This window comes from Amycolatopsis marina, from assembly GCF_900111885.1.
GTDB classification, from domain to species: domain Bacteria; phylum Actinomycetota; class Actinomycetes; order Mycobacteriales; family Pseudonocardiaceae; genus Amycolatopsis; species Amycolatopsis marina.
In genome coordinates this window covers 56,226-235,802 of sequence record NZ_FOKG01000012.1, presented here as the reverse complement: position 1 = coordinate 235,802, position 179,577 = coordinate 56,226, and the positions used below count along the sequence as shown (strand labels likewise).

General features: G+C 69.4%; 169 protein-coding genes and 2 pseudogenes (1 of these 171 cut by a window edge). 106 read left to right on the top strand and 65 right to left on the bottom strand.

The features are described from left to right. From BM199_RS20630 to pspM, 7 genes are all read left to right on the top strand, one after another. The coding region (locus BM199_RS20630; RefSeq protein ID WP_091674939.1) for an acyltransferase family protein at nucleotides 1–1,977 on the top strand (1,977 nt) is incomplete at its 5' end. An 85-nt stretch (nucleotides 1,978–2,062) separates the two neighbouring features. Next, nucleotides 2,063–3,520, top strand: coding sequence for a 30S ribosomal protein S12 methylthiotransferase RimO (gene rimO / locus BM199_RS20625; RefSeq protein WP_091674938.1), 1,458 nt, complete (start codon nucleotides 2,063–2,065; stop codon nucleotides 3,518–3,520). 59 nt (nucleotides 3,521–3,579) lie between these two features. Then, nucleotides 3,580–4,239, top strand: coding sequence for a CDP-diacylglycerol--glycerol-3-phosphate 3-phosphatidyltransferase (gene pgsA, locus BM199_RS20620; protein WP_091674937.1), 660 nt, complete (start codon nucleotides 3,580–3,582; stop codon nucleotides 4,237–4,239). Then, nucleotides 4,236–4,727, top strand: a complete 492-nt coding sequence (locus BM199_RS20615) for a CinA family protein (RefSeq protein WP_245788479.1) — start codon at nucleotides 4,236–4,238, stop codon at nucleotides 4,725–4,727. The genes pgsA and BM199_RS20615 overlap by 4 nt, the downstream gene beginning before the upstream one ends. A 94-nt stretch (nucleotides 4,728–4,821) precedes the next feature. Next, a complete protein-coding gene (locus tag BM199_RS20610; RefSeq protein ID WP_177242706.1) occupies nucleotides 4,822–5,319 on the top strand; it encodes a helix-turn-helix domain-containing protein in 498 nt (165 codons plus the stop codon). 225 nt (nucleotides 5,320–5,544) lie between these two features. Beyond that, entirely contained in the window at nucleotides 5,545–6,414 is an 870-nt protein-coding gene (locus BM199_RS20605; RefSeq protein ID WP_091674893.1) for a PspA/IM30 family protein, read from the top strand. A gap of 4 nt (nucleotides 6,415–6,418) precedes the next feature. Next, nucleotides 6,419–7,405, top strand: a complete 987-nt coding sequence (gene pspM, locus BM199_RS20600; protein WP_091674892.1) for a phage shock envelope stress response protein PspM — start codon at nucleotides 6,419–6,421, stop codon at nucleotides 7,403–7,405. Nucleotides 7,406–7,427: 22 nt separating this feature from the next. Here pspM and BM199_RS20595 read toward each other — a convergent pair whose 3' ends face one another. From BM199_RS20595 to BM199_RS20585, 3 genes are all read right to left on the bottom strand, one after another. After that, entirely contained in the window at nucleotides 7,428–8,477 is a 1,050-nt protein-coding gene (locus BM199_RS20595; RefSeq protein WP_091674891.1) for a quinone-dependent dihydroorotate dehydrogenase, read from the bottom strand. Between the two features lie 384 nt (nucleotides 8,478–8,861). Next, entirely contained in the window at nucleotides 8,862–9,668 is an 807-nt protein-coding gene (locus BM199_RS20590) for an Fpg/Nei family DNA glycosylase (RefSeq protein WP_091674890.1), read from the bottom strand. A gap of 3 nt (nucleotides 9,669–9,671) precedes the next feature. Then, entirely contained in the window at nucleotides 9,672–10,574 is a 903-nt protein-coding gene (locus BM199_RS20585) for a ParA family protein (RefSeq protein ID WP_091674889.1), read from the bottom strand. A 164-nt stretch (nucleotides 10,575–10,738) separates the two neighbouring features. On the opposite strand from BM199_RS20585, the gene BM199_RS20580 reads away from it, so the two are divergent. The 3 genes from BM199_RS20580 (at nucleotide 10,739) to BM199_RS20570 (ending at nucleotide 13,611) form a co-directional block, all read left to right on the top strand. Further along, the gene (locus tag BM199_RS20580; protein ID WP_091674888.1) at nucleotides 10,739–11,509 is read left to right on the top strand and encodes a class I SAM-dependent methyltransferase; all 771 of its coding nucleotides are present in this window, start codon (nucleotides 10,739–10,741) and stop codon (nucleotides 11,507–11,509) included. Between the two features lie 145 nt (nucleotides 11,510–11,654). Continuing rightward, nucleotides 11,655–12,932, top strand: coding sequence for a DNA polymerase IV (dinB, locus tag BM199_RS20575; protein ID WP_091674887.1), 1,278 nt, complete (start codon nucleotides 11,655–11,657; stop codon nucleotides 12,930–12,932). A gap of 274 nt (nucleotides 12,933–13,206) precedes the next feature. Continuing rightward, nucleotides 13,207–13,611 (top strand): DUF3040 domain-containing protein, encoded by a 405-nt coding sequence (locus tag BM199_RS20570; RefSeq protein WP_091674886.1) that lies wholly within the window; start codon nucleotides 13,207–13,209, stop codon nucleotides 13,609–13,611. Between the two features lie 123 nt (nucleotides 13,612–13,734). Here BM199_RS20570 and BM199_RS20565 read toward each other — a convergent pair whose 3' ends face one another. The 3 genes from BM199_RS20565 to BM199_RS20555 are packed head-to-tail and all read right to left on the bottom strand — an operon-like array spanning nucleotide 13,735 to nucleotide 18,605. After that, entirely contained in the window at nucleotides 13,735–16,203 is a 2,469-nt protein-coding gene (locus tag BM199_RS20565; RefSeq protein WP_091674885.1) for a transglutaminase TgpA family protein, read from the bottom strand. Then, a complete protein-coding gene (locus BM199_RS20560) occupies nucleotides 16,200–17,474 on the bottom strand; it encodes a DUF58 domain-containing protein (RefSeq protein WP_091674884.1) in 1,275 nt (424 codons plus the stop codon). The genes BM199_RS20565 and BM199_RS20560 overlap by 4 nt, the downstream gene beginning before the upstream one ends. Nucleotides 17,475–17,525: 51 nt before the next feature. Further along, nucleotides 17,526–18,605, bottom strand: a complete 1,080-nt coding sequence (locus BM199_RS20555; protein ID WP_091674883.1) for an AAA family ATPase — start codon at nucleotides 18,603–18,605, stop codon at nucleotides 17,526–17,528. 436 nt (nucleotides 18,606–19,041) lie between these two features. Between BM199_RS20555 and BM199_RS20550 the strand changes: the two genes are divergently transcribed. From BM199_RS20550 to BM199_RS20515, 8 genes are all read left to right on the top strand, one after another. Next, a complete protein-coding gene (locus BM199_RS20550; protein ID WP_091674882.1) occupies nucleotides 19,042–19,392 on the top strand; it encodes a hypothetical protein in 351 nt (116 codons plus the stop codon). A gap of 4 nt (nucleotides 19,393–19,396) precedes the next feature. After that, on the top strand, nucleotides 19,397–19,999 hold the full coding sequence (locus tag BM199_RS20545) for a DUF3558 family protein (protein WP_091674936.1): 603 nt from the start codon (nucleotides 19,397–19,399) through the stop codon (nucleotides 19,997–19,999). A 21-nt stretch (nucleotides 20,000–20,020) separates the two neighbouring features. Beyond that, entirely contained in the window at nucleotides 20,021–20,590 is a 570-nt protein-coding gene (locus BM199_RS20540) for a PPE domain-containing protein (RefSeq protein WP_091674881.1), read from the top strand. Then, nucleotides 20,587–21,357, top strand: coding sequence for an ESX secretion-associated protein EspG (locus BM199_RS20535; RefSeq protein WP_091674880.1), 771 nt, complete (start codon nucleotides 20,587–20,589; stop codon nucleotides 21,355–21,357). The genes BM199_RS20540 and BM199_RS20535 overlap by 4 nt, the downstream gene beginning before the upstream one ends. Nucleotides 21,358–21,718: 361 nt before the next feature. Continuing rightward, nucleotides 21,719–22,150: a division/cell wall cluster transcriptional repressor MraZ gene (mraZ, locus tag BM199_RS20530; RefSeq protein ID WP_091674879.1), complete on the top strand. Its 432-nt coding sequence runs from the start codon at nucleotides 21,719–21,721 to the stop codon at nucleotides 22,148–22,150. Between the two features lie 228 nt (nucleotides 22,151–22,378). Then, a complete protein-coding gene (gene rsmH, locus BM199_RS20525) occupies nucleotides 22,379–23,335 on the top strand; it encodes a 16S rRNA (cytosine(1402)-N(4))-methyltransferase RsmH (RefSeq protein ID WP_091674878.1) in 957 nt (318 codons plus the stop codon). 34 nt (nucleotides 23,336–23,369) lie between these two features. Then, the gene (gene ftsL / locus BM199_RS33930; RefSeq protein WP_177242705.1) at nucleotides 23,370–24,068 is read left to right on the top strand and encodes a cell division protein FtsL; all 699 of its coding nucleotides are present in this window, start codon (nucleotides 23,370–23,372) and stop codon (nucleotides 24,066–24,068) included. After that, complete coding sequence (locus BM199_RS20515) at nucleotides 24,068–25,981, top strand: peptidoglycan D,D-transpeptidase FtsI family protein (protein WP_091674877.1); 1,914 nt, start codon at nucleotides 24,068–24,070, stop codon at nucleotides 25,979–25,981. Before ftsL ends, BM199_RS20515 begins: the two co-directional genes overlap by 1 nt. Before the next feature lie 48 nt (nucleotides 25,982–26,029). Here BM199_RS20515 and BM199_RS20510 read toward each other — a convergent pair whose 3' ends face one another. Beyond that, on the bottom strand, nucleotides 26,030–27,826 hold the full coding sequence (locus BM199_RS20510; RefSeq protein ID WP_091674876.1) for an AMP-dependent synthetase/ligase: 1,797 nt from the start codon (nucleotides 27,824–27,826) through the stop codon (nucleotides 26,030–26,032). Nucleotides 27,827–27,945: 119 nt separating this feature from the next. Here BM199_RS20510 and BM199_RS20505 point away from each other — a divergent pair, with 119 nt between their 5' ends. From BM199_RS20505 to BM199_RS20475, 7 genes are all read left to right on the top strand, one after another. Further along, nucleotides 27,946–28,368, top strand: a complete 423-nt coding sequence (locus tag BM199_RS20505; protein WP_091674875.1) for a polyketide cyclase / dehydrase and lipid transport — start codon at nucleotides 27,946–27,948, stop codon at nucleotides 28,366–28,368. Nucleotides 28,369–28,437: 69 nt separating this feature from the next. After that, nucleotides 28,438–29,226, top strand: coding sequence for a metallophosphoesterase family protein (locus tag BM199_RS20500; RefSeq protein WP_091674874.1), 789 nt, complete (start codon nucleotides 28,438–28,440; stop codon nucleotides 29,224–29,226). A 26-nt stretch (nucleotides 29,227–29,252) separates the two neighbouring features. Continuing rightward, a complete protein-coding gene (locus BM199_RS20495; protein WP_091674873.1) occupies nucleotides 29,253–29,687 on the top strand; it encodes an SRPBCC family protein in 435 nt (144 codons plus the stop codon). Nucleotides 29,688–29,694: 7 nt separating this feature from the next. After that, complete coding sequence (locus BM199_RS20490) at nucleotides 29,695–30,858, top strand: ArsA family ATPase (RefSeq protein WP_091674872.1); 1,164 nt, start codon at nucleotides 29,695–29,697, stop codon at nucleotides 30,856–30,858. Next, nucleotides 30,855–31,337 (top strand): hypothetical protein, encoded by a 483-nt coding sequence (locus BM199_RS20485; RefSeq protein ID WP_091674871.1) that lies wholly within the window; start codon nucleotides 30,855–30,857, stop codon nucleotides 31,335–31,337. The genes BM199_RS20490 and BM199_RS20485 overlap by 4 nt, the downstream gene beginning before the upstream one ends. Beyond that, the gene (locus BM199_RS20480) at nucleotides 31,337–32,296 is read left to right on the top strand and encodes an ROK family glucokinase (protein WP_091674870.1); all 960 of its coding nucleotides are present in this window, start codon (nucleotides 31,337–31,339) and stop codon (nucleotides 32,294–32,296) included. Before BM199_RS20485 ends, BM199_RS20480 begins: the two co-directional genes overlap by 1 nt. A 221-nt stretch (nucleotides 32,297–32,517) precedes the next feature. Then, nucleotides 32,518–33,399 (top strand): NUDIX domain-containing protein, encoded by an 882-nt coding sequence (locus BM199_RS20475; RefSeq protein WP_091674869.1) that lies wholly within the window; start codon nucleotides 32,518–32,520, stop codon nucleotides 33,397–33,399. 20 nt (nucleotides 33,400–33,419) lie between these two features. Here BM199_RS20475 and BM199_RS20470 read toward each other — a convergent pair whose 3' ends face one another. The 3 genes from BM199_RS20470 to BM199_RS20460 form a co-directional block, all read right to left on the bottom strand. Then, nucleotides 33,420–34,553, bottom strand: a complete 1,134-nt coding sequence (locus BM199_RS20470) for a glutamate--cysteine ligase (RefSeq protein WP_091674868.1) — start codon at nucleotides 34,551–34,553, stop codon at nucleotides 33,420–33,422. Nucleotides 34,554–34,701: 148 nt separating this feature from the next. Beyond that, nucleotides 34,702–35,217 (bottom strand): hypothetical protein, encoded by a 516-nt coding sequence (locus BM199_RS20465; protein ID WP_091674867.1) that lies wholly within the window; start codon nucleotides 35,215–35,217, stop codon nucleotides 34,702–34,704. Next, entirely contained in the window at nucleotides 35,214–35,975 is a 762-nt protein-coding gene (locus BM199_RS20460; RefSeq protein WP_091674866.1) for an alpha/beta hydrolase, read from the bottom strand. Before BM199_RS20460 ends, BM199_RS20465 begins: the two co-directional genes overlap by 4 nt. Nucleotides 35,976–36,236: 261 nt before the next feature. Between BM199_RS20460 and BM199_RS20455 the strand changes: the two genes are divergently transcribed. Beyond that, nucleotides 36,237–36,998 carry a lysophospholipid acyltransferase family protein gene (locus BM199_RS20455; protein ID WP_091674865.1) on the top strand — a complete coding sequence of 254 codons (762 nt, stop codon included), beginning with the start codon at nucleotides 36,237–36,239 and terminating at the stop codon, nucleotides 36,996–36,998. Between the two features lie 34 nt (nucleotides 36,999–37,032). After that, on the top strand, nucleotides 37,033–37,533 hold the full coding sequence (locus BM199_RS20450) for a polyadenylate-specific 3'-exoribonuclease AS (RefSeq protein ID WP_091674864.1): 501 nt from the start codon (nucleotides 37,033–37,035) through the stop codon (nucleotides 37,531–37,533). Between the two features lie 15 nt (nucleotides 37,534–37,548). On the opposite strand, the gene BM199_RS20445 is transcribed toward BM199_RS20450, so the two are convergent. Beyond that, nucleotides 37,549–38,697, bottom strand: a complete 1,149-nt coding sequence (locus BM199_RS20445) for a 3-deoxy-7-phosphoheptulonate synthase (protein ID WP_091674863.1) — start codon at nucleotides 38,695–38,697, stop codon at nucleotides 37,549–37,551. Nucleotides 38,698–38,899: 202 nt separating this feature from the next. Beyond that, a complete protein-coding gene (locus BM199_RS20440; protein WP_091674935.1) occupies nucleotides 38,900–39,241 on the bottom strand; it encodes a VOC family protein in 342 nt (113 codons plus the stop codon). Nucleotides 39,242–39,374: 133 nt separating this feature from the next. On the opposite strand from BM199_RS20440, the gene BM199_RS20435 reads away from it, so the two are divergent. The 3 genes from BM199_RS20435 to BM199_RS20425 all read left to right on the top strand — a co-directional run bounded on the left by BM199_RS20435 (nucleotide 39,375) and on the right by BM199_RS20425 (nucleotide 43,585). Next, the gene (locus tag BM199_RS20435; protein ID WP_091674862.1) at nucleotides 39,375–40,400 is read left to right on the top strand and encodes a 6-phosphofructokinase; all 1,026 of its coding nucleotides are present in this window, start codon (nucleotides 39,375–39,377) and stop codon (nucleotides 40,398–40,400) included. Nucleotides 40,401–40,505: 105 nt separating this feature from the next. After that, the gene (locus tag BM199_RS20430) at nucleotides 40,506–42,017 is read left to right on the top strand and encodes an SLC13 family permease (protein ID WP_091674861.1); all 1,512 of its coding nucleotides are present in this window, start codon (nucleotides 40,506–40,508) and stop codon (nucleotides 42,015–42,017) included. 317 nt (nucleotides 42,018–42,334) lie between these two features. Further along, the gene (locus BM199_RS20425) at nucleotides 42,335–43,585 is read left to right on the top strand and encodes a glycoside hydrolase family 18 protein (protein WP_091674860.1); all 1,251 of its coding nucleotides are present in this window, start codon (nucleotides 42,335–42,337) and stop codon (nucleotides 43,583–43,585) included. Nucleotides 43,586–43,699: 114 nt separating this feature from the next. Here BM199_RS20425 and BM199_RS20420 read toward each other — a convergent pair whose 3' ends face one another. Next, the gene (locus tag BM199_RS20420; protein ID WP_091674859.1) at nucleotides 43,700–44,113 is read right to left on the bottom strand and encodes an iron chaperone; all 414 of its coding nucleotides are present in this window, start codon (nucleotides 44,111–44,113) and stop codon (nucleotides 43,700–43,702) included. A 73-nt stretch (nucleotides 44,114–44,186) separates the two neighbouring features. On the opposite strand from BM199_RS20420, the gene BM199_RS20415 reads away from it, so the two are divergent. The 3 genes from BM199_RS20415 to tesB all read left to right on the top strand — a co-directional run bounded on the left by BM199_RS20415 (nucleotide 44,187) and on the right by tesB (nucleotide 47,309). Beyond that, on the top strand, nucleotides 44,187–44,852 hold the full coding sequence (locus BM199_RS20415) for a DUF2461 domain-containing protein (protein ID WP_091674934.1): 666 nt from the start codon (nucleotides 44,187–44,189) through the stop codon (nucleotides 44,850–44,852). A 94-nt stretch (nucleotides 44,853–44,946) separates the two neighbouring features. Next, nucleotides 44,947–46,371, top strand: a complete 1,425-nt coding sequence (gene pyk / locus BM199_RS20410; protein WP_091674933.1) for a pyruvate kinase — start codon at nucleotides 44,947–44,949, stop codon at nucleotides 46,369–46,371. Nucleotides 46,372–46,403: 32 nt separating this feature from the next. Then, entirely contained in the window at nucleotides 46,404–47,309 is a 906-nt protein-coding gene (gene tesB / locus BM199_RS20405; protein WP_091674858.1) for an acyl-CoA thioesterase II, read from the top strand. A gap of 23 nt (nucleotides 47,310–47,332) precedes the next feature. Here tesB and BM199_RS20400 read toward each other — a convergent pair whose 3' ends face one another. Beyond that, nucleotides 47,333–47,683 (bottom strand): hypothetical protein, encoded by a 351-nt coding sequence (locus BM199_RS20400; RefSeq protein ID WP_091674857.1) that lies wholly within the window; start codon nucleotides 47,681–47,683, stop codon nucleotides 47,333–47,335. 196 nt (nucleotides 47,684–47,879) lie between these two features. On the opposite strand from BM199_RS20400, the gene BM199_RS20395 reads away from it, so the two are divergent. The 4 genes from BM199_RS20395 to BM199_RS20380 all read left to right on the top strand — a co-directional run bounded on the left by BM199_RS20395 (nucleotide 47,880) and on the right by BM199_RS20380 (nucleotide 52,514). Beyond that, nucleotides 47,880–48,785, top strand: a complete 906-nt coding sequence (locus tag BM199_RS20395; protein ID WP_091674856.1) for a helix-turn-helix domain-containing protein — start codon at nucleotides 47,880–47,882, stop codon at nucleotides 48,783–48,785. Then, a complete protein-coding gene (locus BM199_RS20390) occupies nucleotides 48,766–48,975 on the top strand; it encodes a DUF397 domain-containing protein (protein WP_245788486.1) in 210 nt (69 codons plus the stop codon). The genes BM199_RS20395 and BM199_RS20390 overlap by 20 nt, the downstream gene beginning before the upstream one ends. A 162-nt stretch (nucleotides 48,976–49,137) precedes the next feature. Then, nucleotides 49,138–49,374, top strand: a complete 237-nt coding sequence (locus BM199_RS20385) for a hypothetical protein (RefSeq protein WP_091674855.1) — start codon at nucleotides 49,138–49,140, stop codon at nucleotides 49,372–49,374. Between the two features lie 104 nt (nucleotides 49,375–49,478). Then, complete coding sequence (locus tag BM199_RS20380) at nucleotides 49,479–52,514, top strand: helix-turn-helix transcriptional regulator (protein ID WP_091674854.1); 3,036 nt, start codon at nucleotides 49,479–49,481, stop codon at nucleotides 52,512–52,514. Here BM199_RS20380 and BM199_RS20375 read toward each other — a convergent pair. Beyond that, nucleotides 52,511–54,124 (bottom strand): succinic semialdehyde dehydrogenase, encoded by a 1,614-nt coding sequence (locus BM199_RS20375; protein ID WP_091674853.1) that lies wholly within the window; start codon nucleotides 54,122–54,124, stop codon nucleotides 52,511–52,513. The genes BM199_RS20380 and BM199_RS20375 overlap by 4 nt on opposite strands. Nucleotides 54,125–54,515: 391 nt before the next feature. Beyond that, nucleotides 54,516–55,061, bottom strand: coding sequence for a TetR/AcrR family transcriptional regulator (locus BM199_RS20370; protein ID WP_245788485.1), 546 nt, complete (start codon nucleotides 55,059–55,061; stop codon nucleotides 54,516–54,518). Nucleotides 55,062–55,278: 217 nt separating this feature from the next. On the opposite strand from BM199_RS20370, the gene BM199_RS20365 reads away from it, so the two are divergent. From BM199_RS20365 to BM199_RS20340, 7 genes are all read left to right on the top strand, one after another. Then, complete coding sequence (locus tag BM199_RS20365; protein ID WP_091674851.1) at nucleotides 55,279–56,430, top strand: acyl-CoA dehydrogenase family protein; 1,152 nt, start codon at nucleotides 55,279–55,281, stop codon at nucleotides 56,428–56,430. Between the two features lie 30 nt (nucleotides 56,431–56,460). After that, nucleotides 56,461–57,603 carry a CaiB/BaiF CoA transferase family protein gene (locus BM199_RS20360; RefSeq protein ID WP_091674850.1) on the top strand — a complete coding sequence of 381 codons (1,143 nt, stop codon included), beginning with the start codon at nucleotides 56,461–56,463 and terminating at the stop codon, nucleotides 57,601–57,603. A 289-nt stretch (nucleotides 57,604–57,892) separates the two neighbouring features. Continuing rightward, a complete protein-coding gene (locus BM199_RS33925) occupies nucleotides 57,893–58,060 on the top strand; it encodes a hypothetical protein (RefSeq protein ID WP_170161320.1) in 168 nt (55 codons plus the stop codon). Between the two features lie 326 nt (nucleotides 58,061–58,386). Further along, nucleotides 58,387–58,872: a transcriptional regulator gene (locus BM199_RS20355; protein WP_091674849.1), complete on the top strand. Its 486-nt coding sequence runs from the start codon at nucleotides 58,387–58,389 to the stop codon at nucleotides 58,870–58,872. Between the two features lie 103 nt (nucleotides 58,873–58,975). After that, entirely contained in the window at nucleotides 58,976–59,899 is a 924-nt protein-coding gene (locus BM199_RS20350) for a lytic murein transglycosylase (protein ID WP_425425558.1), read from the top strand. A 53-nt stretch (nucleotides 59,900–59,952) separates the two neighbouring features. After that, nucleotides 59,953–60,417 carry a hypothetical protein gene (locus BM199_RS20345; protein ID WP_091674848.1) on the top strand — a complete coding sequence of 155 codons (465 nt, stop codon included), beginning with the start codon at nucleotides 59,953–59,955 and terminating at the stop codon, nucleotides 60,415–60,417. Nucleotides 60,418–60,444: 27 nt separating this feature from the next. Continuing rightward, nucleotides 60,445–60,786, top strand: coding sequence for a DUF3817 domain-containing protein (locus tag BM199_RS20340; protein ID WP_091674847.1), 342 nt, complete (start codon nucleotides 60,445–60,447; stop codon nucleotides 60,784–60,786). Here the strand turns inward: BM199_RS20340 and BM199_RS20335 are convergent, their stop codons facing one another. The 4 genes and pseudogenes from BM199_RS20335 to BM199_RS20320 form a co-directional block, all read right to left on the bottom strand. Then, nucleotides 60,787–61,644 carry a spermidine synthase gene (locus BM199_RS20335; RefSeq protein WP_091674846.1) on the bottom strand — a complete coding sequence of 286 codons (858 nt, stop codon included), beginning with the start codon at nucleotides 61,642–61,644 and terminating at the stop codon, nucleotides 60,787–60,789. A gap of 4 nt (nucleotides 61,645–61,648) precedes the next feature. Then, entirely contained in the window at nucleotides 61,649–62,065 is a 417-nt protein-coding gene (speD, locus tag BM199_RS20330; RefSeq protein ID WP_091674845.1) for an adenosylmethionine decarboxylase, read from the bottom strand. After that, complete coding sequence (locus BM199_RS20325; RefSeq protein ID WP_091674930.1) at nucleotides 62,062–63,225, bottom strand: type III PLP-dependent enzyme; 1,164 nt, start codon at nucleotides 63,223–63,225, stop codon at nucleotides 62,062–62,064. Before BM199_RS20325 ends, speD begins: the two co-directional genes overlap by 4 nt. Before the next feature lie 13 nt (nucleotides 63,226–63,238). Further along, nucleotides 63,239–63,517: pseudogene (locus tag BM199_RS20320) on the bottom strand (cation acetate symporter); the annotation flags it as partial. A gap of 1,082 nt (nucleotides 63,518–64,599) precedes the next feature. Here BM199_RS20320 and BM199_RS20315 point away from each other — a divergent pair. The 6 genes from BM199_RS20315 (at nucleotide 64,600) to BM199_RS20290 (ending at nucleotide 74,361) form a co-directional block, all read left to right on the top strand. Further along, nucleotides 64,600–68,373 carry a sensor histidine kinase gene (locus BM199_RS20315; RefSeq protein WP_245788478.1) on the top strand — a complete coding sequence of 1,258 codons (3,774 nt, stop codon included), beginning with the start codon at nucleotides 64,600–64,602 and terminating at the stop codon, nucleotides 68,371–68,373. Continuing rightward, the gene (locus BM199_RS20310; RefSeq protein ID WP_091674842.1) at nucleotides 68,370–68,822 is read left to right on the top strand and encodes a roadblock/LC7 domain-containing protein; all 453 of its coding nucleotides are present in this window, start codon (nucleotides 68,370–68,372) and stop codon (nucleotides 68,820–68,822) included. Before BM199_RS20315 ends, BM199_RS20310 begins: the two co-directional genes overlap by 4 nt. 7 nt (nucleotides 68,823–68,829) lie before the next feature. Continuing rightward, nucleotides 68,830–69,468 carry a DUF742 domain-containing protein gene (locus BM199_RS20305; RefSeq protein WP_091674841.1) on the top strand — a complete coding sequence of 213 codons (639 nt, stop codon included), beginning with the start codon at nucleotides 68,830–68,832 and terminating at the stop codon, nucleotides 69,466–69,468. Next, nucleotides 69,449–70,060 carry a GTP-binding protein gene (locus BM199_RS20300; RefSeq protein ID WP_177242704.1) on the top strand — a complete coding sequence of 204 codons (612 nt, stop codon included), beginning with the start codon at nucleotides 69,449–69,451 and terminating at the stop codon, nucleotides 70,058–70,060. The genes BM199_RS20305 and BM199_RS20300 overlap by 20 nt, the downstream gene beginning before the upstream one ends. A gap of 133 nt (nucleotides 70,061–70,193) precedes the next feature. Beyond that, nucleotides 70,194–73,433 (top strand): fused isobutyryl-CoA mutase/GTPase IcmF, encoded by a 3,240-nt coding sequence (gene icmF / locus BM199_RS20295; protein WP_091674840.1) that lies wholly within the window; start codon nucleotides 70,194–70,196, stop codon nucleotides 73,431–73,433. A gap of 94 nt (nucleotides 73,434–73,527) precedes the next feature. Next, the gene (locus tag BM199_RS20290; protein WP_091674839.1) at nucleotides 73,528–74,361 is read left to right on the top strand and encodes an LLM class F420-dependent oxidoreductase; all 834 of its coding nucleotides are present in this window, start codon (nucleotides 73,528–73,530) and stop codon (nucleotides 74,359–74,361) included. 26 nt (nucleotides 74,362–74,387) lie between these two features. On the opposite strand, the gene BM199_RS20285 is transcribed toward BM199_RS20290, so the two are convergent. Beyond that, nucleotides 74,388–75,098: a DUF6008 family protein gene (locus BM199_RS20285; RefSeq protein ID WP_245788477.1), complete on the bottom strand. Its 711-nt coding sequence runs from the start codon at nucleotides 75,096–75,098 to the stop codon at nucleotides 74,388–74,390. A 202-nt stretch (nucleotides 75,099–75,300) separates the two neighbouring features. On the opposite strand from BM199_RS20285, the gene BM199_RS20280 reads away from it, so the two are divergent. Together BM199_RS20280 and BM199_RS20275 are read left to right on the top strand one after the other, a co-directional pair. Beyond that, nucleotides 75,301–76,131: an LLM class F420-dependent oxidoreductase gene (locus BM199_RS20280; RefSeq protein WP_091674928.1), complete on the top strand. Its 831-nt coding sequence runs from the start codon at nucleotides 75,301–75,303 to the stop codon at nucleotides 76,129–76,131. A gap of 116 nt (nucleotides 76,132–76,247) precedes the next feature. Further along, a complete protein-coding gene (locus tag BM199_RS20275) occupies nucleotides 76,248–77,237 on the top strand; it encodes a TIGR03557 family F420-dependent LLM class oxidoreductase (protein WP_091674838.1) in 990 nt (329 codons plus the stop codon). Nucleotides 77,238–77,295: 58 nt separating this feature from the next. Here BM199_RS20275 and kstR read toward each other — a convergent pair whose 3' ends face one another. Then, complete coding sequence (gene kstR, locus BM199_RS20270; protein WP_091674837.1) at nucleotides 77,296–77,931, bottom strand: cholesterol catabolism transcriptional regulator KstR; 636 nt, start codon at nucleotides 77,929–77,931, stop codon at nucleotides 77,296–77,298. 150 nt (nucleotides 77,932–78,081) lie between these two features. Between kstR and BM199_RS20265 the strand changes: the two genes are divergently transcribed. Then, nucleotides 78,082–80,280, top strand: coding sequence for an acyl-CoA dehydrogenase family protein (locus BM199_RS20265; RefSeq protein ID WP_177242703.1), 2,199 nt, complete (start codon nucleotides 78,082–78,084; stop codon nucleotides 80,278–80,280). Here BM199_RS20265 and BM199_RS20260 read toward each other — a convergent pair. Next, nucleotides 80,237–81,526: an alpha/beta hydrolase gene (locus BM199_RS20260; RefSeq protein WP_091674835.1), complete on the bottom strand. Its 1,290-nt coding sequence runs from the start codon at nucleotides 81,524–81,526 to the stop codon at nucleotides 80,237–80,239. The two genes, BM199_RS20265 and BM199_RS20260, sit on opposite strands and share 44 nt — an antisense overlap. Before the next feature lie 64 nt (nucleotides 81,527–81,590). On the opposite strand from BM199_RS20260, the gene BM199_RS20255 reads away from it, so the two are divergent. From BM199_RS20255 to BM199_RS20225, 7 genes are all read left to right on the top strand, one after another. Beyond that, nucleotides 81,591–83,042 (top strand): WS/DGAT/MGAT family O-acyltransferase, encoded by a 1,452-nt coding sequence (locus BM199_RS20255; protein ID WP_091674834.1) that lies wholly within the window; start codon nucleotides 81,591–81,593, stop codon nucleotides 83,040–83,042. Nucleotides 83,043–83,141: 99 nt separating this feature from the next. Further along, entirely contained in the window at nucleotides 83,142–84,239 is a 1,098-nt protein-coding gene (locus BM199_RS20250; protein ID WP_091674833.1) for an acyl-CoA dehydrogenase family protein, read from the top strand. Further along, nucleotides 84,239–85,420 (top strand): acyl-CoA dehydrogenase family protein, encoded by a 1,182-nt coding sequence (locus BM199_RS20245; protein WP_091674832.1) that lies wholly within the window; start codon nucleotides 84,239–84,241, stop codon nucleotides 85,418–85,420. Before BM199_RS20250 ends, BM199_RS20245 begins: the two co-directional genes overlap by 1 nt. Continuing rightward, nucleotides 85,417–86,394 (top strand): bifunctional MaoC family dehydratase N-terminal/OB-fold nucleic acid binding domain-containing protein, encoded by a 978-nt coding sequence (locus BM199_RS20240; protein WP_091674831.1) that lies wholly within the window; start codon nucleotides 85,417–85,419, stop codon nucleotides 86,392–86,394. Before BM199_RS20245 ends, BM199_RS20240 begins: the two co-directional genes overlap by 4 nt. After that, nucleotides 86,391–86,807 carry a MaoC family dehydratase gene (locus tag BM199_RS20235; protein WP_091674927.1) on the top strand — a complete coding sequence of 139 codons (417 nt, stop codon included), beginning with the start codon at nucleotides 86,391–86,393 and terminating at the stop codon, nucleotides 86,805–86,807. The genes BM199_RS20240 and BM199_RS20235 overlap by 4 nt, the downstream gene beginning before the upstream one ends. Next, nucleotides 86,804–87,979, top strand: coding sequence for a lipid-transfer protein (locus tag BM199_RS20230; RefSeq protein WP_091674830.1), 1,176 nt, complete (start codon nucleotides 86,804–86,806; stop codon nucleotides 87,977–87,979). The genes BM199_RS20235 and BM199_RS20230 overlap by 4 nt, the downstream gene beginning before the upstream one ends. A gap of 96 nt (nucleotides 87,980–88,075) precedes the next feature. Further along, nucleotides 88,076–88,837: a DUF5134 domain-containing protein gene (locus BM199_RS20225; protein ID WP_091674829.1), complete on the top strand. Its 762-nt coding sequence runs from the start codon at nucleotides 88,076–88,078 to the stop codon at nucleotides 88,835–88,837. Nucleotides 88,838–88,972: 135 nt separating this feature from the next. Here BM199_RS20225 and BM199_RS20220 read toward each other — a convergent pair whose 3' ends face one another. The 5 genes from BM199_RS20220 to kstD form a co-directional block, all read right to left on the bottom strand. Then, the gene (locus BM199_RS20220) at nucleotides 88,973–89,833 is read right to left on the bottom strand and encodes a MaoC/PaaZ C-terminal domain-containing protein (RefSeq protein ID WP_091674828.1); all 861 of its coding nucleotides are present in this window, start codon (nucleotides 89,831–89,833) and stop codon (nucleotides 88,973–88,975) included. A gap of 10 nt (nucleotides 89,834–89,843) precedes the next feature. Further along, on the bottom strand, nucleotides 89,844–90,896 hold the full coding sequence (locus tag BM199_RS20215; protein WP_245788476.1) for a ferredoxin--NADP reductase: 1,053 nt from the start codon (nucleotides 90,894–90,896) through the stop codon (nucleotides 89,844–89,846). Further along, entirely contained in the window at nucleotides 90,889–91,116 is a 228-nt protein-coding gene (locus tag BM199_RS20210; RefSeq protein WP_091674926.1) for a hypothetical protein, read from the bottom strand. The genes BM199_RS20215 and BM199_RS20210 overlap by 8 nt, the downstream gene beginning before the upstream one ends. Nucleotides 91,117–91,232: 116 nt before the next feature. Then, the gene (locus BM199_RS20205; RefSeq protein WP_091674826.1) at nucleotides 91,233–92,402 is read right to left on the bottom strand and encodes a 3-ketosteroid-9-alpha-monooxygenase, oxygenase component; all 1,170 of its coding nucleotides are present in this window, start codon (nucleotides 92,400–92,402) and stop codon (nucleotides 91,233–91,235) included. Beyond that, the gene (gene kstD / locus BM199_RS20200; protein ID WP_091674825.1) at nucleotides 92,399–94,108 is read right to left on the bottom strand and encodes a 3-oxosteroid 1-dehydrogenase; all 1,710 of its coding nucleotides are present in this window, start codon (nucleotides 94,106–94,108) and stop codon (nucleotides 92,399–92,401) included. The genes BM199_RS20205 and kstD overlap by 4 nt, the downstream gene beginning before the upstream one ends. A gap of 129 nt (nucleotides 94,109–94,237) precedes the next feature. Here kstD and BM199_RS20195 point away from each other — a divergent pair, with 129 nt between their 5' ends. The 5 genes from BM199_RS20195 (at nucleotide 94,238) to hsaB (ending at nucleotide 99,686) form a co-directional block, all read left to right on the top strand. Next, nucleotides 94,238–95,860 carry an FAD-binding protein gene (locus tag BM199_RS20195; RefSeq protein ID WP_281245726.1) on the top strand — a complete coding sequence of 541 codons (1,623 nt, stop codon included), beginning with the start codon at nucleotides 94,238–94,240 and terminating at the stop codon, nucleotides 95,858–95,860. A gap of 144 nt (nucleotides 95,861–96,004) precedes the next feature. Then, the gene (gene hsaA, locus BM199_RS20190; protein ID WP_091674823.1) at nucleotides 96,005–97,183 is read left to right on the top strand and encodes a 3-hydroxy-9,10-secoandrosta-1,3,5(10)-triene-9,17-dione monooxygenase oxygenase subunit; all 1,179 of its coding nucleotides are present in this window, start codon (nucleotides 96,005–96,007) and stop codon (nucleotides 97,181–97,183) included. 168 nt (nucleotides 97,184–97,351) lie between these two features. Further along, nucleotides 97,352–98,218 carry a 4,5:9,10-diseco-3-hydroxy-5,9,17-trioxoandrosta-1(10),2-diene-4-oate hydrolase gene (hsaD, locus tag BM199_RS20185; protein WP_342741722.1) on the top strand — a complete coding sequence of 289 codons (867 nt, stop codon included), beginning with the start codon at nucleotides 97,352–97,354 and terminating at the stop codon, nucleotides 98,216–98,218. Then, the gene (gene hsaC, locus BM199_RS20180) at nucleotides 98,218–99,123 is read left to right on the top strand and encodes an iron-dependent extradiol dioxygenase HsaC (RefSeq protein WP_091674821.1); all 906 of its coding nucleotides are present in this window, start codon (nucleotides 98,218–98,220) and stop codon (nucleotides 99,121–99,123) included. The genes hsaD and hsaC overlap by 1 nt, the downstream gene beginning before the upstream one ends. After that, on the top strand, nucleotides 99,120–99,686 hold the full coding sequence (gene hsaB / locus BM199_RS20175) for a 3-hydroxy-9,10-secoandrosta-1,3,5(10)-triene-9,17-dione monooxygenase reductase subunit (protein WP_091674820.1): 567 nt from the start codon (nucleotides 99,120–99,122) through the stop codon (nucleotides 99,684–99,686). Before hsaC ends, hsaB begins: the two co-directional genes overlap by 4 nt. Before the next feature lie 143 nt (nucleotides 99,687–99,829). Here the strand turns inward: hsaB and BM199_RS20170 are convergent, their stop codons facing one another. From BM199_RS20170 to BM199_RS20160, 3 genes are all read right to left on the bottom strand, one after another. Further along, nucleotides 99,830–100,177: a hypothetical protein gene (locus tag BM199_RS20170; RefSeq protein ID WP_091674819.1), complete on the bottom strand. Its 348-nt coding sequence runs from the start codon at nucleotides 100,175–100,177 to the stop codon at nucleotides 99,830–99,832. Between the two features lie 16 nt (nucleotides 100,178–100,193). Then, a complete protein-coding gene (locus BM199_RS35100) occupies nucleotides 100,194–100,520 on the bottom strand; it encodes an SAV_915 family protein (RefSeq protein ID WP_342741721.1) in 327 nt (108 codons plus the stop codon). 74 nt (nucleotides 100,521–100,594) lie between these two features. Further along, a complete protein-coding gene (locus tag BM199_RS20160; RefSeq protein ID WP_143101873.1) occupies nucleotides 100,595–102,106 on the bottom strand; it encodes a WXG100-like domain-containing protein in 1,512 nt (503 codons plus the stop codon). A 170-nt stretch (nucleotides 102,107–102,276) separates the two neighbouring features. Between BM199_RS20160 and BM199_RS20155 the strand changes: the two genes are divergently transcribed. From BM199_RS20155 to gdhA, 3 genes are all read left to right on the top strand, one after another. After that, nucleotides 102,277–102,870 carry a GNAT family N-acetyltransferase gene (locus BM199_RS20155; protein WP_091674924.1) on the top strand — a complete coding sequence of 198 codons (594 nt, stop codon included), beginning with the start codon at nucleotides 102,277–102,279 and terminating at the stop codon, nucleotides 102,868–102,870. A gap of 72 nt (nucleotides 102,871–102,942) precedes the next feature. Continuing rightward, the gene (locus BM199_RS20150; protein WP_091674817.1) at nucleotides 102,943–103,698 is read left to right on the top strand and encodes an SDR family oxidoreductase; all 756 of its coding nucleotides are present in this window, start codon (nucleotides 102,943–102,945) and stop codon (nucleotides 103,696–103,698) included. A gap of 76 nt (nucleotides 103,699–103,774) precedes the next feature. Continuing rightward, nucleotides 103,775–105,118: an NADP-specific glutamate dehydrogenase gene (gdhA, locus tag BM199_RS20145; protein WP_091674816.1), complete on the top strand. Its 1,344-nt coding sequence runs from the start codon at nucleotides 103,775–103,777 to the stop codon at nucleotides 105,116–105,118. Between the two features lie 11 nt (nucleotides 105,119–105,129). Here the strand turns inward: gdhA and BM199_RS20140 are convergent, their stop codons facing one another. The 5 genes from BM199_RS20140 to BM199_RS20120 are packed head-to-tail and all read right to left on the bottom strand — an operon-like array spanning nucleotide 105,130 to nucleotide 110,721. Continuing rightward, on the bottom strand, nucleotides 105,130–106,191 hold the full coding sequence (locus BM199_RS20140) for an acyl-CoA dehydrogenase family protein (protein ID WP_091674815.1): 1,062 nt from the start codon (nucleotides 106,189–106,191) through the stop codon (nucleotides 105,130–105,132). Then, nucleotides 106,188–107,156 (bottom strand): acyl-CoA dehydrogenase family protein, encoded by a 969-nt coding sequence (locus BM199_RS20135; protein WP_091674814.1) that lies wholly within the window; start codon nucleotides 107,154–107,156, stop codon nucleotides 106,188–106,190. Before BM199_RS20135 ends, BM199_RS20140 begins: the two co-directional genes overlap by 4 nt. Nucleotides 107,157–107,158: 2 nt before the next feature. Continuing rightward, a complete protein-coding gene (locus BM199_RS20130; RefSeq protein ID WP_091674813.1) occupies nucleotides 107,159–108,301 on the bottom strand; it encodes an acyl-CoA dehydrogenase family protein in 1,143 nt (380 codons plus the stop codon). A gap of 3 nt (nucleotides 108,302–108,304) precedes the next feature. After that, the gene (locus BM199_RS20125) at nucleotides 108,305–109,174 is read right to left on the bottom strand and encodes an enoyl-CoA hydratase (RefSeq protein WP_091674812.1); all 870 of its coding nucleotides are present in this window, start codon (nucleotides 109,172–109,174) and stop codon (nucleotides 108,305–108,307) included. Next, on the bottom strand, nucleotides 109,171–110,721 hold the full coding sequence (locus BM199_RS20120) for a FadD3 family acyl-CoA ligase (RefSeq protein WP_281245725.1): 1,551 nt from the start codon (nucleotides 110,719–110,721) through the stop codon (nucleotides 109,171–109,173). Before BM199_RS20120 ends, BM199_RS20125 begins: the two co-directional genes overlap by 4 nt. A gap of 91 nt (nucleotides 110,722–110,812) precedes the next feature. Here BM199_RS20120 and BM199_RS20115 point away from each other — a divergent pair, with 91 nt between their 5' ends. The 4 genes from BM199_RS20115 to BM199_RS20100 are packed head-to-tail and all read left to right on the top strand — an operon-like array spanning nucleotide 110,813 to nucleotide 114,565. Beyond that, nucleotides 110,813–111,964, top strand: coding sequence for an acyl-CoA dehydrogenase family protein (locus BM199_RS20115; protein ID WP_091674922.1), 1,152 nt, complete (start codon nucleotides 110,813–110,815; stop codon nucleotides 111,962–111,964). Then, nucleotides 111,961–112,746 (top strand): SDR family oxidoreductase, encoded by a 786-nt coding sequence (locus tag BM199_RS20110; protein ID WP_091674811.1) that lies wholly within the window; start codon nucleotides 111,961–111,963, stop codon nucleotides 112,744–112,746. The genes BM199_RS20115 and BM199_RS20110 overlap by 4 nt, the downstream gene beginning before the upstream one ends. An 11-nt stretch (nucleotides 112,747–112,757) precedes the next feature. Continuing rightward, nucleotides 112,758–113,399: a TetR/AcrR family transcriptional regulator gene (locus tag BM199_RS20105; RefSeq protein WP_091674810.1), complete on the top strand. Its 642-nt coding sequence runs from the start codon at nucleotides 112,758–112,760 to the stop codon at nucleotides 113,397–113,399. Between the two features lie 14 nt (nucleotides 113,400–113,413). Continuing rightward, on the top strand, nucleotides 113,414–114,565 hold the full coding sequence (locus BM199_RS20100; RefSeq protein WP_091674809.1) for an acetyl-CoA C-acetyltransferase: 1,152 nt from the start codon (nucleotides 113,414–113,416) through the stop codon (nucleotides 114,563–114,565). Here the strand turns inward: BM199_RS20100 and BM199_RS20095 are convergent. Then, nucleotides 114,549–115,391 carry an amidohydrolase family protein gene (locus BM199_RS20095; protein WP_091674808.1) on the bottom strand — a complete coding sequence of 281 codons (843 nt, stop codon included), beginning with the start codon at nucleotides 115,389–115,391 and terminating at the stop codon, nucleotides 114,549–114,551. The genes BM199_RS20100 and BM199_RS20095 overlap by 17 nt on opposite strands. A 113-nt stretch (nucleotides 115,392–115,504) precedes the next feature. On the opposite strand from BM199_RS20095, the gene pip reads away from it, so the two are divergent. Then, entirely contained in the window at nucleotides 115,505–116,464 is a 960-nt protein-coding gene (gene pip / locus BM199_RS20090; RefSeq protein WP_091674807.1) for a prolyl aminopeptidase, read from the top strand. A gap of 63 nt (nucleotides 116,465–116,527) precedes the next feature. Here pip and BM199_RS20085 read toward each other — a convergent pair whose 3' ends face one another. Further along, the gene (locus BM199_RS20085; RefSeq protein ID WP_218160380.1) at nucleotides 116,528–119,368 is read right to left on the bottom strand and encodes an FAD-binding and (Fe-S)-binding domain-containing protein; all 2,841 of its coding nucleotides are present in this window, start codon (nucleotides 119,366–119,368) and stop codon (nucleotides 116,528–116,530) included. 61 nt (nucleotides 119,369–119,429) lie between these two features. On the opposite strand from BM199_RS20085, the gene BM199_RS20080 reads away from it, so the two are divergent. The 3 genes from BM199_RS20080 (at nucleotide 119,430) to BM199_RS20070 (ending at nucleotide 122,373) form a co-directional block, all read left to right on the top strand. After that, nucleotides 119,430–120,158 carry a GntR family transcriptional regulator gene (locus BM199_RS20080; protein ID WP_091674921.1) on the top strand — a complete coding sequence of 243 codons (729 nt, stop codon included), beginning with the start codon at nucleotides 119,430–119,432 and terminating at the stop codon, nucleotides 120,156–120,158. A 236-nt stretch (nucleotides 120,159–120,394) separates the two neighbouring features. Further along, nucleotides 120,395–121,027 (top strand): DUF222 domain-containing protein, encoded by a 633-nt coding sequence (locus BM199_RS20075; protein WP_177242702.1) that lies wholly within the window; start codon nucleotides 120,395–120,397, stop codon nucleotides 121,025–121,027. A 194-nt stretch (nucleotides 121,028–121,221) separates the two neighbouring features. Next, entirely contained in the window at nucleotides 121,222–122,373 is a 1,152-nt protein-coding gene (locus BM199_RS20070) for a M24 family metallopeptidase (RefSeq protein ID WP_245788475.1), read from the top strand. Here BM199_RS20070 and BM199_RS20065 read toward each other — a convergent pair. From BM199_RS20065 to BM199_RS20050, 4 genes are all read right to left on the bottom strand, one after another. Further along, nucleotides 122,360–123,436, bottom strand: a complete 1,077-nt coding sequence (locus BM199_RS20065; RefSeq protein ID WP_091674919.1) for an NAD(P)H-dependent flavin oxidoreductase — start codon at nucleotides 123,434–123,436, stop codon at nucleotides 122,360–122,362. The two genes, BM199_RS20070 and BM199_RS20065, sit on opposite strands and share 14 nt — an antisense overlap. A gap of 85 nt (nucleotides 123,437–123,521) precedes the next feature. Then, entirely contained in the window at nucleotides 123,522–124,316 is a 795-nt protein-coding gene (locus tag BM199_RS20060; protein ID WP_091674804.1) for a CoA-transferase subunit beta, read from the bottom strand. After that, the gene (locus BM199_RS20055) at nucleotides 124,313–125,176 is read right to left on the bottom strand and encodes a CoA transferase subunit A (protein ID WP_091674803.1); all 864 of its coding nucleotides are present in this window, start codon (nucleotides 125,174–125,176) and stop codon (nucleotides 124,313–124,315) included. The genes BM199_RS20060 and BM199_RS20055 overlap by 4 nt, the downstream gene beginning before the upstream one ends. Continuing rightward, nucleotides 125,176–125,931, bottom strand: a complete 756-nt coding sequence (locus BM199_RS20050; RefSeq protein WP_091674802.1) for an enoyl-CoA hydratase family protein — start codon at nucleotides 125,929–125,931, stop codon at nucleotides 125,176–125,178. Before BM199_RS20050 ends, BM199_RS20055 begins: the two co-directional genes overlap by 1 nt. Nucleotides 125,932–126,024: 93 nt before the next feature. Here BM199_RS20050 and BM199_RS20045 point away from each other — a divergent pair, with 93 nt between their 5' ends. Together BM199_RS20045 and BM199_RS20040 are read left to right on the top strand one after the other, a co-directional pair. Further along, complete coding sequence (locus BM199_RS20045) at nucleotides 126,025–126,816, top strand: SDR family oxidoreductase (protein ID WP_091674918.1); 792 nt, start codon at nucleotides 126,025–126,027, stop codon at nucleotides 126,814–126,816. Then, a complete protein-coding gene (locus tag BM199_RS20040; RefSeq protein WP_091674801.1) occupies nucleotides 126,813–127,730 on the top strand; it encodes an SDR family oxidoreductase in 918 nt (305 codons plus the stop codon). Before BM199_RS20045 ends, BM199_RS20040 begins: the two co-directional genes overlap by 4 nt. Nucleotides 127,731–127,797: 67 nt before the next feature. Here BM199_RS20040 and BM199_RS20035 read toward each other — a convergent pair whose 3' ends face one another. Further along, a complete protein-coding gene (locus BM199_RS20035) occupies nucleotides 127,798–128,961 on the bottom strand; it encodes a steroid 3-ketoacyl-CoA thiolase (RefSeq protein WP_091674800.1) in 1,164 nt (387 codons plus the stop codon). Nucleotides 128,962–129,230: 269 nt separating this feature from the next. On the opposite strand from BM199_RS20035, the gene BM199_RS20030 reads away from it, so the two are divergent. Both BM199_RS20030 and BM199_RS20025 read left to right on the top strand, forming a co-directional pair. Further along, nucleotides 129,231–130,457 carry a cytochrome P450 gene (locus BM199_RS20030; protein WP_091674799.1) on the top strand — a complete coding sequence of 409 codons (1,227 nt, stop codon included), beginning with the start codon at nucleotides 129,231–129,233 and terminating at the stop codon, nucleotides 130,455–130,457. A gap of 59 nt (nucleotides 130,458–130,516) precedes the next feature. Next, entirely contained in the window at nucleotides 130,517–131,332 is an 816-nt protein-coding gene (locus BM199_RS20025; RefSeq protein ID WP_091674917.1) for a transglutaminase-like domain-containing protein, read from the top strand. A gap of 10 nt (nucleotides 131,333–131,342) precedes the next feature. Here the strand turns inward: BM199_RS20025 and BM199_RS20020 are convergent, their stop codons facing one another. From BM199_RS20020 to BM199_RS20010, 3 genes are read right to left on the bottom strand one after another with little or no spacing between them, the layout of a single operon-like run. Next, nucleotides 131,343–132,509, bottom strand: coding sequence for a thiolase domain-containing protein (locus BM199_RS20020; RefSeq protein WP_091674798.1), 1,167 nt, complete (start codon nucleotides 132,507–132,509; stop codon nucleotides 131,343–131,345). After that, nucleotides 132,509–133,564, bottom strand: a complete 1,056-nt coding sequence (locus BM199_RS20015) for a thiolase domain-containing protein (RefSeq protein ID WP_091674797.1) — start codon at nucleotides 133,562–133,564, stop codon at nucleotides 132,509–132,511. Before BM199_RS20015 ends, BM199_RS20020 begins: the two co-directional genes overlap by 1 nt. Nucleotides 133,565–133,577: 13 nt before the next feature. Beyond that, a complete protein-coding gene (locus BM199_RS20010; RefSeq protein ID WP_091674796.1) occupies nucleotides 133,578–134,582 on the bottom strand; it encodes a Zn-ribbon domain-containing OB-fold protein in 1,005 nt (334 codons plus the stop codon). A 98-nt stretch (nucleotides 134,583–134,680) separates the two neighbouring features. On the opposite strand from BM199_RS20010, the gene BM199_RS20005 reads away from it, so the two are divergent. Next, nucleotides 134,681–136,255: an acyl-CoA synthetase gene (locus tag BM199_RS20005; protein WP_091674795.1), complete on the top strand. Its 1,575-nt coding sequence runs from the start codon at nucleotides 134,681–134,683 to the stop codon at nucleotides 136,253–136,255. Nucleotides 136,256–136,371: 116 nt separating this feature from the next. Here the strand turns inward: BM199_RS20005 and BM199_RS20000 are convergent, their stop codons facing one another. Continuing rightward, nucleotides 136,372–137,184, bottom strand: a complete 813-nt coding sequence (locus BM199_RS20000; protein WP_091674916.1) for a crotonase/enoyl-CoA hydratase family protein — start codon at nucleotides 137,182–137,184, stop codon at nucleotides 136,372–136,374. A 64-nt stretch (nucleotides 137,185–137,248) separates the two neighbouring features. Between BM199_RS20000 and BM199_RS19995 the strand changes: the two genes are divergently transcribed. Next, a complete protein-coding gene (locus tag BM199_RS19995; RefSeq protein WP_091674794.1) occupies nucleotides 137,249–138,883 on the top strand; it encodes an acyl-CoA synthetase in 1,635 nt (544 codons plus the stop codon). A gap of 26 nt (nucleotides 138,884–138,909) precedes the next feature. Next, nucleotides 138,910–140,016, top strand: a complete 1,107-nt coding sequence (locus BM199_RS19990) for an NAD(P)H-dependent flavin oxidoreductase (protein ID WP_091674793.1) — start codon at nucleotides 138,910–138,912, stop codon at nucleotides 140,014–140,016. Nucleotides 140,017–140,118: 102 nt separating this feature from the next. On the opposite strand, the gene BM199_RS19985 is transcribed toward BM199_RS19990, so the two are convergent. Both BM199_RS19985 and BM199_RS19980 read right to left on the bottom strand, forming a co-directional pair. Then, on the bottom strand, nucleotides 140,119–141,414 hold the full coding sequence (locus BM199_RS19985) for an APC family permease (protein ID WP_281245723.1): 1,296 nt from the start codon (nucleotides 141,412–141,414) through the stop codon (nucleotides 140,119–140,121). Next, the gene (locus BM199_RS19980) at nucleotides 141,411–141,788 is read right to left on the bottom strand and encodes a VOC family protein (protein WP_091674792.1); all 378 of its coding nucleotides are present in this window, start codon (nucleotides 141,786–141,788) and stop codon (nucleotides 141,411–141,413) included. The genes BM199_RS19985 and BM199_RS19980 overlap by 4 nt, the downstream gene beginning before the upstream one ends. A 76-nt stretch (nucleotides 141,789–141,864) precedes the next feature. On the opposite strand from BM199_RS19980, the gene BM199_RS19975 reads away from it, so the two are divergent. From BM199_RS19975 to BM199_RS19955, 5 genes are all read left to right on the top strand, one after another. Continuing rightward, entirely contained in the window at nucleotides 141,865–142,416 is a 552-nt protein-coding gene (locus BM199_RS19975) for a hypothetical protein (RefSeq protein ID WP_091674791.1), read from the top strand. Between the two features lie 44 nt (nucleotides 142,417–142,460). Then, entirely contained in the window at nucleotides 142,461–142,898 is a 438-nt protein-coding gene (locus BM199_RS19970) for an SRPBCC family protein (RefSeq protein WP_091674790.1), read from the top strand. Between the two features lie 102 nt (nucleotides 142,899–143,000). Beyond that, nucleotides 143,001–143,900 carry a helix-turn-helix domain-containing protein gene (locus BM199_RS19965; protein WP_091674789.1) on the top strand — a complete coding sequence of 300 codons (900 nt, stop codon included), beginning with the start codon at nucleotides 143,001–143,003 and terminating at the stop codon, nucleotides 143,898–143,900. Then, on the top strand, nucleotides 143,863–144,057 hold the full coding sequence (locus tag BM199_RS19960) for a DUF397 domain-containing protein (protein WP_091674788.1): 195 nt from the start codon (nucleotides 143,863–143,865) through the stop codon (nucleotides 144,055–144,057). The genes BM199_RS19965 and BM199_RS19960 overlap by 38 nt, the downstream gene beginning before the upstream one ends. A 19-nt stretch (nucleotides 144,058–144,076) precedes the next feature. After that, on the top strand, nucleotides 144,077–144,478 hold the full coding sequence (locus tag BM199_RS19955) for a TIGR03667 family PPOX class F420-dependent oxidoreductase (RefSeq protein WP_091674914.1): 402 nt from the start codon (nucleotides 144,077–144,079) through the stop codon (nucleotides 144,476–144,478). A gap of 5 nt (nucleotides 144,479–144,483) precedes the next feature. On the opposite strand, the gene BM199_RS19950 is transcribed toward BM199_RS19955, so the two are convergent. The 4 genes from BM199_RS19950 to BM199_RS19935 form a co-directional block, all read right to left on the bottom strand. After that, nucleotides 144,484–146,151, bottom strand: a complete 1,668-nt coding sequence (locus BM199_RS19950) for a fumarate hydratase (protein WP_091674787.1) — start codon at nucleotides 146,149–146,151, stop codon at nucleotides 144,484–144,486. Between the two features lie 436 nt (nucleotides 146,152–146,587). Further along, nucleotides 146,588–147,637: a sigma-70 family RNA polymerase sigma factor gene (locus BM199_RS19945; protein WP_091674786.1), complete on the bottom strand. Its 1,050-nt coding sequence runs from the start codon at nucleotides 147,635–147,637 to the stop codon at nucleotides 146,588–146,590. A 254-nt stretch (nucleotides 147,638–147,891) separates the two neighbouring features. Beyond that, on the bottom strand, nucleotides 147,892–148,317 hold the full coding sequence (gene dtd / locus BM199_RS19940; RefSeq protein WP_091674785.1) for a D-aminoacyl-tRNA deacylase: 426 nt from the start codon (nucleotides 148,315–148,317) through the stop codon (nucleotides 147,892–147,894). Then, nucleotides 148,314–149,822 carry a DUF7782 domain-containing protein gene (locus BM199_RS19935; protein ID WP_091674784.1) on the bottom strand — a complete coding sequence of 503 codons (1,509 nt, stop codon included), beginning with the start codon at nucleotides 149,820–149,822 and terminating at the stop codon, nucleotides 148,314–148,316. Before BM199_RS19935 ends, dtd begins: the two co-directional genes overlap by 4 nt. A gap of 47 nt (nucleotides 149,823–149,869) precedes the next feature. On the opposite strand from BM199_RS19935, the gene BM199_RS19930 reads away from it, so the two are divergent. Further along, complete coding sequence (locus BM199_RS19930; RefSeq protein ID WP_091674783.1) at nucleotides 149,870–150,454, top strand: hypothetical protein; 585 nt, start codon at nucleotides 149,870–149,872, stop codon at nucleotides 150,452–150,454. On the opposite strand, the gene BM199_RS19925 is transcribed toward BM199_RS19930, so the two are convergent. Then, nucleotides 150,451–151,401: a GlxA family transcriptional regulator gene (locus BM199_RS19925; RefSeq protein ID WP_091674782.1), complete on the bottom strand. Its 951-nt coding sequence runs from the start codon at nucleotides 151,399–151,401 to the stop codon at nucleotides 150,451–150,453. The two genes, BM199_RS19930 and BM199_RS19925, sit on opposite strands and share 4 nt — an antisense overlap. Before the next feature lie 71 nt (nucleotides 151,402–151,472). Here BM199_RS19925 and BM199_RS19920 point away from each other — a divergent pair, with 71 nt between their 5' ends. The 4 genes from BM199_RS19920 to BM199_RS19905 all read left to right on the top strand — a co-directional run bounded on the left by BM199_RS19920 (nucleotide 151,473) and on the right by BM199_RS19905 (nucleotide 154,605). Beyond that, nucleotides 151,473–152,297: an alpha/beta fold hydrolase gene (locus BM199_RS19920; RefSeq protein ID WP_177242699.1), complete on the top strand. Its 825-nt coding sequence runs from the start codon at nucleotides 151,473–151,475 to the stop codon at nucleotides 152,295–152,297. Nucleotides 152,298–152,381: 84 nt separating this feature from the next. Continuing rightward, a complete protein-coding gene (locus BM199_RS19915) occupies nucleotides 152,382–152,933 on the top strand; it encodes a hypothetical protein (protein WP_091674781.1) in 552 nt (183 codons plus the stop codon). A 42-nt stretch (nucleotides 152,934–152,975) separates the two neighbouring features. Continuing rightward, the gene (locus tag BM199_RS19910; RefSeq protein WP_245788474.1) at nucleotides 152,976–154,250 is read left to right on the top strand and encodes an amidohydrolase; all 1,275 of its coding nucleotides are present in this window, start codon (nucleotides 152,976–152,978) and stop codon (nucleotides 154,248–154,250) included. A gap of 40 nt (nucleotides 154,251–154,290) precedes the next feature. Next, a complete protein-coding gene (locus BM199_RS19905; protein WP_091674780.1) occupies nucleotides 154,291–154,605 on the top strand; it encodes a DUF3099 domain-containing protein in 315 nt (104 codons plus the stop codon). 174 nt (nucleotides 154,606–154,779) lie between these two features. On the opposite strand, the gene BM199_RS19900 is transcribed toward BM199_RS19905, so the two are convergent. After that, entirely contained in the window at nucleotides 154,780–155,676 is an 897-nt protein-coding gene (locus tag BM199_RS19900; protein WP_425425554.1) for a carbohydrate kinase family protein, read from the bottom strand. Next, nucleotides 155,673–156,605 carry a pseudouridine-5'-phosphate glycosidase gene (locus BM199_RS19895; protein WP_091674779.1) on the bottom strand — a complete coding sequence of 311 codons (933 nt, stop codon included), beginning with the start codon at nucleotides 156,603–156,605 and terminating at the stop codon, nucleotides 155,673–155,675. The genes BM199_RS19900 and BM199_RS19895 overlap by 4 nt, the downstream gene beginning before the upstream one ends. Before the next feature lie 125 nt (nucleotides 156,606–156,730). Here BM199_RS19895 and BM199_RS19890 point away from each other — a divergent pair, with 125 nt between their 5' ends. After that, a complete protein-coding gene (locus BM199_RS19890; protein WP_091674778.1) occupies nucleotides 156,731–156,979 on the top strand; it encodes a DUF3039 domain-containing protein in 249 nt (82 codons plus the stop codon). Here BM199_RS19890 and BM199_RS19885 read toward each other — a convergent pair. Continuing rightward, complete coding sequence (locus BM199_RS19885) at nucleotides 156,946–158,169, bottom strand: YihY/virulence factor BrkB family protein (protein ID WP_177242698.1); 1,224 nt, start codon at nucleotides 158,167–158,169, stop codon at nucleotides 156,946–156,948. The two genes, BM199_RS19890 and BM199_RS19885, sit on opposite strands and share 34 nt — an antisense overlap. 227 nt (nucleotides 158,170–158,396) lie before the next feature. On the opposite strand from BM199_RS19885, the gene BM199_RS19880 reads away from it, so the two are divergent. The 5 genes from BM199_RS19880 (at nucleotide 158,397) to BM199_RS19860 (ending at nucleotide 165,281) form a co-directional block, all read left to right on the top strand. After that, the gene (locus BM199_RS19880) at nucleotides 158,397–160,184 is read left to right on the top strand and encodes a DEAD/DEAH box helicase (protein ID WP_091674776.1); all 1,788 of its coding nucleotides are present in this window, start codon (nucleotides 158,397–158,399) and stop codon (nucleotides 160,182–160,184) included. A gap of 270 nt (nucleotides 160,185–160,454) precedes the next feature. Further along, nucleotides 160,455–161,576 (top strand): sugar ABC transporter substrate-binding protein, encoded by a 1,122-nt coding sequence (locus BM199_RS19875; RefSeq protein WP_091674775.1) that lies wholly within the window; start codon nucleotides 160,455–160,457, stop codon nucleotides 161,574–161,576. Nucleotides 161,577–161,787: 211 nt separating this feature from the next. Continuing rightward, nucleotides 161,788–162,561: an ATP-binding cassette domain-containing protein gene (locus BM199_RS19870; RefSeq protein WP_091674774.1), complete on the top strand. Its 774-nt coding sequence runs from the start codon at nucleotides 161,788–161,790 to the stop codon at nucleotides 162,559–162,561. Nucleotides 162,562–162,587: 26 nt separating this feature from the next. Further along, entirely contained in the window at nucleotides 162,588–164,027 is a 1,440-nt protein-coding gene (locus BM199_RS19865; protein WP_091674773.1) for a sugar ABC transporter permease, read from the top strand. A gap of 84 nt (nucleotides 164,028–164,111) precedes the next feature. Beyond that, on the top strand, nucleotides 164,112–165,281 hold the full coding sequence (locus BM199_RS19860) for an ROK family transcriptional regulator (RefSeq protein ID WP_091674772.1): 1,170 nt from the start codon (nucleotides 164,112–164,114) through the stop codon (nucleotides 165,279–165,281). Between the two features lie 226 nt (nucleotides 165,282–165,507). Here BM199_RS19860 and BM199_RS19855 read toward each other — a convergent pair whose 3' ends face one another. Continuing rightward, complete coding sequence (locus BM199_RS19855) at nucleotides 165,508–165,690, bottom strand: DUF7455 domain-containing protein (protein ID WP_091674771.1); 183 nt, start codon at nucleotides 165,688–165,690, stop codon at nucleotides 165,508–165,510. Nucleotides 165,691–166,032: 342 nt separating this feature from the next. Between BM199_RS19855 and BM199_RS19850 the strand changes: the two genes are divergently transcribed. The 3 genes from BM199_RS19850 to BM199_RS19840 all read left to right on the top strand — a co-directional run bounded on the left by BM199_RS19850 (nucleotide 166,033) and on the right by BM199_RS19840 (nucleotide 170,390). After that, on the top strand, nucleotides 166,033–166,851 hold the full coding sequence (locus tag BM199_RS19850; RefSeq protein WP_091674770.1) for an EamA family transporter: 819 nt from the start codon (nucleotides 166,033–166,035) through the stop codon (nucleotides 166,849–166,851). 133 nt (nucleotides 166,852–166,984) lie between these two features. Further along, complete coding sequence (locus BM199_RS19845) at nucleotides 166,985–167,617, top strand: DUF6885 family protein (protein WP_091674769.1); 633 nt, start codon at nucleotides 166,985–166,987, stop codon at nucleotides 167,615–167,617. 133 nt (nucleotides 167,618–167,750) lie between these two features. Next, a complete protein-coding gene (locus BM199_RS19840; RefSeq protein WP_091674768.1) occupies nucleotides 167,751–170,390 on the top strand; it encodes a PQQ-dependent sugar dehydrogenase in 2,640 nt (879 codons plus the stop codon). 76 nt (nucleotides 170,391–170,466) lie between these two features. Here the strand turns inward: BM199_RS19840 and BM199_RS19835 are convergent. The 3 genes and pseudogenes from BM199_RS19835 to BM199_RS19825 all read right to left on the bottom strand — a co-directional run. After that, nucleotides 170,467–170,999 (bottom strand): annotated as a pseudogene (locus BM199_RS19835) (hypothetical protein); the annotation flags it as partial. Between the two features lie 102 nt (nucleotides 171,000–171,101). Further along, nucleotides 171,102–171,767: a response regulator gene (locus BM199_RS19830; protein ID WP_091674767.1), complete on the bottom strand. Its 666-nt coding sequence runs from the start codon at nucleotides 171,765–171,767 to the stop codon at nucleotides 171,102–171,104. After that, the gene (locus BM199_RS19825) at nucleotides 171,764–173,029 is read right to left on the bottom strand and encodes a sensor histidine kinase (protein ID WP_091674766.1); all 1,266 of its coding nucleotides are present in this window, start codon (nucleotides 173,027–173,029) and stop codon (nucleotides 171,764–171,766) included. The genes BM199_RS19830 and BM199_RS19825 overlap by 4 nt, the downstream gene beginning before the upstream one ends. Before the next feature lie 100 nt (nucleotides 173,030–173,129). Here BM199_RS19825 and BM199_RS19820 point away from each other — a divergent pair, with 100 nt between their 5' ends. Beyond that, nucleotides 173,130–173,729, top strand: coding sequence for a hypothetical protein (locus BM199_RS19820; protein WP_091674765.1), 600 nt, complete (start codon nucleotides 173,130–173,132; stop codon nucleotides 173,727–173,729). A gap of 4 nt (nucleotides 173,730–173,733) precedes the next feature. Continuing rightward, nucleotides 173,734–173,940 (top strand): hypothetical protein, encoded by a 207-nt coding sequence (locus tag BM199_RS19815; RefSeq protein ID WP_091674764.1) that lies wholly within the window; start codon nucleotides 173,734–173,736, stop codon nucleotides 173,938–173,940. Between the two features lie 236 nt (nucleotides 173,941–174,176). Here BM199_RS19815 and BM199_RS19810 read toward each other — a convergent pair whose 3' ends face one another. Further along, nucleotides 174,177–175,595, bottom strand: a complete 1,419-nt coding sequence (locus BM199_RS19810; RefSeq protein ID WP_177242707.1) for an RNA polymerase sigma factor — start codon at nucleotides 175,593–175,595, stop codon at nucleotides 174,177–174,179. Between the two features lie 195 nt (nucleotides 175,596–175,790). Next, the gene (ppgK, locus tag BM199_RS19805) at nucleotides 175,791–176,552 is read right to left on the bottom strand and encodes a polyphosphate--glucose phosphotransferase (protein WP_091674763.1); all 762 of its coding nucleotides are present in this window, start codon (nucleotides 176,550–176,552) and stop codon (nucleotides 175,791–175,793) included. 136 nt (nucleotides 176,553–176,688) lie between these two features. Here ppgK and BM199_RS19800 point away from each other — a divergent pair, with 136 nt between their 5' ends. After that, nucleotides 176,689–177,507, top strand: coding sequence for an inositol monophosphatase family protein (locus tag BM199_RS19800; protein WP_245788473.1), 819 nt, complete (start codon nucleotides 176,689–176,691; stop codon nucleotides 177,505–177,507). 30 nt (nucleotides 177,508–177,537) lie between these two features. On the opposite strand, the gene cei is transcribed toward BM199_RS19800, so the two are convergent. Further along, on the bottom strand, nucleotides 177,538–178,236 hold the full coding sequence (gene cei, locus BM199_RS19795; RefSeq protein WP_245788472.1) for an envelope integrity protein Cei: 699 nt from the start codon (nucleotides 178,234–178,236) through the stop codon (nucleotides 177,538–177,540). Nucleotides 178,237–178,729: 493 nt separating this feature from the next. Here cei and BM199_RS19790 point away from each other — a divergent pair, with 493 nt between their 5' ends. Continuing rightward, nucleotides 178,730–179,038 carry a DUF4193 domain-containing protein gene (locus BM199_RS19790; protein ID WP_091674761.1) on the top strand — a complete coding sequence of 103 codons (309 nt, stop codon included), beginning with the start codon at nucleotides 178,730–178,732 and terminating at the stop codon, nucleotides 179,036–179,038. Nucleotides 179,039–179,351: 313 nt separating this feature from the next. Here the strand turns inward: BM199_RS19790 and BM199_RS19785 are convergent, their stop codons facing one another. Further along, nucleotides 179,352–179,577, bottom strand: partial view of a DUF3093 domain-containing protein gene (locus BM199_RS19785; RefSeq protein WP_245788482.1) — the final stretch only. The gene runs 287 nt beyond the window's last position; the window shows 226 of its 513 coding nt (coding positions 288–513); the start codon falls outside the window, past its right edge — the gene reads right to left on this strand; it ends in the stop codon at nucleotides 179,352–179,354.

Below are 179,577 nucleotides of genomic sequence, written 5' to 3'. Positions count from 1 at the left end.
CGGCCTGAGTTGCAGGGGTTGCGGGCGTTGGCTGCGTTGTTGGTGGTGGTGTATCACGTGTGGTTTGGCCGGATTTCCGGTGGTGTGGATGTGTTTTTTGTGATTTCGGGGTTTTTGATCACGGGTCAGTTGGTGCGGGTGTCGGTGCGGGGGCGGATTGAGTTCGGGCCGTTGTGGGCGCGGATGATCAAGCGGTTGTTCCCGGCGGCGTTGACGGTGTTGTTCGTGGTGATGGTGGCGAGTTGGTTGTTTCTGCCGGAGACGCGGTGGTTTCAGACGATTCGTGAGGTGTTCGCGTCGGCGTTGTATGTGGAGAACTGGCAGCTGGTGGCGAACTCGGTGGATTATTTCGCGCAGCACACGGGGGCGAGTGTGGTGCAGCATTTCTGGTCGTTGTCGATTCAGGGTCAGTTTTATGTGGTGTGGCCGGTGTTGATCGCGGTGGTGGTGTTGGTGGCGCGGCGGGCTGGGTGGGGGCTGCATCGGTCGGTGGGTGTGGTTCTGGCGGTGTTGTTCGTCGGGTCGTTGGGGTTGTCGGTGTGGTTGACGGTGGTGAATCAGCCGTTGGCGTATTTCCATTCGGGGACGCGGGTGTGGGAGTTCGCGTTGGGTGGGTTGGTGGCGTTGGTGATCGATCGGGTGGTGTTGCCGGTCGGGGTGCGGGTGGTGTTGGGGTGGGCCGGGGTGGCGGGTTTGGTGTTGTGTGGGTTGGTGTTGCAGGTGGGGACGGTGTTTCCGGGGTATGCGGCGTTGTGGCCGACGGTGTCGGCGGTGTTGGTGTTGGTGGCGGGGGCGACGGGGAGTGGGTGGGGTGCGGATCGGGTGTTGGGGTCGCGGCTGTTGCGGTCGTTGGGTGATTACAGTTATGCGTTGTATTTGTGGCATTGGCCGGTGTTGTTGTTTTATTTGGTGATTCGGGATCGGGTCGAGGTCGGGTTGCTGGGTGGGGCGTTCGTGATCGGGTTGTCGCTGGGTCTGTCGGTGCTGACCTACCACTTCATCGAAACCCCCGTCCGCGAGTCGCGAAGCGGGCTGCTGGCGAGGTGGAACGGGTACCGGTTCGGTGTCGCCGCGCTGGTGCCGGTGCTGCTGGTGGCGGGCACCTGGCAGGCGGTGGCGACGGTGCGTGCGGAGTCCTCGATGGTGTCGGTGGGGAATCTGGACCATCCGGGCGCCCAGGCGAGGCTGCCCGGCTTCGAGTACCGCGGCGCGGACGACGTCGATCCCGTGCCGTCCTTCGTCGCACTGACCGGCGACTGGCCCGCGATGACCAAAGGGGCGTGTGAGTACTCCCCCCGCAACGAGGAACTGCAGGTGTGCACCTATGCGCCGTCGGCCAGTCCGGAACGATGGCTCGCCCTCATCGGGGACTCGCATGCCGACCAGTACACGACCACACTCCTGGAACTCGCCGACAAGCGGAACTGGGGCATCATCCGGATAGTCAAGGGTGCCTGTCCGTTCTCGGTCGACGCCGACGCGATGCCGGGCGACCGCGGCTGCATCCAGTGGAACGCCGACGTGATCGACGAGCTGATCGAGCGGCAGCCGGACGCGGTGCTCGCGCTGTCCACCAGGAACGTCCGGCGCGGGCTGACCGAGTACACGCCGTCCGGGTTCGTCGAGCAGTGGCGCAAGCTGGAGCGCCCGGGAATCCCGGTGCTCGCGATCCGGGACAACGCCCGGCACTCGTTCTCGCTGCCCGACTGCGCTGCCTCCAAGGGGCCCGACAACCCGGACTGCGCCACGCCCCGAGCCGAACTGTTCGCCGAGCCCGCGCCGTACGAGGTCATTCCCGACGTCCCGTCGAACGTCTCGTTCCTGGACTTCACCGACTACTACTGCCTCGAGCAGGTCTGCCCCGCCATGATCGGCAACGTCCTCGTGCACATGGACTCGCATCACATCAGCGGGACATATATGCGCACACTGGCGCCGATCGCCGAACGGGAGATCGAGGCGGCGCTGGGCTGGTGATCACCGGCCGCGCACGGCCGCAACCGCACGGTCGCGCCCTGGCCGTGTGCCGGGAGTGCCCGGGGCGCCGGTTACCCTGATGGGCGTGTCTTCTCCCACTGACTCGTCCGGCGGCCGCAAGGTCTCGCTCATGACCCTGGGCTGTGCCCGCAACGAGGTCGACTCCGAGGAACTCGCGGGCAGGCTCGCCGCGGGCGGGTGGGAGCTCGAGACCGAACCCGGAGTTTCCGACGTGGTGGTGGTGAACACCTGCGGATTCGTGGAGTCGGCGAAGAAGGACTCCGTCGACACCCTGCTGGCGGCGGCCGACACCGGAGCCAAGGTCGTCGCCGTCGGCTGCATGGCCGAGCGGTACGGCAACGAGCTGGCCGACAGCCTGCCCGAGGCCGACGCGGTGCTGGGTTTCGACCACTACGCGGATCTTTCGGACCGGCTCGACGACATCGTCGCGGGCCGTGCGGTCGCCTCGCACACGCCCGCCGACCGGCGCACGCTGCTGCCGATCAGCCCCGTGCAGCGGCCCTCGGCCGCCGACGGCGTCGCGGTGCCAGGGCACGCCCAGCAGGACACCACGGCGCCAGGCTGGGGACCCAGGGTGTTGCGCACCCGGCTCGAGGAGTCGCCCGTCGCCGCGCTGAAGATCGCGTCCGGTTGCGACCGCCGCTGCTCTTTCTGCGCCATTCCCTCGTTCCGCGGCTCGTTCGTCTCCCGGCAGCCGGCCGAGATCCTCGCCGAGGCCGCCTGGCTCGCCGAGCAGGGTGTCCGGGAACTGTTCCTGGTCAGTGAGAACTCCACCTCGTACGGCAAGGACTTCGGCAGGGCACAGGGGGGCGGCAGGGCGCTGGAGCTGCTCCTGCCCCAGCTGGCCGGGATCGACGGGATCGAGCGGGTGCGGGTGTCCTACCTGCAGCCCGCGGAGACCCGCCCGGACCTGGTCCGGGTCATCGCCACGACACCTGGTGTGGCCGACTACTTCGACCTCTCCTTCCAGCACTCCAGCGAAGCCGTCCTGCGTCGTATGCGCAGGTTCGGCTCGACCGACTCCTTCCTCGCGCTGGTGGACCAGATCCGCGAGTACTCCCCGGCCGCCGGTATCCGGACCAACGTCATCGTCGGTTTTCCCGGGGAGACCGAGGACGATCTGCGCGAGCTGGAGCGGTTCCTCACCGGGGCCAGGCTCGACGCCGTCGGTGTCTTCGGTTACTCCGACGAGGACGGCACCGAGGCCGAGACCCTGGACGGCAAGCTGGACGAGGGCACCATCATCGAGCGGGTGAGCCACATCTCCGCGCTGGTGGAGGAACTGACCGCGCAGCGGGCGGAGGACCGCGTCGGTGACGTCGTCGAGGTGCTGATCGAAACCGCGGGTGAAGAGACCACCGGCCGGGCCGCGCACCAGGCGCCCGAGGTGGACGGCGACTGCGTGCTGCTGGACGCGGGGGAGCGGTCGGTCGGCGACCTCGTCCGCTGCGAGGTCGTGGATTCGGCAGGGGTGGACCTGGTCGTCCGCCCGCTCCCACCGGGGACGGACACTCCCCGGTGAGCGCCGCCGCCAGCGAACCGGCAGACAGAACGCCCGACAGAGCGTCTGAGAACGGGAAGTTGCGCCGGCATGGTGATCCGAGTTCTCAGGCGGGCTCCGAGAGCGGGAAACGGCAGTCGGAACCATCCTCTCCCGCCCCGGCGCCCACCCCGGTACCGACGCTGAACGTCGCCAACCTGCTGACGCTGTCCCGGCTCGCGCTCGTGCCGTTGTTCATCGGCGCCCTGTTCGCCGGGGACGGGTCCGAGACGGTGTGGCGTGCGATCGCCACCGCGCTGTTCGCGATCGCCTCGCTGACCGACCAGGTGGACGGCTGGGTGGCCCGCAAGTACGGACTGATCACCGACTTCGGCAAGATCGCCGACCCGATCGCGGACAAGGCGCTGATCGGTGCGGCGCTGGTGGGGCTCAGCCTCCTCGGCGAACTGCCGTGGTGGGTGACGGTCGTCATCGCGGTCCGCGAGATCGGGGTGACGCTGCTGCGGTTCTGGGTGATCCGGCACGGCGTGATCCCGGCCAGCCGCGGGGGCAAGGCCAAGACACTGGCGCAGATCGCGGCGATCGTGCTCTACCTGCTGCCGCTGCCGGACGGTGCCGAGCCGGTGCGCTGGGTGCTGATGGGCTTCGCGCTCCTCCTGACGGTCGCCACCGGCCTGGACTACGTGTTCCGGGCCCTGAAGCTGCGCAAGACGGCTCGCGCCAGCACGGCGGGCCGGTGACTTCGGAGGTGCCCGGTCCGGCAGCGACAACCGAGGCGGCGGTCGTGGCAGCGCTCGTCCGGCGCGGGGAGACCGTCGCGACCGCCGAGTCGCTGACCGCGGGACTGGTCTGCGCGACGCTCACCGGAGTGCCCGGCGCGAGTGCCGCCGTGCGCGGCGGGCTGATCGTGTACGCCACGGACCTGAAGGCGACCCTCGCCGGAGTCGATCCCGATCTGCTCGCCGCACACGGCGCGGTGCACCCGGAGGTGGCCGCGCAGCTCGCCGAGGGGGCTCGCGAGCGCTGCCGGGCGAATTGGGGTGTCGGCCTCACCGGTGTAGCGGGCCCGGACCCGCAGGACGGTGTCGCGCCGGGAACGGTCCACGTCGCACTGGCTGGCGCGGGCTTGCGCACCACCCGTACGCTGGAGTTTTCCGGTGTTCGCGCAGAGGTGCGTGCGGCTTCGGTTGCGGCGGCGCTCGACCTGTTGCGGGAACATCTGGTGTGATCCGGGCGTTCGCCCTTGGCGGACGGACGTGTCATCTCCTGCGGCCGGTCGTCAGGACTGGGTAACGTGGGTAGGACCCGAAGGGAGGCGCGTGATGACCGTGCTCTTACGTGAGGCGATCGGTGATCGGCTCCGGCATGCCCGCACCAACCAGCGCCGCACGCTGCGCGACATCTCCCGCGCCGCCAGGGTGAGCCTGGGTTACCTGTCGGAGGTCGAGCGCGGACAGAAGGAGGCGTCGAGCGAACTGCTCGCGTCGATCTGTGACGCGCTGGAACTTCCGCTGGCCGAACTGCTGCACAAGGTCGCCGCCGACGTGTCCGCACTGGACGGGGTCGAGGTCGGCGCGGTGGAAGAACCGGCGCAGACGGCCCCACAGGGGGCCCGCGCCGCGGAGGGGGGAGCGCCACCTCGGCAGGACGCTCCGGCACAGGCCAATGCCGGTGGTATCGAGGGCGGCAGTTTGCTGCCGGACGTGGTCGGCAACGATCTCGCGGACCTACGGGCCGCTGGCACCCTGCGTCCACCGATGTCCCCGACCCTGCGGACGACCATCAGCGGGCCGAAACTCGCCTCCACGATCGCCGCGTAGTTCCGATAGCACATACGGCTGGGACCAGATGCTGACCCCGACCCCTTCCTCGGTCGGGGCCATCCCTGATTTTGCCCGGGGTCGCCTGGAACCGCGGCCGCTGACCTGACACGATGGAACACAACGCCGGGGTCGGGTGACGCTGCCGATATCAGGGGAGCGCGGCGTCGAAGTGGATCAGCGGCAGGACCAAGCCAGTGGGACGCAAGAAGGCAGGCGGAGGAGATGGCCAACCCGTTCGTGAAGTTCTGGAAGTACCTGATGGCGGCGTTCTCGTCGAAGATCGACGAGCACGCCGACCCGAAGGTGCAGATCCAGCAGGCCATCGAGGAGGCGCAGCGTAATCACCAGGCGCTCTCCCAGCAGGCCGCATCGGTGATCGGCAACCAGCGGCAGCTGGAGATGAAGCTGAACCGTCAGCTGGGTGAGGTGGAGAAGCTGCAGGCCTCCACCCGTCAAGCGCTGGTCCTCGCCGACGAAGCGCGGAGCAAGGGCGACGAGCAGAAGGCGACCGAGTTCGAGAACGCGGCGGAGGGTTTCGCCGCGCAGCTGGTCACCGCCGAACAGAGCATCGAGGACCTGAAGACGCTGCATGACCAGTCGCTGCAGGCCGCGGCGCAGGCCAAGCAGGCTGTGGAGCGCAATGCCAGCATGCTGCAGCAGAAGCTGGCCGAGCGCACCAAGCTGCTCTCGCAGCTGGAGCAGGCGAAGATGCAGGAGAAGGTGTCCGCCTCGCTGAACCAGATGACCGAACTCGCCGCTCCGGGCAACACGCCGTCGCTGGACGAGGTGCGGGAGAAGATCGAGAAGCGCTACACCACGGCGCTGGGCTCCGCCGAACTCGCACAGAACTCGGTGCAGGGCAGGATGCTGGAGGTCCAGCACTCGACCACGCAGCTGGCCGGGCACAGCAGGCTGGAGCAGATCCGCGCTTCGATGAAGGGCGACTCCGTCGCCCAGGTCACCGACGGCAAGGCTGGGCAGGCTGGGCAGGTCTCGGAGTCCGCGGCGGGCAGCTCCGCCGCTCCTTCGGCCAGCATCCAGCAGGAGATCCAGGCCCGGATGCAGGCCGAGCAGCAGAAGAACCAGGCGTAGTCGCATGTCGTCGGGCAGGGGTTCAGGTCGCCGCGACTTCAGCAAGTTCAACGAGAAGCTGGAGAAGCACGTCGAGCGCCTGCCCGACTATGCGCAGCGGGCGCAGGAGAAGCTGCAGCGCTACCTGCCGCCCGCCGATAGCGGCGCGGACGACCGGTCCGGGCAGCCGAGCACCGGGCCGGATCATCCGGCACAGCGACAGCGGCCGGGGCTGCCGTCGTTGCCCGCGCTTTCGTCCCTGCCCGGTGAGATCCCGGTCGTCGCCGAGGCCCGCGCGACCTGGGCACGCTGGAACGATCCCGCGGCGAAGCACCAGCGACGCATCCGCAGGACCTCACGGGCGCTGACGCTGTGGATCATGCTCACCCTGTTGTGCGCGCTGGCGCTGGTGGCCGGAGTCACCGGCATCATCGGCGCAGGGGTCGCCTCGACCCCGGTTCTCGCTGGTGGCGCGGGAGTTGTCGTGTTCGGCACCTTCGGGGTGCGGGCCGGCATGCGCCTGCGGACGCTCAAGCGCGTCGAATTGCCGGCCAGTATGGCGGCACCACCCCCGTTGCCGCCCACCACGTCGGCGGCGCGGCAGCCGATGGAACGGCTGCGCGAATCCGAAGCCTCGCTCGAGGAGCTGCTCACCCAGCTCGCGATGCCGGTGGCCGGGGCGTCGTCGGCGGTGCCCGAGGTGTCGGTGGAGCAGGCTCGGGAGACCGCGGGGGAAGCGGCGGCCGCGCTGCGCGGGCTGGCAGCGAGACTGCAGGCCGTGGAACGCGGCAGGGACCACGCCCCGGCAGCCGAACGTACTGCCCTGGACGCGGCCGTGCGCACGCTGCGGGAGCAGCTGGACGACGGACTGACCGGCTACGGCGAACTCGTCGCCGCCGCGAGCAGGGCCGTCGCGGCCAGCAGCGGGGGAGCAGGTTCCGCAAGGGAGTCGCTCACCGACGCGACCGATCACCTGGCGGGGCTCGCGATCGCGCTGCGCGAACTGTCCTGAACGAGACTTCCGAGCGATCCGCTCAACGCCCGGCCAGCGCGCGGTTGACGCGCTTGACCAGGCCGGGACCGTGCAGGGCGAAACCGGTGTAGAGCTGCACCAGGCTCGCCCCGGCCTCGAGCATGAGTTCCGCCTCGCGCGGCCCGAGGATGCCGCCGACCCCGATGATCGGTAGCTCGCCGCCGGTGTGCCGGTGCACGAACCGCACCACCTCACGGGACCGGGCGGCCAGCGGCCGGCCGGAGAGCCCGCCGATCTCCTTGGCCAGCCGGGCGTCGGCCGTGGCGAGGCCCTCCCTGGACAGGGTCGTGTTGGTGGCGATGATCCCGGCCACGCCGTGCTCGGCGCAGACGTCGAGGAGTTCCGCGAGCGCGTCGTCGGTGAGGTCCGGCGCCACCTTGACCAGCAGGGGAGTGGGGGAACGATCCGCGTTGCGGGCGAGATCGGCGGACGTCGCCAGCAGTTCCGCCAGCAGTTCGGCGAGTGCGCCTCGATCCTGCAGCGCACGAAGACCCGGTGTGTTGGGGGAGCTGACGTTGACCGCGAAATAGTCGGCGTACGGGTACAGCGCCCGCAGGGACGCCTGATAGTCGGCAACGGCATCCTCCAGCGCCGCGGCCTTGGACTTGCCGATGCTGATGCCCAGCGGCACCGGCGGCGTGCCGTTCGTGGCGAGCCGCTCCGCCAGCGCCTCGGCTCCCGCGTTGTTGAAGCCCATCCGGTTGATGATCGCGTCGGTCTCGCCGAGCTGGAACAGGCGCGGACGCGGGTTCCCTGGCTGCGGCAGCCGGGTGACGGTACCGACCTCGACGAACCCGAAACCGAGCGCTGGCCAGGCGCTGAGGGCGCGGCCGTCCTTGTCCATCCCCGCGGCCAGGCCGACCCGGTTCGGGAATCGCAGCCCGAGCACCGTGACCGGGGAGTCGACGCGGTAGAGGCGGCGCATACCCGCGAGCGCGGGAGGCAGACGGGACAGTGCGCCCAGCGCGCGGACGGTGCGTTCGTGCACCGCCTCCGGATCATTGTGGCCGAGCCGGTACATCGTGGGACGCAGGATCTTGTCGAAGAGCACGGGCCCATGATCCCGTACGCACTTGCGCTGACCGGACAAGGGCTTGGAGAAATGGGGCAGCCCCCGACGTGACTCCCGAACGTCGTCAGTCGTTCGGGCCCGAGTCGGACTGGTACTCGGAAACGTCGAGGGCCGGGTGACTGCCTGGTATTCGCCAGCAGGCACACGCGACGGCAGGTGACGAGCCGACAGGTGGTCGGAAGCGGTCCCTGCGTCAGTCCATCACGCTGTCCGTTAGCGGACAGTCACCTCACGAGTCCTGTAGTTAATCAACTTCGGACCACCTCCCTTCTCGTGTACCCGCAACGCTAGGCGAAGACTTCCGGGTGCGGCAACAAGATTTCGCCCGTGCGTTTCGCGCTCGGCGAACGGCCGGTTTCCGGTTCAGGCCGGGGGAACAGGACCGGGCTGACAACGCGGGCAGAACCACGTCGGCCTGCCCTGCACCCCGGCTCCCTGCGTACGCACCAGCACCCGGCCGCCACACCGGAAACAGCCCTGCCTGCTGCGCTCATACACCCAGTTGCGCCTGCCCCGCGCCAGTTCGCCGGTCGTGGACTGGTGGTGCCGCCACGCGTTGGCAAGCAGCAGCTTCCTGGCGAGCGTCACCACGCGCGCGGGCTCGACCTCGCTCACCGGTGTCCAGGGCGAGACACCGAGCAGGAAGCAGATCTCCACCTTGTACAGGTTGCCCACACCGGCCATGATCCGTTGATCCAGCAGGGCGAGCCCGAGCTCGCGGTGCGGGTCCGCCGCCAGCGCTGCGATGGCGCGGCTTTCGTGGTCGCCGTCCGGCCACCGCGGGTCCAGCAGGTCCGGGCCGAGGTGGCCGACAAGGGTGGACTCGTCCCCGGTGGGCAACAGGCGCAGGTCGTGCAGCCGGAAACCCACTGCCTGGACCTCGGTGGTGGCCAGCACCACACGGGCGTGGTGCGCGGGCATCCGCCACCGCGCTCCCGCCGCGTACACCTGCCACGAGCCATCCATGCGCAGGTGACTGTGCAGGCTCAGATCTCCCGAGAAACGGGTGAATATGTGTTTGCCGACCGTCCGGACTCCGAGCACGTCGCGCCCGCTCAGATCGGCCGTGGCGAGCGCCGGATGGCGGATCTCGCCGCGCACGAGTCGCCGGCCCGCGAGGGCCCGCTCGAGGGTCCGCCCGGCCCGGAAGACCGTGTCTCCCTCGGGCACCGGCTACCCGGTCTCGGGTTCGGCGTACTCCCGGATCGCCGGGAACTGCGAGGTCGACTCGGTGTCACCCGGTTCCGGCTGGCCGGAGAACTCCTCGCTCTCGCGGTCCAGCCGGTGCCTGCCCGCCCGGTTCGAGCGCAGGATCTTCGCCAGCACCATGTTGAAGGTCAGTGCGATCTCCTGCGCCCCCGGCGAGTGCCATTCGTGGATCGGGGTGCACGCGCCCTGCGCCTGCTGGATCGCGAGCCGGTCCGGGATCGCGGTGGGCATCACCAGCCTGCCGAAGGACTCGCGCAGCTCCGCGATCCGGTACTGGTGCTCGTACGAACGCACCCGCAACCGGTTGACCAGCACACCGACCGGTCGCAGATGCGGATTCTGGTCCGCCCGGATGGCCTCGATGGCCTCCAGTGCCCGCTCCGCGCCCGCGACGGCGTACATCGTCGGCTCGGTGACCAACAGCGCCGTGTCGGCCGCGATGAGCGCCGAGCGGGTCAGCCTGCCCAGCGACGGCGGGCAGTCGAGGATCGCGAGTTCGTAGGGATCGCCCCTGGGGTTGTCGTGCAGTTCGTCGAGTGCGCGCGACAGGTTCTCCATGCGGCGGCCGGTCGGGCCGGGCTCGTTGAGCAGCTCCAGGTCCTCGGAGCCGACCAGCACGTCGAGCAGATCACTCCAGCCGCTCGTCTCGATGGCTTTCTCCAGTACCGCCCTGTGCGGTGTCTCGAGCACGTCGGCGAGCGTCGACTCCGTCAACGGCGGATCCAGGGAGGCCGTCGCGTTGCCCTGCGGGTCCAGGTCCGCGACAAGTGTGCGCGTACCCCTGCGCAGCGCTGCGGAGGCGATCCCGAGCGCGACCGTCGTTTTGCCGACGCCTCCCTTGAGGCTGAGTACGGCGACCGTGTGCACAACGACCAGCCTACGGTCTGTTGTCACGTGTGCCGTCCGGCAAGGTGGCGAATTTAATCCGCCGCCCCTCGGCGCAGGTGTCGAACGCAGGTGAACGGGGTCGCGAGCGCGCTGTCCGGTGACGGGCTGCGGCGTCCGCGAGCGCACCACTACGCTGTCTGCCCATGAGAACGGACACCGCGGCGGCGCGCGGATCAGCGGCGGTGCGACAAGCGCTGGAAGCCGAGCTGGAACAGGCCCGAGCCCGGGGCGTCGAGCGGCCGAGGGTGGTCGACGTCGGTGGCGGCAGTGGGGTGTGGGCGGTGCCCTTCGCCTCGGCCGGGTGCCTGGTCACCGTGGTCGAGCCGAACCCGAACGCACTCGCCACCCTGCAGCGCAGGGCGGAGGAGGTGCAGGTCGCCGACCGGATCACCGTGGTCGCCGACGACTCCGACGCACTCGCGGCGCATGTCCCCGCCGGATCCGCGGACCTGGTGCTCGCGCACGGGCTCCTCGAGGTCGTGGATGACCCGGTGCTCACGATGGGTGCGCTGGCCGAGGCGGTGGCACCAGGGGGTGCGGTGTCCGTCCTGGTGGCCAACCGGCACGCCGCCGTGCTGCAGCGGGCGCTGGCGGGCAGGCTGGCCGAGGCGAGGCAGCTGCTGGCCGAACCGCATGGCGTGCTGTCCGAGGACGGTGAGACCGTCCTGCGCAGGCTGGATGTCTCCGGCCTGGAGGCGCTGCTCGCGGGTGCGGGGCTGGAACTGGTCCTGCTGCGGGGCGACGGGGTGATGCCCGACTCGGTCCAGGGGGTCGCGCTCGACGATCAGGACGCGGCCGACGCGGTGGCGTCCTGGGAGGGCGAGCTGGCCGAGTTCGAGGCGGTGGCCGCCGGTACCCCGCCCCTGCGCGACATCGCCAGCAGGCTGCACGCACTGGCCCGCCGCCCGCGCTGACGCCGCTGCGGTCGGGCGACGGGCGGGCTCTGTGGCGCGGAGCGTCTCGATGGGGGGCGGCGGTCGGGCGACGGGCAGGCTCTGTGGCGCGGAGCGTCTCGATGGGGGGCGGCGGTCGGGCGACGGGCGGGCTAGCGTGTGCGTTATGGGACGCAATGCGGGGTTGCCGGGCGAGTTCGCGCGGTTCCGTGTCGACGAGGCGGCTCAGCGGCACACCTGGCCGGATGACTCCGGGTGTGGGTTCCTGCACGTCGACATGGACGCGTTCTTCGCTGCCGTGGAGTTGCGGACCCGGCCGGAGCTGGTCGACAAACCGGTGGTGGTGGCCGGGTCCGGTCCCCGCTCGGTCGTGCTGTCGGCCAACTACCTGGCCCGCCGCTACGGCGTGCATTCCGCGATGCCGGTGGGTGCCGCCCGCAGGCTGTGTCCGCATGCCGTGTACCTCCCGCCGACCAGCGGCCTCTACGCGGAGGTGTCCGACGGTGTGATGGCCATCTTCCGGGAGCTGACACCGCTGGTGGAGCCGCTGAGTCTGGACGAGGCGTTCCTCGACGTGAGCGGCGCGCTCCGGCGGCTCGGTGCCACCTCGGCCGAACTCGGGGCCCAGATCCGCGCGAGGGTGGTCCGGGAGCACGGCATCGCCTGTTCGGTCGGTGTCGCCGGGGTGAAGTTCGTGGCGAAGCTGGCTTCCGGAATGGCCAAGCCGGACGGCATGTTGGTGGTGCCGCGCGCCGAGGTGCTCGACTTCCTGCACCCGCTGCCGGTGTCGGCGCTGTGGGGCGTCGGCAAGCGCACCGAGGAGCAGTTGCACCATCTCGGCCTGGACACCGTCGGCGCGGTCGCGGCGGCGCCGCCGGATCGCCTGCGCCGCTCGCTCGGTGCGGTGGGGGAGCACCTTTACGCGCTCGCCAACGGCCGGGACGACCGCGGCGTGGTGCCGGAGGCGCCGGACAAGTCGCTGGGCGCGGAGCGGACGTTCGACGTCGACCTGCACGACCGCATCCTGCTCGGCCGCGAGCTGCTGCGGCTGTCCGAGCGGGTGGCGGCCGCGCTGCGGCGCAGGGGACTGCGCGGACGCACGGTGTCGATCAAGGTGCGGTTCGCCGACTTCCGGACGATCACCAGGGCCAGGACGCTCGCGTCCGCGACCGACGTCGCGCGGGAGATCCACGCGACAGCCGCGGCGCTGCTCGCCGAGCACGCGCCCAACGGAGCGCTTCGGCTGATCGGTGTCCGCGTCGAGGGCCTCGATGACGCCGCCGCGCCCGAACAGCTCAGCTTCGACAGTCCGGAGCCGCGCTGGCGCGACGCCGAGGTCGCGGCGGACGTGGCGAGGTCGAAGTTCGGTACCGGTGCCGTCCGTCCGGCTTCTCTGCTGCCATCCGGCGGCCCTGGCGCCCCTGAAACCTCCGACACGGCATGAGAGCATGTCGGAGAACCGAGTCGGCCAGGGGTGGGCGCGATCATGTCGTGGGGTCTCGAACAGGCACCGAGTCCCCCGGCCGGGCGGTGAACCGCCCGGAAAACGCGAGCTGACGAGCCTATCGGGGAAAACCTTCTCGGGTTCCTACGGGATCGGGTAGTCCTCGGCGCGCGAGGCTCGTATCCTGGTAGATGACACCCCGACCGGGAGTGTCTGTTGGGTCCACGACGTTGCGCGGCCCGGCGCCCGCGACAGCTGTGCCGGAGGAGGAAAGATGCCACTCTCCGAGCATGAGCAGCGGCTGCTCGACCAGATCGAGCGCGAGCTCTATGCCGAGGACCCCAAGTTCGCGTCAACGGTGCGTGGCACCAGGTTGCGACGCCCAGCTCGCCGTAGGCGCGTGCAGGGGGTAGCCCTGTTCGTTTTCGGCGTCGCCCTGCTCGTGCTGGGTGTTGTGGTGCCGTTCCGGGTTGCCGAGATCCCGCTCGTGAGCGTGCTCGGGTTCCTCGTGATGTTCTTCGGGGTCCTGCTCGCCGTCACCTCGGGACGGCAACACGGAGACGCCGAGGGTGCGGAGGACGCGGAAGCCGCCCCAGCGGGCCGGAAACAGGAACCGCGGCGGAGTTCGTTCACCCAGCGTATGGAGGACCGGTTCCGCCAGCGCTTCGACGACCGCTAGCTCACTCGTCCCCGCTTCCCCCTCGGGAGTTCGCCTACGGCGCCCGGGTGTGTGCGTTCCACGCATCCGTGGCGCCGTTCCGTGTGCGCCCGCCCTGCCAACTCGGGCACCGGATCTGCCGAGTCAGGGGCGGCGGCGCAGGAGGGAGCGGGGGAGCAGGCGGCCACGCCAGGACATCGGTGCCGTGCGCCGCAGGCTCTCCCGCAGATCGTTGAAGGCCTTCGCGAAGTTCGGGTCCTCCGGTGCGGCCGGGCTGTACCAGGAGCGCTCCACCACGCCGACGACCGTCCTGAGGTCGTCTCGGCCCTCCTCGTCGAGGTGATGCCTGCTCGCCACCTTCTGTGCGGCGGCGCGGACGGTGTCGCTGCGCGGGATCGAGATTCCGCGGTCGGCGCACTCGTCCAGCAGTTCCGCCCAGGCGGCGTTGGCCGCGGTGCCGTGCCCGCTCGCGATGGTGCGCAGCCTGCGTCGGCGCTGCAGCTCCCGGACGCCGGACGGCAGCAGGGCCAGTCCCGCGACGACGAGCAGCCCGAGCGCGAAGATCCAGTGGAACTGCCAGCCCGCGAGCACGACGGAGACCAGCCACAGCGCCGCCACCGAAGGCGGCAGCCACCGCGGTACCGCACCGGTTCCCCGACCGAGGACACTGGCGCGCCTGCCGAGGAACACCGTCGCCGCGGTCAGGATCAGCGCGGCCAGCGCGGTGAGCAGCGCGCCCCAGCCGGACCAGGCGGGCGCCTGTTGGAAATTCGACTGCTCGGCCCCTGGCGCGCCCGCGAGTGGGTCCTGCTCGTCCTCCGGCCCCGATGCCGCGGCCGACGTGGACGGGGTCTCGGCCGCGTTCTCTCCGGTGTCCTCGGGGGAATCCGAGCCGGCGTCGTCGGCCTGCAGGTAGCTGGGCAGGTAGCCCCGCCCATCGGCCAGTGGCGTCGGGTCGAAGGGAACCCAGCCCTGGTCCCCGAAGTAGACCTCCACCCAGGCGTGTGCGTCCTGTGAGGTGATCGAGCGGTAGTCGGCCGTGGTGTAGCCGGTGGTGAAGCCGATCGCCACTCGCGAGGGAATGCCCTGCGAGCGCAGCATCACGGCCATCGCGGACGCGAACTGCTCGCAGAACCCGCGCTTGCCGTTGAGAACGAAGTCCGCCAGCGCGTCGGAGTCCGCCGCGGCGGCGGTCTGCGTGTCGTAGGTGAACCCGTTCTCCGGTTCGGTGAAGAACTCCCACAGCGCGGTCGCCTTGTCGAACGTGGTGTTCTCACCCGCGGTGAGGTCGCCTGCGAGGTCGGCGACACGGGGATCGATCCCGGCGGTCGACGTGTACGAAGGGGAGACCTCGTCGGCCCGCGAATCGGCGGCGCGCAGCTCGCTCTTGCTCGGTTCCGCCAGCGACGCCTCTTCGACGTAGGGCGCGGGCTTCTGCCTGCGTTCCCGGAACACCGCGGCGCTGTCGCGGTCGTAGAACCATCCCGGGGCGAGATTGCGCAGTCGCCGCGGGTCCCCGTACACCGGAAGCCACACGTCGACCCAGTTGATCGGCTCGATCTCGATCACCCTGGTGTCGCTCTCGCCGTCGTCACCTGGCGCGGGCGGCAGCACCCCCTCCGCGGGCACACCCGCGGGCATGGCGCCGTCGGGCAGTCCCCAGCCCTGATTCGGCCGGTAGGTGTCGAGGGTGAAGGCGCGCAGCAGCCGCTTGTCGTTGTTCATGCCCCGGACGCGGAACAGTTCGACGTTCGGCCCCTGATCGAGCATCCCGCGCATCGAGGTGAACGGGTTGACGCCGAGGCCGCCGTTCACCGGGCCCTGGCCACCGACACCGGCGCCGGGCAGCCTGCCGACCGTGCCGATCGCCGTCACCGCCGAACCGGCTCCGAGGCCGACGACGAGCGCCACGGCCACCACTGCGACCGGTGTCACCGCCGCTCTCGGCGAGCCACCGAGCCCCGGGGCGTCCCGATTGCGCCAGCTGCGATGCCGATGGCTGCCGTCGACGGCGAGCAGCCCGGCGAACGCGGCAGCGCCGAGGGCGAAGGTCCACCAGGGCAGCATCGAATCGGACAGGGACGCGGGGACCGCGTACACGCACAGCAGGATCAGTCCGGTCGCGGCGGGCGCGGCCGCGGCGACCGCGAGCGTGTCGACCAGAATCGCGACCAGGCCGATGGCGATCGTGACCAGGCAGAGGATCGGCGGGCTGGAGTCGACCGGCGGCAGTCCGGTGCGAATCTGTTCGAACGACGCCGCCAGTACGTCGCCGAGCTCCGCGATCGCGGCGGGCCCGGGAATGATCGCGGCGATCCCGCTGCCGGTGAACACACCGGTGATCAGGAAGGCCAGCACCGCCACCTGGGCAAGGCCGACCACCGCCGTGGGGGTGCGAACGGAGCGCAGGGCCAGCCCGGTGCACGACACCAGAACGACCGCGACGATGACGTACCCGAGCCAGGCCCATCCACCGACGACCCCGGTCAGCGACGTCGAGGCGCAGACGGTGGCCAGCCCCGCCGCGAGGGGTGCGAGCAGGGAGCTGCCCCAGTTCACCGGTGGCTGCGCGGGCCGGGGTGTCGGGGTGTGCAGAGTCGGGGCGCCGGTCATGACAGACCGCCGATCAGTGCGCCGCGTGAAGTCGCGCTGCGGCACAACTCGGCCCAGACCTGCGGCATCGGGCTGTTCGGACCGACGACGACGACGCCCCATCCCGCGGCCCGTAGCAGGGCGGCGGACTCCTCGGTGGCGGCAGCGCGCTGTTGCGGAGCGCTGACGTTCGCGGACCACGCGGGTGTGTCGAGGAGAACCGCGAGACTGCGGACGGTCCGTGGGCGGTACCTGGCCAGTTCGTGCACCGAATCGTTGCTCACGGTCCCGAGGACCGCGATGAGTTCCTGGCCCTCGGCCAGGTCATAGGCGCAGGTGATGTCGCGCTGATGCGTGGGCTGCAGGGCCGCGAGCGCGTCGAGCACCAGGTTGTCGTAGTGCTCGCCGCCCTCGCCAGGGGTGTCGGCGAGCAGCGTGCCGTGCTCGCTCACCAGCCGCACCCGGTGTCCGGACCGGCGCAGATGCAGGCAGATGCTGGCGGCGAAGGACACCGCCCACTCGATGCTGGCCGCGGGGCCCGTCCCGTGGTGCGCGGCGGCCCGGTGATCGAGCAGGATCGTCGTCCCGCCCCGCCACGGCCGCTCCTCGACGCGCACCATGATCTCGTCCCGGCGCGCGGTCGAGCGCCAGTGCACCTTGCGCAGGTCGTCGCCCTGGCGATACTGCCGGACCACCACATCGGGCTCACCCTGACCGGCATGCAGGCGAATGCTCCCGTCGTCACCGGAACCGATGCCCGCACCGGTGGGCAGACCACGCAGGCCTGCCACGGTCGGCACCACCAGCAGCCGGGAGTGGCCGATCAGTTCCCGCTCGAACTCGCACAGCCCGAACGGATCGGTGATGGTGGCGCGCAACGGGCCCACCTGCTGAATTCCGCGCAGCACCGGCTGGATTGGATAACGCAGCGCCACCACCCTGTGCTGGGGCAACCGCTCGACCACGAACCGCGGACGGGAGCCGAGCGCGTAGGGCACACCGTCCTCCAGGAGGATCTCACCGCCGGGCAGCCTGCCGCCCCGCCACAGATCGAGCTGGACCTCGCCCGAGTGCCCAACCGCGATCCGCTCCGGCAGCAGCGTGCGCATCGCGCCCATCCGCACCCTCGCCGCCGCGACGAACACCGCGATCAGCAGGGGCAGCGCGACGACGAACAGCGCGACCCGCAACAGGTCGCGCTCGTTCAGCACGGCGGCGCAGACCGCCGCGGCGGCACCGGCGGCGAGCAGACAACGGCCGCGTGTGGTGAGACCGGACAGTGCGCGCAACATCTGGAAGTCCTCTTCACTGTGCGCGCGGGCACGAGGCCCCGCGCTGCACCGTCAACGCCTGGGCTGCCCGTTGCCCGCCGAACCGGTGGGAACGGGGACGCGCTGCAGGACGGTACGGATGACGTCGGTGGCCGAACGGCGGGCGGCGTGTGCCTCGGTGGTGAGCACGAGCCGGTGGGCCAGCACGGGAACCGCCACGGCGTGCAGGTCGTCCGGCACGACGAACTCCCGCCCGGACAGCGCGGCCTGAGCTTTGGCCGAGCGGACGAACTGCAGGGTCGCGCGGGGCGAGGCACCGAGACGCAGCTCGGGAATCTGCCTGGTGGCCGCGACCAGTTCGACCGCGTACTGCCGGACCTCCGGCGCGATGTGCACGTTCCGGACGGTCTGCACGAGTCGGTTCACCGCGGCCGCGTCGGACACCGGCTGGAGGTCGGCGAGCGGGTTGTGGCCCGCGTGCTCGTCGACCATCGCCATCTCGGCCTGCTGGTCGGGGTACCCGATCGAGACCCGCGCCGTGAACCGGTCGCGCTGAGCCTCCGGAAGGGCGTAGGTGCCCTCCATCTCGATCGGGTTCTGGGTGGCGATCACCATGAAGGGCGAGTGCAGGTGGTAGGTGGTCGTGTCCACCGTGACCTGGTGCTCCTCCATGCACTCCAACAGCGCCGACTGGGTCTTCGGCGAGGCCCGGTTGATCTCGTCACCGACCACGATGTTGGCGAACACCGGACCAGGGCGGAACTCGAAGTCCGCGGTCTGGCGGTTGTAGATCGAGACACCGGTGACATCGCTGGGCAGCAGGTCGGGGGTGAACTGGATCCGGCTGACCGAACAGTCGATGGACCGGGCCAGTGCCTTCGCCAGCGAGGTCTTGCCGACACCGGGCACGTCCTCGACGAGAAGGTGGCCTTCGGCGAGCAGCGTGACCAGCGCGATCCGGACGACGTCCGGTTTGCCGACCAGCACGCGCTCGACGTTGCCCGCGATGCGCCGGGCCGCCTCGTGCAGTTCGTTCAGCCCCGCGGCCTGGGATTCGGCGCCGTGCTGCCGGTGTGCTCCGTGCGTGGTGTGCTCGGCCGTCTGCTGTTCGTATGTCTCGGCGGGCGCGGCAGCCTGCGTTCTCGACGTCACTCGACCTCCTGGTGCCGATGCCCTTGCATGTTCCGCGGGGCGCGAGGAGCACCCGTTCTGGTTTCGGCTGTCCTCCGCGGGGACAAGCCTGCCACGAAGTGTGTCAAACCCGGGCGAAAGTCACGAGAGAACCCCGCGATCACGCGGCGAGGGTCATTCACGAGTCGGTAGACGGGGCCGCCCGGAAGGGCCCCGCTGCGGCATGCTTTCTGCCGCGGTAGGGGTGGTCGTGGTTGCCGACTGCAGGTGAGGCCGGTACATGGCCGCAGGGTCGGCGGTGAGTAACCCGAGTTTCGAATATCACGCAGCGCAACCGACGTGCTTAGGCCGAACGGGCGAAAGGCACGCCTCGCACCTGGGGCCTCCCGTGACGGTGTGTTCTGGCCTATGCTTCGAAGCGGATCCGCTCGACTACGGAGAGGCGTATTCCGCGACCATGAGCGATGTGGGTATGAGCGTCCCAGTGGACGCGCGAGCGTTCGCCGTCGCTCCGGAGTTGGCAGCCGACGCCTTCCAGCGGTTGAGTCAACTGCAGGACGTCGTGGGGGAGATGGTCCGGCAGGCAAAGGTTCTGGGTCGCTCGGTACCGCTCGGCGGCGGGTATGCGAGCGAGATCGGCGACTTCATGGCGCAGTACGGAATCGGCGGGGAGGGATCGGCCGTCGACTCGCTCACCCGCTTCGGCAGGGAGATCGAGGACCTCAAGTCCCAGATCGACAGGGCCCTGAGCCGATACGAGGATGAGGACGACGCCGCGACGCGCAGTGTCGACTGCACGGGCGGCTGACCGGATGACCGGTGTTCGGCGGGGTGCGGTCCTGTGCGCGCTTGCGGTGCTGACCGTGCTGACAGTGCTGACCGCGGCGTGCTCGCCCGAAAGCGAGGTGGGCGTGGCGGGCGTCGCGCCGAGTTCCGCTCCCGTGTCGAGTGCGGCCTCCCCGTCCACCGCCGACGAGGTCGTTCCTTCTTCGGTCCGGGACGACGCGCCGACCTCCGACCTCGCCGCGCTCAAGCCGTGTGAGCTGCTCTCGCCCACCGATCGTTCCACCGTCGGCCTGACCGTCCTCGGCAGGGAGAAGTCCGTCGGGTCCGCGCCGGCGTGCGACTGGACCGAGCCGGGGGTGTTCGGTCTGACGATCACCGTCGACGAGAAGTCCTCGTTGTCGGAGATCGAGGTCGAGCCGGGAACGGCGGAACCCGCGGAGATCGAGGGGCGCGAGGCACTGCGGGTCGCGGACGAACCCGCCGACGACGGCACCTGTGCCGTGCTGCTCGCCGCCGGGGAGTCGGCAACGGTGCATGTCGACGTGAGCAACACCAGCTTCTCCGACACGGAGCGGGCCTGCGACCGCGCGGACACGGTGGCCGGGCTGATCGCACCGAAGCTGCCCTGAGAGCGAGAACGGGAGTGCGCGATGAGCGAGCGACAGGTGCCGAGCGCCGAGCGGCGCTACGAGTCCTACAGCCACGCTGCGATGCGGGCCGAGGTGGAGGCGGGCAACGATCCCGCGGCAGCGGGGGAGATCGGCGCGGAGTGGGCCGATCTCGCCGCCCGGATGCATGATTCCGCCGAGTGGTTGCGCAGGCTCTCGGACAGCAGCACGGAGTTGTGGCAGGGCTCGGCAGGGGAGGCGCTGCGCTCGGTGCTCGGGCGCGCGGTCACCTGGTCGGACGAGGCCGCAGGAGTCTCGTCCACGCTTGGTGAGTCGGTGAGCCAGCAGGCGGCGATCTCGGCCAAGGCGAAGGCGGAGATGCCCGAGCCGGTCGAGTACGACCCCGGCGCGGTGATCAGGGAGACGGCGCTCAGCGGTGACATCGCCGGACTGATCGGGCTGTCCGATCGGCTCACCGCCCTGCGTGCGCAGTCGGAGAGCGCCCGGCAGAAGGCCATCGACGTGATGAACAGCCGGGACGCGGGCCTGCGGGCGGCGGTACCCGCGGCCGGCTTCGGTGCACCGCCCGCGCTGACCTCGGACGCCCCGTGATCCGGGTTTCGGCCTCGGCGTTCGACATCCTCTGGTCCGACCTGGGACACCGGGAGCCTCCGGGACCACTGCTGGTGCACAGTGTGGGCCGCACCCATGGGGAGCGAGCCGAGATCCGGCGGGACGTGTACGCCAACCTGACCGAGCGTGGCCTGTTCGCCGACGGCGAGCTGGACCCCGACCTGCGTAACCGGCTCGAGGTGCTCGCCTCGGCCGATCTGGTCGTCGAGTGCGAGGCGCTCGTCGACATGGCGGAAGCCGAGCCGCTGCGGGCGATCGCCGCCGCAGCGGGCAGCCAGGCCGTTCTCGCGGCACAACCCCGGCGCACGATCGGTCTCTCCGAGATCCGCGACACCGAACTGGTGCCCGCGGCGGTCGGTGTGCTGCCGGAGCTGGAGCCCGGTCCCGGATACGGCGTCAGCCTGCCCGCGTCCGCGCTGGGATCCACCGTGCGGGATCCGGTGTTCGACGACGGCGGGGCCGGCGGTTCCGCTGATCCGGGGTCGGCCGCGCATGAGCAGCAGATCCGCGAGGTCCTCGCGATCCAGGCCCGCCCGGTGCTCGGCGCAGGCCAGTTCTCCGTGCGGGTGCGGGAGAACGGACGGCTGTGCCGGGTCGGCGGCATGAGCTGGTTCGTCACCGACGTCGGCGCCTACCTGGGCGCCGTCGCTCCTGGTCGCGGCGGCGAGGACTGGTTGAGCATCGCCCCCGTCGACAGTGCCCGCCTCGCCGCCCGCCTGATCGACATCATCGACGAAGCCGTCTGAGCACGGCCGCTTCGAGCGTCCCCACGTCGCCCCCCACCGTTCCCCACCGGGAGGTGGATCCGGTGGGCGGCGCTGCTCCGTTGGGGTTGTCCGCAGCCGGATTTCGGCTTCTCGGCTCGCTGGAGAGAGCGAGTTCTCACCCGTGGCGGCGATGTTCCCCCACCAGCCCCCACTCTGACCCCACCGCTGTGACCTGCGGGAACGCAAAAATCCGTCCCCCGATTCAGCGCTTTCCTCGTTGACTGTGGTGGAAAGTGGGGTACGGTGGTGCCCAGTGGGGCAGAAGGGAGCCCCGTGGCCGGGTTTCGGTGGATTTCTTACCTCGTGAAGTTCTCCGGGCCCGGTAGGGAGGTGGCGGCCGATGTTCCTCGGCACCCACAACCCGAAGCTGGACGACAAAGGGCGGCTGACGTTGCCCGCGAAGTTCCGCGACGCGCTGGCAGGTGGGCTGATGATCACCAAGGGACAGGATCACTGCCTGTACGTCTTCCCGCGCGACGAGTTCGAGCAGATGGCACGCAAGGTGGCAGAGGCGCCGTTCACCAATGAGGCGGTCCGTGCCTACCAGCGTTATCTGTTCGCCGGAACGGACGAACAACGGCCGGACGGGCAGGGGCGCATCCCGATCGCGTCCGAGTTGCGGCGATATGCCGGGCTCAACAAGGAGTGTGTGGTGATCGGTGCGATCACCAGATTGGAAATCTGGGACGCCCAGGCGTGGCAGGGCTACCTGGAGGATCACGAGGACAGCTACGCGAAGGCTCGAGAAGAGGTCCTGCCGGGCGTCTTCTGAGTCGAGAAAACGCGTTCGGTCGGCCGGCTGTCGCCGAAGCCGAAACGGGTCGAAGTGGATGTCGTGAGGCCTCTGTCCGCTCACCGGCCCTGGTGCACCTTCCCCGGCACCAGGTTCGTAGCGGGCGGGCGGAGACCTGACGACATCGACGGTCTCGGGCGGGCCCCGGGAACTCGACCGACTCGACTGCCTCGTCGGGCGGGCGGCATCGGGGAAAGGGGGTTGGCCATGACGGAGAGCGCTGAGCACGTTCCGGTTCTGCTGGACCGGATCCTCGAGTTGTTCGCCCCCGCGCTGGCCGCTCCCGACACGGTTCTCGTCGATGCCACGGTCGGTCTCGGCGGTCACTCCGATGCGTTGCTCGCCGCGCACCCGCAGCTACGGCTCATCGCGCTGGATCGCGATCCCGCCGCGCTCGAGCGCTCCGCGGAGCGGCTCGCCCGCCACGGGGACCGGGTGCGGTTCGTCCACGCCGTGTACGACGAGTTGCCGGACGTGCTCGCCGAACTCGGACTGTCCACAGTGGATGGTCTGCTCTTCGACCTCGGCGTGTCCTCGATGCAGCTCGACCGCACCGAGCGAGGCTTCTCCTACTCCAGGGACGCTCCCCTCGACATGCGAATGGACCCTACGACCGGCCGCACCGCCGCCGACGTGCTCAACACCTACCCGGCCGCCGAACTGGCCCGGATCCTGCGGGAGTACGGCGAGGAGCGCTTCGCGGGCAGGATCGCGAAGACGATCGTCGCCGAGCGGGAGCGCGAGCCTTTCGACCGCAGTGAACGTCTGGTCAAGTTGCTCTACGACACCGTGCCCGCCCCGAGCAGGCGCACCGGCGGTCACCCGGCCAAGCGCACGTTCCAGGCGTTGCGGATCGAGGTCAACGGTGAGCTGGAGACGTTGCGAGCCGCCATGCCGGCCGCCCTGTCGGTACTGGCACCCGGCGGCCGAATCGTCGTGGAGTCCTACCAGTCGCTCGAGGACAGGATGGTGAAGCGGGCCTTCGTCGAGCTGGCGAAGTCGCGCACGCCGGAGGACCTGCCCGTCGAGCTTCCCGGGCACGGGCCCGAGATCAGGTTGCTGACCCGCGGCGCCGAGAAGGCGAGTGAGTCGGAGATCGAGCAGAACCCCCGAGCAGCCTCGGTGCGGCTGCGAGCGGCCGAGCGGATCAGGGAGACGACATGACCGCCGAGGTTCTTTTCGCCACGGAGGTAGTGCGATGACAGCGCCAACACGATCCAGGGCCAGGTCCACGACCGCTCGCGCCGCCCGGCAGCGGGCCCGCTCGGCGACCACGACCACCGAGACGCCCCGGCCTTCCCGCGCTCGCCAGCAGCCCGCGCAGCGGACGTCCGCGGCCGAACGGGCCTACGCCCGCCGGGCGCAGCGTGCCGAGCTTTCCCAGGGCGCCCGGCGGGGCGGCGAACTCGCGCGCAGGCGGAAGTGGCTGCCGCGCCTGCGGGGTCCGCAGTCGCGCGCGTCGTTCGTCGTGGTGATGATGGGCCTGCTCGCCGCGGGTGTGGCCGCCACCCTGTGGCTGTCGACCCAGGCGATCGCCGACACGTATCGGCTGGACGAGCTGAACGAGACCAACGCCCGGCTGCTCGAGCGCAAGGAGCAGTTGCAGCAGCAGGTCACCAGGCAGGAGTCGCCGTCCGCGCTCGCCGAGCGGGCCAAGGCGCTCGGCATGGTTCCCGCCACGGACCCCGCGCACATCGTCGTCGAGCCGGACGGCAGCATCCGAGTTGTCGGTGAGCCGAAGAAGGCGGAGGGCACCGCACCTCCGGCCCAGCCCGATCCGGCCGCCGACGAGTCGCCCGCCGCCACCGACCCGGAGGGTGGCGCGGGTGATTCCGACGCCGACCGGGTCGCGGGAGCGGCCGGACCGCAGGGCGAGTCCGGCGACGGTGCTCCCTGATGGCGGGCCAGTCCCGTGGTGGTCGCTCCGGCGCGGGCTCCCGGCGGACCTACTCCGCGGGTGCCCGCCGCGGCGGCGACACCCAGGTACTCGGTGGCAATCGCAACCGGTTCACCGCGGTCCGGATCATTCTCGTCGTGGTGCTCGCCGTCGCGGGGCTGAAACTCGTGCAGGTGCAGGCGATCGAGGCACAGGCGCTGTCGGAGAAGGCGGAACGCCAGCGGACCGAGGCGATCGACATTCCGGCCCAACGTGGGTCCATTGTGGACCGAAACGGGGTGAAGCTCGCCTTCACCGTGGAGACCCGCACGCTCACTGTGAGTCTGCGGGCCATGCGCAAGACCTGGGACACGTACGCGAAGGACCATCCGGAGGAGGGCAAGAACTTCCGGACGCGGGCCGCCGAGGCGGCGGAGTACATCGCGCGGAAGGCCCCGGACAAGACCACCGAGGCGGACCTGCTGAAGCGGTTCCACAAGGACGGGCCGTTCACGTTCCTCGTCGATGAGCTGGAGCCCTCGGTCGCCGAGGACATCACCGACAAGTTCCCCGAGATCGGGATGGAGAAGCGGGCCAAACGGGAGTACCCGGGGGAGAAGGTGGCGGCCAACATCGTCGGGGTCGCCAACTGGCAGATGCAGGATCCCGACGTGTCCAAGCACAATCTGCAGGGCCTCGCCGGTCTGGAGAGCATGCTGGACGACACGCTCGCCGGAACTCCGGGGCAGCGTCTCGTGGACACGGCTCAAGGGACCAACGTGGTCATCCCAGGTACCGAGCGTGATCTGCAGGCCGCGACGCCCGGCTCCAACGTGGAACTCACCATCGACTCCGACCTGCAGTACGTGGTGCAGGACAAGCTGGCGGCCTACGTGCAGAAGTCCCGCGCCAAGGGCGGCAGCGCGGTGATCCTGGACTCGAAGACCGGCGAGGTCTACGCACTGGCCAACGACAAGACGTTCAATCCGAACGACAATTTGACCGACATCAAGCCCGAACTGCTGAACAACAAGGCGGTGTCCATACCGTTCGAGCCCGGTTCGGTGAACAAGATCGTCACGGCTGCGGCGGCCATCGAATACGGTCTGGCGACCCCCGAGTCGAGTCTCATGGTGCCGGACTCGAAGAAGGTCGCGGACCACGTCGTGCACGACGCCTGGGAGCACCCGACGCAGAAGTTCACCACCACCGGCATCTTCGCCAAGTCATCCAACGTCGGCACCCTGATGCTGGCGGAGAAGGTCGGTGAGGAACGTTTCGCCGACATGCTGAAGCGGTTCGGGCTGGGCAAGCGCACCGGCGTCGGACTGCCGGGGGAGAGCCCCGGGAGTGTTCCGGCGCGGGAGAACTGGTACGCGACCACCTTCGGCAACCTGCCGATCGGGCAGGGCCTCTCGATGACCGTCCTGCAGATGGCCGGGATGTACCAGGCGATCGCCAACGACGGCCTGCGCGTCGAGCCGAGGATCATCTCCTCGAAGACCGGCCCGGACGGCAAGCGGGAGCCGGCGCCCGCGCCCGGTACGCAGCAGGTGGTGAGCCCGAACACCGCGAACACGGTCAAGGACATGATGCGTGCCGTGACGCAGAACGAGGGCGGCAACGACAACGGCACGGCGCCCGCCGCCGCGGTGGAGGGATACCAGATCTCCGGCAAGACCGGCACGGGGCAGCAGGTGGATCCGGCCACCAAGGCCTACAGCGACCACCTGTACAACATCACGTTCGCCGGGATCCTGCCCGCGGACAACCCTCGGTTCGTCGTCGGCATCTGGCTCGACGCGCCGGACACCACGCTGCCGGAAGGACACTCGGCGGCCCCGCTGTTCCACGACATCGCCTCGTACCTGACCCAGCGCTACCAGTTGCCGCTGTCGGACAAGCCGACTCCTGTGGTCCCGCTGGTTCTCTGACGACAGCCTTGCTGCCCCCGCCCCGGTGCCGGAGCGGGGGCGCGAGCCTCACTTGCCGTACAGGGCCTCGATATCGGTGGCGTAGTTCTTGTTCACCACGTTGCGCTTGAGCTTGAGGCTCGGGGTGATCTCCCCGCCCGCCTCGGTGAAGTCCTGGGGCAGGATCGTGAACTTCTTGATGGACTCGGCCTGGGAGACCTGCTTGTTCGCGGCGTCGACCGCCTCCTGCACCGCGGCCTGCAGGTCCGCGTCGTCGGCCAGGTCGGCCACGTTGGCGTCGGCGGGCTTGCCGTGCTGGGACTTCCAGGTCGGGAAGAACTCCTCGTCGATCGTCACCAGCACGCCGATGAACGGGCGCTGGTCACCGACCACCATCGCCTGGCTGATCAGCGGGTTGGACTTCAGCGTGTCCTCGAGGCCGGATGGGGCGACGTTCTTGCCGCCCGCGGTCACGATGATCTCCTTCTTCCGTCCGGTGATCTTGAGGAAGCCCTCATCGTCCAGCTCACCGAGGTCGCCGGTCGAGAACCAGCCGTCCTGCAGCGACTCGGAGGTGGCCTTCTCGTTGTTCCAGTAGCCGTTGAAGACCACGTCGCCCTTGAGCTGGATCTCGCCGTCCTCGGCGATCCGGACCGAGGTCCCGGCCACCGGCTTGCCGACGGTGCCCACCTTGAAGTCGTTCTCGGTGTTCACGCAGGCCGCGGCCGAGGTCTCGGTCAGCCCGTAACCTTCGTACACGGGCACGCCGATGCCCCGGAAGAAGTGGGCGAGACGGGCGCCGAGCGGGGCACCGCCGGACACGGCGGCGATGCAGCGGCCGCCGAGCGCGGCCCGCAGCTTGGAGTAGACCAGCTTGTCGAAGACCGTGTGCTTGACTCGCAGACCGAGGCCGGCGCCGCCGCCGTCCAGCGCCTGGCTGTACGCGACGGCGGTGGCCTCGGCCGCGTCGAAGATCTTGCCCTTGCCGTCGGAGTGCGCCTTGAGTTTCGCTCCGTTGTAAACCTTCTCGAACACGCGGGGAACGGCGACGACGGAGGTCGGGCGGAAGGTGCCGAGGTCGGCCACCAGGTTCGTGATGTCCGCGGTGTGGCCGAGGGTGACTCGCGCGGTGAACGCGGTCATCACGATGGCCCTGGCCAGAATGTGGGCCAGCGGCAGGAACGCGAGCAGCGAGTTGCCCTGCGACATGAACTGGGGGAAAGCAGCGATGTCCGCGCGGATCTCACTGAGCAGGTTGTGGTGGGTCAGCTGTACGCCCTTGGGGCGACCTGTGGTGCCCGAGGTGTAGACGATCGTGGCGAGGGCGTCGGACGGCACCGAGCGGCGGCGGGTGTGCACGTCGTCATCGGCCCCCTCGGCCCCGAGCGTGCTCAGCTGCTCGAGTGCCCCTGGCGCGCCGTCGATCTGCCAGGAGTGGGCCAGTTCGGGCAGCCTGCCGCGCACCTCGTCCAGGCTCGCGTTGTGCTCGGCGGTCTCCACGATGACCGCCTTGGCCGCGGAGTCGGACAGGATCCAGTGCACCTGTTCGGGAGAGGAGGTCTCGTAGATCGGCACCGTGACACCGCCCGCCGCCCAGATGGCGAAGTCGAGCAGTGTCCACTCGTACCGGGTCTTGGACATCAGCCCGACCCGGTCGCCCTTCTCGATGCCAGCGGCCAGCAGGCCCTTCGCCGCGTCGAGCACCTGAGCCGCGAACTCGCGGGCGGTGACGTCGATCCAGGACCCGTCGATGTGCCGGCGGAAACTCACCACATCACCGAAGCGTTCGGCATTGGCCCACACGACGTCGGCGAGATTCTCGTCGGCAGCGACCGTCCGACTTGCAGGAGCGCTGTATTCGCGCACGTGGACCTCCGAAATAGACACCGGGAGCGGATGTTACTCGCCGGTCAACTTAACCTGTCCCATACCTGATTGACCATGGTGGTCGCAGAGGTTCCTCATTGGCATGACATTCTGCACGCGTGTCCGATTCCGACAACTCCGTCCCCGCGTTGGACATCGTCGACGAGACCTTCCTCGCCGTCCCTCCGGGTACCGTCGCCGCCGCGTTCGCGGACTCGCGATCCTGGACACGGTACTGGCCGGACCTCGTGCTCGAGGTCTATACCGACCGTGGCGACAAGGGTCTGCGCTGGACGGTACGTGGCGCGCTCGTCGGCACCATGGAGGTCTGGCTCGAGCCCGTCCTCGACGGCACCCTGCTGCATTACTTCCTCAGGGCGACCCCGGCGGCCGAGGACGGCACGCCGCTGGCGCTGCGTCCCGCCGGACTGCGCCGGGAGTTCGACCGGAGGGCGCGGGCGGCCAAGGGAATCGCGCTCGGCCTGAAGGAGATCCTGGAGGACGGGCGGGAACCCGGGATACCGCCGAGGAACAATCGATAACACCGGGCCCGCCGTTGGTGACTCCGGGGCGATTCGGCGAGCGCTGATCGGGTGCGGGAGACTGGTGCTGTGAGGGTTCATGTCGTCTCCGACGTGCACGGGAACGCCGAGGCACTGGCCAGGGCGGGCGAGGGAGCCGACGCACTGGTGGTGCTCGGCGACCTGATCGACTTCGTGGATTACCAGAATCACGGCAACGGCATCCTCGGGGCCCTGTTCGGGGCGGAGAAGGTCGCGACGTTCGCCCGCCTGCGCCGGGAGGGGACCAGGGACGAGACCGTTGCCTACTCCCGGTCGCTCTGGTCGAGCCTGGACGATCCCGCCGCGGCGGTGGACGAGGCGATCAGGGAGCAGTACGCCACGCTCTTCGGCGCGCTGAGCGCACCCACCTACGCCACACCGGGCAACGTCGACACCCCCTCGATCTGGCCGGAGTACGCCGGTGCGGACGTGCGGGTGCTCGACGGCGAGGTGGCCGAGATCGGCGGGCTGCGGTTCGGGTTCGTCGGGGGAGCGCTGCTGCCCGAGGGCGTCGTCCCCCGCAAGGCCGCGGTGTGGCGGCCGTACCTGCGCAGTCCCGAGGACTTCGACGCCGCCGTCGCGGGCCTGTCCGGGATCGACGTGCTGTGCACGCACATCCCGCCCGCCATAGCCGACCTGACCTACGACGTCGTGGCCCGGCGTGCGGAGATCGGCTCGTCCGCGCTGCTCGAGATGATCGAGAAGGAGCAGCCCCGCTGCTCGCTGTTCGGGCACGTTCACCAGCCGTTGTCGGCGCACCGGCGGTGGGGCAGGACGGAGTGCCGTAACGTCGGCCACTTCAAGGAGACCGAGCGTTCCTACGTGCTGCGCTGGTGACGACGACGAAACGGTAAGTTGTGCCCATGGCCGAGCAGTCCACGCAGTCGATCGAGGTCGACGCGGCGCCCGAGCGAATCATGGCGGTGATCGCCGACCTGCCCGCGTACCCGGAATGGGCGCAGGCGGTCCGCGAGACGGAAGTGCTGGCGGAGGATGATGCCGGCCGGGCAAAGCAGGTCCGGTTCACCCTCGACGCCGGACCCGTCAAGGACGTCTACACCCTCGAGTACGACTGGGCGGCGGACGGCCTCTCGGTGAGCTGGCACCTGGTCAAGGGACAGATGCAGAAGTCCCAGAACGGCCGCTACGTGCTGGAGCGCAAGGGTGAGCGCACGTTGGTGACCTACACGTTGTCCGTCGAGCTGGCACTGCCGATGATCGGGCTGCTGCGCCGCAAGGCCGAGAAGATGATCATGGACACCGCCCTGAAGGAGCTCAAGCGCCGAGCGGAGGGGTAGAACCAGGGTGCGAATCCTGCTGTTCACCGGCAAGGGGGGTGTCGGCAAGACGACCCTGGCCGCGGCCACCGCGGCCGGACTGGCCCGGCAGGGCCGGAAGACCCTGGTCGTCTCGACGGATCCGGCGCATTCACTCGGTGACGCCGTCGACCGCCCGCTGACCGGCGAACCCGCCGAGGTGGCGGACGGGCTGTACGCCGTGCAGATCGACGCACGCGGCCTGCTCGACGAGTCCTGGGCTGACCTGCGCGAGCAGGTGCGCCACGCGCTCGCCGGTGTCGGGGTCGACTCGCTCGACGCGGCCGAACTCACGGTGCTGCCCGGAGTGGACGAGGTGCTCGCCCTCGGCGAGGTGCGCAGGCTCGCCGCGAACGGCCCGTGGGACACGGTCGTCGTCGACTGCGGACCCACGGCGGAAACGCTGCGGCTGCTGGCGCTGCCGGAGGCCATCGCCGGATACCTGCGCAAGCTCGTCGTCCGCCAGTCGAGATTCGCGGGCAGGGGGCGTGGTGCGACAGCCGACGCCGTCCGGCGGCTGGGTGCGCACCTGGAGTCGCTGCGCGAGCTGCTGACCGACCCGGCGACCACCACCGTCCGCCTTGTCCTGACGCCCGAGCGGGTGGTCGCCGCCGAGACCGGGCGCACGCTCACCTCGCTCGCGCTGCGAGGGATCAGGGTGGACGGCTTGGTCGTAAATCGCCTGGTGCCCGCCCCGGGCCTGTGGCGTGGCTCGGCGGCGTCCTGGTTGCGGACCCGGCGCAGGCAGCAGAACCAGGTGCTCGCCGACCTCGTCGCCTCCGGGCTCGAGCAGCGGCTGATCCGGCCCGTGGAGCACCGGGCGGAGGAGCCGGTCGGCCTGACCGCGCTGCTGGAGATCGCGGGTGAACTCTACGGCGACGACGACCCGCTCGACGGAGGCGACACCGGCGTGACCCCGCTGCTGCAGGTGTCCGAAGTAGACGACGGTTACGAACTCCGAGTGGCCCTACCGCTCGACAGTCAGTCCGCCGTGGACCTGGCGCGGGTCGACGACGACCTCGCGATCACAGTGGACGGATTCCGCAGGCTGATCGCGTTGCCGGAGCTGTTGCGACCGTGCCAGATCACCGGTGCGGAATCCGACGCGCGCGGCCTGCTGGTCTCGCTCCGGCGCCAGGAGGACGAGCGATGACGGAGCACGGTGCGGCGGGACACTGGGACGAACAGGACGTGACCAGCCTCGCCGAGGAGATCCGGCTGCTGGTCGAGCTGGTGGTCGACCGGGCCGCCCCCTGGCTGGACGGGGTGATCGCGGCCGGACACGGCACGGCCGGCGCCGAGCGACCGGACGACACCGGTCCCGGATGCGACTGGTGTCCACTGTGTGCGATCGTTGCGGTGGTCCGCGGCGAGCGACCCGAATTCGCCGCCCGGTTGCTGGAGCAGGCGGCGGCATTGGTCGCGTTGCTGCGCGCCGTCCTCGCGGATCGCTGGCAGCCGCAGGAGGGTGTGCACATGCCGGGCTACCGTCCCGCGCCACGACCGGAGGATGTCCGCGCCGAGGATCCCGTGCGCGCCGATGCCAGCTCGGCGACGGCTCCGCGCGTGCAGCGGATCGAGGTTCGGCGACGGGCGCAGTGGCAGCCCGGCCAGGGAAACGGGCAACGGTAGTGCTCGCGATCGGCGTCGACGTCGGAGGCACCAGCGTGCGGGCCGGCGTCGTGGACGAGCAGGGTGCGCTGCTGGACACCGCACGGGTGGGGACGCCCACCGGCGAGGCGGCGCTGGAGGACGCGATCGCCGGAGTGGTCGAGCAGCTGCGGCACCGGCACGAGGTCGCGGCGGTGGGCCTCGCGGTCGCCGGGTTCGTCGGAACGGACCGGCGCACGGTGATGTTCGCGCCGCACCTGGCGTGGCGGGCGGTTCCGGTGGCCGACCGAATCGAGAAACGGGTCGGCCTGCCGGTCACGTTGGAGCACGACGCGAACGCCGCCACCGTCGGCGAGCACCGATTCGGTGCGGCACGGGGAGCACGCGTGGCAACCCTGATCGCGCTGGGGACCGGAATCGGCGCGGGTCTGATGCTCGACGGCACGATTTTCCGTGGCGCGCACGGCGTCGCGCCCGAACTCGGCCACCTGTGCATGGTCCCGCACGGCCGTCCGTGCCCGTGCGGCAAGGACGGGTGCTGGGAGCGCTACTGCAGCGGAACGGCGCTGGCGACCACCGCCATCGAACTACTGGCACAGCATCCCGGCCGTTCCACGGTGCTGGCGCGTGAGGTGGCGGGTGACCCGGGGTCGGTGACCGGTCGGAGGGTGGCCGCCGCGGCCAGGGACGGTGACCCGATCGCCCAGCGGGCGATGGCCGAACTGGCCCGCTGGCTCGGCGAGGGCCTGGCGATGGTGGCCGATATCTACGACCCGGAGGTCGTGGTGATCGCGGGCGGGGTGTCGGAATCGGCGCCGTTGTTCCTGGACGAGGCGCGGGAACACTACGCGGCCGCCGTCACCGGATCGCGGCACCGCCCGCTCGCCCGGATCCGCCGGGCGCAGCTCGGGGACGAGACGACCATCGTCGGCGCGGCCTCACTGGCCCGCGACCGCGACGTGCTGGCGCGGCGCGGCTGACCGAGCAGCTGCGAACTGTGGTTTGCGGGGTCGAGGTGATTTGTGGAACTCGGCCGACATAGTCCCGCTATCGAGGCGGCAGGGCGTCAACCAGAGGAACCGGATCGTGCCGGGGAGTCAGGGCCCTGGCGATTCGATCGCGGACCCGAGTTCTCGGACAAGCGCTGACCGAGCAGCTGCGGCCGGAAGGGCGGGGGCCCGGCGTGTGACAAGCTGGATTCATGTTGCTCGGCGACGGCGATGGATTCGTTCGGTGCGCGTGCGGTCACCGGCACTGGGGCCTGTACGGGGCGGCCGGTCTCCTGCTGTCCGACCCCGACCGCGGTGTGCTTTTGCAGCGGCGCGCCTGGTGGACCCACCACGGCGGCACTTGGGCCCTGCCAGGCGGGGCGATCCGCTCGGGGGAGAGTCCGGCGCAGGCGGCCACCAGGGAGGCCGAGGAGGAGGCCGCGATCGACCCCGCTGCCGTCCGGGTCACGGCGACGTCCACCGAGGAGCACGTCACGTGGCGCTACACGACGGTGCTGGCCACGGTGGGCGCGCAGGTACGGCCGAAGGAGGTCAGCAGGGAGACGGCGGAACTGCGCTGGGTCGCGCCGGACGACGTTCCCGCGCTGCGCCTGCACCGCGACTTCGCCGCGGCATGGCCCAGGTTGCGCGCGCAGCTCGAACGCAGGCTGGTGCTGGTTGTGGATGCCGCGAACGTGGTCGGCTCGCGGCCGGACGGCTGGTGGCGGGACAGGGCGGCCGCGGCCGTCCGGCTCCGGGACCGGCTGGGTGCGCTGGTGCACATCGATGTCCCCGGCAGCCACATTCCGGTACCTGATGCCGATGACTGGTGCTGGCGGCCCCGGGTGCTGCTGGTGGTCGAGGGCCGTGCCGCCGGGATCGAGCCGCACGAGGACGTGGAGGTGGTGGCCGCGCGAACAGACGGCGATACGGCCATCGTCGACGAAACACGCAGGGTCCGGACGCAACGGCCGCGGGATCACGTTGTCGTGGTGACCGCCGACCGCGAACTACGCGAGCGGGTGCGCGGCGAGGGCGCCGACGTGCTCGGCCCCTCGACGCTGCTGCACCTGCTGGACTCCCAGGTTCGCTGACCGGGACGGGCCGCGGACGCTCAGCCCAGCCCGTCGCGCATCTCGGTGATCAGCGAGGCCACCACGGCCTTGAGACTGCCGTGGCACTGCCTGGCCGCCGCCCGTTGTCGCTGGTAGCTCGCGCCGTGCTGCAGGATCGTCTCGATCCCGCGCAGCTCGGCAACGCACTCGAGGTGCTTGGCCACCGGTTCCAACCGCTCCAGCACGTCCGCGAGATCCTCGGTGACCAGGCGTTCGTTGCCGGCGGCGTCCAGGATGATGATCGCTTCCATCCCATAGCGCGCGGCCCGCCACTTGTTCTCCTGCACGTGCCACGGCGGCAGCGAAGGCAGCGTCTCACCCGCGTCGAGCCTGGCGCTGAAGTCGTCCACGAGGCACTGGGTCAGCGCGGCGATCGAGGAGACCTCCTGAAGGGTGGGAACGCCGTCGCAGACCCGCATCTCGACGGTGCCGAAATGTGGTGCGGGCCGGATGTCCCAGCGGATCTCCGAGAAGTGGTCGATGACGCCGGTGACGAACATGTCGTCGACATATCGTTCGAGCTCCGACCAGTGCCGGAACTGGAAGGGCAGTCCGGCGGTGGGCAGCTGCTGGAACATCAGCGCGCGGTTCGAGGCGTACCCGGTGTCCTCGCCGCCCCAGTACGGCGACGACGCCGACAGCGCCTGCAGATGCGGGGCGTAGATCAACAGCGTGTCCAGGATCGGCAGCACCTTGTCCCGGTGGTCCACCCCGACGTGAACGTGCACGCCGTAGATCAGCATCTGCCTGCCCCACCACTGGGTGCGCTCGATCAGCTTGGCGTACCGCTCCTTGTCGGTGACCTTCTGCTGATACCAGGTGGAGAACGGATGTGTACCAGCGGAGAACAGTTCGACGCCGAGCGGGTCGGTCACCGAGCGCACCAGCTGTACGGATTCGGCCAGGTCCGCGCTCAGCTCGGGAACGGTCGAGCAGACCCCGGAGATCACCTCGATGGTGTTGAGCAGCAACTCCTGCTTGATCTTGGGGTGGCTGTCGGCGTCAGCGGGCCGCAGCTCGTCGAGAATGCGCTCGGCCACCGAAGCCAGCTCCCCGGTGCGCCGGTCGACGAGGGCGATCTCCCACTCGGCGCCGACCGTGGAACGGCGAGACGGATGAAAGTCGATCCGCATGGCGCCACCCCCTCCCGCCCCTGGCGTGTCGAAGCCTGTTGGCGAACCGGAGCTTCAGGGCAATTCTGCCTCAGAAGAACGCGCGCGGCGAAGCCCACGAGCGGGAGGCGGGGCGCAGGACTCGTGGTGACGCGCGTTTTGGCAACACTCAGACCTGGGCGCCGGTGGTCGGGTCCGCGCCGTCCGGCGGGCCCTGCTTGACGCGCAGGAGCAGCAGCGCGATCGCCGCGGTGAGACCGAGGATGCCCAGCGGCAGACCGACCCTGCTGGACAGGCCGAGTATCCCCGGTGCGATCAGCAGAAGCAGGGACAGCACGAAGAACAGCAGAATCACCACAGCGCCGCGGCGGGGACGTGGCAACGGCGGTGGCTCGGGAGGGACGAAGTGCTCGTCGTCGTCCTCCGGGTTGGTTGCCGAGGGATCACGGCCGAAGAGGGTCTCGTCCCACTCGCTGCCGCTGTCCCGCCAGCCGCTGGTGGAGGTCTGTTCCGCGGGCCGCGTCTGCTCCTGGGGCCGCTCCTCCTGGGTGGGTGCGTCAGGTTCTCCCTGGTCCCGTTCCCTGGCCTCCTGCGTGCCGATGCCCTCGGCACGCAGGTCCGCGGCGATCCTGGCGAAGGCCGCGTCCACGTCCTCCGGGCCCTCGTGTCCGTCGATTCTGCTCATGTCGTTTGCACCTGCTGGACGGAGTGGATGAACTCGACGCTGCGCTCGAAGACCAGCGGAGCGTCGTTGTCGAGCGTGGCGACATGGAAGCTGTGCTCCAGGGGTACGTCGACGAGCTGATTGCTGCGTACCCCCTCGGCGATCACCCGGGAGTTGACCGGTTCCACGACGTGGTCGACGACCGAGTGCATGAGCAGCAGCGGCTGGGTCACCTTGTGCAGGTCCGCCCTGGTCAGCCGCCACAGCTGGCTCAGACTCGCGGCCGCCCGCACCGGCACCCTGGTGTAGGCGAGCTCGGTGACCCCCGGCTTGGCGATGTCACCTGCCACACCCGGCACCGAGGCCAGCACCCCGGACAGCAGCGGCAGCAGCTTGGCATCGCGGCGCAGGGTCAGCACCGAAGGATTGACCAGCGCCAGGCCGGCGATGTCCGGCCCGAACTCCTGCGCGAGCCGCAGTGCCAGCGTGCCGCCCATCGACATCCCGAAGACGAACACGGTGTCGCAGCTGGTGCGGAGATCGAGCAGTTCGCTCCGTACGGTGTCGTACCAGTCGGTCCAGCGCGTCCGGTTCATCTCCTGCCAGGTCGTCCCGTGCCCGGGCAGCCGTGGCCCGCGCACGCTGAAGCCGGCTTCGGCGAGGTGTTCGCCCCAGGGCCGCATGCTGGCCGGGGTGCCGGTGAATCCATGGCAGAGCAGAATTCCCGTGCCGGACGTGCCGGTGTGGGAGAACGGTTCCGCGCCAGCGAGCAGTGCCATGCCCGATTGCCTTCCCTAGTACGTGTCAACACCCATGGTGACATGGTCGGGTGGGTGGTGGTCGTCTGTTACGCACCCCGCGTACCGTCGGCGTGCGGAAGCCGTCCGTCCTGTGAGATGGGTCGCTGCGAGCGCGCAACCGGGGGTCAGCCGTTGTGCGGTTGCGGTCCCGGTTCCTAGGGTGAACGTTCGGGGTGGGTCGTTGCTGATCGCGCAGGGTACGGCCGGTCGGAGTGCCGGTGTCAAGGAGGGCATGTCGCAGTGCTGTATCGGCTGATGAAGTACGTGTTCCTCGGGCCGCTGTTACGGCTGTTCTGGCCGACCAAGGTCGTCGGCGCGGAGAACATCCCGGACAGCGGCGGCGCCATCCTGGCGAGCAACCACCTGGCCGTCGCCGACTCGTTCTTCATGCCCGCGTACGTGAAGCGGAAGGTGACATTTCCCGCCAAGCAGGAGTACTTCACCGAGAAAGGTGTCAAGGGCACGCTGAAGAAGTGGTTCTTCACCGGCGTGGGCCAGTTCCCGATCGACCGGTCGAGTGGTTCGGCGGCCCAGGCCGCACTCGACACCGCGACCCGGCTGGTCCGGGAGGGGCACCTGCTCGGCATCTATCCCGAGGGCACCCGCTCGCCGGACGGGCGCCTGTACAAGGGCAAGACGGGGGTGGCCCGGATCGCACTCGAGTCCGGTGGCGTTGTCGTGCCGGTCGCGATGATCGGCACCGACAAGGTCAACCCGATCGGCTCGAAGATGTGGTGGCCGCGCAGGCTGGAGATCCGGTTCGGCAAACCGCTGGACTTCTCCCGCTACGAAGGTCTCGCCGGTGACCGGTTCGTGGAGCGGTCGATCACCGACGAGATCATGTACGCCCTGATGGAGCTCTCCGGCCAGGAGTACGTCGACATCTACGCCGCGCGGGCCAAGGAGCTCGCGGTGGCCGATGCCGCCGGTGTCAGCGCGGCCGTGCCCGCGCAGGCCTCGGCCCATGAGGCCGCCCGGCTGCCGCAGTCGAAGGCGGGCTGATCCACACCCAAACGGCACCCTCTAAGGTGCACCGGTGCGATTCTTCTACGACACCGAATTCATCGAGGACGGCGTGACGATCGATCTGGTGTCGATCGGTGTCGTGGACACGGACGGCCGCGAGTTCTACGCCGTCTCCACCGAGTTCGATCCGGGACGGGCCGGCCCGTGGGTCCGCGACAACGTGCTGCCGAAGCTGCCCTCGCCGGCCAACCGCGCCTGGCGCAGCCGGGAGCAGATCAGGGCGGACCTGCTCGAGTTCTTCGGCAAGCCACAGGGCGGCATCGAGCTGTGGGCCTGGTTCGCCGCCTACGACCACGTCGCGCTGGCCCAGCTGTGGGGCCCGATGCCCGCGCTGCCGCGACAGTTGCCGCGGTTCACCCGCGATCTGCGGCAACGCTGGGAGGACGTCGGCAAGCCCAAGCTGCCCGCCGCCCCGGAGGACGCCCACGACTCACTGGCCGACGCCCGGCACAACCTGGAGCGCTGGCGAGTGATCGAGGACGTCCGCCGCAGCCGCGGCTTCGCAAGCTAGGTACGTCTGCAAGTACTACCGAGCAAGATCATCACCTGCGTCAACCGCCACCAAGCGGCGCCGGGTCACGGCGTCGGCGAGGCGGTCGAGCAGTTCCGCGGTGGTCGCCCAGTCCATGCAGGCGTCGGTGATGCTCTGTCCGTACCGCAGCTCGTCCGCCTTGCCGAGGGTCAACTCCTGGCGTCCCTGGGCGAGGAAGCTCTCCAACATCAGTCCGGTGACGCCGCGCTCGCCCGCGCCGATGCGCTCGGCGAGCTCACCGACGACCGCGGCCTGCCGGACGTGGTCCTTGCCGCTGTTGCCGTGGCTGGCGTCGATGATGACCCGCTCGGGCAGCCCGGCGGTCCGCAGCCTGCCCAGGGTGTCGGCGACGGCGCCGCTGTCGAAGTTCGGGCCGGCCGATCCGCCACGCAGGATCACGTGGCAGTCGGGGTTGCCCGAGGTGGTGAGCAGCGCGGCCAGCCCGTCGGCGTTGATCCCGGCGAACACGTGGCCGGATGCGGCGGCCTTCGTGGCGTCCACCGCGACGCCGACGTCGCCCTCGGTGGAGTTCTTGATCCCCACCGGCATGGACAGCGCGCTGCACAGTTGCCGGTGCACCTGACTTGCCGCGGTCCTGGCGCCGATGGACCCCCACGTCACGGTGTCGGCGATGAACTGCGGGGTGATTGGGTCGAGGAACTCGCAGCCCACAGGGAGCCCGAGCGCGGAGATGTCCAGCAGCAGCTGCCGCGCCAGCCGCAGCCCCTTGTTCACCGCGAAGCTGCCGTCCAGGTCCGGATCGTTGATCAGGCCCTTCCAGCCCAGCGTGGTCCTCGGCTTCTCGAAGTACACGCGCATCACGATGTGCAGCCGATCGCGCAGCGGCTCGGTGTGCTCGGCGAGCCTGCGTGCGTAGTCCAGCGCGGCGGCCGGGTCATGCACCGAGCACGGTCCGACCACGACGAGCAGCCGGTCGTCGCGGCCTTCGAGGATGTCGACGGTCTCGGCGCGGCCCTGCGCGACGGTTTTAGCGACCGCCACGCTCATGGGATGTTCCTGGCGTAACAGGGCGGGGGAGAGCAGCGGGCTGATGCTCGTGGTTCGCCGGTTGTCGAGGTCAAACTGCGGATCGATACCGGCAACAGCCGATCGGTCGGTGTCCGACGAAGTGGGGGAGTGCATCGCGGGGGTCCTTTCCACAGACCGCCCCGTCGATGTCCCGTCGAGCCGGTCTGTCATCCGGCTCGAGGGGTGGGAAGTCAGCGCACGGTGTCGCCGGCTGGCCCACCCGGGGCCGGCCTGCTAAACCAGAAATAGCGCACGACTGCGTTCACGCGGCCAACGTAGCACAGCACGCAGGGGGCGCGGCCGCCCTCCGCCCCGCTCACTCCGGCCCGCCGCCGAAGCCGATCTCGTTGCCGTCCGGGTCGCGGAAGACGGCCTTGCGGACCCCGTTTTCGTAGGTCTCGCGTTCGGCAGGCTCCAGGCCCCGTGCCGCGATCTGGGCGATCCGGGCGTCGAAGTCGCTGACGAAGACGGTGTGCATGGCGTGCCCGGCATGCTCGGGCCGCACCTCGATGTACAAGTACCTGTGGTCGGCGAGCTCCCACACCGCCTCGACGTCGTTGGGCAGGAACGCCGGCGGGGTGCCGAAAAGCTGCTCGTACCAGGCTGTCGACGCCGCGTAGTCGCGGACGGGAATGCCCGCGAACAGGTCCGTCGTCATGGCCACATGCTAGAGGCCGCGCGTCTTTCGTCCGGTTCCTCGCGGATCTCCTGCAACGATCAAGTCGGTTCCCGCTAGGCTGGCGCCGACAGTGTGACGCAGGACAAATCAGCGCAAGCGGAGGTCTGATCTAATGCGAGTCGGTGTGCTGACCGGCGGTGGCGACTGCCCAGGACTGAACGCGGTGATCCGCGCGGTGGTCCGCAAGGGCATCGAGGTGAACAACTGGGAGGTCGTCGGCTTCCGCAGCGGGTGGAAGGGCCCGATGACTGGGGACAGCAGGCCGCTGGGGCTGGACGACGTCGAGGAGATCCTGACGCGTGGTGGCACCATCCTCGGCTCCTCGCGGACCAACCCCTACAAGGAGGACGGCGGTGTCGACCAGATCAGGGCGACGCTCGCCGAGCAGAAGATCGACGCGCTCATCGCGATCGGTGGCGAGGACACCCTCGGTGTGGCCAAGCGGCTGACCGACGACGGCATCGGCGTGGTCGGCGTGCCCAAGACGATCGACAACGACCTCGGCGCCACCGACTACACCTTCGGCTTCGACACGGCCGTGCACATCGCGACCGAGTCGATCGACCGGCTGCGCACCACGGCCGAATCGCACCACAGGGCGCTCGTCGTCGAGGTCATGGGCAGGCATGCTGGTTGGATCGCCCTGCATTCCGGTCTGGCCGGTGGCGCCAACGTCATCCTCGTGCCGGAGCGGCCGTTCTCCGTCGACCAGGTCGTCGAGTGGGTGGAGAGCCGGTTCGAGCGCATGTACGCGCCGATCATCGTCGTCGCCGAGGGCGCACTGCCCGAGGGTGGCGCGGAGTTGCTGCAGAGTGGCGAGAAGGATGCCTTCGGGCACGTGCGCCTCGGCGGGATCGGCACCTGGCTCGCCGACGAGATCGCCGCCCGCACCGGCAAGGAGTCGCGGGCCGTGGTGCTCGGGCACACCCAGCGCGGTGGCACCCCCACCGCCTACGACCGGGTGCTTGCCACCCGCTTCGGGCTCAACGCCGTCGACGCCGTGGCCGACGGCGACTTCGGCGTGATGGTGGCGCTGCGCGGCACCGACATCGTGCGGGTGAAGCTCGCCGAGGCGACCGCCGAACTGAAGACGGTCCCGCCGGAGCGCTACGCCGAGGCGCAGGTCTTCTTCGGCTAACACCTCCCGCAGACGTTCCAGGGCCACCCGAGTGCGCACTCGGGTGGCCCTGACTGTGTGGAGAAGTCACGGTAGATTGCCCGGACCGAGACGCGGAGGTGAGCGATGTCACAGCCGGAGGCGCAGACGGCAGCCGAACCCGGGGTGGGTCCGAAGACCGTTCGACGACAGTGGGCGGGGCTGGCGGCGGGCCCGGTGCTCGCACTGCTGACGTTCCTGCTCCTGCCCACGTCGCTGCAGGCCCCGGCACGGGCGACGGCGGCGGTGGCGGTCCTGATGGCCGTCTGGTGGATGACCGAGGCGTTGCCGCTGCCCGCCACCGCGCTACTGCCGATGGTGCTCTTTCCCGCACTCGGGGTGGCGGACATCGACGACGCCGCGAGCCCGTACGCCAACGACGTGATCTTCCTGTTCATGGGCGGGTTCATGCTCGCGCTGGCCATGCAGCGGTGGAATCTGCACAAGCGGATCGCGCTGCGGACCGTACTCGCGGTCGGCACGAAACCGGTCATGCTGATCGCCGGCTTCATGATCGCCACCGCTTTCATCAGTATGTGGGTGAGCAACACCGCGACCACGGTGATGATGATGCCGATCGGGCTTTCCGTGCTCGGCCTCACGCTGCAGCTCGGCAACGGCGAGCGGGACACCAACTTCGCCACCGCGCTGATGCTCGGCATCGCCTACGCCGCCTCGATCGGCTCGCTCGGCACGATCATCGGGACGCCGCCGAACACGCTGCTGGTCGGCTATCTCGATGACAACCACGACATCCAGATCGGGTTCGGCCAGTGGATGCTGTTCGGCGTGCCGATCGCGGTGCTGTTCCTCGCGGTGGCCTGGTTGGTGCTGACCAAGTTCGTGTTCCCGCCGAAGATGAAGACGCTGCCCGGCGGCCGCGAGATGATCCGCGAGCAGCTGAACGCGCTGGGACCGATGAGCCGCGGCGAGTGGAACGCGCTCGTGGTGTTCGTCCTCGCGGCACTGTCGTGGATCTTCATCCCCGTGCTTGCCGATACCGAGACGATCGGGGGTGCGCTGCCGTGGCTCTCGCGTATCTCCGACGCGGGAATCGCGATGACCGTGGCCGTCGTGCTGTTCCTGCTTCCTGTCGACGCGCGCGCCGGCGTGCGCACCCTCGACTGGGACACGGCCAAGACGTTGCCGTGGGGCGTGCTGCTGCTCTTCGGTGGCGGGCTGAGCCTGTCCAGCCAGTTCACCGCGACCGAGCTCAGCACGTGGATCGGTGACCAGGTCGGCGCCCTCGGTGGGTTGCCGACGATTCTGCTGGTGGCGGTGGCCGCCGGACTGGTGCTGATCCTGACCGAGTTGACCAGCAACACGGCCACCGCGGCCGCCTTCCTGCCGATTCTCGGTGGTGTCGCGGTGGGCCTCGGTACCGGTCCGATGCTGCTCGTCGTGCCCGCGGCGCTCGCGGCGACCTGCGCGTTCATGCTTCCCGTCGCGACCCCGCCGAACGCGATCGTCTTCGGCTCCGGGCACGTCACCATGGGGCAGATGATGCGGGGCGGTGTCTGGCTGAACGTCGTCGGCCTCGTGCTGATCACACTGGCCGCGTACACCCTCGGTGCGGCGGTGCTCGGCCTGCAGTTCTGACTCGCACTTTCCCGGGAAAGTGCCGCGACCAAACCCGCACTTTCCCGGGAAAGTGCGGTACGTGCACGCGCGCGGTATGTCACTTTCCCGGGAAAGTGCCGTGCTTCTGACACCCTACGAAAGTCCCGACAACTGGTATGAACCATTGACCTAGTGGTCTAAACCACTTAACTTCAGGTTGTCCCCCTGTACATCTCCGATCACCGAAGGTGAATTGGCTTCGGGGGATGCACGACAACTGCGGGCCTCGCGCCGGCCCGCGGTGTCCCCCTGCAGTTGCGGTGTGGCGCAGCATCGCCCGTCTCTACGGAGCACGCATGTTCGGTTCAGTGAAGCGCAGACTGGTCACAGCGGGTGGTGTTCTCGCCGCCGCCCTGATGGTCGTCACCCTCGCCGCCCCTGCCTCGGCAGGCGGCACCGGCCCGCCCACGGAATCCGGCGCCCTGCCGGAGGCACAGGCGGTCGGGAAGACGCTCGGCTACTTCACCCAGTGGGGCGTCTACGGGCGCAACTACCACGTCAAGAACATCCACACGAGTGGGTCCGCGGCCAAGCTGACCCACATCAACTACGCCTTCGGCAACGTGACCGGCGGTCAGTGCAGGATCGGCGACGCCTACGCCGACTACGATAAGTTCTACGGTGCCGACGCCAGTGTCGACGGCGTTGCGGACACGTGGGACGCGGGCGCTCTGCGGGGCAACTTCGGTCAGCTCAAGCGGCTGAAGAAGATGTACCCCCACATCAAGATCCTGTTCTCCTTCGGTGGGTGGACCTGGTCCGGTGGCTTCGGGCAGGCCGCGGCGAACCCCGCCGCCTTCGCCGAGTCCTGCTACCGCCTCGTGAACGACCCACGTTGGGCCGGAGTCTTCGACGGCATCGACATCGACTGGGAGTACCCGAACGCCTGCGGGCTGACCTGTGACACTAGTGGGCCGACGGCCTTCACCGGGCTGATGTCCGCATTGGACTCCCGCTTCGGTTCGCAGTTGGTCACCGCGGCGATCACCGCGGACGCGAGTTCCGGCGGGAAACTCGACAAGGCCGACTACGGCGGCGCAGCCAAGCACGTCGACTGGTACAACGTGATGACCTACGACTTCTTCGGCGCCTGGGCGGCCCAGGGACCCACCGCCCCGCACTCTCCGCTGACCTCGTACCCGGGTATCCCGCAGCAGGGCTTCAACTCGGACGAAGCTGTCCAGAAGCTGAAGAGCAAGGGCGTGCCGGCCAGCAAACTGTTGCTGGGACTTGGTTTCTACGGTCGCGGATGGAGCGGAGTCACGCAGAGCGCTCCCGGCGGTTCGGCCACGGGCCCCGCGCGGGGAACCTACGAACAGGGCATCGAGGACTACAAGGTGCTCAAGTCGCGCTGCCCGGCCACCGGCACGGTCGCGGGCACGGCGTACGCGCACTGCGGAAACGAGTGGTGGAGTTACGACACTCCCGCGACGATCCGGGGCAAGGTCGGATACGCACGGCAGCAGGGTCTCGGCGGGACGTTCTTCTGGGAGCTGTCCGGCGACACCGGTAACGGTGAGCTGATCACCGCCATCCACAACGGCTGAGCCGAGCCCGCCAGAACGACGGCATCACCGATAACGTCCACAGGAAACACGGGGAACACCGAGGCCACCGCTTCCCGCGCGCGGTGGCCTCGGTGTTGTTTCCGGATCGTCCACTCAGGTCAGTGGATACGGCGGGTGGGCGGCTGCGGTGCGAACGATCTCACCGAGCACGTCCAGATCGACCAGTGCCAGCCTGCTGAAGCGGATGCAGCTCTTGCCGATCGAGGCCTTCGGCAGCCGGTCGCGGTAGGACTCGGCGAGGTACTGCCCTTCGACCACCGCTGTGACATGGAGCGAGATGTGCTTCTTGTTGCTCGCCAGCGCCACCAGTACCCAGTCGCCCTCCCTGCCCGATGCGTACCTGTAGTGGTACGTGCCGTATCCCGGCATGCCGAACTCCATGGTCGGCGTGAGTCGCGGCGCCACCGCGCGGATCAGCTCGTGCAGCCGCAGCAGCTCACCGCGCCGTGGCTCGTCGAGCGCGTCGAAGTACTCCTCCGGCGTGGCGGCGGCCGATGTGCCCTTCATGGGTAACTCCTCGCGCTGGGGGTGGTACCCAGTCTCGTCGGCCGGTTCGTGTTCGCCGAATAGAGTGTCCGGCGTGACGTTCACCGGCTTCGGCGAGTACGCGATCGACTTCTACGACGGGCTGGCCGCCGACAACTCCAAGCCCTACTGGCAGGAGCATCAGCACCTGTACAAGTCCGATGTGCGGGCGCCCATGGAGGCGCTGCTCGCCGAGCTCTCTGCCGAGTTCGCCGAAGGGTTCGGCACCGCGAAGGTGTTCCGGCCGCACCGGGACGTCCGCTTCGCCAAGGACAAGAGCCCGTACAAGACGCACTGTGGCGGGGTGATCGAGCCGGGGCGCGGGGGCGGCGCCTACTACGTCGAGGTGAGCCCTGCCGGACTGCGTGTCGGCGGGGGCTGCTTCCACCTCGCCACCGACCAGCTGGCGAACTTCCGTCGCGCGGTCGACACCGAGGTGCACGGAACCGCCCTGGCGGACATCCTCGCCAGGCTGCGCAGGGCGGGCTGGACCATCGCGGGGGACACGCTCCGCACCCGGCCCCGCGGGTTCGATGCCGACCACCCGCGCATCGACCTGCTCAAACACCGCTCGGTCTACGCGGTCCGTACCTGGGAGCCGGACGACACGCTGCACGAGCGGGCCTGTCTCAACCGCGTTCGGCGGGCGTGGCGAGCGCTTCGCCCGTTCAACGAGTGGGCCCGTGACCACGTCGGAGTCAGCGAACACCCGCGGCGGTGAGAGGGCGTTGAACCAGGGCGCGCGAGCCTACCGGGTGTATCGGTTTCGGGATCGGTACAGACGAGAGCGGCTCAAGGGTCTAGGCTGTGCGAACGTGAGCCGACGCGCGAAGATTGTGTGCACCCTTGGCCCGGCGACCGCCACGGCGGAGAAGGTTCGGGCACTCGTTGACGCCGGTATGGACGTCGCGAGAATGAACTTCAGCCATGGCAGTCATGGCGACCACAAGCAGGTCTACGACCTGATCCGGGCTGCCGCAGCCGAGACGGGCCGCGCCGTCGGTCTGCTCGCCGACCTGCAGGGACCCAAGATCCGGCTCGGCACGTTCGCCGGGGGCCCGGTGGAGTGGCGGACCGGTGATGTGGTGCGGATCACTGTCGAGGAAGTCGCAGGCACCCACGACCGCGTCTCGACCACGTACAAGGGCCTCGCCAAGGACGCCAGGCCCGGCGACCGCCTGCTGGTCGACGACGGCAAGGTCGGTCTGCAGGTCACCGGTGTCGAAGGCCCCGACGTGATCTGCGAGGTCACCGAGGGCGGCCCGGTCAGCAACAACAAGGGCGTCTCCCTGCCGGGGATGGACATCTCGGTCCCCGCGATGTCCGAGAAGGACATCGAAGACCTGGAGTTCGCGCTCGAACTCGGGGTGGACTTCGTCGCGCTGTCGTTCGTCCGCTCGCCCGCCGACATCGACCTCGTGCACCAGGTGATGGACCGGGTCGGCAAGCCGAGGGTTCCGGTCATCGCCAAGCTGGAGAAGCCCGAGGCCGTGCACAACCTCGAGGCGATCGTCCTCGCCTTCGACGGCGTGATGGTCGCCCGAGGTGACCTGGGCGTCGAGTTGCCGCTGGAGCAGGTGCCGCTGGTGCAGAAGCGGGCGATCCAGATCGCGCGGGAGAACGCCAAGCCGGTCATCGTCGCGACGCAGATGCTCGACTCGATGATCAACAACTCTCGGCCGACACGTGCGGAGGCCTCCGACGTGGCCAACGCCGTGCTCGACGGCACGGACGCCGTGATGCTCTCCGGTGAGACGAGTGTGGGGCGATACCCCGTGGAGACTGTCGAGACGATGAGCCGGATCATCCGCGCCGTCGAGACCGACTCGCCGGTCGTCCCGCCGCTCAGCCACGTCCCGCGCACCAAGCGCGGTGTCATCTCCTACGCCGCGAGGGACATCGGGGAGCGGCTCAACGCCAAGGCGCTGGTCGCCTTCACCCAGTCCGGCGACACCGTCCGCAGGCTCGCGCGATTGCACACCCGATTGCCGCTGCTCGCCTTCACCCCCGAGGAGAGCGTGCGCAGCCAGCTCTCGATGACCTGGGGGACAACCACCCGAATCGTGGACAAGGTGGACGCCACCGACGCCATGGTGCGCCAGGTGGATCACGCGATGCTGGAGATGGGCAAGTACCAGCCCGGTGACCTCGTGGTCATCGTCGCGGGCTCGCCTCCCGGCACCGTCGGGTCCACCAACCTCATCCGGGTGCACCGGCTCGGCGAAGAGGACCACGCCTGAGCCGGTCGTCCAGGACCGCCTAGGGTGCTCGTATGACTGAGGTGGCGCGCGCTGCCGCGTCCGGACTGGACGACGAGGCAGGATCCGGCGGGCAGGTGGTCCTCGACCGCCTGGTCGCGCTCCTCGATCTGGAGAAGATCGAGGAGAACATCTTCCGTGGGGTGAGCCCCCCGCACTCGCCGGTGCGGGTGTTCGGCGGTCAGGTGGCGGGGCAGGCGCTGGTCGCCGCGGGGCGCACCGTTCCCGAGGAACGCAAGGTGCACTCGCTGCACGCGTACTTCATCCGTGGCGGCGATCCCACCGTGCCCATCGTCTACGAGGTGGACCGCATTCGCGACGGCCGGTCCTTCACCACCCGCCGGGTCGTGGCCATCCAGCACGGGAAGGCCATCTTCTCGCTCTCGGCGTCCTTCCAGAAGGAGGAGGTCGGACTCGAGCACGCGGAGACGATGCCCGACGTGCCCGGCCCGGCAGCGCTGCCGACGCTCCCTGAGCGCGCGGCTGAGTACGCGGACCGGCTCGGGCTGCACAGCATGCCACGGCCGATCGATATCCGGTACGTCAACGAACCGCCCTGGGTCACCAGGGAGTCGGGCGAGCGTCCTGCCCGCAACCAGGTGTGGATGCGGGCCGACGGCACGCTGCCCGACCAGCAGTTGCTGCACGTGTGCGTACTCACCTACGCGTCGGACATGACGTTGCTGGACTCCGTGCTCGCGCGGCACGGCGTCTACTGGGACCTGGACAAAGTGATCGGCGCGAGCCTGGACCACGCGTTGTGGTTCCACCGGCCGTTCCGTGCGGACGAGTGGTTCCTCTACGACAGTGGCTCGCCGACGGCCTCCGGCGGGCGAGGACTGGCCACGGGCCGGTTCTTCGGCGAGGACGGGACGTTGATCGCGACCGTGGTGCAGGAGGGCCTGCTCCGCGTGGTGTGACCGCAGGCTGGTGGCCCGCCGGATCAGCGCGCGTAGTGCGGGCCGGGTTTCCGCCTGCGGTGCCGGCGGACCGGGAACTCCAGCGGATCGGATTCAGCCAGTTCCGCACCGAGCCGCAGTTGCACCGTGAGGTAGGCGCGGCACGGTGTCGGCGTGCGCCGCCAGAATCGGAGCCGGGACCGCCGGGAGCGGCAGGTAGAGCACCGGCCCCGTGGATCGAGGTGATGCTCGGCGAGCACCCCGCGCAGTGCGTCGGCCAGCCGGGCGATGTCCGGACTGCCCCGGTTCGCCTCACCCGTAGCCGGCCGCGTGAGCTCGGCGAGCCTGCGGTGCACGGCGGCCTGCAAGGGGCTGACGATGGGATCCCGCACCATGCCTCCGCTCCGTGCAGACTGACTACCGACAGTGACGAAACGAGCCTACCCCGGCACTCTGCCTCGCGCAGTCCGCGGATCGGTCACACCGGAGCAGCGTGCGGGGCGGTGAACGTTTCACCGATTGCGGAGCGCTCTGGTTATTGTGGCGGGCGGTGAGGTGTATTCACGATCGATCGGACGGGGAAGGAACTCCGTGACACGTGCTCAGGGGCCGACCGTCCGCCGCCGCAGACTGGCCGCCGAACTGCGCAGACTGCGGGAGGCGGCCGAGCTCACGATCGACGAGGTCGGCGAGAAGCTCGAGTGTTCGGCGTCCAAGATCAGCCGGATCGAGACTGGGCACGTAGGCGTGACGCCGCGTGACGCGCGCGATCTGCTGGAGCTCTACGGCCTCGGTGGGGATGAGCGGGATGCCCTGGTCCAGCTCGCCCGCGAGGCGCGCAAGCGGGGCTGGTGGCACGCCTACAACGAGGTGTTCACCGGGGCGTTCGTCGGGCTCGAGGCGGACGCCAGCTCGTTGCGCGCGTTCCAGGCGCTCCTGGTGCCGGGGCTGTTGCAGACCGAGCGCTACACCCGCACCGTCATCAGGGCCATGCGGCCCGACGCGGAGGAGGCCGAGATCCAGCGGCGTGTCGCGGCACGGAAGGCGCGTCAGCAGTTGCTCGCCGACCCGGCGCCGCCGGAGTACTGGGCCGTGATCGACGAAGCCGTCCTGCACCGCATGGTCGGCGGCCCCGACGTGCTGGCCGAGCAGCTCGAGCAGCTGCTCGTACTGGCCGAACTCCCGCACGTCACGATCCAGGTCGTGCCCTTCTCGGCCGGGGCTCACCCCGGGATGGAGGGCCCGTTCCTGATTCTCGGTTTCCCGGAGCAGGCGGACCCGGACGTCGTGTACGTGGACAGCACGTCCGGCGGTTCGTATCTGGAGATGCCGGACGACGTGCGTCGCTACTCACTCATGTTCGATCACCTACGCGCCGCCGCGCTCAAACCCGACGACACGATCGACGTGATCGCGGCCGCGGTCCGGCGGGTGTCGGCGATCGGTGGCGAGACAAGGAGCAGGGACAGTGTGGACAGTGCGGGACATCGGGCCTGAGGACCTGATCTGGCGCAGGAGCAGTCACAGCGGTGGCGGCAACGACTGCGTCGAGGTCGCCTTCCACGAAGGACGCGCAGCCCTGCGCGATTCCAAGGACCCGCGCTCGGGAATGCTGGTGACCGGCCGATCCGGGTGGCTCGCGATGCTCGCCGTCGTCCGGGCGACGGCGGTACCGGGAAGGGGATAGCCCCTTACTCCCTTACCCCGTCGCACCGCCACACCGCGGGGTAAGGGGTGTGCTGACCGAGCTGAGCTCGGACATGGCGTGATCACCCCATGCCGGGACCGTTCCCTCAGGACGAATGTGAGCTGCAGACGAGAAGCGCTCGCAGGAGAAACGAGGGAAACCATGATCATCGACCGGATGATGTACGACGCTGTTCGCGCCGAGGCCGCCTACCGAGCCGAGGAGATGCACAAGTCAGGCAGGCTCGTGCGCATCGTGACGTCGCGCCGGAGCAACTCGCGCAGGAAGCACGGTGGCAGCGGCGGGAGTTCGCGCTCGGACGGGGAAGTGGCGGTGCCACGACAGCGTACGGGAGTGCACGACCACACCGATTCCGTCCGCACGGATCGCGCGGCATGAGGGGGAAATCCGGCCGGGTGAGAGCCGCCCGACCGGCGACGGTGTCCGTGCCGTCTACGCCATCGGCGATATTCGTGGCGGAACTGTCGGTCCGGTAGGTCACAATGCACCTTGTGCCCCGTCTTGGTTCCGGAATCCCACTGGTCGCCCGCAACGCAGAGATGCGCAGGTTGCGGGCGGCCTTCTCGCGTGCCCAAGAGCGGCAGGCGGGCGCCGTCCTGCTGGCCGGGGACGCGGGGGTCGGAAAGACCCGGCTGCTCGCCGAACTCGGTGAGTACGCGGCAGGCAAAGGCGCCCTCGTGCTGACCGGACGATGCCTGGACGTGCGGGAGGGCGGTCTGCCGTACCTCCCGTTCGCGGAGGCACTCACCCCGCTCGCCACGGCGCCGGAGCCGGAGGTCGCCGCGGTGCTCGCGGCAAGGCCCGCACTGGCCAGGCTGCTCCCGCAGCTGACGTCCGTCGTGCCGGCGGGGACAGCGGCCGGATCCGAGCACCAGCCGGTGGCCAGGGCCGACCAGGAGGCGATGCACCGCGTTCGCACCGAACAGGACCTCGGCCAGTTGCAGCTGTTCGACGCGATGCTCGGGGCACTGACCGAACTCGCCGAGCGCAGCCCGGTGGTCCTGCTGGTGGAGGACCTGCACTGGGCGGACGGATCGACCCGCAATCTGCTGTCCTTCCTGATCTCCCGGCTGCGCGGCCAGCGACTGCTCGTGGTCGCCAGCTACCGGGAGGAGGACGTCCACCGGCGGCATCCGCTGCGGCCGGTGCTCGCCGAACTCGTCCGGATGCCCACGGTCGAGCGGGTCGACCTGCCGCCGTTCGGTGCGGTGGAGGCCAGAACATTCGTGGAGGCCCTCGCCGAGGGCACGATCGGTCCCTCGGTCCTCGCCGGCATCGTCGAGCGCTCGCAGGGCAACCCCTTCTTCGCCGAGGAACTGCTCGCGTCCTGCTCCGATGGTTCGGAACTGCCCGCCGGGCTGGTGGAGGTGCTGCTGGACCGGCTGGAGCGGCTCGCGCCCGACACCCGCAGGGCATTGCGCGTTATCGCGGTAGCCAACGGCCCCGTGCCGCACCACGTCCTCATGGAGGTCGCCGGGCTCGGCGAGCTGGAGCTGGAGGAGGCTCTGCGGGAGGCGGTGCAGCATCACGTACTCGTGATCGAGGACGGCTCCTACGCATTCCGCCACGCGTTGCTGCAGGAAGCGGTCTACGGCGACCTGCTGCCGGGAGAGCGTTCCCGCATGCACGGCGCCTACGCGGCACGGCTGGCCGCGGAGCCCGAGGGCCGCGGGCGTGACGCCAGCCTGGCCTTCCACGCGATGGAGAGCAACGACCTCGCGATCGCGCTGGCCGCGTCGGTCCGGGCCGGGCGAGAGGCGGAGAAGCTGGGCGCGCCCGGGGCGGCGCTGCGGCACATCGAGCAGGCGCTGCGGATCTGGGACGCGGTGTCACCCGGCGACCGGCCGGAGGGGCTCGACGAGGCGAGGCTGTTGCACGAGGCCTCCTACTTCGCCGGTACCTCCGGCGAACCGGAGCGGGCGATCGCGTACGCGCGGTCGGCGGTGCAATCGCTGACCGACGACCTGTCCGCCGATCGGGCGGCCAAGTCCTGGCGCAGGCTCGCGGAAGCGCTGATGGCGCTGGAGAGCACGTTCGAGGAGTCCTACGACGCGATCGGGCGGGCCTGGGAGTTCGCGGCCGACGCCTCGGGCGTGACCCGGGCCTGGGTGCTCGCCACGAGGGCGCAGATCCTGCGCGGTCTCGACCGGCCGGAGGAGGCGTTGACGAGTGCCTCGGCGGCAGTCGCGGAGGCCAGGGACGCGGGGGCGGGCGGTGCCGAGGCATCGGCACTGGTCACACTTGGCACGCTCGCCGACGCTTCGGGAAATGCCGCCGAGGCAAGGAAACGGTTGCACGAGGCCGAAGGCAAGGCCAGGGCGGCGGGCGCGCTGAACGTCGAGTTGCGGGCGCTGTACTTCCAGGCGATGAGCTTCGACGACCAGGCGGAGATCCAGTCCGCGATCGACCTGTATCGGCGAGGCATCGAACGTGCGGAGGAGTCGGGGCTGAGCTGGAGCGCCTTCGGGCTCGCCGTCCGATCCCAGCATCTGTTCCTGCGTTATGTCAGCGGCGACTGGCCGTGCGACGACCCCGCTCAGCAGCTCGAGGCAGGCGTTTCCAGTGTGGTCGCGGCGCGGATGTCGGTGATCTGGGCGCATATCGTCGTGGCGAAGGGCCGGTTCGACATCGCCGAACGGCTGCTGAGCAGCGAGATCGGCGCCCAACGCCGGGACGACCTGCGGATCCCGCTGGCGTACGGGGCGGCGTCGATCGAACTCGCCAGCTGGCAGGGCGACCACGCGGGTGCGGCCAGGAAGGCGCGGGAGGTCATCGGCTGGCTCGAGGAGTTCGAGCCGTGGCAGCTCGGTGCGCTGCGCCTCGCCGCGCTGGGCTGCACGGCGGCCAGTGCGTGGGCCGCTGCCGCCCGCGTTCGCGGGGATGCCGCGGAGCAGGCTGCGGCGATCGCCGAGGGGACCGCGCTGATCGAGCACGCGCGCGGCTGCGTCGAACACGGCCAGCCAAGGTCGGGCAGCCTCGGACCGGAGGGGCGGGCCTGGTTCGCCAGAGCGGAGGCCGCGGCGAGCGGGCTGGCCGGAGGCGGAGATCCGGCGCGGTGGGCGAGGGCGGTGGATGCTTTCGGGTACGGGGCGGTGTACGAGCAGGCGGTCTGCCGGTGGCTGTATGCCAAGGCGCTGTTGGGCACCGGTGAGCAGGGCGCGACCGCGTCGGCAGCGGAGCAGCTGGCCCTGGCCGCCGAGGTGGCGGAGCGGCTCGGCGCCGTTCCGCTCAGGGACGCGGTCGGCGGTCTCGCCCGCAGGGCGCGAGTGGACCTGCCCGGGGAACCGGTCCGGCGCGACGTGGTGGACCTGCTGACCGACCGCGAGCGGTCGGTGCTGGAACTGGTCGCGCAGGGGCTGACCAACCGGCAGGTGGGCGCGGCGCTCTACATCAGTGAGAAAACCGTGAGCGTGCACCTGTCGCGCGTGATGGCGAAGCTGGGTGCGAACCGGCGCGCCGAGGCAGTCGCGATCGCCTACGACCGCGGACTGCTCAACGCGCCGGCTGCCACCAGCTAGCGGCCGGGGAGGCGGCGCAGCAGTTTCATGCTGGCCGTCATGCTCCTGGTCCACACCGAGGCGGGCATGCCACGGAACGGGCGGAGCTTGAGCCCGCGCTGGATGGCGATGGCCTGTGCCTCCGTGTACTTGAGCAGCCCCTCGGCCCCGTTGCGGCGCCCGACACCGGACTCCTTCATTCCACCCATCGGCACACCGACACTGCCGAAGGTCGCGGCGTAGCCCTCGTTGACGTTCACCGTGCCCGCCTTCAACCGGGCGGCGACCTCCCAGCCAGCCCGTCCGTCCCGGGACCAGACACTGGCGTTGAGGCCGTACTCCGTGTCGTTCGCCCGCTCCACGGCGTCGTTCACATCGTGGTAGCCGTAGATCGACACGACGGGGCCGAAAGTCTCCTCGGCGAACAGCCGCGCCGACTCCGGCACGTCGGTGAGCACCGTTGGCTCGTAGAACAGTGGGCCGATGTCGGGCCTGGCCCGTCCGCCGGTCAGTACCGTGGCGCCGTTCGACCGGGCGTCCTCGACGTGGGCGCGCACGTTCTCCAGTTGATCGGCCGAGGTGAGTGAACCCATGTCGGAGCCGTAGTCGAGCGTGCAGCCGAGCCGGAGCGCGGCCGTGCGCCGCACGAACGCCTCGGTGAACTCCGCGCGGATACTCTCGTGCACGTAGATCCGCTCAACGGACACGCACAGCTGTCCCGCGGACGAGAAACAGGCGGTGACGGCACCCGCGGCCGCCTTCGCCACGTCGGCGTCGGGCAGGACGACCATCGGGTTCTTGCCACCGAGTTCCAGCGAGTAGCTGGTCAGTCTGCTCGCGACCTGGGCCGCCAGGTTCTTCCCGGTGGGGGTCGAGCCGGTGAAGCAGAGGTAGTCCGATTCCTCGACGAGCGCGTCGCCGATACGGGAGCCGCGGCCGAGCAGGATCTGCCAGACACCGGCCGGCAACCCGGCCTCCTCGGCGAGTTCGTGCAGCCACAGCGCGGACAGCGCCGTCTGGTTGTCCGGCTTCTGCACCACGGTGTTGCCCGCCATCAGCGCGGGCAGCACGTCCATGGCGGTGAGTGCGAGGGGATAGTTCCATGGCGAGATGACCCCGACGACGCCCTTGGGGTGACGGACCACGCCCGCCTTGGTGAGCAGCGGGATGACGCCCGCCGAGCGCTTGGGCGCGAGGAACTTCGCGCTGTGCTTGCCGTAGTAGGCCGCGACGAGCGCGGTGGAACAGACCTCGTCGAAGGCGTCCATCCTGGACTTGCCCGCCTCGACCTGGACGAGGTCGAGCACCTCGCGCTGCCGCTTGAGCACCAGGTCGTGCAGCCGGATCAGGATTCGCTGCCGCTCCGCGACCGGGCGGGCGGCCCAGGCACGCTGTGCGGCGCGGGCGTCGTGGAACACGGCCCTCGCGTCGGCGTCGGTGGCCTGCGGGAGCGTGGCCGTGGGCAGGCCGGTGAACGGCGAGGTCATGGTCACCGGAGCGGAATCCTTGCCCCCCACGGCGCGGGCGACCAGCGCGGCCGCTCGCGACGAATGGGGCCCGCCGTCGACGCCGCCGATGGTGCCTGGCGTGCCGCCGGCCTGATCCGCGCTGACCGGGCTCGTGCTGGTCATACCGTCTCCGTTCCCTGCCGATACATGTTACCGATGGGTACACCATACCGCCGGTACGCCCGCTGTGAAGCCCATGCGGATGTCCCCAATGTGGCATTGGGGACATCCAAGTCCCCCAATGCCACATTGGGAGACACATGCGGGAGGTGACGAACCGGGTGGACCGGGTGGACCGGGTGGACGAGGGAATTTCCGGTGCCCCGTCATGACGGGGCGGGTTCGCCCTCTCTACTGGTACTGGTGGGGCGGTCCGGGCGAGGGCCGGACCGGCCCGCCCGCCCGTCTCCCGCCCCCGCCCAAACGGTGGCGCTGCGCGCCGCTGTCGTGCCCGCCCGTCTCCCGCCGCCGCCCAAACGGTGGCGCTGGTGGTCGTGCGGTTTCCGCGTGCGCTTCAGTCGCCGGTGTAGAGCTGTACGGCGATCCGCTTCCACTCCTCCAGCAGTTGCTTGCGCCGGGCGGGGTCGCCGCCCAGCTCCGCGTCCAACGCGAGCCCGCGGGTGAGGTTGACGGTGAGCCAGAACAGTGTCTCGACCTTCTCCCGTGGCACCGGCCCCGCCACCGTGGCGATGTTCTCCAGCACCGAACGGCCCAGCGCCCGGTCGACGGGCCGCATCGCCGCCCGCAGGTCGGGGTCCGTGCGCGCGGCCACCCACAGTTCGGTCACCGCTGTGGAGAGGGTGCCGGAGTACGTCTCCCAGAGCAGGTCGATCGCGGTGCGGACGCGCTCCGCACCTGCGGGCAGGTCGTCCACCTCCGCGAGGCGTTGCGCCTTGAGCCTGTCGGTGAGGTGCTCGACGGCCGCCGCCATCAGTTCGGCCTTGTCGTTGAAGTGGTGTTGCACCGCCCCCTTGGACACCCCCGCTCGCGCGCAGATCTCCTGCATCGACGTTCGCGCGTAGCCGACGTCGACCAGGCACTCGATGGTGGCGTCGAGCAGGGCCGCGCGGGTCTGTGCCCGCCGCTGCGCCTGCGTCCGGTGCCCGGGCGGGCGGGAGGCCGGGAGTTGCTGGTCCGGCCCGTCATCGGCCGTGGCGTCGGTCACAGGTCCCTCCTGACATTGCTCTTTACCCACTGCGGACCCTGGCTGTACATTCCGGCTAGAACTTACATCCCAGATGGAATGTTTTCCACTGCCCGCAACCAGGAGGCTCGCCGTGCCGCTGCAGATTCACCGGAGCTCGTGGAGTGACGACGACCTGGAGGACTTCCGCGATCTCGCGAGGACCTTCTGCCAGAAGGAACTGACGCCGAACCAGGAGCGCTGGATCGAGGCCAAGCAGGTCGACCGGGAACTGTGGACCAAGTCCGGCGAAGTCGGGCTGCTGGCCATCTCGATCCCCGAGGAGTACGGCGGCGGTGGCGGCACCTTCGCCCACGAGGCCGTGCTCTACGAGGAGCAGGCGCGCTCCGGCGACGGCGCGTGGGGCGTGTCGGTGCACAACGGCATCGTCGCGCACTACCTGCTGGCGTACGCGAACGAGGAGAAGAAGCGGGAGTGGCTGCCGAAGTTCGCCAGCGGCGAGTTCGTCGGCGCGGTCGCGATGACCGAGCCGGGTACCGGCTCCGACCTTCAGGGCATCAAGACCCGCGCCGTTCGCGACGGTGATTCCTACGTCATCAACGGCGCGAAGACCTTCATCACCAACGGCGCTCATGCCGACCTCGTCGTGGTCGCGGTGAAGACCGACCCGGACGCCGGTGCGCAGGGGGTCTCGCTGATCGCGGTGGAGACCTCGACGCCGGGCTTCCGGCGCGGCCGGGTGCTCGACAAGGTCGGGCTGAAGGGGCAGGACACCGCCGAGCTGTTCTTCGACGACGTCCGCGTTCCCGCGGAGAACCTGCTCGGCGAGCAGGAGGGACTCGGCTTCGTCCAGCTCATGCAGCAGTTGCCGCAGGAACGCCTGATCATCGCGGTGACCGCGGTGGCGGGCATGGAGGCGGCCATCGACCAGACCATCGCCTACACGAAGGACCGCACGGCCTTCGGCAGGCCGGTTTTCAACTTCCAGAACACCAAGTTCACCCTCGCCGAGGCCGCGACCGAGGCCGCGGTGTCGCGGGCCTTCCTCGACCAGTGCATCGAACGGCACCTCCGGGGTGAACTCGACGTGCAGGGCGCCGCGATGGCGAAGCTCTGGACGACCGAGCGGGTCAACAAGGTCGTGGACGACTGCCTGCAGTTGTTCGGCGGCTACGGCTACATGACCGAGTACCCGATCGCGCGGGCCTGGGCCGACATCCGCATCTCCCGGATCTTCGGCGGTACCAGCGAGATCATGAAGGAGATCATCTCCCGCACGCTCTGATCCGCCCGGAAGACACAGAAAGGAACCGCAATGAGTGGTGGCCCGCTGGCCGGTCTGAAGGTCATCGAGCTGGCCGGGCTCGCGCCCGCGCCGTTCGCCTGCACCATGCTCGCCGATCTCGGCGCCGAGGTGATCAGAGTCGATCGCGCGAAGCCCGGCGAGGACGTGATCGGCTTCTCCAACGACCCATTGCTGCGTAGCAGGCGCACGATCGGGGTGAACACGAAGACCGCCGAGGGAGTCGAGCTCGTCCTGCGGCTCGCGGAGAAGGCCGACGTGCTCATCGAGGGCTTCCGGCCCGGCGTCGCCGAACGTCTCGGCCTCGGGCCGGACGAGGTGCGGGCGCGCAATCCCCGCCTGGTTTACGGCCGGATGACCGGCTGGGGCCAGGACGGCCCGATGGCGACGGCCGCGGGGCACGACATCAACTACATCGGCCTCGCCGGAGCTCTCGAACCGATTGGCCGCGCGGGGGAACGGCCGGTGCCGCCGCTGAACCTGGTTGGCGACTTCGGCGGCGGCGGGCTGTTCCTCGCGATGGGTGTCCTCGCGGCCCTGTACGAACGCACATCGTCCGGACAGGGACAGGTCGTCGATGCCTCGATGGTGGACGGCGCCGCGCTGCTCACCACGCACCTGCACGGGTTGCGCGCGTCCGGCGTGTGGGCGGGCGAACGTGGGGAGAACATGCTCGACGGGGGAGCCCCCTTCTACGACACGTACGAGACCGCGGACGGCAAGTACGTCGCGGTCGGCGCGATCGAGATGCGGTTCTGGGCAGACCTGGTCCGGGTGCTCGAACTGGATGCCGATGAGTTGCCGTTTCATCTGGATAAGAACGAGTGGCCGCGGCTGCGGGAGATCCTGGCCACGGCGATCGGCAGGTACACGAGGGACGAACTGGTGGCCAAGGCGGAAGGCAGCGATGCCTGCCTCACGCCCGTGCTCTCGCCGTGGGAGGCGGCCGGGCATCCGCACAACGTCGCGAGGGGCACCTTCGTGGAGATCGACGGCACGGTCCAGCCCGCGCCCGGCCCCAAGTTCGATCGGACCCCGCCGGGCGTGCCCGAGGCCCCGCACGAAAAGGGTGCGGACACGGCCGATGTGCTCGCGGAATTCGGCCTGAGCGACCAGGACGTCGCGGCGCTGCGTTCGGCGGGCGCGGTGAACTGACCGACACCGAATGGGTGTCCACGACGGCTCGGCCCATCCCGCGTGTCCGGGTGGGTCGAGCGCTGTTCTTCTTCTACAGTGGGGGTCGGACCCCCCGATAGGGGGAGTCGGATGAGTAATCGGACGTAGGCAGGTCCACTCATTAGTGCGATCATGTTTCCCATCCCCGTCACCGCCGGGGAGAATGATCGAGCTCGATGGGAACCACCGGGCTCCGGCAGGGTTCGGCAACGGCCTCGACAGGGGCGCGGACTCGGGCGGGGCCGACGACAGCTGATCGGATGGAGCTATGTCGCCGGCAATCAAGAACGTTCTCGTGATCGGCGTCGTGGCCCTTGTGCTGTTCCTGCTGATAACTCAGCCCACCCAGTCGGCAGAGGCCGTGCAGACGGCCCTGGGCTGGTTGCGTGATGGCGCGGAAGCCATCGTCACCTTTGTGAAGAGCTTGTTCGCCTGATCTCAGACGCACAACCGGCCGGGACCACGATAGTGGTGCCGGTCGTTGTGCTGTTCACTTCCGGTAGTGACTACTCATTGTTAGTACCCGTGAGTAGTGTCCGGGATTACTCCACCATCCGGGTGGATTGGCCCGCAAAAGGCGCTGGTCGAGGAATTCGTCGTACCGGAGGTCTGGCGGATACCAGGGGCGCGGTCCTACGGTGCTCACATTGCGTGATCGGTTGGTGGTCGCGGGGCCATCACCACGCAGACAGGATTGCTCTACACGTCTCAAGTCACGACCAGTTCTGGCCTACAGCAGTGTGCGTTGCGGAGGAGGCAGGGATGACCGGAGATCCCGGAGTGGACGCGTTGATCCAGCAGTGGGCGGCCGAGCGCGAGCAGAGCGCGGAGGACCGCGAGATCAACCAGATCGCCTCGGCCTGGCTGGCCGACGCACCCCAGTCCGCGCCGGGCATTCCCGGCCAGCGCAAGCGTTCCGGTGCCGCCACGTGGGCACAGGTGGATGCGGATCCCAGCTACCTCGCCGCGATGCGCGCGAGGCTGCCCGAGGTCCCTGAGGACCTGCTCGCCGCCGCTGCGGGCTGGTGGCAGATGATCGGCGATGTCGCCGAGGCCGCGCAGTGGTGGGACGCGGGGATCAGCCCGCTCGACCAGCGCGCCCTCGACTACCGGGCGGCCGGACTGGCACCGTCCGATCTGGCCAGGCGGCTCGGCCCGCTGACGGTGCTGGAGCACCTGCGCAGGGGCAGTGCGCCCGCGTGGTGTGTCGCCAGACTCGCCAGGCAGCGCCGCGACGCCGCCAGCTGACCGCTGTCCCGCCCGGCACGGCTCCGGCGGAAATCGATGCGTAACGCTAACCTGCGCGGGATCGTTGTTCTGCTAAACGGCTCTCACGCTGGAGGCTCATTTCGTGCGCGGCACGCCCGATTCAGTGGAGGAGACCGGCGACCACCCCGAGGTTCCGGGTCCGGACGGCGCTGTCGCCGACCGGCCGCGGCCACGGGGCCCGGGCTTCGCCGTCCTCGGCAGGCTGGCCATCGTCGTGGTCGTGCTGTCGATGGCGGTGGGCGGTATGTGGCTGGTGACCAGCGTCGCGACCCCGGACGCCGCACCGACCACCACCGAGATCCCCGCACTGGAGATCGTGGCCGCGCCGGTTGAGCCGGGAAGTGCCGCGCCGGTGAAGACGCCACTGGCAGGCGGACGTGCCCCAGCTGGCACAGGTGCCGGGGAACGCCAGGAACAAACCGAGCGGCGTAGCGGCCCCGCTTCCCTCGAAGAGTGGGCGGAACGCACCTCCGCCGCGGTCGACGTGCCGGCCAGGGCGCTGATGGCGTACGGCAACGCCGAGCTCGCACTGCGGTCGGCGCAGCCGGAGTGCAAGGTCTCCTGGGCCACGCTCGCCGGGATCGGCCGGATCGAGTCCAACCACGGCCGTTACGGTGGTGCGACGCTCGGTGAGGACGGCAGGCCATCCAAGCCGATCATCGGCGTTCCGCTGGACGGTTCTCCCGGAGTGCAGGCGATCTCCGACAGCGACGGCGGCAGGCTCGACGGTGATCCCACTCACGACCGCGCGGTCGGCCCGATGCAGTTCATCCCCTCCACCTGGGCCCGGTACGCGGCCGACGGCGACGGGGACGGCCGCGGCGATCCGCAGCAGATCGACGACGCGGCGCTCGCCGCCGCGCGCTATCTGTGTGTCAACGACCGGAACATGGCCAGCGCCGAGGGCTGGTGGGCCGGGATCATGTCGTACAACAACTCGGTCGAGTACGCGCAGAAGGTTTTCGGTCTCGCTGACGGCTACGCGGCGGGCGCCCAGCGCGGGTGAGGCGACCCCGGGCCTGAATCGGCCCATAGCACGTCGAGTGCTAGCGTCGAAACGTGCATTTCGGCTCCACGGTCTTCCGGCGTCTCGCGATCGCGGGCGTCTGCGTGCTGAGCCTCGTCCTCTGCTGTGGCCTCGCGTGGTGGCAGTGGGAGCGGTTCTCCTCGGCGGGTGGCACCTACCAGAATCTCGGCTACGTCCTGCAATGGCCGCTGTTCGGGCTCTTCCCCGCTTTCATGTTCTGGCGGATCCGCGTCCTGAGCCGGCGCGCGGCCGAAGAGCAGGCGGCGTCCGAGAACGGCGCTGACGGCGCTGATGATGCTGACGGCGCCGTCGGCGAGCGAGTCAGGACGAGCGGGCGACGGGAGTGGGGCCACTCGCCGCCTCCCGCGGACGCGGTACCGGCCCAGTCCGCCGCGGGGCGCCGGGGACCGGCAGACGACGGTGAGCCCGATGACGAGCTCGCGGCCTACAACCGCTACCTGGCCGAGCTGCACCGCCGTGACCAGCAGGACCGATAGTTCATCCGAGAGAGGGCGCGCACCACCATGACGACGCGAACTGACGAATCGACCCCGACGAGCGCGCTACGGGGGCCCCTGTCCCGCTTCCGTATCGCCGCCTATGTCACCGGCGTCGGCCTGCTCGGTCTGGTCGTCGTGATGGTGTGGCGCTACGCCTTCGGCAACCCGGGTCCCTCCGCTGTCTACTCGCCGATCCACGGCGTGGTGTACATGGTCTACCTGGTCCTCACCGTTGACCTGGCGATCAAGGCGCGGTGGTCGGTGAAGGGGACGGTCGGCGTCCTGCTGGCAGGCTGTGTGCCGTTCGTGTCCTTCGTCGTCGAGCGGGCGGTGACTCGCCGGGTCCAGGCAGGCCAGAAGATCTGATCATCCCTGCCGGATGCTCAACGGCGCGACCGTGCACCCGCGCAGCGAGTCCGCGTCCAGAGTGGATGGTTGGTAGGCCGCGTCGGGCAGTTTCCGGATCAACTGGGGCACTGGCGCGTCCAGTCGATCGGTCCGTCCACTGAGGAACGCCCACTCGTGCTCGTCGGAACCGTAATAGACCACGGTTCCGAACACCTCGTGGAACCGGCGCCAGGCCTCGCGCAGTGTCTGGTTTCGCCACAGCGTCGGGCAGCCGGCCTGGGCGACCAAGACGCCGCCCGGTTCGAGCACCCCAGCGCACCGGGTCAGGAAATCCTTGCCGTACAAGCGATTGTGCTGTGCGTCGGCGTCGGCGTTCTCGTCCGGAAGGTCGATCACGACCACGTCGTACCGGATGTGCCCGTTCGCTGTCTCGGCCAGGAACTCCCAGCCGTCCCGGTAGTGCACGCGTACCGCGCCCGCGCCCTGTTCCGCCGCGGCCAGCTCCTCCGGCGTATAGCCGTAGGGCAGCCATCGCGCACAGGCGGCGACGGCCTCGCGGTCGATGTCGACGTGATCCACCTGCTCCGCACCGTGCGCGACGGCGAGCTGGCTGAGGACCCCCTCGCTGGAGCCGATGATGAGCACCCGGCGAACCTGCTCGGCCAGCAGCATCGCGGGCACCAGAAGCGCCTCGTGGTAGACGAGCTGACTTTCGTCGGTGCTCTGCCGGTCGTTGTCACAGAACAGTGAGATGCCCTGGTTGGTACGACCGATCACCACGTGCTGGAACTGGGTTCGGGTGTCCAGCAGCACCTCGGACAGCTCCCAGGTCCGGGAAAGGCCGGGGCCCAGCGGTTCGGTGATCTCCTGGGGCATGGGACTAGCTCCTCGTGTCCGCGGCGCCGTGCCCGCGGTCGACTGTGGACATGGTGAACGACCCGGAGCCGAGCGCACCGGAGAGCAACTCGACGGCGAGTTCCGGCTTCGCCTTGTCGCCGCAGGTGAAGACATCGACGAAGGCGGCACCGATCTCGGGATAGGTGTGCACGGAAGCGTGGGACTCGGCGAGCATCGCGAGCACCGTGACGCCCTGTGGTTCGAAGCTGTGGGCGATCACCTCACGAACCGTCGCACCCGCCTGCGTCAGTACCTCCGCGAGCACCTGCCGCAGCAGATCGGCGTTGTCGAGTACGGTCTCGTCCACGCCCTCCAGTTCGGCGAGCACGTGCTTGCCCGCGAACAGGCCGACCGGAGTCTGCCCTTCGGTGTCCGGTGGTGCGGGGCATACCCTCGTCAAATCAATCTCCCTCCTGAAACGCAGTACGTTCGTAGCGGCTCGATCCCATTGAAGGCGACCGAGGAGTAGCTCGCCGTGTACGCGCCGGTTCCGGGAATGTCGAGTTGATCACCCGGCTGGAGCGACAACGGCAACTGGTACGGCGTGTCCTGGTACAGCACGTCGTCCCCGTCGCAGGTCGGACCCGCGAGCACGACCGGCCCTTCCGGCTCACCGCGATCTCCCCCCGCGCGCTCGACACGGTAGGCGATCGCCTCGTTCTCGGCCTCCGCCAGTCCGTTGTACCTGCCGATGTCGAGATAGACCCACCTGCGGGGGTCGGCTGCCCGTCTACGGGTCACCAACACGACCTCGGTGCGGATCAGCCCCGCATCGGCGACCACGGCTCTGCCGGGTTCGATCAGCAGTTCGGGGGTGGCATCGCCGAAGTGCGACCGCAGCGAAACGGCGGCCTGCTCTGCGTACTTGGTGAGTGCTGGGGCCGGCTCACGGTAGGGGATCGCGTACCCGCCACCGAGATTGAGCCTGCGTACGGTGCCGCCTGCCGCCGCGGCCACCTTCGCCGCGGTGGCGATCGCGAGATCCCATGCCTTGACGTCGAGTTGCTGGGAGCCGACGTGGAAGCTCAGTCCGGCTGGGTCGAGACCGAGTTCACCTGCCTTGCTCAGCAGGCGTGCCGCGACCTCGGGCTCGCAGCCGAACTTCGAACCGAACGGGGTGACCGAGTCGGGGGCGTCGACCAGCAGCCGGACGGAGACCTCCGCCCCCGGTGCGTGCTGGGCGATGTGGTCCAGGTCGCTCTCCGCGTCGCAGACAAACTCACGCACGCCCGCGGCGTGCGCGCGGGCGATGGCGGAGGCCTTCTTGATCGGGTTGCCGTACGAGAGGGAGGTCGCGGGGGCACCCCGACTCAGGCAAAGGTCGATCTCGCCGGGGCTGGCCACGTCGAAGTGCGCTCCCTCGGCGATGAGCGCGGAAAGCACAGCGGGTTCCGGGCAGGCCTTGACCGCGAAGTAGACGCGCGCTCCACCGGCGGCGCCGAAAGCCGTGGCCAGTTCCCGGAAGCGCTGGCGCACCGCGTCGACATCGATGACCAGGCACGGTGTCGGCAGCGGATGCCGGTCCAGGAAGCGGCGGATCTCCGTACGAGTGTCACTCACACCCACGAGGCTCTCAGGAACGGTTTCCGGTGAGTGAACGGACCTCCATTTCGCCTGCCTGCGCGGGTCGGCCTTGTCCACCTGGCGGGACCGTCCCGGGGAAGCCGCAGAGGAAGGAGAACGGAATCGAGACCAGCCCGGGGTTGCGCAGGGGGAGCCAGTGGAAGTCGACGCCGGGAAGGTCGGGTCGGGTGAGCCGGAGGACGACGCGGGAGAAGAACACCAGGATCAGGCACGCCCCGAGGCCGCCGTAGATGCCCCGGAGGACGCCGGTGGTGTTGAACCGCTTCCACCCGCCGGGTCCCGGTCGCCGACCTGTGAAAAACCCTTCCGGCGGGCGCTCATCGTAGCCACGGGACACGGCGGCGCTCCCTGCCCTCCGGTCACTCTGCTGTGCCGGACGGTCAGACCGCCCGTTGTTCCTACTCACGGGAATGGGACAGACGAAGGAACCGATCTCGACTGCATCACGACAATTATCACGGTCGGTAACTGTCGGACCGGCCCCATACTTCGTCGGCGATTCCCTGTGGCGCCTATTCGCACAGCCGGTGCAGGGGTAAAACATGCTGGTGGTGCTTGCGTCTGGTCGCGGAGTCACCTGTTTGGGGCGCACAGAGGGAACACCACAACATCGGGGATAATTTCCGCTGGTGGTCTCCCTGTGTAAGCACAGGCGGTAGGACTTTTGGGTGATTCGGGCAGTACGCAAGGGCTAAGTGGGTGATGGGCCGCGGGTTTGTCCTGTGGAATCTGTAACCGGATTTACCAGTCGTATGCGAACCGCCCGATCGGGTGGCTTGCGAAATCGTTCACAACGTCATAATTGCTGGTCATGGGGCACTTTCTGAGAGCAATTGATTTCCACTCGATTGGTGTACGCTTCTTTGGCCACGTCCGCCATGGTGATCGACAAGCCGTCGCTCTTGCCGGGATGCCCGTGCAGCTGCACTTGCATCCGGGCGGAGCGCGGACCGAGGGGTCGCCCGATCACCTGGGACGACCGGCGGTGGGCCGCCGACGCGGCTACTGGGACCATGGACTACTGAACCAGCGGTGAGAAGGATGGATCGGATGCGGCTGAGAGGGCGCCTGAGAACGGCGGGTTGCGGTGTCATGGTGATCCGCGGAACTCGGCCGACAAAGTCCCGCTATCGAGCCGGCAGGGCGTCCTGCTGCGATGCTGGACGGGCTCCGGAGGGCAGAGCTCTGGCGACTCGATCGCGGACCCGAGTTCTCGGACAGGCACTGAGGCGAGGCACGACGCCACCAGTGGCCGGAATCTGCGCGAAGTCCCGCGCGATCCCGGTCGGGTGATCGGGGCACCGTGAACGCTCTGCACGCACCGACCACGCCGGACAGGGAGTCACCTTCGTGACCGTCGCAGGACAAGGCCAAGTGCCTGTTGGCAAACTTCTCGGCAAACAGCCACCCGAGCCGTCGAGGTGGCGCGCTCTACTGCAGTGGCGGGACTGGAGCCTGCCGGTAAAGCTCGCCGCGGTGACGCTCGTGCCGATCCTCATCGCGCTCGTGCTCGGCATCACGACCATCACCGGGCAGGTCGAACGCGCGGATTCCCACGAGCGGATCGACGCCTTCGTCGCCGTCGAGGGACAGACGCGATCGGCGCTCGACGCCGTGCAGCAGGAACGTGCGCTCACCACGCAACTGCTCACCCGGGGCACGGCAGGCTCGTCGGACGAGCTGGACGCCGCGCGGGCGGAGGTCGACAGGGTGGTCCCCGAGCTGGCCGGTGCCACCACGCGCGCCCTGCAGATCGACGACACACTGGCAGCGGCCAACGGAGATGTCACGGAGCAGCTCGGCGAGCTCGCCGGACTGCGGGAGCAGGTCGCTGCGGGGCAGGTGGAACCGGTCGCGGCACTCACCGCGTACTCGGGTATCGCCAGCGCGCTGCTCGGCCTGGACACCGCCGTTGTCGCCGCCGTCAACGATCCGGAGATCGGCAGGACACCGAGCGCACTGCACGCGTCGCTGGCAGCCGGTGAGGAACTCGCGGTCCAGCGTTCGCTGCTCGGCTACGGCATCGCCCGTGCCTCACTGACCCCGAGTGAACTCAGCCGCCTGCGGGCCACGGAGATCAGGTTCGCGGACCGCCTCGCCGACTTCAGGGCCGCCGCGACCGAACAGCAGCGGCAGGACTTCGAGGCCACGGTGCCCAGCGCCGCGCTCGACACGCGCGCCCGGCTGGTGTCGGCCGCCCTCGGAGAGCAGGGTGCGGCCGCAGGCGAAGCCCTGACCCGGCTCTCGGGCGGGGAGTGGGCCGACGCCTCCGGCACTGTCGCGGCAGGACTGGCCGATCTGAGTTCTCGCACCGGGGGCGAGCTGAGCCGTGTCTCCGCCGAACTCGTGGACGAGTCGAGCAGTGCGGCAGGCGTGCTGTCCGTGCTGCTGTTCGCGGCACTCGCGCTGGCGGTCGCGGTGGTCTTCGTGATCACCACACACCTGCTCCGCTCGCTGCGCAAGCTCCGTGCCGGTGCCATGGACGTGGCGGAGAACCAGCTGCCCGCGGCTGTGGTGAACATTCAGGAAGGACGGGCACAGGGCACGGACGTGCAGCCGGTTCCGGTTCAGGCGGGCGGCGAGATCGGCGAGGTGGCCAGGGCATTCGACGCCGTCCACACGCAGGCTCTGCGCCTCGCCGTGGAACAGGCCGCGATGCGAACCGGGTACAGCAGTGTCTTCGTGAACCTGTCGCGCCGGAGTCAGAGTCTCGTGCAGCGCCAGTTGCAGCTGATCGAACGGCTGGAGCGCGACGAGGAGGACGCCGACCAACTGGCGACGCTCTTCCAGCTCGACCACCTCGCGACCCGCATGCGCCGCAACAACGAGAACCTGATGGTGCTCTCCGGGGCCGAGCCGGGTCGCAGGTCCGGTCAGCCGGTCACCGCGACCGACGTGATGCGAGCCGCGGTGTCGGAGATCGAGCAGTACCAGCGGGTCAACGTGCGAACGCCACCCCCGGTGCGGGTGGTCGGCTTCGCCGCCAGTGATCTGATGCGGTTGATCGCGGAACTGCTGGACAACGCCACCGCCTTCTCCGCGCCCGAAACGCAGGTGACCGTCGTGACCCGGCTCGCCGAGGACGGATCGCTCTCGGTCGACATCCTGGACAAGGGCATCGGGATGAACGAGGCCGAGGTCGCCGAGGCCAACGCGCGACTGTCGGAGTCGGGATCGATCGATCTGGCAACCTCACGCAGGATGGGCCTCTTCGTGGTCGGCAGGCTCGCGAGCAGGCAGGGTTTCGGTGTCGCGCTGCACGGCGGTAAGGACATCGTCGGCGTGCGTGCCACGGTGACCGTCCCTGCCGCGCTCGTGCTGGACTCGCCGGGGCAGCCCATGTCCCAGCCGCCCCAGACAGCGCAGTCCCCGCAGATCACTCCGGCGCCACAGTCCGAAGGGCCCGCGGCGCCGCATCCCGCCGCCTCGGGGCAGCTTCCGCGCAGGCGGCCTGCCAACGGGGCGTCCCGATCCGGTGTGTTGTCGAACCTGCAGGGCAGGCCGTCCCCGTCCCCGGGATCGGCGATCGAACGCAGGCTCGCGGGCGCGGACTCCCAACGGGACGCCGCGGGACCGCCGACGGACATGGAGGTCTCCGGAACGGCGCTGTTCAGCCCTATTTCGCGCGACGACGAGGGGACAGGGCAGCCGCAGCGGGTGCCACCGCCTCGTCCCGCCGAGCCAGATCAGGCGGAGACCGCGGCTGACACACCCGAACGAGCCGACGGAGCCGACAGCGGCACTGAGATCGAGTCCACCGGGTCCATCGAGCCGCAGGTTCCGGACCAGGAATCCACGAGTGCCGAGCAAGCCGCTGCCGCCGCATCCGGCACGGGCGACGCCGCGGCCTCGGCGCCCGCCGACCGGTCCGACCCGGAGACCGCGGCGCGCAGGGCGGACGAGGCGCTGCCCAGCGGCAAGGAGTTGTTCGAGGCCAACAGCAGGGTGCTCAGCGACTGGTGGAGCGCCGCGACGACGGTCAGCGACGCGGAACGCCGCGCGAAGCAGACCGCCAAGCCCGCCCGATCGGAGACCACCCCGATCTTCGACGCCATGCTCTCCGCCTGGTTCCGGACTCCCGAGACCGCGGCGGACGAGTCCGCACCGGCGGGAAGCGACAGTGCGCAGCCCGGCGCGCCAAAGAAGCCCGCGGCGGCGAAGGACGAGAAGGCGGCGAAGGACACCGAGGAGACGCACGGCACTCCCGTGCGGTCGTCGGCGAAGTCCGCGGACACACGGGTCAGCACGTGGGACTTCGCGACCGACGAGAACTGGCGCACCGTGCAGGCGGTGTCCCAGGCCGAGCCGTCGAGCTACACGCAGGCGGGACTGCCGCGCAGGACGCGCGGCGAGCAGCTCATGCCCGGCAGTGCGGGTCCGATTCCGGTTCCGGAACTGTCGCCCACTCCCGTCGAGCCGGATCTGCCCGCGCGCGACCCGGACAACGTGCGGGGCAGGCTCAGCAGCTTCCAGCAGGGCGTGCACCGTGGACGCAGGCAGAGCAGGACGGAGGCCGCGCGGCAGGAGAAGCCCCAGGGGCAACCGGTCGTGCCGGGCAAGCAGGACCAGCCCGGCGCCGACGACGCGAAGGCCGAGCCGTCCAAGCCGCCCAAGCCACTGCCGCAGCGCAAGCCGCGGTCGGCGGTCGCTGCCGGCTCCGCGGAGTCCCCGAAGCCCGCAAAGGGATCCGGGATCACCACCGGAGCCACTGCGGGTACGTCCAAGAAGGACACCGGCTCCGCCGAGAACGGGATCGCCGAAACCACGGCCGAGTCCCAGGGAACGTCTGCGGAGCAGGGCGCGTCGGATACGGAATCGTCCGGCCAGTCCGGCACGTTGTCCGCATGGAGCTTCGCGGCGGACGACAAGGTCCGTGCGGCGCAGTCCGCGTCGGACAAGACGCCGGCGAGTTACACGGCGGCGGGGCTGCCCCGGCGCCGTCGTGGTGAACAGTTGTTACCCGGCAGCGCGGCGTCGGGGGCCGGCGCACCGGCCCCGCGTCCCGAGCGCGATCCGCAGAACGTTCGCGGGCGGCTCAGCAGTTTCCAGCAGGGGATCCGTCGGGGGCGCCATCACACGGCTCAGACGACCGACGTGAAGCACGAGAAAGTGGAGGGTGAATGAGCTCGCCGGATAGGGCACAGCCGCAGCAGAACCAGTTCGGCTGGCTGGTCAACGACTTCGCCGAGCGCGTACCTGGCGTGGCGCACGCCGTGGTGGTGTCGGCGGACGGATTGCTCCTCACGGCCTCGAACCGGCTGCCACTGGACCGGGCGGACCAGCTCGCCGCAGTGGCCTCCGGCCTGGTCAGCCTCACGCAAGGTGCCGCGCGGTGCTTCGAGGCAGGCGCGGTCAACGAGACCGTGGTCGAGATGGAACTCGGGATCATGGTGCTGATGTCGATCAGCGACGGGTCGTGCCTTGCCATCCTCGCCGCGCCGACCTGCGATATTGGGCAGGTGGCCTACGAGATGACGTTGCTGGTGGACCGGGTCGGGCAGATCCTCACCCCGGAGCTGCGTGCGCAGCTTCAGGGTGCTGGTGGATCGCTGATCGGTGAGCCAGTGGGATGATATCCCGATGAGCACGGGACCGGGACCATTCGGTGAAGGGTCCGGGGCGAACCGGTACTCCCCGGAAGAGGGGAGCGGCGCCGCCGGGCACGATGACGCGAGCACGTTCGCCGACGTGCTCAACTCGTTCACGCTGGACTCCGGACGTGGTCGTCGGAAGCGCAAGAAGGACAAGAACTCCCAGGGCGGCGCTGCCGCCCCGTCGCCCGAGCCTGCACGCGTCGGCGACCACGAGGGCCCCGGGTATTCGACCGGAGAGGAGCGACTTGTGTCGGCCGAAGCCATACCCTTGCATCCGACGGAAGAGACAGGATTTGTTCGCCCGTACGCGATTACGGGAGGACGCACCAAGGCGAACTATCCCTTGGAACTGGAGACACTGATCTCCACACGTGAAAGCGGTGCCGGTGACGCGGCACCGGAGCAGATCGAGCACCGCTCGATCATGGAAGAGTGCCGTACCCCCCGGTCGGTGGCCGAGATCGCCTCCACCCTTCGTGTTCCGCTCGGCGTCGCGCGGGTCCTGATCAGCGACGCGGCGGACGCCGGGCTGGTCACCGTGCACAAGACCGCCGCGGGCAGTGAAGGTGCCGAGGAACACCTGATTTTGATGGAAAGGGTTTTGAGTGGACTCCGTCGGCTTTAAGGCACCGCGGGAGACCGCGTCGTCGACCATGACCTCGGCCAAGATCGTCGTGGCCGGCGGCTTCGGCGCGGGCAAGACGACGTTCGTGGGCTCGGTGTCGGAGATCGTGCCGCTGACCACCGAGGCGATGATGACCGACGCGAGTGCGGGCATCGACGACCTCGAGGCGACGCCGAACAAGTCGACCACCACGGTCGCGATGGACTTCGGCCGTGTCTCCCTCGACGAGGACCTGATTCTGTACCTCTTCGGTACGCCGGGTCAGCAGCGCTTCTGGTTCATGTGGGACGACCTCGTCCGCGGAGCGATCGGGGCCGTGGTCCTGGCCGACACCCGCAGGCTCGCCGACTCGTTCGCCCCGGTCGACTTCTTCGAGGACCGCGGTCTGCCCTACATCGTCGGGGTGAACACCTTCGACGGCATGTTGCACCACGACCTCAACGACGTCCGCGAAGCGCTGTCCATCGATCCTGGAACCCCGGTGGTGCGGTGCGACGCCAGGGACCGCGAGTCGACGAAGCAGACGCTGATCACCCTGGTCGAGTACGCGATGCGGCAGTGGATCGCGATGCGTTCGCCGGTGGCCCAGTAGCGCGCACTTTCCCACGAAAGTGGGGCCGGGGAGACACCCTGACCTCGCACTTTCCCATGAAAGTGTCGACTGAGATAGCCGTCACGGTGCTCCAGCGCTTCAAAATAGTAGGAAGTCCAAGTATTTTGGAAGCATGAGCGCCCCACTGCACCGTCCCGAGCACCCGGTCCGGTTCGTCACCGCGTCCAGCCTTTTCGACGGCCATGACGCGTCGATCAACATCATGCGGCGCATCCTGCAGTCCCAGGGTGCCGAGGTCGTGCACCTCGGGCACAACCGTTCGGTGGACGAGGTGGCCACCGCGGCCATCTCGGAGGACGTGCAGGGTGTCGCGATCAGCGCGTACCAGGGCGGGCACGTCGAGTACTTCAGCTACCTCGTGGAACTGCTCGCCGAACGCGGAGCAGGTCACATCAAGGTGTTCGGCGGTGGCGGCGGTGTGATCGTGCGGGAGGAGATCGAACTCCTGCACTCCAGGGGAGTGGCGCGGATCTTCTCACCGGACGACGGCTACGAGATGGGCCTGCCTGGAATGATCAACCTGATGATCCGGGAGTGCGACACCGAGCTGACGATCGAGGGCTCGCATTCGGTGGACCGGCTGTACTCCGGAGATGTGCCGACGCTCGCGCGGACCATCACCCAGCTGCAACAGGAGACGCTGCCGGACGAGTGGCGTTCGGCGATCGCCGAGGCGGCCGTCAACCGCACCGTGCCGGTACTGGGCATCACCGGCACCGGTGGCTCGGGCAAGTCCTCGCTCACCGACGAACTCGTCCGCAGGTTCCGCCTCGACCAGGAGGACAAGCTGCGCGTCGCGGTGCTGGCGGTGGATCCGTCCCGGCGCAGGGGTGGTGGCGCACTGCTCGGCGACCGTATCCGGATGAACTGCCTCGACGGTTCGCCCGTCTTCTTCCGCTCACTGGCCACCAGGACCACCAGCGGTGAGATCCCGGCGGGCCTGGACGACGCGGTGCTCGCCTGCAAGGCGGCGGGCTATGACCTGGTCATCGTGGAAACCCCGGGTATCGGTCAGGGCGACGCGGGCATCATCGACCATGTCGACTTCTCGCTCTACGTGATGACTCCCGAGTTCGGTGCGGCGTCGCAGTTGGAAAAGATCGACATGCTCGACTTCGCCGATGTGGTCGCGATCAACAAGTTCGAGCGGCGCGGCGCGGAGGACGCGCGCAGGGACGTCGCCCGGCAACTGGTGCGCAACCGCGAGGAGTTCCACTCCTCGCCCGAGGACATGCCGGTGTTCGGCACGAGTGCCGCGAAGTTCAACGACGACGGCGTGACGGCGCTTTACCAGCACCTGCGTGACGGTCTCGCCGAACGGGGACTGGCCGTGGCTCCCGGCGTGCTGCCCCGGGTGGAGGGCAAGGTCTCCACCGACGCGTCCACGGTCATCCCGACATCGCGGGCGCGCTACCTCGCCGACATCTCCGACACGGTGCGCGGCTACCACGAGCGGACCAGGGAGCAGGCCGAGGCCGTGCGCACCCGCGAGCACCTGACGGCGGCCCGCGAGGCGCTCGCCGCCGAGGGTGCCGACACCGAGGCGATCGGCGCGTTGGTGGAGCGTGCCGAGTCCGAAGTGGATGCCGAGTCGCGGCGGTTGCTGGAGTCCTGGCCCGAACTCGCGGAGTCCTACCGCTCCGACGAGCTCGTGGTCCGTATCCGGGACAAGGAGCTGCACACCCAGCTGTGGCGGGAGACGTTGTCCGGCAGCCGGATCCCGCGGGTGGCCCTGCCCCGCTACAGCGATCCGGGTGAGCTGCTCTCCTTCCTGCGCCGCGAACACCTACCCGGCTACTTCCCTTACACAGCGGGCGTGTTCCCCTTCAAGCGGGAGGGCGAGGATCCGGCGAGGATGTTCGCGGGGGAGGGTGACGCCTTCCGGACCAACCGCCGGTTCAAGTACCTCTCCTCGGACTCCGAGGCAAAGCGGCTCTCGACCGCGTTCGACTCGGTCACCCTCTACGGCCACGACCCGGACACCCGGCCCGACATCTACGGCAAGGTGGGCACGTCCGGCGTCTCGATCGCCACCCTTGAGGACATGAAGGTCCTCTACGACGGCTTCGACCTGACGTCCCCGAACACCTCGGTGTCGATGACGATCAACGGCCCCGCTCCGACGATCCTGGCGTTCTTCCTGAACACCGCGATCGACCAGCGAGTGGACGCCTTCGTGGCCGAGCACGGCAGGCAGCCCGACGAGGCGGAGTACGCCGAGCTGCGGGAGTGGGCACTGCGCAACGTCCGCGGCACGGTGCAGGCCGACATCCTCAAGGAGGACCAGGGGCAGAACACCTGCATCTTCTCCACCGAGTTCTCCCTGCGGATGATGGCCGACATCCAGGAGTGGTTCATCGAGCACGGGGTGCGCAACTTCTACTCGGTCTCGATCTCCGGCTACCACATCGCCGAGGCGGGGGCGAACCCGATCTCGCAGCTCGCGTTCACTCTGGCCAACGGCTTCACCTACGTTGAGTCCTACCTGTCCCGTGGGATGGACATCAACGAGTTCGCGCCCAACCTCTCCTTCTTCTTCTCCAACGGGATGGACGCGGAGTACTCGGTGCTGGGCCGGGTGGCCAGGCGGATCTGGGCGGTCGCGATGCGCGAACGCTACGGCGCGAACGACCGCTCGCAGAAGCTGAAGTACCACGTGCAGACCTCGGGCCGGTCGCTGCACGCACAGGAGATGAGCTTCAACGACATCCGCACGACGCTGCAGGCGCTGTGCGCGCTCTACGACAACGCGAACTCCTTGCACACCAACGCCTTCGACGAGGCGATCACCACGCCGAGTGAGAGCTCGGTGCGCCGGGCGATGGCCATCCAGATGATCATCAACAAGGAGTGGGGCCTGTCCAAGAACGAGAACCCGTTGCAGGGCTCGTTCATCATCGACGAGCTCACCGACCTGGTCGAGGAGGCCGTGCTCACCGAGTTCGACCGCATCTCCGAGCGGGGTGGTGTGCTCGGTGCGATGGAGACCGGGTACCAGCGCGGCAAGATTCAGGACGAATCCATCCTGTACGAACGGCTCAAGCACGACGGCTCGCTGCCCATCGTCGGGGTGAACACGTTCCGCAACCCGCATCCCGAGGACGACGAGGTCACGGTCGAGCTGGCCAGGGCGACCGAGCAGGAGAAGCAGTCCCAGCTCGACCGGCTCGCCGACTTCCAGAGCAGGCGTCAGGACGAGGCGCAGCAGGCACTGGCCGCACTGCGCGAGGCGGCGACCCGAGGTGGGGAGAACCTGTTCGGCGTGCTGATGGACGCGGCGCGCGTGTGCTCGCTGGGTCAGATCACCGAGGCGTTCTTCGAGGTCGGCGGGCAGTACCGGCGCAACATCTGACGGGGCGGCGAGGCTTTCCTGCCAAGGGCTGGTCGCTGCCAGCTTCGGCATTCGGCGGAACACATCGGGCGTGAACTGTGATAGCCGTTGTCCTATGAGGATCGGCATCTCGACTTTCGCGACCGACGAGGGCATCACTCCCGCCGCGCTGGGCAGGGCGATGGAGGAACGGGGGTTCGAGTCGCTGTTCCTGGCCGAGCACTCGCACATCCCGGTGCGCAGGGAGACGCCGCACCCGATGGGTGGTGACCTGCCTCGCGGCTACTACCGGCCGGTGGACCCGTTCGTCGCACTCGGGGCGATCTCGTCGGTCACCACCACCCTGCGGCTGGGGACGGGAATCGCCCTGCTGATCCAGCGAGACGTCATCCAGACCGCGAAGGAGGTCGCCACGCTGGACCTGATCTCCGGAGGCAGGGCGGTCTTCGGCGCCGGCGTCGGCTGGAACCGCGAGGAGATGCGCAACCATGGTACCGACCCGCGCGTGCGGGGGGCGCTGCTGGACGAGCAGCTGGACGCGCTCAGACAGATCTGGACCAAGGACGAGGCGGAGTTCCACGGCAGGTACGTGGATTTCGACCCCATCTTCCAGTGGCCGAAGCCGGTGCAGCAGCCGCATCCGCCGATCTACGTCGGCGGGAACGGGGAGCCCGCGGTACGCAGGGTCGCCGCCCACGGCGACGGTTGGCTGCCGAACGCCGTACGTGAGCCGGACCAGGTCGCCGGACAACTGGCCCTGCTGCGCGAGTACGCCGGGGACGACGTGCCGGTAACGGCCACCAGCGCGTCGGCCAAGCGCCTCGACGTCCTGGACGCCTACGCCGAGGCCGGTGTGGATCGCGTGACCCTTGGGCTGCCGGCCGTGCCAGAGGCGGACACGCTCCGCATGCTGGACCGCATGGCGGAGGTCCCCGCGCGGTATCGGTGACGTCGCGGTGGCTGGACCCGGCCCGCCTACCGCGTGAGCGCTGGTTCGACCCCGGGCTCGCTCCCGGCGGCGGCCGGTCGGTGGGTGGCCGCGATCCGGTCGCGCTCGCGCCACAGGTGGTATACCGCGATCGCGAAGATCACCGAGCCGACGACATTCGCGACGAAGTGCCACCAGATGCGGTAGGTCCACAGGCCGGGACCGGGATCGAGCAGGCCGAACCAGGTGGACAACCCGATGGCCCGCGGAGCGCCGAGCCAGACCGTCAGCATCAGCACCAGGTGTTCGAGGCCGTGGAATCCCTGCGTCCACACACCCATCCTGGCCCACTTGCGTGCCTTCGACCGCACGGCTCTGTGGGTGATCAACATGACCCCGACGATGCCGGTCAGGAACAGCAGATTCCCGGTGAAGTGCAGTATCTCCATGCCCAGCGACGGCTTTGACCGGTCGAGCTGGCCGAAGCCGTCGGCGAGCCCCGTGCCCCAGGGCGTCATCCAGGCCGGAGCGTTCGGATTACCCACCCAGTAGCCGACCTGAGCGACGTGCTCCTGGACGTGGCCGAGTTGGCCGAGGATGCCGAGGAAGATCTGCGCCGCCGCCGCGCGGTACACCCAAGGCCGGACCGGTCCGCGGTTCGCGTACGCGAGTACGGCCACCGCCGCCCACATGGCCACGGTCCAACCCGCCAGGGCAAGTGCCCCCAGTGTGTCGAGTACCGATGGCGGAGCACCCATCATCGGACTTCCTCCCGCACGCGGCGCTCGGTGTGACCGTCGTCATCGAGCGTAGGCAGGCTGGAAGGCCCTCGATATCGCCCGATTGTGCAACTCTGCGTCACTTTCCGTGTGCAGACTGTGTCCATCGCGTGGTCGCCCTGGAACCGACTCGTTCTGGACCGCGGGAATGCCCGCGCGCCGGAGTGTGTTCGATCTTCACATGGAGTTCGGAGTCTCGACGTTCGTCACCGATGAAGGAATCCGTCCCGATGTGCTGGGCGCGGCGCTGGAGCAGCGGGGTTTCGACTCCCTCTTCCTGGCCGAGCACTCGCACATCCCGGTCGGCAGGCAGAGCCCGTATCCGGGCGGGGGCGAGCTTCCCCGGGTGTACTACCGCACGCTCGACCCGTTCGTGGCGCTGACCGCCGCCGCGGCCACCACCTCGCGGCTGGTCCTCGGCACCGGTATCGCCCTGCAGATCCAGCGCGACGTCCTGCACACCGCCAAGGAGGTCGCCAGCCTGGACCTGCTCTCCCGCGGCCGAGTCGCGTTCGGCGTCGGCGTCGGATGGAACATGGAGGAGATGCGCGACCACGGCACCGACCCGACGATCAGGGGAAAGCTGCTGAACGAGCAGCTCGCGGTGCTCAAGGAGGCCTGGACGAAGGACGAGGCGGAGTTCCACGGCGAACTCCTCGACTTCGAACCGTTCTACGCCTGGCCCAAGCCGGTGCAGACGCCACACCCGCCGATCTACATCGGTGGCGAGAGCAAGGGTGCGCTGACCCGGCTGGTCGAGCACGGCGACGGCTGGCTGCCGAGGGCCCACACGCCGCCGGCGGAACTGGTCCGCGTCCGGCGGTGGCTGGCCGAGCAGGGGCGGTCCGACATCCCGTTCACGATCTTCGGTGCCGGGACCGATCGCGGTGTCCTCGACGGCTACCGAGAGGCCGGCATCGAGCGAGTCACCTTCCTGCTCAAGACCATGCCGGAGGCCGAGACGCTGAGCAGGCTGGACGAACTGGCGAAGCTGGCCGACGACTACCGCTGAACAAGCACCTGCGGTGCCGGTGGCTGTACGACGTGACACGTGCGTTTTCGGCAGAAACGCTAGCTCGCGGTAGGTTGGCGCCCAGGACAGGAACAGGCGAGTGCGGGAGTGTGCGCGTGGGTGACGTTCAGATCGGGATGGCTGCGGCGTTGGAGCAGTTCTCCCCACGGGAGTCGATCCGGCTGGCAGCATTGGCCGAGCAGCACGGGTTCTCCGGGCAGATGGCGGCCGACCATTTCCAGCCATGGGTACCGGCGCAGGGGGAGGCCTCGTTCGTCTGGAGCGTGCTGGCCTCCCTCGCCGAGAACACGACCGGCGACCTCGGACCCGGTGTGACGTGTCCTTCGTTCCGGTTGCACCCCTCCATGGTGGCCCAGGCGGCGGCGACGCTGGAGGCGACCTACCCCGGCCGGACCTGGCTGGGTATCGGCTCCGGCGAGGCGCTCAACGAGCACGTCATCGGCGGCTACTGGCCGGAAGCGCCCGAGCGGGTCCGGCGGATGTTCGAGGCGCTGGAGGTCATCAACAAGCTGTTCTCCGGCAAGGACGTCAAGCACAGCGGTGAATTCTTCAAGCTGCACACGACCCGGCTGTGGACACTCCCGGACTCGCCGCCGCCGATCTACATCGCCTCGGCCGGGCCGTACACCTCGCGCAAGACCGGCGAGCTGGCCGACGGGCTGATCACGCCGGGCGCCTCGCTGGAGAAGCTCAGCGGCATCCTGGACAACTTCGGCAAGGGCGCGCGCAAGGCGGGCAAGGACCCGGACGCCATGCCGAAGTTGCTGCAGGTGCACCTGTCCTGGGCGGCCACCGACGAGGAGGCGTGGGCGAACGCGATGGAGCAGTGGCCCAACGGCGGGATGAAGTTCCCGAAGGCCGACATCCGGTCGCCGTTCGACTTCGAGCAGATGGCGAAGCTCGTCCGGCCGGAGGACTTCGAGGGCCGCATGGTGGTGTCCTCGGACCCCGACGTGCACCGGGCCGCGCTGCAGAAGTTCGTCGACGCCGGGTTCAACCGGATCTACGTGCACAACGTGGGCCGCAACCAGGACGAGTGGATCGAGGCCTTCGGCCGCGAGGTCATTCCGAAGCTGACGGCGTAGGCAGGACGCCACAAGTCGCCGTGGCGGCGCGCAAGGCCGCCACGGCGACTTGGGGTGGTTACTTGTCGAGCAGCAGGTGTACCGAGAGTTCGAGGCGGTTCGCGACGTCGGTCGCGGATGCGCGCCTGGTCACCCAGGCCACCAGGTTCGCCATCCAGACGTCGGCGATGACGTGGAAGACGGCCCGGTCGGACTCGGTGGGTTCATCGATTCCCATGGCCGCGGCGAACATGTTCTCCAACTGCCGCCCGACCAGTTCCACCTCGGCGGCCGCGGTCGTGTCGGCGAACATGAACGCCCGCACCATCGCCTCGGTCAGGTGCGGGTCCCGCTGCATCATCCGGGTGTTGCGCCCGAGTACGAACAGCAGCCGCTCGGTGGGCGTGTCGCCGGGAATCGTGCTCCGGTCCAGTTTGTCCTGTGCCCGCTCGAACTCGCGGGCCAGGCCGGACACCAGCAGGTGGATCTTGGACGGGAAGTAGCGGTAGAGGGTGCCGAGCGCCACGTCAGCGCGTTCGGCGACGGCGCGCATCTGCACGGCCTCGTACCCGCCCTTCGCGGCGAGCGCCAAAGTCGCGTCGATGATCCGCTTGCGACGGTCGCGCTGTGCGGCCGAGCCGAGCTCGTCGCCGCCGATCGCGCTGAGCCCGCCCCGTGCGCGGGCCTGCGTGGCCGCCTTGGGCTTTCCTGCCATCGACGGTTCTCCCTGTTCCGAAACGTGTTCCACTTTGTGGAGACAGACTACCCAACGTCGTGCTGTCTTCAACTCGAGGCCCTCAGGTGCAAAAACTGAAACACGTTCTATAGTCGTGGTCAGCCGGTCACCTCGCCGATGGAGGAACACGTGCCGATCGCGATCACCCCCGAGCAGCTTGCCCTCGCCGAGTCGATCCGTGACTGGGCCGCCGACCGGGCCCCGACCTCCGCCGTCCGGGCCCGCGAGACGGGCGACGGCCCCGACCTGCTCCCCGAGCTCGCGGACATCGGCCTGTTCGCGATGGGGCTGCCCGAAGAACTCGGGGGCGCCGGTGCGAGTGTCGCCGACGTCGCCGCCGGGTTGGCCGAGGTTTCCGCGGCGCTGGTGCCCGGGCCGGTGTTCGGCGGTGTGCTGGCGGGACTGCTGCTGGCCCGCGCGCCCGAGTCTCCCGTCGCCACCGAGCTGGGCCCCGCGCTGGCCGGTGGCCGTGTCCGGGCCGCGGTGGCGCTGGATCGGGGCGACCTCGTCGCCACCGTCAGCGATCAGGGAGACCTGCTGGTGAGCGGCAGCCCGGGGCTCGTACTCGACGCCGAACCCGGCGCGTACCTGCTGCTGCCAGTCCGGAGCGGCGCCGTCGATGGCGTCGATGGCGTCCGCTGTGTCGCCGTCGCGCCGGGCACCCCCGGGGTGCGCATCGACCCCGCGAGCCCGCTGGACTTCTCCCGCTCGATCGCGCACGTGACCCTGGACCGCGTCCGTCTCCGGCCGCACGACACCCTGCCCGGCGTGGACGAGGCGCTCGTCCTCGATCTCGCGGCCACGCTCGCGGCGGCCGACGCCGCCGGGGTGGCGGCCTGGTGTGTGCGGACCGCGGCCGAGTACGCCCGCGTGCGGGAACAGTTCGGCAAACCCATCGGTGCGTTCCAGGCGGTGAAGCACCTGTGCGCGGAGATGCTCTGCCGTGGTGAGATCACCGCGGCACTGGCCTGGGACGCCGCCCGCGCCGTGGACGAGACGCCGGAGCAGCGCACGCCCGCGGCGGCGGTGGCGGCGGCGGGCTGTCTGGACGCCGCCGTGGACAACGCCAAGGACTGCGTTCAGGTGCTGGGTGGAATCGGTTTCACCTGGGAGCACGACGCTCACCTGTACCTGCGCCGCGCACTGGTCACCCGGCAGCTGCTCGGTGGTACCGACCGGTGGCGCCGGAGAGCTGCCGAACTGGCGCTGGCAGGCGCGCGGCGCAGCCTCGCCCTCGATCTCGACGGCCAGGTCGACCCCGGATTCGTGGAGCGGGCGCGGGCGGAGGTGCGGGAGATAGCCGCGCTGCCCGAGGAGCGGCGGCGTACCCGGCTGGCCGACAGCGGCTACCTGATGCCGCACTGGCCTGCTCCGTACGGGCTCGCCGCCTCGCCCGTGCGGCAACTGGTCATCGACGCCGAACTGCACGACGCCCGGGTCGGCAGGCCGAATCTGGTGATCGGCGGCTGGGCCGCACCGACCATCCTGCGGCACGGCAGCGACGCCCAGCGGGAGCGCTTCCTCGGGCCCACACTGCGCGGGGAGATCACCTGGTGCCAGCTGTTCAGTGAACCCGGTGCGGGCTCGGACCTGGCGTCCCTGCGGACGAAGGCCTCGCGCGCCGACGGCGGGTGGCTGCTGACCGGGCAGAAGGTGTGGACGTCGCTGGCCCGCGCGGCGGACTGGGCGATCTGTCTGGCCAGGACCGACGCCACGGTGCCGAAGCACCGGGGAATCACCTACTTCCTGGTGGACATGCGTTCGGCGGGGATCGAGACGCGCCCGCTGCGGGAGATCACCGGCGAGTCCGTCTTCAACGAGGTGTTCCTCGAGGACGTGTTCGTGCCCGACGACTGTGTGGTCGGCGACGTGGGCGACGGGTGGAAACTGGCGAGGACGACGCTGGCCAGTGAGCGCGTCGCCCTCGGCAACGGACCGTCGGTGGGCGCCGCGGTCGAGGACCTGCTCGCGAGCCTCGGCTCGGCAGGGAGCCCGGTCGGCGACGGAGCCCGCACGAGACTGGGCGAGCTCGTCGCACAGGGGACCGCGGGATCGGTGCTGGAACTGCGCGCGACGCTGCGCAGCCTCGCCGGCCGCGACCCCGGGGCCGAGTCCAGTGTGCGCAAGCTGCTCGGGGTCCGCCACCGGCAGGACGTGGCCGAGTTCGCGCTCGAGTCCCTGGGACCCGCGGGAGCCGCCGTCGGGCCCGCCACCGCGGCCGCCCAGCACGAGTTCCTGCTGACCCGGTCCCTGAGCATCGCGGGCGGCACCACCCAGGTGTTGCTCAACGTGATCGGGGAGCGGCTCCTCGGTCTGCCTCGCGGCTGACCTGTTCCGCAGGGTTGCGGGTCCGCGCCCGCTCCAGCCGTGTCCATTCCAGGAAGCGGTGCACGCCGCGAACCACGTGCGCACTACGGATCGAGGGGAAGATGTCGAACGCGTGCTGCGCGCCGGAGAGTTCCGCGTAGACCACCGGTTTCGCCGATGCGGCCCGCAGCCTGCGGACGAACTCCCGTGCCTCGCGCACCGGCACCAGGGTGTCGTGCTCCCCGTGGATGACGAAGAACGGCGGCGCGTCCGCGCTGATGCGGTCCAGCGGGGACGCCGCGACGTAGTCGTCCAGGAACTCCGCCGGATCCTTGCCGACCACGTACTTCGCGAGCACGCTCCGCAGCCGTGCCTTGCTCGCCCTGTCGCCGGTGGTGGCCGCGAAGTCGTACACCCCGTAGTGCGGCACGCAGGCCTGGACGCTGGTGTCGGCGTCCTCGAAACCGGGTTGGAGCAGCGGGTCGTTCGCGGTGAGGCCGAGCAGCGCCGCGAGGTGGCCGCCGGCCGAACCGCCGGTGACGGCAACGAACGAGGGATCGCCGCCGTAGGTGTGAATGTGTTCGGAGATCCAGGCGAGTGCGCGCTTCGCGGCCACGATGTGCTCCGGCCAGCGGGCGGCGGGCGAGAGCGGGTAGTTGATCGCGACGCAGACCCAGCCCCGGCGGGCCAGGTACGACATCAGCGGAATGCCCTGCCGGTCCTTGTTGCCGATCATCCACGCGCCGCCGTGCACCTGCAGCAGCACCGGACGGCCCTTCCCCGGCTGCACGGGTCTGCGGATGTCGAGCAGGAACCGTTTGCCGCCGGGGGCGTAGGCGATGTTCCGATCTCGCCGCACCTGCGGATCGCGCATGCGGAAGGGGACGACCAGTTGCCGCCACGGGACAGCCAGGTCGGCCGGGTCCGGCCGGGGGTCGAGGTCGTCGGCGTAGTCCGGTCCGAGCGTCTCGGTGAGCGCCTCCTCGGCCTCGGCCCTGGCCCGCGAGCCGGAGCCGATCAGTGCGGCCAGCCCCGCCGCGGAGACCGCGCCCATCGCGAGCCCAGTGCGGTCGGCACCGCGCAGGCCCCGGCGGGCGACGTGTGCCGCGCTGTCGGCGGCGGTCAGCGCGAGCAGGTGCGGCGCGAGTTCGGCGGTGAGCCACCCGGCGAAGAATGCGGGGATGGATGCCCTGCCGCGCAGGGGGCGGACGGCGTTCGCCGTGAGGGCCAGTTGCACGGCTCTGCGGAGGCGGAAGTTCGGCTGCACGTGCCCGAGTTTAGGCGCAGGGACGGTTCTGGAACGCGTCGCACAACTCACATACGCTGGCCTTATGCGCAGACTGAGCGGGCTCGACGCGAGTTTTCTCTACCTGGAGACCTCGGCGCAGCTGATGCACGTCTGCGCGTTGATCACGGTGGACACGGCCACGGTGCCGGGCGGATACGACGTCGAGGCGACGGCGCGGCGGCTGGACGAGCGGGTGCGGCTGATCCCGGCGTTCCGGCGCAAGCTGTACAACCCGCTGTGGAACCTGCACCATCCGATGTGGATCGAGGACGACGAGTTCGACCTGGACCATCACCTGCACCACATCGCGGTCCCGGCCCCGGGCGGACGCGCCGAGCTCGCCAGGCTGTGTGCGCATATCGCGGGACAGCCGCTGGACCGCAGCAGGCCGCTGTGGGAGATGTACGTCATCGAAGGCCTGGCCGACAGTGCGACCGGCACGGATGGCGACGACGGTCCGAACGGCACGGTCGCGATCCTGTTGAAGATGCACCACGCGAGCGTGGACGGGGTCAGCGGGGCGAACCTGCTGGCCTTTCTCGCGGGGACCGAGCCGGACGCGCCACCACCGGATCCCGGTGCGGCCGATGCCGCGAACGCGGGCCCACCAGGAACGGTCTCGCTGCTGCGGGGAGGGGTCGCCGAGTTGGCTCGCAGGCCGGTCGACGTGGCGAAACTGGTGCCCGGCCTGGTGACGATGGTGCCGAGGTGGGCAGGCAGGGCCCTGCGCGGAACCGGGATGCCGGTGCCGTTCACCGCGCCCCGCACCTCGTTGAACGGGACGATTACCGGGCACCGCAGCCTCGCCTTCGCCCAACTCGATCTGGCGGAGGTGAAGGCGGTCAAGAACGCGTTCGGCGTGACCGTGAACGACGTGGTACTCGCGCTCTGCGCGGGGGCGCTACGGGAGTTCCTGGCCGAACGCGGTGAACTCCCCGCTGAACCGCTGGTGGCCACGGTGCCGGTCTCGGTGCACGACCGCACGGAGCGCTCGTGGGGCAGCAACAAGGTGTCCGCGTTCTTCGCCTCGCTGCCGACCCACCTGCCCGACCCCGCCGCGCGCGTGGCCCTGCTCGCCGAGGGCAACCGGCACTCGAAGGCCCACCACCACAGCATCCACGCCGACATGCTCCAGGACTGGGCCCAGTTCGCCGGGGCGACGGCGTTCGGGCTCGGCGTACGCGCGTACTCCGCGCTGCGGCTGGCCGAGCGGCATCCGGTCGTGCACAACCTGGTGATCTCCACCGTGGCCGGTCCGCCGGTCCCGCTCTACCTGCTGGGCGCCAGGATCACCGGGCTGTACCCGCTCGGACCGGTGTTCCACGGTGCGGGACTGAACATCACCGTGCTGTCCAACGCGGGCAAGGTCGACGTCGGCCTGCTGGGCGCGCGCGACCTCGTGCCCGACCTCTGGCCCCTCGCCGAGGCGATTCCCCGGGGCATGGCCGAACTGCGGGAGGTGGCCGCCCGGCGGACGGCGGCAACCGAGAACTGATACCGGGATTGTTGGGGCTTGCAGTGATCACCGGTCGTGGTTAAGACTAGAACAGGTTTCAGTTTTGGTCTCGATGGCTGCGGCAGGTGAGGAGCGGGTGTGGATTTCACTCCGGGCGACGAACAGCGGGCGGTCGCCGGGCTGACGGCCGAGATCCTGGGCCGCGAGGCCGACCCGGACCGCGTGGACGCCACGGGATACGACCAGCAGACCTGGCGCGCGCTGGCGAAGGCCGGCCTGCTCGCGCTCGCGCTGCCCGCCGAACTGGACGGTGACGGCCTCGGCCTCACCGAGGTGGCTGCCGTGCTCACCGAGATCGGACGGACCGCTGCCCAGGTGCCCGCGCTCAGCACGCTGGCGCTGGGCCTGCTCCCGTTGACCCGGCTGGGCAGTGCGCGGCAGCGGGCGACGCTGTTGCCCGAGGTCGCCGCGGGGGAGGCGCTGCTGACCGCGGCGCTGCACGAACCCTCCGATCCGCTGACCACCGCACCACGGACCTCGGCGGTCAGCGACGGCGCGCACTGGCGGCTGACCGGCACCAAGGTCGCCGTCCCCTGCGCCGCGGCCTCGGCCCGCGTCCTCGTCCCGGCCATGACCGGGAGCGGACCGGTGGTATTCCTGGTGGACCCGGAGGCCGACGGTGTCTCGATGACCGCCACCCCGAGCTCGTCCGGCGCGCCCGAGTACACGGTGCGCCTGACGGAGGCCACAGTGGACGAGGCGGACATGCTCGCCACGGCGAACCGGGGTGAGGCGCTCGGGCTGCTGCACGCGTACGCCGTCGCCGGAGCGCTGGCGTTCGGCGAGGGCGTGCTGGCCGGGGCGCTGGCGCTCACCACCCGCCACCTCAGTGCGCGGAAACAGTTCGGCAGACCGCTGGCGACCTTCCAGGCGGTGGCCCAGCAGATCGCGGACGTCTACATCGCCGAGCGCACGGTGCACCTCGCGGCGGTGTCGGTGGCGTGGCGGATCTCCACCGGCCGCGATCCGCAGCCGGACCTCGACGTCGGCGCGTACTGGCTCGCGGAGGAGGCACCTCGCGCGCTGGCCACCTGTCACCACCTGCACGGGGGGATCGGCGTGGACATCACCTATCCGCTGCACCGCTACTACGGACTGACCAAGGATCTCGGCCGTTTCTTCGGCGGCCCCGCCGCCCGGCTCGGCCTGCTGGGGGAGAGGGTGGCGAACGGCTGATGCTTCTGGAACTGACCGCGGCGCAACGACAACTGCGTGACGAACTGCGCCGGTACTTCGCGGGGCTGGTGACACCGCGGGAACGCACCGCGATGCTGCGCGAACGCCACGGCCCGGTGTTCCGCGAGATCGTCCGCCGGATGGGCCGGGACGGCTGGCTCGGCGTCGGCTGGCCCACCGAGTTCGGCGGCCGAGGGTTCGGCGAGATCGAACAGCACATCTTCGTCGACGAAGCCGCGCGCGCCGACGTCCAGCTGCCCTCGGTCACCCTGCAGACGGTGGGACCCACCCTGCAGCGGTTCGGCACCGCCGAGCAGAAGGCCGAATTCCTGCCCCGGATCCTCGCGGGCGAGGTGCACTTCGCGATCGGCTACAGCGAGCCCGACGCGGGCACAGATCTCGCGGCCTTGCGGACGTCGGCCGTGCGCCGCGGTGACGAGTACGTCGTGAACGGGCAGAAGATCTTCACCACCGGCGGGCACGATGCCGACTACATCTGGCTGGCCGTGCGCACCGACCCCGAGGCGCCGCGCCACAAAGGAATATCGATCCTGATCGTCGACACCAGCGATCCCGGCTACTCCTGGACGCCGATCATCACCTGCGACGGAGCCCACCACGTCAACGCCACGTATTACTCCGACGTCCGGGTACCGGCGAACATGGTGGTGGGGGCCGAGAACGAGGGCTGGAAGCTGATCACCACCCAGCTCAACCACGAGCGGGTGATGCTCGGCCCCGCAGGCCGGATCGGTGGACTGTACGACCGGGTCCGCGCGTGGGCGGCCGCCCGGACGACCGCGGACGGCGCGCCACTGCTGGGGCTGCCCGACGTGCGGGCCGCCCTCGCGGAAACCTTCGCGGTCACCCGGATCAACGAACTGCTCAACTGGCAGGTCGCCGCGGCCGCGGCGGGTGCGGGTTCGCCGGCCAGCGAGATCGCGGACGCCTCGGCGACGAAGATCTTCGGCTCCGAACGCATCCAGCGGGTGAGCAGAATCCTGGAGGAAGTCGTGGCCCGCCACGGTGATCTGGCCGATCCGGACACGGCGGAACTGGCGCGCTGGCTGGACACGCTCGCCAAGCGCAACCTCGTGCTGACCTTCGGGGGCGGGGTGAACGAGATTCAGCGGGAGTTGATCGCCATGGCCGGTCTCGGACTGCCGAGGGTGCCGCGATGAGCCAGGACGTGGTCGTGGACGTCCGGGCCGAGGCGGAACGGGTCGCCGCGCGGGGCCCGTCCGCCCGGCGACCGGCCAGGGACCCGGTCAACCAGGCGATGGTGAACAACTGGGTGGAGGCCATCGGGGACGCCAACCCGGTCTACACCGACGCCGAGACCGCCGTGACGTCAGGACACAGTGGACCGGTTGCGCCGCCCGCGATGGCGCAGGTGTGGACGATGAACGGCCTGCACGGCACCAGGGCACCCGACGATCCGCTCGGCGCGATGATGTCCGTGCTCGACGAGGCGGGCTTCACCTCGGTGGTGGCGACCGACTCCGAGCAGAACTACCACCGGTACCTCCGGCACGGCGAACGCGTGATGGCCAGCACCACACTGGAGAGCGTCGTCGGCCCCAAGCGCACGGCGCTGGGAGAAGGCTGGTTCGTGACCACCAGGACGGACTGGTTCGTCGGTGCGGAACTGGTCGCGGACATGATGTTCCGCGTGCTGAAGTTCCGCCCGCCGGACGGGGACGCGACGGCGGCACGGCCCACCCGGGAGAACCCGCGGATCATCGAGGCCGGTGAGCGGGCGCGGGGACAGATCCGGCCGGTGATCAGCGCGGACACCGAGTTCTTCTGGGCGGGGACCAAGGTGGGAGAACTCAGGATCCAGCGGTGGGGTGACGTGTTGCGTCATCCTCCCGGTCCTGTCGATCCCGGCGGCGACCTCGGCCGCAGCCCGGACTACGTGGTGGCAAAGGGGACCGGAACGGTCTTCAGCTACGTCACCCACCATCACCCGCCCGTTCCGGGACGGCCGTTGCCGTTCGTCGTCGCGCTGGTCGAACTCGACGAAGGCGTGCGGGTGCTCGGCGAGATCGTGGACGCTGACCCGGCAGGCGTCCACATAGGACTTTCTGTGGAGGCGGTGTTCCTGCGGATCGACGAGGACCTGACCCTGCCCGCGTGGAGGCCACGAACATGACGAGTACTCGGACGGGCCTGCTGGTGGGCACCGAGTTGCCCGAACTGCCCATCGACGTGACCCCGACCTTCATCGTCAGCACCGCCATCGCCACCAGGGACTTCCAGGACGTGCACCACGACCGGGACTCCGCGGTGGCGCGGGGGTCGAAGGACATCTTCCTGAACATCCTCACCGACACCGGGCTGGTGCAGCGGTTCGTGACCGACTGGGCGGGGCCGACGGCATTGGTACGCGGCGTGAAGATCCGTCTCGGCGTGCCGTGCTACGCCTACGACACCCTGACGCTGTCCGGAAGGGTCGTGGAGCGGCGCGACGCCGAACTGGTCATCGCGGTGAGCGGGCGCTGCTCGCTCGGCGAGCACGCCACGGCAACGGTGCGGATCGAGCTACCGGACGCGGAGGTGTCATGACGTTGTCTGGACAGGCGGCGATAGCCGGGATCGGTGCCACCGAGTTCTCCAAGGACTCCGGCCGCAGCGAACTGCGCCTCGCGGCGGAGGCCGTACGCGCCGCGCTGGCCGACGCGGGGCTTTCGCCGTCCGATGTGGATGGCCTGGTCTCGTTCACCATGGACGCCAACAGTGAGATCTCCGTGGCCAGGGAGCTCGGCATCGCGGAGCTGTCGTTCTTCAGCCGGATCCACTACGGCGGTGGTGCCGCGGCGGCGACGGTGCAGCAGGCCGCGATGGCCGTGGCCACCGGAGTCGCGGATGTCGTGGTGGCGTACCGGGCGTTCAACGAACGTTCCGGCCATCGCTTCGGCCAGGTCTCGGCCGCGGCGGCACAGCAGGTCAATTCGTCCGGGGTGGACAACAGCTTCCACTACCCGATGGGCATCGCCACCCCGGCGGCGACCGTCGCCATGCTGGCGCGGCGCTACCTGCACGACTACGGGGCCACCAGTGCGGACTTCGGCCGGATAGCGGTGGTCGATCGCAAGCACGCCGCGACCAACCCGAAGGCGTGGTTCCACGGCAGGCCGATCACGTTGGAGGAGCACCAGGCGTCCCGCTGGGTGGCCGAGCCCCTGCATCTGCTCGACTGCTGCCAGGAGAGCGACGGAGCGGTGGCACTCGTCGTCACGAGTGCGCGCAGGGCACGTGATCTGCCGCAACGCGCCGCCGTGATCGCCGCGGCCGCACAGGGCAGCGGGCCCGACCAGTACGTGATGACCAGCTACTACCGCGAGCAGCTCGCGGCCCTGCCGGAGATGGGCGTGGTCGGCAGACAGCTGTGGCAGCAGGCCGGGATCGGGCCCGCCGATGTGGACGTCGCGGTGCTCTACGACCACTTCACGCCGTACGTGCTGATGCAACTGGAGGAGCTGGGTTTCTGTGGCCGGGGCGAGGCCAAGGACTTCATCGCGGACGGCAGGCTGGAACTCGATGGGGAGCTACCGCTCAACCCGCACGGCGGCCAGCTCGGTGAGGCCTACATCCACGGGATGAACGGCATCGCGGAGGGGGTCCGGCAGCTCAGGGGCACGGCCGCCAACCAGGTGACCGATGTGCGGCGCGTGCTCGTCACCGCGGGCACCGGGGTCCCCACCAGCGGTCTCGTGCTGACCGGTGACGAGGGGTGAACCTGGAGACGTAGCGCGTTCACCTGCTTGACGGCTGGCGCGGCGCATCGTCGGCTGCCACGGTAGGCACCACGGGCGACGACGGGGAGTGAGGTCGTGGTGGCGGGTGGTCATCAGGCACTGGTGTCCTGGCTGCTCACGGTGATTTTCCTGCTGCTGCTCGTGCCGTGTCTGCGGCGGGTGACGCGGCAGGAGGTGCCCGGCGCCGAGCGCCGACGGGACAGCGACCTCGCCGAACTCCTGCTGACCCTGGCGATGGTGGCGATGCTCTCGCCGGTGGGCGGCCCGATCCCCGCCGCGGGCTGGCAGGCGGTGCTGCTCCTGGTCGCGGCCTACTTCCTCTGGGCGTTCCTGCGAAGTCCTCGTGTGCCCGCTCGCCCAGGGCACGGTCACGTCGCGCACCACGCCGTGTGCGCCGCGCTGATGCTCTACATGGTCACCGCGATGCCGCACGACGACGGCATCTCCCACGGCCCCTGGTTCACCATGGCCGAAATGGACTCGACGGCGTCGCTCGCGCTCCCCGCACTCGCGATCGCCGGCGCGCTGGGCCTCGCCGCGGACGCGGCAGTGTCCGCCGCGCGGCTCGTCAGAACCCGTTTGAAAACGCGCGACACGATCGACTCGGAGGGGCTCAGACCTGGAATGCGACCGTCACCATCACACGTCATGAGCCCCGCCTCCCCGCTCGTGGGCTCCGCCACCCGCGCGTTCTTCCACTGCCTACCGCAGTTCAGCCCAGTTTTCCGACGCCCCGCCAGAACCCGCTCGGCCGCCGGGCCCTGGTACGGCTCCCGCGAGACCTACCGCGCCACCATGGGCCTCGGCATGGCCTACATGCTCCTCGCCGCCCTCTGACTCTGTGCCGGCTGTGCACACGAGTATGCGTTCCATGTACGTGTCTTCGCGTTCTGTGCGCCTCCCTTCGCGTCACAGGTGGCGAACTCATGTACGCCGATGTCGAACTCGTGTGCACAGAACGCGAACTCACGGTCACCGGGTGCGCAGGACGGCGTCGGAGAGGACGGGGGCCTCGTCGCGGTCGGGTGCCGTCGTGGTGACCAGCAGGGTGTCGCCGTCGCGCCAGATCCGGGTGCGCAGGGTCTCGCCGGGGAGAACGATCCCGGCGAACTTCGCCGACCAGGAGCGGATACGGGTGACATCGGCGTCGAGGAGGGCGTCGGTGACGGCCTTCGCGACGATTCCGTATGTGCACAGACCGTGCAGGATAGGGGCGTCGAATCCGGCGCCGCGGGCGAACCCCGGGTCGGCGTGCAGCGGGTTGCGGTCACCGCAGAGCCGGTACAGCAGCGCCTGCTGCGGCAGGGTTGGTGTGTCGACGACGACGTCGGGATCCCGCTCCGGGAGCTCCACCCGGTCGGACGTGCCCCGCTCGCCGCCGAACCCGCCCTCACCACGGGCGAAGATGCTGGACTCTGCCGTCCACAATGGAGTGCCGGAGTCGTCGGTCACGTCGGTTCGCTGGACCACCACGGCCGCTTTGCCCTTGTCGAGCACGTCGGTGATCCGGGACCTCGCCACCGCCTCACCCGTCACGGGAATCGGGTGGTGCACCGTCACCGACTGCCGCCCGTGCACCACCTTCGCCAGATCCACCTCGACGCCGGGGAAGGACACCGACGGCGGTTCGAAGACCCGCAGATTCGCCGCCACCGTGGCGAAGGTCGGCAGTACCCGCAGGTCGCGCTCGTAGGCGTAGCGCAGCTCCCGTGGGTCCGTCGGGTCGGCCCCCGCGCCGAGCGCGAGGTGGTAGAGCAGGACGTCGGACGGCGTCCAGCCGAACTTGACCTCGTCCAACTCGGCGCCGATGGCGATGGAAGGGTCGATGGGCATGCACACACTCCTACTCGTAGCTGACCGACACCTCATCGGTGAGCGGCACCGACTGGCACGCCAGCACGATCCCCTCGTCGATGTCCTCTGCCTCCAGGACCTCGTTGTGCAGCATCTTGACCTCGCCCGAGGTGATCCGGCAGGCGCAGGCGCTGCACTGGCCCTCCCGGCAGGAGAACGGCGCGTCCAGTCCCCGTTCCAGCAGCAGGTCCAGCAGCTTGCTCCGGCGCGGCCAGGCGAGCTCGTGCCGCTCGCCGTCGAGCTCCACCCGCACCGTCGCGGGCTGTTCCTCGTGCCCGCCGGCGGATCCGGTGTCCTCCTTGGCCGGGGTGATCGTCGCGGTCTCGAACGGGTTACCGCCGAGCGATACGAACTTCTCCCGGCGAATCCGCGACCTCGGGACGTCCAGCGCCTTCAGCGCGGTCGTCGCCGCGGTCATGAACGGGGGCGGACCACAGACGAACGCCTCGTGCCCGGTGAACGGCCGCAGCAGGGTGCGCAACTGTTCGGTCGACGGCAGTCCCTGCACGCTCTCCAGCCAGTGGATCAGCGTCAGCCGGTCCGGATGCTTCTCCGCCAGCGCACGCAGATCGTGGCCGAAGATCACCGAGCGTTCGTCGCGGTTGGCGTACACGAGGACGACCTGCCCCGAGCCCTGTGCGAGCGCGGACTTGACGATCGACATCACCGGCGTGATCCCGCTACCGGCCGCGACCAGCAGCAGGTCGGTGTCCAGCGAGGCCGGACTGAACACGCCGCTCGGTGCCAGCACCTCGATCTCGCTGCCGGGCCGCACGTTGTCGCAGATCCAGTGTGAGGCGTAGCCACCGTCGGTGCGTTTCACGGTGACCTGCGGCGCGTCGCCGGTGAACGGCGAGCTGGACAGCGAGTAGCACCGCGCCACCGATCCGCACTGCTCGCTCGGCACCCGGAGGGTGAGGAACTGCCCCGGCCGGTACGCGAGCGCGGCGCGCTGCTCGGGCGTGAGGTCGAAGACGATCGAGTGGGCGTCGGCCGTCTCCTCGATCACCTCGGCCACCCGCAGCCGCAAGATGTTACTCACCGGGATCACCCAGCTCACCGTCCCGAGCGGCGCGTGCGATGCTCTCGCCCAGCCGCTCGCAGGTGTCCAGGAGCGCGGTGTGCCCGCCATCGGCGACCCGTTCGGCGAACACCGGACAGCTGGTGGCCGCGTCGGTGAGCCACTGGATGCTCGTGTGTTTCGGGCTGTTCTTCTTCACCAGCACGCATGTTCCGCACGAGGCGCACTCGTGCGGGCGCAGTCCCGAGGAGAGGAACTCGCGCCGATCGGCGAGCGTGTCCGCCCTGGCCGTCGGCTCACCGAAGGTAGTACGACCACCCGGCGGTCCGTGCTGGGTACCCGTTCCGGCCACCATCGTCAGACTCCGGCTTCCGAACTCTGCTCAGCGTGCCGAGCCTCGTCCTGCTGCCGCCGCAGGTTCTCGGCCACCTCTCGCGACCACACCTCGTTGGCCCTGGAAGTGTCCACTTCGAACTCGAAGCGTCGGGTCATGTCCTCGGCCACCTCGTCGGCGTCCACATAGAACTGTTCGTACCACCGGCGGAGCTGGTATACCGGCCCGTCCTCCTCGCAGAGCAGCGGGTTGTCGATCCGGGTCTTGTTCTTCCAGATCTCCACGTCCTGCATGAAGCCGACGCCGATGCTCTTCGCGAACTTCCCGGCGATCTTGTCGGCCTGCTCGTCCGACACTCCGGGCAGCTTCTTCACGATCACACCCCACTGCAGCACGAAGGAGTTCTCCGTGACCGGGTAGTGGCAGTTGATCAGCACGTTCTCGACGTCGAATCCCTTGTAGGTGTTCAACAAGGTGTTGATCATGTACGAGGGGCCGTGGTAGGAGGCCTCCGAACGCAGCAGGTTCTCCTCACCGCCGTAGTTCGACGCCATCCCGACGTCGGGCCTGCCCTTGGTGTTGAGGAACTGCGAGGCGATGTGGCCCTCGAAGACGTTCTTGAAGTACGTGGGGAAGGCGAAGTGGATGTAGAAGAAGTGGGCCATGTCCACGACGTTGTCCACGATCTCCCGGCAGTTGGCGCCCTCGATCAACACCGAGTCCCACGTCCAGTTGCTCCACTCGCCGTTAAACACGCCCTCGATCCGCGGGATCGTCACGTCCTCCGGCGGCGGCTTGCCCTCGGGGTCGTTCCAGACGAAGAGTTGCCTGTTCTCCTCCATGGTGCGCCAGGACCGGGTGCGTGCCCGCAACGGAACGCGCTTCGCGTAGGGGATCGAGACGCACTTGCCGTTGCCGTTCCAGCGCCAGTCGTGGAACGGGCAGGCGATCTCGTCTCCCTTGACCGTGCCCTGGGTCAGATCCCCGCCCATGTGCCTGCAGTAGCCGTCGAGGACGTGTAGTTCGCCGTCGCTCTGGCTCTGGAACACGACCAGTTTGGTGCCGAAGGCGTTGATCGCGTGGGGTTTGCCGTCCTTGAAGTCCTCGGCGAGGCCGAGGCAGTGCCAGCCGCGGGCGAACCGGGTCGGCGGGGCACCGGCATCGATCGTGCGGACGGCGTCAGCCTGCGTCATCGGTTACCTCCACCTGAGCGCTCGACGGTCGAGCGGTGTTGATTGTTCGATGCGAGGTGCTGGGCCGCAAGGTAGCCGAACACCATCGCCGGGCCGATCGTCGCGCCGGGTCCCGCGTACGTGCGGCCCATGACCGCGGCGCTGGCGTTGCCCGCCGCGTAGAGCCCGCCGATCACCGAGCTGTCCTCGCGCAGCACCCTGGCGTGCACGTCGGTGCACAGTCCGCCCTTCGTGCCGAGGTCGCCCGGCACGATCCGGACGGCGTAGTACGGGGCCGCCTCCAGTGCGCCGAGGCTCGGGTTGGGCCGGTTGCGGGGGTCGCCGTAGTAGTGGTCGTAGGCGCTCGTGCCACGGCCGAAGTCGGCATCGACGCCGGTCGCGGCGAACGAGTTGAACCGGGACACCGTGGCCGTCAGCGCGTCGGCGGGGACCTCGATCCGCTCGGCCAGCTCCGCGAGCGTGTCTGCCCTTGCCGCGATGCCGGCCTTGTACCAGCGCCCGGGCAGCGGTTGGCGTGGGCCGAGTCCGGTGAACATGTACCGGTTGCGGTAGCGCTGGTCGAACACCAGCCAGGCCGGGATGTTCTCGGCGGGCCCGTCGCCCGGCCCGTACATCGCGTGCACGGCCTCCACGTACGGCGCCGACTCGTTGACGAACCGTTCGCCCCGGGCGTTGACCATGAGGCATCCCGGGCGCGAGCGTTCCGCGAGGGCGAACCACGGCCCGCCGGTCAGCGGGATCGACGGGCCCCACCAGGCGTCGTCCATCAGGTCGACGGCCGCGCCGAGGGCGAGACCGGCGTTGATGCCGTCACCGGTGTTCGCCTCCGCTCCCACGGTCCATTCCGTGCCGATGGGGGTCCGCTGGTACTTGACCCGCATCTGCTCGTTCTGCTCGAACCCGCCGGAGGCCAGCACCACACCACTGCGGGCGCGCAGCAGCACCTCCTCGCCCTCGCGGCGGACGAGCACGCCGGTGACGCGGGCGTCCTCGACGTGCAGGCTCAGCAGCGGCGTGTCCAGCCAAACCGGCACTCCCGCCTGCTGCAGCCCGGCCCTGAGCCCGGCGGCCAGCGCCTGTCCCATCGACAGCAGCTTCTTGCCGGTGACGCGCCCGGCGATTCCGCGCAGCCCGAGCTGGACGAGCCGGAGGATGCCCCTGGGGTGCCGCGCGATCAGGCTGAGCCAGCGGAAGTCCGCCTGGGTGATCGGCACGCCCATCGGCGGCGCGCTGTATGGCGGTTCGAGGTGTGCCAGCTCCGGGCCGAGGATCCTGCCGTCGAGCGGTCTCGGCTCCACCGACCGGCCGCTGGGGAGTCCGCCGGGGGCCTCGGGGTGGTAGTCGGAGTAGTCGCGCACCCAGCGCAGTCGCAGGGGGGTGTTGCGGTGCACGAACTCGACCACGGCAGGCCCGTGGTCGAGGTAGGCGTCCCTGCGCTCAGGGGGGACGATGTCGCCGACGATGGCGGCCAGGTACTGCCTGGCCTGCTCCGGGGTGTCGCGGACGCCGGCCGCTTGCAGTGCCTCGTTGCCGGGGATCCAGACACCTCCGCCCGAGCGGGCCGTCGAGCCGCCGAACCTGCCGGCCTTCTCGATGACAACCGTGTCCAGCCCCAGTCGGGCGGCGGCGAGAGCGGCGGTCATCCCCGCCGCCCCGCTGCCGACCACGATCACGTCGAATTCGCCCGCGCAATGCCGGCCTGCCATGACACCTCCGTCGTTCCAAGGCCGTGAATGACGCCTGGACCTGAAACACGTTATAGTTTTGCTGGAGCCTGTTCGCAACCGCTGTCGACACCATAGACGAGAACGTGTTTCAGTTCTAGGGTAGGCGATGTGGCTGAACACGACACGGATATGGCCGATGTCATTGTCGTCGGATTCGGCGCCGCTGGCGCCTGCGCGGCGATCGAGGCGGCCGAGACGGGTGCCGATGTGCTGGTAGTGGACCGGTTCGCCGGTGGCGGGGCCACGGCGGTCAGTGGAGGCGTGGTCTACGCGGGCGGCGGGACCGCTCAGCAGGTCGCCGCGGGAGTGGCCGACACGGCCGAATCGATGTACGCGTATCTCGAACGCGAGGCCGGCGACGTCGTGTCGGCGGCGACCCTGCGGCGGTTCTGCGACGGCAGCCCCGAGATGATCCGCTGGCTGGAGGGTCATGGTGTCCCGTTCGAGGGCAGCCTGTGTCCCGACAAGACCTCGTATCCCAACAACGACTACTACCTCTACTACTCCGGCAGCGAGTGCTCCGGCGCGTTCTGTTCGGTGACGCCGCCCGCGGCGCGCGGGCACCGGGTCAGGGGGAAGGGGACGTCGGGTGCGCTGCTGCACTCCCGGCTGGCCGAGTCGGCTCGGCGCCACGGTGTGCGGGTGCTGCCGCAGGCCGCTGCGGCACGCCTGATCGTCCGGGACGACGGGTCGGTGGGCGGTCTGGTGGTGCGGACCCTGCGGGACGCGCCGCGCTGGGTGCGAACGACTCACCGCGTGCTCGGCAAGTACTCCGCGAAGCCCGGTCTCTACATCCCGGCGATGCGCAAGGCGCTGCACCGGCGCGCGGAGGCGCTCGAGCGTCGCTATGCGCGGGAGGTGACGCTCACCGCGCGGCATGGCGTGGTGCTGTCCGCGGGCGGTTTCATCGCGAACCGCGCACTGGTCCGGGAGCACGCGCCCGCCTACCGGGGCGGGCTCGCGCTGGGCACGTCGGCCGATGACGGGTCCGGCATGCGGCTCGGCGTCGAGGCGGGCGGCGCGACCGCGGAGCTGGACAAGATCTCCGCCTGGCGATTCCTCAGTCCGCCGAGTGCCTTTCTCGGCGGGATCCTGGTCGACGCACAGGGCCGCCGGATCATCGACGAGTCCCGTTACGGCGCCGCGGTCGGGGAAGCCATGATCACCCGCCATGGGGGCAAGGGCTGGCTGCTCGTGGACGACACGATCGTGCGGCAGGCGCGGCGTTCGGCGCGCAAGCAGAGCCAGTGGTTCCAGTGGCTGCAGGTGGTGTACCTGCTCGGCAGGGGGCGCGTCCGGGCCGCGACGCTGCCCGAGGTCGCCCGCGCGGCGGGGATCGATCCGGCGGGCCTCGCGGAGACGGTTGGGCTCTACAACGCGGCCGCGATGGCCGGCGCGCCCGATCCCATGGGCAAGCCCGCCGAGTTCGTCCGCGCTCTGCGCACCGGCCCGTATTCGCTGATCGACCTGTCGATCCGGCCGAACCTCGGCTATCCGTGCCCGATGATCACCCTCGGTGGCCTGGTGGTCGATGAGGAGACCGGGCGGGTACGTGACACCGGAGGTGTGCCGATCACCGGGCTCTACGCGGCGGGGCGGACCGCGGTGGGAATCTGTTCTCGGTCTTACGTGAGTGGGCTGTCGCTGGCCGACTGCGTGTTCTCCGGCAGGCGCGCCGGGCGGCATGCTGCGACGGTTGCGCTGCGGGAAACGGAGAAGGAGATCCGCTGATGTCTATAGTGGACATACGAGCAAGAGTACCGCTGCCAGCGGGTCTCGACAAAAACGAGAACATGTTCTAGTCTTGGTCTCGCGACGGCGGCAGGACGCTGCCCGAGGCTGTCAGAGGATGTCGAACGAGGGACGGGGCAGGACATGACCGAGCAGGACACCCGTGGGGTGATCGCGGGAATTCAGGAGTTGCTGCCCACTCTGCGCGAGCGCGCGCAGGACACCGAGGACGCGCGCCGGATTCCGGACGAGTCGATCAAGGCGCTGCAGGAGACCGGCTTCTTCAAACTCCTGCAGCCGACACTCCACGGTGGCTACGAGGCCGATCCCGTGACGTTCTACACCGCGGTGAAGCTGATCGCGAGCGCCTGCGGTTCCACCGGGTGGGTGGCGTCCATTCTCGGTGTGCACCCGTGGCACCTCGCGCTCTTCGACGCCCAGGCGCAGGAGGACGTGTGGGCCGAGGACGTGGATGTGCGGATCTCCTCCTCCTACGCCCCGATGGGCAAGGCGAAGGTCGTGGACGGCGGCTACCGGCTCAGTGGCAAGTGGAGCTTCTCCTCCGGCTGTGACCACGCCACCTGGGTTCTGCTCGGCGCGCCCGCGTTCGACCCCGAGGGCAAGCCCGTCGACTTCTGCACGTACCTGTTGCCGATCAGCGACTACACGATCGACGATGTCTGGGACACCGTGGGACTGCGGGGGACCGGCAGCAACGACATCGTCGTCGACGACGTTTTCGTGCCACAGCATCGCGCGCTGAGCTTCATGGCGACGTCCAAGTGCAAGACTCCGGGGCAGGAGGTCAATCCGGGGCCCCTGTACCGCCTGCCGTACGGCTCGGTGCATCCCAGCACGATCACCGCGCCGATCATCGGGATGGCTCAGGGTGCCTACGACGCGCACGTGGAGTACCAGCGGTCCCGGGTTCGCGCGGCGTATGCCGGGGAGAAGTCCGCGGAGGACCCCTTCGCGAAGGTGCGGATCGCCGAGGCGGCAAGCGAGATCGACGCGGCCTGGTTGCAGCTGACGCACAACATCGACGAGCTGTACCAGTGCGCGCTGGCCGGGGAGAAGCTGCCGTTCGCCACGCGGTTGCGAGTGCGCCGCGACCAGGTCCGGGGCACGGAGCGGGCGATCATGGCGATCGACCGGCTCTTCGAGAACTCCGGTGGGCGGGCGCTGCGGACGGGCACACCGATCCAGCGGTTCTGGCGCGACGCGCACGCGGGCCGGGTGCATGCGGCGAACGACCCGGAACGCGCGTACACGATGTTCGGCACCGGCGAGTTCGGCCTCCCGGTAGAAAACGCGATGGTGTAAGGGGATTGAGTGACGTGAGTTTCTCAGACAAGAGTGATATGTGGAACGCGCCTGCCGAAGGCCCGCTGTCGAGGCGGCAGGACTCCGTTCTCCACAGGGTGGCGGACTTGGTCGGGAGAGCCCAGGCGACTCGACAGCGCACGCGCGTTCGCAGCGGACACTAAGGGGATTAACGACGTGAGCGAGGGTCAGTACGTTCAGGTGCGTGACGATCTCCGTCTGCACTACCACGAGGCCGGTTCGGAACACTCGGAGACGGTGATCCTGCTACACGGGGGCGGTCCTGGGGCCTCGGCCTGGAGCAACTTCGGCCGCAACCTGCCGGTGCTCGCCAAGTCCTTCCGGGTGCTCGCGGTGGACCAGCCCGGGTTCGGGCACTCGGACAAGCCGACCGAGCACCCGCAGTACTTCACCCACAGCGCGAACGCCGTGGCCGGCCTGATGGACGCCCTCGGGATCGAGCGGGCGCACATGATCGGCAACTCGCTCGGCGGGGGAGCGGCGGTCCGGCTCGCGCTGGATCATCCCGATCGCGCGGGCAGGCTGGTGCTGATGGGGCCCGGCGGGCTCAGCGTCAACGTGTTCTCGCCCGATCCCACGGAGGGGATCAAGAATCTCGGGCGGTTCGCCGCGCCGCCCGGGCCGAGCAAGGAGAAGCTCGAGGCGTTCCTCAGGGTGATGGTGCACGACCAGTCGCTGATCACCGACGAACTGGTCGAGGAACGGTTCGCCGCGGCGAGCAAGCCCGAGTCGCTGGCGGCGATGGCGGCGATGGGCGCGTCGTTCGCCCAACCGGACACCTACGAGCAGGGCATGTTGTGGCGCGAGGCCCACCGGCTGCGGCAGCGGGTGCTGCTGATCTGGGGGCGGGAGGACCGGGTCAACCCCCTGGACGGCGCGCTGCTCGCGCTCAAGACCATTCCACGCGCGCAGTTGCACGTGTTCGGCCGGTGCGGGCACTGGGCGCAGCTGGAGAAGTTCGAGGAGTTCAACCGGCTCGCGGTCGACTTCCTGAAGGACGGAGGGAAATCCTGATGGGGATCCGTTCACTGGGCTACCTGCGCATCGAGGCCACCGACATGGCCAAGTGGCGGGAGTACGGCCTGAAGGTGCTCGGCATGGTCGAGGGCAGCGGTACCCACCCCGATGCGCTCTACCTGCGGATGGACGACTTCCCGGCGCGGCTGGTGATCGTGCCGGGGGAGAACGACCGGCTGACGCGGACCGGATGGGAGGTCGCGAACGCCGGCGAGCTGGAGGAGATCCGGAGCAGGTTGCACGAGAACGGTGTGCCGTTCAAGGAAGGCACGGCCGACGAGCTCGCCGACCGCAGGGTGGACGAGCTGATCTCCTTCGACGACCCCTCCGGCAACACCCAGGAGGTGTTCCACGGTGTCGCGCTGGAGCACCGGCGCGTGGTGAGCCCGTACGGGCACCGGTTCGTGACCGGGGAGCAGGGACTCGGGCACGTCGTACTGTCCACTCACGACGACGAGGCCGCGCTGCGGTTCTACCGGGACGTGCTCGGTTTCCGGTTGCGGGACTCGATGAAGCTGCCACCGCAGTTCGTCGGCAGGCCGGCGGACGGGCCGCCCGCGTGGCTGCGGTTCTTCGGCTGCAACCCGCGCCACCACAGTCTGGCGTTCCTGCCGATGCCCACGCCCAGCGGCATCGTGCACCTGATGGTGGAGGTGGAGAACACCGACGACGTGGGGCTCTGCCTTGACCGCGCCAAACGGCGGGAGGTGCCGATGTCCGCCACCCTCGGCAGGCACGTCAACGACCTGATGTTGTCGTTCTACATGAAGACACCCGGCGGGTTCGACGTCGAGTTCGGCTGCGAGGGCAGGCAGGTCGACGACGACAGCTGGATCGCCAGGGAGAGCACGGCGGTCAGCCTGTGGGGCCACGACTTCTCGGTAGGAGCGCAGCAGAAGTGACGGCGGGGGCCCGCGTCGGGTTCGACTCGGCCCGCTTCCGGTCCGTGCTCGGGCACTTCTGCACCGGCGTCACGGTGATCACCGGGCACGACGGGGAGCGGCCTGCCGGGTTCGCCTGCCAGTCGTTCGCGGCGCTGTCGCTCGATCCACCGCTGGTGTTGTTCTGCCCGGCGAAGACCTCCCGCAGCTGGCCCGCGATCGAACGGGCCGGCCGGTTCGCGGTGAACGTCCTCGCCGAGGACCAGCGCGAGGTCAGCGCGGTGTTCGGTGCCAGGGGCGCGGACAAGTTCGAGGCAGTGGGCTGGCGTCCCGCCGCATCCGGTGCGCCGCTGCTCGACGGCTCGCTCGCCTGGATGGACTGTGTCGTCGACGCCGTACACGAGGCAGGCGACCACCTGGTCGTCGTCGGCCGGGTCACCGAACTCGGCGACACCCGCGACACCCGCCCGCTGCTGTTCTACCGCGGCGCCTACACCGCCGCGGAAGACACGACGGCGAACGGCCAGATCCGCGAGGACCTGGACGGCATGCTCACCTGGCCCCGCCCCGACGACTGGTTCTAGCCCGACTTGGCACTTCCGGCGCCCGAGTTCGCAGTTCCGGGGACTGACTTGGCACATCCGGGGGCCGAGTTGGCACTTCCGGCGGGGCGATCACGGCATGCCGCGAACCTGTGACACCACCGCGCGGCAACGAGCATCCGGAGCTACTGAGGGTTTTCGCCATCCTGGGTCGTGTCGGCACCGGTGAGGCTGCGAACCGTGTTCGTGCCCTGGACGTTCGCGGCCAGGTAGTCGTCGACGCAGCACTGCGCGTCGTCGCAGATGTTGCGGTACGTGCCAGGAATGGCGTCGGCCCGTGCCATCAGACGTTCGGCGACCGGCAGGTACCTCGTCCGAAAGGCCTGCGAGATGACGTCCTCGCCGACCCCGGACAGCCCGGCGGTCAGCGCCGCCCGCCGGCTCTGCCATGCCGAGTCGAATGACTCACCCGCCGCCCGAAGCCGGTTGACTCCGTTGGTCACCCCGTCGGGGTCCATGTCGTATAGAGTCATCGTTGCCTCCTCGTCATCAGGCTGTCGTATGCCGCGGTTGCGGACTGCGGAGCGTGGTTCGGTGTTCCTCCGGGACGACGACGTCGAGCAGGACCAGGTCGAAGGCCGCAGCCTGCCTCATCGGCGTCAGCATTGTGGTCGGAGCCACCAGCCAGGGCTGGTCGGTGCCGCAACAGAACTCGAGCCGGTCGAGGGCCGAGTAAACCAGAACTGCGACACGGCCGTCCTTCGTACTGTGGTATTCGATGACTGCGTCCTCGGGATTCCTGACGTGTTCCGTGCAGGGAAGATAAATGACCGGAGGAAGCTTCCGGGAAATTTCTACTTCTGCATTCTCAAACATTCCTTTTCTCCTGATCTTTCTTCCAGGAAGGGTGAAAAGAAGGAGGACCTCGCCGCGACAGGCGAACAAGCTGTTCAGAAGATGTCGTTCCAGGCGGTGCGACCACCGTCCAGGAGTGCGTGCCCTGTCTCGTCCAGCGAATTCACGCCGTCAAGCAGCGCCCCTCCCGGGTCGCCGACACCGTTCTCGAACAATGAGTCGACCGCTCCGGAGGCAACCACTCCCGCACCGAGCCCGATGATTGCTCCGGGGATCGCGCCGATACCCGCGCCACCCACGGCGCCCGCCACGAACCCGGCCGCGGCGGGGGCTGCGATACTCGCCGCCAGTCCCGCGCTGTTGGATGCCACGGCTTGCCAGAACGACTCCCTTTCCTCGGGCGGCGCTTCATGGACATCGTGGGCGGCACTTCCGAGCGCTGCCAATCCTCCCAACACACCTCCGCCGACCTTCCCCACCTTCAGGACCTTGGAGGCCACATCGTCGAATCCCTGAGCCGCCACGCTGGAGGCATGCTTTTGCGCAAGGAGGTTCGCTCCTGAGTCGAGGGCGGTGCCGGACACGGCGTAAAGCCCCGGAGCGGGGTCACCGGGAGTTGAGGCGGGCGGAGCTTCCACCTGTTCCCAGCCGGGATCGTTCGCGATGTTGTTCGCTGCCTGGTTGACCAGGTCGCGATTCTCGCCGACGGTGATGTCGACGATCCTTCGCCCGGCGACGTCGCGTTCTCCTGGTGGAAGGGTCGAGGTGGCAAGGTAGTAGCCCGGTGCCTGACGTGCGATGTTCTGCTCCATCCCATCGCTGGCTGCCCTGGCTTGTTCGCCTGCGCGCCGGACCTGCTCGTCCATGGCCCTGGCGGAATCGCCAACGCTCCTCGTTTCCTCGAGCGAGGGATCCGTCCGTCGTTGCATGCTCTCTTGAGCCGGGTCCTGCCACGAATCCCGGACGGCGGCCATACCGCCGGTGCCCTCCGAGTGCACGGTGTCCGCACTGCGACCGGTGCCGTTCCACTGCTGACCAAGATCATCGAGTATGCCCGCTGGGGTGTCGAGGTTCGGGCCTTCGTTTCGTACGGTCGTCGCGAATTCGTCGTCCAGCGGAAGGACGCCTTCTGCCGGCTTGTCCTCGTCCTTCACCTCCCGCACGTCAGCGCCGGGAATGATTCCGGGAACCTCGTCGCCACTTCCCTCGCCGGACGCGTCCTGCGCCTCCCGCATCTCCCCGCCGGGGACAGTTTCCGGCACCTCTTCGCCGTCCGCTGCCGGTGCGTCTTTTCCCGGCTGCTGTTCCGCGTTTTCGGGCCCCGGTTTCTGCGAGTGGTCGTCCGGGGAAGCTCCGCCGGGATCCTCGCCACCGGAGGTGGATTCTGACGGTGGCGGCGTTTCGGACGCCGTGCTCGCTCCGTCCCCGGCGGGCTCCTTTGGCGGAGCGGGCGCCGTCGAGTCGTCCGCGGGCGCTTCCTGCTCGGTGTTCGACTCGCCGGATGTCTCCGGCGGCGGGGCTCCCGCTGATGATGGCGGGGCGGATGAACTGTTGTCGGTGCCGCTCTGATCAGCTGTGCCGGAACCATCGTCAGAAGGTGCCGTCATGTCGTTCCCCCTCGGGACTGCCGATGCGCTCTCGTCGCGACCCAGTCTCGTCCGGCGTCGTGCGGGAAGGACCGGCTTGTCAGGTTGCGGTCACGCTTGTGTCCTGCGCCTGCCAACGGCGGGGCGAAATCCGGTTGGTGACGTCCGGGCTGTCCCGGCACGATCGGTTCGTGCCCTATGTGCTGGAGACCGCGCGGCTGACACTGCGTCCTCTCACCGTGTCCGACGTGGACAACCTCCTCGAGTTGGACGCCGACCCCGAGGTGATGCGATACCTCAGCGCGGGTCCCGGACCCACCCGCCACGAGATCCGTGACGAGGTCCTGCCCTGGATGCGCGGCTACGACGAGCGGGAACCGGGGTACGGCTTCTGGGCGGCCGAGGCCACACTCGAGGGCGACTTCCTCGGCTGGTTCGAACTCCGGCCCCTGCCGGACCGGGAACCGGGGGAGGCGGAGCTGGGATACCGGCTCCGGCGCTCGGCGTGGGGGAAGGGCTACGCGACGGAGGGCGCAGCGGCCCTGGTCTGGGCAGGATTCACCGAGTTCGGGGTGCGGCGGGTGCTGGGCGAGACGATGACGATCAACGCACGGTCCCGGCGGGTGCTGGAGAAGATCGGTCTCCGGTTCGTCCGGACCTTCCACGAGTCGTGGCACCAGCCCGTCGAGGGCGCCGAGCACGGTGACGTCCAGTACGCGCTCACCGGCGAGGAGTGGGCGAGCAGCCACGGCCCGCGGCCGGAGCTCCGGGTCTGGGCCACGTAACTGCCAACTCAGGCCCCGGAACTGCCAAGACGTGGCCCGGAACCGCCAAGTCGGGGTGGCTAGGATGCGGGGATGAGTGCTGGGCGGGTGGCTGTGGTGACCGGGGCGGGGTCGGGGATCGGGCGGGAGGTCGCGGTCGCCCTGCTCGGGCAGGGCTGGCGGGTGGCACTTGCCGGGCGGCGGGAGGCCGCGCTGCGGGACACCGCCGACGCCGTGCCCGAGTCCGCGAGTTCCGCGCTGGTGGCGCCGACCGACGTGACCGAGGACGACTCGGTGGCCGCGCTGTTCGCGGCCGTGCGGGAGCGGTGGGGCAGGCTCGACCTGCTGGTGAACAACGCCGGTACCTTCGGGCCCGCCGGTTCGGTCGACGAGCTCACGCCCCGGCAGTGGCGCGAGGTGGTGGAGGTCAACCTCACCGGGATGTTCCTCTGCGCCCACCACGCGGTGCTGGCGATGCGGGACCAGGACCCCGCGGGTGGCCGGATCATCAACAACGGATCGATCTCCGCCCACGCCCCGCGCCCGCGCAGCGTGGCCTACACCGCGACGAAGCACGCGATCACCGGCCTGACGAAGTCGATCTCTCTCGACGGGCGCGGGCACAACGTGGCGTGTGGACAGATCGACATCGGCAACGCCGCCACCGAGATGACCAGCGGTATCGCCCGCGGCGCCGCCCAGGCCGACGGCAGTGTCGCCGCCGAGCCGACCTTCGATGCCGCACACGTCGCCGAAGCGGTGCTCTACATGGCCGGGCTGCCGCTGTCGGCGAACGTACAGTTCCTGACCGTGACCGCGACGACCATGCCATTCATCGGCCGGGGCTGAGACCACGGTTTCGGACGGCCGGTACCCGGGTAGGCAGCGCCGACGTAGGCGCGGACGAGGAAACGGAGACGCAAGCGTGCCCCTGCACGAGAAACTGGAATCGGTGTACGCGGACGTGCTGTCCCGCAATCCCGGCGAGGTGGAGTTCCACCAGGCCGTCCGAGAGGTGCTGGAGAGTATCGGACCCGCGCTCGGCAAGCACCCGGAGTACGCGGACGCGCGGATCATCTCCCGCCTGTGTGAGCCTGAACGTCAGATCATCTTCCGTGTGCCGTGGGAGGACGACGCGGGCGGCATTCACATCAACCGCGGCTTCCGGGTGGAGTTCAACAGCGCACTCGGTCCGTTCAAGGGCGGGCTGCGCTTTCATCCGTCGGTCTATCTCGGGACCATCAAGTTCCTCGGCTTCGAGCAGGTCTTCAAGAACGCGCTGACCGGGCTCCCGATCGGCGGCGGCAAGGGCGGTTCGGACTTCGACCCCAAGGGCCGTTCGGACCGCGAGATCATGCGTTTCTGCCAAAGCCTCATGACGGAGCTCTACCGGCACATCGGCGAGTACACCGACGTGCCGGCCGGCGACATCGGCGTCGGCGGCAGGGAGATCGGCTACCTGTTCGGCCAGTACAAACGGATCACCAACCGGTACGAGTCGGGAGTCCTCACCGGGAAGGGTCTGCTCTACGGCGGGGCGAAGGTTCGGACCGAGGCAACCGGCTACGGAAGTGCGTTCTTCGTCAACGAGATGCTGGCCGCCAGAGGCGAGTCGTTCGAGGGTCGCACGGTGGTGGTCTCGGGCTCCGGCAACGTCGCCATCTACGCCATCGAGAAGGTTCACCAACTCGGCGGCAAGGTGGTCGCCTGTTCGGACTCCAGCGGCTACATATACGACGAGAAGGGCATCGATGTCGAGCTGCTGAAGGAGATCAAGGAGGTCCGGCGAGAGCGGATCGAGGCGTACGCGGAGCGGGTCGCGCACGCGAGCTACGTCCCGGACCGGCTGGTCTGGGAGGTGCCGTGCGAGGTGGCGATGCCCTGCGCGACGCAGAACGAGATCACCGGCAAGGAGGCGCTCGCGCTCGTGCGTAATGGATGTATCGCGGTCGGCGAGGGGGCGAACATGCCCTGCACGCCCGAGGGCGTGCAGGCGTTCCTCGATGCCGGGATCGCGTTCGGCCCCGGAAAGGCGGCCAACGCCGGTGGTGTGGCGACCTCTGCGCTTGAGATGCAGCAGAACGCGTCCCGCGACTCCTGGTCCTTCGAGTACTCCGAGCAGCGCCTGGAGCAGATCATGAAGGATATCCACGCGCGGTGCTCCGAGACGGCCGAGGAGTACGGGATGCCGGGCAACTACGTGGCGGGGTCCAACATCTCGGCCTACACCCGGGTCGCGGAAGCCATGCTGTCGCTCGGGCTGATCTGACGCGTGGTGCGTCAGACACCCACACCTGCCATCCGGCCGAGCCTGGCCAGGTGCTGGTGCGGCGGGCCGAACAGTTCGGCGCTGCCGTGTGCGCGCTTGAAGTAGCGGTGCGCCGGATGCTCCCAGGTGATCCCGATCCCGCCGTGCAACTGGATCATCTCGGCAGTCACCTCCGACAGCGCGCGCGAGCACCACGCCTTGGCCACGGCCGCCATCCGGCTCTGGTGCGGACCCGGCTCCGCGGCGGCCTCGGCGGCGGAGCGGGCGGTTTCGACGAGCACGTGCAGGTCTGCCATCCGGTGTTTGAGAGCCTGGAAACCACCGATGGGCCTGCCGAACTGCTCGCGCTCCAGCGAGTACGCCACGGTGATCTCCAGTGCTCTGGCCGCGGCTCCGGCCTGCTCGGCGGCCAGCACCGCGCAGGCCAGGTCCCGCACGTGCCGTAGCCCAGGGCGGGCATCGCCGGAACCCAGCCGCCGCCCCGCGGCCCGAGTCAGGTCGACCCGGGCGAAGGACCGGCTCTGGTCCATAGCGGGGGTGCCCGCCCTCCGCACTCCGCGCTGGTCGGGATCCACCTCGACCAGCGCGAGCCCGTGTCCGGTGTCCGCGAACACCAACAGCAGGTCCGCCGTGTCACCGTCGAGCACGTAGTGCGCCGAACCATCCACAGTGCACCGATCGCCGGAAGCGGTTACCGCGCAGGCCACCTCCTCCGGGCACCAGCGCCCCGCAGCCGACGTCCACGCGAGCGCGGCGGTGCTCGTGCCCTCGGCGAGTCCAGGCAGCAGCCGGGAATGGTCCGTTGGGTTCCCGGCCTCCAGGATCGCGAGAGTGGTGAGCACCGACGAACCGAGGAACGGGCACGCGACCAGCTCCCGGCCCAGCTCTCGCGCCACGACGGCCAGTTCGGGCACTCCCGCGCCGGCCCCGCCGTACGCCTCGGGAACAGCCAGTGCCGCGACGCCGACCTGCGCACACAGCACTGGCCACGGATCGGTGTCCGCGTGCCGTCGCAGCACCGCACGCACCGTCTCGCCCAGCGCCGCGCGCTCGGCGAGGCTGTCGGCGGTCACGCCGCCACCGCCGCGAGCACTCTGCCCCGATGGAACGACTGCGTGCCCCAGGCCGCGACGAGGGCGCGCACCTTGGTCAACCACAGACCGAGCGGGTGCTCTTCGGCGTAACCGATGGCTCCGTGCACCTGTAGCGCGGTGCGGGCTGCCAGATAGGCGGCGTCCGCCGCCGCCACCCGCGCGGCCGAGACGTCCCGAGGGGCCGGTCCTCCCGCGAGCGTCACGGCGGCGCCGTGCACCAGCGGGGTCGCCAGCTCCAGCCGGGTCGCGATGTCGGCGAGCAGGTGCTTGACAGCCTGGTACTGACCGATCGGCTTGCCGTACTGGCTGCGCTGCTTCGCATACGCCACCGAGGTGTCGAGCAGCCACCGGCCCGCCCCGACCAGCTGCGCCGCGATCGCCAGCGCCGCGGAGTCGAGTGCGCGCCCGACGTCTGTTCCGGTGGCGACGACGGGACCCGGCGAGGCGGGGAACAGCCGGCGAGCCTTGTCCACAGAGGACATCACCGCACCCGCGGTGAACTCCCTGACCGTGCCGCCGTGGGCCAGGATCCTGCAGCCGGCCACATCCGCGTCGAGACCGTAGGGAACGTGCGGCGGGAGCACGACCGAAGCCAGCACCTCGCCCTCGGCGATGCCGGGCAGCAGCCGCTCGGCCGCCTCGGTCTCGCCCAGCAGCGCGGGCACCGCCGCCGCGCTCTCCACCCACGGACCCGGTACCGCGTGATACCCGAGCCGTTCGAACGCGACCGCGAGGTCGACAGGGGTGGCGTCGAGTCCGCCGAACCGGGACGGCACCACGAGGCCGGTGACGCCGAGATCGGCGAGAGACCGCCAGATCTTCAGCCCAGGTCCGTGGTTGCCATCCCCCCAGGCGTAAACGGCGGTGGGCACATCGGCCGCCGCCAGCAGTTCACCGATACTCGCGGCGAACTGCCGCTGTTCGGACGACAGGGTGAATCGCATGCTCACCGGCCTCTCGGAAGGCCGAGTAACCGCTCGGCCACGGTGTTGCGCTGGATCTGGTCGGTGCCGCCGTAGATCGGGCCCGCGAGCGCGAACAGCCACTTCTCCGGCCAGCCGCCCGCACCGCGCAACTCGGCGTCGGGGCCGAGGAGGTCCAGTGCGGTCTCGGAAATGTCGAGGTCCAGCCGGGACCAGAACAGTTTGTTGACGCTCGACTCGGGACCGAGCTGTCCGCCTTCGGCAAGCCTGGTCACGGTGGCGAAGGTGTAGAGCTGGTACGCGCGGGCGCCGATCCACGCGTCGGCGACCCGCCGGGCGAGCGCGGTGTCGCCGGGATCGCCGACCCGCCGCCACAGCTCGACCAGCCTTTCGGCGGCGGCCAGGAACCGGCCCGGGCTGCGCAGGGACAGACCACGCTCGTTGTTCGCGGTGGTCATCGCGATCCGCCAGCCGTTGTCCGGCTCGCCGATCACGTCCTCGTCCGGTACGAACACCTCGTCGAGGAAGATCTCGGCGAAACCGGGTTCACCGTCGAGTTGTGCGATCGGCCGCACCCGTACTCCCTCGGCCCGCAGGTCGAACATCAGGTAGGTGAGGCCGTGGTGGCGTTCGCTCGCGGGGTCACTGCGGAAGAGCCCGAAAGCCCTGTCGGCGAACGCCGCCCGCGAGCTCCACGTCTTCTGCCCGCTCAGCAGCCAGCCACCCGCGGTGCGCCGCGCGGTGCTGCGCAGCGCGGCGATGTCGCTGCCCGCGTCCGGTTCGGACCATGCCTGCGCCCACACCTGTTCGCCGCGAGCCATCGGCGGGAGAATGCGCCCGCGCTGCTCCTCGGTGCCGTGGGAGAACAGGGTGGGGGCGAGCATGAACAGACCGTTCTGCCCGACCCGGTCCGGCGCGCCCGCGGCGTAGTACTCCTCCTCGAAGAGCACCCACTCCAGCAGACTCGCGTCCCGGCCGCCGAACTCGGCGGGCCATGCCACGGCGGACAGCCGCGCCCCGGCGAGTGTCGCCTCCCACTCGCGGTGCCGGGCGAACCCCTCCTCGGTGTCGAACGACGGCAGCGGGTGCACGGGGACGTGCGCCGCGAGCCACGCCCGTACCTCGTCGCGAAAGGCGGTCGCGCGCTCGTCGAGATCGAGGTCCATACCTCAGCTCCCCGACCGGCCCGCGTCCCGCATGGACCGCGCGTCCTGCCCGCCGAGCGAATCGCCACCGGAGAGCTCGGCGTTGTGCGCGTGGGCGAAGTGGTGCAATCCGAAGGCCGAGTCCATTCCGCTGCGCATACCCATCAGATCCTCGGCCTGGTTGACCGCCTTCTTGGTCAGTGCGAGGCCGAATCCGGGCATCTCGGCGATCGTGTCCGCCAGCGCGAGGGTGCGTTCTGCGAGCTCGGCCCTCGGGACCACGCGGTTCAGCATGCCCCATTCCCTCGCCTGATCCGCGGTGAACCGTTCGCCGGTGAAGAGCACCTCCTTGGCCGCGCGGGGGCCGAGCACCCACGGATGGGCGAAGTACTCGACACCGGGAATTCCCATCCGCACCACCGGATCGGCGAAGAACGCGTCCTCGGACGCGACGATCAGGTCGCACACCCAGGCCAGCATCAGCGCCCCCGCGATGCAGGCGCCCTGCACGCTGGCGATCATCGGCTTCGGGATCTCCCGCCAGCGGCGGCACATCCCCAGGTACACTTCGGACTCCCTGGCGAAGCGCTGGTCACCGCCCTCACGCCCGACGTGGTCCCACCACAGCACGGCCTTGCGGTCGAAGGAGACGTCGACGTCGCGTTCCGGAGTGCCGATGTCGTGGCCCGCGGAGAAGTGTTTGCCCGCCCCGGCCAGCACGATGACCTTGACCTCGTCGTCCTCGACGGCCCTGGTGAACGCGGCGTCGAGGGCATAGGTCATGGCTGAGTTCTGTGCGTTGCGGTACTCGGGCCGGTTCATCGTCACCACCGCGACCGCCCCGCGCCGCTCGTACAGCACTGGGTCCGGGTCTGACGCGGCCTCACTGGTCATGCCTTTGCCTCCTCGTCGCGCAACACGCGTTTGAGTACCTTGCCGGAGGGGTTGCGCGGCAGCTGGTCCCGGAACTCGACCTGCCGCGGCACCTTGTAGTTGGCCAGCACGGCCTTGCAGTGCTCGACGATGTCCGAAGCGGACACATCCGCACCCGGTCTGCGAACGACGTAGGCCCTGCCCACCTCGCCCATCCTGGTGTCGGGTACACCGATCACCGCCGAGTCGGCGACTCCGTCCAGCCGGGCGAGTGCCTGCTCCACCTCCGCCGGATACACGTTGAAGCCACCGCAGATGTACATGTCCTTGATGCGGTCGGTGATCTTGAGGTAGCCGCGCTCGTCGAGTGTGCCGACGTCGCCGGTGTGCAGCCACCCCTCGACGTCGATCGCCTCCGCGGTCGCCTCGGGATCGTCGAGGTAGCCGAGCATCGTGTTCGGGCCACGCAGCAGGATCTCCCCGCTGTCCTCGGCGGTTCGGACCTCGAAGTCCGCCGCCGCCCTGCCGCAGGTGCGCGCGATCGTCTCGGCGTCGTCGTCCGGACGGCACATCGTCGCGACCACCGCCTCGGTCAGCCCGTACGCGGTCAGCACCGTGTCGAAGCTCAGGTCGGCCCGCATCCGCTCCACCAGCGCGACCGCGACCGTGGCGGCTCCGGTGACGGCCAGCCGGAGGCTGGACAGGTCGTGCTCGCGCAGGCCGGGGGAGTCGAGCATCGTCTGATAAATCGTGGGAGCGCCGGGCAGCACGGTGATCCGCTCGGCGGCGATGACCCGCATCGTCGCGTCGACGTCGAACGTGCGCTGCGGCAGGATCGTGCACCCACTGAGCAGAGCCGCGAGCATTCCCGCCTTGTAGCCGAAGCTGTGGAAGAACGGGTTGATCACCAGGTACCGGTCCTCGGCGGTGAGTTGACCGCAGTCCGCCCACGCCCGCGCGACGCCGATCGACTGCCGGTGCGCGCTCATCGCGCCCTTGCTGCGGCCGGTGGTTCCGGAGGTGAAGAGGATGTCGCTGACGTCGTCGGGCGCCACCGCGTCCGCCCTGGCGTCGGCCTCGGGGGACACCGGCATGCTCTCGACGGCTGCCCAGTCCACGACGCCCGCTTCGGGGGGAGGGGTGCCGTCCGCCGGGATGCGCAGGATCAGGCGCAGTGGACCGAGCCCGGCCGCGCGGAGTTCGGCGATGCGGTCGGTGCCGAGGAATGGCCCGGCGACGACCAGCGCGGCGGTCTCGCTGCGCTCGACGACGTCGAGCATTTCCGGGCCGGTGAACCGGGTGTTGACCGGAACCAGCGTCGCGCCGCAGTACAGGGCGCCGAGCGCGGCGATCACCCAGTGCTGGGTGTTGGGGGAGCAGATCGCCACCCGGTCACCACGGTGGATCCCGTTGTCGATGAAGAGGCTCGCGCAGCGGCGCACCTGCTGGTGCAGTTCGCCGTAGGTCATCCGCACCGGTCCGTCGACCACCGCCTCCCGGCCGGGGAACCGCCCTGCGGCGTCGATGAGCGCCGCCGGGATGGTGGCCGGTCCCGATCTGCCCAACACCGTGAAAGCCTCCTACCTAGCAAGTGCTTGGTAGGGTAGCCTACGCCGGAAGATGATCGAAGGAAAGACAGTCGGACCGGCGGGAGGCACTGTGCACGTCGATGACTTCCGCCGTGTGGTTCGGGACTGGCTGGAGCACAACCTGAAGGGCGAGTTCGCGGGTCTGCGCGGGCTCGGCGGGCCGGGACGGGAGCACGAGGCCTTCGAGCAGCGCGTGTCCTGGGAGCGGCATCTCGCGGCCGCGGGCTGGAACTGTGTCGGCTGGCCGGTCGAGCACGGCGGCCGGGGAGCGTCGCTGGCCGAGCAGGTCGTCTTCCACGAGGAGTACGCCAGGGCCGACGCTCCGGCGAGGGTGAGTCACCTCGGCCAGGAACTGCTCGGGCCCACGCTGATCGCGTTCGGCTCGGCGGAGCAGCAGCACCGGTTCCTGCCGGGCATCCGTGCGGTGGAGGAACTGTGGTGTCAGGGCTATTCCGAGCCGGGCGCGGGGTCCGACCTCGCCGCGGTCGCCACCAGGGCGGAACTGGACGGCGACGAATGGGTGCTGCACGGGCAGAAGGTGTGGACGTCCCTGGCGCACGTCGCCGACTGGTGTTTCGTGCTGGCCCGTACCGAACCCGGATCGCGCAGGCATCACGGCCTGTCCTGTCTGCTGGTGCCGATGCGGCAGCCGGGCGTCGAGATCCGGCCGATCCGGCAGCTCACCGGCACCTCGGAGTTCAACGAGGTGTTCTTCGACGGCGCCAGGACCGCCCGTGACCTCGTGGTCGGCGATCCGGGCGAGGGCTGGCGGGTCGCGATGGGCACGCTCGCCTTCGAGCGGGGAGTCGCGACGCTCGGCCAGCAGGTCGGCTTCCGGCGGGAACTGCGCGCACTGACCGACCTCGCCAACGACACCGGCGCCGCCGCTGATCCGGTGATAGCCGAGCGGCTCGCCGAGGCGTGGATGGGGCTGGAGGTGCTACGGGCACACGCACTGCGCACGCTCGGCGATCCGTCCGTCGGCACCGCGCCGGTGTCGAAGCTGCTCTGGGCGAACTGGCACCGCTCGCTCGGCGAGCTGGCGATGCTGGTGCGCGGGGCCCCGGCACTGGTCACCGGCGGCGGGCCGGACGACCTCGACGAGTGGCAGCGGCTGTACCTGTTCACCAGGGCCGACACGATCTACGGCGGCTCCAACGAGATCCAGCGCAACATCATCGCCGAGCGAGTGCTCGGCCTGCCGAGGGAGGTCCGCCCGTGATCCCGATCCCGACCTGCCCGCAGGGCCGCGAACTGTTGCGGGACAAGGTGGTCGTCGTGACCGCCGCGGCGGGCACCGGCATCGGTTCCGCCGTCGCCCTGCGCGCGCTGGAGGAGGGCGCCGTCGTCGTGGTCAGCGACTGGCACGCGCGCAGGCTCGGGGAGAAGGCCGCGGAGCTGACCGAGCGGTTCGGTTCCGGCGCGGTGCACGAGGTCGTCTGCGATGTCACCGACGAGGCACAGGTGCAGGCCCTGATCGACGGGACGGCGGCGCGGTTCGGCCGGGTCGACGTGCTGGTGAACAACGCCGGTCTCGGCGGCACCAAGTCCATTGTGGAGATGACCGACGAGGAGTGGTCCCGTGTTCTCGACGTGACGCTGACCGGCACCTTTCGCGTCACCAGGGCGGCCCTGCGCAGGTTCATCGACCAGGGCGGCGGGGGAGCGGTGGTGAACAACGCATCGGTGATCGGCTGGCGGGCACAGGAGGGCCAGGCGCACTACGCCGCGGCCAAGGCCGGGGTGATGGCGCTGACCCGGAGCTGTGCCGCCGACGTGGCCGAACACGGGATCAGGGTCAACGCCGTCGCGCCGAGCCTGGCGATGCACCCGTTCCTGGCCAAGGTCACGACCTCCGAACTGCTCGCCGAACTCACCGCGCGCGAGGTTTCCGGGAGGGCGGCGCAGCCGTGGGAGGTGGCGAATGTGATCGTGTTCCTGGCCAGTGAGTACGCCTCGTACCTCACCGGCGAGGTCATATCGGTGAGCAGCCAGCATGCGTGAGGGCGGATTCGATGAGTACACGTGAACGGCAGGTTCCCGCGACCGGCTCGGGCAGGCGGGCGGAGTTGCTGGCACTGGCGGCGCGGCTGTTCGCCGAACGCGGTTTCGTCGTCACCACGGTGCGCGACATCGCGGAGGCTGCCGGGATTCTGTCCGGCAGCCTCTACCACCACTTCGACTCGAAGGAGTCGATGGCCGACGAGATCCTGCGCGGCTTCCTGGACGAGCTGTTCGGGACCTACGCCGACATCGTCAAGGCGGACCTCGGACCGCGCAGGACGCTGGAGGCCGTGGTTGTCGCGTCGTTCGAATCGATCCACCGCAGGCCACACGAGGTGGCCATCTACCAGAACGAGGCCAAGCACCTGTCGCAGCTCGACCGGTTCGCCTACATCGCCGAGCGCAATGTCGAGTTCCGTGATCTGTGGAAGACGATCCTCGCCGAAGGGGTCGCCGAAGGAGCGTTCCGTGCGGACCTCGACGTCGAGCTGGTCTACCGCTTCGTCCGCGACACCGTGTGGGTGGCGGTGCGCTGGTACAACCCGGACGGAGCGCTGTCCGCCGACGACGTCGCCGAGCAGTACCTCGGGATCCTCCTCGACGGCATCGCCACCCGTCGCAGGCCCATGAAGAAAGCTCGACCCACTCACTAGGGAGACGAGGGCGTATGGCAGAGGCCTACATCATCGACGCGGTCCGGACGCCGGTCGGACGCCGGGGCGGTGGTCTGAGCGGCGTGCACAGCGCGGATCTCGGCGCCCACGTGCTGCGGGCTGTCGTCGATCGGTCCGGTGTGGACCCGGAGCTTGTGGACGACGTGATCCTCGGGTGCGTCGACACCCTCGGCCCGCAGGCGGGCAACATCGCGCGCACCGCGTGGCTCGCCGCCGGCCTGCCGGACCACGTCCCCGGGGTGACGGTGGACCGGCAGTGCGGGTCGAGCCAGCAGGCCGTGCACTTCGCCGCGCAGGCCGTGCTGTCCGGCACGATGGATGTCGTGGTCGCGGGTGGTGTGCAGAACATGAGTCAGATCCCGATCAGCGCGGCGATGCTGGCCGGACGGGAGCACGGGTTCAGCGACCCGTTCTCCGGTTCGAAGGGCTGGCAGGAGCGCTACGGCACCGAGGAGGTGTCGCAGTTCCGCAGTGCGGAGATGATCGCGGAGCACTGGGACATCAGCAGGACGGCGATGGAGGAGTATTCCTACACCAGTCATCAGCGGGCGCTGGCCGCGATGGACTCCGGCCGGTTCGACCGGGAGATCGTCCCGTTCGGTGACCTCGCCCGGGACGAGTGCCCGCGCCGGGACACCAGCCTGGAGCGGATGGCGGGGTTGCCGCCGCTCACCGAGGGTTCGCGGCTGACGGCCGCGGTCGCGAGCCAGATCTGCGACGGTGCCAGCGCGACACTGCTCGCCTCGGAATCCTTTGTGGCCGATCACGGGCTGACCCCGATGGCCCGCGTTCACCACCTCTCGGTGCGGGCGGCCGATCCGGTGTGGATGCTGACCGGGCCGATCCCGGCCACCGCGCACGCCCTGCGCCGCACCGGGCTCACGGTGGACGACATCGACGTCTTCGAGGTGAACGAGGCGTTCGCGAGTGTGGCGCTGGCCTGGCTGGAGGAGACGGGAGCCGATCCCGCGCGGGTGAACATCAACGGCGGGGGCATCGCGCTCGGGCACCCGATCGGCGCCACCGGCACCAAGCTGTTCGCCACGCTCCTGCACGAGCTCGAACGCAGCGGTGGGCGCTACGGCCTGCAGACGATGTGCGAGGGCGGCGGCACGGCGAACGTGACGATCATCGAGCGGATGTAGTTCCCTGCGCGGAGTCGAGGCCGAAGACGCGGCGGGCGTTGCCCGCGAGAAACAGCTCCCTGCCGGACTCGTCGAGTTCGAGCGCGTCGATGTCCCGCAGTGCCTTGTCCGGTGAGATCATCGGGAAGTTGCTGCCGAACAGCACCTTGTGCGTCCCGTCGCTCCGCAGATACCGCACCAGTTCCGGCGGATAGCGTTTGATCGTGTAAGCGCTGGTGTCGATATATACGTTCGGATACTTGCGCGTCAGCGCGATCATCTCCTCCGTCCAGGGATAGCCGATGTGCCCGGCCACGATGACCAGCTCGGGGAAGTCGAGTGCGACGTCGTCGAGATAGGGGATCGGCCGTCCGGTCTCCGAACTGCGCAGTGGGCCGGTATGGCCCACCTGCGTGCAGAACGGCACACCGAGTTGGACGCATTCGGCGTACAGGGGGTAGTAATGGCGGTCGTTGGGCGGCAGGCCCCACAGCCACGGCACGACCCGCAGGCCGACGAAACCGAGATCCCGGACGGCGCGCCGCAGTTCGCGCACCGCGTCCATCGGCCGCCGCAGGTCGACGGTCGCCAGCCCGGAGAACCGGTCCGGTCGCGCGGTGACGATCTCGGCGACCTCGTCGTTGCTGATGAGCGACCCCTCGGGACCGTGCCAGGCACTCAGCAGCCCGTGCCGGACTCCGGCGGCGTCCATCGCCGCGACGGTGCCCTCGACCGGCGGCTCCTGTTCGGGGACCTCCATGCCGGTCCAGCGGCGCAGCGACTCCAGCATCTCGTGCCGGGCGAAGCGCACGGTCGGGTGCTGCATCCACGCGTCGACAATGTCCATGGCGGGAGCATGCCACAGCTCGTACCGGTGGGTAACCCATCGAATCGCCGCGCGGTTGCAGGTCGGCGAGCCGAGGTGTTTCCGTCCCGCGTCCGGCCTGACAGCATGATCGTATGGCGGACCTGTATCCCGAGATCGAGCCCTACGACCACGGCCTGCTTTCCGTCGGCGACGAAAACCACGTCTACTGGGAGGCCTGCGGCGATCCCGGGGGAAAGCCCGCGGTGTTCCTGCACGGCGGTCCGGGCGGTGGCTGTTCCCCGACTCATCGCCGCCTGTTCGACCCGGCCAGGTACCGGGTGATCCTCTTCGACCAGCGCGGCTGCGGCCGCAGCACTCCGCACGCGAGCGAACCAGGGGCCGACCTCACCGCCAACACCACCTGGCACCTGGTGGCCGATATGGAGCGGTTGCGTGAACACCTGGGGATCGAGCGCTGGCAGGTGTTCGGCGGTTCGTGGGGAAGCACGCTCGCACTGGCCTACGCGCAGACCCATCCGGGCCGGGTCAGCGAACTCGTCCTGCGTGGAGTGTTCACCGTGCGGCAGCAGGAGCTGGACTGGTTCCTCCGCGGCGGCGCCGGTCATCTCTACCCGGAGCAGTGGCAGCGGTTCCTGGAACCCGTGCCACAGGATCGGCGCTCCGGTGACCTGATCGCCGCCTATCACGACCTGCTGTTCGACCCGGATCCCGCCGTGCACGGTCCGGCCGCGGCCGCGTGGAGGGACTGGGAGGCGGCCACGGTGACGCTGACCCCGGCCCCGGAGGCGCCGGTCATGCCCCGTGATCCCGCCTACGCACTGGCCTTCGCCCGTATCGAGAACCATTACTTCGCCAACCTCGGCTGGCTGGACACCGACCAGCTTCTGCGCGACGCAGGCAAGCTGTCCGGCATTCCCGGCGTGATCGTGCAGGGGCGGCACGACGTGGTGACCCCGCCGGTGACCGCGTGGGAGCTGGCGCAGGCGTGGCCCGAGGCCGAGTTGACCATCGTGCCGGATGCCGGCCACGCGTTCAGCGAGCCGGGCATCCGCCGCGAGTTGGTCGCCGCCACCGACCGGTTCGCGTCCTGATCACACGACGTTCGTCTCACCCGCGTTCCGTGGGCTCAACCGTCGGCCCGGACGGCGAGGCCGTCACGTGATCCGGTCGAGCCGGGCGGCGAGCAACTGGGCCAGGTGCTCGCCGCGACGGTCGGTCAGGTCAGACAGCTGAGTACGGCAGGAGTAACCGTCGGCGAGAATCGTGGTGTCGGCGCCGGCGGCCCGCACCGCGGGCAACAGTTGCTGTTCGGCCACCGCTACCGACACGTCGTAGTGGCCCTTCTCGACGCCGAAGTTGCCCGCGAGGCCGCAACATCCACCCAGCCGCTGCACCCGGGCGCCCGCCTTTTCGAGCAACCGCGCGTCCTGTCCCCAGCCCATCACCGCGTGGTGATGACAGTGGGGTTGCGCCACAACGTCTTTCCCCTCGAGTGAGGGCGGCTCCCAGCCGCGGTCGTCGAGCAGCTCGGCGAGGGTGCGGGTGTTCTCGGCGACCGGTCGCGCGACCTTCCGGCCGAGCAGTTCGGCCGCGTCGGAGCGCAGTACCCCGGTGCAGGACGGTTCGATCCCGACGATCGGGAGACCCGCCGCCGCGTGCTCGGACAGGGCGTCGACGGTGCGGCCGAGGATCTTCTTCGCCGCGTCGAGTTGCCCGGTGGAGATCCAGGTGAGCGCGCAGCACTGCTGCGTGCCGGTCAGCCGCGGCCGATATCCGGCTGCCTCGAGCACCCGCACGGTCGCCTGCCCGACCTCGGGGGTGAAGTAGTTGGTGAACGAATCGACGAAGAGCAACACCGGATCGCCGGTGGTCACGCGTTCGTGCTCGGTCTGGCTGAACCAGGAGCGGAACGTCCGCGTGGCGAAGGCCGGGACGGTACGCCGTTTGTCGACGCCCGCTGCCGACAGCGCGAGCGGACCGATGCCGGGGATGCGCATGGCCGCGTTGATCAGTCCGGGCGCACGGCTGGCGATCCTGGCCCAGCGCGGCAGCCTGCCCAGCGTGTAGTGCGCGGCGGGCCGGAGCCGCCCGCGGTAGCTCTGGTGGAGCATCTCGGCCTTGTACGCGGCCATGTCCACGCCGGTGGGGCAGTCCGAAGCGCAGCCCTTGCAGGACAGACACAGGTCGAGGGCCTCGTGTACCTCGGGTGAGCGCCAGCCTTCGGTGACGGCGCTGCCGTTGATCATCTCCTGCAGCACCCTGGCGCGGCCACGGGTCGAGTCCTTCTCCTCACGAGTGGCCAGGTACGACGGGCACATCACCCCGCCTGTGGCGGTGTTGTCCGCGCGGCACTTGCCGACACCGGTGCAGCGGTGCACGGCCTGGGTGAAGTCGCCGTCGTCGTGGTGATAGGCGAAGGCCAGGTCGCGGCGCACGGCTGGGGCGGCGGGGACCCGCAGGTCCGCGTCGATCGGGCGTGGATCGACCAGCACGCCCGGATTGAGGATGTTGTCCGGGTCGAACGTGCGCTTGACGGCGGCGAACAGTTCCAGTGCGTCCGGTGAGTACATCAGGGGCAACAACTCGCTGCGGGCACGGCCGTCGCCGTGTTCACCGGACAGCGATCCGCCGTAACGCGCGACAAGCTTCGCTGCCGCGATCATGAAGTCCCGGTAGACGCCCGTGCCGCCGGGCCTTTCGAGCGGCAGGTCGATCCGCACGTGGACGCATCCGTCGGCGAAATGGCCGTACGGCACCCCGGTCACCTCGTACTCGGTCATCAGGGCGTCGAAGTCCCGCAGGTAGTCACCGAGCCGCGCGGGCGGCACGGCGGCGTCCTCCCAGCCCGCGTGTGCGGGCAGCCCGGCCGGACTGCGGCCCGCGAGCCCCGCGCCGTCGGCGCGGATCCGCCACAGCGAGGCCGCACGAGCGGTATCGGTGACCACGAGACTGTCCACCGCCGCGCAGGCGCGGCCGACCTGTCGCGCCTGCGTCATCGCCTCGTCGAGGTCGTCGCCGACGACCTCGACGAACAGCCACGCCGCCCCGTCGGGCAACGGTGGCACGGCGTCCGGGCCACGCCGATCCCGCACGACGTCGACGATCCGCCGGTCGATTCCCTCGCAGGCGGTGGGGGAGAACTCCAGCAACGACGGCGCGGCGTCCCCGGCCGAGGCGATGTCGGGGAAGCCGAGGACCACCAGTACGCGCTGGGCCGGTTCGGTGACCAGTCGCACCGTGGCCTCGGTGGCCACCGCGAGGGTGCCCTCGCTGCCGACCAGCATGCGGGTGACGTCGAACCCGTGCTCCGGCAGCAGATGCTCGAGCGCATATCCGGAAACCTGGCGCCCGAACCGGCCGAACTCGGTCCGGATGGTCGCCAGCCCGGCGCCGGTCACGTCCCGCAGGGCCGCGAGCGCCGGTGACGCGGACGGAGTCGACGAGTCCTCGGCCGCGCCGAGCCGAAGCGGCTCCCCCGTGCCGGTCAGCACGCGCAGCCCTCGCACGTTGTCCGAAGTCCGGCCGTATCCGAGAGTTCTCGAACCACAGGCGTTGTTGCCGATCATCCCGCCGATCGTGCAGCGGGTGAACGTCGACGGATCCGGACCGAACCGCAATCCGTGCGCGGCCGCGGCTTGTTGCAGCGCCACCTGCACGGTCCCCGGCTCGACCGTGGCGGTCCGTGCGTCCGGATCGATGGCGAGCACCCGGTTCATCTGGCGGCTGAAGTCGAGCACCACGCCGGTGCCCACCGCATTGCCCGCGACCGAGGTGCCACCACCGCGCGAGGTCAGCGGTACGCCCTCGCGGTGGCACACCGCCAGCGCGGCCGCGACCTCCTCCGCGTCACGTGGCCGGGCCACGACCAGCGGTCGCACGCGGAACAGCGACGCGTCGGAGGAGTACGCGGCGCGTGTTGTCCCGTCGGAGAGAACGTCACGCACGCCGTGGCGGCGCAGCTCGGCGGCAAAGGATTCGGCGGAGTCTGAGTCCATTCGTAGCATGCTACAACTTGTAGCATGCTACGAACAGGCCGGACTTGTTACAGTGACGTTCGTGGCTGACGGAGTGCTCGACCTCGAACCGCTCGCCCCGTCCACCGGACGGCGCATGGAGCAGGCGATCGCCGCGGTCCGTGCCGCCATCGACGACGGGCGGATGAAGCCAGGGGTGAAGTACTCCGCCTACCAGCTCGCCGAGGTGCTCGGCATCTCCCGCACCCCCGTGCGCGACGCGTTGCTCCGCCTCGAAGAAGTCGGACTCATCAAGTTCGAGGCGCGCCAGGGCTTCCGTATCCTGCTGCCTCAGCCGAAGGAGATCGCCGAGATCTTCGGCGTGCGACTCGCCCTGGAACTGCCCGCCGTGCGGAAGGCCGCCACCGTCGCGGACCCGGCACTCGCGCGGGAACTGCTCCACCAGCGCCGCCTGATGCGGGCCGCCGCCGCGAAGGGCGACGAGAACGTGTTCGCCCAGCACGACCTGCGGCTGCACGACCTGATTCTGGCCGCGGCGGACAACGCCCGCGCCAGGGACATCGTCAAGTCCCTGCGCGAGACCACGCGCCTGCTGGGAGCCTCCACCGCGGACCGGACCAGAACCCTGCGGGACATCGACGACGAGCACGCCCCGATCCTCGACGCCGTCATCGCCGGTGATCCTGACTGCGCCGAGGCGGCGATGCGCGACCACCTGGTCAACACCGGAAAACTTCTGGTCACGCAAGCCATCCGGAGCGCGGACGCCGATTTGTCCGCCGAGGAGATCTGGACCGCGGCGGTGTTCTGATCGCTCCGAGGGGGTTTGGGGGAGAAACTGCTGAAAATGCAACGGTGTCGCGGATATTTCTTAATCGAGAGTGTCGCCGAATGCGGTTGAAGTGATGTCTCTAAATTGAGTTATTCTCTTGTGGGTGACGAGGACAGGTGTCCCGCTTTGGCAAATAGGTCCATGGTCGGATGAATTTGGTTTGCGTTTACCGAAAACCGAGTTTTCCAGGGGTGAATGCGAGTGCAATCAAACATGTGAGCGAAACCGACGAATTGCTGATTCCTGACTGGGACATCAACGATCTCCTGGACATTCCGGCGTGTTCTCTCAACGAGCGGGAGGCGCTGGAGATGGTGCGGTCGATCGGGCAGGTGCAGTCGATGCTGGAGGCCGCGCGGCTGCAGGCGGTACAGCGGCTGGCGCGACTGCGCTCCGATGACGGGTGGTCCGTCGACCTGCTGGCGACCGCGTGCAAGATCAGCCTGGGCAGGGCCGGGGAGGATGTGGTGCTGGCCCACACACTGTCGACCCGGCTGCCGCGCACCATGACCGCACTGGCCGCTGGCGAGCTGGATGTGACCAGGGTCCGCCAGATCGACCGCGCCACCACGCCACTGTCCGACGAACACGCGCTGGCTGTGGAGGAGCGCGTGTTTCCGGCCGCGCTGCACCCGATGACGGACCACGAAGCGCGCAGGCAGCGCTGGGAGACCGCCGCCCCGATCACGATCGGTGACAACGTATGGCTCGGCGGCGGGGTGATCGTCTGTGCCGGGGTGACCATCGGGGCGAACACCGTGGTTGGCGCGGGCAGCGTGGTGACCAGGGATCTGCCGGAACGGGTGTTCGCCGCCGGGAACCCCTGCCGGGTCATCCGACCCCTGTGAGCAACTGTGCACGGTCAGATTGTTGACAATCGGGTGGCCCGACGCTGATAGTGACCATGCCTTGTTGGTGATCGGCGAGAGATGGGGTGGTCCCCGTCAACCCTGCGGACCAGTCGTCAGTGCACCACCCGGATCTCGTCGGACTCGGCGGTACTCCGCGGCCGGCCTGGCTCGAGGTGCCTGCCGCTGCTCGGGTGCCCGATCTCGAGCCCCGCCCGTTCTCCGACGACGAGTACCGGGAACGTCTCGCGCGAATCAGGGACCGGTTGTCCCAGGCGAACCTGGGCGGTGTCCTCGTGTTCCGGCCGTCGAGCGTCGAGTACCTGTGCGGCTACCACTCGATGGAACGGGTGCCGCAGCCGCTGCTGGTCACCAGGTCGGCGGCGTTCCTCTACGTCCCGGACCTCGAAATCGGTCGTGCGCTGGCGAGTTCCGTGGCGGACACCGTCCTCTACTACGGCTACACCCAGGCCCCCACGGCGCTCGCGCTGGTCGCCGAGCACACCGCTCGCGCGCTGCCGGACGGCACCCGCCTCGCCGTCGAGTTCGAGCACACGTCGACACCGCCACGAGCGGTCGAGCTGCTCCGCCGCCACGGCGTCGAACTCGCTCCCGGTGATCACCTGGTCGAGGACCTCCGGCTCGTGCTGTCCCCGGCGGAACTGCGCTGCGTCGAGGAGGCGGCGGTCGCCACCCAGCGCGGTGTCGAGGCCGCCGCCCGTGCGGCAGGCGATCCGGATGCGACCGATTCGGTCATCGCCGCGGCCGTCACCGAGGCGCTTCTGCGGGACGCCACCTCGACCTCGGCATGGGGGCCGGTCGTCGTCGCAGGGCCACGAGCGGGTGTTCCGCACTCCAGCTGGCGCCGCGAGCCGGTGGGGGACGGCCCGGTGTTCCTGGAGTTCGCGGGGGCCCACCATCGCTACCACGCTCCCGTGATGCGGACGCTGTGCCGCGGTGGACCGACCGCCGACGCCCAGCGTCTGGTCGAGCTGTCGCAGGGTGTGCTCGACGCCGTGCTGGGCACGGCAGCCGCGGGTGTGCCGTGTGCTGACGTCGCCCGGCGGGCGAGTGAAGCGATCGTCCCCTTACCGGACGACGTGGTCTTCCACCACCTCTTCGGCTATCCGGTCGGCCTCGCCCATCCTCCACACTGGATGGACAGCGCGCCCTTCCATATCACCGTCGACAACCGGGAACCGTTGCGCGAGGGCATGGTCTTCCACATCCCGGCGTCCTTCCGGTCGTTCGGTCGCGCATGCGTCGGCCTCAGCCAGACCTTCGTGGTCGAGTCCGACGGCGCCCGCGTGCTCACGCACGGAGCCGCCGGGCTCATTCCCGTGTGACCGGTCCGGCGGCCGTCCGGATCGCCGCGAGCCGGTCGATGGCGCGGGTGGCGTCGGCCACCATCCCGTCGATCAGCTCGGCGACGCTGGGCAGGTCGTCCAGCAACCCGACCACCTGCCCCGACGCGAGGACACCGGCGTCTGTGTCGCCCGCGACCAGTCCGGCCCGCAACAGCATGGGGGTGTTCGCCGCCATGATCACCTGGGACCACGTGCGGTCGCCGCCGCGACGCATCCCGATGCCCTCCGCGACCATCGACCGCCACGACAACCCGGTGAGTCTGCGGAACCGCGCGGCGTTTCGCGCCGCGCGGGCCAGCCCGGTGAGCGGCCCCGAGCGCTCCAGCGCCTCCACGAGCTCCGTCCGCAGCACCCGATGCGGCATACCGTCAACCTTCCGCGTGACGACGGTGTCGCCGAGCCCGCGCTCCAGATAGGCGCGTTTTACCGCGTCCGGAACGGTGCTCTCCCTGGTCAGCAGGAAGCGCGTGCCCATCGCCACGCCTGCCGCACCGTACGCCAGTGCCGCCGCAAGGCCACGGCCGTCGAAGAACCCGCCCGCCGCGACGACCGGGATGTCCACGGCGTCGAGCACGGCCGGCAGCAGCAACGTGGTCGCGACCGGCCCGGTGTGCCCACCACCCTCGCCGCCCTGCACGACCACGGCGTCGGCGCCCCACTCGGCCACCTTCTCCGCGTGCCTGGCCGCGCCGACCGAGGGAATCACCACGACGCCCGCGTCCTTGAGCCTGGAGATCAGCTCCCTGCGCGGGGCGAGGGCGAACGACGCCACGCGCACCTGCTCCCGGATCAGCAGGTCCACTCGCCGCTCGGCGTCCTCGGCGTCCGCGCGAAGGTTCACTCCGAAAGGCTGCTGGGTGCGGGATCTGGTTTCCCGTACCGCCTTCTCCAGTTCGTCGTAGGTCATGGTGGCCGAGGCCAGGACGCCCAGCCCGCCCGCTTCGGCGGTGGCCGACACCAGCCGGGGCCCCGCGACCCAGCCCATGCCGGTCTGCACGACCGGATGCCGGACACCGGTCAGTTCGGTCAGCGGTGTCCGCAGCGCACTCATGCCCTTTGCCTCACTCGCCGGCGGGCTGCACATCGCTCGGTGCCGTGCCCGGCTTGTTCACGGTGCGGGTCGCTCATCACGGAACTTCCTTGTCGCGTAACGACTTCGGGTCCAGCACCTCGCGCAGCAGGCGCAGTTCGTGGTCGGTGGGCAGCCGTGTCTCGATGACCTCGCCGGTATCCAGTTCGAAGGACGTCTGTTCGGCCACCTCGGCCACCGACACGCCGGGGTGCACCGACAGCAGGCGCATCGCGTTGTCCTCGCCGGAGAAGTCGAGTACCGCCAGGTTGGTGACCACGCGATGGACGTCGTGGAAGCGCCGCGCGCTCGGACCCGCCGCCCTGGCCCGGTCGTACCCGACCCCCGAGACCACGTCGACCCGATCACAGAACACCCGTCGGCTATGGCGCGGTACCCAGTAACTGGTGCGGTGGTTCACGGTGTTGCCAGGGCCGCCACGGACCCCGAGCAGTTGCTTCGCGGGGCGGTCGTGGTCGCCGATCGCGGAGATGTTCTGGTTGCCGTACCGGTCGATCTGGTTCGCGCCCATCACCACGTGCCGCTTGCCGTGCGGGACAACGGTGTCCAGCATCCTGCGGAACGGCTGCCAGCCCTCGATCACCGGCTCCTCGTCCCCCGCGAGGCCGGGGGTGTTGGCGAGCAGGTACGCCTCTCCGTCGGAGAGCAGCAGGTCGGGTTCGAACGTCAGCCGGGCTAGACGGGCGCCGAGCGACGGCAGGAGGCCCATCGGGCTGGCCACGATCTCGCCGTCGCCGCGGAAGAGGTCGGCGCAGGCCGCCGCGGCCACTTCGGCTCGAGTCACGTCGGTGTCTGTCTGAGAACCGCGGTTCTCAGACGCTCTGTCACTCATGCGGCCTCCTCAAGAAACCTGTCCACTTCGGACTGATATGTCCGTTCGTCCCCGGAAAGGAACCGGTCGGCGAAACCGGGCCAGGCGTCGGGATCCTTGGCGCACGCGGCGTAGTGCCGCTGGAAGCGTTCGTCCCTGCCGTAGTCGGGTGCGGCACTGGTGAAGTGCGCACCGCGGGGGGTCTCGACGACCCCGTGCACTGACGCGCGGTTCAGCAGGAGGCTCTGCACCGGCGCGGTGGCGGTGAGTTCGGCGGTCGGCACCACCCGCTCCACCGACACGTAGGCGCGGTCTGCCGCGAGGGCGAACAGGTCGTCGAAATACGGATCGGGGCCGAGGTACTGTGCGTTTCCCCGTGCGTCCGCCCGGTTCAGGTGAATCAGGGCGGCATCCAAGCGGAGTGCGGGCACGGCCAGCAACTCCTCGCCGTCCTCGTAGGGAGAGCGCACCGTGCGCAGGGACGGGTCGAACTTCGGCACGTCCGAACCGAGTCCCGCGCGCGTCGGCAGGAACGGCAGGCGTGCGGCCGCGGCGGAAAGGCCGGTCCCGAGCATGCCCTCGTCGTACTCCGTCACCTCGATCCCGCCCGTCTCGCGCACGCGGTTGAACCACGGGTCGAACGGGACGGAGTCCAGCGTGACGAAGCCGAACACCAGTCTGCGGATCCGGCCCGAACTCGCGAGCAGGCCGACGTCCGGACCGCCGTAGGAAACCACCGTGAGGTCGGTGAGGTTCGACCGCAGGATCGCGCGCACGAGTGCCATCGGCTTGCGCCGCGAGCCCCAGCCGCCGATCCCGATCGTCATCCCGTCGGAGAGCTCGCCGACGATCTCGTCCGGCGTCATCCGCTTGTCCGCCATCAGGTCTCCTTACCGTCCAGGAAGTCCTGCCGGGCCGCGTCGGAGACCCCAGCCAGGTTGAGTTCGAACGTGAAGCCCTGTTCGAACCGGTAGCTCTGGTGCACCGGCTGTACGTCGATGCCGTTGATCGCCTGCTTCGCCGCCCGGATGACCCGTGTGTCCTTGGCCGCGATCTGCCGGGCGAGTTCCAGCGCCGTCGCGTCGAGTTCGGTGCGGGGGACGACCGCGTACACCGAGCCGTGGTGGTGCAGCTGGTGCGCGTCGATCGTGCTCGCGGTGAAGTACAGCGCCCGCATCAGGTGCTGGGGCACCAGCCGGGCCAGGTGGGTGGCCGCGCCGAGCGCGCCCCGGTCGACCTCCGGCAGCCCGAAGGTCGCGTCCTCGGCGGCGATGACCACATCGGCGTTGCCGACAAGGCCGATTCCGCCACCGAGGCAGAAGCCGTGTACCGCCGCGATCACCGGCACCGCGCAGTCGTACACCGCGGAGAAGGCCGCGGCGCAGCCCTGGTTGGCGCCGATCAGCGCGGCGTAGGCGTCGTCGCGCTGGATCTCCTTGATGTCCACCCCCGCGTTGAAGCCACGGCCCGCGGCGCGCAGCACCACCACGTGGCAGTCGGGATCACGGCCCGCGTTCGTGATCGCCTCGGCGAGGTCGAACCAGTCCCGCACGGACAGTGCGTTGACCGGTGGTGCGTCCACGGTGACGACCGCGAGTTCCCGCTCGGTGCGGTCGACGGTGATTGCGTCAGGCATCGAACCTTCTTCCAAACCTAGCACTTGCTTGGTACGTTAGCAGCACGACCGGATGCGGTACAGGTGCTCGACGAAGCGACAGGAGGTGCGGTCGTGTCGCTCGATCTTCGTCTCGACGGCGCGGTCGTACTGGTGACCGGTGGTGTGCGCGGTGTCGGCGCGGGAATCACCCGGGTCTTCCTGCGTGCCGGGGCGACGGTGATCACTTGTGCGCGCAACGATCCCGGCGATCCCGTGCACGCGGACGGCAGGACGGCCGAGTTCCTCGCCTGTGACGTCAGGGAACCGGACCAGGTCACGGACCTGGTCCGACGGGTGGCCGATCGGCACGGCAGGCTCGACGTCGTGGTGAACAACGCGGGCGGCGCCCCGTTCGCACCCAGCGACCGGGCCTCCCCGAACTTCAACAGCAAGGTTGTCGCGCTGAACCTGCTCGCACCACTGACGGTCGCCCAGTGTGCGAACTCGGTGATGCGCGAGCAGGACACCGGTGGAGCGATCATCATGATCAGCAGTGTCAGTGCGGCACGACCCTCTCCTGGTACTGCCGCGTACGGTGCCGCGAAGGCCGGAGTGGACAGTCTCACCGCGACACTCGCTGCCGAGTGGGCTCCCAGGGTACGGGTGAACTCCCTGCGGGTCGGGATGGTACGGACGGAACTCGCCGGACTGCACTACGGCGACGACGGCGGTGTCGCCGCCGTGGCCGCCACCATCCCTGTCGGACGATTGGCCGAGCCTGAGGAAATTGGCTCGTGCGCGGCATTTCTGGCCTCGCCGCTGGCGTCCTATGTCAGTGGCGCCACGCTTGAGGTGCACGGCGGGGGAGAGGTGCCGGCCTTCCTGAAAGCCGGGAACGCGCAGCAGGAGAAGGAGACACCGTGAGTGGAGTCGTCGACGGCCGTGTCGTGATCGTCACCGGAGCCGGGCGGGGGATCGGCAGGGCGCATGCGCTCGCGTTCGCCGCCGAGGGCGCCGCCGTGGTGGTCAACGACATCGGCGCAGGTCTCGACGGCAGTGCCGGAGCCGGAGCACGGGGCGGCCCCGCGCAGGAGGTGGTCGCGGAGATCGAGGCTGCGGGCGGCCGGGCGGTCGCCAACTCCGACGACGTCGCCGACTGGGCGGGTGCGCGGCGTCTGGTGCGGACCGCGATCGACGCGTTCGGCCGCCTCGACGTGCTGGTGAACAACGCGGGATTCCTCCGGGACCGGATGCTGGTGAATCTCGGTGAGGACGAATGGGACGCGGTGATCCGGGTGCACCTGAAGGGCCACTTCGCGCCGCTGCGGCACGCGGCGGCGCACTGGCGCGCCGAGGCCAAGGCCGGGCGGGCGCCGAGTGCCCGGATCATCAACACGAGCTCGGGAGCCGGTCTGCTCGGCAGTATCGGACAGGGCAACTACTCGGCGGCCAAGGCCGGAATCCTCGGGCTGACGACGGTGGCGGCGGCGGAGCTGGCGCGCTACGGGGTCACCGTCAACGCCATCGCGCCCGCCGCCCGCACCCGGATGACCGAGCAGGCCTTCGCCGAGGACATGGCCGCCCCCGGTTCCGGCTTCGACTCGATGGCGCCGGAGAACGTGTCGCCGCTGGTGGTGTGGCTGGGCAGTGCGGAGTCGGCCGGCGTGACCGGGCGGGTGTTCGAGGTCGACGGCGGCAGGGTGGCGCTCGCGCAGGCCTGGCGGCACGGCCCGGCCGAGGACAAGGGCGCGCGCTGGGAACCCGCCGAACTCGGTCCCGTCGTCGCCCGCCTGATCGACCGCGCGCCGGTTCCGGAGCCGGTCTACGGCACGGAGTGAGCACCGGTTTGTGTCGACGGTGGAGTGCCCCAATGCCACATCGGGGCACTCCACCCGTCCAGGACGATCACAGCCGTTCGAGCACGGTGGCCGTGGACATCGCTCCGCCCGCACACATCGTCACCAGCGCGCTGGTTCCGTCCCGGCGCTCCAGTTCGTGCAGCGCCGTGGTGATCAGCCTGGCGCCGGTGCTGCCGACCGGGTGCCCGAGCGCGATGGCGCCACCGTTCACGTTCACCTTGGAGCGGTCCGGATCGTGCACCTGCTGCCAGGAGAGCACGACGGAGGCGAACGCCTCGTTCACCTCGAACAGGTCCAGGTCCCCGATGCCCATGCCGGCCCGGCCCAGTACCCGTTCGGTCGCGTTCACCGGCCCGTCGAGGTGGTAGTAGGGCTCGGCTCCGACGAGCGCCTGTGCGCGGATACGGGCGCGCGGCCGCAGCCCGAGCTCCGCGGCCCGGTCCGAGTCCATCAGCAGCACAGCCGAGGCGCCGTCAGAGATCTGTGAGGATGTACCCGCGGTGTGCACGCCGCCATCCAGAACCGGTTTCAGCCGGGCGAGACCCTCGGTGCTGGTCTCACGCAGGCCCTGATCACGGGCGACCAGCCGCGTCTCGCCCGTGGCGCTGCCTTCGGCGTCGAGCACCGGTGCCTTGACGGGGACGATCTCCCGGTCGAACCGCCCCTCCGCCCACGCGGCGGACGCCTTGGCCTGGGAAGCGGCACCGAAGGTGTCCACATCCGCACGAGTGAGTCCCCTGCGGACGGCGATCCGCTCCGCGGCACCGAACTGGTTGGGCATGTCGATCGTCCAGGAGGCGGGGCGGGGCGTGCCCACATCGGCTCCCCGGTTGGCGCCGAGCGGGACTCGGCTCATCGCCTCCACCCCGCAGGCGATGCCGATGTCGATCGCTCCAGCCGCGATCAGCCCGGCGATCAGATGGGCGGCCTGCTGTGCCGACCCGCACTGGGCGTCAATCGTGGTCGCTCCGCACTGCTCGGGCAGTCCCGCGTGCAGCCACGCGGTCCGGGTGACGTTGCCCGACTGTTCGCCCGCCTGGGTGACAGTCCCGCCGATCACCTGTTCCACCAGCGCCGCGTCGAGGGCTGACCGCTCCAACAGGCTCCGTTGCACCGCTCCGAGCAGTTCGGCTGCGTGCAGTCCTGCCAGCCAGCCCCCGCGCTTGCCGATCGGGCTGCGGACGGCGTCGACGATGACGGGGTTGCCCACCGTGGTCTCCTCTTCGTGACAGCTGCGGTACGTAGGCAAAAAGTAGAACAAGTTCTTGTTTATGGCAACCAGGCGCCTGGTCAACCGCCGAATGGTGACTCTCCGTCAGAGCTTGCCCTACCAGGAGTTTCAAGATCGACATTGTCTGAGTTAACGGGTTTCACTCATACTCTTCATTTAGTTAACACCGTATGCTTCAATCGTCGGTAGAACGTGTTCCACGTATCTGCGTGGGGTGCGGACCAACCCGACGACCGACGGAGGTAGCCGTGGCCACACCGCTGATCCCCACTGGTTTCGACTTCACCGATCCCGACCTGTACGCGCAGCGACTGCCGCTGGAGGAGTTCGCCGAACTGCGCAGGACGGCACCGGTCTGGTGGAACTCGCAGCCGCACAACCTGGCCGGTTTCGGCGACGAGGGATTCTGGGTGGTCACCAAGCTGGAGGACGTCAAGACCGTCTCCAAGGACAGTGAGCTGTTTTCCTCGAGGGAGAAGACGGCGATCATGCGGTTCGACGAGACCATGACCGAGGAGGGACTCGAGGCCAACCGGCTCGTCCTGCTCAACATGGACGCACCGCAGCACACCAAGCTCCGCAGGATCGTCTCCAAGGGGTTCACCCCGCGTGCCATCGGCAGGCTGGAGGACGCACTGCGGGGACGGGCTCAGCGCATCGCCGCCGAGGCAAAGGCCAAGGGCGCCGGCGACTTCGTCGCGGACGTCGCGTGCGAACTCCCGTTGCAGGCGATCGCCGAACTGCTCGGCATTCCCCAGGAGGACCGGGGTCGCATCTTCGACTGGTCCAACCAGATGATCGGCTACGACGATCCCGAATACGACGTCGAGCCCATCGCCGCCTCCGCGGAACTCGTGGGCTACGCATGGAACATGGCGGAGCAACGTCGTGCGTGCCCGATGGACGATATCGTCACCAAGCTCGTCGAGGCCGATGTGGATGGTGAGTCGCTGTCCTCGGACGAGTTCGGATTCTTCGTCATCCTGCTGGCGGTGGCGGGCAACGAGACCACCCGCAACGCGATCACCCACGGGATGAAGGCGTTCCTTGACCACCCGGACCAGTGGGAACTGTACAAACGGGAGCGGCCGAAGACCGCGGCGGACGAGATCGTCCGCTGGGCGACGCCGGTGGTCGCCTTCCAGCGCACCGCCATGGCCGACACCGAACTGGGCGGGCAGCAGATCCGCAAGGGTGACCGGGTGGGCATGTTCTACAGTTCGGCGAACTTCGATCCGGACGTGTTCGAGAACCCGGAGAAGTTCGACATCCTGCGCGCCGACAACCCGCATGTCGGTTTCGGTGGCACGGGATCGCACTACTGCATCGGCGCGAACCTGGCTCGGCTGGAGATCGATCTGATCTTCAACGCGATCGCCGACGAGATGCCGAACATCCGTGAGCTGGCACCGCCCGAGCGCCTGCGCTCAGGCTGGCTCAACGGCATCAAGCACTATCAGGTGCGTTACGACTGACAGGGCATCTGAGAACGCCCTCTCGCCAGTGGCTTGCACGGTGATGGATGATGGCCGCCATGACCGTGCGCACCCGCCTCGAAGCAGAACTGTCCCTGCGAGTCACCGCGCCGGGCAGACTGGCGCTCTCGGTGGCGGTGGCGAACTCGGCGAAAGCCGACTCCGAAGAGCTGACCGTGCGCACCGCGGGAGGGCAGAATCCGCCGGTGGACGCACCGGCGGAGTTGCCGCACGGCACCAGGGTGCACGTGCTGGATCTCCCGTACGACGAGGTCCACATCCGATACCGGGCCGAGCGGGTGTCCGGTGACTCCGAACCTGAGGCGCTCACCGACGCGGACCAGATCACCTACACCCGGCCGAGCCGCTACTGCCCTTCCGACCGGATGATCGGCCTTGCGCTGGAACACTTCGGCCAGATCTCGGAGAAGCGGGACCAGGTGCGCGAGATCGTCCGTTACGTCGGTGACCGGCTCGCCTACATTCCTGGCACGAGCAGGCCGACGGACAGCGCACTGGAGACGTTGCTCGCCGGGGAAGGGGTGTGCCGCGACTTCGCCCACCTGTGCGTGACCTACTGCCGGTCACTGGACATTCCGGCGCGGTTCGCGGCGGTCTACGCTCCAGGTTTGTCCCCTATGGACTTCCACGCCGTGTTCGAGGCGGCCATCGACGGGCACTGGTACGTGTTCGACGCGACCCGGCTAGCGCCCCGGCAGACCCTGACCAGGATCGCCACCGGCCGGGACGCCGCGGATACGGCCTTCCTGTCCACCCTCGGGTGTGAGATCGAACTGCTGCGCAGTTCCGCCACGGCGACGACCGCTGCCGACCTGCCCGAGGACGACGGAACGGCGCTGATCGCCCTCGCCTGAACGGGCAGGGTCAGTCGGCCGGCTTGTGCGCGCCCACCACCCACATCGAGAAGTACTGCGACCCACCGCCGTAGGCGTGGCCGAGCGCGATCTTCGCGCCGTCCACCTGGTAGTCGCCCGCACGACCCATGACCTGTTTGGCCGCCTCCGCGAACCTGAGCATGCCGGACGCGCCGATGGGGTTGGTGGACAGCACACCGCCGGACGGGTTCACCGGCAGCCTGCCACCGATCGCCGTATCGCCCGCCTCGGTCAGCTTCCAGCCCGCTCCCTCCGCGGTGAAACCCAGGTTTTCCAGCCACATCGGCTCGAACCAGGAGAACGGCACGTAGATCTCCGCCGCGTCTACTTCGGACAGGGGGTCGGAGATCCCCGCCTCCCGCCACAGCGCGGCCGCGGCGTCGCGCCCCGCCCGTGGGTTCACCTGGTCCCGGCCGGCGAACGTGGTCGGCTCCGTGCGCATCGCGGTCGCGTGAATCCAGCCCGCTCCGCCCCGCACGGCATCACCCGCGGCCTCGTCGCCGAGCACCATCGCGCACGCGCCGTCCGAGGACGGGCAGGTCTCGTCGTAGCGAATCGGGTCCCACAGCATCTGCGAGGCCTGGACGGACTCCACGGTGATGTCCGCCTGGCGCAGGTGGGCGTGGGGATTGAGCGCCCCGTTTCGCCGGTCCTTGGCGGCCACCATCGCACCGATGTGCTCCGGAGCGCCGGAACGGCGAATGTAGGAGCGCACGTGCGGCGCGAAATAGCCACCCGCGCCCGCACCGACGGGCATCTGGAACGGCGGCAGGATGGACAGGGCCCACATGGCGTTGGACTCCGACTGCTTCTCGAAGGCCACCGTGAGCACCCTGCGGTGCACCCCGGACTGCACGAGGCTCGCGGCGATGAGCGCGGTGGAGCCGCCGACGGATCCGGCGGTGTGTACGCGCAGCAATGGCTTTCCGTTGGCGCCGAGGGCGTCGGCCAGGAACAGTTCCGGCATCATCACGCCCTCGAACAGGTCCGGCGCCTTGCCCAGTACCACGGCGTCGATGTCGGCCCACTCGACCTGCGCGTCCCGCATCGCGCGGTCGATCGCCTCGCGCAGCAGGCCGGGCATCGAGACGTCGGTGCGCTTGGCCCGGTGGTCGGTCTGGCCGGTGCCGAGCACGGCGGCGAGTTGCTTGGCCATCAGTCGCGTCCCTCCAGTACGGCCACCAGATTCTGTTGCAGAGCGGGACCGCTGGTCGCGTGCGCCAGCACCTTTCCCGCCTCCCCGCGCAGAATCCGGTTCGCCGCCTCGCCGATGCGGGCCAGGCCCGCGGAGAACATGGGGTTTCCGGTCAGCGGCCCGCCGGACGGGTTGATCACCACGTCGTCGCCCAGTCCGAGCGCGGTGCGCAGGATGATCTCCTGATGGGTGAACGGCGCGTGCAGTTCGGCGAGTTCCACGCCGTCGGCGCGCGCGGCCCTGCCGGCGGCCTCGGCCGAGGGCGAGCCGGTGAGGTCCCGCGCGCCGAGCACGGGGGAGTCGACTCGGTGTTCGAGGCCGGTGATGATCGCGGGGTGGTCGGTGAGCTCGCGGGCCCGGTCGGCGGAGGCCAGCACGAGCACCGCCGCCCCGTCGGTGATGGGGGCGATGTCGTGAGCCCGCAGCGGATCGGCGAACATCGGCGCGTCGAGCAGGTCACCTGGCTCCACCCTGCCGCTGATCTGCGCGGCAGGATTGCCGATGGCGTCGGCACGGCTGCGGGCGGCGATCTCGGCCATCTCCTTCTCGCTCCACAGGCCACGGTCGATCCCCAGTCGCGCCTGAATGCCCGCGATACTGATCGAATCCGGCCACAGTGGTGCCACCAGGTACGGATCGAGTTGCAGGGACAGCACCCGGCGCAGTTGGCCGGCCGAGGACTTGCCGAACCCGTAGATCAGCGCGGTGTCCACCTCGCCGGTACGAATTTTCAGCCAGGCCTCGTACAGCGCCCACGCCGCGTCCATCTCCACATGCGACTCGTGGATCGGCGGGAACGCGCCGATCGCGTCCACGGCCGAGATGAAGGAGAAGGCACGTCCGGCAAGGTAGTCCGATGATCCGGAGCACCAGAAACCGATGTCCTCCTTGGACAGTCCGGTTTGCTCGAACGCCTCGGCGAGGATCGGGACCAGCATCTCGACGCCGTTGGTCGTGCCTTCGGTTCGCCGGACGTTGGGCGCCTGGGTGAAACCGACAACCGCGACCTCGTTCATCAGAGCAGCTCCTTCACAGGTGGTGGGCGAAGGACTCGTACGGCGCGTCCGGTTCACCGGTCGGTTCGAAGTGCTGGATGTTCTCCAGCGTCGTGCCCCACTCGTCCCTGGGCTTCCACGACGCACGCACCCGCATTCCCATCCGCACGTCGGCGGCGTCGCAGCCGAGCACCAGGTGCAGGAACGCGATGTCGGCCCCGTCCAGCAGGATGTAGGCGGCGACGTAGGGAGGTTTGATCCGCTGGCCGAGGAAGGGCACGTTCACGATGCAGAACGTGGTGATGATGCCCGTGTCCGGCAGGTCGATCTCTTCGACGGTCGGTACCCCGTCCACCGGGCACGCCCCGCGGGGCGGGATGTAAACCTTGCGGCACACGGGGCAGCGCTGTCCGAGCAGCCTGCCCTCGGCCAGCGCACGCAGGTAGCGGCTCTCCTCCGGGGACGCGGAGTGCTGGTAGCGCAGGTGGATCGGGGTGATGACGATGCCGACCGGATCGCCGTCGGCGCGTTCGGCGACCGGGGGAGCGGCGGGTGACTCGGTAGGAGTGTGACCGGCGGGTGGGTCGACGAGGTCGAAGCAGGCGATGTCGCGGATGTGCCCCACCGGCTCGTCCGCCCAGCGGACGCGGACCCGGCTACCGGTGCCGATGTGCTCAGGGGCACCCGCATCGACGGCGTGCAGGATCGCGGTGTCCGCACCGTCGAGCCGGATCAGCGCCCAGGCGAACGGCCGGGCCAGCGGCTGGCCGTCCAGCGGCCGGGCGATCCATGACCAGGAGAGCACCGTGCCCTCGTTCGCCACCGTGACGAACTCGCTGAGTGGTTCCGCGGTCGTCGGGTCGTACTCCACGGGCGGGACGTGCACCCGTCCGTCGCTACCGCGCACACCGTCGATCCGCCGTTCGCGCAGCGCGGTGACGAAGTGGCCGAGCACCGGCCCGACCGAGCGTGTGTAGTCGAACCCCACGTTGAGCGGGGCGGAGAGGGGAGCCTCTGCTGCATCAGTACCGACAGTCACGAGCAAAGTGAAACACGTTCTCGAAATCTCGGCAAGATCCGCGCCGCCCCAGGTTCGGAACCTTGCTTGAATGTGTAACACGTTCTAGATTTGCGGGTATGCCCACTTCTGCCCTGCCCCAGGCCGGCACCCTAGGCGTCTGGAACATCGCGGCCGAGCGGCCCGAGGCCACCGCGGTGATCGACCCCGACGGCACCGAGATCAGTTACGGGGAGCTGACCGCGAAGGCCAACTCCTACGCGCGGGGTCTTCAGGCACTCGGCCTGGAGACCGGAGACGCGATCGTGGTGCTGCAGCCCAACGGTGTGGAACTGCTCGCGGCGTACTTCGCGGCGATCCAGTCCGGGCTCTACGTCGTGATGGTCAACTGGCACCTGGTCGGCCCCGAGGTCGCCTACATCCTCAGTGACAGCGGAGCGAAGGCCTTTCTCGCCCACGAGCGATTCGGCGAGGTCGCCGTGGCGGCCGCCGAAGAGGCTGGCGTGCCGGAGCGCGCCCGGTTCGCGGTGGGGGAGGTGGCCGGCTTCCACCGGATCGAGGAACTGGGGTCGGGGGAGGGCGACGGCAGGCCGGGGCGGCGCACCTCGGGCTCGCCGATGCTCTACACCTCGGGTACGACCGGCAGGCCGAAGGGCGTGCGCAGGCCGCTCAGCGGCGCCGACCCGGACCAGGTCCCGGCGGCGTCCACCTGGTTCTTCGGCATCTACGGGCTGTCCCCGTTCGACGGACACGTGCATCTGTGCGGTTCGCCGCTGTACCACACGGCGGTGCTGAACTTCGTCGTGATCTCCATCCAGCTCGGGCACCCGGCGGTGCTGATGGACCGGTGGGACCCCGAGGAGATGCTGCGCCTGATCGAGCGCTACCGCGTCACGCACAGCCATATGGTCCCGACCCAGTTTCGCAGGCTGCTCGCGCTGCCGGAGGAGGTCCGCGGGCGGTACGACGTGTCCTCGCTGCGCAACATGATCCACGGGGCGGCACCGTGCCCGCTGGAGGTCAAGCGGCAGATGCTCGACTGGTGGGGCCCGGTCGTGACCGAGTACTACGCGGCCACGGAGGGCGGCGGCACGGTGATCAGCGGCGAGGAGTGGCTGCGCAAGCCGGGGTCGGTGGGCCGCCCGTGGCCCGGCTCGACGGTGACGGTGCTCGACGAGTCCGGAGCGGAGTTGCCGCCCGGCGAGGTCGGCACGGTGTACATGAAGATGGGCGACTCGACGTTCGAGTACCACAAGGACCGGGAGAAGACCGAGAAGTCGCGGGTCGGTGACCTGTTCACCCTCGGCGATGTGGGCCACCTCGACGAGGACGGCTATTTGTACCTGCACGACCGGAAGAACGACATGATCATCTCTGGCGGGGTGAACATCTACCCGGCGGAGATCGAGGGCGAGCTGGTGATGCACCCGAAGGTCGCGGACGTGGCGGTGTTCGGTGTGCCGCACGACGACTGGGGCGAGGAGATCAAGGCCGTGGTGCAGCCAGCCGAGGGCGTCGAGCCGAACGACGAGCTCACCGGGGAGCTGCTGGAGTACGCGGGCTCCCGCCTGGCGCGGTTCAAGCTGCCCCGCAGCATCGACTACGCCGAGCAGCTCCCGCGCGACCCGAACGGCAAGCTCTACAAGCGCAAGCTCCGCGACCCCTACTGGCAGGGCCGCGACCGCGCCATCTGACGGCGCAGGCGGGTGGCCCCCGGGAACGCTCAAGTTCCCCAATAATGTGGCATTGGGGGACTTGAGCGTCCCCAATGCCACATTGGGGAACTCCCAGGCTCGGGTACCGGCCGTTGTCAGCGTCCCCGGAATTGGGGCTTGCGCTTCTCGCCGAAGGCGCGCGGGCCCTCGCGCGCGTCCTCGCTGGCGAACACCGCGATGCCGTACTGGGCGTCGAGTTTGAACGCCTCCTCCTCGTGCATGCCCTCGGTGTCGCGCATCGTCCGCAGGATCGCCCGCACCGCGAGCGGCCCGTTGGCGGCGATCAGGTCCGCGAGCTCCAGTGCTCGGTCCAACGCCGTGCCATCCGGTACGACATGGCCGATCAGGCCGATGTCCTTCGCCTCCTGTGCGGTGACGTGGCGGCCGGTGAGCAGGATGTCCGCCGCGATCGTGTAGGGAATCTGCCTCGGCAGTCGGACGGCGGAGCCGCCCATCGGGAACAGGCCCCACCTGGCCTCCGAGACGCCGAACTTGGCACTCTGCCCGGCGACGCGGATGTCGGTTCCCTGCAGGATCTCCGTGCCGCCGGCGATCGCGGGCCCCTCGACCGCGGCGATCAGCGGCTTCGTCAGCCTGCGTCCCTTGAGCAGCCCCTCGATACGGGCGGGGTCGAACGAGCCGCGTTCGAAGGAATCGGACGGGTTGTTGCGGCTCATCGACTTCAGGTCCGCGCCCGCGCAGAACGCCCCACCCGCGCCGGTCAGCACGCAACTGCGGATCTCGTCGTCGGCATCCACCCGGTCCCACGCCTCGACCATGATCGACAACATCTCGCCGGTCAGTGCGTTGCGGGCATGCGGGCGGTTCATCGTGACGACCAGTGTCGCGCCGCGCTGTTCGACCAGCGCGTGCGGCTCGTCCGGTGAGCCGGAAGCCCTCTCCGTCATTGTGCCGCCTTCCGATCGGGCCTGGACCATTGCCCGGAACGATAACATGTTCTAGTTTAGTCGCGTGGCATACAACATCGCGGATCTACTCGAGCACGCCGTCGACGCCGTGCCGGACCGCACTGCGATCGTCTGCGGCGCGCGACGGATCACCTTCGACGAGCTGGACCAGCGCGCCAACAGGCTGGCGCATCATCTCGCGGCACACGGTGTGGGGCCTGGCTCCCACATCGGCGTGTACTCGCGAAACTCGATTGAGGCCATCGAGGCCATGGTCGCGGCGTACAAGCTGCGCGCCATCGCCATCAACGTGAACTACCGCTATGTCCAGGGGGAGTTGAACTACCTCTTCGGCAACGCGGACCTGGTCGCCCTCGTGCACGAGCGGCGCTACAGCGACCTGGTGGCCGACGTGCTGCCCAATCATCCGAAATTGAAACACGTTGTCGTTGTCGAGGACGGCAGTGACGGCGACTACGACCGTTACGGCGGCGTTCCGTACGAGGCGGCGCTCGCCGGTTCCTCCCCGGCCCGCGACTTCGGCGAGCGCAGCGGCGACGACCTCTACATCCTCTACACCGGTGGCACCACGGGGTATCCGAAGGGTGTGCTGTGGCGGCACGAGGACATCTGGCGTGCGCTCGGCGGCGGAATCAACTTCGTCACCGGGGACTACGTCGCCGACGAGTGGACCCTCGCCAACGAGGGCAAGGAGAGCGGTGGGCTGGTCCGGCTCCCGGCCGCGCCGCTGATCCACGGCGCCGCGCAATGGGCGGCCTTCGGCGCGTTGTTCACCGGAAGCACCGTCGTGTTCGTCCCGCAGTTCGACGCGGACGAGATCTGGAAAGCCGTGCAGGACAACAAGGTTCAGGTGCTCACCATCGTCGGTGACGCCATGGCGCGGCCGCTGATCGAGGCCTACCGGAAGGGCGGCTACGACGGTTCCTCGCTCGTCGCGGTGTCCAGTCACGCGGCGTTGTTCTCGCACTCGGTGAAGCAGGAGTTTCTCGACGAACTGCCGAACGTCGTCATCACCGACGCCATCGGCTCCTCGGAGAGCGGGTTCACCGGCATCGGCATGGTCACCAAGGACGCGGACCATTCGGCGGGACCGAGGGTGAACTTCGGCAAGCAGGCGATTCTGCTGGACGAGGACAACCAGCTCATCGAACCCGCCCCCGGTGCCGTGGGACGGATCGCGCGGCGCGGGCATGTGCCGCTGGGCTACTACAACGATCCGGAGAAGAGCAAGACGATCTTCGTGGAGATCGACGGTGTGCGCTACGTCGTGCCGGGCGACTACGCCCGCTACGAGGAGGACGGCACGGTCACGCTGCTCGGGCGCGGCTCGCAGTGCGTCAACACCGGTGGCGAGAAGGTGTACCCGGAAGAGGTGGAGGGCGCGCTCAAGTCGCATCCGGACGTCTTCGACGCGCTGGTAATCGGTGTGCCGGACGAACGGTTGGGGCAGCGGGTCGCGGCGGTGATGCAGTCCCGGCCGGGGGTGACGCCGGACTTCGCCGCCATCGAGGCTCACGTCCGTACGGAACTCGCCGGGTACAAGGTGCCGCGCACGCTGTGGGTCGCCGACGAGATCGGCCGGTCCCCGAGCGGCAAGCCGGACTACCCCTGGGCCCAGCGGTACGCGCAGGAACACGAGGCCGCGGTCGACCTCAGCAAGCCTGCCACCCCCGCCTGAGCCCAGCGCCATTGAGGAGAACATCCATGCGAACCCCACTCTGCGACACCCTCGGCATCCGGTATCCGATCGTCGGGTTCACCCCGTCCGAGCACGTCGCGGCGGCGATCAGCAGAGCGGGTGGGCTCGGTGTGCTCGGCTGCGTGCGGTTCAACGACGCGGCCGAGCTCGACTCGGTGCTCGACTGGATGGACGAGAACACCGAGGGAAAGCCCTACGGGGTGGACATCGTGATGCCCTCGAAGATTCCGACCGAAGGCAGCTCGACCGACCTCAACGAGCTGATTCCCGAGGAACATCGGGCCTTTGTGGACAGAACGCTCGCCGAGCTGGGAGTGCCGGATCTGCCGGACGGCTCCGACGAACGAGCCGGTGTCCTCGGCTGGCTGCACTCCGTCGCCCGGTCGCATGTGGAGGTGGCGCTGCGGCATCCGATCCGGTTGATCGCCAACGCGCTCGGGTCGCCGCCGGTGGACGTGATCGAGCAGGTCCATGCGCACGACGTGCCGGTGGCGGCATTGGCCGGCAAGGCCGAGCACGCGGTGCGGCACGTGGACAACGGTGTCGATTTCGTTGTCGCACAGGGGTACGAGGCGGGCGGGCACACCGGCGAGATCGCGTCGATGGTGCTGCTGCCGGAGATCGTGGACGCCGTCGGCGACCGGGCCCCCGTGCTCGCCGCGGGCGGTATCGGGTCCGGCAGGCAGGTCGCCGCCGCGCTGGCGCTGGGTGCGTCCGGGGCGTGGATGGGTTCGTACTGGCTCACCACACAGGAGTACCTGCAGACGATGGGGGACTCCGGGGCGATGCAGCGGGCACTGTTGCAGGCGAATTCGTCGGACACCGTCCGGACGCGCATCTACACCGGGAAGCCTGCCCGGCTGCTCAAGACGCGCTGGACGGAGGCGTGGTCGGCGCCCGACGCGCCGAAACCGCTGCCGATGCCGTTGCAGAACCTGCTGGTCTCCCACGCGCACAACCGCATCCACGCCGCGAACGACCCGAGCGTGGTGTCGATGCCGGTGGGCCAGATCGTCGGACGGATGAACGAGGTACGCCCGGTCGCCGACGTGATGGCCGACCTCCTGCGCGACTACGACGAAACCCTCTCCCGCCTGGACAAGACCCGCTGACCTCACCCACCGCCCGCCCCGGCATGGAGCGTCTGCAAGTACCACCAAGCAAGATCGACTTCGTCGTCAACCGCTACCAAGCCACCTCCCACTTGGTAGCGGTTAGCGGCGATCGTGATCTTGCTTGGTGGTACTTGCAGGCGCACCGAACCGGGTGCGGAGGGTGTAGGTGAGGACGCCTGCGGCCAGGACTGCCGCTCCGGCGATGACCGAGGAGGTCGGGAGGCTGAGCGCGAGGACGACACAGCCGATCAGGCCGATGACGGGCACGGCCCGGGGAGCGCGGTTCTCCCGCGCGGTGAGTGTGAACGCGCTGGCGTTGGCGATCGCGTAGTACACCAGCACCGCGAACGACGAGAACCCGATCGCCCCGCGCAGATCCGCCACGCTCACCAGCACCGCCACCGCGACACCCACGGCGAGTTCGGCATGGTGCGGCACGCCGGTGCGCGGGTGCACCGCGGCCAGCGTGCGCGGCAGATGCCCGTCGCGGGCCATCGCGAGCGTGGTGCGCGAGACGCCCAGCACCAGCGCCAGCAACGCCCCGAGCGCGGCCAGCGCCGCACCCACGCGGACGACCGGCGTCAGCGCGGACCAGTCGGTGCTCGCCACGGCCGCGGCCACCGGATCGGCGACGGCTGCCAACTTCTGCGGTCCTGCCTGGAGGAGCACGACCACCGCCAGTACGGCGTACACGGCCAGCGCGATACCCAGTGCCAGCGGGATCGCGCGGGGAATCGTGCGTTCCGGGTCGCGAACCTCCTCGCCGAGCGTGGCGATCCGCGCGTATCCGGCGAAGGCGAAGAACAGCAACCCGGCCGCCTGCAGCACCCCACCCGCGTCACCGCCGGGAAACGGCGCGAGATTGCCGCCGGCCGGATCTCCCGCGAACACGATCGCCAGCACGGCCGAGGTGAGCACCAGCAGGGTGATCGTGACGATCACCTTCGTCGCCAGGGCCGAACGTCGTACACCCCGGTAGTTCAAGGCGGTCAGCGCCGCCACCACACCGACTGCGAGCAGCGTCCGCCAGGGTCGCTCAACCCCGGGTGCGGCGTAGCTGACGACAGCGAGTGCCATGGCCGCGCAGCTGGCGGTCTTGCCGACGACGAAACCCCAGCCCGCCAGGTATCCCCAGAACTCCCCGAGCCGCTCCCGGCCGTAGACGTAGGTGCCGCCGGAGGAGGGATAACAGGCCGCGAGCCGGGCCGACGACGTGGCGTTGCAGTAGGCCACCACCGCGGCGAGTGCCAGCCCGAGCAGCAGCCCGGAGCCCGCTGCCGCCGCGGCCGGGGCGAAGGCGACGAACACCCCGGCGCCGATCATCGAACCGAGACCGATCGTGACCGCGTCGAACGTGCCCAGTCTGCGGGCGAGTGGGGTGGGTCCTGGTGTCACTGGGCTTCGAAGAGTTCCACGGGATTTCCGGAAGGATCCTCCACGAGGATCTGCTTTCCGCCCCTGCCCTCGGTGAGTTCGGTCCGGAAGGTGACACCTTCGGTGCGCAGCCCGTCGACGACCGACTCCAGATCCGTCATGGTGAGCTGGATCCGATTCCAGCCGCCCGGCTCTGGACTGCCTCCGCTCAGATCGTGCGCGGCCGCCCCACCTCCACTCGTCGGGGACGACAGCAACAGCCGCAGTGGCCCGCGGACGAGCAGGGCGAAGCCGGAGGCGGGACGGTCGTGCACCTCGAAACCGAGGTGGCTCGTGTAGAACTCCACAGCCGCGTCGACGTCGTGCACGATGTACCGCACGCTGATCGTGGTCATCCGCCACCGCCTCCCGAGGTCGTCGCCGTCATCCTGCCATGCAACCCCGCACCGGGCCGGTTCCGTCTGGGGTGGCATGAGGTACAAACAGATTCTCGTAGCCTGCAGCGTCGTCCTGCTCGCCGGGACGGCCTGCGCAAGCCAGGAAGCGGACCCGAGCGGTGACACCCGGCCCAGGGACGGGGAACTGCCGATCTCGGCCCCGAGTACCACGGTGCCACCGATGCCGATGCCGTCGGCGGAGGAGCCCGTCCCCGCACCCCAGCCACCGAACGCGCCGGGGGAACCGGTGCAGGTCCCGGACGGTGCGGACAAGGGTGACCTCGTCCCGGGGAAGCGGATCGACGGCAGCAAGCTGCCCGAGGCGTACCCGCAGAACGTCGCCACCAGTGACGACGGCAGGAAACTGCTGATCGTCGCCCAGGAGGGCGGCTGCGGCGAGGCCAGCGCCGAGCTGGCCGGGCAGTCGGCACAGCAGGTGCGGGTCACACTCGTGGAAACCCTGCCGCCGGAGTCCGCGGACATCGCCTGCACGATGGACATCCGCTTCGAAACAGTCAGTGTGGTGCTCGACAAGCCGCTGGGCGAGCGCACGGTCGTGCTGGAGTACGAGCGCCGCAAGGGGTGATCGTCACAGTGTGCGGTACGTCGTGTCCCCCTACAGTGACTCGCATGGGAAAGCGGCAGGTCTCCGGGACACGCACGATCGCGGCGACCCCGGAAACGTTGTTCGAGATGCTGACCGATCCGGCCCGGCACCCGCTGATCGACGGTTCGGGTTCGGTGCGGGCCGCCCGGGAGGGCGGTCCGCAGCGGCTTGAGCTGGGGTCGAAGTTCAGCATGGACATGCGGCTCGGGACGTCGTACAAGATCCTGAACACCGTGGTCGAGTTCGAGCAGGACCGGCTGATCGCCTGGCGGCACTTCAACGGGCATCGCTGGCGCTGGCAGTTCGAGCCGGCTGGTGCAGGCCAGACCAAGGTCACCGAGACGTTCGACTGGTCCACCGCCCGAATGCCGATCCTGCTCACGTTCAGCCCGTTCCCGCGCAGGAACAAGGCCGGCATCGAAAAGAGTCTCGATCGTCTGGCGGCGATGTTCCCCGGCTGAACACCCGGCCCGGCTTGCACCCCTGGCAACGGCTGACCCGTTCTGCTGATTCGCCCGCGTCCTGCGGGCCCGCGCCCGGCTTTCGGTCCTAGGTTCGACTCCATGAGCAAGCACGAGTCCACCGCGCGGGCGCGGGAACTGGGCGCCGAGCTGCGGCGCATCCGGGAGAAGTCCGGCCTGACCGGGTACGAGCTGGGCCGCCTGCTCGGCTGGTCGGCGAGCAAGATCTCCAGGATGGAAAGCGGCAAGCGCGGGCTGCCCGAGGTGGACGTCGCGATCTTCCTCGCCCGGTGCGCGGCCCCGCGTACCGAACTCGACCGGATACTGCATCTGGCAAGGGAATCCGACGAGGCGTACCGCTTGCAGGGGCACGGCGAGCGGCTGCCGGACGAGTTGCGCTCGCTGATCGAGCTGGAGACCACGGCCGACGTGATCGTCGACTACGAACCGGGCCTGGTGCCGGGACTCCTGCAGACCGAGCCGTACATCCGGGCACTGCTGGACTGGGGCAGGCCGGAGCGGGACGCGGGATTCGAGCTGCGGGTGCGCGCCCGGCGGGCGCGCCAGCGGCTGGTGTACCGGCAGTGGCCACCGGTGCTGGGGTTTTTCGTCCACGAACACGCGCTACGGGCCTCGGTCGGCGGGCCGAGGGTGATGTTCGAGCAACTGCTGCACCTGCTGGCCGTGGCCGCGCGGCCGCGCTGTGAGATCCGGGTGGTGCAGGCGGACGCCGCGCCCGTCGGGCTCTTCGGCGGATCGTTCCGGCTGATGCGCTTCACCGGGCACCGGCCGGTGGCCTACGCCCAGACCCACGCCGCCAGCGTCTTCCTGGAGGAGCCCGAGCAGATCCGGGTGTACCGGGAACTGCTCGACCAGATCGCCGAAACCGCGCTGAATGGGGAACAATCCCGGGAGTGGCTTGCCATGCTGGCAAGCGAGTACGACCGAGTGGAGATACCCCGCGATGAGCGAGCAGGATCTGCCGGGATCGGCCTGGCGTAGGAGCAGTTACAGCGACGCGCAGGGCAACGGCAACTGCGTGGAGGTGTCCTGCGGGGCAGGTGCCGTGACACTGCGGGACTCCAAGGACCCGGGCGGGGGACTGCTCACCGTTCCGGCCGAGGCCTGGCGTGGTCTGCGGGCGGCGCTGAGGGGTTGAACTAGGGCAGACTGGCGTGGTGACCTTCGAACAGACAGCTCAGTTCCGCCGCCGGATCGCCGACACCATCGTCTGGCTCACCACCGTCACGAGTACCGGAAAGCCCGCGCCCAAACCGGTGTGGTTCGTCTTCGACGGCGAGTCCTTTCTCATCTTCAGTGAACCCGGTGCACTGAAGATGAAGCACATCGATGCGAACCCGAACGTCGCACTGCACTTCAACATCGCCCCGGACGGGGAGGACGTGCTGGTGGTGTCCGGCACGGCAGAGGTCGTGCCGGACGTCCTCCCGTCGACGGCGCCGGGCTACCTGGACAAGTACGAGGCCCACTACCCACGGATCGGGCACGACCGCGACAGCGTCGACGCCACGTACTCCGCGGCCATCCGCGTCACCCCGACCCGCTCCTGGGGCTTCTGACCGGTTTACTTGAAGGCAATCTGCAGGACCGGTTCCGAGGCGGCGTCGAAGAAGTCGTTGCCCTTGTCGTCGATGACGACGAACGCGGGGAAGTCCTCGACCTCGATCTTCCAGACCGCCTCCATGCCCAGTTCGGGGTACTCCAGCACCTCGACCTTGCGGATGCAGTCCTGGGCCAGCCGGGCGGCGGGACCGCCGATCGAACCGAGGTAGAAGCCGCCGTGCTCGCGGCAGGACGCGGTCACCTTTTTCGACCGGTTGCCCTTGGCCAGCATCACCTGTGAGCCGCCCGCGGCCTGGAACTGCTCGACGTAGGAGTCCATCCGGCCCGCCGTCGTGGGGCCGAACGAGCCGGAGGCGTAACCCTCCGGAGTTTTCGCCGGACCCGCGTAGTACACCGGGTGATCGCGCAGGTACTGCGGCATCGGCTCGCCCGCGTCCAGCCGCTCCGCGATCTTCGCGTGGGCGATGTCGCGGGCCACGACCAGCGGCCCGGTCAATGCCAGCCGCGTCTTCACCGGCAACTGGGAGAGCTGCGCGCGGATCTCGTCCATCGGCCGGTTCAGGTCCACCCGCACGACCTCGTCGGACAGCTCGTCCTCGGTCACCTCCGGCAGGAACCGGGCCGGGTCGCGCTCCAGCTGCTCCAGGAACACGCCCTCGGCAGTGATCTTGGCCTTGGCCTGCCGGTCCGCGGAGCACGAGACCGCCACGCCGACCGGGCAGGAGGCGCCGTGGCGGGGGAGTCGGATCACGCGGACGTCGTGGCAGAAGTACTTCCCGCCGAACTGCGCGCCGATGCCGAACTGCCTGGTCATCTCGAGCACCTGCTGCTCGAGGCCGACGTCGCGGAAGCCGTGCCCCAGCGCCGAACCCTCGGTGGGCAGGTCGTCCAGGTAGCGGGCCGAGGCGAGCTTGGCGACCTTGAGGTTGTATTCGGCCGACATACCGCCCACCACGATCGCGAGGTGGTACGGCGGGCAGGCGGCGGTACCGAGGCTGCGCAGCTTCTCGTCCAGGAACCGGGCCAGGCGCTTCGGGTGCAGCACCGCCTTCGTCTCCTGGTAGAGGAACGTCTTGTTGGCACTGCCGCCGCCCTTGGCCATGACCAGGAACTCGTAGCTCGGGTCGGCATCCGGCGGCGTGTCCTTGTGGTACAGCTCGATCTGCGCGGGCAGGTTGGTGCCGGTGTTGCGTTCCTCCCAGAAGTTCACCGGGGCCATCTGCGAGTACCGCAGGTTGAGCTCCTGGTAGGCCTCGAACACGCCACGCGACAGGGCTTCCTCGTCGTTTCCGCCGGTCAGCACGCCCTCGGCACGCTTGCCGATGACGATCGCCGTGCCGGTGTCCTGGCACATCGGCAGCACCCCGCCCGCGGAGATGGCGGCGTTGCGCAGCAGGTCCATCGCGACGAAGCGGTCGTTACCGCTCGCCTCGGGGTCGTCGACGATCGCGCGCAGCTGGGCCAGGTGCGACGGCCGCAGCAGGTGCTGGATGTCGGTGATGGCCGCTCGGGCCAGTGTGGTCAGCGCGGTGGGCTCGACCTCGAGGAACCGGCGGCCTGCCGCCTCGACAACGCGCACGCCGTCCGGGGTGACGAGCCGGTACTCGGTGTGGGTGTCCTTCGCCAGCGGCAGGACATCGGTGTGCTGAAACGTGGTGGGTGGGGTCACTTGCGCGGGCTCCCTTGCACGCGGGACGGTCCGGGGGTGCGCCGACGTTACCGCGCCGTCTCACACCATGGTCGTCCGCATGGCCCACCTCGCACTTTCCCGGGAAAGTGCGATACCCCGCGCGTGCATGTACCGCACTTTCCCGGGAAAGTGCGCGGGGAGAAGCCCCTGACCTGGGGCCGGGAGTTTCGGGTCTCGCACTTTCCCGGGAAAGTGCGACAAAAAAGTCGGAAGGCCGGGTCCACCCCGACGGACCCGACCTTCCGGGGGAGGCGATCAGGTGCGGTGCACCTATCGCGAAGCTCACTCCAGGGGACGTCCTCCGTGCCGGAGGCGTTGCCTCAAGCGGGCTTCATTGACCGTCTCGTGACCTCGAGCAGAAGTCAACGCGGCCGAATGGGTGCACCACTCCTGGTCACCACCTGAGCAGCGCCGGTCAGCTGGCGTAGGCGCGCAGCTTCTCGGCCCGCTCGCCCTGCCGAAGCTTCGACATGACCTCACGCTCGATCTGGCGCACCCGCTCCCTGGAGAGACCGAAGTGCTTGCCGATCTGGTCGAGGGTGCGCGGCTGCCCGTCGTCCAGGCCGTACCGCAGCCGGATGACGTACTGCTCGCGGTCGTCGAGGGTCGACAGCACCCGGCGCAGGTCGTCCTGCAACAGCCCGGAGATGACGGCGCTCTCGGCGTCGGTCGCGTCGGAGTCCTCGATGAAGTCGCCCAGCGGGGCGTCCTCCTCGGTGCCGACCGGCATGTCCAGGCTCACCGGGTCACGAGCGTGGTCCAGCAGGTTGGCCACCTTGTGCTCGGCGATGCCGGACTCGGCCGCCAGCTCCTCGTGGGTGGCCTCCCTGCCCAGCTGCTGGTGCAGGTCGCGCTTGATCCTGGCCAGCTTGTTCACCTGCTCGACCAGGTGGACCGGGAGCCGGATGGTGCGGCCCTGGTCGGCCATCCCCCTGGTGATGGCCTGGCGGATCCACCAGGTGGCGTAGGTGGAGAACTTGAAGCCCTTGGAGTAGTCGAACTTCTCCACCGCGCGGATCAGTCCGAGGTTGCCCTCCTGGATCAGGTCCAGCAGCGGCATGCCCCGCCCGGTGTAACGCTTGGCCAGCGACACGACCAGCCGGAGGTTGGCCTCCAGCAGGTGGTTCTTGGCGGCCTTCCCGTCGCGCACCAGGGCCTTGAGTTCGGTCCTGCGGCGCGTGGTGAGGTTCTCGTCGGTGTCCAGGACGTGCTGGGCGAACACCCCGGCCTCGATGCGCTTGGCCAGATCGACCTCGTCGGATGCCGTGAGTAGCGCGGTCTTGCCGATCCCGTTCAGGTACACCCGGACCAGGTCGGCGGCAGGACTCTGCGCGTCGAGGTCGGCATCCGTCATCGGGGCGGCGGGCAGCTCGGTCTCGGCAATGGGGGCTGTCTCGGTGGCGGGAGCGGGGATCTCACGCTGACGGATCCCACGAGCCTCACGCTCGAGCGTTTGGACGGACATTCTGCCTCCCCTGTCGCGGGCTGACGTGTGCTCGGATCTGCACGCCAACTCTGTGCGTCGCGCTGCGGGCCTGTGGAACTCGCATCGCGAGACGAGCTTGCTGACTTGACACCCGGGTCAACGCTTTGGGTTCCCAATTCGTTCCCGGCTTCTCAACATGAAGACGGCTGTGCGCGGCAGGCGGTTGCTCGACCAAAGCTGAGGTTTTCCTGAGAAGACGAAGTGGCCCCCGGTCGACCACGCGTCACTGTGGTCTATACCTCAACCAGCACTGTGAACGGACCGTCATTTACGCTGTGCACGGCCATCATCGCCCCGAACCTGCCGGTCTGGACCCGGGCGCCCCTGGCGCGCAGTTCGGCCACCACCGCGGACACCAGCCGTTCGGCGTTTTCCGGGCGGGCAGCGGAAGTCCACGATGGACGTCGTCCTTTCCGGGTTTCGCCGTAGAGGGTGAACTGGCTGACGACGAGCAGGGGTGCGCCCGCTGTCGCACAGGATTCCTCGTCCCGCAGAATGCGCAGCTCATGCAGTTTCCTGGCCATCGTGACGGCCTGCGACTCGGTGTCCTCGGTGTGAATTCCGAGTAATACCAACAGCCCCTGCTCCTCGATCGCGCCCACGACCTCGTCCTCGACTGTGACGGACGCCTCGGTCACCCTGGCGGCGACGGCCCTCACGTGAGCTGCCCGCCCGCAGGAAGCAGCATGCCGTGGCGAACGAGTTCGGCAACCATCGGCAGCGCGGTCCGCGTGAGTTCGTCCACGTCCTGCCCATGCCCCACGGCCAGGAGTTCGAGCAGGTCGGACAACGGGAGCGCGCCACGGCATCCCGCCAGCAGTGCCGTCGCCAGCTCGTCCAGCTCGTGCTGCCAGCCGGGGCCGTCGGTCCGGTGCAGCCTGCGGATCGTGGTGGACCAGCCCTCGTCGCCCGGTTCGTCCACCCGCTCCAGCAACACGGTGGGTGGCACGACGAAAGCGGTGTCCAGCAGGTCCCGCTCGTGGTCCCGTAGCCAGTCCACGCGATCGAGCCAGCGGCCCGCCTCTGCGCCCAGCGGGTCGTCGTAGGCCTGCCGGAGGTCCTCGCACACCACGACGGGTTCGGCGGAGGTGCGGCGCAGGGTGACGAACCCGAATCCGATGCCCTCGACGTTCCGCTCGGCGAACCAGTCCAGCCAGGCGGCAGCCTTCGCCCTGCCTTCCGCGGAGCGCGGGTCGATTCCCGCGTCCCGCAGCCACGTGCCCACGTACAGGGCCGGGTCGGCGACGTCGCGCTGGACGAACCACGCGTCGGTCTCCGGGGGCAGCCACGAACTCACCCGCTCGGCCCAATCCTCGCCCGCCACGTGCAGCCAGGATGCGAGCAGTTGCCCCACCCCGCCCTCGTTGAGGAACGCGGGCAGCTGGCGAACGACGAGGGCACTGGCGTCGTCCCCGTCGAGGCCGGAGTCGCGGTAGACGTAGTCGACCCTGGGCGGGCCGACCACGAACGGCGGGTTGCACACGATCTGGTCGAACCGCCGTCGGGCGACCGGAGCGAACCACTCGCCGCGCAGGACTTCCACGTCGAGCTCGTTGAGCTGGAAGGTGGCACGCGCCAGCGCGAGTGCCCGTGCGGAGACGTCGGTGGCGGTGATCCGCCGCGCGTGCCTGCTCGCGTGCAGCGCCTGGACACCGTTACCCGTCCCGACGTCGAGCACCGTGTCGACAGGACGCCGGGTGGTGGCCCTGACCAGGCTGAGTGAGGCGTGTCCGACACCGAGTACGTGGTCCTCGCGAACCGGCGAGCCCGACTGTTCGGAGTCCAGGTCGGCCAGCACCCACCAGGAGCCCTCGTCGTCGCCGTGCGGGCGCAGGTCGAGACCGGCCCGCACGGTGTCGCCCCGCGGACCAGCCCGCAGGAGACCGCTGCCGATCGCGTCATCCAACGCGACCGGCGCGATCGCCGCGCTGACCGCGTCCGCCGGCTCGTTCGTGCCAAGCAGGAACAGCCGGATGAGGGTGCCGAGTTCACCGGCCTCGGTGCTGGCGCGCAGGGCGGGTTCGGGCTCGCCCCGCCCGAGTGCGGCGTGTGCCTGCCCGCCGAGCACGTCGATGACGCCGTCCGCGTCATAACCCGTACGGAGCAACGCCGCTCGCAGCCGGGAGCAGAAGCCGGCGGAGAACTCGGGAAGATCAACACTCACGGCGTCAATGGTGTCACGGGCGTCACCCGCGCCGTTACCTTGTGCCCATGTCGCAGGTTCCTGTGTGGGTCCCGATCGTGGTGGCCGCGCTCGGTTTCGTCGGTGTCGTCACCTCCCAGCTCATCGCGGGCTGGCGGGAGGACCGGCGGTGGCGCCGGGAGGCCGAGCGGGAGGAGTTGCGCTGGCGCAGGGAGCGTCAGCGGGACTGGGAGGTCCGCAACCTCGATGGAAGGGCCGACGCGTACTCCCAGGTCATCGGTTCGATCGAGGCGTTCGACTGGGTGCTGTTCCGGGCTCGCAGGGTCGTCGAGTCCGGGGCGGAATTGGACGAGCACCTGACGGCGGATCTTCGCGCGGTCTCCGAACAGGCGCGGAACTCCCTGGGTGCGGTCAACCTGCATTCCCCCGAGCGGATTCGCGTGATGCTGCGGGAGGCGATGATGCCGCGATCCCGGCTGTCGATGCGGCTGCTGGACGGCGAGCGCCGCGACGACCTGCGCGAGCTCTGGGACACCGGCCAGCGCCAGTACCGGCTGATGCGCATCGAGATGCGCCGCGATCTCGGGCTGGACGCCGAGGAGGATCCCGACCGGCTGCGTGCGGAGATACGGGCGCACTCGGGGTCGTCCTAGGTCTGGCTGAAGGTGCGCCGGTACGCGCCGGGTGTGGTGCCCAGGTGTGTCCGGAAGCGGCGGCGCAGGTTGACAGCCGAGATGAGTCCGACGCGGGTGGCGATGGATTCGACCGGTAGGTCGGTCTGCTCCAGGAGTACCCGCGCGGCGTCGAGGCGTTGGCGGAGCAGCCACTTTCCCGGACTGTCGCCGAGTTGTTCGGTGAAGCGCCGGGCGAGAGTGCGACTGGAGAGCCCGGCGCGTTCGGCGAGCCGGTCGAGCGACAGTGGGTGGTCGAGGTGGGACGTGGCCCACTCCAGCAGTGGCGCCAGCGACTCGTCCGCCCTGGCCGGTGCGGGCTGGGTGGCGTACTGGAGCTGGCTGCCCTCCCGGTGTGGCGGAAGGACCATGTTCCGGGCGACCTGTGCGGCGTATGCCGCGCCGTGGTCGCAACGCACCAGGTGCAGGCACAGGTCGATGCCCGCGCCGGTTCCGGCGCTGGTGGCCACGTCGCCGTGGTCCACGTAGAGCACGTCGGGGTCCACCTCTACCTGCGGGAAGGCGGCGGTGAACTGGGCCGTGCGACGCCAGTGGGTGGTGGCGCGGCGGCCGTCGAGCAGCCCGGCCTCGGCGAGGACGAACGCTCCCGTGCAGATGGCGATGATCCTTGCCCCGCGCCGGTGGGCAGCGCGCAGCGCCTCGGTGACGGTCTGTGGCACCGGTGCGCCAGGCGGCTGCCAGCCGGGGACGACCACGGTGTCCGCCTCGCGCAGGGCAGCAAGATCCGCGTCGACGAGCATCGCGTACCCGGCGGTGGTCGGCAGCGGCTCGGCGCGCTCGGCGCAGACCCGGAAGCTGTAGCGGGCAGGCACATCCGGCAGGACCGTGCCGAAGACCTCGGTAGCACAGGCGAGTTCGAAAGGCGACTGAGGCGGATTGAGCAGGGCCACAACCCGATGCGGACGCATGGCAGGAATGTACCTCAAGGTGTCTTTCTAGACACTCGGCTGCGAGGCCGGCGCCGGTGACAGTGGTTCGCATGAGTGAAACCACCGAGACGACAGTGCGCAGGACGACGGTTCAGGTCGACGGCGAACCGGCCAGCTATCTGACCGCAGGGCAGGGCGGTCCGCCCGTGTTGCTGCTGCACGGGACGTACTGGAGCCGTGTCTGGCTACCCGTGCTGGACCACCTCGCTGACGCCGGGCTGCGGCCCTTCGCGGTCGACCTGCCCGGACTGGGACGCTCAGGAGGCCGACTCACCCCGGAAACAGCCACGGTTCCGGCCCTCGCCGACTGGGTGACACGATTCGCCTCCGCATTGAACCTCTCCGGACCCGTCGCCGTGGCAGGCCACGACATCGGTGGCGCCATCGCCCAGCACCTCCTCGCCCACGACCGGCTCGAGGTGTCCCGGCTGGCGCTGGTCAACTCGGTCCTCTACGACTCCTGGCCCGCGCCCAACGTGGCCAGGTTCCGGGACGGGGACACGGCCGAGGGCGTCCTCGCCGGCCGCCGACAGTCGGTCACGAGGGTGCTGGGCGGTATCGCCACCGAGCCGTTGATCGCGGAGTACGTGGATCCGTGGACCGATGAGCGGGTCTGCCGCTCCTGGATGGCACTGGCGGGCGCGGCCGACAACCGCTACACGCTTGACCTCGTTCCCGCGCTGCGGCGGTCCACCACGCCCAAGCTGCTGGTCTGGGGCGAAGACGACCTCCACGAGACGGTGGAATACGCCGAACGGTTCGCCTCGGAGATCCCCCACACCACGCTCATCCGCATCCCACGTGCGGATCACATCCCCACGGAGAACGCACCCGACCAGATCGGCCGCGCGCTCGGCGGTTTCTTCACCGAGTAGCGCGGGGTGCGCTGCCGGGGCGGCCGCCGAGCGACCTGTTCGCGGAGGTGCCGCCCCGCCGTCGGACACCGCTATCTTGTGCCCATGTCGCAGGTTCCTGTCTGGGTGCCGATCGTGGTGGCCGCGCTCGGTTTCGTCGGTGTCGTCACCTCCCAGCTCATCGCGGGCTGGCGGGAGGACCGGCGCTGGCGCCGGGAGGCCGAGCGGGAGGACCTGCGGTGGCGCCGCGAGCGCCAGCGGGACTGGGAGAGTCGCAGCTTCGACGGACGGGTCGCCGGGTACTCCGAGATCATCGGCCCGATCGAGGCGTTCGACTGGGTGCTGTTCCGCGCTCGTCGGGTCGTCGAGTCCGGCGCTGGTCTGGACGAGCACCTGGCGACGGATTTGCGTGGTGTCTCCCACCAGGCGCGCAACTCACTCGGCGCGGTGAACCTGCATTCACCCGAACGAATCCGGGTGCGGCTGCGAGAGGCGATGATCCCGCGAGTGCGGCTCTCGACCCGCCTGCTGGACGGTGAGCGGCGTGACGACCTGCGCGAACTGTGGGACACCGGCCAGCGTGAGTACCGGCTGATGCGCGCCGAGATGCGTCGTGACCTCGGGCTGGACGCGGAGGAACTGCCGGAAGTGGTGTGACGACCCGAGGTGCGCATGAGTCCGCTGTGGTCAGATTAACCGGTGAGCACAGCACAATGGGCAGGCGCGCTGGCCGGACTCGACGACCTGCTGCCGGAACTGGAATCCCTCTATCGCGACCTGCACCGCCACCCGGAACTCTCGTTCGCGGAGCACCGCACGTCCGGCGTGCTCGCCGGACTGCTGACCGATGCCGGCTACACCGTCCACAGCGGTATCGCCGGAACCGGCGTGCTCGGCGTCCTGCGGAACGGGCCGGGGCCGACGGTGATGCTGCGCGCCGACATCGACGCGCTGCCGGTCGAGGAGAAAACCGGACTCGACTACGCCAGCACCGCATGGGGGACCGACGCCGAGGGGATGGACGTCCCGGTGATGCATGCCTGCGGCCACGACATGCACGCCAGCTGGCTGACCGGGGCGGCCCGGCTGCTCGCACGGCACCGGCGGTACTGGTCGGGCACCGTGCTCGCGGTCTTCCAGCCTGCCGAGGAAGTGGGCAGCGGGGCCGCGGCGATGGTGCGTGACGGGCTCTTCGCCCACGCGGGCACGCCGGACGTGGTCCTGGGACAGCACGTCGTGCCCGGTCCGGCCGGCTGGGTGCTCACCAGGCCGGGCGTGCTGATGGCCGCGACCGATGCGCTGCGGGTGCGGTTGTACGGCAGGGGCGGGCACGGCTCGCGGCCGGAGACCACTGTCGATCCGGCGGTGCTCGCGTCGTCGGTGGTGCTGCGGTTGCAGACGATCGTCTCGCGGGAGCTCGCCGCCACCGAGTCCGCGGTGGTGACCGTCGGCTCCATGCACGTCGGCACGACGCACAACGTCATCGCCGACGAGGCCGTGCTGGAGGTGAACATCCGGACGTTCGACGAGCATGTCCGTGCCCGCGTGCTTGCGGCGGTGGAGCGGATCGTGCGCGGTGAGGCGGAAGCGGCAGGCTGCCCGCGGCCACCGGAAATCACCGAGATCGGGCGGTTCCCGGTGACCACCAACGACGAGGCCGCGACCGAGGAACTCGCAGCCGTGTTCCGGGAACACTTCGGTCCGCAGCGGTGGTTCGAGGCGCCGCAGGTGACCGGCAGCGAGGACTTCGGCACCTTCGCCGAAGCGGCCGGGGTGCCCTCGGTGTACTGGCTGGTGGGCGGGGCCGAAGAGGAGACGGTGCTCACGGCGATGGCCGAGGGCCGTTTCGAACGGGACGTGCCGTCGAACCACTCGCCGCTGTTCGCTCCGGAGCCGCATCCCACGTTGTCCACCGGTGTCGAGGCGTTCGTGGTGGCCGCGCTGCACCGGCTGGGCTCCCCGGCTGTCGGTTGACGACCCGCGGTGGGAGCATGGAGCCAGGAGGTGGTGCTCGGTGAGCGACCCCGACAGGCGCGTGGCCCCGGTGCTGATCACCGAGGCGGAACCTTCCTACGAGGAGCAGCACGCCGCTCGTAAACGCAAGTACATGGTGATGATGGCGCTGCGTTTCCCCTGTCTCGTGCTGGCCGGGGTGTTCTACGAGACCTGGTGGCTGGCGATGGGCTTCATCGTGCTGTCCATCCCGCTCCCGTGGATCGCGGTGCTGATCGCGAACGACCGCCCTCCACGCAAGAAGGAAGACGTCAATCGCTACCAGCGTGAGGTCCGAACCCTCGAGCAGACCGAGCACCGCGTCATCGACGGCTGAACACTCCCGCCCTGTGGAGTCCCCGGCTTGGAGTGTCTGCAAGTACGCCCAAGCAAGATCGACAGCGTCACCAACCGCTACCAAGCGACTCGTGGCGCCCTCCGGCTTGGTAGCGGTTAGCGCAGGTCATGATCTTGCTTGGGCGTACTTGCAGACGTACCAACCTCGGGCTCGCTAGGCGAGGCGTTCCCCGGGAGCCGGTTGGGGACCCACGCGGCGGACGGCCGCGGCGCCTGCCCGGACACCTGCCCGGAGCATGTCCGCGGCGGGTTCGCGCCGGAGCCACGCGGCCAGCAGGCCCGCGTCGAACGCGTCGCCCGCGCCCGTACTGTCCACACACGCCCCTGGCGCCGCCGCGACCGTGGTGATTCCGCAGCCGTCCACCCAGCTCGCGCCGTTCGCTCCGGAGGTGACCGCAACGGCGCCCACGACGTCGAGCAGTTCCCGGGCCGACGCGGGCTCCGGCTTGCCGGTGAGCGCCCTCAGCTCGTCGGCGTTGGGCAGCAACAGATCCACGCCGCGGACGTCGTCGAGGAAGCCGGCCGGATCGGTCAGGTGCGCCGCCGCCTGCGGGTCCACCGACGTGCTCAGCCCGGCCTCGTGGGCAGCCGCGAGCGCGGCGAGTCCCGCTGGCCGCGACACCGGATCGAGCAGGACGTATCCCGAGAGGTGCAGATGCCGGGCGGCTGCGAACGCCGCGACGCACGCCGGTTCGCGGAGGTCGGCAGGGTCGAACCGTGCGTTGGCGCCCCGGTCGGCGAGCATGGTCCGCTGGCCGTCGTCGTCGACCAGCACCACGACGCAGCACGTGGCCGCCTCCGGATCGACCGTGAACGCGCAGTGCACCCCCGCCGACTCCAGCTCCGTGCGGATCAGCCTGCCGCTCGAGTCGTCGCCGACCCGTGCGACCAGGGTCGTCTCCACACCGCACGACCGCAGCCACAGCGCGGTGTTCGCGCCGGCCCCGCCCCCGGTGAGCCGGACACTCGCACGGGCGTCACCGCCGTGCACGAACTCGCCCGCGTGCCGGGCGACCACGTCGAGCCCAGCGTCACCCACGACGACGATCACGAGGCGCAGAGCTCCACCGCGGTCTCCGCGCCGAGCCGGGCGTTGGCCAGGACCAGCGCCTCGTTGGCGTCCAGGCTGACACCGCCACTGCCCTCGTGGAAGTGCTCCAGCAGCACCGGGGTGACGTCCTGGCCCCGCACGCCGCGGCTGCGCAGCAGTTCGAGTCCCTCGGCGAGCAGCCGGTCGTGCAGATCGGCGGCCATCTCGGCCTCGGCGGGGATCGGGTTCGCCAGCAGGACGCCGGAGTCCGCGACGGCACGGTGCGCGGCGACCGCGGCGGCCACGGCCGCGGGATCGTCGACGCGCAGCGGGACGGAAAATCCACTGGAGCGGCGGTAGAAGGCGGGGAACTCGTCGGTGCGGTAGCCGAGTACCGGGACGGAGTTGGTTTCCAGCACCTCCAGCGTCGCCGCGATGTCCAGGACCGACTTCACGCCGGAGCACACGACCAGGGTCCCGACCCTGGCGAGTACGCCGAGGTCGGCCGAGACGTCCCAGGTGACCGCCGCACCAGGGGCGGGCAGGTGTACCCCGCCGAGGCCGCCGGTGGCGAAGACTCCGATGCCGGCCGTGTGCGCCAGCGCCGAGGTGCTGGCCACCGTCGTCGCTCCGGAGCGGCCGAGACCGATAGCCGGGCCGATGTCGCGCAGGGAAAGCTTTTCCAGTCCGGCATCGGGCGCGCACACCCGGTCCAGTTCGGACTGGGAGAGGCCGATCAGGGCGGTGCCGTCGAGAACGGCGATGGTCGCGGGGACGGCACCCGCGTCGCGGACAGTCCGTTCCAGCCGGTGGGCGACCTCGAGGTTGCGGCCGGGCGGCAGGCCGTGCGAGAGCAGGGTGCTCTCCAGCGCGACGACAGGACGGCGTTCGTGCAGGGCCTCGGCGACCTCTGTGGAGATCGACAGCCCGTTCGGGAGTGTGCGGTTCACGAGGCGTCATCCTCACTGATTCGGGTCACCGGGACGTCACCGGGTCGGCCCCCGCACGCACCCGGCAGGGGACAGGGACAGGCGGTAGCCGTGACCGGCGGCGGCGCGTACGGCATTATGGAGTCGTGAGTACTCAGACCTTGCCTGACGTCGACACCCGCCCAGAGGGCACCGACAGCACTGACGACGACGCGCCGAAGATGTTCCACTACGTGCGTAAGAACAAGATCGCCGAGAGCGCGGTCATGGGTACGCACGTGGTGGCACTCTGCGGCGAGGTCTTCCCGGTGACGAAGTCGGCCAAGCCCGGGTCGCCGGTCTGCCCCGACTGCAAGAAGATCTACGAGGGACTGCGCCCCGGCGGCGACGAGTAGGAGTCCTTCTCGTCGGCCGGGGCCGCTGATCCGCGACGATCGTCCCTGGTCGCCGCGGGCTGCTCGTCGTCCGGCGCCGACTCGGATTCGTCCTCCGGGGCCTGGGCGAGTCCCGGCGCGGCCGCCTTCCGTGGCCTGCGCAACGGCATGGTCGTGCGCTCCCAGAGCCTGCGGTGCTCCTCCGCGCGTATCTGCTCGTTCGCCCGCTCCATCTCCAGCCTCCGCCACTTGCGGCGCTGCCTGCGGGTCATCTTGGCCGGCCACAGTTCCTGGATCGCGCTGTTGAAGTAGGCGCCGCCGACGATCGCGAGGCCGATGAAGAACGTGAAGAGCAGGAAGGCGATCGGTGTCGCGAGCGCGCCGTAGGTGTAGCCGGTCGTGGTGATCCAGCCGATGTAGAACCGCAGCCCGACACTGGAGAGCAGGAAGATCGCCATGGCGAGGATCGCGCCGGGCAGCCCGCGGTGCCATGGCAGCTTGCGCGGCAGGGCGAGTTTGTACAGCGTGGCCAGCGCCAGCACGAGCAACAGTCCGAGCGTCGGGTAGTAGAGCACGCTGACCCAGAAGGCGATCGTCGGTCCCCAGCCGGGCGGGAAGAACTCCGAAAGCAGTTCGGGACCGATCGCGATCAGCGGCAGTCCGATGACCACGAGGACGAGTCCGGCCATGTAGAGCAGCAGCGCGAAGATCCGTTGCCAGACCTCGTTGCGCACGCCGTACTGGCCGTGCGCCACGGTGATCGCGTCCACGAACGAGGACATCGCCGACGATCCGGCCCACAGCGAGATCAGGAAACCCACCGAGACGATCTCGCCCTTGCCGATGGTGAGGATGTCGTCGACCGTCGGCTCGATGATCTGGTTGACCACGCTGCCGCTGAAGATCTTCTCGGTGAACGCGATGATCTGGTCGTGCACGGCGGTGACGACCTGGGGGCCGAACCAGTCGCCGATGAACCCCAGGCTGCCGAGGAGACCGAGCAGTAGCGGTGGCAGGGACAGCGTCTGCCAGAAGGCGGCCTCGGCCGCCTCGGAGAAGATGTTGCCCTCCCAGGCCTTGTTGAGCGTGCGCCGGAGCAGGCGCAGGGGGCCTTTGCGCACGCCCTGCCGCTGGGGCGCGCGCTGCCTCTCGTTGTCGCCGTTGCTCGGGTCGGCGTCCTCGGGTGGTCCGCTCATCGCAGTGCCAAGCATGGTCCATCCGCGGCGGGTTGGCTCGTCGCCCCCACCGGCGTGTTCTTTCTCGCGCGTGCCGCGGACGGCCGGGAGGGGGCAGGGCGGGTAGGCTCGACGTCGCGCCCTCACCGTGGGTTCGGCACCGAGGCCGGTCGACGTGAGGGCATTCGCATGCGGCCGAGGTCGCACCAGGACCGCTTGACACTGACAGGACACGGACGCCCGCGAGAGGAGTTGGACCCTCCTTGTCGGATACGGCCCAGCAGAATCCGGCGCAGGCTGACGAGCAGGTACAGGCCCAGCGCGGGTTCGCCGCACCGGAAGCCCAGCACGATGCCACCGCCCGCCCGCTGCGGGCGTGGCAGCGACGTGCGCTGACCAAGTACCTGACCACGAAGCCGAAGGACTTCCTGGCTGTCGCGACGCCTGGCGCGGGCAAGACCGTGTTCGGCCTGCGTGTGGCCGCCGAGCTGTTGTCGGACCGGACGATCGAGTCGATCACGATCGTCACCCCGACCGAACACCTCAAGCACCAGTGGGCGATCGCCGCGGCGGGCGCCGGGATCGCGATCGACTCGAACTTCCGCAACACCACGGCAGTCACCTCGTCGGACTTCCAGGGGGTCGCGCTCACCTACGCGCAGGTCGCGGCCCACCCGACGCTGCACAGGGTGCGCACGGAGAACCGCAAGACGTTGGTCATCCTGGACGAGATCCACCACGGAGGCGACGCCAAGTCCTGGGGCGAGGCGATCCGTGAGGCGTTCACTCCCGCGGTACGCAGGCTGGCGCTGACCGGAACCCCGTTCCGCAGCGACGACTCGCCGATCCCGTTCGTGAACTACGAGCCCGACGGGGACGGTGCCCTGCGCAGCAGGGCGGACCACGCGTACAACTACGCCGACGCGCTCGCCGACGGTGTGGTCCGGCCGGTGGTATTCCTGGCGTACTCCGGTGAGGCCTCCTGGCGGACCAGTGCCGGTGACGAGTTCACCGCCCGGCTGGGTGAACCACTGACCGCGGAGCAGAACGCGCGGGCGTGGCGGACGGCGTTGGACCCCGGCGGCGAGTGGATCCCCTCGGTGCTGCAGGCAGCCGACACGAGGTTGAACCAGTTGCGTGGTGGCGGCATCCCGGATGCCGGAGGCCTGGTGATCGCCTCGGACCAGGAGTCCGCACGAGCCTATGCCAAGCTGCTTGCCCGCATCTCCGGCGAGAACCCCGTGGTGGTGCTCTCCGACGACCCGAAGGCCACCAAACGTATCGGCGAGTTCTCCGATTCCACCGACCGCTGGCTGGTGGCCGTGCGGATGGTGTCCGAAGGTGTGGACGTCCCGCGGCTCGCGGTCGGGGTCTATGCGACCAGCGCTTCGACGCCACTGTTCTTCGCGCAGGCCATCGGCCGGTTCGTGCGTTCGCGCAGGTCGGGGGAGACGGCGAGCGTGTTCGTGCCCAGCGTGCCCGTGCTGCTGGAACTGGCCAGCGAGCTGGAGGCCGAACGCGACCACGTCCTCGGCAAGCCGCACCGGGAGAAGGACGGCTGGGACGACGAGATGCTCGCCGCGGCCAACCGGACGGAGGACGAGCCCGGCGAGGAGGAGAAGGCGTTCACCTCGCTCGGTGCCTCGGCCGAGCTGGACCAGGTGATCTACGACGGCAACTCGTTCGGTACCGCCGTGTTCTCGGGCACCGACGAGGAGCAGGAGTACCTGGGCCTGCCGGGGCTGCTGGAGCCGGACCAGGTGCGCGCCCTGCTGCGCAAGCGTCAGGAGGAGCAGCTCGCCGACGTGAAGCGGCGCAAGCCCCCGGCGGAACAGGCGGCGCAGGCGGCGGCGAAGCCGCAGAGCGTGCGCGAGCGGATCGCGGCTCTGCGCAAGGAACTCAACGCGTTGGTGGGCATGTACCACCACCGCACGAACAAGCCGCACGGTGCCATCCACAGTGAGTTGCGCAGGGTCTGTGGCGGCCCGCCCACCGCGATGGCGACGATCGAGCAGCTCGAAGAGCGCATCACCACCCTCCGCTCCTGGTAGTCCCACGCCCTGACTTTGCGGTTTCCGGGCCCGACTTGGTCGTTCCGGCGGGTCGACTTGCCAGTTCCGGCGGACCTTGATCAGCAACGCCGCGTTCCGCCCGGGATCGGTCCGTTGCCAAACCGTGTCCGACCCACGTCACTTAATCGATTTAGTACATCTTCCGCTGCGCACGTCTCCGACATATGTTGCCGTCCACAACATTTAGCGCGACGGAGCGCAGGACCGATCCGGCCGCCGCGCACAGCTGATCTTGGAAAGGTTCGACGGATGCGCATCAGACCAATTGCGGTTGCCGCGGCGACCATGGTGTCGGCACTCGCCCTCGCCGCGTGTGGGGCCAACTCCGAAACGCCCGCGGAGTCCGGTGGCGAGACGTCCGCGGAGGGCGGTGCCGAGGGCAAGGTGGGCGTGATCCTGCCCGAGACCGCGACTTCCGCGCGCTGGGAGGGCTTCGACAAGCCCATGCTGGAGAAGGCGCTGCGGGCCGAGGGGTTCGAGCCCGACGTCCAGAACGCCCAGGGCGACGTCCAGAAGTTCTCCACGCTGGCCGACGGCATGATCAGCCAGGGCGTGAAGGTACTGATCATCGCCTCGATCAACAGCGAGGTGGGCAGCGCCGTCGCGACCAAGGCGAAGAACGCCGGGATCCCGACGATCGACTACGACCGGCTGAACCTCGGCGGCAGCTCCGACTACTACGTCTCCTTCGACAACGTGAAGGTGGGCGAACTGCAGGGGCAGGGCCTTGCCGACGCGCTGAAGGACAAGAAGGGCGCCGAGGTCATCGAGATCGAGGGTGCGCCGACCGACAACAACGCGACCCTGTTCCACGAGGGGCAGCGCAACGTGCTGCAGCCGCTGTACGACTCCGGCGCGCTCGAGCTCGTGCAGAGCCAGCCCATCGACAACTGGGACAACCAGAAGGGCGGGGTGATGTTCGAGCAGATCCTCACGGGCAACGGCGGAAAGGTCGACGGCGTGGTCGCGGCCAACGACGGTCTTGCCGGTGCGGTCATCACCGTGCTGAAGAAGAACGGTCTCAACGGGACGGTGCCGGTAACCGGCCAGGACGCCACTGCCGACGGTCTCAAGGCGATCCTACGCGGTGACCAGTACATGACCGTGTTCAAGCCGATCCAGCAGGAAGCGGACGCGGTCGCCGCGCTCGCGGCCGCGCTGGCCAAGGGGGACACGGCGGCGGCGGACCAGATCGCGGGTGACGTCAGCGAGGACCCGGAGGGTGACCGGCAGGTCAAGTCGGTGCTACTCGAGCCGGAACTGATCACAAAGGACGAGGTCAAGAAGGTCGTCGACCAGGGCTACGTCCCGGCGGCCGACATCTGTGGCGGCAACCTGCAGCAGGTCTGCACCGAGCTCGGCATTTCCTGACCTTCATCCACTAAGGACTATCGGGCTGGGGATGCCTTCCCCGACAGTATGGACTGTTCAGATGAGTGTTATTCACGCGACACATGTCACCGGTGCACCCATCCCGCCGGTATCGACCAGCCGCGAGTAGCCCTCCGGGCCACCCCCGTCCGGTCGATCGTGAGTAACCCTCGAGGCGTCCCCAGCCCGATACCCACGCGAAAGAGTTCCGATGAGCGAGCCCATTCTCGAACTGCATCACCTGAACAAGAGCTTCGGCCCCGTGCACGTTCTGCATGACGTGGACTTCGCGGTGCGCGCGGGTGAGGTCACCGCACTGGTCGGCGACAACGGTGCCGGAAAGTCCACATTGGTCAAGTGCATCGCCGGAATTCACACGGCCGACTCGGGCACGGTGACCTTCCAGGGAGAAACCGCGCACATTCGCGGCCCGCGGGATGCGGCGCGACTGGGCATCGAGGTCGTCTATCAGGATCTGGCGCTGGCGGACAATCTCGACATCGTGCAGAACATGTTTCTCGGCCGGGAACGCGGCAGTCAGTGGCTGCTGGACGAGGCGAGCATGGAAAAGGCCGCCCGGGAGACACTGGCCTCACTGTCGGTCCGCACGGTCAAGTCCGTCCGCACCCCGGTGTCCTCGCTGTCCGGCGGACAGCGGCAGACGGTCGCCATCGCCAAATCCGTGCTGTGGGAGAGCAAGGTCGTCCTGCTGGACGAGCCGACCGCCGCGCTCGGTGTCGCCCAGACCAGGCAGGTACTCGACCTCGTCCGCAGGCTCGCGGAACAGGGTCTCGGCGTGGTGCTGATCAGCCACAACATGGCCGACGTGTTCGAGGTCGCCGACCGGATCGGCGTGCTCTACCTGGGCCGGCTGGTCGCTGACGTACAGGTCAAGGATGTCACCCACGGCCAGGTAGTCGAACTGATCACCGCGGGCCGATCGGGCGACCTCGGCCTCGCCCGCCCCGAAACCGCCGTCCTGTGAACGAGAAAGCCACGAAAGAACCGGTCATGACTGAGTCTTCTACGACCTCCCAGGCACCACCTCCACCGCCCGCCGGCAACGCCATCAGCGACTTCGGCATCGACACCACCGCACTGTCCTCACAGGAAGCGGTGCGCGACTACGTGTCCCGGGTGCGCGCGGGACAGCTCGGCTCACTTCCGGCGATGCTCGGGCTCATCGCCCTCGTGCTGATGTTCGCGGCGATGTCCGACGTGTTCATGTCGCTGAACAACATCGCCAACCTGCTCGCGCAGGGAGCGGGCCGCACGATCATCGCGATGGGGATCGTCTTCGTTCTGCTGGTCGGCGAGATCGACCTTTCGGCGGGCACGGCGTCCGGGGTCTGCGCCTCGCTGATGGCGATGCATCTGGTCGAGCAGGGCAATCTGCTCGGCGGCATGGGCGGCACCGTCTTCTACGCCTTCCTCGCGGTGCTCGCGCTCGCCGCGCTGCTGGCGGCCCTGCTGCGAATCTGGGTCGGTGCGGGGCTTTCGGTACTGACCATCGTGGTCGCACTGTCCGGACTTGGCGCGAATCCATGGGTCGAGATCGGGCTGGCGATCTGCGCCGGCACCGCGATCGGCTGTATCACCGGCTTTCTCGTGTCCAAGATCGGCATGCCGTCCTTTGTGGTGACCCTCGCGCTGTTCATGGCCTGGCAGGGCGTGATTCTGCAGTTCATCGGCGAGGGCGGGGTACTCGGGATCAGTTCTTCGCCGGTGCTGAACAAGGTGGCGAACGGGAACCTCTCCACCGCGGGAAGCTGGGCGCTGTTCCTGATCGCCGCGGGTGGTTTCGCCGCGGTGACGCTGGGCAGGCACTACTCCCGGTTGCACCGTGGTCTGGTGACCCAGCCGACCCCGCTGGTGCTGGGGAAGGTGGGTGTCATCGCGGCACTGGGCGCGGTCGCCACCTACCTGCTGACGATCAACCGCGCGCCGAACGACAACATCGTGATCTCCGGTGTTCCCTACGTGGTGCCGATCGTGCTCGCCCTGCTCACCGTCGGTACCTACGTGCTGAACCGCACGCGCTACGGCAGGCACATCTACGCCGTCGGGGGAAACAGGGAAGCAGCCCGGCGCGCCGGGATCAACGTGACCAAGATCCGGGCCAGCGTCTTCGTCGTCTGCTCCTCGGTAGCGGCGGTCGGTGCGATCGTGTACTCCTCCAAGGTCGGCTCGGTCGATCCGCAGGCGGGTGGCCTGAACACCCTGCTGTTCGCCGTCGGGGCCGCCGTCATCGGTGGAACCTCGCTGTTCGGCGGCCGCGGGCGGGTGTTCGACGCCGTGATCGGTGGCACCGTGCTCGCCGTGGTGGAGAACGGTCTCGGCCTGCTGGGACAACCCGCCGCGGTGGTGTCGATCGTGACCGGCCTGGTGCTGCTGCTGGCAGCCACAGTGGACGCCCTGTCCCGCAAGCGGGCCACGGGAGCGGCGCGATGACCGGCCGGGCCGGCGGCCGGACGTGAGGCATCGGCGCGGGTCCCGGCGGCAGGCCGCCGCCGGGACAAGTGGAACACTGGGCGCGTGACCAGCACGCCCGTTGCCCGCCCCGACGACGTGCGCCGCCACAACCGCAGCACGCTGCTGCGCCTGCTGCACGTCGGCGGGCCGCATACGCGGGCCGCGCTGGCCACCGAACTCGGGCTCAACCGCAGCACGATCAAGACGCTGGTCGACGGGCTCGCCGAGAGCGGGGTGGTCGAGGAGCGGGTGCCGCGGCCCGGTCGCGGCGCGGGGCGGCCTTCGCTGCTCGTGCTCCCTCAGCCGCAGGCCGCGGTCGTGCTCGCGGTGGATGTCCAGGTGGAGCACGTCGCGATCGCGCTGGTCGGGCTCGGCGGGCAGATCCTCGGGCGGAACAGTTGGAACCTGCACGGTCGCACCGGGGAACCGGGCGAGGTCATCACCCACGTCGTCGAGTCGACCGCCGTGCTGGCGGGTGATCTCGGCGTTCAGCCGGTCGCGGCCGGAGTGTCGGTGCCCGGCGTCGTCCGCCGCTCCGACGGGCACGTCCACGAGGCGCCGAACCTGCGCTGGACCGAGGTGGCACTCGGCGAGCGGCTGGCCGCGATCCTGCGCATCCCCGTGCAGGTCGGCAACGACGCCGAGTTCGGCGCTGTCGCCGAGCACCTGCGCGGAACGGCGCGCGGGGCCCAGGACGTCGTGTACGTCTCCGCGGACATCGGCGTCGGTGGCGGCGTGATCGCGCAGGGATCCTCGCTCCGGGGCGCGGCGGGCTATGTCGGGGAGATCGGGCACATGGTGATCCGTCCCGGAGGGCGTACCTGCTACTGCGGCAACCAGGGGTGCTGGGAGACCGAGGTGGGGGAGGCGGCCCTCTGCCGGGCACTGGAGCTGGCGCCGGACAGCCCGAGAGGCAGGGTGATCGTGGAGCTGCGCCGGCTCGCCGGGAGGCCGGACGAGGCCCGCGCGCGGCTCGCGGAGTTCGTCGAGTGGCTCACGCTCGGTCTGGTCAACGTGGTGAACCTGCTCGGTCCTCAGCTCGTGGTGCTCGGTGACCTGTTCACCGCGCTGCCCCCCTCGTTGCTGGAGCAGGTCGGGGCCGAGGTGCGTCGCCGCAGCCTGGTGAGCCGGGCGGTCGGCGGTGTCCGGGTCGAGGGGTCGAAACTCGGCGCGGACGTCAAGCTGCTCGGCGCCGCCGAGGCTGCCTTCGAAGGAGTCCTGGACACCGTCTGACCCCGGTGGGTGGCAGTAGGTGTGTCTGCAAGTACCACCAAGCAAGATCAAGAACGTCGTATTCCGCTACCAAGCGGCTCACCACCACCGGGGCGCGGGGCCCACTTGGTAGCGGTTAATGACGCTGTGGATCTTGCTTGGTGGTACTTGCAGACGCTCCATCCCTGGGATGGATATGCCACGGGCGGGGACCGTGTGGTCCCCGCCCGTGTGCGTCTGTGCGGCCTCAGCCGCCCTGGATGTTGGCGTCCAGCTCCTTCAGCCGGGACTCGTGCTCACGTCCGTGGTGGCCGCAGAACAGAAGCTCGCCACCAGTGCTCAGGATTGCGCGAAACTTTGCCGCCGCACCGCAACGGTCGCAACGGTCCGCAGCGGTCAGTTCGGGGCGGGTGAGCGTGGGTGAAGTCATGGGAGTCTCCCTCCGTCCCGGCACCGGCGGTGCCGATGCCATCGATCCAGCCGCGACCACTCTGGTAAAAACCCGGCGACCGGATGGTCACCAGCTCCGCGGTGCTCGCTGCCTCCACTCTTGCAGACGTTTCGGCGGCCGCAAGTGTTCCCGGCTGTGTGGGAGGTGTGTCACGGGTAATTACCCCAGATGTCGTAAGTGCGTCCCGACAGGTAGGAACGATGAGCGCGAATACCCGGGTTTGCGCCGGTCAGGCACCATATCGAGGTGATCGCATCGTTACCCCTCCGACGCCTTTCCGCCATTCCCGCTCCTGGCTTGTTCGTTCTCAGCGGAATTTCCATGTACCTCGGCGCGGCGATCGCTGTCGGCCTTTTCGACGCCGCCACTCCGGCCGGAGTGGCCTGGCTGCGCTGCCTCGGAGCCGCACTGATGCTGCTGGCGTGGCGCCGTCCCGGCAGGGCGGCGTGGCGGGGACGTCCGCTGCTGCTCGCCGGCGTGTTCGGGGTGGTCACGGCGGGGATGAACGTGCTGTTCTACGAGGCGATCGCGCGCCTGCCCCTCGGGACGGCCGTCGCGCTGGAGTTCACCGGACCGGTACTGGTGGCCGCGTTGGGTTCGCGCGGGCGCAGGGACGTGTTCGCCCTGGTCCTGGTGGCCGCCGGGGTGCTGTGCATCGCCGACGTGCGGTTGGCAGGCAGTCCCGCCGGGGTGCTGTTCGCGCTGGGGGCCGCCGCGGCCTGGGCCGCCTACATCGTCATCGGGCAGCGAGTGGCGATCGGCGGGAACGCCGGGTCCGGGATCGACAGCCTCGCCGTGGGTTTCGCCGTGGCCACGGTGCTGCTCTCGCCGCTGGCCCTCGGCACGACCGGCATGTGGGGCTCACCGTTCCTGCTCCTGCTCGGTGTCGGGGTCGCGCTGCTCGCCACCGTGGTGCCCTATGTCCTGGACCAGGTCGTGCTGCGCAGAATCGGCAGGGCCCGGTTCGCCCTCCTGCTGGCGCTGCTGCCGGTCACCGCAGGGGTGACCGGGCTCGTCGTGCTCGCCCAGGTACCCACGCCGCTGGAAGCCGTCGGCACGCTGGCCGTTGTCGCCGGTGTGGCGTTGCGCTCCCGGGACGAACGCCCAGCCAGGTCCGCGCCGCCCGTGGAACCGGGCTGAGTGCCACGCAGACGGCCGCACAGGACGTGACCGCCCCCCGTGTCGCTGGCAGGATGCAACGATGACGACAGGCGATCTGACGGCCTCTCAGCTCTCCGCGCACCGCCTGGCCGCCGCCACGAGGCGGGTTTGAGTGTCGCTGCTGGAGGAGGCCCGGTGGTTGCCGGGTATCGGCGCGTTGCGGGCCGAGCTGCCGACCGGGATGGGCGGGCCGCAGTACGGCCCGGAAACACTGGCCGTACGGGCACTGACCGGCGAGGCGCCGCGGGCGGCCGAGCCCGGATCGACTGTCCCGCAGCCGCGGCCCCGGACCATCCGGCACCTCTCCGGCGACCGGTTGCGTGCCGTGCCGGTGCGGGGACCGTGGACGGCGGAGGCTGTGTACGAACTGCTCGGCACGCTCATGCGGCTCAGCGCGGTGGTGCCCATCGCGACCGTCGACACCGGCTCGTTCGCCGCGCCGGACACCCCCCAGCGGGCCCTCCGCGACTTCCTGGACACGGGGCTGCCACCGCTGTGGATGTCGGCTCACCGAGCCGCCGAGGTGGTGTTCGTCGGCGGGCTCGTGTACGGCCGTCGTGCGGCGCTGGCCTGTGTGCTGGACACGGCCCCGGTCGGCGACGCCGCTGACGGCCACCGGGTGCATTTGCAGCCCCTGCCGCATCTGGCGGCGGCACTGCACGATGCGGGCATGCTGCTGGTCGTCCCCGCGGCGGAGGCGGCTGACGCCGGCCGGATCGTCACCCAGGCCGGGCTTCGGACCTGAGCTGACCGGGACAGCGGCGGTCGAGTTCTGCCCCGCGGCAACACGGTTTCGTAACCAAGCAGCGGGAACGGGAACGGAGCCGTCCCCCCGAGCGAGATACACCGAAAGGGTGTGACGCTCGGAGGGGGCCGACATGGCGCGACGCGGCGGGGTGGTGGTGTGGATCGCCGTGCTGGTCCTCGGGTTGCTGTTGATCCCGGTCCCGGCGCACGCCATCGCGACGTTGCCCACCGGTTTCGCGCTGACCGAGCTGTCCAGCGGGCAGGAGCCCTACCAGCTCACTGACTTCGCCTACCTGCCGGACGGCGGAATTCTCAGCACCGGAAAGGCGGGCACCGTTGCGTGGGTGGCCCCGGACGGCCGGTCGAAGACGATCGCCACCCTGCCGACACACGATGTCCAGGACCTCGGCCTGGTCGGCATCGCCGTCGCCGCCGATTACCGCACGTCACGGGAGATCTACCTGGCCAGGTCGGTTCCCTCCGGTGGCGGGTTCACCATCCGGCTCGCGCGCTGGACGGTCACCGGAGCCGAGGAGCCCACGGGCCTCACCGGCGAACGCGTGCTGGTGGAGCTGCCGGGGGACGCCGTCGTCCATGGCATCACCGGGATCGTGGCGGCCCCGGACACCACCATCTGGGTCTCCGTCGGCGACGTGTCGGACTACACGAAGGTGGATCGCAGGGCGCTGCGCGCCCAGAACCCCGACGCGCTGCAGGGCAAGATCCTGCACCTGACCCGCGAGGGGCTCGGCGTTCCGGGAAACCCCTTCTACAGCCCGGCCGACCCCGCCTCCGTGCGCAGCCGCGTCTACGCCAGTGGGTTCCGCAGTCCCTTCCGGCTCACCCTCGACCCCGAACTCGGTGTGCCCGTCGTCGGCGACGTCGGTTGGCGGAACTGGGAGGAGGTCGGTCTCGTGCGACCGGGTTCGAACCACTCCTGGCCCTGCTGGGAGGGCACCCAGCGCACGCCCGGCTATCTGGAGTTCCCCGAGTGCGCCGGCGTGCCGAACCACCCACCGATGTGGGCCTACTCCCACGGCAGCGGAGTCGATCAGGGCAACAGCGTCACCGGGGGGATCGTCTACGGCGGCACCAGTTATCCGCAGCAGTACCACGGCGCGTACTTCTTCGGTGACTACGTGACGAAGAAGCTGTGGTCGTTGCGGTACGACAGCCAGGGCAGGCTGGTTCAGCCGCCGCAGAGCCCGCCGCTGGGCACGGACGTCGGCGGGCCGGTGAAGTTCGCCGCCGCTCCCAACGGTGACATCGTCTACGCCGACATCTACACCGGATCGCTGCGACGGCTCACCTACACGGCCGGCAACTCGCCTCCGTCGGCGAAGGCCGTCACCCGAACCGACCCCGACGCGCGGCTCGTGAGTTTCGACGGAACCGAGTCGGTGGACTACGACGGCGACCCGCTGACGTACCAGTGGGACTTCGGCGATGGCAGCAGCGCCGAGGGCGTCCGCGTAGAACACACCTATGCCGCGGGCTCCGATCGGGTCACGGCCTCGCTGACGGTGACCGATCCCCTTGGTGCCAGTGATCGGACGGAGTTCGTCGTGGCACCGGGAAACCACTCGCCCGACCTGCGGTTCACCGAGCCGCCGGAGCCTGACTTCGCTGTCCGCGATCCGGTGACCACCTCCGCGGTGGCGCAGGACGCCGAGGACGGCGCTCTGCCGATCAGCTGGATGATCAAGGTGGTGCACTGTCCGCAGGAGGCGACCTGTCACGCGCACCCCGCCACGGGCGGCGCGCGACACTCGCTCACGGTTCCCTTCACCGACCATCCGGACTCGCGGATGGAGCTCACGGCGACCGCCACCGACAGCGCGGGTGTCTCGGTCAGCAAGACCTATGTGGCGTGGCCCCGTGAACACAGGCTGACGCTGCGCGGTTCCGTGCCGGCGGCCCTGGAGATCACCTCCGAGGGAGGTGGGTACACGACCATGGTCACCGAGGGCGCGAACGTCGACGTCGTCGCCGCGGCTGTGGCCGCTGACGGGGTGTCGGCCTTCGCCGAGTGGGACGACGGGTCGGTGTCCCGCAACCGCGCCCTGACCATGGGAGCCTCGGACATCACGCTGACGGCCGAGTACGCCGGCCCGATCCAGCTGCGCTACGAAGCCGATCCGGCGCTGCGGACACTCCTCGGTGCGGCGACCGGCCCCGAGGTGACCGACGGTGGCGTGCGCTACCGGACCTACGAGGGAGGCAGGCTGTACTGGTCCGTGGCCACCGGAGTGCGGGAGACACACGGGGCGATCCTGCGCAAGTACCTTCAGCTCGGCGGCCACTCCGCGCTCGGGCTACCCGTCACCGACGAGACGGTGACTCCGGACAAGGTCGGCCGGTACAATCACTTCTCCGGCGCGCAGGGGACAGGCCCCGCTTCGATCTACTGGACACCGTCCATCGGCGCGCACGGCGTGTGGGGGGCGATCCGGCGGCGGTGGGCGGCACTGGGCTGGGAGCTGGGGCCGATGGGGTACCCGACGAAGGACGAGACCACGACCCCGGACAGGATCGGGCGGTACAACCACTTCAGCAAGGCGGCCTCGATCTACTGGACGCCCACCACCGGCGCACACGACGTGTACGGCGCGATCCGGCGGCGCTGGTCCGCGCTCGGCTGGGAACGGTCGTACCTCGGCTACCCGACCACCGGCGAGTACGCGGTGTCCGGTGGACGGCGGAACAACTTCCAGCGCGGTTACATCGTGTACAGCTTCAGCTCGAAGCAGGTCACCGATCGCCGGTACTGAAAGGCGTTCTCAGCTGGGAGCAGTGGAGCCGTCCTCCCGCCTCCGGGCCAGGCGGGAGTGCGTGCGGCCGTAGCAGAAGTGCCGCCACAACGGGCAGCATGGGGGAGAAGGGCACCCGGAACGGTCGCCGCAGCTCAGGCCGCGTGTGGCGGAGCACCGGCACGGCCACCGCGACGGTGAGCATCGCCGACAACGCGCCGATGCTCACCATGTCGGCGAGCTCGCTGATCGGCGAGCAGGGCGACCAGCGCGGCCCCGCCGATGTTCGTGAACGGCACCATGCCGGTCAGTACCACGGACACTCCGATGTAGAGCAACGCGCACACCGCGAGTGCGCCGAGGATGCCGACTCGCAGTCCTTGCTCGGATTCCTGGTCTCCTCGCCGAGGTTGGCCAGTGCCTCCCAGGCTGGCCAGATACCCGGACCAGCCACGAGAGACGACGGCCGCACCGAGGGCGAACTCGAGGAGCAGATTCCAGCCGATGATCCAGGCGACCACCTCGCCGAGCGTGGCGAACGCGTAGGTGTATGCGCTGCCGGGCCGTCGGCACGGCCGAGGCCAGTTCCGCATAGCAGACGGCTGCGAGACCGGCGACGACCGCGCCGATCCGTCGGCTGCCCCGCCGACCACCTCGGCTCCCTCGGCCGCACCGAGAACCATCACCAGTCCGGCTCGGACCGCGATCGTTCGCCGCGCTCGCCGCGGGTGGTCAGTGTGGGCCGGTCGGCTCGCGGCCGATGCCGTGCTCCCGTGCCAGGATCGCGGCCTGCACGCGCGAGCGGAGGTCCAGTTTGGTCAGTACCCGGGAAACGTGGGTCTTGACCGTCGTCTCCCCGATGAACAGCCGCGCCGCGATCTGCGCGTTCGAAAGGCCGTCGCCGAGACAGCCGAGCACCTCCCGTTCACGGTCAGTGAGATCGGCCACAATGGATGGTGTGGGCGCCGATGCCGGTGCGGTCCTGGCGAACTCGGTGATCAGTTTCCTGGTCACCTCGGGAGCCAGTACGCCTTCACCGGCGGCGACCAGCCGTACGGACTCGACCAGGCGGGCCGCGTCGACGGACTTGAGGAGAAAGCCCGCCGCACCCGCGCGCAACGCCGAGTAGACGTACTCGTCCAGATCGAACGTGGTGAGTACGAGAACGTGACAACCGTCTCGGTCCGCGAGTTGCCTGGTCGCCTCGATACCATCCGTGCCCGGCATCCGCACATCCATCAGCACGACGTCCGGCCGCAACGCCGCGACCTGCCGGACCGCCGCGGCCCCGTCGGCTGCCTCGCCGACCACCTCGACTCCCTCGGCCGCACCGAGAACCATCACCAGTCCGGCTCGGACCGCGGCGTGGTCGTCGGCCACGAGTACTCGGATACTCACCGCGCCACCTCCGATTCCGAGGCCGCCGCCGGTGCTTGTGTTGTCGGCAGTACCGCGCGGACCAGCCAGTTCGATCCGCTCGGGGCGGCGGTGAACGACCCGCCCACGGCGATCGCCCGCTCGTGCATGTTGTCCAGCCCCCGGCCCAGCCCTGTGCCGGAGTGGCGTTCGGCGGGCAGATCGTTGCGTACCTCGACGGTGAGGGTCCCCTCCCCGCAACGCAACCACACTGTCGCGCGGCGGCCGGGCGCGTGCTTGAGCACGTTGGTCAGCGCCTCCTGGATGATCCGGTAGGCCGCGAGATCCACGGCGGTGGGCAGCGAGCCGGTGTCGTCGAGCTCCGACCGCAGATCGAGTTCCATTCCACTCGTTCGCGCCGATTCGACCAATGTGGACAGCTGAGCCAACCGGGCGGGCGCGACGGTTTCAGCCGAGGCGGATGCGGGATCGCTGAGCAGGCCGATCATCGCCCGCATCTCCTCCAGCGCCCGCACGCTGTTCTCCCGCACCGACGTCAGAACCGAGTGGATGGTGTCGTCCTGCCCGGGACCGTTGCCGTTGCCACTGCCGTCGACCGACAGCGCGGCCGAGGACTGGATCGCGATGGCGGACAGGTGCCCCGCGATGGCGTCGTGCAGATCACGGGCCATTCGGGCTCGTTCGGCCGCCAGCGCCGCCGCCCTGTCCAGTTCGGCGATCCGCCCGGCCGCATCCGCGGCGGCCCGTTCGTTCTCGGCGATGTCCCGCTGCTGCCGGATGTTTGTGGCCCACCACACCGGGATGACCAGAAAGGGCAGGCAGGCGCATGCGGCGACGACAGCGACACGCCAGTCGGGAAACGTCAGCATAGCGGTGGCGGTGGCGGCGATCACGCCCACCGCCGCTGTCGGGATCATCGCGCGGCTCAGGCGGGCGGACCCGTACAGCGTTGCCGCGTAAATCAGATCGGAGTAACTGATCAGGGCAGGAGCGGAGAAGCCGAGCAGCATGTCCACGGTCATGACGGCGGTCCCCGCGCCCAGCGCCAGCGCGGGCGCGCGGCGCCGCCAGAGCTGCAGTGTGCAGAGCAGGGCCAGCACGACGACACGTGTCCACAGTGGTGCGCCGGTCGCGGGATCGGCGAACAGCGGGTACAGCCCGACGAGATACAGGACACTGCCGAAGGCAAGGGTCGCCAGCGCGATCACCCGGTCCTGATGGACCGGGTCCAGCCGGTGCACCCGCAGGCGGGCAAGGTCGTTCCAGCGCAGCACACCGCACATCACAGCACACGGGAAGCGAGCCGGAGTCCTCCGAAGTGATGACGACCGCTCGTTCCCTCCGCCGACGCGGGCGCGGGCGCGCGGAATCCACGCTTGCCGCATGGACGAGTTGTTCGACTTCGTGACCCGCAATCCGATGGCGGCAGTGATCGTGGCGGGCGAGACCGGCTTCTGGGTGCTCATCGTGGCGGGGCTCGTGGCCAGGTACGTGTTCCGGCTCCGGCGGACCGGGCTGGTGCTGCTCGCCGCCACGCCCGTCATCGATCTCGGGGTGCTGATCGCCGCGGTGATCGACCTCGCGGGAGGGGCGGAAGCCAGCTGGGTGCACGGGGTCGCGGCGGTGTACCTCGGCTTCAGTGTGGTGTTCGGCCCTTCGATGATTCGCTGGGCCGACGACAGGTTCGCCCGGTGGTTCCTCGGCAGAGCGACCGAGCGGCCGAGGCTCAGTCACAGCGAGAAGCTGCGCAAGGAGTGGCGGGACTGGGGCCGCTGCCTGCTCGCGTCCGCACTCGCCGCGGCGGTCATGGGGGTGCTCATCCTCGTCGCGGGCTCGCTGGAGCAGACGAGGCAGCTGTGGGGAGCCGACGGGTGGCTGATCCGGCTAGCCGTGATCAGCGGGATCTGGTTCGTCGGCGGCCCGGTCTGGCAGGCCCTGACACCGCGGCGCGCGGAAGTGTCCCACAACAACGAGAAGGGGTGAGAGCGTGATCGAGATCGCCGGGATCCTGCTGCTGGTGCAGGGAGTGGGCGGATTCGTCAACCGGGTCGCAGGCAGCACGTCCGAGAGTTGGTTCGTGCAGCTGCACACACTGCCGAGCGCGTGGCACATACCGGCCAGCGTGGCGATGGCAGCCCTGGGGGCGGTGCTGGCGTGGGTGGGCGCCGAACGGCGGAAGAAGGTCCGCGAGTAGGGGAGGAGACGCAGCAGGGCCATCCCGGCCGCCTGGGGGCGGCCGGGATGGCCCTGTGCGGGGGGTGGGGCGGGCTCGCCTTCGGCTTCGCGGTGCTGGGAGTGTGGTCCAGCTAGACGCGTACGTCACTTGCCTCAGGCTCTGTTGTTTCTGGGAGCGGGACGAAAAGCGTGTCCCGCTCCCAGCGCTCTCCTGCGGCGGACGGCTGCCGTTGTGGTTCTTTTTTTGTGCCCGCCTCAGTCGAGGTAATCCCTCAGCACCTGAGACCGCGACGGATGCCGCAGCTTCGACATCGTCTTCGACTCGATCTGGCGGATGCGCTCGCGGGTCACGCCGTAGACCTGGCCGATCTCGTCCAGGGTGCGTGGCTGGCCGTCGGTGAGACCGAAGCGCAGCCGGACCACGCCGGCCTCCCGCTCGGAGAGCGTCTGCAGCACCGACTGGAGCTGGTCCTGCAGCAGCGTGAACGACACCGCGTCCACCGCGACCACGGCCTCGCTGTCCTCGATGAAGTCACCGAGCTGCGAGTCGCCCTCGTCACCGATGGTCTGGTCCAGCGAGATCGGCTCCCGTGCGTACTGCTGGATCTCCAGGACCTTCTCCGGGGAGATGTCCATCTCCTTGGCGAGTTCCTCGGGAGTCGGCTCCCGGCCGAGATCCTGCAGGAGCTCACGCTGTATGCGGCCGAGCTTGTTGATCACCTCGACCATGTGCACCGGAATACGGATGGTGCGTGCCTGGTCGGCCATGGCCCTGGTGATGGCCTGGCGGATCCACCAGGTGGCGTAGGTGGAGAACTTGAAGCCCTTGGTGTAGTCGAACTTCTCGACCGCGCGGATCAGTCCGAGGTTGCCCTCCTGGATCAGGTCCAGGAACGCCATGCCACGGCCGGTGTAGCGCTTGGCCAGCGACACCACGAGTCGCAGGTTCGCCTCGAGCAGGTGGTTCTTCGCCCGCTCTCCGTCGCGCACGATCCACTTGAGGTCGCGGCGCATCTGGGTGGCGAGCTTCTCGCCCTCCTCCTCGGCCGCGCGCACGCGGTCGGCGGCGTAGAGCCCGGCCTCGATGCGCTTGGCGAGCTCCACCTCCTCCTCGGCGTTGAGCAGCGCGACCTTGCCGATCTGCTTGAGGTAGGCACGCACGGAGTCCGCCGACGCCGTGAGCTCGGCGTCCTTGCGGGCCTGCCGCAGGGCCTCCGACTCCTCCTCGTCCCAGACGAAGTCCGGGTCATTGGGCGACTTGGCCCCGCCCTTGCCCCGAGTGGTCGCGGCGGCGGGTTCCGAGGAATCGTCCGCCTCCTCGGGCTCGTCGGCCTCTTCGGTCACGGTGGCATCGACGACGTCGACCTCCACCGCCTCCACGTCGAGGTCCGACAGGTCGACGTCCTCGAGCTCGGCGTCGTCGCCGGGACCGTCCGGCTCGCCCTTGGTGTCCGCGGTCTTCGCGCCCTTACGGCCCTTGGCCGGTGCCTTCTTGGCGGGCGCCTTGCGGCCGGACGACTTCGCGGCCGCCGGACCCTCGGTGCCCGTGGTGTCCGAGTCGGCCGCCGTGTCCTCGCCGGCCGCCGAGGTCTTGGCGTCGCTCGTTGATTTCGTCCCGCTTCGGGTTGCGGTTCTTGCGGCTGCCACGTACGCCCTTTCACAGCGGTCGATCATGACGAGCCGAGACATGTACGTCCCAGCTGCCTCAGATTCGGGGATCACGCCCCGGCCTGCGGTTTTGCTTCCCGCAGCCGTGGGCCGTGTTCCATTGTAACGACGATGGTCCCCGGCGTCGCGAAGCGATCAACTCCGGGGCGTCCCGGAAGGCGCGTTCGGGCGGTACCGCCCGGCCTGGAGACGGCCGTGGGATCAGTGCTCGATGCCCTCGGCCGCGGCCAGTGCGGCACCCACGATACCGGCGTTGTTCTGCAACGACGCCACCACGATCTCCGTCCGGATGCCGAGCAGCGGCACCCATTTCTCGGATTTCTTGCTGACGCCGCCACCGACGATGAGCAGATCCGGCGCCATGAGGCCCTCGAGCACAGTCAGATAACGGTTTACCCGCTGTGCCCACTCGGGGTAGGACAGCCCCTCGTTGTCCTTGATCGAGGCCGCCGCGCGCTTCTCCGCGTCGTGCCCGTCGACCTCGAGGTGACCGAACTCCGTGTTGGGCAGGAGCTTGCCGTCCAGGAACACGGCGCTCCCGATGCCGGTGCCGAAGGTGAGCAAAATGGTCACCCCGGTACGTGCCTCGGGGTGGCCGAACCGGATCTCCGCCATCCCCGCCGCGTCGGCGTCGTTGAGCATCGCGATGTCCTCGACGTCCCGGCCGAGCCGCTTGGCGAACAACGTGTCGGCGTCCGTGCCGATCCACGAAGGGTCGATGTTCGCCGCGGTCCGGGCGAAGCCCTTCTTGATCACGGCAGGCAGCGTGACGCCCACCGGCCCGTCCCACTCGAACTCGGCCACGATGTCGGCCACCACGTCGGCGATGGCCTCGGGCGTCGAGGGGCGCGGCGTGTCGACACGCTTGCGATCCCCGATGAGCCTGCCTTGTTCCAGGTCGACGAGGCCACCCTTGATGCCACTGCCGCCGATGTCGATACCGAAGCCACGGGTCGCCGTCATTGACGTGATCCCTTCATCGTTCGTGTCCCATCCGTAACCATGCCCGGCGAACGTAGGACCGGGTGTTCGCCCGCGTTACCTTCTCGATTCAGAAACCTGCGCACGAGACTTTAGCCGGATGTGGTCCCATGTCGTCATGGGTGCTGCGAGAACGACCGAATCCGAGCTCACAGACCTCGCCGAGCAGGTCGCGGCCGAGGCGGCCGCACTGGTGCGCGAGGCACGAGACGGAATGCAGGCCGGCCGCGCCGTCGACGTCGCCACCAAGAGCACCGACACCGATGTCGTGACCGCCATCGACCGCGAGACCGAGCGGTTCGTCCGGACCAGGCTGGCGGAGCTGCGGCCGGGTGAGGCCGTACTGGGCGAGGAGGAAGGGGGAGCGGCCGGGACCGGAGTGACCTGGGTCGTCGACCCGATCGACGGCACGGTCAACTTCCTCTACGGCTATCCCTGGTTCTCGGTGTCCCTGGCGGCACAGGTCGACGGGGTGTCGGTGGCCGGTGCCGTGGTGGAGCCGGTCAGCGGGCGCCGCTGGACCGCGACGCGGGGAGCCGGTGCATGGCTGGACGGGCGCCCGTTGCGCGTCTCGGCGCCGCGACGGCTGGAGCTGGCGTTGCTGAGCACCGGCTACGCCTATCGGGTCGAGCGGCGTACGCAGCAGGCGGCGATGGTTGCCGGGATGCTCGGCCGGGTGCGCGACATCCGCAGGGCAGGTGCCGCCTCGCTCGATCTCTGCGCCGTCGCGGCGGGCTGGACCGACGCCTATTTCGAGCACGGCCTCTCGCGCTGGGACTGGGCCGCGGGGGCCCTTGTCGCCGCGGAGGCGGGTGCCGTGGTGTCGCTGCCGGGCGAGGACCCGGAGTTCGGTTCGGACGCCACGTTCGCTGCCGCGCCGCCCATCGCCGCGGAGTTGCGGTCCGCCCTGATCGAGTGCGGCGCGGCGGCGATCTGACGGAAGGCTCTCAACCGGCGCCGGCGGTGCTCAGCAGTGGACGTCGCGGGCGGCGGAAATCAACTCGGGGTCGATCTGCGAGCCCGGGGTGGCGGCCTGCTCGCCGCCACCCTTCTCGGACTGGCTCGCCGACCACTTGCTGAGCTGGTCCAGGACCTGCAGGCCCTCCTTGCGTGGCCGCACACCGTTGAAGACCGTGCCGATGGAGAAGTCCACCGTCGCGTCCTTGCGGTTGTCCTTGACCAGTTCCGCACACGGCTCCACCAGGCTCAGCGTGCGGGCCGCCGCGGTGCCGTTCTCGCCGAACCGGATCTGCCCCCGGCAGTTCGCCTCGTCGTCCTGGTAGGCCGGGTCATTGGCGGGCTCGCCCGTCTCGGAGAAGCCGAGGTCCTTCAGTGCCAGCGTGGTCAGCGTCGCCCCGTTGCGGATTTCACTCGCGTTGAGGACCTGTACCGCGACCTTGTCCGGCGGAACGGGGGCGACACCGTCGAGACCGTCGTAACCGAGCGAGGTGTAGGTCACGCCCTCTGGCGGGCTGGGTGGGGGAGTGCACCTGACGGCTTCGTTCAGATCGTCACGGCTGACGATGACGTTCAGCCAGACGAAGACGGACACAGCCCCCAGCAGGCCGATGACGATGAGCGCGGGCAACGGCCGATGCTTGCGGTAGGGCTTCGACTTCCGGCCCCCGCGCCCAGCACCGCTGATCCCGCCGATCCCCGACACCACCTGCCCCGTCCTTTCCGGTCACTGTCCGTGTCACTACTGACACCGTCGTTGCAGATCAGCCTAGGCGTTACAGCCGGATGACCGTTGATGGGCACCACGGCACGCTCGGACACCGTTCCGGTGAGCCTCCGCTCGTGCCGCTCAAGGCCGGATTGCCTGGAAAAACCCCACGTAAACCATGCTGCCCGGCAGAGCCTCCCGGATCGGCAGCACTTCCGGTCCACCCAAAAGAGTTAACCCTCGACGAGGGCTCTCTGCGCCTGTTGAGTGATATACGCACGGTGACGGGCAACCTGTTTCCCTGGCGTTTCGGGCATGGGCTACCCTCTGCGGGCTCCGGGCGTAGATCGAGACGGGAAAACAGAGATCTCCCTCACTGCGACGCCGGGCACAAAAAGGGGCGCTGGGACGTTTACCAGCGACACGAAGGACTCACGGAATGGCTCGGAGTCCGGGTCATCTGATATCGACGCTGATCGCAGGGGTGAGGGAAATGGCGACCGACTACGACGCTCCGCGCCGCAGCGAAGCCGACGAGCTGGCCGAAGACTCGTTGGAGGAGCTGAAGGCACGGCGCAACGAAACACAATCCGGTGTGGTGGACGTGGATGAGGACGCCACCGCGGAGAACTTCGAGCTTCCCGGGGCCGACCTCTCCGGTCTCTCCGGCGAGGACCTGACCGTCAAGGTGGTTCCGAAGCAGGCCGACGAGTTCACCTGCTCGGTGTGCTTCCTCGTGCACCACAGGAGCAGGCTCTCCGAGGAGAGTGGCGGAAGGCTGATCTGCCGCGACTGTGCCTGACAGGGCGTCCGGGAACGGCGGATTGCGTGGTCATGGTGATCTGTGGAACTCGGCCGACGAAGTCCCGCTATCGAGGCGGCAGGGCGTCGAGCAGTGGAACGGGACTGTCGCTGGAAGTCAGCGCCCTGGCGACTCGATAGCGGACCCGAGTTCGCAGACAAGCTCTGAGGACGCGGGGCCGCGACCGCCGTGTGCGCGGCGCGGACCCGGGGTCGAAGTGGGTGAAGGGGTGATGGGACCGAGAGGTTCTCATCACCCCTTCCTCGTGTCCGCGCTCGTCGCGGCCGAGACGGTCAGCACCTTGTGATGATACTCACTCCGGTTGGGCGTGCTGTTGGCGGCTGTCCCGGAGGGCCTCGGCCAACGCCTCCGGCCTGCGGCTGCTGACCAGCCAGTAGGGCGTGGGGTCGGCGGGATCCGTCAGCTCCACCCGGACGAGCGGGCCGACCCAGCCGCGGTGCAGGACGAACGCGGCCGGGTCGAGTTCGGGGCCGAGCGCCTTGCGCTTGCGGTCCTTGCCGATCACCTCGACCTCGCCG

Bases quoted from the DNA above. Each gene is read 5' to 3' on its own strand.
- BM199_RS20610 (WP_177242706.1), top strand. From the start codon at position 4,822: ATGACCGTGCTCTTACGTGAGGCGATCGGTGATCGGCTCCGGCATGCC.
- BM199_RS20605 (WP_091674893.1), top strand. From the start codon at position 5,545: ATGGCCAACCCGTTCGTGAAGTTCTGGAAGTACCTGATGGCGGCGTTC.
- pspM (WP_091674892.1), top strand. From the start codon at position 6,419: ATGTCGTCGGGCAGGGGTTCAGGTCGCCGCGACTTCAGCAAGTTCAAC.
- BM199_RS20580 (WP_091674888.1), top strand. From the start codon at position 10,739: ATGAGAACGGACACCGCGGCGGCGCGCGGATCAGCGGCGGTGCGACAA.
- dinB (WP_091674887.1), top strand. From the start codon at position 11,655: ATGGGACGCAATGCGGGGTTGCCGGGCGAGTTCGCGCGGTTCCGTGTC.
- BM199_RS20570 (WP_091674886.1), top strand. From the start codon at position 13,207: ATGCCACTCTCCGAGCATGAGCAGCGGCTGCTCGACCAGATCGAGCGC.
- BM199_RS20565 (WP_091674885.1), bottom strand. From the start codon at position 16,203: ATGACCGGCGCCCCGACTCTGCACACCCCGACACCCCGGCCCGCGCAG.
- BM199_RS20560 (WP_091674884.1), bottom strand. From the start codon at position 17,474: ATGTTGCGCGCACTGTCCGGTCTCACCACACGCGGCCGTTGTCTGCTC.
- BM199_RS20550 (WP_091674882.1), top strand. From the start codon at position 19,042: ATGAGCGATGTGGGTATGAGCGTCCCAGTGGACGCGCGAGCGTTCGCC.
- BM199_RS20545 (WP_091674936.1), top strand. From the start codon at position 19,397: ATGACCGGTGTTCGGCGGGGTGCGGTCCTGTGCGCGCTTGCGGTGCTG.
- BM199_RS20540 (WP_091674881.1), top strand. From the start codon at position 20,021: ATGAGCGAGCGACAGGTGCCGAGCGCCGAGCGGCGCTACGAGTCCTAC.
- mraZ (WP_091674879.1), top strand. From the start codon at position 21,719: ATGTTCCTCGGCACCCACAACCCGAAGCTGGACGACAAAGGGCGGCTG.
- rsmH (WP_091674878.1), top strand. From the start codon at position 22,379: ATGACGGAGAGCGCTGAGCACGTTCCGGTTCTGCTGGACCGGATCCTC.
- ftsL (WP_177242705.1), top strand. From the start codon at position 23,370: ATGACAGCGCCAACACGATCCAGGGCCAGGTCCACGACCGCTCGCGCC.
- BM199_RS20515 (WP_091674877.1), top strand. From the start codon at position 24,068: ATGGCGGGCCAGTCCCGTGGTGGTCGCTCCGGCGCGGGCTCCCGGCGG.
- BM199_RS20495 (WP_091674873.1), top strand. From the start codon at position 29,253: ATGGCCGAGCAGTCCACGCAGTCGATCGAGGTCGACGCGGCGCCCGAG.
- BM199_RS20485 (WP_091674871.1), top strand. From the start codon at position 30,855: ATGACGGAGCACGGTGCGGCGGGACACTGGGACGAACAGGACGTGACC.
- BM199_RS20475 (WP_091674869.1), top strand. From the start codon at position 32,518: ATGTTGCTCGGCGACGGCGATGGATTCGTTCGGTGCGCGTGCGGTCAC.
- BM199_RS20470 (WP_091674868.1), bottom strand. From the start codon at position 34,553: ATGCGGATCGACTTTCATCCGTCTCGCCGTTCCACGGTCGGCGCCGAG.
- BM199_RS20465 (WP_091674867.1), bottom strand. From the start codon at position 35,217: ATGAGCAGAATCGACGGACACGAGGGCCCGGAGGACGTGGACGCGGCC.
- BM199_RS20460 (WP_091674866.1), bottom strand. From the start codon at position 35,975: ATGGCACTGCTCGCTGGCGCGGAACCGTTCTCCCACACCGGCACGTCC.
- BM199_RS20445 (WP_091674863.1), bottom strand. From the start codon at position 38,697: ATGCACTCCCCCACTTCGTCGGACACCGACCGATCGGCTGTTGCCGGT.
- BM199_RS20440 (WP_091674935.1), bottom strand. From the start codon at position 39,241: ATGACGACGGACCTGTTCGCGGGCATTCCCGTCCGCGACTACGCGGCG.
- BM199_RS20435 (WP_091674862.1), top strand. From the start codon at position 39,375: ATGCGAGTCGGTGTGCTGACCGGCGGTGGCGACTGCCCAGGACTGAAC.
- BM199_RS20430 (WP_091674861.1), top strand. From the start codon at position 40,506: ATGTCACAGCCGGAGGCGCAGACGGCAGCCGAACCCGGGGTGGGTCCG.
- BM199_RS20425 (WP_091674860.1), top strand. From the start codon at position 42,335: ATGTTCGGTTCAGTGAAGCGCAGACTGGTCACAGCGGGTGGTGTTCTC.
- BM199_RS20420 (WP_091674859.1), bottom strand. From the start codon at position 44,113: ATGAAGGGCACATCGGCCGCCGCCACGCCGGAGGAGTACTTCGACGCG.
- tesB (WP_091674858.1), top strand. From the start codon at position 46,404: ATGACTGAGGTGGCGCGCGCTGCCGCGTCCGGACTGGACGACGAGGCA.
- BM199_RS20400 (WP_091674857.1), bottom strand. From the start codon at position 47,683: ATGGTGCGGGATCCCATCGTCAGCCCCTTGCAGGCCGCCGTGCACCGC.
- BM199_RS20385 (WP_091674855.1), top strand. From the start codon at position 49,138: ATGATCATCGACCGGATGATGTACGACGCTGTTCGCGCCGAGGCCGCC.
- BM199_RS20380 (WP_091674854.1), top strand. From the start codon at position 49,479: ATGCACCTTGTGCCCCGTCTTGGTTCCGGAATCCCACTGGTCGCCCGC.
- BM199_RS20375 (WP_091674853.1), bottom strand. From the start codon at position 54,124: ATGACCAGCACGAGCCCGGTCAGCGCGGATCAGGCCGGCGGCACGCCA.
- BM199_RS20360 (WP_091674850.1), top strand. From the start codon at position 56,461: ATGAGTGGTGGCCCGCTGGCCGGTCTGAAGGTCATCGAGCTGGCCGGG.
- BM199_RS33925 (WP_170161320.1), top strand. From the start codon at position 57,893: ATGTCGCCGGCAATCAAGAACGTTCTCGTGATCGGCGTCGTGGCCCTT.
- BM199_RS20355 (WP_091674849.1), top strand. From the start codon at position 58,387: ATGACCGGAGATCCCGGAGTGGACGCGTTGATCCAGCAGTGGGCGGCC.
- BM199_RS20340 (WP_091674847.1), top strand. From the start codon at position 60,445: ATGACGACGCGAACTGACGAATCGACCCCGACGAGCGCGCTACGGGGG.
- BM199_RS20335 (WP_091674846.1), bottom strand. From the start codon at position 61,644: ATGCCCCAGGAGATCACCGAACCGCTGGGCCCCGGCCTTTCCCGGACC.
- BM199_RS20310 (WP_091674842.1), top strand. From the start codon at position 68,370: ATGAGCTCGCCGGATAGGGCACAGCCGCAGCAGAACCAGTTCGGCTGG.
- BM199_RS20305 (WP_091674841.1), top strand. From the start codon at position 68,830: ATGAGCACGGGACCGGGACCATTCGGTGAAGGGTCCGGGGCGAACCGG.
- icmF (WP_091674840.1), top strand. From the start codon at position 70,194: ATGAGCGCCCCACTGCACCGTCCCGAGCACCCGGTCCGGTTCGTCACC.
- BM199_RS20290 (WP_091674839.1), top strand. From the start codon at position 73,528: ATGAGGATCGGCATCTCGACTTTCGCGACCGACGAGGGCATCACTCCC.
- BM199_RS20285 (WP_245788477.1), bottom strand. From the start codon at position 75,098: ATGGGTGCTCCGCCATCGGTACTCGACACACTGGGGGCACTTGCCCTG.
- BM199_RS20280 (WP_091674928.1), top strand. From the start codon at position 75,301: ATGGAGTTCGGAGTCTCGACGTTCGTCACCGATGAAGGAATCCGTCCC.
- kstR (WP_091674837.1), bottom strand. From the start codon at position 77,931: ATGGCAGGAAAGCCCAAGGCGGCCACGCAGGCCCGCGCACGGGGCGGG.
- BM199_RS20255 (WP_091674834.1), top strand. From the start codon at position 81,591: ATGCGCAGACTGAGCGGGCTCGACGCGAGTTTTCTCTACCTGGAGACC.
- BM199_RS20245 (WP_091674832.1), top strand. From the start codon at position 84,239: ATGCTTCTGGAACTGACCGCGGCGCAACGACAACTGCGTGACGAACTG.
- BM199_RS20240 (WP_091674831.1), top strand. From the start codon at position 85,417: ATGAGCCAGGACGTGGTCGTGGACGTCCGGGCCGAGGCGGAACGGGTC.
- BM199_RS20235 (WP_091674927.1), top strand. From the start codon at position 86,391: ATGACGAGTACTCGGACGGGCCTGCTGGTGGGCACCGAGTTGCCCGAA.
- BM199_RS20230 (WP_091674830.1), top strand. From the start codon at position 86,804: ATGACGTTGTCTGGACAGGCGGCGATAGCCGGGATCGGTGCCACCGAG.
- BM199_RS20220 (WP_091674828.1), bottom strand. From the start codon at position 89,833: ATGCCCATCGACCCTTCCATCGCCATCGGCGCCGAGTTGGACGAGGTC.
- BM199_RS20205 (WP_091674826.1), bottom strand. From the start codon at position 92,402: ATGACGCAGGCTGACGCCGTCCGCACGATCGATGCCGGTGCCCCGCCG.
- kstD (WP_091674825.1), bottom strand. From the start codon at position 94,108: ATGGCAGGCCGGCATTGCGCGGGCGAATTCGACGTGATCGTGGTCGGC.
- hsaA (WP_091674823.1), top strand. From the start codon at position 96,005: ATGACCGAGCAGGACACCCGTGGGGTGATCGCGGGAATTCAGGAGTTG.
- hsaC (WP_091674821.1), top strand. From the start codon at position 98,218: ATGGGGATCCGTTCACTGGGCTACCTGCGCATCGAGGCCACCGACATG.
- BM199_RS20170 (WP_091674819.1), bottom strand. From the start codon at position 100,177: ATGACTCTATACGACATGGACCCCGACGGGGTGACCAACGGAGTCAAC.
- BM199_RS35100 (WP_342741721.1), bottom strand. From the start codon at position 100,520: ATGTTTGAGAATGCAGAAGTAGAAATTTCCCGGAAGCTTCCTCCGGTC.
- BM199_RS20160 (WP_143101873.1), bottom strand. From the start codon at position 102,106: ATGACGGCACCTTCTGACGATGGTTCCGGCACAGCTGATCAGAGCGGC.
- BM199_RS20150 (WP_091674817.1), top strand. From the start codon at position 102,943: ATGAGTGCTGGGCGGGTGGCTGTGGTGACCGGGGCGGGGTCGGGGATC.
- BM199_RS20135 (WP_091674814.1), bottom strand. From the start codon at position 107,156: ATGCGATTCACCCTGTCGTCCGAACAGCGGCAGTTCGCCGCGAGTATC.
- BM199_RS20130 (WP_091674813.1), bottom strand. From the start codon at position 108,301: ATGGACCTCGATCTCGACGAGCGCGCGACCGCCTTTCGCGACGAGGTA.
- BM199_RS20125 (WP_091674812.1), bottom strand. From the start codon at position 109,174: ATGACCAGTGAGGCCGCGTCAGACCCGGACCCAGTGCTGTACGAGCGG.
- BM199_RS20105 (WP_091674810.1), top strand. From the start codon at position 112,758: ATGAGTACACGTGAACGGCAGGTTCCCGCGACCGGCTCGGGCAGGCGG.
- BM199_RS20100 (WP_091674809.1), top strand. From the start codon at position 113,414: ATGGCAGAGGCCTACATCATCGACGCGGTCCGGACGCCGGTCGGACGC.
- BM199_RS20095 (WP_091674808.1), bottom strand. From the start codon at position 115,391: ATGGACATTGTCGACGCGTGGATGCAGCACCCGACCGTGCGCTTCGCC.
- pip (WP_091674807.1), top strand. From the start codon at position 115,505: ATGGCGGACCTGTATCCCGAGATCGAGCCCTACGACCACGGCCTGCTT.
- BM199_RS20085 (WP_218160380.1), bottom strand. From the start codon at position 119,368: ATGGACTCAGACTCCGCCGAATCCTTTGCCGCCGAGCTGCGCCGCCAC.
- BM199_RS20060 (WP_091674804.1), bottom strand. From the start codon at position 124,316: ATGAGTGACAGAGCGTCTGAGAACCGCGGTTCTCAGACAGACACCGAC.
- BM199_RS20055 (WP_091674803.1), bottom strand. From the start codon at position 125,176: ATGGCGGACAAGCGGATGACGCCGGACGAGATCGTCGGCGAGCTCTCC.
- BM199_RS20050 (WP_091674802.1), bottom strand. From the start codon at position 125,931: ATGCCTGACGCAATCACCGTCGACCGCACCGAGCGGGAACTCGCGGTC.
- BM199_RS20025 (WP_091674917.1), top strand. From the start codon at position 130,517: ATGACCGTGCGCACCCGCCTCGAAGCAGAACTGTCCCTGCGAGTCACC.
- BM199_RS20020 (WP_091674798.1), bottom strand. From the start codon at position 132,509: ATGGCCAAGCAACTCGCCGCCGTGCTCGGCACCGGCCAGACCGACCAC.
- BM199_RS20015 (WP_091674797.1), bottom strand. From the start codon at position 133,564: ATGAACGAGGTCGCGGTTGTCGGTTTCACCCAGGCGCCCAACGTCCGG.
- BM199_RS20005 (WP_091674795.1), top strand. From the start codon at position 134,681: ATGCCCACTTCTGCCCTGCCCCAGGCCGGCACCCTAGGCGTCTGGAAC.
- BM199_RS20000 (WP_091674916.1), bottom strand. From the start codon at position 137,184: ATGACGGAGAGGGCTTCCGGCTCACCGGACGAGCCGCACGCGCTGGTC.
- BM199_RS19990 (WP_091674793.1), top strand. From the start codon at position 138,910: ATGCGAACCCCACTCTGCGACACCCTCGGCATCCGGTATCCGATCGTC.
- BM199_RS19980 (WP_091674792.1), bottom strand. From the start codon at position 141,788: ATGACCACGATCAGCGTGCGGTACATCGTGCACGACGTCGACGCGGCT.
- BM199_RS19975 (WP_091674791.1), top strand. From the start codon at position 141,865: ATGAGGTACAAACAGATTCTCGTAGCCTGCAGCGTCGTCCTGCTCGCC.
- BM199_RS19970 (WP_091674790.1), top strand. From the start codon at position 142,461: ATGGGAAAGCGGCAGGTCTCCGGGACACGCACGATCGCGGCGACCCCG.
- BM199_RS19965 (WP_091674789.1), top strand. From the start codon at position 143,001: ATGAGCAAGCACGAGTCCACCGCGCGGGCGCGGGAACTGGGCGCCGAG.
- BM199_RS19960 (WP_091674788.1), top strand. From the start codon at position 143,863: ATGAGCGAGCAGGATCTGCCGGGATCGGCCTGGCGTAGGAGCAGTTAC.
- BM199_RS19945 (WP_091674786.1), bottom strand. From the start codon at position 147,637: ATGTCCGTCCAAACGCTCGAGCGTGAGGCTCGTGGGATCCGTCAGCGT.
- BM199_RS19930 (WP_091674783.1), top strand. From the start codon at position 149,870: ATGTCGCAGGTTCCTGTGTGGGTCCCGATCGTGGTGGCCGCGCTCGGT.
- BM199_RS19925 (WP_091674782.1), bottom strand. From the start codon at position 151,401: ATGCGTCCGCATCGGGTTGTGGCCCTGCTCAATCCGCCTCAGTCGCCT.
- BM199_RS19920 (WP_177242699.1), top strand. From the start codon at position 151,473: ATGAGTGAAACCACCGAGACGACAGTGCGCAGGACGACGGTTCAGGTC.
- BM199_RS19915 (WP_091674781.1), top strand. From the start codon at position 152,382: ATGTCGCAGGTTCCTGTCTGGGTGCCGATCGTGGTGGCCGCGCTCGGT.
- BM199_RS19885 (WP_177242698.1), bottom strand. From the start codon at position 158,169: ATGCTTGGCACTGCGATGAGCGGACCACCCGAGGACGCCGACCCGAGC.
- BM199_RS19875 (WP_091674775.1), top strand. From the start codon at position 160,455: ATGCGCATCAGACCAATTGCGGTTGCCGCGGCGACCATGGTGTCGGCA.
- BM199_RS19870 (WP_091674774.1), top strand. From the start codon at position 161,788: ATGAGCGAGCCCATTCTCGAACTGCATCACCTGAACAAGAGCTTCGGC.
- BM199_RS19865 (WP_091674773.1), top strand. From the start codon at position 162,588: ATGACTGAGTCTTCTACGACCTCCCAGGCACCACCTCCACCGCCCGCC.
- BM199_RS19855 (WP_091674771.1), bottom strand. From the start codon at position 165,690: ATGACTTCACCCACGCTCACCCGCCCCGAACTGACCGCTGCGGACCGT.
- BM199_RS19850 (WP_091674770.1), top strand. From the start codon at position 166,033: ATGTACCTCGGCGCGGCGATCGCTGTCGGCCTTTTCGACGCCGCCACT.
- BM199_RS19840 (WP_091674768.1), top strand. From the start codon at position 167,751: ATGGCGCGACGCGGCGGGGTGGTGGTGTGGATCGCCGTGCTGGTCCTC.
- BM199_RS19825 (WP_091674766.1), bottom strand. From the start codon at position 173,029: ATGTGCGGTGTGCTGCGCTGGAACGACCTTGCCCGCCTGCGGGTGCAC.
- BM199_RS19820 (WP_091674765.1), top strand. From the start codon at position 173,130: ATGGACGAGTTGTTCGACTTCGTGACCCGCAATCCGATGGCGGCAGTG.
- BM199_RS19810 (WP_177242707.1), bottom strand. From the start codon at position 175,595: ATGATCGACCGCTGTGAAAGGGCGTACGTGGCAGCCGCAAGAACCGCA.
- ppgK (WP_091674763.1), bottom strand. From the start codon at position 176,552: ATGACGGCGACCCGTGGCTTCGGTATCGACATCGGCGGCAGTGGCATC.
- BM199_RS19800 (WP_245788473.1), top strand. From the start codon at position 176,689: ATGGGTGCTGCGAGAACGACCGAATCCGAGCTCACAGACCTCGCCGAG.
- BM199_RS19790 (WP_091674761.1), top strand. From the start codon at position 178,730: ATGGCGACCGACTACGACGCTCCGCGCCGCAGCGAAGCCGACGAGCTG.